This window comes from Chryseobacterium daecheongense (assembly GCF_003729955.1).
GTDB lineage: Bacteria > Bacteroidota > Bacteroidia > Flavobacteriales > Weeksellaceae > Chryseobacterium > Chryseobacterium daecheongense.
Window position 1 is genome coordinate 1,038,088 of sequence record NZ_RJTX01000001.1, and the last position, 230,686, is coordinate 1,268,773.

211 protein-coding genes, 2 tRNA genes and 1 riboswitch (1 of these 214 cut by a window edge) are annotated in these 230,686 nt (G+C 36.7%); of the genes, 81 read left to right on the top strand and 132 right to left on the bottom strand.

Annotated features, from left to right (window positions below):
• From EGI05_RS04825 to EGI05_RS04845, 5 genes are all read left to right on the top strand, one after another.
• On the top strand, positions 1–545 hold the 3' portion of the coding sequence (locus EGI05_RS04825; RefSeq protein WP_123261916.1) for an EamA family transporter. 457 nt of this gene lie to the left of the window's left edge; the window shows 545 of its 1,002 coding nt (coding positions 458–1,002); the start codon falls outside the window, past its left edge; its stop codon occupies positions 543–545.
• Between the two features lie 13 nt (positions 546–558).
• Positions 559–1,587: a methionine ABC transporter ATP-binding protein gene (locus EGI05_RS04830; protein WP_123261917.1), complete on the top strand. Its 1,029-nt coding sequence runs from the start codon at positions 559–561 to the stop codon at positions 1,585–1,587.
• A complete protein-coding gene (metI, locus tag EGI05_RS04835) occupies positions 1,580–2,236 on the top strand; it encodes a methionine ABC transporter permease MetI (protein WP_123261918.1) in 657 nt (218 codons plus the stop codon). Before EGI05_RS04830 ends, metI begins: the two co-directional genes overlap by 8 nt.
• A gap of 149 nt (positions 2,237–2,385) precedes the next feature.
• Entirely contained in the window at positions 2,386–3,195 is an 810-nt protein-coding gene (metQ, locus tag EGI05_RS04840; RefSeq protein ID WP_123261919.1) for a methionine ABC transporter substrate-binding lipoprotein MetQ, read from the top strand.
• A 195-nt stretch (positions 3,196–3,390) separates the two neighbouring features.
• The gene (locus EGI05_RS04845) at positions 3,391–5,652 is read left to right on the top strand and encodes a glycoside hydrolase family 3 C-terminal domain-containing protein (RefSeq protein WP_123261920.1); all 2,262 of its coding nucleotides are present in this window, start codon (positions 3,391–3,393) and stop codon (positions 5,650–5,652) included.
• 42 nt (positions 5,653–5,694) lie between these two features.
• On the opposite strand, the gene EGI05_RS04850 is transcribed toward EGI05_RS04845, so the two are convergent.
• The 7 genes from EGI05_RS04850 to EGI05_RS04880 form a co-directional block, all read right to left on the bottom strand.
• Positions 5,695–6,441, bottom strand: coding sequence for a metallophosphoesterase (locus EGI05_RS04850; RefSeq protein WP_123261921.1), 747 nt, complete (start codon positions 6,439–6,441; stop codon positions 5,695–5,697).
• A gap of 44 nt (positions 6,442–6,485) precedes the next feature.
• On the bottom strand, positions 6,486–7,730 hold the full coding sequence (locus EGI05_RS04855; RefSeq protein ID WP_134197363.1) for a ComEC/Rec2 family competence protein: 1,245 nt from the start codon (positions 7,728–7,730) through the stop codon (positions 6,486–6,488).
• Positions 7,731–7,750: 20 nt separating this feature from the next.
• Positions 7,751–9,220: a 5-methylcytosine restriction system specificity protein McrC gene (locus EGI05_RS04860; RefSeq protein WP_123261923.1), complete on the bottom strand. Its 1,470-nt coding sequence runs from the start codon at positions 9,218–9,220 to the stop codon at positions 7,751–7,753.
• Positions 9,221–11,131: an McrB family protein gene (locus EGI05_RS04865; RefSeq protein ID WP_228428546.1), complete on the bottom strand. Its 1,911-nt coding sequence runs from the start codon at positions 11,129–11,131 to the stop codon at positions 9,221–9,223.
• A gap of 10 nt (positions 11,132–11,141) precedes the next feature.
• Positions 11,142–11,441, bottom strand: a complete 300-nt coding sequence (locus EGI05_RS04870; protein ID WP_123261924.1) for a hypothetical protein — start codon at positions 11,439–11,441, stop codon at positions 11,142–11,144.
• A gap of 644 nt (positions 11,442–12,085) precedes the next feature.
• On the bottom strand, positions 12,086–12,655 hold the full coding sequence (locus EGI05_RS04875) for a DUF6705 family protein (RefSeq protein WP_134197361.1): 570 nt from the start codon (positions 12,653–12,655) through the stop codon (positions 12,086–12,088).
• 11 nt (positions 12,656–12,666) lie between these two features.
• Positions 12,667–14,223 (bottom strand): hypothetical protein, encoded by a 1,557-nt coding sequence (locus tag EGI05_RS04880; protein ID WP_123261926.1) that lies wholly within the window; start codon positions 14,221–14,223, stop codon positions 12,667–12,669.
• A gap of 597 nt (positions 14,224–14,820) precedes the next feature.
• Here EGI05_RS04880 and EGI05_RS04885 point away from each other — a divergent pair.
• The 4 genes from EGI05_RS04885 (at position 14,821) to EGI05_RS18145 (ending at position 19,304) form a co-directional block, all read left to right on the top strand.
• Positions 14,821–15,150, top strand: a complete 330-nt coding sequence (locus EGI05_RS04885) for a nucleotide pyrophosphohydrolase (protein ID WP_123261927.1) — start codon at positions 14,821–14,823, stop codon at positions 15,148–15,150.
• Complete coding sequence (locus tag EGI05_RS04890; RefSeq protein ID WP_123261928.1) at positions 15,147–17,006, top strand: DUF2075 domain-containing protein; 1,860 nt, start codon at positions 15,147–15,149, stop codon at positions 17,004–17,006. Before EGI05_RS04885 ends, EGI05_RS04890 begins: the two co-directional genes overlap by 4 nt.
• Positions 17,007–17,034: 28 nt before the next feature.
• On the top strand, positions 17,035–18,981 hold the full coding sequence (locus EGI05_RS04895) for a hypothetical protein (protein ID WP_134197359.1): 1,947 nt from the start codon (positions 17,035–17,037) through the stop codon (positions 18,979–18,981).
• Between the two features lie 200 nt (positions 18,982–19,181).
• On the top strand, positions 19,182–19,304 hold the full coding sequence (locus tag EGI05_RS18145; protein ID WP_262693910.1) for a hypothetical protein: 123 nt from the start codon (positions 19,182–19,184) through the stop codon (positions 19,302–19,304).
• 109 nt (positions 19,305–19,413) lie between these two features.
• Here EGI05_RS18145 and EGI05_RS04900 read toward each other — a convergent pair whose 3' ends face one another.
• From EGI05_RS04900 to EGI05_RS04975, 15 genes are all read right to left on the bottom strand, one after another.
• Positions 19,414–19,887: a hypothetical protein gene (locus EGI05_RS04900; protein WP_228428547.1), complete on the bottom strand. Its 474-nt coding sequence runs from the start codon at positions 19,885–19,887 to the stop codon at positions 19,414–19,416.
• A gap of 71 nt (positions 19,888–19,958) precedes the next feature.
• On the bottom strand, positions 19,959–21,206 hold the full coding sequence (locus EGI05_RS04905) for a condensation domain-containing protein (RefSeq protein WP_123261931.1): 1,248 nt from the start codon (positions 21,204–21,206) through the stop codon (positions 19,959–19,961).
• Positions 21,203–22,471 (bottom strand): condensation domain-containing protein, encoded by a 1,269-nt coding sequence (locus EGI05_RS04910; RefSeq protein WP_123261932.1) that lies wholly within the window; start codon positions 22,469–22,471, stop codon positions 21,203–21,205. The genes EGI05_RS04905 and EGI05_RS04910 overlap by 4 nt, the downstream gene beginning before the upstream one ends.
• Positions 22,472–22,473: 2 nt before the next feature.
• Positions 22,474–24,870 (bottom strand): glycosyltransferase, encoded by a 2,397-nt coding sequence (locus EGI05_RS04915; protein WP_123261933.1) that lies wholly within the window; start codon positions 24,868–24,870, stop codon positions 22,474–22,476.
• Positions 24,863–25,657, bottom strand: a complete 795-nt coding sequence (locus EGI05_RS04920; protein WP_123261934.1) for an alpha/beta fold hydrolase — start codon at positions 25,655–25,657, stop codon at positions 24,863–24,865. The genes EGI05_RS04915 and EGI05_RS04920 overlap by 8 nt, the downstream gene beginning before the upstream one ends.
• The gene (locus tag EGI05_RS04925; RefSeq protein ID WP_123261935.1) at positions 25,648–25,947 is read right to left on the bottom strand and encodes an acyl carrier protein; all 300 of its coding nucleotides are present in this window, start codon (positions 25,945–25,947) and stop codon (positions 25,648–25,650) included. The genes EGI05_RS04920 and EGI05_RS04925 overlap by 10 nt, the downstream gene beginning before the upstream one ends.
• Positions 25,935–30,170 (bottom strand): type I polyketide synthase, encoded by a 4,236-nt coding sequence (locus EGI05_RS04930; protein ID WP_123261936.1) that lies wholly within the window; start codon positions 30,168–30,170, stop codon positions 25,935–25,937. Before EGI05_RS04930 ends, EGI05_RS04925 begins: the two co-directional genes overlap by 13 nt.
• Before the next feature lie 12 nt (positions 30,171–30,182).
• Positions 30,183–37,172, bottom strand: coding sequence for a type I polyketide synthase (locus EGI05_RS04935; RefSeq protein ID WP_123261937.1), 6,990 nt, complete (start codon positions 37,170–37,172; stop codon positions 30,183–30,185).
• A 702-nt stretch (positions 37,173–37,874) separates the two neighbouring features.
• A complete protein-coding gene (locus EGI05_RS04940) occupies positions 37,875–38,141 on the bottom strand; it encodes a hypothetical protein (protein WP_123261938.1) in 267 nt (88 codons plus the stop codon).
• 18 nt (positions 38,142–38,159) lie between these two features.
• Positions 38,160–39,479, bottom strand: coding sequence for a S41 family peptidase (locus EGI05_RS04945; RefSeq protein ID WP_228428548.1), 1,320 nt, complete (start codon positions 39,477–39,479; stop codon positions 38,160–38,162).
• A 47-nt stretch (positions 39,480–39,526) separates the two neighbouring features.
• Positions 39,527–40,267, bottom strand: coding sequence for a hypothetical protein (locus EGI05_RS04950; RefSeq protein ID WP_228428549.1), 741 nt, complete (start codon positions 40,265–40,267; stop codon positions 39,527–39,529).
• Positions 40,268–40,429: 162 nt separating this feature from the next.
• Positions 40,430–41,344, bottom strand: coding sequence for a T9SS-dependent choice-of-anchor J family protein (locus tag EGI05_RS04955; protein WP_123261940.1), 915 nt, complete (start codon positions 41,342–41,344; stop codon positions 40,430–40,432).
• A 67-nt stretch (positions 41,345–41,411) separates the two neighbouring features.
• Entirely contained in the window at positions 41,412–42,728 is a 1,317-nt protein-coding gene (locus EGI05_RS04960) for a hypothetical protein (protein ID WP_123261941.1), read from the bottom strand.
• 292 nt (positions 42,729–43,020) lie between these two features.
• A complete protein-coding gene (locus tag EGI05_RS04970; protein WP_123261943.1) occupies positions 43,021–46,305 on the bottom strand; it encodes a TonB-dependent receptor in 3,285 nt (1,094 codons plus the stop codon).
• A 52-nt stretch (positions 46,306–46,357) separates the two neighbouring features.
• Positions 46,358–47,305 (bottom strand): FecR family protein, encoded by a 948-nt coding sequence (locus EGI05_RS04975; RefSeq protein ID WP_123261944.1) that lies wholly within the window; start codon positions 47,303–47,305, stop codon positions 46,358–46,360.
• Between the two features lie 248 nt (positions 47,306–47,553).
• Between EGI05_RS04975 and EGI05_RS04980 the strand changes: the two genes are divergently transcribed.
• Together EGI05_RS04980 and EGI05_RS04985 are read left to right on the top strand one after the other, a co-directional pair.
• Positions 47,554–48,177, top strand: a complete 624-nt coding sequence (locus EGI05_RS04980; RefSeq protein WP_123261945.1) for an RNA polymerase sigma factor — start codon at positions 47,554–47,556, stop codon at positions 48,175–48,177.
• A gap of 60 nt (positions 48,178–48,237) precedes the next feature.
• Positions 48,238–48,936 (top strand): DUF1826 domain-containing protein, encoded by a 699-nt coding sequence (locus EGI05_RS04985; RefSeq protein ID WP_123261946.1) that lies wholly within the window; start codon positions 48,238–48,240, stop codon positions 48,934–48,936.
• 173 nt (positions 48,937–49,109) lie between these two features.
• Here the strand turns inward: EGI05_RS04985 and EGI05_RS04990 are convergent, their stop codons facing one another.
• The 3 genes from EGI05_RS04990 to EGI05_RS05000 are packed head-to-tail and all read right to left on the bottom strand — an operon-like array spanning position 49,110 to position 51,347.
• The gene (locus EGI05_RS04990) at positions 49,110–49,835 is read right to left on the bottom strand and encodes a hypothetical protein (protein ID WP_134197357.1); all 726 of its coding nucleotides are present in this window, start codon (positions 49,833–49,835) and stop codon (positions 49,110–49,112) included.
• A gap of 15 nt (positions 49,836–49,850) precedes the next feature.
• Entirely contained in the window at positions 49,851–50,585 is a 735-nt protein-coding gene (locus tag EGI05_RS04995; protein ID WP_134197356.1) for a hypothetical protein, read from the bottom strand.
• An 18-nt stretch (positions 50,586–50,603) separates the two neighbouring features.
• On the bottom strand, positions 50,604–51,347 hold the full coding sequence (locus EGI05_RS05000; RefSeq protein WP_123261949.1) for a hypothetical protein: 744 nt from the start codon (positions 51,345–51,347) through the stop codon (positions 50,604–50,606).
• A 233-nt stretch (positions 51,348–51,580) separates the two neighbouring features.
• Between EGI05_RS05000 and EGI05_RS05005 the strand changes: the two genes are divergently transcribed.
• Together EGI05_RS05005 and EGI05_RS05010 are read left to right on the top strand one after the other, a co-directional pair.
• The gene (locus EGI05_RS05005; protein WP_123261950.1) at positions 51,581–54,562 is read left to right on the top strand and encodes a sensor histidine kinase; all 2,982 of its coding nucleotides are present in this window, start codon (positions 51,581–51,583) and stop codon (positions 54,560–54,562) included.
• 2 nt (positions 54,563–54,564) lie between these two features.
• Positions 54,565–55,176, top strand: a complete 612-nt coding sequence (locus tag EGI05_RS05010; RefSeq protein WP_123261951.1) for a response regulator transcription factor — start codon at positions 54,565–54,567, stop codon at positions 55,174–55,176.
• 181 nt (positions 55,177–55,357) lie between these two features.
• Here EGI05_RS05010 and EGI05_RS05015 read toward each other — a convergent pair whose 3' ends face one another.
• The 3 genes from EGI05_RS05015 to EGI05_RS05025 all read right to left on the bottom strand — a co-directional run bounded on the left by EGI05_RS05015 (position 55,358) and on the right by EGI05_RS05025 (position 58,201).
• Positions 55,358–56,524 (bottom strand): cation:proton antiporter, encoded by a 1,167-nt coding sequence (locus EGI05_RS05015; protein ID WP_228428550.1) that lies wholly within the window; start codon positions 56,522–56,524, stop codon positions 55,358–55,360.
• A gap of 334 nt (positions 56,525–56,858) precedes the next feature.
• Positions 56,859–57,347 carry a MaoC family dehydratase gene (locus EGI05_RS05020; protein WP_123261953.1) on the bottom strand — a complete coding sequence of 163 codons (489 nt, stop codon included), beginning with the start codon at positions 57,345–57,347 and terminating at the stop codon, positions 56,859–56,861.
• A 32-nt stretch (positions 57,348–57,379) separates the two neighbouring features.
• Positions 57,380–58,201 (bottom strand): alpha/beta fold hydrolase, encoded by an 822-nt coding sequence (locus EGI05_RS05025; RefSeq protein ID WP_123261954.1) that lies wholly within the window; start codon positions 58,199–58,201, stop codon positions 57,380–57,382.
• A 274-nt stretch (positions 58,202–58,475) separates the two neighbouring features.
• On the opposite strand from EGI05_RS05025, the gene EGI05_RS05030 reads away from it, so the two are divergent.
• A complete protein-coding gene (locus EGI05_RS05030) occupies positions 58,476–60,059 on the top strand; it encodes a sigma-54 interaction domain-containing protein (RefSeq protein ID WP_123261955.1) in 1,584 nt (527 codons plus the stop codon).
• A gap of 23 nt (positions 60,060–60,082) precedes the next feature.
• Here EGI05_RS05030 and EGI05_RS05035 read toward each other — a convergent pair whose 3' ends face one another.
• From EGI05_RS05035 to EGI05_RS05105, 15 genes are all read right to left on the bottom strand, one after another.
• A complete protein-coding gene (locus tag EGI05_RS05035) occupies positions 60,083–60,724 on the bottom strand; it encodes a TMEM175 family protein (protein ID WP_123261956.1) in 642 nt (213 codons plus the stop codon).
• A gap of 97 nt (positions 60,725–60,821) precedes the next feature.
• On the bottom strand, positions 60,822–62,177 hold the full coding sequence (locus tag EGI05_RS05040; RefSeq protein ID WP_123261957.1) for a sigma-54-dependent transcriptional regulator: 1,356 nt from the start codon (positions 62,175–62,177) through the stop codon (positions 60,822–60,824).
• Between the two features lie 22 nt (positions 62,178–62,199).
• Positions 62,200–64,353: a histidine kinase dimerization/phosphoacceptor domain -containing protein gene (locus tag EGI05_RS05045; RefSeq protein WP_166668308.1), complete on the bottom strand. Its 2,154-nt coding sequence runs from the start codon at positions 64,351–64,353 to the stop codon at positions 62,200–62,202.
• 163 nt (positions 64,354–64,516) lie between these two features.
• Positions 64,517–65,182, bottom strand: coding sequence for a YoaK family protein (locus tag EGI05_RS05050; protein ID WP_123261959.1), 666 nt, complete (start codon positions 65,180–65,182; stop codon positions 64,517–64,519).
• A 5-nt stretch (positions 65,183–65,187) separates the two neighbouring features.
• The gene (locus tag EGI05_RS05055; RefSeq protein WP_123261960.1) at positions 65,188–65,661 is read right to left on the bottom strand and encodes a Dps family protein; all 474 of its coding nucleotides are present in this window, start codon (positions 65,659–65,661) and stop codon (positions 65,188–65,190) included.
• Between the two features lies 1 nt (position 65,662).
• Positions 65,663–66,088 (bottom strand): DoxX family protein, encoded by a 426-nt coding sequence (locus EGI05_RS05060; RefSeq protein WP_123261961.1) that lies wholly within the window; start codon positions 66,086–66,088, stop codon positions 65,663–65,665.
• A gap of 11 nt (positions 66,089–66,099) precedes the next feature.
• Positions 66,100–67,992: an amidohydrolase gene (locus EGI05_RS05065; RefSeq protein WP_228428551.1), complete on the bottom strand. Its 1,893-nt coding sequence runs from the start codon at positions 67,990–67,992 to the stop codon at positions 66,100–66,102.
• Positions 67,992–68,735 (bottom strand): M17 family peptidase N-terminal domain-containing protein, encoded by a 744-nt coding sequence (locus EGI05_RS05070; protein ID WP_123261962.1) that lies wholly within the window; start codon positions 68,733–68,735, stop codon positions 67,992–67,994. The genes EGI05_RS05065 and EGI05_RS05070 overlap by 1 nt, the downstream gene beginning before the upstream one ends.
• Before the next feature lie 22 nt (positions 68,736–68,757).
• The gene (locus tag EGI05_RS05075) at positions 68,758–70,050 is read right to left on the bottom strand and encodes an alginate export family protein (RefSeq protein ID WP_228428552.1); all 1,293 of its coding nucleotides are present in this window, start codon (positions 70,048–70,050) and stop codon (positions 68,758–68,760) included.
• A gap of 115 nt (positions 70,051–70,165) precedes the next feature.
• A complete protein-coding gene (locus tag EGI05_RS05080) occupies positions 70,166–70,798 on the bottom strand; it encodes a hydrolase (protein ID WP_123261964.1) in 633 nt (210 codons plus the stop codon).
• Positions 70,799–70,919: 121 nt separating this feature from the next.
• Positions 70,920–71,846, bottom strand: a complete 927-nt coding sequence (locus EGI05_RS05085) for an alpha/beta fold hydrolase (RefSeq protein ID WP_123261965.1) — start codon at positions 71,844–71,846, stop codon at positions 70,920–70,922.
• Between the two features lie 348 nt (positions 71,847–72,194).
• Complete coding sequence (locus tag EGI05_RS05090; protein WP_123261966.1) at positions 72,195–73,625, bottom strand: MFS transporter; 1,431 nt, start codon at positions 73,623–73,625, stop codon at positions 72,195–72,197.
• 53 nt (positions 73,626–73,678) lie between these two features.
• Positions 73,679–74,323, bottom strand: a complete 645-nt coding sequence (locus EGI05_RS05095) for a uridine kinase family protein (RefSeq protein ID WP_123261967.1) — start codon at positions 74,321–74,323, stop codon at positions 73,679–73,681.
• Between the two features lie 25 nt (positions 74,324–74,348).
• Positions 74,349–75,476, bottom strand: a complete 1,128-nt coding sequence (locus EGI05_RS05100) for a glycoside hydrolase 100 family protein (RefSeq protein ID WP_123261968.1) — start codon at positions 75,474–75,476, stop codon at positions 74,349–74,351.
• Positions 75,477–75,535: 59 nt separating this feature from the next.
• Positions 75,536–77,947, bottom strand: coding sequence for a TonB-dependent siderophore receptor (locus tag EGI05_RS05105; protein WP_166668307.1), 2,412 nt, complete (start codon positions 77,945–77,947; stop codon positions 75,536–75,538).
• 255 nt (positions 77,948–78,202) lie between these two features.
• Between EGI05_RS05105 and EGI05_RS05110 the strand changes: the two genes are divergently transcribed.
• Positions 78,203–79,138 (top strand): LacI family DNA-binding transcriptional regulator, encoded by a 936-nt coding sequence (locus EGI05_RS05110; RefSeq protein ID WP_123261970.1) that lies wholly within the window; start codon positions 78,203–78,205, stop codon positions 79,136–79,138.
• Positions 79,139–79,337: 199 nt separating this feature from the next.
• On the opposite strand, the gene EGI05_RS05115 is transcribed toward EGI05_RS05110, so the two are convergent.
• Together EGI05_RS05115 and EGI05_RS05120 are read right to left on the bottom strand one after the other, a co-directional pair.
• Complete coding sequence (locus tag EGI05_RS05115) at positions 79,338–80,066, bottom strand: pirin family protein (RefSeq protein ID WP_123261971.1); 729 nt, start codon at positions 80,064–80,066, stop codon at positions 79,338–79,340.
• Between the two features lie 75 nt (positions 80,067–80,141).
• Positions 80,142–80,717, bottom strand: coding sequence for an isochorismatase family protein (locus EGI05_RS05120; RefSeq protein ID WP_123261972.1), 576 nt, complete (start codon positions 80,715–80,717; stop codon positions 80,142–80,144).
• Between the two features lie 437 nt (positions 80,718–81,154).
• On the opposite strand from EGI05_RS05120, the gene EGI05_RS05125 reads away from it, so the two are divergent.
• Positions 81,155–81,733 (top strand): Crp/Fnr family transcriptional regulator, encoded by a 579-nt coding sequence (locus EGI05_RS05125; RefSeq protein ID WP_123261973.1) that lies wholly within the window; start codon positions 81,155–81,157, stop codon positions 81,731–81,733.
• A 9-nt stretch (positions 81,734–81,742) separates the two neighbouring features.
• Here the strand turns inward: EGI05_RS05125 and EGI05_RS05130 are convergent, their stop codons facing one another.
• The 13 genes from EGI05_RS05130 to mnmE form a co-directional block, all read right to left on the bottom strand.
• A complete protein-coding gene (locus tag EGI05_RS05130; RefSeq protein WP_123261974.1) occupies positions 81,743–82,858 on the bottom strand; it encodes a serine hydrolase domain-containing protein in 1,116 nt (371 codons plus the stop codon).
• 102 nt (positions 82,859–82,960) lie between these two features.
• Positions 82,961–83,875 (bottom strand): helix-turn-helix domain-containing protein, encoded by a 915-nt coding sequence (locus EGI05_RS05135; protein WP_123261975.1) that lies wholly within the window; start codon positions 83,873–83,875, stop codon positions 82,961–82,963.
• Between the two features lie 31 nt (positions 83,876–83,906).
• On the bottom strand, positions 83,907–84,683 hold the full coding sequence (locus tag EGI05_RS05140) for an alpha/beta fold hydrolase (RefSeq protein ID WP_123261976.1): 777 nt from the start codon (positions 84,681–84,683) through the stop codon (positions 83,907–83,909).
• 50 nt (positions 84,684–84,733) lie between these two features.
• Positions 84,734–85,540 (bottom strand): SDR family oxidoreductase, encoded by an 807-nt coding sequence (locus EGI05_RS05145; RefSeq protein WP_123261977.1) that lies wholly within the window; start codon positions 85,538–85,540, stop codon positions 84,734–84,736.
• A 25-nt stretch (positions 85,541–85,565) separates the two neighbouring features.
• Positions 85,566–86,402, bottom strand: coding sequence for an SDR family oxidoreductase (locus tag EGI05_RS05150; protein ID WP_123261978.1), 837 nt, complete (start codon positions 86,400–86,402; stop codon positions 85,566–85,568).
• 206 nt (positions 86,403–86,608) lie between these two features.
• Positions 86,609–87,355: an SDR family oxidoreductase gene (locus EGI05_RS05155; RefSeq protein WP_228428574.1), complete on the bottom strand. Its 747-nt coding sequence runs from the start codon at positions 87,353–87,355 to the stop codon at positions 86,609–86,611.
• 15 nt (positions 87,356–87,370) lie between these two features.
• Complete coding sequence (locus tag EGI05_RS05160; protein WP_228428553.1) at positions 87,371–87,790, bottom strand: hypothetical protein; 420 nt, start codon at positions 87,788–87,790, stop codon at positions 87,371–87,373.
• Positions 87,791–87,797: 7 nt separating this feature from the next.
• Positions 87,798–88,550: an SDR family oxidoreductase gene (locus EGI05_RS05165; protein WP_123261980.1), complete on the bottom strand. Its 753-nt coding sequence runs from the start codon at positions 88,548–88,550 to the stop codon at positions 87,798–87,800.
• A gap of 18 nt (positions 88,551–88,568) precedes the next feature.
• On the bottom strand, positions 88,569–89,276 hold the full coding sequence (locus EGI05_RS05170) for an SDR family oxidoreductase (protein ID WP_317125044.1): 708 nt from the start codon (positions 89,274–89,276) through the stop codon (positions 88,569–88,571).
• Positions 89,277–89,348: 72 nt separating this feature from the next.
• Positions 89,349–90,125, bottom strand: a complete 777-nt coding sequence (locus EGI05_RS05175; RefSeq protein ID WP_123261982.1) for an SDR family NAD(P)-dependent oxidoreductase — start codon at positions 90,123–90,125, stop codon at positions 89,349–89,351.
• A 106-nt stretch (positions 90,126–90,231) separates the two neighbouring features.
• Positions 90,232–91,152 carry a helix-turn-helix domain-containing protein gene (locus tag EGI05_RS05180; protein ID WP_123261983.1) on the bottom strand — a complete coding sequence of 307 codons (921 nt, stop codon included), beginning with the start codon at positions 91,150–91,152 and terminating at the stop codon, positions 90,232–90,234.
• A 421-nt stretch (positions 91,153–91,573) separates the two neighbouring features.
• A complete protein-coding gene (gwsS, locus tag EGI05_RS05185) occupies positions 91,574–92,671 on the bottom strand; it encodes a grasp-with-spasm system SPASM domain peptide maturase (protein WP_123261984.1) in 1,098 nt (365 codons plus the stop codon).
• A 362-nt stretch (positions 92,672–93,033) separates the two neighbouring features.
• A complete protein-coding gene (gene mnmE, locus EGI05_RS05190) occupies positions 93,034–94,419 on the bottom strand; it encodes a tRNA uridine-5-carboxymethylaminomethyl(34) synthesis GTPase MnmE (RefSeq protein ID WP_123261985.1) in 1,386 nt (461 codons plus the stop codon).
• A gap of 178 nt (positions 94,420–94,597) precedes the next feature.
• Here mnmE and EGI05_RS05195 point away from each other — a divergent pair, with 178 nt between their 5' ends.
• Positions 94,598–95,032, top strand: a complete 435-nt coding sequence (locus EGI05_RS05195) for a phage tail protein (protein ID WP_123261986.1) — start codon at positions 94,598–94,600, stop codon at positions 95,030–95,032.
• Positions 95,033–95,240: 208 nt separating this feature from the next.
• Here EGI05_RS05195 and EGI05_RS05200 read toward each other — a convergent pair whose 3' ends face one another.
• Positions 95,241–97,010, bottom strand: a complete 1,770-nt coding sequence (locus EGI05_RS05200) for an aminopeptidase P family protein (protein WP_123261987.1) — start codon at positions 97,008–97,010, stop codon at positions 95,241–95,243.
• Positions 97,011–97,183: 173 nt separating this feature from the next.
• On the opposite strand from EGI05_RS05200, the gene EGI05_RS05205 reads away from it, so the two are divergent.
• The 6 genes from EGI05_RS05205 to EGI05_RS05235 all read left to right on the top strand — a co-directional run bounded on the left by EGI05_RS05205 (position 97,184) and on the right by EGI05_RS05235 (position 102,733).
• Positions 97,184–97,621, top strand: a complete 438-nt coding sequence (locus EGI05_RS05205; RefSeq protein WP_123261988.1) for a DUF6526 family protein — start codon at positions 97,184–97,186, stop codon at positions 97,619–97,621.
• A gap of 201 nt (positions 97,622–97,822) precedes the next feature.
• On the top strand, positions 97,823–98,932 hold the full coding sequence (locus tag EGI05_RS05215) for a DNA topoisomerase IB (RefSeq protein WP_123261990.1): 1,110 nt from the start codon (positions 97,823–97,825) through the stop codon (positions 98,930–98,932).
• A 158-nt stretch (positions 98,933–99,090) separates the two neighbouring features.
• On the top strand, positions 99,091–100,716 hold the full coding sequence (pruA, locus tag EGI05_RS05220) for an L-glutamate gamma-semialdehyde dehydrogenase (protein WP_123261991.1): 1,626 nt from the start codon (positions 99,091–99,093) through the stop codon (positions 100,714–100,716).
• Between the two features lie 214 nt (positions 100,717–100,930).
• Positions 100,931–101,080, top strand: coding sequence for a hypothetical protein (locus EGI05_RS05225; protein WP_228428554.1), 150 nt, complete (start codon positions 100,931–100,933; stop codon positions 101,078–101,080).
• 144 nt (positions 101,081–101,224) lie between these two features.
• Positions 101,225–101,437: a hypothetical protein gene (locus EGI05_RS05230; protein WP_123261993.1), complete on the top strand. Its 213-nt coding sequence runs from the start codon at positions 101,225–101,227 to the stop codon at positions 101,435–101,437.
• Positions 101,438–101,572: 135 nt separating this feature from the next.
• Positions 101,573–102,733 carry a thioredoxin fold domain-containing protein gene (locus tag EGI05_RS05235; protein WP_123261994.1) on the top strand — a complete coding sequence of 387 codons (1,161 nt, stop codon included), beginning with the start codon at positions 101,573–101,575 and terminating at the stop codon, positions 102,731–102,733.
• Between the two features lie 318 nt (positions 102,734–103,051).
• Here the strand turns inward: EGI05_RS05235 and EGI05_RS05240 are convergent, their stop codons facing one another.
• Positions 103,052–104,074 carry a 3-oxoacyl-ACP synthase III family protein gene (locus EGI05_RS05240; protein ID WP_123261995.1) on the bottom strand — a complete coding sequence of 341 codons (1,023 nt, stop codon included), beginning with the start codon at positions 104,072–104,074 and terminating at the stop codon, positions 103,052–103,054.
• A gap of 73 nt (positions 104,075–104,147) precedes the next feature.
• On the opposite strand from EGI05_RS05240, the gene EGI05_RS05245 reads away from it, so the two are divergent.
• On the top strand, positions 104,148–105,047 hold the full coding sequence (locus EGI05_RS05245) for a magnesium transporter CorA family protein (protein WP_123261996.1): 900 nt from the start codon (positions 104,148–104,150) through the stop codon (positions 105,045–105,047).
• Positions 105,048–105,225: 178 nt separating this feature from the next.
• Positions 105,226–106,812 carry a patatin-like phospholipase family protein gene (locus EGI05_RS05250; protein WP_123261997.1) on the top strand — a complete coding sequence of 529 codons (1,587 nt, stop codon included), beginning with the start codon at positions 105,226–105,228 and terminating at the stop codon, positions 106,810–106,812.
• A gap of 8 nt (positions 106,813–106,820) precedes the next feature.
• On the opposite strand, the gene EGI05_RS05255 is transcribed toward EGI05_RS05250, so the two are convergent.
• Positions 106,821–107,351, bottom strand: a complete 531-nt coding sequence (locus tag EGI05_RS05255; protein ID WP_123261998.1) for an NAD(P)H-dependent oxidoreductase — start codon at positions 107,349–107,351, stop codon at positions 106,821–106,823.
• 90 nt (positions 107,352–107,441) lie between these two features.
• Between EGI05_RS05255 and EGI05_RS05260 the strand changes: the two genes are divergently transcribed.
• The 3 genes from EGI05_RS05260 to EGI05_RS05270 all read left to right on the top strand — a co-directional run bounded on the left by EGI05_RS05260 (position 107,442) and on the right by EGI05_RS05270 (position 109,543).
• On the top strand, positions 107,442–107,810 hold the full coding sequence (locus EGI05_RS05260) for a winged helix-turn-helix transcriptional regulator (RefSeq protein ID WP_123261999.1): 369 nt from the start codon (positions 107,442–107,444) through the stop codon (positions 107,808–107,810).
• 68 nt (positions 107,811–107,878) lie between these two features.
• On the top strand, positions 107,879–108,706 hold the full coding sequence (locus EGI05_RS05265; RefSeq protein ID WP_123262000.1) for a peptidase associated/transthyretin-like domain-containing protein: 828 nt from the start codon (positions 107,879–107,881) through the stop codon (positions 108,704–108,706).
• 390 nt (positions 108,707–109,096) lie between these two features.
• The gene (locus tag EGI05_RS05270; protein ID WP_123262001.1) at positions 109,097–109,543 is read left to right on the top strand and encodes a hypothetical protein; all 447 of its coding nucleotides are present in this window, start codon (positions 109,097–109,099) and stop codon (positions 109,541–109,543) included.
• 82 nt (positions 109,544–109,625) lie between these two features.
• On the opposite strand, the gene EGI05_RS05275 is transcribed toward EGI05_RS05270, so the two are convergent.
• From EGI05_RS05275 to EGI05_RS05295, 5 genes are all read right to left on the bottom strand, one after another.
• On the bottom strand, positions 109,626–110,177 hold the full coding sequence (locus EGI05_RS05275) for a DNA-3-methyladenine glycosylase I (protein ID WP_123262002.1): 552 nt from the start codon (positions 110,175–110,177) through the stop codon (positions 109,626–109,628).
• 129 nt (positions 110,178–110,306) lie between these two features.
• Positions 110,307–111,884, bottom strand: a complete 1,578-nt coding sequence (locus EGI05_RS05280) for a DHA2 family efflux MFS transporter permease subunit (RefSeq protein WP_123262003.1) — start codon at positions 111,882–111,884, stop codon at positions 110,307–110,309.
• 134 nt (positions 111,885–112,018) lie between these two features.
• On the bottom strand, positions 112,019–113,122 hold the full coding sequence (locus tag EGI05_RS05285) for an HlyD family secretion protein (RefSeq protein WP_123262004.1): 1,104 nt from the start codon (positions 113,120–113,122) through the stop codon (positions 112,019–112,021).
• 14 nt (positions 113,123–113,136) lie between these two features.
• Complete coding sequence (locus EGI05_RS05290) at positions 113,137–114,456, bottom strand: TolC family protein (protein WP_123262005.1); 1,320 nt, start codon at positions 114,454–114,456, stop codon at positions 113,137–113,139.
• A complete protein-coding gene (locus tag EGI05_RS05295; RefSeq protein WP_123262006.1) occupies positions 114,440–115,066 on the bottom strand; it encodes a TetR/AcrR family transcriptional regulator in 627 nt (208 codons plus the stop codon). The genes EGI05_RS05290 and EGI05_RS05295 overlap by 17 nt, the downstream gene beginning before the upstream one ends.
• A gap of 147 nt (positions 115,067–115,213) precedes the next feature.
• On the opposite strand from EGI05_RS05295, the gene EGI05_RS05300 reads away from it, so the two are divergent.
• On the top strand, positions 115,214–115,441 hold the full coding sequence (locus EGI05_RS05300; RefSeq protein ID WP_123262007.1) for a hypothetical protein: 228 nt from the start codon (positions 115,214–115,216) through the stop codon (positions 115,439–115,441).
• Between the two features lie 35 nt (positions 115,442–115,476).
• On the opposite strand, the gene EGI05_RS05305 is transcribed toward EGI05_RS05300, so the two are convergent.
• Complete coding sequence (locus EGI05_RS05305) at positions 115,477–116,595, bottom strand: DNA polymerase III subunit (protein WP_123262008.1); 1,119 nt, start codon at positions 116,593–116,595, stop codon at positions 115,477–115,479.
• Between the two features lie 220 nt (positions 116,596–116,815).
• On the opposite strand from EGI05_RS05305, the gene EGI05_RS05310 reads away from it, so the two are divergent.
• From EGI05_RS05310 to EGI05_RS05320, 3 genes are read left to right on the top strand one after another with little or no spacing between them, the layout of a single operon-like run.
• The gene (locus EGI05_RS05310; RefSeq protein ID WP_123262009.1) at positions 116,816–118,105 is read left to right on the top strand and encodes a hypothetical protein; all 1,290 of its coding nucleotides are present in this window, start codon (positions 116,816–116,818) and stop codon (positions 118,103–118,105) included.
• Position 118,106: 1 nt separating this feature from the next.
• Positions 118,107–118,697, top strand: a complete 591-nt coding sequence (gene lptC / locus EGI05_RS05315; RefSeq protein WP_123262010.1) for an LPS export ABC transporter periplasmic protein LptC — start codon at positions 118,107–118,109, stop codon at positions 118,695–118,697.
• Positions 118,698–118,699: 2 nt separating this feature from the next.
• Positions 118,700–119,746 carry an anhydro-N-acetylmuramic acid kinase gene (locus EGI05_RS05320; RefSeq protein ID WP_123262579.1) on the top strand — a complete coding sequence of 349 codons (1,047 nt, stop codon included), beginning with the start codon at positions 118,700–118,702 and terminating at the stop codon, positions 119,744–119,746.
• 30 nt (positions 119,747–119,776) lie between these two features.
• Here EGI05_RS05320 and EGI05_RS05325 read toward each other — a convergent pair whose 3' ends face one another.
• Positions 119,777–120,166, bottom strand: coding sequence for an SRPBCC family protein (locus EGI05_RS05325; RefSeq protein WP_123262011.1), 390 nt, complete (start codon positions 120,164–120,166; stop codon positions 119,777–119,779).
• Positions 120,167–120,206: 40 nt separating this feature from the next.
• Between EGI05_RS05325 and EGI05_RS05330 the strand changes: the two genes are divergently transcribed.
• Entirely contained in the window at positions 120,207–120,818 is a 612-nt protein-coding gene (locus EGI05_RS05330) for an NUDIX hydrolase (RefSeq protein ID WP_123262012.1), read from the top strand.
• On the opposite strand, the gene EGI05_RS05335 is transcribed toward EGI05_RS05330, so the two are convergent.
• Both EGI05_RS05335 and gldJ read right to left on the bottom strand, forming a co-directional pair.
• A complete protein-coding gene (locus EGI05_RS05335) occupies positions 120,811–122,082 on the bottom strand; it encodes a UDP-N-acetylmuramoyl-tripeptide--D-alanyl-D-alanine ligase (RefSeq protein ID WP_123262013.1) in 1,272 nt (423 codons plus the stop codon). The two genes, EGI05_RS05330 and EGI05_RS05335, sit on opposite strands and share 8 nt — an antisense overlap.
• Positions 122,083–122,147: 65 nt before the next feature.
• Complete coding sequence (gene gldJ, locus EGI05_RS05340) at positions 122,148–123,749, bottom strand: gliding motility lipoprotein GldJ (RefSeq protein ID WP_123262014.1); 1,602 nt, start codon at positions 123,747–123,749, stop codon at positions 122,148–122,150.
• Positions 123,750–123,913: 164 nt separating this feature from the next.
• Here gldJ and porU point away from each other — a divergent pair, with 164 nt between their 5' ends.
• The 3 genes from porU to EGI05_RS05355 all read left to right on the top strand — a co-directional run bounded on the left by porU (position 123,914) and on the right by EGI05_RS05355 (position 131,381).
• Complete coding sequence (gene porU / locus EGI05_RS05345; RefSeq protein WP_123262015.1) at positions 123,914–127,816, top strand: type IX secretion system sortase PorU; 3,903 nt, start codon at positions 123,914–123,916, stop codon at positions 127,814–127,816.
• A 60-nt stretch (positions 127,817–127,876) separates the two neighbouring features.
• On the top strand, positions 127,877–129,040 hold the full coding sequence (gene porV / locus EGI05_RS05350) for a type IX secretion system outer membrane channel protein PorV (RefSeq protein WP_123262016.1): 1,164 nt from the start codon (positions 127,877–127,879) through the stop codon (positions 129,038–129,040).
• 76 nt (positions 129,041–129,116) lie between these two features.
• Positions 129,117–131,381: an FUSC family protein gene (locus tag EGI05_RS05355; RefSeq protein WP_123262017.1), complete on the top strand. Its 2,265-nt coding sequence runs from the start codon at positions 129,117–129,119 to the stop codon at positions 131,379–131,381.
• Here the strand turns inward: EGI05_RS05355 and EGI05_RS05360 are convergent.
• Entirely contained in the window at positions 131,362–131,976 is a 615-nt protein-coding gene (locus EGI05_RS05360; protein ID WP_123262018.1) for a 4'-phosphopantetheinyl transferase family protein, read from the bottom strand. The genes EGI05_RS05355 and EGI05_RS05360 overlap by 20 nt on opposite strands.
• Before the next feature lie 54 nt (positions 131,977–132,030).
• On the opposite strand from EGI05_RS05360, the gene ahcY reads away from it, so the two are divergent.
• A complete protein-coding gene (gene ahcY / locus EGI05_RS05365; RefSeq protein WP_123262019.1) occupies positions 132,031–133,344 on the top strand; it encodes an adenosylhomocysteinase in 1,314 nt (437 codons plus the stop codon).
• Positions 133,345–133,434: 90 nt separating this feature from the next.
• Here ahcY and EGI05_RS05370 read toward each other — a convergent pair whose 3' ends face one another.
• From EGI05_RS05370 to EGI05_RS05385, 4 genes are all read right to left on the bottom strand, one after another.
• A complete protein-coding gene (locus EGI05_RS05370) occupies positions 133,435–134,001 on the bottom strand; it encodes a DUF6705 family protein (RefSeq protein WP_134197353.1) in 567 nt (188 codons plus the stop codon).
• A 160-nt stretch (positions 134,002–134,161) separates the two neighbouring features.
• Positions 134,162–134,725, bottom strand: a complete 564-nt coding sequence (locus EGI05_RS05375; RefSeq protein WP_123262021.1) for a DUF6705 family protein — start codon at positions 134,723–134,725, stop codon at positions 134,162–134,164.
• A gap of 148 nt (positions 134,726–134,873) precedes the next feature.
• The gene (locus EGI05_RS05380; RefSeq protein WP_123262022.1) at positions 134,874–135,440 is read right to left on the bottom strand and encodes a DUF6705 family protein; all 567 of its coding nucleotides are present in this window, start codon (positions 135,438–135,440) and stop codon (positions 134,874–134,876) included.
• An 11-nt stretch (positions 135,441–135,451) separates the two neighbouring features.
• Positions 135,452–136,759 carry a hypothetical protein gene (locus EGI05_RS05385; protein ID WP_123262023.1) on the bottom strand — a complete coding sequence of 436 codons (1,308 nt, stop codon included), beginning with the start codon at positions 136,757–136,759 and terminating at the stop codon, positions 135,452–135,454.
• A gap of 148 nt (positions 136,760–136,907) precedes the next feature.
• Between EGI05_RS05385 and EGI05_RS05390 the strand changes: the two genes are divergently transcribed.
• Entirely contained in the window at positions 136,908–137,141 is a 234-nt protein-coding gene (locus tag EGI05_RS05390; protein ID WP_123262024.1) for a helix-turn-helix domain-containing protein, read from the top strand.
• A 32-nt stretch (positions 137,142–137,173) separates the two neighbouring features.
• On the opposite strand, the gene purE is transcribed toward EGI05_RS05390, so the two are convergent.
• The gene (gene purE / locus EGI05_RS05395; RefSeq protein ID WP_123262025.1) at positions 137,174–137,677 is read right to left on the bottom strand and encodes a 5-(carboxyamino)imidazole ribonucleotide mutase; all 504 of its coding nucleotides are present in this window, start codon (positions 137,675–137,677) and stop codon (positions 137,174–137,176) included.
• A 188-nt stretch (positions 137,678–137,865) separates the two neighbouring features.
• Between purE and EGI05_RS18250 the strand changes: the two genes are divergently transcribed.
• Positions 137,866–138,006 carry a bacteriocin-like protein gene (locus EGI05_RS18250; RefSeq protein ID WP_449506040.1) on the top strand — a complete coding sequence of 47 codons (141 nt, stop codon included), beginning with the start codon at positions 137,866–137,868 and terminating at the stop codon, positions 138,004–138,006.
• A 125-nt stretch (positions 138,007–138,131) separates the two neighbouring features.
• Positions 138,132–139,040 carry a DMT family transporter gene (locus EGI05_RS05400; RefSeq protein ID WP_123262026.1) on the top strand — a complete coding sequence of 303 codons (909 nt, stop codon included), beginning with the start codon at positions 138,132–138,134 and terminating at the stop codon, positions 139,038–139,040.
• A gap of 32 nt (positions 139,041–139,072) precedes the next feature.
• On the opposite strand, the gene EGI05_RS05405 is transcribed toward EGI05_RS05400, so the two are convergent.
• Both EGI05_RS05405 and EGI05_RS05410 read right to left on the bottom strand, forming a co-directional pair.
• Positions 139,073–140,185: a 5-(carboxyamino)imidazole ribonucleotide synthase gene (locus tag EGI05_RS05405; RefSeq protein WP_123262027.1), complete on the bottom strand. Its 1,113-nt coding sequence runs from the start codon at positions 140,183–140,185 to the stop codon at positions 139,073–139,075.
• 20 nt (positions 140,186–140,205) lie between these two features.
• Positions 140,206–140,754 carry a DUF1543 domain-containing protein gene (locus tag EGI05_RS05410; RefSeq protein ID WP_123262028.1) on the bottom strand — a complete coding sequence of 183 codons (549 nt, stop codon included), beginning with the start codon at positions 140,752–140,754 and terminating at the stop codon, positions 140,206–140,208.
• Positions 140,755–140,840: 86 nt separating this feature from the next.
• Here EGI05_RS05410 and EGI05_RS05415 point away from each other — a divergent pair, with 86 nt between their 5' ends.
• Together EGI05_RS05415 and EGI05_RS05420 are read left to right on the top strand one after the other, a co-directional pair.
• Positions 140,841–141,674, top strand: coding sequence for a sulfite exporter TauE/SafE family protein (locus EGI05_RS05415; RefSeq protein ID WP_123262029.1), 834 nt, complete (start codon positions 140,841–140,843; stop codon positions 141,672–141,674).
• A complete protein-coding gene (locus EGI05_RS05420) occupies positions 141,671–142,054 on the top strand; it encodes a DUF1634 domain-containing protein (RefSeq protein WP_123262030.1) in 384 nt (127 codons plus the stop codon). Before EGI05_RS05415 ends, EGI05_RS05420 begins: the two co-directional genes overlap by 4 nt.
• A 2-nt stretch (positions 142,055–142,056) precedes the next feature.
• On the opposite strand, the gene gloA2 is transcribed toward EGI05_RS05420, so the two are convergent.
• Together gloA2 and EGI05_RS05430 are read right to left on the bottom strand one after the other, a co-directional pair.
• Positions 142,057–142,443, bottom strand: coding sequence for an SMU1112c/YaeR family gloxylase I-like metalloprotein (gloA2, locus tag EGI05_RS05425; RefSeq protein ID WP_123262031.1), 387 nt, complete (start codon positions 142,441–142,443; stop codon positions 142,057–142,059).
• 2 nt (positions 142,444–142,445) lie between these two features.
• Positions 142,446–142,892, bottom strand: a complete 447-nt coding sequence (locus EGI05_RS05430; RefSeq protein ID WP_123262032.1) for a nuclear transport factor 2 family protein — start codon at positions 142,890–142,892, stop codon at positions 142,446–142,448.
• A gap of 137 nt (positions 142,893–143,029) precedes the next feature.
• Here EGI05_RS05430 and EGI05_RS18090 point away from each other — a divergent pair, with 137 nt between their 5' ends.
• Both EGI05_RS18090 and EGI05_RS05435 read left to right on the top strand, forming a co-directional pair.
• Positions 143,030–143,314, top strand: a complete 285-nt coding sequence (locus tag EGI05_RS18090) for a hypothetical protein (protein WP_228428555.1) — start codon at positions 143,030–143,032, stop codon at positions 143,312–143,314.
• Between the two features lie 25 nt (positions 143,315–143,339).
• Entirely contained in the window at positions 143,340–144,107 is a 768-nt protein-coding gene (locus tag EGI05_RS05435) for an endonuclease/exonuclease/phosphatase family protein (protein ID WP_228428556.1), read from the top strand.
• A gap of 48 nt (positions 144,108–144,155) precedes the next feature.
• Here the strand turns inward: EGI05_RS05435 and EGI05_RS05440 are convergent, their stop codons facing one another.
• The 12 genes from EGI05_RS05440 to EGI05_RS05490 all read right to left on the bottom strand — a co-directional run bounded on the left by EGI05_RS05440 (position 144,156) and on the right by EGI05_RS05490 (position 154,276).
• On the bottom strand, positions 144,156–145,214 hold the full coding sequence (locus EGI05_RS05440) for a diphosphomevalonate/mevalonate 3,5-bisphosphate decarboxylase family protein (RefSeq protein WP_123262033.1): 1,059 nt from the start codon (positions 145,212–145,214) through the stop codon (positions 144,156–144,158).
• A 100-nt stretch (positions 145,215–145,314) separates the two neighbouring features.
• A complete protein-coding gene (locus EGI05_RS05445; RefSeq protein WP_123262034.1) occupies positions 145,315–147,078 on the bottom strand; it encodes an AMP-dependent synthetase/ligase in 1,764 nt (587 codons plus the stop codon).
• On the bottom strand, positions 147,079–148,092 hold the full coding sequence (locus EGI05_RS05450; RefSeq protein ID WP_123262035.1) for an NAD-dependent epimerase/dehydratase family protein: 1,014 nt from the start codon (positions 148,090–148,092) through the stop codon (positions 147,079–147,081).
• A gap of 136 nt (positions 148,093–148,228) precedes the next feature.
• A complete protein-coding gene (locus tag EGI05_RS05455) occupies positions 148,229–149,236 on the bottom strand; it encodes an MvdC/MvdD family ATP grasp protein (protein WP_123262036.1) in 1,008 nt (335 codons plus the stop codon).
• Between the two features lie 4 nt (positions 149,237–149,240).
• The gene (locus EGI05_RS05460; protein WP_123262037.1) at positions 149,241–150,185 is read right to left on the bottom strand and encodes an MvdC/MvdD family ATP grasp protein; all 945 of its coding nucleotides are present in this window, start codon (positions 150,183–150,185) and stop codon (positions 149,241–149,243) included.
• A gap of 92 nt (positions 150,186–150,277) precedes the next feature.
• On the bottom strand, positions 150,278–150,472 hold the full coding sequence (locus tag EGI05_RS05465) for a microviridin/marinostatin family tricyclic proteinase inhibitor (RefSeq protein WP_123262038.1): 195 nt from the start codon (positions 150,470–150,472) through the stop codon (positions 150,278–150,280).
• A gap of 39 nt (positions 150,473–150,511) precedes the next feature.
• On the bottom strand, positions 150,512–150,718 hold the full coding sequence (locus EGI05_RS05470; protein ID WP_123262039.1) for a microviridin/marinostatin family tricyclic proteinase inhibitor: 207 nt from the start codon (positions 150,716–150,718) through the stop codon (positions 150,512–150,514).
• Between the two features lie 6 nt (positions 150,719–150,724).
• On the bottom strand, positions 150,725–150,856 hold the full coding sequence (locus EGI05_RS17890; RefSeq protein ID WP_134197351.1) for a microviridin/marinostatin family tricyclic proteinase inhibitor: 132 nt from the start codon (positions 150,854–150,856) through the stop codon (positions 150,725–150,727).
• 117 nt (positions 150,857–150,973) lie between these two features.
• Entirely contained in the window at positions 150,974–151,759 is a 786-nt protein-coding gene (locus EGI05_RS05475) for an alpha/beta fold hydrolase (RefSeq protein WP_123262040.1), read from the bottom strand.
• Between the two features lie 3 nt (positions 151,760–151,762).
• The gene (locus tag EGI05_RS05480) at positions 151,763–152,164 is read right to left on the bottom strand and encodes a hypothetical protein (RefSeq protein WP_123262041.1); all 402 of its coding nucleotides are present in this window, start codon (positions 152,162–152,164) and stop codon (positions 151,763–151,765) included.
• A gap of 3 nt (positions 152,165–152,167) precedes the next feature.
• Positions 152,168–152,887: a pyridoxine 5'-phosphate synthase gene (locus EGI05_RS05485; protein ID WP_123262042.1), complete on the bottom strand. Its 720-nt coding sequence runs from the start codon at positions 152,885–152,887 to the stop codon at positions 152,168–152,170.
• 123 nt (positions 152,888–153,010) lie between these two features.
• Positions 153,011–154,276 (bottom strand): mechanosensitive ion channel family protein, encoded by a 1,266-nt coding sequence (locus EGI05_RS05490; RefSeq protein WP_123262043.1) that lies wholly within the window; start codon positions 154,274–154,276, stop codon positions 153,011–153,013.
• Positions 154,277–154,615: 339 nt separating this feature from the next.
• Here EGI05_RS05490 and EGI05_RS05495 point away from each other — a divergent pair, with 339 nt between their 5' ends.
• The 3 genes from EGI05_RS05495 to EGI05_RS05505 all read left to right on the top strand — a co-directional run bounded on the left by EGI05_RS05495 (position 154,616) and on the right by EGI05_RS05505 (position 156,843).
• Entirely contained in the window at positions 154,616–155,785 is a 1,170-nt protein-coding gene (locus tag EGI05_RS05495) for a hypothetical protein (protein WP_134197349.1), read from the top strand.
• 74 nt (positions 155,786–155,859) lie between these two features.
• Complete coding sequence (locus tag EGI05_RS05500) at positions 155,860–156,348, top strand: DUF456 domain-containing protein (protein WP_123262045.1); 489 nt, start codon at positions 155,860–155,862, stop codon at positions 156,346–156,348.
• Positions 156,349–156,354: 6 nt separating this feature from the next.
• Entirely contained in the window at positions 156,355–156,843 is a 489-nt protein-coding gene (locus tag EGI05_RS05505; protein WP_123262046.1) for a hypothetical protein, read from the top strand.
• On the opposite strand, the gene EGI05_RS05510 is transcribed toward EGI05_RS05505, so the two are convergent.
• Together EGI05_RS05510 and EGI05_RS05515 are read right to left on the bottom strand one after the other, a co-directional pair.
• The gene (locus EGI05_RS05510; RefSeq protein ID WP_123262047.1) at positions 156,830–157,471 is read right to left on the bottom strand and encodes a uracil-DNA glycosylase; all 642 of its coding nucleotides are present in this window, start codon (positions 157,469–157,471) and stop codon (positions 156,830–156,832) included. The genes EGI05_RS05505 and EGI05_RS05510 overlap by 14 nt on opposite strands.
• A 97-nt stretch (positions 157,472–157,568) precedes the next feature.
• Entirely contained in the window at positions 157,569–158,075 is a 507-nt protein-coding gene (locus EGI05_RS05515) for a GNAT family N-acetyltransferase (RefSeq protein ID WP_123262048.1), read from the bottom strand.
• Positions 158,076–158,207: 132 nt separating this feature from the next.
• Between EGI05_RS05515 and EGI05_RS05520 the strand changes: the two genes are divergently transcribed.
• Positions 158,208–160,355: an endonuclease MutS2 gene (locus EGI05_RS05520; protein ID WP_123262049.1), complete on the top strand. Its 2,148-nt coding sequence runs from the start codon at positions 158,208–158,210 to the stop codon at positions 160,353–160,355.
• A 17-nt stretch (positions 160,356–160,372) separates the two neighbouring features.
• Positions 160,373–160,870, top strand: a complete 498-nt coding sequence (locus tag EGI05_RS05525) for a YcxB family protein (protein ID WP_123262050.1) — start codon at positions 160,373–160,375, stop codon at positions 160,868–160,870.
• 30 nt (positions 160,871–160,900) lie between these two features.
• Here EGI05_RS05525 and EGI05_RS05530 read toward each other — a convergent pair whose 3' ends face one another.
• Entirely contained in the window at positions 160,901–161,944 is a 1,044-nt protein-coding gene (locus tag EGI05_RS05530; RefSeq protein WP_123262051.1) for a T9SS type A sorting domain-containing protein, read from the bottom strand.
• A gap of 311 nt (positions 161,945–162,255) precedes the next feature.
• Here EGI05_RS05530 and EGI05_RS05535 point away from each other — a divergent pair, with 311 nt between their 5' ends.
• The 3 genes from EGI05_RS05535 to EGI05_RS05545 all read left to right on the top strand — a co-directional run bounded on the left by EGI05_RS05535 (position 162,256) and on the right by EGI05_RS05545 (position 164,464).
• Positions 162,256–162,714 (top strand): hypothetical protein, encoded by a 459-nt coding sequence (locus tag EGI05_RS05535; RefSeq protein WP_123262052.1) that lies wholly within the window; start codon positions 162,256–162,258, stop codon positions 162,712–162,714.
• A gap of 224 nt (positions 162,715–162,938) precedes the next feature.
• Complete coding sequence (locus EGI05_RS05540) at positions 162,939–163,739, top strand: hypothetical protein (protein WP_123262053.1); 801 nt, start codon at positions 162,939–162,941, stop codon at positions 163,737–163,739.
• Positions 163,740–163,789: 50 nt separating this feature from the next.
• Positions 163,790–163,968, top strand: a riboswitch (cobalamin riboswitch).
• A gap of 112 nt (positions 163,969–164,080) precedes the next feature.
• Complete coding sequence (locus tag EGI05_RS05545) at positions 164,081–164,464, top strand: acyl-CoA thioesterase (RefSeq protein WP_123262054.1); 384 nt, start codon at positions 164,081–164,083, stop codon at positions 164,462–164,464.
• A gap of 42 nt (positions 164,465–164,506) precedes the next feature.
• Here the strand turns inward: EGI05_RS05545 and EGI05_RS05550 are convergent, their stop codons facing one another.
• Together EGI05_RS05550 and EGI05_RS05555 are read right to left on the bottom strand one after the other, a co-directional pair.
• Positions 164,507–165,097, bottom strand: a complete 591-nt coding sequence (locus EGI05_RS05550) for an HD domain-containing protein (RefSeq protein ID WP_123262055.1) — start codon at positions 165,095–165,097, stop codon at positions 164,507–164,509.
• Position 165,098: 1 nt separating this feature from the next.
• On the bottom strand, positions 165,099–165,791 hold the full coding sequence (locus tag EGI05_RS05555) for an XAC2610-related protein (protein WP_123262056.1): 693 nt from the start codon (positions 165,789–165,791) through the stop codon (positions 165,099–165,101).
• A 119-nt stretch (positions 165,792–165,910) separates the two neighbouring features.
• On the opposite strand from EGI05_RS05555, the gene EGI05_RS05560 reads away from it, so the two are divergent.
• The 8 genes from EGI05_RS05560 (at position 165,911) to EGI05_RS05595 (ending at position 174,063) form a co-directional block, all read left to right on the top strand.
• On the top strand, positions 165,911–167,251 hold the full coding sequence (locus tag EGI05_RS05560; RefSeq protein ID WP_123262057.1) for a cytochrome P450: 1,341 nt from the start codon (positions 165,911–165,913) through the stop codon (positions 167,249–167,251).
• A 208-nt stretch (positions 167,252–167,459) separates the two neighbouring features.
• A complete protein-coding gene (locus EGI05_RS05565) occupies positions 167,460–167,789 on the top strand; it encodes a PadR family transcriptional regulator (RefSeq protein ID WP_029295092.1) in 330 nt (109 codons plus the stop codon).
• 11 nt (positions 167,790–167,800) lie between these two features.
• Positions 167,801–169,516 (top strand): PspC domain-containing protein, encoded by a 1,716-nt coding sequence (locus tag EGI05_RS05570; protein WP_123262058.1) that lies wholly within the window; start codon positions 167,801–167,803, stop codon positions 169,514–169,516.
• Positions 169,517–169,831: 315 nt separating this feature from the next.
• Positions 169,832–170,425, top strand: coding sequence for a 1-acyl-sn-glycerol-3-phosphate acyltransferase (locus EGI05_RS05575; protein WP_123262059.1), 594 nt, complete (start codon positions 169,832–169,834; stop codon positions 170,423–170,425).
• Between the two features lie 48 nt (positions 170,426–170,473).
• Positions 170,474–170,902: a PaaI family thioesterase gene (locus EGI05_RS05580; RefSeq protein WP_123262060.1), complete on the top strand. Its 429-nt coding sequence runs from the start codon at positions 170,474–170,476 to the stop codon at positions 170,900–170,902.
• A 197-nt stretch (positions 170,903–171,099) separates the two neighbouring features.
• Positions 171,100–172,185, top strand: coding sequence for an RNA polymerase sigma factor (locus EGI05_RS05585; RefSeq protein ID WP_123262061.1), 1,086 nt, complete (start codon positions 171,100–171,102; stop codon positions 172,183–172,185).
• Between the two features lie 12 nt (positions 172,186–172,197).
• Positions 172,198–173,070: an outer membrane beta-barrel protein gene (locus tag EGI05_RS05590; protein ID WP_123262062.1), complete on the top strand. Its 873-nt coding sequence runs from the start codon at positions 172,198–172,200 to the stop codon at positions 173,068–173,070.
• A 24-nt stretch (positions 173,071–173,094) separates the two neighbouring features.
• Positions 173,095–174,063: a chorismate-binding protein gene (locus EGI05_RS05595; protein WP_123262063.1), complete on the top strand. Its 969-nt coding sequence runs from the start codon at positions 173,095–173,097 to the stop codon at positions 174,061–174,063.
• Between the two features lie 98 nt (positions 174,064–174,161).
• On the opposite strand, the gene EGI05_RS05600 is transcribed toward EGI05_RS05595, so the two are convergent.
• The 11 genes from EGI05_RS05600 to EGI05_RS05650 form a co-directional block, all read right to left on the bottom strand.
• Positions 174,162–174,356, bottom strand: a complete 195-nt coding sequence (locus EGI05_RS05600; RefSeq protein ID WP_123262064.1) for a hypothetical protein — start codon at positions 174,354–174,356, stop codon at positions 174,162–174,164.
• Positions 174,357–174,361: 5 nt separating this feature from the next.
• The gene (locus EGI05_RS05605; RefSeq protein WP_123262065.1) at positions 174,362–174,964 is read right to left on the bottom strand and encodes a MarC family protein; all 603 of its coding nucleotides are present in this window, start codon (positions 174,962–174,964) and stop codon (positions 174,362–174,364) included.
• Positions 174,965–175,007: 43 nt separating this feature from the next.
• On the bottom strand, positions 175,008–176,747 hold the full coding sequence (locus EGI05_RS05610; RefSeq protein WP_123262066.1) for a BatD family protein: 1,740 nt from the start codon (positions 176,745–176,747) through the stop codon (positions 175,008–175,010).
• Entirely contained in the window at positions 176,747–177,493 is a 747-nt protein-coding gene (locus EGI05_RS05615; RefSeq protein WP_228428557.1) for a tetratricopeptide repeat protein, read from the bottom strand. The genes EGI05_RS05610 and EGI05_RS05615 overlap by 1 nt, the downstream gene beginning before the upstream one ends.
• 88 nt (positions 177,494–177,581) lie before the next feature.
• Positions 177,582–178,589, bottom strand: coding sequence for a vWA domain-containing protein (locus tag EGI05_RS05620; protein ID WP_123262067.1), 1,008 nt, complete (start codon positions 178,587–178,589; stop codon positions 177,582–177,584).
• Positions 178,589–179,581, bottom strand: coding sequence for a VWA domain-containing protein (locus EGI05_RS05625; RefSeq protein WP_123262068.1), 993 nt, complete (start codon positions 179,579–179,581; stop codon positions 178,589–178,591). The genes EGI05_RS05620 and EGI05_RS05625 overlap by 1 nt, the downstream gene beginning before the upstream one ends.
• Positions 179,574–180,470, bottom strand: a complete 897-nt coding sequence (locus EGI05_RS05630) for a BatD family protein (RefSeq protein WP_123262069.1) — start codon at positions 180,468–180,470, stop codon at positions 179,574–179,576. The genes EGI05_RS05625 and EGI05_RS05630 overlap by 8 nt, the downstream gene beginning before the upstream one ends.
• Before the next feature lie 86 nt (positions 180,471–180,556).
• Positions 180,557–181,420 (bottom strand): DUF58 domain-containing protein, encoded by an 864-nt coding sequence (locus tag EGI05_RS05635; protein ID WP_123262070.1) that lies wholly within the window; start codon positions 181,418–181,420, stop codon positions 180,557–180,559.
• 2 nt (positions 181,421–181,422) lie between these two features.
• On the bottom strand, positions 181,423–181,893 hold the full coding sequence (locus tag EGI05_RS05640) for a hypothetical protein (protein ID WP_134197347.1): 471 nt from the start codon (positions 181,891–181,893) through the stop codon (positions 181,423–181,425).
• 13 nt (positions 181,894–181,906) lie between these two features.
• Entirely contained in the window at positions 181,907–182,365 is a 459-nt protein-coding gene (locus EGI05_RS05645; protein WP_123262072.1) for a GNAT family N-acetyltransferase, read from the bottom strand.
• A 10-nt stretch (positions 182,366–182,375) separates the two neighbouring features.
• Positions 182,376–183,380 (bottom strand): AAA family ATPase, encoded by a 1,005-nt coding sequence (locus EGI05_RS05650; protein ID WP_123262073.1) that lies wholly within the window; start codon positions 183,378–183,380, stop codon positions 182,376–182,378.
• 252 nt (positions 183,381–183,632) lie between these two features.
• Between EGI05_RS05650 and EGI05_RS05655 the strand changes: the two genes are divergently transcribed.
• Genes EGI05_RS05655 through EGI05_RS05685 form a run of 7 tightly spaced genes read left to right on the top strand, consistent with a single transcriptional unit; the run spans position 183,633 to position 190,478 of the window.
• Entirely contained in the window at positions 183,633–184,103 is a 471-nt protein-coding gene (locus tag EGI05_RS05655) for a DinB family protein (protein WP_123262074.1), read from the top strand.
• A 6-nt stretch (positions 184,104–184,109) separates the two neighbouring features.
• Positions 184,110–184,439: a hypothetical protein gene (locus EGI05_RS05660; RefSeq protein ID WP_123262075.1), complete on the top strand. Its 330-nt coding sequence runs from the start codon at positions 184,110–184,112 to the stop codon at positions 184,437–184,439.
• Complete coding sequence (gene rlmB / locus EGI05_RS05665; protein ID WP_123262076.1) at positions 184,439–185,200, top strand: 23S rRNA (guanosine(2251)-2'-O)-methyltransferase RlmB; 762 nt, start codon at positions 184,439–184,441, stop codon at positions 185,198–185,200. Before EGI05_RS05660 ends, rlmB begins: the two co-directional genes overlap by 1 nt.
• Positions 185,201–185,222: 22 nt before the next feature.
• The gene (locus EGI05_RS05670; protein ID WP_123262077.1) at positions 185,223–186,272 is read left to right on the top strand and encodes a DUF6263 family protein; all 1,050 of its coding nucleotides are present in this window, start codon (positions 185,223–185,225) and stop codon (positions 186,270–186,272) included.
• A gap of 10 nt (positions 186,273–186,282) precedes the next feature.
• A complete protein-coding gene (locus tag EGI05_RS05675; RefSeq protein WP_123262078.1) occupies positions 186,283–186,501 on the top strand; it encodes a hypothetical protein in 219 nt (72 codons plus the stop codon).
• Between the two features lie 30 nt (positions 186,502–186,531).
• A complete protein-coding gene (locus EGI05_RS05680; RefSeq protein WP_123262079.1) occupies positions 186,532–189,072 on the top strand; it encodes a YfhO family protein in 2,541 nt (846 codons plus the stop codon).
• A gap of 53 nt (positions 189,073–189,125) precedes the next feature.
• Positions 189,126–190,478, top strand: coding sequence for a glycosyltransferase family protein (locus EGI05_RS05685; RefSeq protein ID WP_123262080.1), 1,353 nt, complete (start codon positions 189,126–189,128; stop codon positions 190,476–190,478).
• Here the strand turns inward: EGI05_RS05685 and EGI05_RS05690 are convergent.
• Positions 190,463–191,101, bottom strand: coding sequence for a hypothetical protein (locus EGI05_RS05690; protein ID WP_123262581.1), 639 nt, complete (start codon positions 191,099–191,101; stop codon positions 190,463–190,465). The genes EGI05_RS05685 and EGI05_RS05690 overlap by 16 nt on opposite strands.
• Before the next feature lie 109 nt (positions 191,102–191,210).
• On the opposite strand from EGI05_RS05690, the gene EGI05_RS05695 reads away from it, so the two are divergent.
• Positions 191,211–192,173 carry a YpdA family putative bacillithiol disulfide reductase gene (locus tag EGI05_RS05695; protein ID WP_123262081.1) on the top strand — a complete coding sequence of 321 codons (963 nt, stop codon included), beginning with the start codon at positions 191,211–191,213 and terminating at the stop codon, positions 192,171–192,173.
• Between the two features lie 2 nt (positions 192,174–192,175).
• On the opposite strand, the gene EGI05_RS05700 is transcribed toward EGI05_RS05695, so the two are convergent.
• The 3 genes from EGI05_RS05700 to EGI05_RS05710 form a co-directional block, all read right to left on the bottom strand.
• Positions 192,176–194,206, bottom strand: coding sequence for a TonB-dependent receptor (locus EGI05_RS05700; protein ID WP_123262082.1), 2,031 nt, complete (start codon positions 194,204–194,206; stop codon positions 192,176–192,178).
• A gap of 124 nt (positions 194,207–194,330) precedes the next feature.
• Entirely contained in the window at positions 194,331–195,503 is a 1,173-nt protein-coding gene (locus EGI05_RS05705; protein ID WP_123262083.1) for an MFS transporter, read from the bottom strand.
• 175 nt (positions 195,504–195,678) lie between these two features.
• A complete protein-coding gene (locus EGI05_RS05710) occupies positions 195,679–197,352 on the bottom strand; it encodes a glutamine--tRNA ligase/YqeY domain fusion protein (protein WP_123262084.1) in 1,674 nt (557 codons plus the stop codon).
• Between the two features lie 154 nt (positions 197,353–197,506).
• Here EGI05_RS05710 and EGI05_RS05715 point away from each other — a divergent pair, with 154 nt between their 5' ends.
• Positions 197,507–198,637, top strand: coding sequence for an alpha/beta hydrolase (locus EGI05_RS05715; RefSeq protein WP_123262085.1), 1,131 nt, complete (start codon positions 197,507–197,509; stop codon positions 198,635–198,637).
• 239 nt (positions 198,638–198,876) lie between these two features.
• Here EGI05_RS05715 and EGI05_RS05720 read toward each other — a convergent pair whose 3' ends face one another.
• On the bottom strand, positions 198,877–199,899 hold the full coding sequence (locus EGI05_RS05720; RefSeq protein WP_123262086.1) for an o-succinylbenzoate synthase: 1,023 nt from the start codon (positions 199,897–199,899) through the stop codon (positions 198,877–198,879).
• A complete protein-coding gene (fbp, locus tag EGI05_RS05725) occupies positions 199,899–200,915 on the bottom strand; it encodes a class 1 fructose-bisphosphatase (RefSeq protein WP_123262087.1) in 1,017 nt (338 codons plus the stop codon). The genes EGI05_RS05720 and fbp overlap by 1 nt, the downstream gene beginning before the upstream one ends.
• A gap of 324 nt (positions 200,916–201,239) precedes the next feature.
• Between fbp and EGI05_RS05730 the strand changes: the two genes are divergently transcribed.
• The 4 genes from EGI05_RS05730 (at position 201,240) to EGI05_RS05745 (ending at position 204,679) form a co-directional block, all read left to right on the top strand.
• Complete coding sequence (locus EGI05_RS05730) at positions 201,240–202,478, top strand: aspartate kinase (protein ID WP_123262088.1); 1,239 nt, start codon at positions 201,240–201,242, stop codon at positions 202,476–202,478.
• Between the two features lie 22 nt (positions 202,479–202,500).
• A complete protein-coding gene (locus tag EGI05_RS05735; RefSeq protein ID WP_123262089.1) occupies positions 202,501–204,342 on the top strand; it encodes a lysophospholipid acyltransferase family protein in 1,842 nt (613 codons plus the stop codon).
• Between the two features lie 87 nt (positions 204,343–204,429).
• Positions 204,430–204,502: transfer RNA gene (locus tag EGI05_RS05740), tRNA-Phe, on the top strand.
• 104 nt (positions 204,503–204,606) lie between these two features.
• Positions 204,607–204,679: transfer RNA gene (locus tag EGI05_RS05745), tRNA-Phe, on the top strand.
• Positions 204,680–204,729: 50 nt separating this feature from the next.
• Here the strand turns inward: EGI05_RS05745 and EGI05_RS05750 are convergent.
• Positions 204,730–205,683 (bottom strand): alpha/beta hydrolase, encoded by a 954-nt coding sequence (locus EGI05_RS05750; protein ID WP_123262090.1) that lies wholly within the window; start codon positions 205,681–205,683, stop codon positions 204,730–204,732.
• Positions 205,684–205,782: 99 nt separating this feature from the next.
• Between EGI05_RS05750 and EGI05_RS05755 the strand changes: the two genes are divergently transcribed.
• The 4 genes from EGI05_RS05755 to EGI05_RS05770 all read left to right on the top strand — a co-directional run bounded on the left by EGI05_RS05755 (position 205,783) and on the right by EGI05_RS05770 (position 208,319).
• Complete coding sequence (locus EGI05_RS05755) at positions 205,783–206,142, top strand: winged helix-turn-helix transcriptional regulator (RefSeq protein WP_123262091.1); 360 nt, start codon at positions 205,783–205,785, stop codon at positions 206,140–206,142.
• Positions 206,143–206,313: 171 nt separating this feature from the next.
• Positions 206,314–207,489: a thioredoxin family protein gene (locus EGI05_RS05760; RefSeq protein ID WP_123262092.1), complete on the top strand. Its 1,176-nt coding sequence runs from the start codon at positions 206,314–206,316 to the stop codon at positions 207,487–207,489.
• A 3-nt stretch (positions 207,490–207,492) separates the two neighbouring features.
• Entirely contained in the window at positions 207,493–208,110 is a 618-nt protein-coding gene (locus EGI05_RS05765) for a DUF3575 domain-containing protein (RefSeq protein ID WP_123262093.1), read from the top strand.
• Positions 208,111–208,112: 2 nt separating this feature from the next.
• Positions 208,113–208,319 (top strand): hypothetical protein, encoded by a 207-nt coding sequence (locus tag EGI05_RS05770; RefSeq protein WP_123262094.1) that lies wholly within the window; start codon positions 208,113–208,115, stop codon positions 208,317–208,319.
• A gap of 95 nt (positions 208,320–208,414) precedes the next feature.
• Here the strand turns inward: EGI05_RS05770 and EGI05_RS05775 are convergent, their stop codons facing one another.
• Positions 208,415–209,611 carry an exo-beta-N-acetylmuramidase NamZ family protein gene (locus EGI05_RS05775; RefSeq protein WP_123262582.1) on the bottom strand — a complete coding sequence of 399 codons (1,197 nt, stop codon included), beginning with the start codon at positions 209,609–209,611 and terminating at the stop codon, positions 208,415–208,417.
• Positions 209,612–209,615: 4 nt separating this feature from the next.
• Here EGI05_RS05775 and EGI05_RS05780 point away from each other — a divergent pair, with 4 nt between their 5' ends.
• Positions 209,616–210,845: an ABC transporter permease gene (locus EGI05_RS05780; RefSeq protein ID WP_123262095.1), complete on the top strand. Its 1,230-nt coding sequence runs from the start codon at positions 209,616–209,618 to the stop codon at positions 210,843–210,845.
• Between the two features lie 125 nt (positions 210,846–210,970).
• Positions 210,971–211,954 carry a PLP-dependent cysteine synthase family protein gene (locus EGI05_RS05785; RefSeq protein WP_123262096.1) on the top strand — a complete coding sequence of 328 codons (984 nt, stop codon included), beginning with the start codon at positions 210,971–210,973 and terminating at the stop codon, positions 211,952–211,954.
• A gap of 42 nt (positions 211,955–211,996) precedes the next feature.
• Here EGI05_RS05785 and EGI05_RS05790 read toward each other — a convergent pair whose 3' ends face one another.
• From EGI05_RS05790 to EGI05_RS05800, 3 genes are read right to left on the bottom strand one after another with little or no spacing between them, the layout of a single operon-like run.
• Positions 211,997–212,524 carry a hypothetical protein gene (locus EGI05_RS05790; protein ID WP_123262097.1) on the bottom strand — a complete coding sequence of 176 codons (528 nt, stop codon included), beginning with the start codon at positions 212,522–212,524 and terminating at the stop codon, positions 211,997–211,999.
• Positions 212,525–212,562: 38 nt separating this feature from the next.
• Positions 212,563–212,865: a chaperone modulator CbpM gene (locus tag EGI05_RS05795; protein WP_123262098.1), complete on the bottom strand. Its 303-nt coding sequence runs from the start codon at positions 212,863–212,865 to the stop codon at positions 212,563–212,565.
• Between the two features lie 3 nt (positions 212,866–212,868).
• A complete protein-coding gene (locus EGI05_RS05800) occupies positions 212,869–213,774 on the bottom strand; it encodes a DnaJ C-terminal domain-containing protein (protein ID WP_123262099.1) in 906 nt (301 codons plus the stop codon).
• Between the two features lie 93 nt (positions 213,775–213,867).
• Between EGI05_RS05800 and EGI05_RS05805 the strand changes: the two genes are divergently transcribed.
• Positions 213,868–215,067 (top strand): dicarboxylate/amino acid:cation symporter, encoded by a 1,200-nt coding sequence (locus tag EGI05_RS05805; RefSeq protein WP_123262100.1) that lies wholly within the window; start codon positions 213,868–213,870, stop codon positions 215,065–215,067.
• A 75-nt stretch (positions 215,068–215,142) separates the two neighbouring features.
• Here the strand turns inward: EGI05_RS05805 and EGI05_RS05810 are convergent, their stop codons facing one another.
• The 3 genes from EGI05_RS05810 to EGI05_RS05820 all read right to left on the bottom strand — a co-directional run bounded on the left by EGI05_RS05810 (position 215,143) and on the right by EGI05_RS05820 (position 218,330).
• Positions 215,143–215,526, bottom strand: coding sequence for a DUF779 domain-containing protein (locus EGI05_RS05810; protein WP_123262101.1), 384 nt, complete (start codon positions 215,524–215,526; stop codon positions 215,143–215,145).
• Between the two features lie 134 nt (positions 215,527–215,660).
• Entirely contained in the window at positions 215,661–216,695 is a 1,035-nt protein-coding gene (adhP, locus tag EGI05_RS05815) for an alcohol dehydrogenase AdhP (RefSeq protein ID WP_123262102.1), read from the bottom strand.
• A gap of 105 nt (positions 216,696–216,800) precedes the next feature.
• Complete coding sequence (locus tag EGI05_RS05820; protein WP_123262103.1) at positions 216,801–218,330, bottom strand: aldehyde dehydrogenase family protein; 1,530 nt, start codon at positions 218,328–218,330, stop codon at positions 216,801–216,803.
• A 180-nt stretch (positions 218,331–218,510) separates the two neighbouring features.
• Between EGI05_RS05820 and EGI05_RS05825 the strand changes: the two genes are divergently transcribed.
• Positions 218,511–219,434 carry an AraC family transcriptional regulator gene (locus EGI05_RS05825; protein ID WP_123262104.1) on the top strand — a complete coding sequence of 308 codons (924 nt, stop codon included), beginning with the start codon at positions 218,511–218,513 and terminating at the stop codon, positions 219,432–219,434.
• Positions 219,435–219,720: 286 nt separating this feature from the next.
• Here EGI05_RS05825 and EGI05_RS05830 read toward each other — a convergent pair whose 3' ends face one another.
• From EGI05_RS05830 to EGI05_RS05875, 10 genes are all read right to left on the bottom strand, one after another.
• Positions 219,721–221,049, bottom strand: coding sequence for a hydroxymethylglutaryl-CoA synthase family protein (locus EGI05_RS05830; protein ID WP_123262105.1), 1,329 nt, complete (start codon positions 221,047–221,049; stop codon positions 219,721–219,723).
• A gap of 186 nt (positions 221,050–221,235) precedes the next feature.
• Complete coding sequence (locus tag EGI05_RS05835; protein ID WP_166668306.1) at positions 221,236–222,069, bottom strand: T9SS type A sorting domain-containing protein; 834 nt, start codon at positions 222,067–222,069, stop codon at positions 221,236–221,238.
• Positions 222,070–222,243: 174 nt separating this feature from the next.
• Positions 222,244–224,751, bottom strand: a complete 2,508-nt coding sequence (locus tag EGI05_RS05840) for a M1 family metallopeptidase (protein ID WP_123262107.1) — start codon at positions 224,749–224,751, stop codon at positions 222,244–222,246.
• A 4-nt stretch (positions 224,752–224,755) separates the two neighbouring features.
• On the bottom strand, positions 224,756–224,992 hold the full coding sequence (locus EGI05_RS05845; protein ID WP_123262108.1) for a hypothetical protein: 237 nt from the start codon (positions 224,990–224,992) through the stop codon (positions 224,756–224,758).
• A gap of 6 nt (positions 224,993–224,998) precedes the next feature.
• Positions 224,999–226,318 carry a serine hydrolase domain-containing protein gene (locus EGI05_RS05850; RefSeq protein ID WP_123262109.1) on the bottom strand — a complete coding sequence of 440 codons (1,320 nt, stop codon included), beginning with the start codon at positions 226,316–226,318 and terminating at the stop codon, positions 224,999–225,001.
• A gap of 75 nt (positions 226,319–226,393) precedes the next feature.
• Complete coding sequence (locus EGI05_RS05855) at positions 226,394–227,188, bottom strand: thymidylate synthase (RefSeq protein ID WP_123262110.1); 795 nt, start codon at positions 227,186–227,188, stop codon at positions 226,394–226,396.
• 76 nt (positions 227,189–227,264) lie between these two features.
• A complete protein-coding gene (locus tag EGI05_RS05860; protein ID WP_123262111.1) occupies positions 227,265–227,912 on the bottom strand; it encodes a hypothetical protein in 648 nt (215 codons plus the stop codon).
• A 15-nt stretch (positions 227,913–227,927) separates the two neighbouring features.
• Positions 227,928–228,368: a hypothetical protein gene (locus EGI05_RS05865; protein ID WP_123262112.1), complete on the bottom strand. Its 441-nt coding sequence runs from the start codon at positions 228,366–228,368 to the stop codon at positions 227,928–227,930.
• Positions 228,369–228,445: 77 nt separating this feature from the next.
• Positions 228,446–229,798, bottom strand: coding sequence for an alpha-amylase family glycosyl hydrolase (locus EGI05_RS05870; RefSeq protein ID WP_123262113.1), 1,353 nt, complete (start codon positions 229,796–229,798; stop codon positions 228,446–228,448).
• Positions 229,799–230,030: 232 nt separating this feature from the next.
• Positions 230,031–230,627, bottom strand: a complete 597-nt coding sequence (locus EGI05_RS05875; RefSeq protein WP_123262114.1) for an IS1096 element passenger TnpR family protein — start codon at positions 230,625–230,627, stop codon at positions 230,031–230,033.
• Positions 230,628–230,686: the final 59 nt, after the last annotated feature.

Consider the following 230,686-nt stretch of genomic DNA (forward strand, 5'->3'; position numbering starts at 1 on the left):
TAACAACAACTAACAGTACATTAAGAATAACGGCATTCATTGTATTGGCGTTAAGTTCTGTTGCATGGGTTCTGGGTTCTTTATATTCTAAGAAAAATCCGGCGAATCATTCAACATTCATGAATATTGCCCAACAGCTCATCGTTGCAGGTATAGCTTCTTTTACTATTGCAGCTTTCCGCAATGAATGGACTGGCTTTTCCATCACAAAAGTTCCGTTGCCTGCATGGTCAGGATTGTTGTTCCTGGTTGTATTCGGATCCATTATAGCCTATTTGTCTTATATATGGCTGTTATCCGTAAAACCGGCAGCATTGGTGAGTACGCATACTTATATTAACCCGATTGTAACCGTCATTGCAGGCTGGATCATTGCGAATCAAACGATCAACGGAAATCAGTTGTATGGATTATCCATCATCTTAATTGGGGTACTCCTCACGAATGTTACCAAATATGTAAGACTTTCCAAACGGTCTAAAGTAAAGATAAGAAGAGTGGTAAGACATTTCAATAAAATCAATAAACCTTATCAAGCTATATAATGTAATCAAGATTATGATAGAGATTAAAAATATTTCAAAAACATTTCATCAGAAAAAGCAGTCATTCAAAGCGCTTGACAATGTAAGTCTGAATGTGGATCAGGGAGACATTGTAGGAATTATCGGATTTTCAGGTGCGGGGAAAAGCACCTTAATACGAACGGTTAATCTGCTGGAAAAACCTGATCAGGGACAGGTTATCATCAATGATCAAGATTTTACCCGGCTAAGTCCAAAGCAGCTGGCCAAAGAACGTAAAAAAATCGGAATGATTTTCCAGCATTTCAATCTGCTTTCTTCCAGAACAGTTTTTGAAAATGTGGCTCTTCCTTTGGAACTCGATCACGTTAATAAAGATCAGATCAGGGGGAAAGTCAATGAGCTTTTAAAGATTGTGGGTTTAGAAGATAAAGCCCATGATTATCCCAAAAGCCTTTCGGGAGGACAGAAACAGAGAGTTGCCATTGCAAGGGCATTAGCCAATGATCCTTATCTCCTGCTTTGTGATGAAGCGACGAGTGCACTTGATCCCGCAACAACACAGTCGATTTTGCAGTTGTTAAGGGATATCAATCAACGGTTGGGAATCACCATTCTGCTGATCACCCACGAAATGGAAGTCATCAAAGCCATTTGTAACCACGTAGCAGTAATTGATAAAGGAAAACTCATTGCCAAAGGAACGCTAAGTGAGATTATTTCGGATAAGGAAAACCCTGTCATCAGACAATTTATAAATACAGACATCATGACTATACCTCAGGAATTGAATAAAAAAATACAAAAAGAGCCACAGGAAGGACTATTTCCGCTTGTTGAAATAGAGCTCAATGAAAAAGTAAGTGTTGAAGAGCTTCTTTCCACCATTTATGAAGAATACAAGATCCCATACAAACTGCTGAAAGCCGATGTGGAATATCTTGGAAATTCCAACTTCGGGAAGCTTTTATTACAGCTACAGGGAAAAACCGAAGAAAATCAGAAAGCGATCTATTATTTCAACCAGAACAACATTCAAAATACAGTAAGAGGATATGCTTAGTGATACGGTAATTTCGCTTTTGTCGAAAGGAGTTTGGGAAACGGTTTATATGACTTTTGTTTCGGGATTTTTTGGATTTGTTTTAGGGTTACCCGTTGGTATTTTACTTTTTCTCACAAAGAAAGGGCAGCTTCTGGAAAATGCTTACTATAATAAGACTTTATCGGTCTTAGTGAATATTTTCCGTTCTATTCCTTTTATTATTCTGATCGTTTGGATGATCCCGTTTACAAGGACTTTAGTGGGAACTTCCATTGGAGTGAATGCGGCTTTGGTGCCATTAAGCATTGGTGCTGCTCCTTTCATTGCAAGGCTGGTTGAAAACAGTTTGCTGGAAGTTCCTCACGGATTGATTGAAACAGCGAGAGCTTTAGGAGCTTCTCCTTTTCAGATCATTAACAAAGTTTTGCTTCCGGAGGCACTTCCTTCACTCATCAATAATGCAACCATCACGCTGATCACACTAGTTGGTTATTCTGCAATGGGTGGAGCTGTCGGAGCGGGTGGATTGGGACAAATCGGGTATCAATACGGATACATCGGGTATGATGCAGTTATCATGAACCTGGTTCTGATTTTACTGGTAACTCTGGTTTTCATCATTCAATTCTCTGGGGATAGACTGGCCAAAAGATTTGATCACAGATAAGTAAAACCGCAAAACTGTAAAAAGCAGAATCGTAGAATCGCAAAAGAATAGGACAAAAAGGCGGAAAGGCAAAGAGTTAAAAAGCGATTTAGCAATTTTACGATTCTGCAATTTTACAATCAACACATACAACAATGAAATAATTAACAATGAAAAAAATAAAAATTCTAGGTTTTCTAGCGGCTGGTCTGCTGGTATTCAATGCATGTAATTCATCTAAAAAAGATGATCCGAACTATATTAAAGTGGGAATTACTTCCGGTCCGGAACAACAGATTGCCGAAACGGCTAAAAAAGTAGCCAAAGAAAAATACAATCTTGACGTGGAGCTGGTTTCTTTCAATGATTATGTAGTTCCCAATGAAGCTTTACATAATGGGGATATTGATGCCAATGCATTTCAGCACGTTCCTTATCTGAGTGAGCAATCCAAACAGAGAGGCTATCAATTGGCTGTTGTAGGAAATACATTTGTCTATCCTATCGTAGCCTATTCCAAAAAGATCAAAAACATCAATGAGCTTCAAAACGGAAGTACTGTGGCTATTCCTAATGATCCTACCAACGGCGGACGTTCCCTGCTACTTCTTCAGAAAAACGGATTATTAAAGCTAAAAGAAGATGTAGGGTTATTACCCAAAGTCACAGATATTACAGCTAATCCAAAACAATTAAAAATCCTTGAAATTGAAGCACCACAATTACCAAGAGTACTGGATGATAAGGAAGTGGTTCTGGCTATCATCAATAATAATTTTGCAGCCCAGGCAGGATTGGATACCCATAAGTTCGGAATTTTAAAAGAAGATAAAGATTCTCCTTACGTGAATGTAGTGGTATCAAGACATGATAATAAAAACACCCAAAAAGTACAAAACTTCCTGAAAGCCTATCAGTCTGAAGAAGTCCTGAAAAAAGCCGAAGAAATTTTTAAAGGCGGAGCAGTGAAGGGATGGTAGAAATGATGAGTGATGAGTTATAAACGATAAGTGATAATTGATAGGTGATAAATGATGAATGATGATGCTTATTACTTCAAACTCATTACTCACAACTCATCACTCTTAAAACTTTATTGTTGATTTTTTATTTTCTCAATTTGAGATAATAAAATTTTTACTTACTTTTGTTATCCAATCAATAAAAAGGTTTTTATGCTAAAGAAAACTGCCATAGTAAGTCTACTCACCCTTATTTCTGTTTCTTCAATGGCTCAAACTACTCCCCTGCCCGTTTACCTGGATGATTCTCAACCTGTTGAACAACGCATTCAGGATGCTCTTTCCAGAATGACCCTGGAAGAAAAAATTGCCATGCTTCATGCCCAATCCAAATTCAGCTCCGCCGGTGTTCCGAGATTAGGAATTCCGGAATTCTGGACTACAGACGGCCCTCACGGAGTCCGCCCGGAAGTGATGTGGGACGAATGGAACCAGGCGGGCTGGACCAATGACTCTATTATCGCCTACCCTGCTTTAACAGCTTTATCAGCTACCTGGAACAAAAACATGTCCTGGAAATACGGAAAAGCATTAGGCGAAGAAGCCCGTTACAGAAAGAAAGATATTCTTTTGGGACCGGGAGTGAATATTTACAGAACTCCATTGAATGGAAGAAACTTTGAATATATGGGGGAAGACCCTTTTCTGACTTCAAAAATGGTTGTTCCTTATATCCAGGGAGTACAATCCAACGGAGTGGCTACCAGCGTCAAGCATTTTGCTTTGAATAATCAGGAAATGTTCCGTCACACGAGCAATGTGAATATTGATGACAGAGCACTTTACGAAATTTACCTGCCTGCTTTTAAAGCTGCCGTAACTGAGGGTGATTCCTGGACGATCATGGGCGCTTACGATATGTATAAGAACCAGTACTCTAGCCAGAATCAGTATCTTTTGAACGACATTTTGAAAGGAGAATGGAAATATAAAGGAGTGGTAGTTTCCGACTGGGGTGCCGTAAACAATACCGAACAGGCTATCCATAACGGATTGGATCTTGAATTCGGAAGCTGGACGAATGGCCTTTCTGAAGGAAATTCCAATGCTTATGACAATTATTACCTGGCAAAACCCTATTTGAAATTGATTAAATCCGGAAAAGTAGGTACCAAAGAGCTTGATGATAAAGTAACAAGAATACTTCGCCTGGCGTATAAAACCACGATGAACAAAAACAAGCCTTTCGGAAACATTGCTTCTGAAGAGCATAAAGCAGTGGCGAAGGAAATTGGAGAAGAAGGAATCGTTTTATTAAAAAATCAAGGAAATATTCTCCCGATAGACGTCAACAAAGCAAAGAAAATTGCGGTTATCGGGGAAAATGCCATCAAAATCATGACCGTTGGTGGTGGTTCATCTTCATTGAAAGTAAAATACGAAACATTGCCATTAGACGGAATTAAGACAAGATTCGGAAAGCAGGCGGATGTACAGTATGCAAGAGGTTATGTGGGTGACATCGGCGGCGAGTACAATGGCGTAAAATCCGGACAAAACTTAAAAGACGACCGCTCTGAAACCGAACTATTGAATGAAGCCGTAGAGCTGGCCAAAAAATCCGATTTCGTCATTTTCGTAGGAGGATTGAATAAAAGTGATTTCCAGGACAGTGAAGGAAACGACAGAAAAAGCTATGGACTTCCTTACAACCAGGACCGTTTGATTTCTGCACTGGCTAAAGCGAATAAAAACCTTGCCGTAGTAATGGTTTCCGGAAATGCTGTTGCCATGCCATGGATTAAAGAAGTTCCATCGGTTGTTCAGGCATGGTATTTAGGTTCCGAAGCCGGAAATTCACTTGCTTCTGTTTTAGCAGGAGATGCGAATCCATCCGGGAAATTACCGTTTACCTTCCCTGTGAAGCTTGAAGATAATGCGGCTCATCAGTTAGGAGAATATCCGGGAAATAAAGAAGAATTGGCTGCCGGAAAAGGAAAAGACCAAAACAATCCTATCAACATTGCATACAACGAAGGAATTTTCGTGGGCTACCGTTGGCATGATACGAAAAAGATCAAACCTTTATTCAGTTTCGGGCATGGCTTGAGCTATACCACTTTTGAATTCGGAAAAGCTAAAGCGGATAAAACCGTTATGTCACAAGAGGACAAGATCACTTTTACCGTTACTGTAAAAAATACCGGGAAAAGAGCCGGTGCGGAAGTAGCACAGCTTTATATCAGCGATCCGAAATCATCGGTTCCACGTCCTGCCAAAGAATTGAAAGGTTTTGAAAAAATATACCTCAATCCTGGCGAACAGAAAGAAGTAAACTTTACAATCGACAAATCTGCTTTAAGCTATTTTGATGCAGATAAGCACGATTGGGTAGCTGAACCGGGAGACTTTGAAGCACAGATCGGAAATTCTTCTGATGCCATTAAAACCAAAGTGAGATTTACGCTGAAATAAGATCATCATAATCAAAAAAAGAGCCCGTTTCCGGGCTCTTTTTTATACTTCTACAATTAATTCTTTATCATATCCATTATACTTTTCATCAATATATCCATGGGGATTGCAAATAATCTCCGTTTTCCCTATTTTGTATCGGCAAGGAGTATGAATATGTCCATGAATCCAATACAATGGCTGATGTTCTACAATAAAATCCTCAAGGTTGGAGGCATACGCTGAAGTTACAGGATCATTCTTAAAATGTTCAGGAACAGATTGTATACTCGGTGCATGATGGGTAATGACAATATTCTTCAGATCTTTTGAATGGGTAAGGCTTTCTTTTAACCATATTCTTGAAAGCTGATGAATTTTAAAAATATCAATGGTTCTCATTTTGGAATAAGAAGGATCTCTTTTAATCTTTTTGTAATCGTTCATTGCTGATTGACAGATCATTCCGTACTGCATCGGATCCCCGAAAATAGAAAAGTCGGTCCATAAGGTTGTTCCGTGAAATCGTATTCCGTCAAGGTCTATAAAATTGTCTTCAAGAACAATCACATTAGAGCCAATAGCAGCTTCTTTTATTTTGTTCAAAGTTTTCGGATAAGAGCCTTTGTAATATTCATGATTTCCTAAAACATATAAGACAGGTTTGTCCGGGATTTTTGATTTGATCCATTCTACTCCCTTCGTTCCCAGGTTGACATCCCCAGCCAAAACCACAACGTCTGACCGATCAAAATTTAAATCGGTATAGCCAAACTCCTGGTGCAAATCGCTGATGATTTGAATTTTCATGAGGCTAAAATAATTATTTAATCAACTTCATTACTCATAACATTTTAGAGTTTCTCTATAAACTCACATCCGTACTCAAACTTTTCAGCTTCATTACATAGCTTAATAATTCCATTGGTACAGTGGGTATTGATGTATTTTACAACCTCTAAAGACGGATGTTTTTTCCTTCCTAATCCATGATTGATGATATAAACAGGAAATTCATGTAATCCATTAGGCTCTGTGCGATTCCAATTATTTTCTGACCCATGATGTGGTACCTGGAAATAACATATTCTCTTCCAATAAAATTTATAATAATCTTTTAGTTTTTCAATAGAAGCTAACCTTTCCAATTCAATATCTCCTGTTAAAAGAGTTCCGCAGCAGTGTGTTGGTAAGCTTCGCCAATAAAAATCATGAACATATGTAGAGTAACAACAAATCATCTGATCCGGATTAGCAGTGTTGTTATAAGGGCCATGATAGGTAACTAAAGAAGTGTTATTAAGATTTGTAAAATAACTTTTATAAATCTTCTCCAATTCTTTAAGATACTTCTTTTCAAATAAATCGGAAATGGAGAGATTTTTACTTTTAATTAATGTATCAATCTCAGTGCTTACCTTTTCCACCAGCAAAATCTCATCATACTTCTCCAGATAAAATACAAATTCCCAGTACGGAAGCCAAACTCTGTATGGCTTTTTCAGAAACTTTACATTTGGATCTAAATACCTCTCTTTATTTTCTTCATTTCTCTTCACCCAATCTTCTATCTCTTCGTCGTCGTAAAGGTCCATCTGCAGGATTAATTTACCTGGTGTAATGCCGTCTTCCGGAGATACGCCTTCCCGATTGATTAATTGATCTGAGTCCTGGTTATCATTTGGGCCTCCTACAATGATAATTCTTTCGATATTATAATCTCTTGCATAAAGGTATGTAACGGGATCTTTCAAGAACTCAATATAATCATCATCTGTACCATCGGCCGTCAATGCCAAAATTAAACGTTCAATCGGTGGGTAATAAGGAATGATCAAATTTTTACAAGTCAATCCCCTCAGCAGTTTAAAAACACCATTCACATGGTCCTTATGAAAATGAGAAATCATGAGCAAATCTAATGGATTTCCCGCCATCATGGTTTTATAATCTTCGATTTCAGATAGTAAAAAATGTTCTGGAGAATTCGTTCCACAATCATACACGAGGTGAAATTTTGCTGCATCAACATGTATTATTCCTGAGTAAAAACACCCCTGTCCTATCGGATGAAATTTAAATTCTGCGTTTCCTATCATTCTTATCATTTTCTAAAATATCACTGCTTTTTGATCACAGGTAAGCTGATCCCCAATTTATATACGTGATGATATGCTTTTATTTCTTCTTTCATCGCCAACAGATAGGCAATACTCAAGTTTATTTTCTCATTTGCCGCCAGAGGTTTCGGATATATAATAAGACACGGAATTTCTTCCCGAATTGCCTCAGGAGATTTTTCTTTTACGGTTTTCAGCCTTGCATATCCTGCTACCTGCCGAATATCATTATGAATCTGCCCATAATTATAATGCAGCTTATACTTGGTGTCCACTACCCACTTCTCTTTTTCTGTTCCTATTAAAAAATCAAGGGAATTACCATAAGTAGAAAACTGATAGTTAAAATTTCCGGCTGATAAATCCGGATTATCTTTTAAAAATTGGGCATATACATAGAGTTCAAACATTTTGGGCATATCAATCCAAAATGGAGGTGTAGAAATTATTTTGTCCGTAGTTTTCGTGATGTTATATGAAAATCTTTTTAATATCTGTTGTCCCAGTTTGATGGCATCTTTATATTCCTTGAAAAACGGATTATATTTTAAATGCTTTGTATCTTGTACATTCACCTTATTGCTGACGTGATCAAAAGCTGGACGGATGTAATTGATGATCCATGAAATATTCTTTTTATTCTCAAAATATAACATATTGTTTTCTATGTATTGCAAACAGAATACAAACACTTTCTTCAGGAACTTATTTTCTATGGAATCTTCTCCAAAAACCTCATAGGTACAAACGGTATTGGAAAAACGGTTCCTAAAGATATTTTGCTTGATCTGCTTTTCCACCAGGATTTTGCCTTTCACCTTACTTCTGAGATTTTCTTCAACCTTGTAATAGGATTTTTTTAATCCTTTTTTCACAATATTCTGCAAAAGTTTCAAAAAACGGACAATTAAAAATGGTGTAAGCCTATCCTGCTCCTGAGTAATAGAAATCTCAGAAGCTTCCCAATCAATTAAAAGCAAATGATCTGTATGTTGGGCCACATCAACATGGGACATTATCTCCATCAGCATGCTGATATAGTCTACTTCCCATCTATATTCATCATTTTTTACCAGCTGTTCCGCCTTTTCATCTATTTTTTTTATTTCTTCCTCTGTAATATGTTCCCTTTCTTCAGAAATAATTGCATCAAAAGATGCAATGACCCCCGAATTGACCTTAGGTTCTACCTGGATATACCTTGCTTTTTCTTCACAGATCCAATCAATCCCTACAAAATAATTAGGTTCAAGAAGGATCTCATCATTTTTACTGTTGATCTGAAAGCAATGATAATCTTTGTTCTTTTCTCTTTTGAATTTTCTGGGCTCAGTTTTTTTTACATATTCAAAGGTTTCCCTGGAAAACACAACAGAAACGGTTTCTTCACAAAAGTTTCCATCAGTGTCATTTTCTGAAACTTTAACCGTAATTTTTCCCTTTGTATGTTCCTTTAAAACAATGCCCATTTATAAATGCTCTGTTATAAATTCTTTTATCGGTTTATTTTCATATTCCCCGATTAAGATGCCGTCTCTTTCATATTCCAATAGAATGGGCTTTACTTCATATTCCATTTTCATTCTGAAAAGTTCATCTCTTCGGATCTCATCGGGTGCATCAGATTTCTTTACGATAAAATAGCTATGCCCAATTTTTACACTTTCAATTTCAAATTCCCGGCTTACATTATCTTTATTGAACAATGCCGATATGATATTGAAACCGGTTGTATTGAAATAAATCTTGTCATCATCCTGCAAATCTCTTGGAGGAATATTCACAAATGCAAATCTCCTTCTGATGGCATAGTCGATATGTCCAACGCTTCGGTCTGCGGTATTCATGGTACCAATAATATAGAGATTAGGTGGAATAATCAGCTCATGATTATCATCACTCTCATTTTTTAAGGCATATACAGAATTAACGGCTTCTCCTCTATATTCCAACGCATAAATAAGCTCACCTAAAACAGAGGAAAGATTAGCCCGATTAATCTCATCAATAATCAGTACATAGTCTGAGTAAGGATTTTCATTAGCTTCTTTTGCCAAGCTCGCCAATACTTTATTTTCCACTTTGTATGCAATGCCTTTATCTGTAGCGTCTGCAATAATTCCTCTTACAAAATCTTCATAAGTATAACTTGGATGAAATTGGATAATAGTAGGTTCTCTCTTAATGATTTCAGCTTCTGAGTTCCTCATAATCACTCCATCCTGATTAAGGCTAAAGGTTTTAAACAGAAAAGCCATAAAATCTAATGGAGTAGCCTTAGAATTAAACTTACTTTTTAATTTGATAAATTCCTCTCTCAGGATCCCGTTAAGCTCTACTGCCGATTTTCCTTTATAATCCCTTCCCAATATCTTCACCGCATTTTCCAAGGCCTTTTTACCATTGATCGGAAAAAATTCTTCAGGATAATAAGAATTCAGCACTTTTAATACAAAGCTCTCACCATATAATTGCAATGCAGTTTCTATATCTTTATTATTGATCAGCTTATCCAATACATTCATCAGTTTTGGAAACAAAGTATAGATTCGCTCATCAGATTTCTTAACTACATAATCTTCCTCTGAACGCCCATAATAAATAACATAATTTCCAGACTGCCCCGGAGTGAATTTCCCATACCGTTCCAACCCTCTTTCCAGCCACCAGCAAAAATTAGTTCTGTTCCCCTTTCCTATGCAATAATCGTCCAGTTCCATATTCTGAAACTGGTCCTTGGGGAAGGCCTTTTGAAATTCCTGCAGCTTTTTCTCATAACCTGCATTATCGGCAGTCTGCTCGTTTTCATCTTTGAAGAATTTTTCAATTAAAGATTTGGGAGTTACGCCTTCTTTTCCAGTATTTAATATGGTATCAGCGATCTCTTTGGCCAATTTTGTTTTACCTGTTCCCGGAGGCCCTTGAAGGATGATCTGCTTTTTATATTTTAGTAATTCTATACTATTTTTCATTTTTTCCGTATGATGTATATAAGACAGCCACTGCTTAATAAAACTCAGGGTATCCGTATTATTATATAAAGGGGTTAAAGTACCATTAAACCCGATTTGTCTGTTTTTTTCCTTAAAAGATAAAGAATCATCCAGGTCTTTAAAATAAGACAGGACTTTAATCCGGTAATTGATCCCAAAGTCTACCCCGTTGATCTCTTCCGGGTCTGTAATTTTATGGACGACTTCTACCAGACAATGAGGGTAGCTTCCTTTGTGAATCAAAAGGACATCGCCATGATTCAGTTTTTCGAAACCGGGACCGGCGTAATCAATATGAGACGTTATTCTATTGTCGGCGATTACTTCGTCAACATGATTTTTTTCGGTTTCACCGTGTCTGATTTGTAGTTTATAATATCCTTTCATCTGATCATATTTATAGAATTTCTATTCTATCTTCAAAATGGGACAACAGCATTCTTTCCAAAAGCTGAATGGCTCTTGAGTCTGCAAATTCACTAGTTCCGCTTGAATGCATCGCAAATTCCAGAATCCCCTTTTGATCATCTATCTGATATTCAAAATAGAAATGATCTTTGTACTGATCGCCTTTATGGGAGATGATTTGTTTGGTGTCATCATATTCCCAGCTTCGTATTTCGTTCATTATAATTTTGTCATTGATATCATCCCTCAGCTGTTGAGGGTTTTTAGTGGATACTTTTACAATATTCATGGCTTTAGTTATTTTTTATTAGCAAGTTCTTTAGATCTTCATTGATCATGCACAAGCAATCCCCATCCTGAACATGGAAATCTATTGCTGATAATTTAGCATTTGATTAAAAGAAAGATCAAGCGTTTTGAGAAACATCCTTTCATAGGACATTGAATAGAGTGGTTGAAATAATTTGTTTCATGGTGTTTGATAGTTTTAGAACACAAGTATAAGAATTTTTTTTAATTCATTATTACGGGAAAACGCAATAATGATCCCTTGTTCAATACATTATTTTCTGACTTCAACCCTATAGTATGATAAAATATTCCTTTTTTGCCTATGATCCAATACCTAAATTTAGGTAGAAATAATTACCCTTTTTTCAGGATTGATATTTCTCTTATCAGAGAATAAATTTGTAATACCAAATCACAAAATGTTAATTACATACTAAAACAATTAAAAAAAACCTAAAGAGCATCACCCAAAAAGTTGTTAAAAAAATAATATATAATATTGGTTTTTGAATATGTTTCGGTATAGATCATTATGCCACCACAGCCACCCGATGGGTGGCTGTGGGTTTTGTATTATCATTGGTATACATTATAAATAATCATTTTATAAATATTATTCATAAAAAAACTTAGCAGTCTTTTTTATTGTTTAATAAGTGTTATGGTTTTCTTTTCTGGAAACGTCTGTGTAAATGTATTTGGACATTCACCAACTACAATATCCATATCTGACAAATAAGATATAGTCATTTGATTTGGAGTAGCAGGCTTTACACGTACATAAACAGTCCCAGAATTAATACATCCTTTTTGATATGGTCCGACAAAATATGCCATATAAGCTTTTAAATCAGGTTGAAACCCTAAACCAGAAAAACTTGTCTTTTTATCATCTAACTCATTAAAGTTATCAAAAATAGTTAAAGGAAAATTTCCAGGTATTGTTATTCTTGCCCTGCCAACTAATTTATCTCTTTTCATGCCCGAATCATCATAAAGCCCCTTTTTAAAATTAAGTTCATAAGTTTTTCCGTCGTATGTTCCTTTCCAAGTTCCTACATATTTATCCAACGAATTGTTGATGTCTTTTGCATATGTATATTCAGGACAATTGGAAATTAGTACACATTGAGCTTCTGTTTCCAAAGAAACTATTTGGGATTGACAAGAAATTGCAAATGTAGAGAGGACGAGTATTAGTAGATTTTTCATTTTATTAAAATTTAGTTTGGACAATTTGTTTCTGTTATATCTGTTTTATCAGCATTTAATTTAATTTCCGTTGTTATTCCATCTGCATTCATTCTATATAAAGTTATACCTTTTAAGTTCATCTTTTCATCAATATATTTTAAAAATTTAAATTCAAGTTTTTTTGAATCTCCCAGAAATGCACGTGTATATTCTTTATAAGGTTCTCTATGAGAGTTCAATTGTTCATCAGTAAAGGTTTTAATTTGATATTGGTTTCCAGTGAACCTAAGTTGATAGTTTTTCATACTGGAAATCATAATACCATAAACATCGCCAAGTGGATGTCCGTTTGTTTGTGCATTCTGAACAAGATCCATGAAATACCCTACATCCGCAGGAGACGGAATTTTAATCCCCAACCTTATTCCAGTATCTCCATTAGTTTCGGTAAATTCAAAATCATTGACATGGGTATGTGCAAAGCCTTTGACATAGGTATTTGTAGCAACCTCTGGCAAGCTTAACGAATTGGCTTGATCAGTAGCACTGGCATTATCTTTATATACATAATCTCCACCCCATTTTTGAATATACCCTGTTTCCTTTTTCAACCCCGTTTTATCTTGTAATGTATCCATTCTTTTTTTGAATTCATCATCATTTCTTTGCTCTTTTATTTTCTCACAAGGGGTTTTGGGATTCTCACCCAAATTTGGTAGCGTTGGAGTTCCAATTGGGCAGCCATTTATATCCGTCAATCCCGGTTCTGGATTTGAAGGAATGGTAGAGGTATCACATGGAGGAGCTGTAGCACCACCGCCATCACTTGTATTTCCACTTCCACCGCCACCGCTACTACTTGTACCACCATCAATAGGTGTACTAGTAATAACATCATCCTGTTCTTCCCAACATCTGAAAGATGTTACAAAATAAGCATTCGGTTTAATAGTTGCTGTACAATTATCCCAATCATAGGTGTTATATTGATTGTGTACATGCTCACTACATTCCTGCCAAACAATTTCATTGATATATCCGCAAGCTGTTTTAGCCAATTCTCCACCTCCATTGTAGGTACCCTTTGTAAGTTCTACAGTCTTTACTTTTTTGGGATCTATTACCTTATTTTGAAGGTAAGCTATCTTTTCCTGTTCTGTAAGATTGTAAGTTACTAAAAGTTCTCTGTAGCTCCCATCTGGAAGAGGGACTAACAATAAATTTTCCACAGGTGCATCCGTAGGAGCATTTTCTCTGTTGATTCTGAAAGTATAGGTATGGTAGTTCGGGCCGTTTTCAATATAGATCACATTATCTGTACCAATAGAAACTCCATTTCCATAATTTACTACTTTCCCTGAAGCATCTGTTTTCATGCTTTTAAGCCCTATTTCTGCCTTACTTAATTCAGAAACAAGTTTTGATTTGTGTTTACTTTCGTTTAAAGAAATGGTTTTTGAAGTAAGATTGAATTTTCCTGTATTGTTGTAGGTGTCTTGTTCCGGGAAATGGTCGTTCCGGCAGGAATACAGAACGATTAAGAGGATTACCAATAAAAGTAACCTTGAAATAAAATTTCTTTTCATTTAATTTTGTGTGTTTTTGCGGTTATAAAAATAATTCTTTTTTGTAATTGAAAAAATATTATTGTGCTTTTTCTCACCATGTAATGAATTTTCTTTTAACTTATTAAGGCAATACTTGTTCTTTAAGGAGACTTTAAAATTAAATTTTGTGTGTTCATAGTTGTAAGTTATTATTTAAACACTATACAAGATATTTTCACAAGGCGACAAACCATGTCATATTATATATTTATGGATTCATTTTATTCAATTGGTTGCAATAATTTAGAAAATAAAAAAGCGTGGAGCTATGTCTACTGTTCTGGAGGTACTGGCATACCCGACAAACAAATAAACAAGCCCACGCCAAGCGTGAGCATTGCCTATCCTTGTTTGTCTTTGAAAAGTGCCAGTTTTCCAGAACAAGAAAGCTAATGCTTTATATTTTTCCGTTAAAATCAGTTGCTAATATATAAATATTTTCACAACTCACTATAATATGAAATGAGAATAAATTTTATTTAATATCTAATATAGACACCTTTTCTAAAATAAGAATTTATGAGTTAATAAATTAATTTATTTATATATTGTAATAATTTTTAAAAGCTAATAATAATGTCAGAAATAAAATCCCTGATAGAAAAAATCAGAAAATTTAATAAGGATAGAGATTGGGAACAATTTCATAATCCAAAAGATTTAGCAATAGCATTAAATATTGAATCCTCTGAACTTTTAGAATTATTCTTGTGGAAAAGAGATACAGAAGTAAACACTGATAGAGTAAAAGAAGAATTGGCAGATATTTTCACATTTGCTCTAAATATTGCTGATAAATTTAATTTAGATGTGGTGGAAATTATTGAAGACAAGATGAAAAAAAATGCTGAAAAATATCCTATTGATAAATCTAAAGGAACTAGTAAAAAGTATTCAGATCTATGATAGTTTACCATAAAACTAAGCAAGACTTTTCAAGTGATGTGCTTACTAATGCAATTGAAAATATTATTTCCTCTCAGATACACTTAAAAACAGGACACAATATATCAGCTAGGGAATTAAGATCCTTTCACAATTCTCTGGGATATATGGATCGTGTACTGAATGATCCTCAAATTCCGGAAGATGCCGGTATTTCAATAGAATATCATATTCCCCAGACTTCTAAAAGAGTTGATTTTATTATCACTGGAAGAGATGATGATCATGAAAATGTGATAATTATTGAATTGAAGCAATGGGAATCATGTCAATTAACTGACCGTGATGGTATAATACAAACAAGACTTGGAGGTGGAATGGTAGATACAAGCCATCCTTCTTATCAAGCTTACTCATATGCTGCTTTATTGAATGGATTTAATGCGACCATTGAGGAAGAGAATATCAGGTTACATCCTTGTGCTTATCTTCATAATTACGAACCTGATGGAATTATTGACCACACTTTTTATGAATTTTATAATCGAAAAGCTCCTGTTTTCTTAAAACCTGATGCTTTAAAATTGCGTGAATTCATTAAAAGGTTTATAAAAAAAGGTGATAATTCTAGCATTATGTTTAGGATTGATAATGGTAAGGTTCGTCCCACTAAGAGTTTATCAGATGCACTGAATTCTATTCTTAAAGGCAATAAAGAGTTTCTGATGATTGATGATCAGAAAGTGGTTTATGAAACAGCTAAAAAGATTGCTATAGAATCATCAGAATCAAATAAAAATGTTATCATTGTTCAGGGAGGAGCAGGTACAGGAAAGTCTGTAGTAGCAATCAATTTATTGGTGGATTTAGTAAAAAGAGGTCATTTGGCACAGTATGTCACCAAAACAAGTGCTCCTAGGGAAGTTTATTTTGATAAGTTAAGCAAGGATCTTAAAATGGTTGAGCTTAAGAAACTTTTTGTAGGAAGTGGTAGTTTTATAAATACACCTCTTAATTCTTTTAAAACATTACTTGTAGATGAAGCCCATAGATTAACTGAAAAAACTAGCTTCCTTCGCAGAGGAGATAATCAGGTTAAAGAGATTATAAACTCTGCGTTATGTTCAATATTTTTCATTGACGAAGATCAAAGAGTGCATATTGAAGACTATGGTGAAATCAAGGTAATTGAAGAAATAGCTCTACAGTTAGGGGCTAATGTTCATAAAATGGAATTGGAATCTCAATTCAGATGTAATGGTTCAGATGGCTATATCTCTTGGTTAGATAATACATTGCAGATAAGAGAAACCGCAAACTATGAATTTAATTCTAAAGATTTTGATTATGAATTCAAAATTTTTGATTCACCTGATGAATTAAAAGATACTATTGTAAAAAAGAATAAAAAAAATAATAAAGCAAGACTTGTTGCCGGATATTGTTGGGATTGGGTTTCTGATAAAAATCCAGAATTGGATGATATTAAAATAGATGGTTTTGATTTTTCTATGAAATGGAACCTTAAAACATATGGCTCTACTTGGATTATCAATCCTAATTCTGTGAACGAAGTTGGATGCATACATACATGTCAAGGTCTAGAGGTCGATTATATTGGGGTTATTATTGGAGATGATTTAATTGTGAGAGATGATCAGGTATTAGTACAACCCTTATCTCGATCTAAAATGGACAAATCCATTTTTGGATATAAAAAATTATTAAAAGAAAATCCCCAATATGCTAAAAGTTTAGTTCGATCAATTATCAAAAATACATATCGTACATTAATGACAAGAGGAATGAAGGGATGCTACATATATTGTACTGATCATGAAACCAGAGAGTACTTTAAAAAAGCGTTACAAAGCTAATATATAAGAATTACAAAGTAATAACAATATGCGTAGAATAGTTTTTTTTTCAAAAGAGGATCTAGCATCTTACCACATGATGAATAAAATTGATGAATTTTTTAAAAATAAACAAAACGAAAAACCGATTGAATCCATTAATGATATTTTAGAACGACATCATATTATCGATTATCTTGAAAATGGCTTTATTCATCAAAACTGGGCTAAAAATGAAATAACAAAATATGAAAGTATCATCAAAGAATTTAAAAAAGATATAAGTCAATTCTTTAAGAGTTTAAAAGCAAATGAAATTGTAACCTTTTATGACAATATTGATTCCGCTTACTTCAAAACTTTTTGGCTATTAGTCAATAAACATGAAACATTTAAACAAATAACAAGTTTAGATTTAGATTTGATATTTAAAAAGAAAAGATTTAAAATTACAGATATTCTTTATTGTAAAAGAGTCGTCAACCACTTTGATAATGAAATTGCTGAATACATTATATCTAATCCACGTAATGCGGAAATACTTCTAAGTTATTTTGAAGCTATACATGACCGTCCACAACAAGAAAAATTTTTTCCTAGATCGTTAACTTTGGAAGATCGTGAAAAATTAGTTAATAAATATTTGGATTCAGATGACACAAATCTAAATTATATTCGTTTAATTGTTAAAAATAAGGATTCAGAAAATTTAAGATTTACCGATAAAACAAGACTTAAGGCAAAAAGATTAGCTGATAAAATTAATGAAGAATTATTAAATAGTGAACATACTTTGGTTTTAAAAAAAGGAGTTGCATTATCTGAAGACCAAGATGAAATAAAAGAAATAGAATATAAAGATGGGGAACAAATTTATTCTTATAGTAAAAAAAGACTAAGTGAAGATATTAATAATGTAACTCTTCTAAAAAATTTTAGAACCATATTTGAATATTTAGATTTTCAAGGATGTATTGAATTTACTTCACGAACATCAGAAATTGATAGCTTGGAACATACATTTATTCGATCAAAAAATGAATTTTTTATTTCCTCTATGTTTAGAGAAAAATCTTTAGAAGGACATTTGAAATTTTATATCTATGATTTTTTTTTAAATACAATTGATAAAAGGTTAGAAGATATTCTAGAAAATTTTGTGAATGAGTATTTAAATAAAAACTTCAACCTTAATTATTTGAAACTACACTTGCCTAACAAAGAAAGTAGCTACTTAGAGAAAATTAGATTGTTGGCACCAGAATTTGAATCATTGCTTGAGCAATATAAACTATATGTTGAAGATGATATCGTTGATTATGAGTTGCTACAGGTAAGTACAAAAACATCAAAGTTTGGCAATATTCCTTCTCTTTTACAAAAAAAATATGTTTACCCTTTTGGAGAGGAATATTTAAAATTAGAACATACCTTTTTCAGCAGTATGAGCTACCTAATTGACTATGAAAAATACGGGGATAAGTATAAAAACTTTTACTCCCTTATAAAAAATGAAATAGTATCTTTAAAAGATTTCGATAGTTTTGATAAAAAATATATTCAACAACTAATTGATGAAAATTATCTGAAAATAAACGAGGATGGAAGGTTGAAATTAGTAAACGAAAACTTACTACTAATCATTTATTATTTAAAAAATTATGATGTTATAAGTTATTGGTACTTCCCAAAATTTCTTCGTGTAGAAATTGATCTCATGAATGAACAAAAAATGGTGAAATTTTCTGACAAATTGTTAACTGTAGCCGAACAAGAATATTTTGATTATTATCTTAATAATAGGTTTTCTAATGGCTTATGGCTTCGAAACAAATATGTTCATGCCACTAATAGCCACAATGAAAATGACCAGGAAAATGATTATAAAACATTGCTAAAGCTTTTGGTTTTACTTATATTAAAAATAGATGATGATTTAAGTATTGCAAAAAATCTTATAAAATCTCATATAAAAGATAATATTTTACCTTTATAGATAGGAATTTAAAATCAACCTATATTCAGGTTTCATAAGCAAATCCTAAAAACTTTTCGCAAAAAACCACCCAACACAAAACCCTATTTCCCAATATATTATAAATATCTGAATAATCTTTAAAAAATCACCATTCTGTGATTTTGGAGTACTCTCATTTTTTATATTTGATTCACAAACCAAATAATAGAAATAAAATTATGACGTTTGACAATTTAATTAATGTGAGCTTTTCCCAGGAAGAGCTTGCCGCTTTAGACCAGGCAATTCAGAGTATTGTAAGCACCCTTTCCGGGAAAACCGTCAACCTTACTCTGGAATAGAGACAGCAGTATGGAAGGATTGCAGAGCAGAACAAACTTTGCTCCCTTACAATAAGGCAATCCGAAAACAAAACTTTGCGTTAAAAAATAGATTGAATATCTTGTACTACTATTCTGCATCAGCAGGAACAATCTGTACAGGCCTATACAGGTATTTTTTCAACCTCATCACCGGCAAATATGTAAACACCACAGAAAGCCCGCCCGCAAGAATCCCCACCACTACAGCCATGGCAGCACCATCCAGCTTATAATATTTAGACAAATTGAATTGCGCTAAAAGCAGCATACACAGCACTGATAATCCGGTCACCACGCCATGCATAATGCTCAGCCTCGTCATCATCCTTTTGAGATTAAGCTGTTCATCAACCCTGAACTCAATGGCTTCCTGTTCAGCGGCATCGGTTACCCTTTTCAAAATATCAATGGTAAGGACAACCGGTAAAAATATCGCCATAGGCAGGGTCAACTTGGCCAGACATTGGGTTCCTGCAAAGAAATGCGTGTATCCTAATTCATTGAAGCTGGCGTAGGCAATGATAAAATTAAAGAACACGTTCGGAAGGACATAATAGATCATCCGCTTCCTTAGAAAGCGGTTGAGAGTTGTTTTTTTGATCGGTTTAGGTTGAGCCTTTTTTATCGTAAATTTCATGAGGTCATTAGCTCAATAGCTTTATCTTTGATTTGTATCGCTTCCTCTTTCGGAAGAAAATGTTCATTGGACATGAAGGTGAAATCCATCTGCTGGTTATAAGTAGTGGCCACCAACGTATTGGAGTTCAGCCAGGGAAACGCAACCGTCGGGCTGTAAATCGTCTCCAAGGTAAAATGCTTATAATCCCTCGGAATATCTATTTTACCCATATTGGATAAAGTAATATCATGTCCCCCTCTGCTCGATTTCAGCATAGAGATCATGCGATCTACAATAGGATGCATCCGTTCACCCATCCACAACAGTTCCCTGGCTTCTATTTTTTGGATCTTTTGCGTCAGCTCTTTTTTGATCTCCTTCGCATTGTCCAGTATGTTCTGAGCCTCCTTTTTCAGGGAAAGCTCAACAGTGGGGGCAAAAGCAAATAAATGATCCTGCCCGATCTCCGGAATAAAATGACGCACATCTACAGGACTGATTACCTTCCCTTTCGCTTTCTTCCCCTGTATCTCCCGAAAGGCCTGCATGAATGCGGCACAGAGCAAAGCATGCACCGAAATCCCGTTCGCTTTACATTTTTCCGTGATCTGCCTGGTGACCTGCGAATCCAGCTTCCGGTGAAGGGCATAATTCTTTCCAAGGTTTTTGATCCTGCTCTTTTTCTGCGTCATGAAGAAAATTTTCGCCATGATCAAATACAAATAAGCCTTATATTTCTTTTTCCCCGCATCGAAACCCGAAGGAAGAAATTCATCCACGGAACGGAATGCCTCATACGGAAGCAGTTCAGAAGACGGATCATCCAACAGGGCAAGGAGTTCACGCATCAGGGTAACTCCGGTAGTGCCGTCAGAGATACAATGAGGCATTACCCAAAGAATTTCAGACACCTCTTTTCCTTTGATCCAGACCAGGCGGGCCAACGGCTTTTTATCTTCATCAAATAAGCGGAACCATTCCGTTTCCGATTCCAGCAGCCAGTCATTTTCCGTCTGTCTCGGAACCATACGGAGCGGTATAGGTTTGATTTCCTTTTCTTCCGTAAAGAAAGGATATGTTTCACTCTGATCATCGATAACCGTTCTCAGCAGAGGATGCTTCTTCTGGATCTTCGCTAAAGCCAGCCGGAAATTCTCTTCTGAAAGCACTCCAGAGACTTTGGCCGTAAACACACAGTTTAAAGGCGTCTGAGCATCTACATACATGATCCTCTCCACCATCATTAATCTTCTTTTCATCATACTGCCAAAGATTCTATTTGTTGCTTTACGGTCTTCATCATCTCATCACGGATCGCCAGTGCTTCCGAATACGGTAAATAGCCTTCACTTCCTACGAAAGAGAAATCCATTTCTCCCCGGAAGGTGGAGGAAACCAGCGTAGTGGTATTCCCTAAAGGCCCAATCACGGAAGGGCTGAAAATAGTGTCCACCATGAACGCCTTGTATTGATGCGGGATCTGGATACGCCCCAGATTCGAAAACATACAGTCGTTGGAAGACTTACCTTGTTTCAGCAGTTTTGTAAAGTTGTTCAGGGCATCATGCCCGGATTCCATCACCATCATCGTGATATAAGGATTGAGCTTGGCTGTCTTACGTTCCACGGCTTCCTGCATCAGACGTACATTATCCAGAAAGCTCATTTTATCATGTGCGGACAGCACGATCATCAGTCCGAAAGCAAAAATATGATCGTTTTTGATCTGCGGGGCAAATCGCCGGATATCCACCGGGCAGGAAACTTTGTTGAAAGCCAATTTCCCTCTCACCTTTCTGAATGCCTGAAGTACTGCTGCACTTAAAAAAGTGTTGACGGTAACATCATTGGATTTGCAATAAGCAATCAGTTCCCGGCTCTTTGCTTCATCTAATTTCCAATGGATCAGGTAATCATTTTGCCGTTCCACCGCTTTTTTGCCTACAGGAATACATTTGATCGCTGTGGCTGCCAGTCTGCCAATGAACTTGGCTTTCAGCTTTTGCCTGCGGTTGTTCAGAATAGCTTCCGGAACCACATCCTGGATTCCCAAAATAGGTTGTTCTATCCCAATATCCGCGGCCGGATTATCCAATACCTGCAAAAATTCATACAGGAAAGCCATCGCGGAACCGCCATCGCATAAGCAATGATGTAACACGAAAAGCATATCTGAAACCTCCTCTCCTTTGATCCATACAAAACGGATCAGCGGTAGCTTTTCGTACAGGAATGTGGTCTGCCATTCCTTTTTGGATTCCTCCTGCCAATCATCTTCTCCTTTCCGGGAAACGATCCGTACCGGAATGGGTAAAGAACGTTCCGGGATTTCAAACCAGGGAATATGTTGATCATCATAAGTGATAAGAGCCCGCAGCCAAGGATGCTTAGCCTGAATCTGATGCAGCGCCTGCTGAATATCTTCTTCCTTAAATGTTCCGCGCAGTCTGAACGGGATAACGGCATTGAAAGGCTCTGTTCCGTCTCCCAACAGCATACGCTCACCGAATAGCAATCTTCTTTTCATAACTACACCGGGACTAAAGTGGACTGTTGTACAAAATTTTCTAACAATTCTACCGCACGGTCATTCCCTCCTGCGGTTAACAAAGTATGCTGAACGTCTTTTGCTGCATTTCTGTATGCCGGGTTTTCCAGCAATTCAAAAACGGTTTGACGAAGGGCTTCAACCCGTAATCTTTTATACCTGATGCTGATTCCGCACCCTGCTTTTTCAATCAGCTTAGCGATATGAAAATGGTCGTAAGCAATGGGAGTGATCAGCATCGGCAATCCGTTGGTGAACGTATCATTTACCGTATTGAAGCCGCCGTGGCAGATCACCATATCCATGTGAGGCATTAATGTCGATTGAGGAACAAAGCTGCTCACGATAAAGTTAGACGGCCATTCTTCAAAGATATCCGGCGGTGTCGCAGCAATCACCGTTACAGGCTGATCCCCTAAAGCAGCAATCACTTTTTCAAAGAATGCTTTTCGGATATCCACCAATAAGGTTCCTAATGACACGAATATTTTCGGTGTGCTAGAGGCTTCCAGCTTTTCCCAGTCGAAAGGAGCAGGATTCGGGCGTCCTTTTACAGGTCCTACAAATTCCATGTGGGACGGAACCGTTTCAAAATCTGCAAATTTCTGTGAGGTGAACACCAGATTCAACTGATGGGAATGGATAAAAATACCATCATCCTCAATTCCGACTTCCTTTTGAAGCTGTTTGATTAAATTCTGCTGCCATTCAAAGATTTTTGGGGCATTGTTCGCGGTATCTCCCATCACATCCGGCGGAACAGGGGTGGTGGTTACACACGGAATATTATTTTTATAGGCAAACAGTGCTCCTCCGAATGTGATACAGTCATTAACGATCACATCAGGTTGCCAGTCTTTCGTTAGACGTTCCAATCCGGGCATCATCATTTTAGCAAAAGGAACGTAGGTTTCCTCCAAGGCCAGTTTCATCACTTCAGGACCTGAGCAGGCGGGACCATCATCCTGTCTTTTTAAAATACGGGCGATCTCTTCCTGATATGGGATCAGATCTTCTTCAGGATAACAATAGCTTCCACCTTCAGGAATATGTTTTTGATCTAAAGGTGTAATTCCGAACCATTTCACTTCATGGCCACGGGCGATCAAACTTGCACCGACACTTAAAGTAGGACTGATATGTCCGAAAAACGGGGGAACTACAAATAAAAACTTAGACTTAGGTTTTTCTGTTTTTGATGCTGAAATAACATTTTCCAGCAAATCGGCAGCGGTTGCACTTCCTCCGGCTTCTACAAAAGATTCACGAATGGTTTCTGCCGCTTTTTTATATCCGGGATTATTCAAAATTTGCTGTACAGCTTCGTTCAGGTGATGTGCTTTAAACCGGTTAAAATTAAGGCGCTCTCCTGCCCCCGTGCGTACTACACGTCCTGCCACATGCGACTGATCGTAGGCAATAGGGATCACCACCAATGGCAGCCCGTTGGAAATGGCTTCGGAAACGGTATTGTGACCTCCATGACAGACCACTCCATCCAAATGAGGAAGCAATTCCAGCTGGGGAACCTGCTGATATACCATGAAATTGTCCGGCCAGTGATCAAAAAGCTGTGGATCTGAAACAACTACAACGGTTAAGTTTTCTTCTTTAAAAGCATCAACCACTTTTTGGAAAAATGCTTTTTTGTGATCGTGGTCAAAGGTAGTTCCGATACTTACCAGAATCTTTTTCTTTGAGTCTTCGTGGAATTTCTCCCAGTCAAATTCACTGGAAATCCGGCGTTGGGTAAGAACAGGGCCTGTAAACTGATAATTGGAAGTAAGATCCATTTCACCAAAGAAATATTTTGAGGTCAGGACCAATGTCAGCAGATCCGAACAATCTAATGCCCGGTTTTCTTCAACACCCAGTTCCTGTTGTAAAGCGACGATTTGTTTTTCTTCCCATTCATGCACTTTGGGAAGCTCGCTCATGATTTTGATGGCAGCCGGAGCGGTAACCGTTGTGGCATAGGGTAAACCCAGTTTTTTGGCAGCAACAGAAGCCGCGAATAACTGATGGTCGCCGATCACCAGATCAGGCTGATACTCCTTTAGCAATGGAATGATTCCGTTATAGCAATGTCTGTTCAAAGGAATCAGCACCTCTTCATAAAGGAATTTAATGCTGTCGATTCCATAGACCACTTTTTTAGAGATGATATCGAGATAATTTTCGCTTTCTCTTTTTTCTTCGTCCGTCTGGTCGTATTGAATGAGTAATAATTCTCCGCCTTCCGGAAGCTTATTTTTTAATTGAGGATCAAGGCTGATCCACGCCACATGATGTCCTCTTTCCAGAAGAGTGGCACCGATGCTTAGCGTGGGATTCACATGACCGGTTAAAGGGGGAACTATAAATACAAATTTAGCCATGGTTTTGTGTTACGTTTTTAGGTGAGGGTTGAGATAAAAAACGGGCGATGGTTTCTGCAATCAAAGCCGGCTCCTGAATCGGAATGTTGTGGTCTCCGGGAATTAAGAGCAATTCGGATTGACTGATTTGATCATTCAGCCATTCTCCTGTCGGCCTGCAATTGGAATCAGCTCCGTATAGCAATAAGGCGGAAGGCTGTAATTCAGAAAAATCCATTTCGCTCAGGAAATGCTTTTCTTTGATCATATCTGCTTTAATAGTGGTTTCATTGAACAGGAACTCATACATCCGGTGGTTCTTTTCCATCTGTCTTTTGCCCATCTGTACTTTGGTGGTATCGGTAAAATTGGCCACATAATGCTCCAGAAACTCCCTGCTGTATTCATCAATGATGTTCCTGGCTTTTTCGTCCTGTGGATCGGGTGCTTCAATAATAACTAACCGTTCTACCCGGTCAGGAGATTTTAAAGCAGTTTTCAAAGCGATCAAGCCTCCGAAGCTATAGCCTGCAAGGTGGGCTTTTTCAATGTTTAAAACATCCATCAAAGAAAGCACATCGGAAGACATATTTTCCAGATCGTAGCCGTCCAAAAAACGCTCGCTCATACCGTGGCTTTTTAGGTCATACATCACTACATGGAAATGTTTGGCCAGAACGGGGGCAATATTGAAATAATAAATGGAAAGATTGCTGAACATCCCGTGGATCAGCACCACCGTTTGTCCAGCCCCTTTATTGAGTTCCTGAATATGAACTTTTTTACCGTTAACAGAGATTATTGGCATTCGTAGATGTAATTGATGATCATACGTAAATCCAGGTTGATCAGCTCATCTAAGTCCATAGAAGACAGCCATCCCGTGAAATCGATCTGGTCTCCGAAATGCGCTTTGATCTTTTCAGAAAAAGCAACGATTTCAATACTGTCCATTTCCAGATCTTTCGTGAATGAGCTTTCCGGGGTAATGTCCATTTCTTCTACAAATTCTTCGCCTATGACTTCTGTGATAAAGCCTTTTAAAAGGGTGAATAATTCTTCGTGATTTAATTTTGCGGTTGTGTTTATAGTGTCCATCCTATGATATAATTTTTATGTTTAATGGTTTTTATTTCTGTTTGATTGATCCATAAAGAATCATCTGTTATTTTTTCGACTTCGAATTGTTTCGGATTTCCTTTCAATCCTATTCCCCTGAATTTTCCATAGGCTTCTTTGGCTACCCAGAAACGGGTGGTCCATTCTGCCTGGTCTTTATCCTTTAATAATGCCCGTTCATGATCTGTAAAGACCACATCGTAAAATCCTGAGCTTCGTTCTTCAATGATCTCCATATCGATCCCGACCGGTTTTCCGCTGCGAGCCATTCCGACTGCATCTTTTCCTTTATGGGCTAAAGAAATATGGATATCTTTCGTGGAATCCCCAATCAAATAAGGCTTTCCGACCTCATCCGAGGCAACTTCAAACGTAATAGGGAAGCAGGCGTGATCTTTTTCCTGGCGAAGAAGGTTTCTTACGGCATCTTTTACCGCAACACGGCTTACCATCCAGCTTTTTCTTTTGTTGGGCAATAAAGTGTTATGATGCTTTTTCTCTGTCTGATTGAAATATCTCTTAAGGATAAAATCCCATGACGCCACTCTTGAATAGGCCTGATGAAAGAAAAATACCTGTGGCGCAATTTCCTCCGAAAGACGGTTATGTAATGGCGACATGGAGACATTCCATAAAGCGGCATCAATTTCCAGACGACGGTTTTGCCAGCCTGAAATCTTACCCCATACTTTTCCGTTCCGGGTTAAAAGAATATCTGCAATGGCGAATTCATCATTGAGTTCTGTCAGACTGCAAGTGCATTCAAAAATACCATCCTGATCGTGGAGATCTCCGAAAAACTCAATGTCTTTGATCTTTACGGGGAAAGCAATTCTGTCCTTCGTTAACGTCAGTTGCAGCCAAAGCCCGAATAATTGACCTGCATTGTCTAACAAGGACCCTTTTCCGCCGTTTCCTTTGATCTTTCCGATAATCCCTTTTGTTCCTATTTTTGAAACTTCTGTAATTCCCTGATATTGTTCTCCATGGAACATGTGCTTATCATAGATTTCTTCGGGTGTCCTTTCGATAGGCAACACATCACCAATGGAAAGGGTGAAGGTAGGATTGGGTCTCGCCGTAGAGGTTAGCAGAACTTCTGCATTGGCAAAATTTTCAATATCGAGATAAGCATGGTGGGTGGATCTCCATTCTCCTTTGACGGTTTTTTCGAAAGGTTTTGCCACATTCATCCATTGAAAAACACTTACGTTCATAATTTTATGAACCTGGCTTCCCGGAATTTCAGCCTGTGCGATTTCTGCCAATTGCTCGAAAATCATGGTCATCGGAATCACGGGTTCCATATCGGCCACTTCGGTCCAGCCTTTCGGTTGTCTCAATAAACTGTGGTCGATCAAATAGGGATGCGTTTCTAACGTCACCCGCAAAGTTTTCTCAAAATTCTTGCTTGCAGGCTTCTGTATTTTTGGAAGTATAACATTTTGAACGGGAGTTGCAGAACGATCCTGGAATAAGGTCAGGACTTCTTCCTGCATACGGATCATATCCGCTATATTATCCTGGAACGCCTGAACTAGCGGATGCCCTGATTTTGCTACAGTAGCGGAAATATTTTGCTTCGAGGCTTCCATTGATTTTGCCAACACTTTGATTTCTTTAAAATCACGGATGATCGGTGAGCCTAGTTCCAGCTTCATTCCTTTTCCGGATGCTTTTGGAGAAGAGTTTTGGAGTTCTAAAAAGTCAAGAGCCACTGTCTTCCCTTCTACAAATAATGCAGCCACCACGCGTTGTAACTGTGCCAGTGAAGAACGTGTAGGAACACTCGATGCAATGGTGCTGAATGCTTTTCCTTTCAAAGTATCATCAATAAAGCCTATTAATCCACCTGTTCCGACCTGGATAAAGACTCTTGCGCCTTCTTCGTATAATGTATTAGTCAGTTCACGGAAACGAACAGGCTCAACAAGATGTTCCGCACTGAGCTTCCTGATGGATTCCTGATCGGCCGGATACGGTTTCAAAGTAGTTGCAGACCATAACGGAATTTTCGTTGGCTGGAACTGTGCTTTTTCCATTCCCGCCAGAATCACATCTAATTTATCAGCAATAAATGGGGAATGAAACCCCGACTGGAAAGGCAAAATCTGATGAAATATCTGTTTTGATTTCAGTACCGGAACCAATTCATCCAACGCAGTATTGCTTCCACAAAGAATCACCTGATTCGGGCAATTGTCATTGGAAATATAAACGTCCGAAATTTCTTCAATAATAGGCTGAACGGTTTCAATTCCAGCTCCGATAGCAATAAATTTTGAATCTTTTAATTCAAAAGTTTCAGGATTTAAAACATCTATTAGAGCTTTTACAGAATTTACTTCCGCCAATTCAGAAGAATAGCCGGCGAGCCATTCTCCTAAGCTGTGTCCTGCATTCATATCAGGAATAATTCCCAGTTTTTTTAGGGAGTGGTCAAGGATGCTGCAATTATTGAAAATATGCAAAGCATCATTTAATAATCCTTCCCCTTCGGTTTCTATCGGGGCGTTGATATTAAAATAACGGCTTACACTTTCCACTTCACCTTTTGCTAATCCGTCCAATCCGGGGAATACAAAGGCTACTTTTTCTCCATTTTGCAATAGAGGCGTATTGGTGTACCAGATATCCTGCTTGTTGCGCCAAGGATTATTTTTGGCAACAATTTTAGTGGCCTTTTCAATTCTCGCGGGAGTGGGATCAAATATAGCCACACGGAAATTTCCCTCTTCTACTGCTGTTTCATTATTTTGTAACGCTGATAATAATTCTTCATGAGTTGGTCTGGCTAAGATCAGAACGTTGTCTTTTTTAGGCATGTCATATCCTTCCAGCACCACATGTGCATTAATTCCACCGAACCCGAAAGCATTCACTGCTGCTATTTTTGGTAATCCGGTCTTTGACCAGCTTTTTGCTTCCTGCACAGGTTCGAACCTGGTGTTCTGCATATCCGGAGTTGGGTTTTCACAGTACAATGTTGGCGGTAATGTATCATGATGCAAAGCCAGACAGGTTTTTATCAATCCTGCCATTCCCGCAGCAGGCATGGCGTGTCCTATGTTGGACTTTACAGAGCCTATTCCTGCAATTTGAGCATCTTCTTCTTTTCTGAAGAATTGAGCCAATGTCTGAAGCTCTGTTTTGTCTCCAAGTGGTGTTCCTGTACCGTGAGCTTCTACATAACCGATTTGTTTTTCATCCAAATCTGCATTGGCCCAGGCTTGCTGTAAAGCTTTCAACTGTCCTTTCACAGAAGGGCTCATCACACTGGTTCCGTTACCGTCACTGCTTACCCCTACTCCTTTGATGACTGCATAAATTTTATCCTGGTCACGAACGGCATCTTCCAATCTTTTCAATACTACAAAACCACAGCCTTCCCCGATCAATAAGCCGTCTGCATCACTGCTGAAAGGCTTGATCTGCTGTTGACGGGATAAAGCCCCCAATTGGGCGAAAATGCTCCAGAAAGCAGCGTTTTGCCCGGTATGAACTCCGCCTGCAATCATGATGTCTGAACGGCCTCTTTGCAATTCCTGTACGGCATGATCTACTGCCAATAAGGCACTTGCACACGCTGCATCCACGGTAAAAGCCACTCCTCCCAAATTAAAGCGGTTAGCCACTAAAGAGGCTACCAGATTAGGAATCAATCCCATCGCGGTATCAGCGGCGAAACGCCCTTTTCTTTCCTGAAAAGCATGCTTTACTTTTTCAATGTCTGCGGAAGAAACTCCGGGTAATAATTCTTTTAATAAAGAGGAAATCTGTTCTCCTGTTCTTACAATTTCAATGGCCCGGGTGGCGCCGGGTCCGGTATAGTTTCCCTTCCCAATGATGATTCCTGCTTTTTCCAGCGAAATGTTTTTCTGAAAAACACCGGCATCATCCAAGGCTTTATGAACCAGATCGAGGGTTAATAAATGATCGGGTTCCGTACCTTCAACGGCTAACGGTAAAATACCGAAAGTGGTGGGATCAAATTCATAATCAGGGATAAATCCGCCACGCTGACAATAAAAACGGTCAATGGGACTGGTATTGTCACTGAAATGAACAGGGTCGATTCGATCGGCAGGGGCCAATTGGGTGGAATCCACTTTATTAATAATATTCTGCCAGAAAGTATGGGCATCCTTTGCGCCCGGAAAGACACAGGACAGGCCAATGACAGCAACATCCGTTTTCTTCATAATATACAGAGATTACCAGTTAGTTCCGGACATGATTAATACCTGACTTTCTGTTCCATATTTGATTTCGTTCAGGAAAATTTCTTTCCCCTGATCCAATGGAATTAATGAAATACCTCTTCTTTCGTATTCTGTTTCCAAAGTTGGCGAAACCATTCCGGCACCTTTCCATGGTCCCCAGTTGATGGAAATGACTTTTCCTTTTAATTTTTTGTTCAAAGCATTCGCATAATCATCCAGTACAGAGTTGGCTGCAGCGTAATCTGTCTGCCCTTTATTTCCATACACTGAAGCAATACTTGAGAATAATACTACAAACTGACAGTCTGTACGGAGCCGTTCTGCCAGTACACGTAGGGGCTTCACTTTGGTATTAAACACTCGTCCGAAAGAGCTTGTTGTTTTTTGTTTGAATAATTTATCTTCCAAAAGGCCTGCTCCGTGGATCACACCGTCTAAGCGGTTGTATTTCTCATAGATACTGCTGATTAATTCAGATAAACCCTCTTCATCACAAAGGTCTAATGATTGGTAAACAATTGTATTGCCTAATTGTTCCATATCACGGATCGTGCGCAGAATCTGGTTATTTTTGAAAATTTTTATAGTTTCTTTTTCAATTTCAGAAGGTGAAGTGAATGTTCCGGATTTGATAAGATATGCTCTTATCTCTTCTTTTGTTTTCAATGCTTCCAATTCTTGATTATGGGTTGCCTGGTCTCTGGGATCCGCTGATCTTCCCACCAAAACATACGTACAAGGATAGGCCTGTGACATGTGTTTTACCAACTCGGAGGTGATTCCCTGAGCGCCACCTAAAACTAAAACAACCGATTCCCGGTCCAATTTGATATGAGCCTCTTCCAAACTGTTGGATAATGGTGATGGAATGATTTCCACTTTGTGTCTCCGGTCATTTTTATAAATGACTTCGGCAGGTCTATCGGTGGTTAGAATTTCTTTTAAAGCAATTTCAGCAATCTGCTCGATCTGTTGGGGAGAGGTTAAACTAATCAACCTGCAATTGGTTTGTTCAAATTCACGGGCTAAACTTTTGAAAAGTCCCGGATGTCCTTTATAATGGCGTAAAAGTGTGGTATCCGTCAGCTCCTGAACATGAGCAGGAATATCAGAGATCAGGTAAATCCATTGGGCTTTATCAAGATCCATTTTTTTAATCAGATCAACGTGATCGATGATATCATGCTTTGCGGAAGATGAGAACAGATCGAGGATGATCAACCCGTCAAAATCGGAAAGGTCTTTGTCTGAATCAATCAATTCTGCAACAGCGCCATGCTTTTCAAGTTCATTTTTGATAGCTAAAGTCTGAGTGTTATCGTTTTGAGTGATTGCGAAACGTTTTCCCTGTAATATTTCAGTATTTTCAATTAAAGAAACATCTGTGGGCGTCAGATCGAAACGAAGTCGTGATAAAGTATTTTGTTCCGGTTCAGGGGTACTGTTTCCACTCATTTCGTTGATCCAGGAAGCCAATCCGTTCAGTGTTTTGATGGCGGCTAATTTTTCCATGAGATCATCAGCTTGTTCCATATCGCCACCGAAACCGATTTTCGTTTTAAGCTCGCCAATGATTTCCATACGCTTAATGGAATCAATACTTAAATCTGCTTCCAAATCTAAGTCTAAACCTAGCATTTCTTTAGGATAACCTGTTTTTTCGCTTACAATATTTAAAATGGCTGTTTGAAGCTCTTCAAGTGAGAAGGTGGATTGAGTTTGAGTTTTGGAAGCGGATGTTTCTACAGTGGTAGTTTTTTCCTCTGTATTGGAACTTCCCGAATATTCTGTTAACCAGGAAACCAGTCCATTCAACGTTTTAATTCCTGCCAACTGCTCCATGATGGTATCTTCATTGGCATTATGGGAAGAAAAAGAGCCTAGTTCTGCTTTCAGCGTTCCGATGATTTCCACTCTTTTAATGGAATCGATGCTTAAATCCGCCTCCAGGTCCATTTCCATGCCTAACATTTCGTGAGGATACCCTGTTTTATCACTTACCACTTGAAGTAACAGAGTTTTAATATCTTTTACCGGGGCTTGTTTTTCCGGGATAATAACTATTTTTTCAGCACCGTCATTCGGAGGACTGGAAATTACAGGAGCCTGAGTATTTGAAGGTGGAGAAACCGGTGAAGTATATACAACAGGAGCCGGATTTACCTGCGGATTTTGTCCCAGGAAAGAAAGCATCACATCGCGTTGTGCCTGTATCATCAGTTTCATGCTGTTTAAATATTCCTGCAGCATGCGTTCTGTGTTGGTTTGGCTTTCATTTGCAGGATTCTGATTATTAGTAAAGTTGTTCATTTGAATTGGATTTATGATGGGTAATGCACCATTCGCAGGAAGTGCGCCTGTAGCAGGATGAGCAGCTTGCCCGTTCACACGCCAGATCGCAGGACTTTTCTTGTACAATTCCGGTTGATCGATTTGAATAAACTGAGCATTACGTCCGTTGAAAAGTTCAGCAATATTAAAATCTCGTCCTGTTCCCAAATACTGAGCCAACATAGAAAGCAGATGACTAAGCTTATTACGATTATTATCTTCAACAAACAGGGTTACATGGTCTTGATCTAAACAGGATTTCGTTAATCCTGTTAACACTTTTCCTGGCCCTACTTCAATGAATATCCTTGCTCCGTCATTGTACATAGCCTGAAGCTCTTCAACAAACCTTACAGGCTGAACTAAATGATCAGTCAGCCTTTCTTTTATTTCTGAAGTGACTGTAGGATACATTGCTGCTGTAGTATTAGACCAAACAGGGATTTGCATTTCACTGAATGAAACATCCTGTAAAACAGCTTTGTATAAATCTTTGGATTTTGCTAACAGCGGACTGTGAAAAGCACAGGCAACTTCCAATTTTTTGGCTGAAATGCGTTCTTCTCTCAACACTTCCAACAATTTATTGATAGATTCCGTGGTTCCTGCTACTACACATTGAGCCGGAGCGTTATAATTGACCGGATAGCAATCTTTAATCTGTACTAAAACCGGTTGTAATTTTTCTTTCGTTGCGCTTACCGCAATCATAGATCCGGGATCTCCTCCTTCCACAGAATCCAGAATGGATTGTGCTCTTTGAATACTTAGCTCGACTAGCTTTTCTTCTTCAAATACTCCTGCAAAGCATAAAGCAGGCAATTCCCCATAGCTATGTCCTGCCAACATATCCGGAACGATTCCGAGAGATTGTAAGAATTTAGCTAGTGCTAAATCCACCATTCCTAATAATGGCTGTGCCAAACGGGTATCTTTAATGGTTTCTTTCTGTTGCTTCAGAACAGCTTCGTCAAAAGTAGCTGAAGGGAAAACCACTTTCTCTAATTCAGGATATAAGTCGATAAGCTTTCGCATTTCTGGAAAAGCAACGAATAAATCACGGGCCATATTGATGCGCTGACTGCCTTGTCCAGGGAATAAGAAGGCTATTTTTCCTTCTTTTTTATTGACGGTGTAGGTATCTTTATTTTCAATTCCAGCCAGCACTAATTCGATATTCATGATCAAATGTTCCGATGTATCTGCAACGATGCTCAGCTGAATCGGCTTTTCCGAACCTACGGCAAGGCTATAAGCGATATTTTTTAAAGAAATCCCATCATTGATTTCCAGTAATGATTTCACCTGAATCAATTGATTTTTTGCTTCTTCATACGTTTCACCTCTGAATACAAACAGCTCTGAAGGCCAGGATGACAATGCTATGGAATCATCCTGTTTAGGATGATTGGCAATGACGGTGTGAAAATTGGTTCCCCCAAACCCAAAAGCACTGATTCCCGCGTAACGGTTTTTCTCAGTCCATAATCCGCTTTCTGCATGAAAAGCAAACGGGCTGGTTTGAGGATTATAATAGGCATTCGGCTGCTGAAGGTGTAGCGTTGGAGGTTTTACGCCGTGATATACTGCTAAGGAAGCTTTGATAAGCCCGGCCAACCCGGCAGCACATTTGGTGTGCCCGATCTGTGTTTTTACAGACCCTAAATGGGTTTGTGCGGGTATTGCTCCTGAGCGACTGAACAGATTGGTTAATGCACTAAGCTCTGTTCTATCTCCAACTACTGTTCCGGTACCGTGAGCTTCTATTAAACCTACGGATGCAGGACTGATCCCTGCTTGGGTATAGGCTCTTTCCAACGCCCTTACCTGTCCTATTTTTCTCGGAGCGGTCAATCCAAGTGCTTTACCGTCACTGGACCCTCCCACTCCTTTGATGACTGAATAAATACGGTCTCCATCACGCGCGGCATCTTCGTATCGCTTTAATACAAGGATGGCCACTCCTTCACCGAGGGCAATACCGTCCGCTTCGCTATCAAACGTAGCACACCTCCCTTTTCTGGAAAGTGCATGGGTACTGGAGAACATCAGGTAATCATTAATCCCGTTATGAAGATCAGCGCCACCTGCAAGAACCATATCTGATTTTCCTAAAACCAGTTCCTGGCAAGCCAGGTCAATAGCAGCCAATGAGGAAGCACAAGCCGCATCTACAGTAAAGTTTCTTCCGCCAAGGTCTAATCTATTGGTAATTCTTCCTGCAATGACATTGGCTAAAATACCCGGGAATGAGTCTTCTGTTGTGTGAGGAAAGGCTTCTTTTACTTCTTCATGAAGCTCACCAAAAACCTGCTTGTAATATCCTCTGAAGCTGTAGCTATTGGCAAGATCATTTCCTCCTTCTGCCCCAATAATTACAGAAATATTTTCCCTGTTGATATATTTTTCTCCGTATCCTGCATCTTCCATCGCCCGTTTAGCAACTAATAATGTTAATAATTGCGTAGGCTCAATAGCGGCAAGGGATTGTGGGGGAATACCAAATGCGAGCGGATCAAAATCTATTTTCGGAATAAAGCCGCCCCACTTGGAATGGGATACATCTGCTTCGTTAGAATCCGGGTGATAATAAAGTTCCTTGTTCCATCTTTCATCAGGAACTTCTGTGACACTGTCTTTTCCAAGGATGATATTGCGCCAGTATTCTTCCAGATTTTTGGCATCGGGGAAAATGCATTCCATCCCGATAATGGCTACATCAAGGGGTTTTTCTGCTGATACAGGTTCCTCCGGTAATTGGGCATGTTTAATATATTCGTAATTATCAATGCTTACATTCTGATGAAGTTCGGCCATGGAAATCACACGGTCATGCATTGTGGCAACCTGCCCGATCATATACATCCCTAACTCTAGCTGGTCACCCTTAGGAATATGCACCAGCTGGTCACCCTGGCGCTCTACGCCTTTAGCCGCAATTCTAAGACGGCCAACATTCAACTTTTCAAGCTGTTCCCATACTTCTTTTTTATCTGTTCCAGCTTCTATAAGCTTCGCTTTCTCCGCATTAAAATATTGGGCAAATGATGTATTCAAGCATCGAGTTTCATGTCCTGGAGCGGTTTCCAGCAGTACAGTATCTTTCGCCTGCATGGCCTGTAACTGGAATTCTTCCTGGATGGCACCACAGGATACTGCTTCCTGAGTATATAAATAAGCAGTTCCCATCAATACCCCGACCTTTACACCTCTTGCGGCTAACGGAGCTGCCATCACAGAGACGAATGCCGTTGAAAATGCATTATGGATCCCACCAGCAAAAAATACGCTGATATTTTCGGGATGGTCTTCTTTTAAGATACGTTCGATCTGTTTTTCCCAAAGGACCATACTTGAAAGCGGGCCTACATGACCTCCACATTCGCGCCCTTCAAATATAAAGTTAGTGGCTCCTTCCTTCAGGAAAATATCCAGTAATGCGGGAGAAGGAACGTGTAAGAATGTTTTTATTCCCGCCTTTTCGAAAATTTTTGCCTGGGCAGGTCTTCCTCCGGCGATTAATACTACCGGTGGTTTTGCTTCTAAAATATATGAAGTTTGCTCATCTCTCAGTTCCTGTGGAGCAAATCCTAAGATTCCTACTCCCCAAGTTTTTTCTCCGGCAAGGTTTTTTGTTTCCATCACCAAAGATTTGGCCGGTTTGCCCTTCAATAAAGATAAAGCCACAAACGGTAAAGCTCCTGCATCGGCTACTGCATCCGCAAATAACGGAATGTCGCTGACACGGGTCATTGGTCCCTGTGCGATTGGATAACGTAATCCTAAATCTTTGGCTAATGTATTCTCCTGATCAATTACCCGGAGGGCTTTTGCCTGTTTCAGGTGTCCATACATGGCTTCTTTGAATCCGAAGACGAGCTTTTTAAGGGTCTTAAAGTCTTCAAACAGATCTATGGCTAAAGAAATATCCTGCCCCATTGGAATATAACTCCTGCTGATATCTAAATCTTTAAAATAGGTTACCAGCTCTTCGGCAGTAATATTATCCGGCAATGAGGGAGAATTTGGTCTCGCCAATACGCGGTGACCAGCTATTATTTTAGTTTCAGTGCCATTCAGTTTTGTACAAAGTTCTTTAACATCTTTCGGAACTGAACTTTCAGGAAAAAGAGCCAGCTGACTGTCTAACACCACGCCTGTTGCTCCCAATGCTTTTGCAGCAGCTGCGGTATGAATCCCCACACCTCCCTGTATCCATACAGGTATATTTTGAATTTCTTTGATAATGCGTTGAAATAATACAAATGTGGATTCATAGCCTACCTTTCCGCCTGCTTCATTGCCTTTTATAATAATTCCTTTCGCTCCTGATTGTTCAGCCTGTTTGGCTTCTTCAACACTGTTCACCTGATAGATAATGGGCAGATCAGTAGAAAGATTAATACCGAAAGGCAAAATAATAAGACTTACTTTTTCCGGAACCGAAAGACATGTTAATTGGTTATTGGGAAAAGAAATACCATAAGAAGGTATATCTATTTGTTCGAGCTGATTCAGTGCTTCCTGAGCAGACGCAAGCTCGTGTCCCAAGCTTAGAACAGGAAATGCACCTGCCTGATGCAATTTAGGTATCAGAGAGATGTCCGGCTTTTCAAAGGGGGTCAATCCGATAATGGTTAAGTTTTTCATGGCATTAGATATTGATGATAACAGGAAATTCCCAAACAACGCCATACCTTTCGGTATAAAAGCGACTGTTATTAAGCGGAATAAAAATAATTAATTTTGTTTTGTATTTAATTATAAATGGTATTTGGTAACGATTTTTTAATAGTGGTCCTATTAAATAGCCAAATAGCTTTACAGACGAAGTTCGAGACCTGAGAACTTATAAGAAGTTCTACAAAAGGGATCAATTTAAAAGGGATTACATTTTTCATTGTGTTGATGGTATTGTTTGGTACGAGGGAAATTCATAACAAAAAACGCTTATACTTCAGGGGTAAAGACAATTTTTTGTTATGGCTATATAAGCGCAATTGTTTTTTGTTATATTTTTAATAATAAAGATAATTTGATATTAATTGTTAAATAACTATTAATGTCTATGGTTTATATTTTTATTCTTAGAAATAATTTATTACAATTTGTGTATTTTTAATTATAAAGATTTATAATTGTGTAATTTTAAGCAAATATAGAAATAAAAATAAAATATTTCAATCATAAGAGATTTGTTTTTTCCATATTACAAAAAGATAATATTTCATATCTCTGGTAACGGATGAAATAAGATCAAGATCATTATCAAATAAAAAAAGACTTAACAGATATGTTCAAGTCTTAGCCACAGAGAAAGAAATCTCTGTTAAAATATAAAAAAAACCACTACTATCTAACCTTTCTTTTCAATTCCCTCAGCCTTGCAGTGACCAATTTGCGAAGATCAAGATGATACTGCCTGTAGTTTTTAATACTGTTCTCCAATTTTTTTTTATTCATCAGATAATCATCATAAAGCTCATCCAGCTCTGACGTTTGAGAGATGATGTCCGAAGATTGAAGATCGGCTTCATTATGCATTTCACTTAATAAATACCGGTAATACTTCATGCGCTCTATAAGACTACTGTGAAATTTAGGCTCTATTCCCTGCATTGTATTATAATTTAAGTGTTATTTTCCAACTTCTGTAAACGGCAAATCGCTCTGGAACAAAATTTCAGATTTTTTAACCGGAGATTGCTGAGTTACAGATCTTAAGTAGATTTTGTTTAACACCGATGAAATAATGGTTTCATCCGGGTCTCCCAACGGAAGCAATGGTAATGTGGCATATTCACTAACCACAGTTTGGGGTATGATTCCATGATGGTATCCGCCTTCTCCATTCGCATTGTACACTTTATAAATAACAGGATGCATCTGCCATGAAATTTTTCTGGGCTTTCGTTTATCATCTATAACAAATCCTGCCATATCTTTTCCCAGAGTAGTTTCTCCAACCTGAACGACCTGCATATAGGGTTTAAGATTATTGATCACAATTTCTGAAGCTGAAGCTGTACTATTGGACGTGATTATATAAACTTTATTCAGCCCTAACGCATTGGTATGAAGAGTATTGAAATCAAGTGCGCCGGAATCGTATGCGATCTGTTGGGAAAATGTTCTTTTTACTTCACCACCATTTTTATTTCCTTTATAGATAATGAATGGGGAATTAGCAGATATTCCTGAAGGAATTAACGAGCAAAGTGCTGCTGCTGAAGATACTGAACCACCATAATTATATCTGAGATCAAGAATGAGTTCCTGGACCCCTGCCGATTTGAGTTCTGCAAATTTCTGGTTCAGCGCAGGAGTCATTCCATCGGGGAAGTCATAAATGTAAAGGTATCCTGTCCTTTTACCATTTTTTTCAAAAATTTTAGACATAATGGGTTGTTCGAATGAAAAACCATAATATACGGTAATGTCTTTTTCATTCACAATAGAACCGTTCATCCAATTTCCAACGGTAAGCTCTAAAACGGTATGATCCGGAATAGAAGAGGTCAGTTGTGTTACATTTGCTGCTGTAATAGTTTGTCCGTTGATTTTTTTAATCATCATCCCTCTTTCCAATCCCGCATTTAAAGCGGGAGAGCTTTTAAGTACGAGTTTAATAATAGTAGCCACTTCTCCATTGGGCAATTGAAGAACGGTGAAATCAAAACCGTACATATTGCGAACGGAACGTGGATATGTTGAAGAATCTTCTGTATTAACAATAAATGAAAACCGGTCCTGAGAGGATAATAAGCTTTTAAAAAAGTCTTTCACCGGAAGATGATAATCCGGCTTGGTCGGCATCTGATCTGCCCAGTAATAATATCGCCTCATACTATCCTGAACCCAACGATTCACATATTCTGTACTTCCTTCCGGAAATTCCGGAAGATCCTGGTCCCGATTGGTACATGATACGATAAAAGCTGCTATAATAAACAGCATTATTGATTGAATTTTAAAAAATTTCATATCATCCGGCTTTGGTGATTTCACAGGTAATCGGCAACATCTATTTCTCCCTTAACGGTTACTGCTCCGTTCTCCATTGTTTCCTGAAGCACAATCATGTTGGCTCCTATATCCTGTTTTATTTTAATTTTGATAAGAGCGGAACCTGTATAAGGCTCTGTTGTTCCGGGTTTGTATAATTCTAAATATACCGGTTCCGTAGCGCTGAAAAAGTTGTATATTTTTACCGATGTAAAGTTGCTTTTTCCAATATTTTCAAACTCTGCCAGAACCACTCCGTTTTCCCTTTTTAAGATTCCTTTTACATTTTCCAATGAAGAACCGGAGAACTCCCCAAGATTTGGGAAAATAAACTCAAAACCTACTTTTCCCAGATTTACCTGAGGTTTTACAGCATAAGTTTGCAGGAAAATCCCCGGAAGGTTAAAGAAATAAAGGTTTTTATATTGATCTATATTGTCATAGGTCACTTTATATTTGGCTATCTGGGTTCCGGTTTCATGGTTATAAATTCCCAACTCATTAACTTCTCCCTCATCCACTACAAAATTGACCTGGGTCTCTATCTTATCGGTATAAGAAGTGTTCCCGTTGATTGCTATCGGTGAACCATTAAGCCTCAGCTGAAGTACAGCCGGCTTGGAATACCCTTTAATGTTGATTCCTGCAGGTTTTTGTGCTTTATCGTAAGGTTGCATTATGGTATTGTCTGTACAGGAAAGCAGGGTTACAAACAGGATCAGTGCTATGAGATTTTTCATATATGTCATTTTTAGAAATATTGCCCCACCCTATGCGCAGGGCAATTACTCATTATAAAAAATTATATCGGATAGGTCTTTTTAATACTTCTGATAAAAGGTCATTTGCCTTTACATTTCACTTAGAGTTTTCATCGAAAATATTAGTGTTTATTTTTAAGATTATTTTTTAATCAGTTTTAATCTTTCTGATATGTTCTCATCAGATACCTCAGCAATATAAACTCCGGCTGGTAATGTTTCAACGTTCATGTTTTTTGAATAAGGTACAGCAAGAACCTTTTGCCCGGTTATCGTATAAATAGTGATCTGGGTTTTACTTTCTTTCAAATCAGGATTAAGTTTCAGATTCAAAGATTCTTTTACAGGGTTTTCTGCTATTCTGGTAAGATTTTTAGATGATCTCACCTCGTTGGTACTTAACACTGAAGAAAAAATAGCCATTTCATCAATATTAATATTCTGAGAATTAGGAGCAGAACCTGATGTGATTCTGTTGGACCATAAACCTATATAAATCTTTTTTCCTGCAAATGCTGAAATGTCTACTAAGGATTCGGCAAACTGAGTTAAATCGGCAGGAAGGCTTGTTGTAGCAGTGAATTTGTATAATGCTCCGCCAGCATTCTGTGCAGCAGTTGCCAATTGTTGAAAATCAGAAATTTCAGGCACTTCTTTTTGGGGTGTACTCACATAAATATAAATATCTCTGCTTACACTGGTATGCGTTGATCGCTGTCTTCCAATATATCCCGCCAAAGTAATGGTTCCTGATGCACCTGTCAAATCAATTTTAGGAGAAATGACCCAATCATTTTCTGTCGCAAATCCGGTTGCAGTTCCAGAAGGAACAAGGTTGATGGAATAACGAAGGGTTCCGGATGTACCGTATACCAAGCTGGTTCCGTTATAATAGATATTTTGTCCCTGTACCCACCCATTGCCATTGTTGTTCAGATCATGGAATGTCCATCCCTGCATATCAGCAGCAGAATTAAAGGAATTTCCCCATACCATATACTGTGCAGATATCGCTTCTGACAAAAGCATAACAGATAATAAAATTATTTTTTTCATAATATCAATAATTATTATTTTAAAAAAAGCAGGGAATGGCAATATCCGCCTTCCCTGCATTACATTTTTATTCTACAATTGAGAAATCATATTTTGTCCATAAACCTTGGAAATCCCCACAGTTTCTAGGAGATACATTCCAACCTCCATTATTGAAGAATGGCTGTGTCATCCCCCAAAGAGCAGCAGATGATCCTGTTAATAAGTTAGCAGCTGGAATTCCTGATGTACCTGCACCTGTAACAGAAGTTGTAAATCCGTGCACGTATACAGAGCTGTAATTAGTTGCAGAAGATAATTCAGAACCTGTCCCTTCCACTTTAATTCCTACAGGATATCCTGTAACTACGGCATTGTTCAACGTTAATCTACCATTTCTTCTGATATGGATTCCATTTTCATACGCCGGTCCTACTCCAGAAACCGGAGAAAGTACATTTGTACTAGGTCCTACGATGGTGAGATTATTAATAACAGGGTGTGTAAGCAATGCAGTAGAAGTTCCTCCCGCGTTGTTATCCAACTCGATTCCATTAGTATCAGAAACTCCACCGCTTGTTGTATGTGAAGAATTAGAATCTGCTAATGAAAGCGCACAAGTAATTGTACCTGTATATCCATTATCAAAGTCGAAGTTATCATCTTCTGCTGCAAAAGACACTAAGTTTGAAGCATTAACGGTACCTCCGAAGAATTCATAAGAATCGTCCTGTCCATAAGAAACCTGAATGTGATCTATAGTAGTACCACTTCCAACACCCGCCAAAGTTAAAGCGTTAACTTCATTTCCTGAATTAGCACCTACGAAATCATAACCAGCGAATTCGATACGAACGTATTTCATTATACCTGCACTATGACCAGAGTTGCTTCCTCCGAAATAGAATTCAGGATTATTGGTAGGAAGGCCTTCTACAGTTGTAGTTGTAGGAACGTTTGTAGGAGCATCTCCCAATAAAACCACACCTCCGAAGTCTCCCGGATTGGCAGTAGTATTTTCATTTCCGTCTAATAATCTATAACTTGTAAAGATAATAGGCTGAGATTCTGTACCTGTAGCATTGATTGATCCTGTTTTTGTGATGATCAACACTCCTCTACCTTCTCCGGCAGCATTTGGTTTAGCCTTGATAAATGTTCCCGGTTGGATGGTAAGGGTTGCACCGTTTTTCACAGCAATATTTCCGTCAAGTTCTATCACACCACTCCAAGTAGTGTTGGTAGTAATATCAGCGTTAACAGTAGTTACAGGAAGTGCAGAAGCCGTAATATATTCTGCAGAAGTTGGCTTCATATCGAATGGAGATGAAGAATCTGTTAAAGAGTCATGTTGACAAGCAGTAAGCGATAATGCTGCTACAGCGATTAGAGTTAGTTTTTTCATTGTTACAATTTTAGAATGATTTGGCTGTTTTTTATTATAGCCGTTTTTACTATTTAGAAATATTCTCCTCTATATTTCTGCGATTTGGTTATTTTTTTTCAAAGCGATGCAGGAGGAGCTGCAATGCAAAGCTTCCCGATGATATTGCCAAATGTCTGGGAAAAACAACTGGCATCCGGTTTTTTATCTGAATCCATACTGTGTTGCGCATCATCAGTATTTTTTCCGATTCATTTTCAGGCTACCGAAACCTGTGCATTACTTGAGCTCTTCTCTTCTGTTTTATAATATCTTAAAAAGTATAATTCACACTTACCCCGAATATTCTTCCGCTATAGGCACGGAACAGGATCTTATCAATATTTTTATCGTACTTATCTGTAGCCCCGGGCAACAGTTCCCACATTTCTCTCTCCGTTTCTGAAGTACCGCCTTTTGACACAGAATAGGAATTGTAGTTGTTATAATATTCTTTTACTCTGTTGAAAATATTTCTGATATTGAACTTCACTTCCATATTTTTATTTCTCAGAAATTTATAGGCAATCTGTGCATCAGCAACAGCATACGGTCTTTGTATTTCTTCCCCGTTGTAGGCATATCCTACTGTGATGTACTGGTCTCCTTTTGCATTGTATAAAAAACTCATTCCTAATCTTTCCCCATCATACATCAATCCCAAGTTATAAGCATACGGAGTTTGACCGTACAGAGGTCTTTCTACTTCATAGGTAGCGTCCTGATCTGTTGTTTTTGCCTTATCTTTAAAGGCAATCACTTTCGTATTATTGTAAGTGAAATTTCCGTTGATGAACAATTTTTCCAGAAAAGAATTTGAGGCCATAAAACCCAGGTTTTTTCTAACCTCTACTTCAAATCCTTTTAATTTTGCATTTTTAGAATTTCCGTTATAAAGATGTAAGTTGCCTTCGTTGGAAATGTATCCTTCCCTTTCAATCGGGTGATCGATATTCTTATAATAGAGCCCTGCAGAAAATATTTCCCCCAATCCCGGAAACCACTCAAATTTGAAATCATAATTATCCACTATTGATGATACCATTTCCGTATTATGGATCAAACCGTTAGCAATGGGATCGAAATAAGGCAATCCTGTTCTTTCATTAAACTGGGGGCGAATTGCCATTCTGTTATATGCTAATCTCACATTAATTTTATTCGTCGGACTATAGGTAAAGTTGGCAGAAGGCATCCATTGCCATGGTTTATCTTCAATTGGCGTTTTGTATACATTCTGAGGATCACTTGGATCAAGCTGTTGAGAAATTAAATCATACTTAAAATATTCTGCTCTTACTCCCCACACCAGCCTGAATTTGTTTTTCCAACGGTTATCAAACATTACATATACAGCATGCTGATTAACTTCTCCTTCATATTTCTCGTTATTATAAAGGGGTCTTGTCTGCCATCCTATTCCACCCGGCACATAATGAGAACCGTCAAACCAGTCGGAAAGCGCACCATTCATCTCCAGAATATTACTTCCAGTTACTACCTCATCTACTCTTAAAAGAAATTTTTGCTGCATATTGGTATTGCTCTTTGACACACCTGCATATCCAATCTTTATGTCGTTTTTAAAATTTCCTGTATCTATATGCCATTTGAAGGAGGCTCCATAATTGTAATCTGTTTCTCTGTTTTCGATATAGCCCCTCGCAAAATCACTTGAGGAATTATTGACCAAATGATACGTCATAATCTCATTTCCTACAAAATAATAGAATGTCGGATGCATTGTATAATCCTTGGTATCGGAAGAAACCCCTGTTCTTGCGGCAAACCAATCTATATCCACATTTCCTATTTTATGGTTTCCCTCCAGCTTATTTTGCAAAAGGGTCTGATAAATCGGATAGTCCACATTATCCGTATAAGGTCTGTCTAAAGATTTGATTTGTTCCGGATCGTTGTTGGGAATAATTCCGTTATAGAAATAATTGTAGGATAGTTCTGCATTGCCCGGTAATCCGCTTCCTCCTGTATATTCATTCCAGCCAGTGATTCGGGTAAGGGTATTGTCATAAATATGGGTATACGAGTTACGAAAGGAGATTCTGTTTTTGCCAAGCTGTAAACCAAAATTCAACATTCCCGCAAGAGTGGAATTATACGTGTAGGAAGCACCTTTATTTTTGAAATTATAGAAATTAACGGGAGCTACACCCGCCGTCTGCCAATTATTGACAAACTCTGTTGTATCCAGCCAGTTTCCTCTTCCGGTATGATCTATTTCCAGCTTATTCTGTTCGTTTCTCATGGTAATTGCTCCCGCAAATCCCCATTTGTTGTTGTTTTTAAAACGATAGGTTCTTCCTAATGCCAACTGGATATTAGAACCTAAGTCTGCCTTAGTCCCGTAGGTCGTAAAATTATCATTCGTAAATCTTTTGGACTGTTCGAAAAACACAGGATTCGTCCAGTTCATCGCCTGCAGTCCTTTAGGGAAATCCCTGGTTCCGTCGTCATATCCGAAATAATCATATTTTCCGCGTTCACGGGTCAGAAATTCTTTGAAGGTTGACTGGTCATTATAGGATGTTCCTACACTTACCGTTGTAAAATTTTCATTAGGAATATCTTTTGTCTTTACTTCTACATAACCTCCCGCAAAACTGGCATTCATATCCGGCGTTGCCGTTTTGCTTACAATCACACTTTCTACCATTGCCGTAGGAATAATATCAAAGGAGAAATTCTGATTGTAAGCTTCCGTGCTTGGAAGATTAATCCCGTCCATTGCAGCCGTATTCCAGCGTTCACCCATTGAACGGACTACTACATATTTATTATCAATTGTTGTAATCCCTGTTACTCTTTTCAAAGTACCCCCCACATCATTATCCGGGGTTTTGGAGATTTGTTCAGCGGAGATTCCGTCACTCATCTGTGCCGCCTTTTTCTGTTGAGCCAATAATCCGGCCTGAGTATCTGCTTTGCGCACCCCGGTAATTACCACTTCTTTTATATTGGCTATTTTATCCTGAGCAGGTTTCATGGCAAATGAAACTGTATTGGTTTCATTATTCATTACCGATAATTTTTCTACCCGCAGTGTACTGTATTTTTCAGCTTTCACCGTAAGGGTATATATTCCTGAAGGTAAACTGACGGTAAAATCACCATTATTATCCGTTACAACAGTTTGATTCGCTATACTGATTTCGGCTCCCACTACAGGATTTCCAACTTCATCTACAATTTTCCCGGTAATCCTCCCATTTCCTGATACAGAAACTGTTGTACCGTCATATTTTATTGAAATAAGATCTCCACGAAGGCGAAATATCACAGGCAATCCGTTAGTAATATCTTTCAGACAATTATTTATTGATACATTTTCGCATTTCACTGTTTTTATTTTGAGCTGTTTGATATCTGCTTTTGAGTAAGCCAGCCGCATTCCCCTTTTTCCTGCAAATTCTTCCAGGACCTCAATCAACGGCTTGTTGGCAGGAGCTGAAAAAGACACCTTCTGTACCAAATCCTGTGCTTCTGCTGTTACCGTAAAAAATATTGCCGCGACTGTAAGACCACATTTCAAGCTTTTCATATTTTCCCCTAATGATTATTTGTTTTGATTTGATTTGTATTATGTTGAGTTTTTATTTTTTCAGTGTGTACGTATGATTTTCCTTCTGTACTTCCAATCCCAATATAAATGCGAGTGATTCTATATTTTCATCGGCACTTCCCCCCGTAAAGTCAGCTGTAATCTTTTTTTCAGCAGCTTCTTCCGGATATAAGATTTTAATTTCATAGTTTTTTTGAAGAACTTCGGCCACTTCTTTCAGCGCTACATCATTAAAGCTTAAAGACAGTAGTTCAGGAATCTGCTTTCCGGATTTCTTTTTTGTAGTAAATGCAATAATTGCTGCTGTACGTTCCAATCCGAAGTTGGTCCAGGTCTGATGAGGGGTAAGGTAAGAAACCGGAGTTCCTGCAGAAGATACGGCCACCTTACCTTCATAAAGATCAACTGTTTTATTCATCCCTGACTGTGAGATTTTAAAAACAGTTCCCAATACTTTGGTACTGAATCCTTCCGCCTGTACAATAAAAGGGTGTGTTTTAGATTTAGCCACGGAAAAGACTGCATCACCTTTTAACCTTACGATCCGGGTTTCAGCAGGAAATGATTTTTCTACTGTAAGCTCGGCACCCGGTAATAAGGTTATTAAAGAGCCATCGGCAAGATGAACTTTTCTGTTTCCGGATGTTGCACTGTAGACATCAGGTTTATAAAAAGTATAGTACGTAAACATACCTCCTAATGATATAAGCAATATGATAACTGCAGCAACTTTATAGAGTCGGCTTCTAAATCCGTATATATGATTCTTTTTTACTGTTGTCACAAAGTAAGGTTCCAAAGTCAGTAAAACTCTTTCCTGAGATTCTTTCATATGGATTCTGTCCAGATCTTTTTCAATATACATCTGCCATTCCTCTAAAACCCGAGTTTCTTTTTTTGAAATTTTTTCACCGGAAATTTCTCTTTGCCAAAGCTTGAAAACAAAAGCTTCAATATTTTTATATTTTATACTTTTCATAAAGTATCCTAATTGTAAGTTTATCAATACTACTATCTATAAGACTGTGAAAATGAAAAACTTCCCCGGGCTTTTATTAAAGTTCCGTTCATATTAAAAAGCTTTGACTCCTGTTTTCTATCGGATAGGATGACTTATTAACATTTTCATCTCATTTCCATGAATATTTTTCAGAAATATTTAATCTTGCCTTAGCTAAAGTTCACAAAAAGTTAATTTTGCTTTAAGTAATTTTGCGGTACCAAATCATGAATTACACAGATCACACATTATTGAAAAAAATAAAATCAGGGGACCGTCCTGCTTTTATGATATTGTATGAGCGTTACTGGGACAAGCTTTACAGCTTTGTTTTTGTGAGAACTAGAGATAAAGAGATTTCAGAAGAGCTGTTGCAGAATCTTTGGGTGAAAATTTTAGAGCGTCCAGATATGATACAAACCGATGAATCGGAAAGTGCAAAAGGTTATCTATTGCGCTATCTTCATTACCGTGTGATCGATTATTATAATAGTTCCAAAAAAATACCATCTATGGTAAGTATCGAAGAGTTTGATTTCCCTGAATCGGAAATAACTGATACCGAGTATTTTGAAATTCTTGAGAATAATGAAATATCCACTTTATTTGCCATGATCGATCAGGTTGTTTCCCAGCTTCCTTCCCTGGAACAAAAAGTGTATGATATGAGAATACGCAAAAATATGTCTGTTCCTGAAACAGCAAAAGTTTTAGGTCTAAGTAACAAAACCGTAAGCAATAAGCTCAGCAAAACTTTAAGTGAAATAAGAGAGCAATTGAGTCCGGAATATCAATCTTCAAAAAAAATCATTTCCATATTGCTGCTTATGGAGCTCATGACAAAGTACTAACTTCCCAACTTATTCAGTACTTTTGCAGAGAATTAAACGAGTAAACACTTTACTCAAAACATGAACAGCAAACTTTTTCATACCGATCAAATAAAAATAGTTTCTACTTTTTCGGAATTGGTTACAACCCCTTTTCAGGGAAATACCAATGCGCTTTGCTGGCACAGAAGTCTGGATGGAGATTTTAAAGAAATCGTTTCTCAACTCCAACTAAAAGAAGATATCACAGAAGTGTCACCCGAAGATCTTTTATCATTACCATTATCTGGAAAGGGTAATAGGGCGAGAGAAATTATATTGAAAGACTTTGAATTATTAACAGATTTCGGAGCTTCCCCTTCTCTCAATTTGCTTAAATGCTATGAACGGGATGAAGAATTTGATTTTATTTCAACAGATGTATATTCTTACCATGTGGATCGCTCTCCCATTGGTACGGATACTTTCTTATGCACTTATCATGGTGCCGCAAGTGACATTATTTCTAATGACCAGGTTGTACAAAAGATTTTAATCCCTGAAATCCGGGAAAAGCTGAAAGAATTACACCATGGTCCGGAAGATGAATTTGAAGCATTTTTAAAGGAGAACTACTTTGATCTTCATTATCACCCCAAACCCAATGCTGAACCTATCAATTTAGGACTGGGACATCTTTGGAGACTGGCGGTGGATCATCCGGAACAAAAAGTTTTCCCCTGTGTTCACCGGGCTCCCGTGGAAAAGGAGGGTGAGTTTAGATTGTTGCTGATTTGCTGATGATTTATAAGCTTTCAGGACAAAAAAAGCACCACTATAAAGTGGCACTTTATCCATCTGTGTCATTAGAATACTATAAAAATCAGTCTGGTTGTGTAAGATAATTGTTTATTATTCCTGAAACTTGTTTATCCGAAGTGAAAGCCATAAAAAACTTCTTATAGATCTTATGGTCACAAGTCTCCAAGATAGGTCCAAATTACTTCCTGTTCCTTAATCCTGTGGGTAGAATTACAAGTGTTACTTCCTCCTAGTCCCCAAAACATGTTACCGCTTGCCTGATTAGCCTGTAAATAGATCATCCCGGATGTTGTTGTAACTCTATCCTGATACCCTGCAGCCCCACGGAAATTATAGCTGAATGCACCCGCAGGAGTATACAGCAGCGGACCAAATTCCAATTGAAAATATTGAACAATGCGGACTGTAAATTTATAGAACCCCGCCTTATCGGCTACAATACTTCCGTTAGGGCCCATATTGCTGTCTCTTATATCCAGGTTAAAATTTTCTCCTGACAAGCCTGTACAGCTGGTTGTGGTTGTTTTTCGCCCTCGTGAGTATAGTACCGGCTGGTTGATGGTACCAAGCGACAGCTTATAGTCCATCAGGACTTGCCAGGAGGCTCCATTGTATAGATAAATTAAATCTTTATATACACTGGTACTTCCGCTTCCTGAATCCGAAAGATTGTAAACCAATAATCCTTTAACCGGATTGACAATGGTACTTACATCAAGGGTCGACGTGAGGGAAACACGAGGTAATAATAACGCTTTATTGTCAGAAGAAAGCTCCAACAAAGAGGAAGGATGCGGGTTAGCTGTTCCTATTCCCATCTGCCCTTCTATAGCAATCATTGCAAAACTTATGATGAAACAAATTATTTTTTTTGTCATTGTATTAATATTATATTATTGTCCTATATACTGCCAAACAACCAACTGTTCGCCTATCCGATCCTGGGCTGCACAGGTTCCACCCAAATGCCATTGGAATCCCTCCGAATTCTGTCCCTGCTGTAGATATACAGACCCTGTAAATACAGTGGTTTGCCACTCTCTCGTCGTTGGAGTCCCATCCCGAAACGCATAATTAAGCAAACCGGGAAGAAGAAACGGACTGTACGCAGATTGTAGCATATATTGCCTAAGGCTTATACTCCAGATATAGTAGCCTGTTTTATGAGCGAGAATGGATCCGTCGGCATTGATTGTAGTTTTTATATTTTTAAGATTATTTAGCTGGAAATTACCCATAGTACTTCCGGTGCAAGTTGTGGTGTTGGTACTTTTACTTCCCACTGCAACCAATTCGGGATATAAACTTCCACTGGCGATCTTTCCTTCTTCTACCATTTCATCCCAGCTGCTTCCATTAAATTTATACAATTGGCCTTCGTATACTGCACTTTCGCCAGCTCCTGAGGTTTGAGAGGCCAGCACCAGCATTCCTTTAACAGGATTAGGAACCGTCGTAACATCTGTTCTTGACAACAAAGGAACTCTGGTAATTAATAAGCCTTTGTTTAAGGAAGATAATTCCAGAATGGAAGATTCTGCCGGAGAAACAGTACCTATACCCACTTGCGATTTCAGGCTTCCATTAAATAAGGAAAGAGCCAGTGCGAAAAAAAATATTTTTTTCATATTCATAATATTTATAGCTTATAAAGGATTTCCTAAATATTCCCAAATCACTTCCTGCCCCCGAATAAAGTTGGATGAGGTACAGGTATTATTTCCCAGGAACCATTGGAAATCAGGAGTAGTTTGTCCTTGCATTAAATACACCGTACCCAGTATGGATGCAATCTGGCTTGTATTTCCGTTTCCTCTGTACCTATAAGTATAGGTCACAAGATCCTTAGCACGTATGTATGGCCCTAGCTCCAAATCTTGTCCTGAGGCCGGCATCAGTTCTGTAAGCCTTACAGAGAACATATAATATCCATCCTGCGGCGCTGTTAGGGCACCCCTAGCTGATATGAGAGAGGGATTGCTTCTTTGGTTCAGGTTAAACCAGCCATTGCTAATTCCTACACATCCTTCTTCTGTAGTTTTTCGCCCTACAGCTACTATCCTTGGCATATCGGTCGTAAGAAGTTCTTCGCGGGTGGTAAGTGCTTTCCAGCGTATACCATCAAATTTATACAAGGTATCCTTTTGTATGGCAGTATTCCCTGATCCGGAATCCTGAGAGGCATATACCATAAGGCCGCTAGCCGGGTTGGGTATCGTTGCTACATCTGTGGTTGAAAGCAGAGGCACCCTAGGTAAAAGTAATCCTTTATTGGAAGAATTAAGATCCAGTAATGCTGAGGGATGGGGAGTTGTAGTGTTAATACCAACTTGACCCTTTATCACAATTCCCAAAAGCAAAACAACATAAAAGTGTGGTTTGGTTTTCATTATTGTATTAATAGTTATTTATAGTTTTTGAAATAATTGTTGCCGTTAATCCGTTTGTATGTAGCTTATAGTACTATTTACAATGGTCCAATACTTCTTCACAAATATATCTTCTCTTCACAGCTGCAGGAAATAAAAACCATGCGATTTTCTTTAGTACCACATAGAACTTATTCTATCTTTTTTTAGAATATATTTGCAAGAAATCAGAAAAACAGATTAATAACAGGCATATGAAGAGGTGGATATTCATGTTTTTTTTAATTGTTTTCCAGATACAGGCACAATATATTTCGTCGTGGTTCACCATGGACAACGGGCTTCCCCAAAACAGTATCAAAGACATTGTAAAAGACAGATATGGTTTCATATGGCTTTCCACGGACAATGGCATTGCCAGGTACGACGGCACGGGTTTCCTCACTTACAGCAATCTGGCTGTTAACAATTTCCATTTTGGAGGATTTTATGGTGATATTCAGAATGACAATATCATTGTTTATAACGATTACGAAGAAAATAAAATCCTCATCCGTAAAAGAAATCCAAAAATTATTAAAGAAAGTAAATCAGATGCTGTCGGCAGGCTTTTCTACCAATCCGGTTCGCAATGGTTGCGGACAGTACGTAATGAGTTATCTTCAGACCTCAATTATTTAGTAAAAACAGCTTCGGGAGATTATATCATATCCCATTTTACGGTTACTTACACAGATAAAAAAACACAGAAAAAGTTTTTCCTTTCATTAAAAAAATCCGAAACTTATACTATTTTCCTGTGTAATGAAAGACTTTATATTATAGACTCAGAAAACAGGAAAACATACCAAATTTTTAGAGGACGTACCATACCAAATAAAACACCTGTTATTTTTAATGATCCTAATACAAGAATTTATTGGCAACAGCTGGCGAATCAGATTTTTATTGTTCATAATGATCATATTTATTGGGTAGACAATCGTAAAAATGGGCTTAAACTACAATTTTTAACCCGCTACGAGAACTTTGGAAATTACCGCTTCGGATGTATTTTTTATGATGACAAGTCCAGCAAACTTTATATAGGAAGCTCCGTTAAAGGACTGAATATTGTCCAATTAACACAATTCAACACCGCTCAAAAGAAAATTCCGTTTGTAGATGACGTAAGCTATTCTTCGTTATCCTTCAGTGACAATACGATTATTGATGCACTCGGTTACGAATACAATAAGCATGGAGTAGTCAAAGAACATACATTCGGTTCCAACGAAAAATATTATATGCTGTATGATGAGCACGGAAATATAATGTACAAGCGTAATAAAATGATTTTCAGGAGACACAAATCTTCAGGCTACACAACTGCAGATACGGTTTTATTTAAAGGAAAAATTTCTAACGGTATTTTTAAAAGCTTCGGGTTGTACGGCATTTCCGAAACTGATTTTATTAATTCTTCTTTGCACATCTTTTTAGACAGCCAACTGAAAAAAACGGAATTCAGCTTTAGATATAAGGGTATTATCAAAGATTTTATTAAGTATAATAATTACAATATTTTAGTGGGATCCACTTATGGGCTTTACCTCACTTCTCTGGAAACGAAAAAAAATATACTGATCAAAAGAATTAATGTAAAAAATATTGTCAGAACCGGAGACGGGAATATTTGGGTTACAACGAATAAAGACGGGTTCTTTTTACTGAAACAAGAGAAATTATACAAGGTTCCTCTGGACTGGCAGCATTATCTGGAATCGGCACATTATATTCTTCTTGATCCTTTCGGATATTATTGGATATCTTCTAACAATGGCCTTTTCAAAGTACCCAGGCAGCAGCTTCTGAGATCGGTTGAGAATAATAATTCCCAGGTTTTATATTACCGTTTCAGTAAAAGTGACGGCTTATTGACTAATGAATTTAATGGTGGCTCTGTACCCAATGCTTATACACTTCATAACAAGGAAATGGTTTTTCCTTCAATGGAAGGGTTTGTCTTTTTTGATCCGGCGCAGGTCCAAACCCATTACCCCGAAAAAAACAGTATCTTTATAGAACGTGTGAAAATCGGTAAAGGAAACATTACCAGTTTTCATCAACATATCATTCTGGAAAATGATTATAAGTCAGCAGATATTTTTATCGACCTCCCCTATTACGCAGACCCATACAATCTGAAAATTGAAGCTAAACTAGAAAACTACGATCGTAAATGGGAAAAAATTGAAGTCGGAAATCAAAGAAAATATACTGTAAAAAGCCTTGATCCCGGGAAATATACCTTACGTATCAGAGTATTAATATCCCCCAACGGCGAATATGAATATAAAACCATAACTTTTGAAATAAAACCTTTGTTTTATCAAACGAAAGTCTTTAAGATCATCTTATTTTTAATTTTATCTGTAATTGTAATTCTCATTATCTTTAATACCACCCAATTTACCAGAAAGAAGAATAAAGTTCTTACAAAAAGAGTTTCCCATATAAGCACAGAACTTCAGGAAACCTTACAACATATGGAACAGATCAAAAAACAAATGCAAACAGAATCCGAATATCAGAAAAAATTTTTAGAGGCTGTTAATCATGACATTACTACACCTGTTAAGTTTATTGCAATGCTGGCTGAAAAACTAAATGAGGAAAAAGACACAAGGGTTCAAAAAGAATATTTTGAAGGAATCCATCAAACTTCTGAAGAATTGTATAAATTTTCATTAAGCCTTAAGGAATACAATAATGTATATGGAAGCAATCAAATCTACCAGGAGTATGGATTTTCACTGAACGAAATTTTCAAATCCAAACAAAAACTATTCGAAACTATAGCCAAGAAAAAAAACAATCATTTGGAAATTCAGAATAAAAATGATATCTTATGCTATATTAATAAAGGTATCATCGCTTGTATTATTCATAATCTTACTGATAATGCTGTGAAATATTCCAGCAACAGTACCATCACTCTTTCTGCTGAGCAAACTGATGAAAAAATTTTATTACAGATAGCTGATACGGGAAATGGAATGACGGACGAGCAAATCCTATACTATAATACACTCTATTGGGCTACTGATGAAAAAAACATGCAGTTCAGAAATTATGGTATCGGTCTTCATATGGTTATCTACTTGGTTAAGAAGATTAAGGCTGAAATACAATTCAAAAGAAATACCCCTAAGGGAACCATCGTTGAAATAAACTTAAAGTATAAAAATAATTGATTATGAAGGGAAAAATTCTCATTGCGGATGATCATACAGTAGTGCATTTGGGAACAAAGGCTGTCATACAATCAGAATATCCTGATATTACAGTTGATTGGGCCACTGACTATGACAGCGTAAAAAAATGCCTGCTTACTGATAATTATAACCTGATACTTCTGGATATTAATATGCCCGGAACTACCCATACAGAGATGATACCGGAAATTAAACATTTACAGTCAGACATAAGGATCCTTATCTTTACAGGATATGATCATGATATTGCCCTTCAGTATATTAAAAAGGGAGCTGAAGGCTACTTGAATAAACAGTGTGGCGAAGAGGAAATCAAGAATGCCATAAAAACAATCTTTAAAACAGGGTACTACTATCCTCCTGAATTTATCCCCATTCTTTTAAACAATAAAGAAAAAAACATTGTTCATAAACTCACGGCTCGTGAGTTTGAGATTTTTGAACTTCTTGCTAAAGGAAACGGAAATTTGGAAATATCAAATATTCTGAATATACAGATTACAACCATCAGTACCTTCAAGAAAAAAATTTTTCAAAAGCTTGGTGTAAAAAATGTTGTTGAACTATCAAAAATCTATGAGCATATTCACTGATAATTTTCTTTTTTAACCTACTGCCGACTTGTTAATTTAAGTTTGATACATCTTTGGAGACTGGCAATAGATCATCCGGAACAAAAAGTTTTACCTGTGTCCACCAGACCCCTGTGGGAAAGGATGATGGGTATAGATTATTGCCGATTTGCTGATACAGTAAATAATTTAATTTTACATCCTAAGAAGTTTTCTTGTGCAATATTTCTTTGTCACGGGGAGCTTTAAAATACGTTCCAAAGTTGATCCATAATGTAGAAAACAATAGAGATAAGCAGGTAATTCCCAATCCTGCCTTGTAAAGTTCATATTCAACCATATTGGTTTTATAGGCAATCGAAAGTGCCAGAATTCCAAATTCACCTGTCTGCGATAGTAAAGCACCGCCGTAAAAACTATCTCTCCATTTGAAATGTAAAAGCCGGAAGAAGATAGCTGACATGATGCTATTACTGATCAATACAACTAAAGTTCCTATAACGATAAGCTTATAATTGGATAAAAGATAATGAATATCCAGCCGCAAGCCAATGGATACGAAAAACAGAGAAACGAAGAATACCTTGAAGGGCATCAAAGAATGTTCGAGCCAATTGAATGCCTGAACTTTTCCAACTAAAACCCCAGCAATAAAACTTCCCAACGCTGCACTGAGGCCAACAGTCTCAGCAACAAGCCCAAAACCCAAGCAAATGAATAACCCCGAAAAAACCTGAAGGTCGTGGTCGTTTTCCAGGAATGTACTTGAAAATTTGATTTGCCTTATATGTCTGATTTTTCTGAATATTAAAAAAATAGCAATACATATAGCTAAAGGCAATACAAAATTAAAGATCTTGAAATTCTCACCGTTCCAAAATTTCAGTACAGTCAATGTAGGGGCCAGGAGAAGGTCCTGCAATAACAGAATGTTGAGTATAACTATTCCGAAAGCAGTGTTCAAAGTACCATGTTTTTTCAAAAATTCGACCACAACCGCCGTACTGTTGAATGTAAAAAGAATAGCGATAAGCAAAACGCTCTTATTATTGAGGTCAAGTATTTTTCCTATACAATAAGCAAACAGGAAACTTAGCACAATTTTAATTCCCTGCGCCAAAATGGGCTTTATAATCAAGCTTTTTTTACTTGGAATATTAATTTCCATTCCAATAAAAAACATCAGAAGCAATATTCCTATTTCACCGATGATTTCTATTTCTTCTGTATTATTAAACAGCTTCAGAACATAAGGTCCCAATAATACACCGGCAATAATATAGGCAATAAGGTAGGGCTGATTGAGCCTTTTAAGTAAAAACATCAGTCCCAAAGTTGTCATACACAAAATACATACTGTCCAAAGCATATTCTCTGTACTATAACGGTTAGATTATGTTTTCGATAAGAACTAAGGCCGGTGAAAGGTTCCGGCTTTATAGTGAGCAACAAAAAAAATACCAGATGAATCTTTTTTGATTCAATACTCTATAAGAAAAGAAAAGTTGCTTCCCAATATTCCAATCTTCGTTTTCGTACAATTTGCGCTTTATTGGGGGTTTTACATTTGTAGCGGGAAAGATATTCAAGTATCCATCTAAAAATAATTTATAATAACCTTATTTGAACAGCTACAAAAAGACTAAGTAAAAGAGACTATCCCAATAGATAGCCTCTTCTTTATAGATCAGTCAATATGTTGTTTATCTCTTCAATAAATATTTATGCTGGCCTTCCAATACAAGTTCTGATTTCTGGTTATATACCGTTACTTTTGTTGTCACAACACCTGTTTCTCCTTGTGGATTGAGGTCTGTAATAGTAAGTGACGGATATAATGTATCACCGGAATGAACTTCTTTCAGAAAGTGACACGAAAGTTCTAAAAAGCTAATAAAAATGTTTCCAAAATAATGGGGCAATAAAGTGGCACCGGGCGCAGTAAAAGCTAAAACCTGCAACCCATGAACAACAGGTGCTTCATGTCCATATCTTTTGGCATACTCCACATCATAATGTATCGGATGATTATCACATGATACTGTTTGAAAAGCGGAAGCATGGGCATCCGTTAATGTTCTGCTAGGAGCTCTGAATACCTCTCCTACTGACAGTTCATCAAAACTACGAGCTGGTACAATAGAAAAATCTCCGGGATCAAATGGTAAATTTTCTGTATTTGAATTTTCCATAATAAACTTTATGAATTGAATAAATTATTATTCTATTGGGTTATAAAAGCCAATATATCATTGTTAATGGTTTCAGCTTCCGTAGTTGGCATACCGTGAGGAAATCCCGGATAGGTAATTAGTTTACCGTTTTTCAACAATTTAGCGGATTCAACGCCTGTATTTTGATAAGGAACAATCTGATCATCTTCTCCGTGTAATACTAAAACCGGAATATCAACTGCCTTTAAGTCATCCGTAAAATCAGTTTCTGAAAATGCTTTTATACATTCATAGTGTGCAAGAATACTCCCCATCATCCCCTGTCTCCACCAGTTTCTCTGTACGCCTTCTTTTACCAGCGCTCCTTCTCTATTATAACCATAGAAAGGAAACGTCAAATCAATATAAAACTGCTGTCTGTTAGTAAGTGTCTGATTTCTGATATCATCGAAAACTTCCATTGGAATCCCACCAGGATTTTTTTCGCTTTTCACCATGACAGGTGGAACGGCACTGATCAAAACTGCTTTAGCCACTCTTCCTTTTCCATATTTATTCACATAACGGATAACCTCTCCTCCACCCGTTGAGTGTCCCACGTGAATGGCATCTCTCAAATCCAAGTATTCAGTTAGTTCTGCTACATCTGCAGCGTAAGTTTCCATCTCATGTCCTGAAGTGGTCTGCGCTGAACGTCCATGTCCTCTCCTGTCATGCGCAATGACACGATAGCCCTTCTTAAGAAAAAACATGATCTGTGCATCCCAATCGTCAGATGACAAAGGCCATCCATGATGAAAAACAATAGGCTGTCCTGTTCCAAAATCTTTGTAGAAAATTTCTGTTCCGTCTTTTAATTTTAATGTACTCATTGTAATAAATGTTTTTGATTAATAAATTCAACAATTTAATTACAAAAGACACACCCAAGAAACAAAATATTAAAAATCAACCATTTAAAAAACAACGTAAGATGAACCAACTACGATATATCATAATATTATGATTCCATTATTTTAAAATCGATAAAAGAATCATAAATGCCTCAACGATATTTATGATCAATATAGGTTCCAGAAAATTCCCGCCTAGCAAAAATATCTGTCCTGTTTTCCCTACCTTTAAGCTTTCAATCAATAGCCTTCTATGAATAAACCGTCTGATCAGCACATCGCTTTAATGAATCGGCTTCAGGAAATGCAGAAAGATCAGCAGATCATCTCATCTATAAATACTGCATTGGCCAAAGTACTGGATAAAAAAAGTATTGGTATTATTCTCAACCAATCTTTTAAAGATACATTTCTATGTAATGAGGTTATTGTCCTTACTACAAAAGAAGGCGGAGAGTTTTTTTACAGTTCTTTTACTGAAAAGAATGATCATCATTCCTATTCATCAGATATTTATTTAGATCAATGTATACAATCCTCAGAGCCTGTTATCTTCTATCTTAAAAATTTATCTGAAAAGAAAACATCAACACCATCCTATTTCATGAATGCAAAAAAAATGGGAATGCATACTGCAGTTGGATTTTGTTTACCGTCTATCGGAGATCAAAAAAATATAATTTTTCTTTTTTATAAAAATTTCACAGAGTTCAATGACCGGCTAGAAAGAATATTGAGAGGAGTTTCCACACAGCTATCGATCACCATAAGAAATATTTTTTTCTTTGAGAAATTTGATGCTCTCAGTACCTCGACTCCGGATTCTCAAAAGAAAACTGAACCTGTAGGAAAAGAGGAAAAAGGAAATAAGAAAGGTTTTAACGGGATCATTGGAGATAGTGAAATCATGCAGCAGATTTATCAACACATCACCCAAATAGCCTCTTCTTCATCGAATGTGATCATCTATGGAGAAACCGGAACCGGGAAAGAGCTCATAGCACAGGCAATTCACGATCTTTCTCCTTCAGCCCGTAAATCTATGATCAGAATTAATTGCGCTTCTATTCCAGCCAATCTCATAGAATCTGAACTTTTCGGCCACGAAAAAGGTAGTTTTACCGGTGCTACAGAGCAGCGTAAGGGAAAATTTGAGCAAGCCAACGGAGGAACCATTTTTCTGGATGAGATCGGAGAGCTTCCTTTAGAGCTTCAGGGAAGATTACTTAGAGTTTTACAAGAGAAGGAAGTGGAAAGAATCGGTGGAAATAAGACCATTAAAGTCAATGCACGGGTCATTGCTGCCACCAACCGTTCTTTAGAAAAGGAAGTTGCAGAAGGAAAGTTCAGGAGTGATCTTTTCTATCGGCTTAACGTGCTACCCATTCATTTACCGCCACTGCGAGACAGAAAGGAGGACATCCCATTGCTTGCCAATCATTTTCTGGAAAAAATCAATCTGAAAACAGGCAAGAAAATCAAAGGTTTTTCTCAAAAAGTAATGGATTCCATGTGTAAAAACGCATGGCCCGGAAACATCCGCGAACTGGAAAATATAATTGAACGAAGTATTATTATTGCAAAGGATAATGTGATCAGGGAAATGGATTTACCCAAGATTTTCAAAGCCAAAGAGGCAAATAATGACTTCCACATGAAGACATTACATCAGGTAGAGAAAGAGCATATCCTAAAGATTGTCGAAAACTGTAATGGAAGGATTTTCGGACCGCAAGGAGCCGCTCTGATATTAGGCTTACCGCCAACAACCCTTATTTCTAAAATGCAGAAACTCGGAATACAAAAGGAACATTATGTTAAGAAGAATGAACAATAATAACGGATTGTAATTAAATATCGTTACTTTATCTTCCTATTCCTATCTTCCGTTACATTCATTTCAATTTTCCCGGAAGATAATGCCCAGAAGAACCATAATCCTAAAATGATAATTAATGACACGAGAGGGATCCAAAAAGAAAAAAGTAAGGCAATGAGATAAATCGGGAAACCATACAGGTAATTGTTGCGGATCTTTTTTATAGCAGCATCGGTAATTCCCGGACGTAAAAGCTTTTTATTACGGCTGGCTAAAAACCACAATAAATTATAGGCAAAATTGATTAAAACAAAGATTCCCGTATAAATTGCCACCACTACTGCCGAAGCCTCACCATTAAAATATCTTGCCAGCAAAGCGGTAGGATAAGAAACCGTAGAAACCAGGAAGAGGATAAGCCCATTGGCAAACATAATAGCTGAATTGCGGCTGTAGATCTGCTTAAAAATCTTGTGATGATTCACCCACATTATGAAAACACTAAAAAAGGAAAGAATAAAAGCCAAAAATGCAGGCCACTGATTCTTCATAAAAATTACAAGATCATTTCCGTTTCTTATTGAATCTTTATCCGGTACATGAAGTTCTAAAACCAAAAGCGTTACCGCTATCGCAAAGACAGCATCACTAAACCCTTCTATTCTTACTGTTTCTTTTTCCATCACTGTTAGACGTTATTTTAATTGTACAAAAAATGCTTCACTTACATGATAAGTGACTGTAAAAGCATAAAATTTCAAGATTTTTTACCGAAGGGATTTACTTATACCCTTTGTCAATTCCCAGCTTTTTCATTTTGGAATACAGCGTTTGCGGCTGCAACTTTAACAGCTCTGCGGCACCTCCTATTCCGGAAACCTTTCCATTGGAATTTTTCAAGGCGTTCATAATATGATCTCTTTCCATTTCTTCCATTGATTTTAATTGTCCCGGAGCCTCAACAGAAAATTTGTCCGGGTTTTCAGGAAGGTCAAAGCTTTCTATTTCTGCAGTTTTCGCGAGAAGGACACTTCTTTCCATAAGATGTTCCAGTTCACGGATATTGCCCGGCCAATTGTAATTTAAAAGCTGTTCCATAGCATTTTTATTAATGGAAGTGATATTCCTTCTTGAAGCGGCGGCATATTTAGCCAGGAAAAAATCCGCCAGCAATTCAATATCTTCTTTTCTTTCCCGTAAAGGTGGCAATTCAATCGGAAAAACATTTAACCGGTAGTACAAATCCAGCCTGAACCTTCCTTCTGCCACTTCCTTTTCTAAAGAACGATTGGTGGCCGCTACTATTCTTACATTAACTTTAATGGTTTTATTACCACCAAGGCGCTCAATTTCCTTTTCCTGCAATACACGTAAAAGTTTCACCTGGGAATCCAGTGGCAGTTCTCCAATCTCATCCAGAAAAACAGTTCCTCCATTGGCCTGTTCAAACTTTCCAATCCTCATGGTATTGGCTCCGGTAAAGCTGCCTTTTTCGTGGCCGAAAAGTTCAGATTCAATCAGCGAGTGAGGCAATGCTGCGCAGTTCACTACAACAATAGGCTGAGCACTACGGTCTGAAAGTTCATGTACAGAATGTGCTACTTTTTCTTTTCCGGTTCCGCTTTCTCCCACTACGAGCACAGAAGTATCGGTGGGAGCTACCACTTTTATTTTTTCAATAACCCCTTCAAGCTTATTGCTTTTTCCAATAATTCCTTCAATACGTTCATGATCTCTGTTTTTCACAGAATTATCATTTCCTTTTTCAATCCCGAAACGATATTTTGCAATATCAAGCATGACAATCAAATCCCGCTCCCGAAAAGGCTTCACCATAAATCCATAGGGCTGGGTTTCTTTCACGGCTTCCAAAGTTGACTGATTGGTATTCGCTGAAATATAAAGAAAAGGTAAATTCATTTCACGTAATTCCCAGGCAAGATCAATTCCTGTAAGATCACCTTTGAGCATGATATCAAGAAGTACCCAGTTGGGTTGCCCATCTGCAATCAATTTCCTGGCCTGAACTACCGAGGAAGCAATCCCTATGACCTGATAACCTGCTTTTTTCAGCATGATCTTAAGATCATTGGCTACAATAAATTCATCTTCTACAATTAAAATTTTTTCTTTCATTTCAATTTAAAATTCCAACTTCTTAATGTGAAGTATCAATGGCTATATTTTTTCTAAAAGTGATTGTGATCTTTAAACCGTTTTTATTTTCCAGCAAAAAAGTTCCGTCCAGCTGATCCGTCAATCCTCTCATCAGATTCATTCCGAGAGATTCTGTTTCATCCATATTAAAATTCTCCGGAAGTCCTACACCATTATCTGAAATAACCAATTCATAAAAATCTCTTTCCGTATTTTTAAAAGAAACTGTTACTTCACCTTTTACATTGTCCGGAAATGCATATTTTACGGTATTATTCACTGCTTCATTGACAATTAATCCAAGAGGTACCGCCTGCGAAACATCTAAAAAAACTTTTTCAGTATCAATTGAAAAATGAATCATCTTCTCTGCTGAATAGCATTCTTTGATATAGCTGATTAATTCATAAATATACCACGAAATATCTATTGTTGACAGGTTATCTGATTGATATAATTTCTGGTGAATCAGAGACATCGCATGCATTCTGTGCTGGCTGTTCTGAATTGCCATTAAAGCATCTTCATTCTCCAAATAAGCGGATTGTGTATTCAAAAGACTAATCACAATCTGTAAATTGTTCTTTACCCTGTGATGAATTTCCTTTAATAACCATTCTTTCTCAGAAAGCAATTTTTTCAACTGCTCATTCTGTTCGTCAATCTGCTTACGTTTTAATTCGAGTGTTTTATTCGCATTACTTTTCAGCCTTGAACGATTATAAAGCAAAGCAGCAAAAATAATCAATGCAAGAATACTCCCTATAAAAACATACTTAATAAAGGTATCATTAGCAATCTGAATGTCCTTTAGTTTGCCTTTTTGAGTTAAAAGCTCGATATTCTTATCCTTTTGATCCGTATCAAACTGGATTTTCAGGCTGTTGATCTGTTTGCTTTTTTCTCCATTAAAAACAGAATCAGATAATTTTTTATATAATTGATAATGCTCAATTGCATCCAGGTATTTCCCCTGAGATGAGTCTGCTTTAAACCAGATCAAATGATTTTCTGAGCGAAGCATGTCATTCCCGTTTTTCTTGGCTATCGAATCAAAAAGTCTTGCTTCGCGATACATCGCATTGTAGTTTTTTGTCTGATAGTGATAAAAAACAAAACCTCTCAGCAAAGAAATTTGCTTATTGTTTTTTTCAGCATTCTCCCCATAATAACTCACCAGCTTTTTATAATAAATCTCAGCATTTTTAAACTGCTTCAGAATAGTATACGTACTAAAAAGAATATAGTTCTCCGTCATTTCAAATTCCTGATCGGCAATTGGATAGCGGGATTTATATTCCTTGATCATAGCAATTGCCTCTTCAAATTTTCTTTGCCGGATCAGCATCGTTGAAATATTGTTGGCAACAGTTCGTATATAACCGTTATCATTATTTTTTTTTGCGATAGTCAATGATTTTTCCCAGTATTTCATGGCATCATCATTTTGACGGAGATAATAGTAAACCATCCCTATATTGCTATAAATCGAGCTTAGTTGCAGGGAATTATCTTTAACCTCAACTGCCGTTTTCTCTGCCAGAAGACCATACTTCAACGCTTCTTCATAATCCGCTTTTTGGATATACACTTGGGAAAGCAAATTATACACTCCCTGTAAATCTTTAAACTTCAAGGAATTATAGATCGCCAATGATTGTTTCAGGAATTCTATTGCCTTATCCGGGTTTTCCATCATATTGTAAATTTCACCCAGATCTTTTGAAACCGATGCCTGTTTCAATTTTGCTCCTGAATTTTTATACAGTAGTAAAGCTTTTTCTTTTAATTTAATTTTAGTCTCAAAATTTTGGGGTTCATTGTCATATAAGAAGGAAAGTTCCTCATACCCTTCACCGGTTTGCCTGGTCATTTTATTTTTTTCAAAGTAACTGACAGCTATTTTCATTTTTGAAAAAGAAGCCGTTTTATTTCCCCTTTCCTTATCAATTTTTGCATCCAAAAGCATTGACTTGCCTATATTCAGCCTATCTCCGGTTTTCCTGCTCAATAGACCAGCCTCTTTGTTAAGAATTTCCGCACTATCGAGATCATTTCTCAATTCCCCTTTTTTGCTGATATAGTAATCACTCAGTCTCAGCAATAAAGTTGTTTTCTGAGCAGTGTTTTTAGAGGCAGAGATCTGTTTTCTCAACAATGCAGGATTTTCCTTGGTTTGAGCTTTTAGGATGCTTTCTGTGAACAACAGAATCCATAAAAAACAAAATATCTTTAGCAGATTTTTATTTATAAAATAAGAACTAAAATTCATTGTTTAAAGATAATTCATTATCCGATTATTTCCCATTTTTTGAGGGCTAGATTTTACGGTGATAGAGATAGCAGATAATCATCGCCAATCCCGGCAGAACAAGCATTACAAGACCAAACTGTTTTCCTGCAAAAGCCCCTAAAAAACACCCACTTAAAAAACCTAAAATGGTAATTAGCTGTTTTTTTAAACTGGCCAGTGCATCGGGGTCATTAAAACCGTTTTTTAATAAGTTCCCAACGTCCAAAGATGCCTGTGTAACATTTCCTGTCATCATAGTGGTAGGTCCGTGGGTTTCCTTGGCATATAACTTTCCGAAAGCATTCTGAAGCCCCATGGCAAAAACTGCTGCCATAGCAACGGCATACATCATCCATTCTGTAAACACACCAGTATAATTGAATAGTGCTACTACTGCCCCACTCAACAATAATATTATTCCTTCCCAAAATAAGATCGTATAATGATTGGTAACCCTGTAAGCAATCCTTCCTCCTGTAATAACGGCGATAATAAAAACCGGAAAAGTAAGCAATTTCACCCAGGCATGCACATCAGAACCTTTTACAAACTGATAGGCAAATACAATAAAGTTTCCCGTTACGTGTGCTGAAAATACAGAATCTGCAGCTACAAAAGTCACCGTATCACAGTATCCGGCAATCATCGTAAGCAGTAAGGTAACAAAACCTATATTTCTTTTTAGTTCCATGATTTTTATTTTAAATGTGAACGGAGCATCCAGGCCATTTTTTCGTGCATTTCCAATAATCCGGTAATGTAATCACTGGTTCCTGCATCATGAAATGTAACGGCAAAATTTTCAATATTTTCACGAAGGTGGATCGAGATGCTTTCGTGATCAGAGAGAAGTTCTTTCATGTAGGTCAGACTGTCATTGGATTCTAAATGATGTTCAGACAAATGAGTCAGTGCAAGATATTCTCTCAGTGTTGCCGGCACATAATGTCCTAGCATTCTGATTCTTTCTGCAAGAGTATCAGTAATTTCATCCAACTGCTTATACTGTGATTCAAAAAACAGATGTTTGTTGTAAAAATCTGCTCCTTCCACATTCCAGTGAGCTTTTTTTGTTTTGGTATAGAGCACAAATTCATCTGCTAATATTTGAACCAGTACTTCAGCGACTTTCGCTAAATTTTCATTTTTAATTCCTATTGAAGTTTTCATTTTAAAGTTTGTTTAATAAATAATAATCAAGTGAATATTTTCCTGCACCTAGCGCAAGAATTAATAATAATGACAAAGTATACATATACGGCACGTCGCGTACTTCCGGAGAATCTTTTCTGTGAACCACAAAATAACCGATTGCCGTCACACCAATTGTAGGCAGAACAACCAGTCTTGTTCCGAGTCCCAGAATAATTAAAAAAGGAACCACCAAATCAGCAAAGGAAGCAATCATAGCATTCATTTTATCGGGAAGCCCGAATGGATTGGGAACTTTTTCTTTCTGCCCGTTTTCTACTCTGAATTTCTTTAATCCGTGAACCCTGAACAATTCAACAGCCAAAAGTACTCTGAATATCAAAAGTACAAGATCGTTGAATGATGAACCTAAATCCGAGGATAGAATTTGTTTTACAATTTCCATATTCTTTGAGTTTAAAAGGCAAAACAAGAACAGCCGAGCGCGCCCCAAAATGCATGATAATTATTGACAGGAAGATGACTCATTCTCGCGTAATCGTGATTGTGATTATGAACATCACAACTTCCTGCACAACTATGAATCTGAGAAGTCAAAGGTGCTTTTAATGTTGACTTTCCGTTTTTTTCAATCTCAGTCTGAAGATGTCCGCCCACCGGATAATATCCATTATATAAATTCGTTGGTGACCAGTCCGGAAGAATAGGAATCGAAGGGGGTGCAAATGATGAAAATTCTCCTTTTGCATAGACAATTTTTCCATCGACAACCGTCATTTCAGATTCAATATTTTTGATTTCTTCATCTTCAACCGTGAAATAATCTTTGTCCAAAACTGCCAGATCTGCAAACATTCCCACTTTAATATCTCCTTTTTTCTGCTGTTCCTGAGAAAACCATGCACTTCCTTTTGTATATAATTCAAGTGCGGTTTTCCGGTCTAATCTTGTTTCGTAATACAATTGAAGCCCTCCAACCGTTTTTCCAACCGTTAACCAGTACATGGAAACCCATGGATTGTAGCTGCTTACTCTTGTTGCATCCGAACCACCCCCAACAGGAACTTCCATTTCCAGCATTTTTTTAACAGGAGGAGTTCCTTCTGCCGCCACAGAACCATAACGTTCGGTGAAATATTCTCCCTGATAGGCCATTCTACTTTGGATGGCGATTCCGCCGCCGAGCATTTTTACACGCTCAATATTTCTTTCATCAATAGTTTCTGCATGATCAAAAATCCATGGAAGCCCATTAAAAGGGATCTCCTGGTTTACCTTTTCGAAAACATTTAAGAATCGTGTGATACTCTCGTTATAGGTTGCGTGAAGCCTGAAAGGCCAGCGGTTTTCCACTAATAAACGGACAACTTTTTCAAGGTCAGCCTCCATATTTTCAGGCAGATCGGGTCTTGGCTGTAAAAAATCTTCAAAATCCGCAGCAGAGAAAACCAACATCTCTCCTGCTCCATTGTGGCGGTACATATCGTCGCCCTGATACAATTTTACAGAATCAATCCATTCACTGAAATCCTCAAATTCATTCTTAGGCTTTTGGGTAAATAAATTATAGGCAATTCTTACGGTGAGCTGTTTCTTTTCATTTAATTCATTCACCACCTGATAATCATCGGGAAAATTCTGAAAACCACCGCCTGCATCAATCACACTTGTGATCCCGAAACGGTTTAATTCTTTCATAAAATGTCTGGTAGAATTTACCTGATGTTCATAGGAAAGTTTGGGGCCTTTCGCCAAAGTTGAATATAAGATCATGGCATTGGGTGTTGCAATAATCAGCCCTGTCGGTTCACCATTCGCATCTCTTTCAATTTGCCCTCCCGGAGGAGCCGGAGTATTTTTTGTATACCCTACGGCTTTCAATGCAGCCCTGTTCATCAGTGCCCTGTCATACAAATGCAGAATAAAAACAGGTGTTTCCGGTGCAATGGTATTAATTTCTTCTAATGTGGGCATTCTTCTCTCCGCAAACTGAAATTCAGACCATCCGCCAACCACACGCACCCATTGAGGTGAAGGGGTACGATCCACCTGCTCTTTCAGCATACGAAGCGCATCGGCTAGTGACGGAACTCCGTCCCATCTTAATTCAAGATTATAGTTTAGCCCTCCACGAATCAGGTGAATATGGGAATCATTGATTCCCGGAACTACTCTTTTCTTTTTCAGATCAATAATCTTAGTTGATTCATTGGCAAACTGATCAACCAAACCATCATTTCCAACGGCTATGATTTTACCCTCTTTAATGGCAACTGCAGAAATATCCGGTGTTTGCTTATTGAAACTGTGAATCTTCCCATTGTATAAAATAAGTTCTGCCTTCATCATTATTGAGTATTAAGTTTCGCAATTGCACTTTTAATTCCACCTCCTGCAATATTGAAAAATGAAGGTCCGGCCAATAAAATCAGTTTCTGCACTGTCATCTTTTCAGACAAATGATTTTTATCCAGATAGGCCTGGGCACGGTATGCATCGAATGCACCCAAAACCACATTTTCTGCCACCAGAGCCGTCGGAGAGTCTATTCCGGCATCTTTAATATCACTGGCAAAAGAAACAGTTTTCACTTTCAGCTTTAAAGCTTCTCTCATTGCCACACTTCCGACTTCTTTCATCAATTCTGCATCGAAAGAACTTCTGTTTCCCAAACCGATCAATAATAGTTTTTTTGAAGCTAAACTTCCTTTGGGCGGTGCAATTAATAGTGTTTCTAAAGCATGGCCTTTGAATTTTCCGCTCTTTCTGACATCGGTAATAATACCTTTTAAAGCTTCGTCCAGATGAACCATTCCGTTCAGTTCTGCAGGAAGCGCAGGCGGATTGAAAATATCTCCTTCCGTATATTCGAAAACACAGGCAATCTGTAGATCTGCAGCCGCTGCAGAAGGCCCCTGCACAAGACCTACAACAGAAACTCCGTCTACTGTTCCCCAGGTTGTTGTTGTTCCAACAGCTGTTTTTATTTCGGTCGTTTGAGCTGAAACAAAACCGGTACTTGAAGCTGTTAAAATCAATGCGGTGAACATTGCTTTCGACCAATTAAAATATTTTGAAATTGAATTTTGCATAATAATATGATTTAATGATTGATTAAAATTTGAATCCTAATCGGATGTTGTAAAAGACACCGTTTTTTGCATTCGGGATGATATCTTCGATAAAAGCTCCCTTTCTGAAATACTGAATACCGCTCACTAAAGAGATATATCTATTAAAACTATATGTGAAATTGGTTAAATAGGCTGTTCCGATATATCTTTTATCTGAGCTGCTTCCGGGACGATTCAACGCTCCGCTTGGCCGGTAAACACCATCCTGAAGGGAATATCGCCAGTTGAAAACGGCATCCATCTGCATTTTTAACCTGGAAGTTAAATCCAATGTAATATAAGGATGAATATCAATCAGATTGACAGGCCCAACCTGCGGACTGAAGCCAAAATAACCGCCTTTCGGATAGAGGGGATTGAAGGTCTGAAGCTTTCTGTCATCTTTGCCCTTATCTCCGGAAATATAATCATTCCGAAGATTGATGCTTGGTTTAAATTTCACATTTTCAAACAGGTACCCGACATCTACAGAACCTGTCCAGGCTCTGATATTCTCATCTCCAAAACTTCCGAACTGATATGCAGCTTCCAGGTTGTAAATAAATCCGCCGCCGTATTTCCAGAATCTCCCACCGATGGTGTGGCGTTTTTCTTTGGCTGTTCCGGCTTCAAAAACCGATTCGTCTCTTCGGATTCCGATATAGTAAAGGTCAAGATTTCCTGCTTTTGGAAAAATTCTTTTGGAATACACTCCCCAAAGGTTAAGCTGTTTTGACATTGTATTGTCAAAAACTCCGGTATTAATACTATCTGCCATCATTGCAAAAGCATCTACTGAAATATTCTTCCCGGAATACATTAATTTAGCTCCAGTAAAAGAAAGCCTGACGTTCGGTCCCTCTCTTACAGAAATCAGCCGACCCGAACCATAATCCAGTTCCTGCCGTCCCAGTCTGGCGGTAAACTTATGATCTTCCCTATTGATCAGATTGGCATCAATAAAGAGATTTTGAATACTCAACTGATCTTCATCAATGCCTCTTGACCCGTTTTTCCTTCCATTCTGCAAAGCACTCCGGATCTGTGAAAATATCCTGATATTTTTTCCTAAATGTAAATCTGCATGAACATCGTAGCGTTGCAAAAAAAAGTTATTGCGTCCGATATTCAGTCTTCCCCAATCTTCATTGTTGAAATCCACATATTCATACCGTGCTTCTCCTCCGAAAGACAGATAAATATTTTCTTTATCGTTAAGGGGAAGAAACTTGATCTTATGATAAAAATTATCTGCAGAATCTTTTAAATATTCATAATTTTCATCATACCTCAAGAGTTTGAAACTCTGGGCCGATATATTTCCAGAACATAAAAAGAGTAAAAAAACGATACCTTTTAAAACTGATAGGGAATAAGCAGATCTCAACATTGAAAATTGTATATGAATATTAATGGTTCAGCATATTATGAGCATAGTGAATACCCAATCCATACGAGCTGCCATATTTTTTCATCAAATTGGTCACAGGTACATACGTTTCCTGACGGGCCCAATCCCTTTGAAGTTCTAAAATATACTGAATGGACGTCAAAGGCTTTACTCCTGCATGAATCATTCTCTGAACTGCTCTTTCGTGCGCTTCATCACTTACATCTCCACAAGCATCGGTAATTACGTACACATCATAGTTTTCTTCGAGCGCTGACAATGCCGGTCCTACAATACATACTCCTGTCCATAGTCCTGCCAAAACAAGTTTCTGCTTCTGAGTTCCTACAATTGCTCTATAAGCAGCCTCATCCTCCCAGGTGTTCATTGTTGTCCTGTCTATGTAGTTTGAACTTGCTATGGGATATGCTTCTTCAATCTCAGGAAAAACCGGTCCTGAAAAACTCGCTTCAGCAACGGTTGTTACAATTGTCGGCACATTGAATATTTTAGATGCTCCGCAGACTACCGCTACATTATTGCGAAGCTCGTTCATGGAGATACTTTTTGTTGCAAAAGCCATTTGGCCTTCAAAATCGATTAATACAAGGGTGTGATTTTCCGGAGAAAGTAATTTGGTTGATGGTTTCATTAAAAATGTATTTATTTGTTATTAAGTATATTCTATTGAATTACGCGGATTCGTAGATAATGGCTTGTTTCAGGATAATAAGTCAGAGGCCCAACTACCAGAAGACAGGCGGATAGAGAGCTTATTGTTTTAAAAATTTAATAAACTCAGCATTAAACTTATCTTTTTCTTCCAGGAATGAAGCATGTCCGCTATTATAAAAAGGCACCAGCTGTGATCCGGGAATAGCTTTATGCATTTGTTCCGCCAATGCAAAAGACACAATTTTGTCTTCCTTTGCATGTAGAATTAAAGTTGGAATTTTAATTTTGGGTAGATCACCTCTCAGATCTTCATCTCTCAGTGCAATTAATGCCTGCTCCATCGCATATGGAGATGATTGCATTTCGATATTGCTAAGCCAGGCTCCAATCCCGGGAGAAACAGATGTTGGAGAATAGACAAATTTTTCGCCTATGGCAGCCAATAATGCAGGTCTGTCATTATTATTCAATTCTATCCATTTCGAGATATCTTCTTTGGTAAAGAATGGATAAGGAAAATCATCTTTTTTGGTATGGCATGGTGCAGCCGCTGAAAATAAAGCCAGTTTGCTTACATGGGCACTGTTATATTTTGCAACGTAATGCAGGGCAATCGCACCTCCCATAGAATGTCCACCTAACGTGGCTTCCTTAATATCCAATTGATCCAGGACAGCTTTGATATCAGCTGCAAATTGGTCATAATTATACTTTCCATAAGGTTTATCTGACTGTCCGAACCCTCTCAAAGTGATTCCAATCACCCGATAACCTGCTTTAATAAGAGGATGATATTGATATTCCCACGAAGCATCACTTAAAGGATATCCGTGAATCAAAACAACCGGTTTTCCTTCCCCTAGATCAGTAACATGAAGTCTGACATTGGGTTCAACTTCAATGTATTCTGCTCTTGCCTTTGCTTGTTTTCCCGTGTTATTTTCTTCTATTTTGCCTTCCTTATTACACGAAATAAGTAGAGTCGATAAAAAGATTCCAACACCGATCACTGATTTAATTTTCATGATAAATATATTTAGAGATTTATTTTGATACCATTATGCCAAAAACACAACCAAAAAAAACAAGAAACTGATTTTCAATTAGATAAATAAAACAAACACAAAATAAAACTATGATATATCGTAGTTTTATTATAGCTATCTAAAATTCTATATAAAATTCATGAAGAAATGTGGTGGAACCCAAAGAGATTGGAATGATAGCTTAAGGATATGAAACACTATATTCCACCCTACCTTTACAAGAAGAAAAAAGAGCGAAAGGCTATCTTTTAAATGAAAATTTCTGAAATGATTGATTTTTAAAAACAGTGCGAGCCAAGGCAGGCTAACTTTGCAATAAGAATATAATTAGTGCTGGTGTACTGTGGATTTATTTAGTACATTTCTTGATTTGGGCTTCATCAGCATCACACACCCACCTGCAAGCAGGAACAGCAATCCCGTAAGGATAATGACTGATGAAGGATTGCCATTCAGGAAAGTCTTGTAAATAAATCCGAAAGAAACAGTCTGTATCAGCATCGGTATTACAATCATCATATTGATAACGCCCATATAAACGCCTCTTTTTTTCGGGGGAATCGATGGAGAAACCATGGAATAAGGCAACCCCATCATGGATGCCCAGCCTATTCCCAAAGCGACCATTGGAAGCAGGATAAGGTATTCATTCTTAATGAATGGCAGTGTCATTATCCCTAATCCTGTGATGCACAGACAGAAAATATAGGTATTTTTAGAAGTGAATTTTTTGGCAAAAGGCACCAGCAACAAGGCCGAAATCATCGTTACGATATTGTAGGAACCATTCATCAGTCCGGTCTGCCCTACAGCCACCTCTACCATGTGAAGTACATTTTTTGCCCAGGACATATCTTTTTCTGCTACGGAAACACCACTTTTTGCCAGCGCAATGATTTTGCTGGCCTTTTGCTCATCGTTTTCAGAAATTCCGTAAAGCGACCACTTGAGCATTGGTGTGATGAACTGCCAATAGCAGAACAATGCATACCACTGGAACACATATACCAAAGCCAGCTGCCAAAGTAATTTCGGCATGTCGCGTATCGCAGAAAAGATTTCGATAAATGGTGTAAAAAAATGGCTTTCTTCCTTTGATTTTCTGAGTTCTTCCAGCTCTTCATCAGATGGCGGAATTTCAGGTGTTTTGTAAACCGACCATACAACTGATGCAATAGAACAAAAAGATCCCAGGAAAAAAGAATAATAGACCCAAACAGGAATACCGCCACCGGAAGCATTACCACCGAGATATTTCTGAAAAATAAACAAGGATAGATTCGCCAGGGTAATCCCCGCTCCTACAAAAAGACTCTGCATCTGAAATCCGAAAGTCTGCTGCTCGTGTGGAAGTTTGTCCGCAATGAAAGCACGGTAAGGTTCCATCGCGGTATTATTGGCGGCATCCAGAATCCAAAGCAATCCGACGGCCATCCAAATGGCGGAACTGAAAGGAAACAAAAATAAGGCGATACTGCAAAAAATGGCTCCCAAAAGAAAAAACGGTTTTCTGCGCCCCCATTTCGGGCTCCAGGTTTTATCGCTGATGGCACCAATTAATGGCTGGATCAGCAATCCTGTAATAGGACCGGCAAGATTCAGGATGGGAAGCTGCTCTGCGTGCGCCCCAAGAAAAGTATATATCGGGTTTACCGCAGTCTGCTGCAATCCAAAGCTGTATTGTATTCCGAAAAAGCCGACATTCATGTTCCAGATTTGCCAAAAGCTGAGATGCGGGATTATTTTTTTTGTTGTCATAGTTTATTTTCCTTTGAGAGAATCAAGAGGGTAAAGCACAATTAAATCTATTTTTACTTCAGTAAAAGCTCGTAATTTTTTCCAAGAACCAAATCTGCTTTTTCTTTGAATTTTTTAATAATCTGATGCTCTATCTCCAGCACCTGTTCTACAAAATCGCTCTTTTCGTCGCGGTTTCTGCTCATCCGGTTTTCATAGGTATCCTTGTAATTTCTATCGATGAAAATTTTAAAATCAAAATCATCAATCTCCAGAATGTATGTTCCTTCTACGATAAGAACCTTGTAATCTAATGTATCTATCTCTTCATCTGCAATTCTGTTCTCATTGTAATGTACCAGAGGTTTTTCTATAATTCTTTTTCCGTTTTTAAAGTCGGAAATATTCTGGGAAAGCTTTGCCAAATCGACTTCTTGTATTCCTACGTTTCCTATGGATTCCAGGCGATTTTCGTGATTGCTCTTTGGTGGAAGTTTAAAATAATCATCCATTTGCCACACCAGGCTTTTGAAATTATTTTCGTTTAAAATCTTCTGAAGTGCAAAAGCGGTCACAGATTTGCCGCTTCCGCTTTCTCCTGCAATTCCTATGATGAGTTTGTGTTTATTTTTTAATGGCAATCTTACATTCAGTATTTCAAATATTTCTTTACCTATTGCCAAATGCTTTTCTTTAAGTTCTATTATATCTCCAATCATTTTATTCTTTCTTAATTTATTCTTTCTATTTTTCCAGAGTCATCATCAGATATCCTGAGGCCGAAAAGCACAATTGGTCAGTTCCCAGTGGCAGGAGTTTATCGCTAGAATAATATTCCCTGAAATGAAAGCCTTTTTCCTGCATCAACTGTTCGTACTGTGAAAGTATCTTTCCGGGGATCTCTGCCCATCCTTTTCTCTTAAGTCCCAAACAAAGCCAACCCAGAAATATAGGCCAGGAACCACCATTGTGGAAATGGTGTGGTTCGTTTTTGAAGCTGTAGCTGTAGTTGTTTTCCAGAAGTTTCCAGTCGTAATCACCGGGATAAATCACTGGATAGAACACCGGAAGCATCCAATGTCCGAATTGTGTATGCAAATCTTCCAAAAATTCTGAGAAAGCTTCAAAATTCAATTCAAAATCTAAAAGAATTGCCAAAGCATTTCCTGCAAGGTCGAAACGCACGTCGTAGCCATTGGCATTCAGCGAAGCCCAGAAATAGGGTTTAAATTCGGTTTTGGAATAAGCTGTTTCGTGGTATTTTGGTGCTGATAAATCGTTCTTGTAAAAATTTTCCTGAATTAAATTTCGTATATATACAGCCTGATCTTGCAGTTCATTGCTTTGATATAATTCTGCTGCATTTTTCAAGGCCCAATAGCGAAGTACATTGTCGTAAAGTGTATACCCCGAAGTTACATATTCGTCCGCCCAATTGCCACCAAGCGGACTGTAGACCAATCCTCTCTGATTATATTCCCAGGTTTTGAGACAGGAAAGTGCTTTGAAAATTTTGTCTTCCAACCGTTGTTTTAACTCTGCTTTTTGATAAATTTTTAAATATTCACAGGTAACAACAATCCACCAGGTTGTGGCATCGGTCCTGCCGACGTGTGTTCCGTAGCTCGCTCTGTCATTAACAACATTAGACGGAATCTGCCCGTTTTCTGCCTGATGTTTGGCAAGCGTAAGAATGGATTTTTCCAAGCCTGCAAGAATCTCTTCATCATTGATCAGGATTCCGGCATAGCCTGTCATCATTGAATCCCTTGCCCAAACTCGGGTATAGTTGTCCCTTTGCTGTGCTGATGCTAAAATACCTTCTGCTGTAATCGCTTTCCTGATGATTTCTATAGCTTCCTGTCGATACATATATGTAGGTTTTAATAAAGCGGAATAGTAATTAGTTGGTTTCGCTTTTTATAAATTATTTACAAATCAAATTTCACACTCACGCTGTAGCTGGCACCCGGAAGTGTTCTCGCTCTCACGATTCCGTTCCCACCGGCAATGGAACCTTCTTCTGCCTCTGTTACCGCAATGGTATTGAAAATATTATTAGCATTCAAACTTACAGAAAGGTTTTTGAGTACCTGATAAGAAACATACGGATTGACGATAGCATAACCCGGCATTACCAATTTGTTGTTATCCTGAGTGAACGCTTTGGTAGCACCAATCAGGTAGAATCCTACATTGAACTTGTCTGCATTGAAGTTAGGATTCACAGAATACATCAATTTCGGCGTTCTTCTCGGCATATTTCCGATGATTGTAGGGTCTATGGCATTTTTGATTTCTGCATGGGTATAAGTAAGACCTGCCTTCACATCTAATCCCTTGGTGATTTTGTAATAACCGTCCAATTCTACTCCAAAAGACTGGTATTTGTTTTCCGTTTTTCTCTGAGTGGTTGCTTCGTAATTGGCTTCTTTGGTTCCGGCATAGAACAAGGTAGTGTTAAGGAAATATCCTGAGCCTCTTAGTTTATATCCGGCTTCCACCTGATTAACCTTGTTTACTTTCACGGCATCCAAAGCTGGGTCGTCATTATTCGTATAATTGTAATCGGAGAACAGAATCCTGTCTGCAGATGCGCTTCCGCCTTGGCTCACTCTTGCGAAAACGGCATTCTTGTTGTTCAAAGCATAGTTAGCACCCACTGAATATCCGAAAATTCCATATCTGTAATTTACAGGAACATTAATGTTATCATTGGAACCAACCATCTGTTCAGGAATGTCAATCACGCCGTTTCCGTTCATATCAAGGCTGGTGTAAGTGACCGTGGCTCCTGAAAAATAACCTGATACTTTTCCAATGTCATATCTTGCCCCTGCATCGATGGTTAATTTGTCTGTTGCGTTGATTTCCACCTGAGCGTGCGGAGCGGTAATATCATATTTCGTGTTATAGTCTCTTTTCAGGTTGCCCCAGTCTTTCATTCCGTAGTTAAGCAAACCATGGTCGGTAATGTACTCTCCGGACGTATTTTTCACATCAACTAATCTTGCATTTTTATCGTTGACCTCCTGCAAATAATTGTTCCACATCCAGGACATATTGATGTTCTGGAAAGATTTGTACAATCCGGCGTTGAATTTCACACCATCCCATTTTTTGCTGATATTAAAGTCATTCACAAAATTATTGAAGTTATTCAGCTTTACATTGAAAAGGGCAATTTTCATATAGTTTGCATTCATATCAACCTGCGTATTGGTTCCTGCATAGACTGCGCTTCCGAAATTGGTAAAATTAGCCGCATTGAAGAAGTCGCTTCCTTTGCTTACGCTTGCGGGGAAAGGTGCTACAAACTGTCCGCTATTGGCTGCATATCTGATTTTTTCTTCCAGTTTCCAACCTTCGCCCAGGTTATAATTGAATTCTGCACCGATAACTTTTGATAAAGAATGCATCCCATCCGAAACATCGGTATTGAAGATATTGCCATCATTTCCTAACGTCCTGTCGTGCTGCAGATTGATGGTTTGCAAAGCTCCTGTAAGAATATTATAGTTGGGCAGTGAAGACCATTTCGGATCACCATCCGTTCCTGTAACGCCAACAGGCATCGGCATATAAGCTGCGGTTCTGTCGTCCAGCAATTTGGCATACACACGGAAGCTTCCCTTTTCAAACTTTTTAAGCAAAGAAAGTCTGAACTGGCCGCCGTTGTTGGAATTGAATCCTGTTTTTCTTGGCCCGTCCCCAATTCTGTAAAAGCCTCCTACTGCCATATAAGTGTCATCGCCTATTTTGGTTCCGTAATCGAAATCGGTTCTGTAATTTTTATAGTTAAGTCCCATCTGTTGGGTAATGCTTCCGCCTTCTTTCTCTCCGGTCTTGGTAATAAAGTTAATAATCCCCGCAGGAGAGTTGCTTGCAAATACAGAAGCCGAACCTCCTCTGAGCGCTTCTACTCTGGACACGAACGAGTCAAATCTTGTAAACTGGTCCTGGGTTCCGAAAGCAATGTCCCCAAACTGCATTACCGGGAGCCCATCTTCCTGAATCAGTAAATATCTGGAGCCACCGGCTGAAACAGGAACCCCTCTCACCGTAATGTTGGAGTTACCCTCCCCTCCGGAAGATTCTGAACGGATTCCCGGAATGGTACGGAAAATCTCTGCGGTAGTTCTTGGCGCAGCATTTTCTATATCTTTCATTTTTAATGTGGAGATAGAAGTACTGGTCTTGATGGACGCTTTAGGATTGGAGTTTCCTGTAATCACCACTTCATCAATTGTTTTATCTCTTGCTACCGTATCATTTACTGTTGTCTGCGAAAACATAAAGGCCGCAGTATTCATCGCACCGAAAACCAGTAATTTAGTAAACATCTTTGATTCCATATTTTTATGAAGTTTTTTTGTTATGGGTTAAAAGTATTTTTTTTAAGATATCAAAAATGCAGTTTGAATATTATATTAATTCTACGTTAATATCAACCGATTGCGCAATCGGTTGCGGTTAATAACAAAATTTTATTTTAACGTTTTGTTAACTTTTAATCCTTTATATTTAACGTTTTTTAACGATTAAAACAACCAAAATCATTACTAAATTATCCCAAAAATATGCTCTATTAACCCAAAATGAAAAGAATCACTATAAAGGACATTGCAAAAATGCTTAATATCAGCACCTCCACGGTGTCTCGAGCGCTTAAAAACCATCCGGACATCAGCGACTCCGTAAAACAGCGTGTGAAGGAGGTTGCAGATACTTTTAACTATGTCCCGAATGACTTTGCCATTAACTTCAGGAAAAAATCATCAAAGGTTATCGGGCTTATCATCCCGGAAATTTCGATGTTTTTTATTCCTTCTATTATTAAAGGGATTTCTTCTGTGCTGCACTCGGAAGGGTATAACTTTTTTGTGCTTTCTTCGGAAGAATCTTTAGGTATGGAAGAAGAAAACCTGCTTACCTGCATCAACTCAAGGGTAGATGGCATCCTAATTTCTCTCAGCAGACAGACGAAAGACCTCAGCCATTTCAATAAAATTAAAGAGCTGGAACTTCCGTTGGTTATTTTTGATAAGACCATTCCGCAAAATATATTTGAAGAGGTGATATTTGACAATAGGCTTTATGCACAGACTGCTGCCCAAAAGCTCATAACAGCTGGCTGTAAAAATATTATTGCTATTTTCGGTGATGAAAACCTGGAAATATCACAAGCCCGGAAAAATTATTTCTTAGAGGTTATTGATAAGCATAAAGATGTAAAGTGTAAGGTCATCTACTGCGATTCCGCCGATATGGTAAAGGAGAAAATGAGCATCATCCTTGATTATGAAGATTTCGACGGTTATTTTGTGATGAGTGACGAAACACTAGCCGGATTGCACAGTTCACTTGTTAACAAAAAAACGGCTTCCTCAAAAGCCAAGGTCGTCGCTATTACAGAGGGTATTCTCCCCAAATATCTGGACGACTCCTATGAATGTATCATTAATGATGGCTTCGAAATGGGAAAAACGGCTGCGATGAAATTATTGACAATCATAAAAAATCAACCTGCTTAAGTTTGAAATATATTTTTTGATAGTCTAAAAAAATCTTTAAATCAGGTGAACAAATTTAATAACAGCTAATTGCATGATACATTATTTATCTTTTAATCCGGTTATATATTTTCTATTCGGTTAATTTCTGTAAATAATGACAAACAACAGAAAAGCCTTTGGAATCCCAAAGGCTTTTGTCTATTTTACAATCAAAATTTTAATGGAACTTATTCCCGCTAAACATTCCTGTGTCGCTGTATTTGGGTTCTTTTCTTATCTGAAACAAAACAAGGTCACTTTCTGTAACTGCTTCAATGGGAAGATTCTCTTCAAGAATCACGCTGTCACCTTTTGCAATCGTTTCATTTCCGATTCTGATATCGCCGTTGAAACAGTAAATAAAATTGACAACTTCTTCATTCAGGTCTGGAATTTTCACAATATTATCCTTTTGCAACCTGATGTCAAAAATATTGGTCTCAACTCTTAATTTCAATAGTGAATCAGCCCTGTTTCCAGCAATCAATCTCCAGGTATTTTCACTAAAAATATTTTCAAAATGATGAAATTGAACCTGAGGCGGCAAACCGTTTTCAGAAGGTCGCATAAAGATTTGCAGCATTTCCACATCTTCTTCGGCACTTTCTTCATGTGAAATTCCGCTTCCGGCATTCATCAGCATCATATAAGAATTATTCAGATGTTCTTTTTTACCCGTGCTGTCCAGATGAATCATCTTCCCTGAACGGATATAGGAAAAAATCTCATCATCCTGATGCAGATGCATCGGAACCAAACCGGGAGGTTTAAATAAAGCGTGGTCAATTCTTCCGATGGTCAAAAATCCTGTATCGTTTTTTCCGAGATTAGCTCCCGGATAAAGTATTTCAACGTGAAATGTCTGATTTCCGTGTATATGTTTTTCTGAAGCCCTGATAATTTTCATGATGTACGTTTAATTTTAAAACAAAAGAAACACCACTCTACACTCTGAAACGATGTTTCTTTTTGTAAATCAATCTTAATGATAATTTAAAATTCCAACCAATTTCTCTCCGTTCGGACTTGTCCAGTCAATAGCCAATTCTGAAATAATCTGGTCAACGGTTGTGATAATGGCACCCGCCTGTCTCATTCTTTCCAAAGCCAGATTATCGCCGTATTGAGTGTAAGAAGCCGATGCGTCCGCAGAAACCTGTACTTCATAGCCTTCATCCAGCATTTGTAAAACAGGGAAAGTAACACAAATCTCTGTAGTAACACCTGCCACAAAAAGTTTTTTTCTGCCTAACGCTTTTACCGCTTCATTGAAGCCTTCGTGATGCATCGCATTTACAATTCCAGGACGTTTGATTCGGGCTTCATAAGCATCAGGTAAGATTTCCTGTAATTCGGGAATCAGTGGTCCTTGAACGTGGTCTTCCATACTGGATGTCAAAATCACAGGAAGATTAAGGGCTTTTGCAATTTTTGCCAGCTTGATTGCATTTTGTTTTACCAGGTTGATGTCATGAGAATGTGTCCATGCCATTGTTCCTGTCTGATGATCGATGAGCAGAATAGCTGCGTTTTCCGGGTTGAATGCTTTTGCGTGCATAATAAATGTATTTAAATTAATATTATTTTATTCTGTACTTCAGCCGTGTAAGTGCTATTGTACAGGACAAAATTAGGCTGAGTTACTTCCCGGAAACGGTGATAATTGATACAAAAAACCTGTGACAAATGTCAATGAATTTAATTAAGTGTTTGATTTTTAATTGATTAATAATAGGATTGTATTTTTCCCATTTAATTTTGAATAAAGAATAAAAAGAAAATCGGCCATAAGAAAAATTGCCTAAAGCATTAAATATGGAAGAAGCTATCGGAAAAATAAAGAACTTTTTATTTTCAGATTGATAGCAAATCGTCTTGAGAAATCAAAGGATGATTTTTTAGTATTCGTATTTTTCAAATGAAATATAATTAAGACAATCAAACGAAATTTTTTAAATTTGATAGATACAATTTTCTTTATTGCCAAAAAATAAAATGTACGAACCACTTTTTGAATATATAGAACGCTACAGCAATTCTAATCTTTCGGCTGAAGAAAAAGAGAAGATTCAGTCGCTGTTGTTGCCGAAAAAATTAAGAAAAAAACAATATTTTCTTGAGGAAGGAAATGTCTGTCCTTACACAGGTTTCATCCTAAAAGGTGCAACGAGACAGTTCAGTGTTGACAGTCACGGGATTGAGTACATTCTACAATTGGCTGTAGAAAACTGGTGGATTGTTGATCGCCAGAGTTTTATAAATCAAACACCTTCCAAATACTATATCGAAGCTTGGGAAAACACAGAATTACTGATTTTGCCGAGACCTAATCTTGATGCTTTTCTGGAAATTCCTTCAGTAAAAGATATGTTCTGGAAAATGAGTGAAAACAATCATATTGCTTCACAGAAACGTGTTGATGATGCCATAAGTCTTAGTGCTTTAGAACGATATGAAAGCTTTGTGACCCATCATGCTGATATGATTCAGAGATTTCCTTTGCACCAGATTGCTTCTTACCTGGGAATTTCTCGAGAAACGCTTAGCAGAATCAGGAAGCAGAGTTTCCGGTAATTTAATTCTTTATTGTCTTTTAAGTAAACCCACTATCTTCTTACTGATCTCAACTGCGATAGGGCGGTGACCAGCTTCGAGCGAAACCACTGCTATGGAGGCATTTAACTGAGGAATATAAATAAGGTCTGTTCCCAATCCTCCTCCGTGATTGTAGCCTAAAAGTCCAGCGTACTTAATTTTGCGAACGCCAAGACAATAATTTATTTCCAAATTAGGCGGTACATCGGTTGTCATCTGAGCGAGAACATTTTTATTTTTGATAATCTTACCGCCGAAAAGTTGCTGAAAAAAAACAGCCATCTCTTTCACATTTGTTACGATTCCACCACCGCCATATAAATCCCAGGAAGGATCAAGGTTATATGTACCCCATCCAAATTCATCCCAATACTGATGTGCCTGTGGAGCAGTATTTTTATGTGCATTCTCAAATTTTGCAAATCGGGTAACTTTCAAACCTTGCTTTTTATAGCCTAGCAGTTTTCTCATTGTTTTGTAATACTGCTGATGTGTTACACTCTCTATAACTTCAGTAAGTAAAACAAAATTAATGTCTGCATAGTGAAAACCTTCGCCAGGATCTGACAATGGTTTACCTAGTCCGGCTGCTCTTTCGATTTGCTCATCACGCGTCCACTCATGTTTTGGATGCTCCCCGATAAATTTAAAATAGCCTTCGTCCACATAGTCTCTTATACCTGATGTATGGGATAAAAGATGTTTTAAGGTGATACTATTTGTCTTATAGCCAGCATTTGACAATACCTTTTCAGACATCGGAGTAAGGTATTTTTTTATCGGCTGATTGATATCCAATTTTCCTTTTTCAACCAATCGCAAGATGGCGGCCGCTACATAAGGTTTGGTCGGGCTGGCAATCAGTACGGGCTGGTCTGCCGTCAGTTTTTGCTTTGTTTCTCTATTTGAATATCCAACCGCATAACCGAAGGAAAGATGTTGATCCGGGGCTTCTACATATAGTGCAAAACCAGCAGCTTTTGGATTCGCTGCATAAACTGAATCAACCAATTTTTGTACCATTGATTCAATTGTTTGAGCAAATATATTTGATGAAAATAGAAGCAGAAATAATAACGTGATGTATTTTTTTGTTGTATTCATTGATGGTTTTTATCAAAATCAATATTCTTATAAAATATACAACCTTATCATATACATATTATTACAATGATAATGTTGTTTACAGCTAAAATAGAATGTGAATTAATTAAGATGTTCCCTAAACTCCAGCGGTGTCATGCCCGTCTTATTTTTAAAGAGTTTATTGAAAGACTGTGGGTATTCAAATCCCAGCTCATAGGCAATTTCAGCTGCGGTGAGTTCTGAAGTAGAAAGTTTTTGTTTGGCTACCTCAATTAATTTTGCGTGAATGTGCTGTTGGCTATTAAGACCCGTAAGACTTCGCAATAAATCACTTAAATATCCAGAGGAAACATTGAGTTGATCAGAAAAATACTTTACGGATGGAATCCCGTTTTCTAAAGCTAATCCTGTAACATAGTAATTATTTAACAAGGCTTCAAATTTCTCTATTACAGGACTATTAACAGCTTTCCTTGTAATAAACTGACGTTTGTAATATCGGTTACTATAATTTAAAAGGACTTCTATATAAGAAATGATCAGTTCCTGACTGGTATCATCAATTGAAGTTTCCAATTCATCATTAATATCCTCAAAAACATGGAGAATTTTATCTCTTTCTCTTTCAGAAAGATGTAGGGCTTCATTGATATTATAACCGAAAAATCCGTGCTTAGTAATTGATTTAAACAAAGGGTGTCCAGCAAAAAAGTCTGGATGGATAAATATGCTTCGTCCTCTGCATTCATCGTCATCAATAACTGACAATGCCTGGTTGGGAGCGACAAATATCAATCCCCCTTCGTCAAAATCATAATAGCCCTGCCCATACTTTAATTTTCCTTTCAAATTACTTTTATATGAAATCATATAAAAATCATGAACCAGATAGCGCACTTTATTTGAAGATATTTCATCGTGATTGATTATGACAATCAATGGATGGGCTGGTTTGCGAACACCAAGTGCCTTGCATAAATCGGAAATTGATTTATAATATTGTATTTCCTTTTTAGGAACTGATTTATCTATCATTATTACTTTTTAAACCTATGGCAGTTGTTAATTATTTAGATAAAGCCTTTGCTGCCTCATCTATCAGGTTGGCTACTTCATTTGGCCGGGAGGTATATATAGAATGACTACCCCCTCCAATCTCCACGATCTTTTTTGCTTTCATCCTTTGCGCATAAAAAAGCTCGAGGTCCGGATTGATGATTCTATCTGATTTAGCAACCATATACCATGTGGGTTTTATTTTCCATGCTGGATTATCAATTAATCCCTGAAAACAAATATCCGCTGTAGGCATTTGAGAATTGGCCATAAATTTTGCTTTACGTATTGGCAGATCAGCCGCAAAATCTTCGGGAAAACGCTCTGGGTCAATATAGTCATAGCCATCTTCTCCTTTTATCAATGAAGTGTAAGATGGAGGATATTTCCGGAAAAGTTCACTTCTTTTTTCATTAGCTTCAGGAGCATGAGCTGCAATGTATACAAGTCCCGAAACCTTGTTATTATTACCTGCCTGAGATATAATAACACCGCCATAGCTATGACCAACCAATATACATGGACTCGTCTGCTGATCAATAATTCTGTTTACCTCTGCCACATCAGTTTCTAAACTTTGTAATTTATGTTGACTAACTGATACATGGTATCCTTTTTCTGTAAGGATATTATATACAGATTCCCAGCCGGAACCATCTAAAAAAGCTCCATGTACAAGTACGATATTTTTGACAGATAAATCACGATTTGTTTTTTTTGACATAAAAGAAAGCACTATAATCGCGATTGCAGTCAATGCTATGGTTGTGGTTATGTTTTTAATCATGGTAACGTTATTTTCAATTGATAAATTTAAGCAAATTAGCACGAATTGAATTAGCCAATCAATCCTTTTACCACACCTTTTCTGAAAGCTTCACTGCCCTTATTTAGTCTATATTCATAGGTAGATACAGCATCATTTCCTGCAAGATATCTTAGCTGGTCTTTACCATCAATGGCAGCTTCATACACTACCTCTGCAATGGATTCCGGAGCTGAAAATTGCAAAGGGCTATCAGGATTATTAAAACCTGCGATAAACTTGTCAAAATATGTTGCGTAAGCCTCATGTTTTCCCATATCGATGGATCTGGTCATGAAATCCGTTGCGATTCCTCCAGGAGAAATGGTTTTGATCTTAATATGTTGGGTTGCCAACTCATACGACATGCTTTCGCTCCAACCTTCAATTGCCCATTTTGTAGCATGATATATTGAGCTGAAAGGAAAAGTAACCAGACCTCCAATTGAGGTAGTGTTTATAATTAACCCTTCCTTTCTTTCGCGTAGATGAGGAAGAAATTCCTGGGTTACACGGATTACGCCCAGTACGTTTGTGTTAAACTGTCTTGTAATCTGATCATCCGTATATCCTTCGAGAGGTCCGGTTAATCCATAACCGGCATTATTAAATACAACATCAACGGAACCTATTTGGATAGCTGCTTCAACAGCCTTCTGAATGGATTCTTTATTGGTTACGTCAAGCTGTAAAAGATGGATATTAGGAATTGATACAAGTTCATTTTCGTTTTCAGGATGCCGCATAGAAGCAATAACATTCCACCCTTTTTGAGCAAATAATTTGGCGGTGGCCTTTCCCAATCCGGAAGAAGATCCGGTTATAAATATTGTTTTCATTTAAAAGCTTTTTATGAATTAATCGTTAATTATTAGCTTGTGTGAAAATGCTGTCGGTAAACTGTTGATAGGCTTCTTCAGAAGACGAGCGACGGGCATTCAAAATAGGCTGTATATCTTGAGTAGGGGAATATCGAAGACGGGCATTATCGTCTGTTGCGGATTCATAGATAGCCGACACAACTTTTTCTACAGCATCTTCATCAGAAGTTAACGCCATAGATTGGAACATTTTTCCGGTTTGCTCCAGAAACGGAACGTAGTCCGAAATCAATTGCAGACCTGTGCTTTCTCCTCCTACACGATTAAGGAAACCTGTCTTTGGTGCACCTCCCGGCTCAATTACTTTCACTTTAATACCTAAAGATGCTAATTCATATCTAAGCCCTTCTGACCAACCTTCCAATGCAAATTTTGACGAACTGTAAATAGAAGCCATTGGAAAGCCAATGGCCCCTGCACCAGAACTTACATTGATAACAACCCCAGATTTGTTTTCACGAAAATGAGGAAGTATAGCTCTGGTTACATCCATAGCCCCGAATACATTTACTGCAAATTGATTTTGAATGGCTTCCCGGCTTGCACTTTCAAAAATTCCGAAAAGACCATAGCCTGCATTGTTTACCAATACATCAATCTTACCGAAACGTTCGATACCAGCATCTATAGCTGATTGTATAGATGCCGTGTCTTCAACATCTAATTTGGTAATAAAAAGATTTGTCGAATTCTTAAAGCCGGTAGCCTTGCTTGTGTCCCTCATGGTAGCAATCACATTCCAACCTTTCTCTGCAAAGTAGTTCGCTGCGGAAGCTCCGAACCCTGATGATGTTCCTGTAATCAATACTGTTTTGTTCATAATTTTGATATTTGATTGTTTGACATTTATTTATATTGCAAATGTCTTATGAATACCAAAGCTTTAATAAACCAAAACGCGATAATGATTATCCAAAATAAGGATTATGGTTTTTCCCAGAAACCTGGAACTTATGGTGATGGCCACTTTTTCAGTTCATCAATCCTTTCGAAAGCTCAAATATACTTGGTTGAAAAGCTCATGAATTAAACCAATACAGCACCCCCGTCGATAATCAATGATTGACCCGTGGTATAGGTTTGTGTCATCAAATAAACAAATGCTTGTGCAATGTCTTCTGGTTTACCCACTCTTTTTAACAGCAGGGTATTTTCCAAATGTTTGAAAAAAGCTTCGCGGTCGCTATCGTTCATATTACCCCAAAGATTGGTATCAATAATTCCGGCGGCAATATTGTTTACCCGTATCGGAGCCAGTTCTATTGCCATCGCTTTTGTAAAAGCATCCATAGCACCACAAATCGAAGCACCCAAACTATACCCGGCAGCAGGACGTTGTCCGAAATTGCCACTCATTAAGTTAATGCTTCCGCCTTCATTGATATATTGCTTACCATATTTAATCGCTGCAAACGCACCCCAAAAACGAATGGTAAAAAAGTCCTTTCCTTTTTCTATTTCCGTATCATCAACCATGCTCATGGATATATTTTCGCCAGCCGTATAAACCAAGTGATCGAAGTTGCCTATCCCGGCAAAGAACTCTCTTATATTTTCTTCTTTATCAAGGCTAATAGCAAAACCTTTACTGTTTTTAGGCAAAGTTTCCAATGCTTTGTCAATTCTTTGCTGATTACTAGATACTATAATGACTTCCGCACCATAAGATGCCGCTGCTTGGGCGGTTGCCAGTCCTAATCCAGAACTTCCGCCAAGAATAATTACTCTTTTATTTGTTAATGTTTTCATTTTAATGTTGTTTTGATTGTTAATTACCTCTTGAGAATTTTAATATTTTGCCTGTCCTATTTCCAGTTGGTAAAATTTACCCTCTTTGTTCAAATGGAATTTAAAGTAGGTCTTAAAGTCTCCCCACGTATCACTATGAAATCTTCCATAAATATTCATTCCATTATTTTCCACCTTGTCAATAGTGATAAAACGTTCATGTCCAATAGCTTCGCTAGAAAATTTCTTAAAATCTCTAAGATGACCATCATCCAATAGTTTTGTATCAGTAGTGAAAAATGACAACCAAAGCGTCGTATCGCCTTTTTGCCAGGCTTCAATAGCAGCCTGTACTTTTATATTCTTGATTTTTGTGAAATCCATTTGTTTAATAATTTGATGGTTGTGGTTACCAATCTGCCCGCAGGCTTGTAAAAAACACAGGAGCAAAACTGGTACGATAGATTTAAATCCATTCATTCTCTGATTATTGATTGGCACCCCCGTTTACTAACAGGTGCTGTCCGTTGACAAAAGAAGAAAGATCACTGGCAAAGAATTCTGCAATGTTTGCGACATCTTCTACTTCAGCCAGCCTTCCCATTGGGCAACTGTCTATCAATGATTTTCGGAGCTCGGGATAACTTCCTTTTTCTGCAAAAATTCCTGAATGGTCCACAGCAAATGGTATAATCGAATTGACAGTAACGCCACGGTGTCCGATTTCTTTGGACAGGACATCAACTAAATAACGTGGAGTAGTCTTACTTCCTCCATAAACCGCCATCCCTGGAATAGGAAAAGCTGTAGTACTAGATGCTATATATATAATTCGTCCATTGTCTTCTATATTTAATGCCGCATGCTGCATGGTAAAATAGCTACCTTTCGTATTTATAGAAAATAAGCGATCAAATTGCTCTTCAGTAAATTCTGTAACTGGAGTTTCTACCATTTCAATTCCGGCATTTGCTACCACAATATCAATTTTACCGAATTCTTTTTTTGCTTCTGCAAAAAGTCGTTTAATATCATCTACTTTACTTACATCGGCCTGAACAGAAATAACCTTCACTCCCATAGCACGAATATTACTTTCGACCTCTTTAACGGAAGCTGTATCTTTGGAATAATTCAGGACAATATCTGCACCCAATGCAGCATAACGTTCTGCTATGGCTCTTCCCAGCCCTCTGGCAGAACCCGTAATAAGGGCTACTTTATTATTTAATGAATACATGTTTATTTATTTTAAAATTTAAGCCATTCCACCATTGATCCCGATATTTTGAGCATTGATCCATTTTGCTTTGTCACTGGCAAGAAAAACGATAGTATCTGCGATATCTTCCGGTTGGCCTATTCTGCCAAAGGGATTAAGTGACGCTAAACGATCTATCGTTTCTTCTGATTTGCCATTGAGGAACAATGCCGTAGCAGTGGGTCCCGGAGAAACAGAGTTAACATTAATGCCACGGCCTATCTCTCTGGAAAAAACTTTTGTCAGTTGTTCAACTGCTGATTTTGTTGCTGTATATGTGCCATACCCTGGCAGCATCATACGGTTTACGGACGTTGAGAAATTAATGATACAGCCGTTTTCTGCCAGGCGATTTGCTGCTTCGCGTAAGGTATTGAATACCCCTTTAACATTTATACTGAATTGGCGTTCAAAATCTTCATCTGTTGTATCCTTAATTAATTTTGTCATCATGATACCTGCATTGTTCACAAGGATATCAATGTGACCATAGTACTCCATGGCCTTGTCAAAAAGAGTTTTAACATCTTCACTTTTACTTACGTCAGCCTGGATAGCGGTAGCCTCACCACCTTGTTCTTTAATCATATTCACAACATTTTCTGCGTCAGCAAAGCTTCCTGCATAATTGACAATCACTTTAGCCCCTGCTAAAGCTAATTTTTTAGCAACCTCCGCTCCAATTCCTTTGGATGAGCCTGTCACGATTGCTACTTTGTTGGTTAGTTCTTTCATTGTTTCGATTATATTTGTTAAAATTATGGGTATGTCGGCTACTTAAACCATTGGAAATTTGATGCCTGATATATCAGCACATTTCTTAAGGAAAAGCTCTTGTAAATCCGTGTTGTTAACATCCGGATGCGTAACTTCTAATTTTTTATGGTAAAAATACTTTCCGGAAGTCTGGACTTCCTGATCGGTGGATGCAGCTAGCCAGACCTGTGTTTGCGGGGCGTCTTCCAGGCTGTCTGGCGCTCCGGGACCTCCCATTTTGGTAGCTACCCATCCTGGCTCCAATGCACTGGAAAATACATTCTTCCATTTGTTAGCAACAGCAAAGGCTAGAAAAACGTTGTGGAGTTTGGAATCGGCATAAGCCTGAAAGCCATTCCAAGGTTTATGTTCCCAAAGTATATCAGTCAAACTACTATCTCCATCTCTATGAAGCCCACTACTGAGGTAGATCAATCTTTTTGGTCTTTCAATGAGTGAGGTCAGTATATATGGGGCTAAACTATTTATGGCAAAGACATGAGGTAGCTTGTCCTCTGTCAGTATTTTTTTTCCTTCAGTATATCCAATTGCAGCATTATGAATTATTGCGTCAAACTCACCTGTTGCATTAGCTTTAGCAGCAAGTTCAACCGTTTCCGCTATACTGGAAAGATCGCCGATAAGTACTGATTCCGCTTTTGGATTAGCTTTTAATGCATCCTTTGCCCTTTTTTCATTTCTTGCATGAAGTACAACCTGGTGTCCTTCTTCCATTAATAATTTTGCGGCCATCATACCAAGTCCGTCTGATGATCCTGTTATAAATATTCGTCCCATTTTATTCGGCTTTAATTTGTCAAAAGCATTTTGCTATTTGATGAAACAAAATTAGAACCTGGATGGAAGTAAATTCTTACGCCAAATAAAGATAGAGTTTCGAATTTTAAAGAACGGAGGACTTTCGGTATTGAACAGGTGAAATCCCTTCGTGTTTTTTGAAGAATGTGCTGAAATGCGCGGATTCTGAAAAGCCTAGTTTATAGCTGATTTCTTTGATAGGTATTTCTGGGTTTTGAAGAAGTGCTTTTGCTTCGGAAAGTGTTTTATCTGCAATCCAGATCGCAATGGATTTCCCAGTCTTGTTTTTGATTACACTGCTCAAATAATTGGGATGAAGATGTTGTGCTTCTGCATAATCCTGAACCCTGAATACTGTCTCAACCCTACCGGAACTTATATCCCTGTAATGTTGTTCCAACATCCGTTTAAAGCTTATAACTATAGTCGAACTTCTGTTACCTTCATAAATTGGATTGTAATCAATCCAAATATGCTCTTTGATTTTAAACAAGAGAATTGCTAAGAAATGTCCAATTATATTATACTTGGCAATTGACTTTCCTTTGTATGTTTTATGAATTAAACTTGTGATATATTTAAGTTCCTGAAAAAAACTATCAGAAACTACTTTGGGTCTCACGATTTCCGTCAGAAGAAATGGGAATTCCGTATACACATCTCTGCCAATATACTTTTTTAAAAACGTTTCATCAAATGTGATCAATAAAACATCGTTTATCTCTGTCCAACTAAATGTTCTGAAATTACTTGGATTCGTAAAATAAACGGAGTTTGGAGCAACATCAAAGGAATATTCATCGATAGAGTATTTTCCCTGACCATTCTTTACAAGCAAAAAAGAAAAGAAATTAGGTCTGAAAGAAGAAGAACTATAAGGTAAGCTGAATCCAATTTCATTGAGATTGAAAATGGTAAAACCTTCCGTGAGTTCAAATAGATCTACGGGTAACTCCAAAGTCTTATAAAGTTCGTACAGAGAGTTGGATTCAATATTTTTAGACAAGTTCACCAATTCAATATTTAAGGATTATAAATTTAAAATTTTTTGAGAACATCAATATATTCAGCAGACTGAAATAAAGAGGACTTAGATCATACTACAAAATTGCTGATATATTCTCTGATCGGATTATCCATAATCCGGATTATTTTATTCAAAATGAAGATTAACAAAACGAATGGAGGTTTTTAAAAGCTCCCATAGATAGCCCATATTACAGTAACACTTCCTAACCTGCTCCTGTAACAATTGCGAATTTTGTTTCCATATGTACTACAAGCCACTTCCCTAATAGTATGTGATAAACAAAAGCTATCCAGATTGATTGCATCTAGAAAATCTGTGTTTGTAATATAGATTAGAAAAAAAACGCAAATGATTGAAAATCAAAAATATAATTAAAAATAATGAAATTTTAAATTAATTATCCATTAATTTTTTCGCCCCTTTCAAATGTCTCATAATACTGTATTGCTTTTTGTTTTAATGGATTTGTACTCCATTCTTCCCATTCTCCAGTGTAAGGATTATAGCCACACTTTAAAGGCTTGGAAGTATCTAATTCTTCTTTGTTAGTATGGGTTTGTTCTGTGTATGCTCTGCAATCGGTACATATATAACGGAATTCACAATCTTTACAGACTTCGATACTATCTTTGGTTAAGTTCCAATATTTTTTAAATTCAGGATGATCTAAAGCATTTTTTAATGTTGTATCTTTTATATTTCCAAAATTTTGAGCCATTGAGGGGCAGTTTTTAATATTGCCATCAAAATCTATTGCTATTTTTTTGTAAAGGCAAGAATTGTATTGCTGTGCCTCTAAATAAAAAAAGCGATTAAGGTTAACATTTTTTAAATCAATTAGCCCACAACTCAAAGGAATTGTAATTCTATTTTTAATAATACTTAAGTAAACATGGTCTAATATCTGAAAATCTTGCTCTTCGGATGAATGTAGTATAAAATGAAGAAATTTATTTGAAATTTTAAAATGATTTTCTTTCACAAATGAAAGAAGCTGAACATCATATTTTACAACAATTGATATTTCATTGATATTAGAATCATTAAGCTGTTCTATTTTAGAAATTATTTCTATTATTTCGTTTACTCTTACTTCTGAAAATCTGATTTGTATGTATTTAATCTTTAAACTACAAATCTGCTGTACTAAATTGTCATTGAAAATACCAGAACTATTAATATCTAAAATTAAATAATCAACATAAGAAGGTGTTTCATTAAAATAAGAGGTGCTTTGGAAACTCTGCAATTCTTTTCTAGAACTTATTATAAATCCTAAATTGTTGTCAATGATAAAATTCAGGTATTCTTCTAAAACCTCTAAACTATCATGGTCTAATTGCTTTTTTAATACAGCATAATTTTGCTTTTCATTTGATAGTAAGTCAAAGAAAGCATTCGGAATAAGCTTTAAAAAGCCTGTATTAGTATCAAAAATAATAGAATTTTTAATACCTTTAGTAATTTTAACGGAGTCAAATAGTTTTAAAAACATCTTTAATACAAAAGTGAATAATGTTTTGGTGAACGGGAAATTTTTGTCTTGTTGCTTTTTTTAGCTGTATTTTTAGAATATTTAACTTGGGATACGAAAATTTAAAATTTCCATCAATTATGCTCTATGTTTTATTGGAAATATTAATTTTAAAATTTAATGGTGATTAGAATTATTAATTTTTGACAAACACCATTTGGTGCTCTAAAATAATCAACATGAACTTGCTTTATTAATTTTCGGAGAGGAAATTTTCATTCCTATTATAATTTATGCATAATAAGATAACACAAAGAACAATGTACCTTGCAATTTTTAATAAAATAATTTATGTGGTATTGATGTTGTTTTCGTAGATACGGTTACTTCCCGATACAGAATTTTGAGAAAATATTTCCCAACACCTCATCATTTGTGACTTCCCCTGAAATTTCCCCTAAATGTTCCAACGCATTACGCAGTTCATACGCCAATAATTCCGTAGAGATCTGGAATGTAATCGCTTCTTTCACTTTATGAACAGCATCCAAAGACTTTTGCAACGCTTCAAAGTGGCGTTGATTGGTAATAACCACATTATTTTCTTCGGATTTTAACTGTTCCACATAAGAAGACAATTCATTTTTAAGATCCTGAATATTCTGGTTCTCAACTGCTGAAATCTTGATAAAATCAAAATCATTGGCAATTGCTTTTCGGAAAATATCTTCTACCGCTTCATATTTTGTGGGAATTACTTCATCGATCTTGGTCGCACAAATAATCAGCTTCAAATCGTCTCTCAGCAAAGATTGGATCATTTCGATATCTTCTGAAAAATCTTCTGTTGCAGCATCGGCCAGATAGACCAGAATATTGGCATTTTCCACCTTTTCCTTGGCTTTTTTTACTCCAATAGCTTCGATTTCATCTGCTGTTTCACGCAATCCTGCGGTATCGATCAGACGGAAAGCATGACCTTTGATATGCAAAACTTCTTCGATCGTATCCCTGGTTGTTCCCGCAATATTGCTGACGATAGCTCTTTCTTCTTTTAATAAAGCGTTGAGTAAAGTGGATTTTCCAGCATTTGGCTTTCCGATGATCGCAACAGCTGTTCCATTTTTGATGGCATTTCCATACTGGAAACTTTCAATAAGAGAATTTAATTTTATTTCGATTTTGTTCAATAATTGAGTCAGGGCTGTTCTGTCTGCAAACTCTACGTCTTCTTCGGCAAAATCAAGCTCCAGTTCAATTAAAGAAACGAAATTCAGAAGATCGGTTCTTAATAACGATATCTCGTTGGTAATCCCTCCTTTCAGCTGATTGATTGCTACTTTTCTGGAGGCCTCATTTTCAGATGCAATCACATCCGCAATGGCTTCTGCCTGGGAAAGGTCAATTCTTCCATTGATGAAAGCACGAAGCGTAAATTCTCCTGCTTTGGCCATTCTCGCCCCGTTTTTGATCAGGGTTTCAAGGATACGTTTTCCAATGTGCGGCGAACCGTGAAAAGCAATCTCCACTGAGTTTTCAGTAGTGAAACTTTTCGGAGCCAGGAAAATGGAAAGCATCACCTCATCAATCGCTTCTTCCCCATCCATGAAATAACCGTAATGGATAGTATGGGACTTTTGTTTCTCCAACTGCTTTGTCGGAAAACTTTTCTGAACTATCGGTAAAGCATCATTTCCGGAAACTCTTATGATTCCCAGAGCTCCTATTCCATTGGCTGTAGCCAGTGCACAAATGGTATCGTTATTCATAGTGCAAAGGTAAGTTTTTTAGCGGCAATTTTTGCAGTAGAAAGTCATACGGATTGTCTATGTGAAAATTATACATTTTAAATTGGAGATGAAAGAGCTTCACATTGAGCAATCATCATTTATCAATGAGCAATTATTTAAAAATCAGTACCTTTATATACACTAAAAACTGTTAATCATGCCACCAAAAGTTATCAACCGTTACCATTTCCAGGTGGAATGGGGCGGAAACAGAATCGATTTTCTGGAAGTTTCCGGATTAGACATGCACATTGATGTTATTTCCGTAAGAGAAGGAAGTTCCAAGCTAGACTCAGAAATGAAAACACCGGGATTATTAAAATTTTCCGATGTCACCTTAAAAAGAACCATTGTAAAGGGAGATAACGATTTCTTCAACTGGATCAGAACAAAATATTTCGGAAGTGTGGAAAGACGCGATGTGGTAATCAAGTTGCTCGATGATCAGCATAATCCATTAATCGTCTGGAAACTTCAGAATTGCTTTCCTTCCCAATACATCGGACCTGTATTGATAAGTAATGATTCTCAGGTAGCTACGGAAAGCCTTGTGCTGACTCATGAAGGAATGTCTATTGAGAGCATAAAATAAAATCACCTCAGAAATGAGATGATTTTACCGCTTTTGAATTTACTAAGTTATATGAAGTTATGAATGATGTTTTTGATAGGACAAAGATAGAACCTGCCTCATTTCAATATCTCAGGAAAATCCCTATAGCGATATCCGTAAAAATACGGTAAATATAAAAAGCCCGGCAACAAATGTTGCCGGGCTTTTTATATTTATTTTTTATTAATTAAAGCGGGCTTACTAATTGTAAAAACCAATCTTTAACCTCACCTTCCAGATAAGGGCCTATTTTCTCCTCGCATGTCTTATGATAAGCATTTAACCACTCAATCTCTTTTTCTGAAAGGATTTCTTTTACAATAGTATCCTTGAAGAACGGACAGAACGTCAGTGTTTCGAATTCATAAAACGTTCCGAATGGTGTTTTTTCTGATTCCTTTACCGCAATCAGATTCTCATGACGGATTCCGTATTCTCCCTCTACATAAAAGCCTGGCTCATTGGAACAGACCATTCCCGGAAGCAGTTCCTGCGGATTCATATCTTTTCTGATATTCTGAGGACCTTCGTGTACATTCATAAAGCTTCCCACTCCATGTCCGGTTCCATGATTATAATCTTTTCCTTCCATCCAAAGAGGAAGTCTTGCAATAGCATCCAATTGTACTCCTTTCGTTCCTCTTGGGAATTTTACCATAGACAAACGGATCATTCCCTGTAAAACTAAAGTTGAGTTTCTTTTGAATTCTTCAGAAACGGCCCCTAAAGCTAATGTTCTGGTAATATCCGTAGTTCCTTCGAGATATTGACCTCCTGAATCTACCAGGATACTTGCATCGTTAGTAACCTCTTTGCTACCTTCGCTTTTTGCCGAATAATGCATGATGGCACCATTATCCTTATATCCTACGATACTTCCGAAACTTTCTCCTACAAAATTTTCTCCTTCTGCACGGAAGCCTCTTAATTTTTCTCCGATAGAATATTCATTCATGGCCTCTTTTCCGGCATTATGAGTTAGCCAGTAAAGGAATTTCACCATCGCTACCCCATCTCTTACCATTACCTTTCTGAACCCCTCCAATTCAGCCTCATTTTTCTGGGCTTTCATCAGATTTCCTGGAACAGCAGCTTTGATAAACTGGTTATCCGCTTTTAATGTTTCAAAAATCAATTGATTACTGTTCGGAGAAACCAATACTTTTTCATTCCTGAATGTTTTCAGATGATTGAAAAACTCTTCATAAGGCATCATTTTCACAAAGGAATCATCCAGTTGTTTTCTGGCCTCCACTTCCAGCTTTTCAAGATCAGTAAATAAAATTGCATCGTTTTTAGTAATGATGATATATCCTAAAAACACAGGATTACTTTCCACATCACTCCCACGTAAATTCAACGTCCAGGCTACATCATCCAGACTTGAAATGACATGAACCGTAGCTTCCTGATCTTCCATTTTCTGGCGGATCGCCGCAATTTTATCGTTCACGGATTTCCCTGCCCTTTCCACAGGATGCACGAATATCGGGTTCTTAGATGGGGTTCCTCTTTCTTTCCATACCTGCTTTAAAAGAGGAAGATCCACTAAGGTGATATTTTTTGAATTTAATTTTTGTGAAAGCAGTTCCCAGTTTGCATTGGAAGCTGCTAAAGCGTTTACTGCCACCTTTCCGCCTGCAGGAATTTCAGAAATGATCCAGTCGATATAGTTGGGTGTTCCTTCAATCCCGTCTTTGAAAAGGTCAATTCCAGAGCCTTCTAGTTCAATGGCAGCCTGGGTAAAGTACCTTCCGTCTGTCCAAAGTCCGGCTTTATCTTTAGTTACTACCACAAATCCTGCGGAACCTAAAAATCCTGATAACCATGCTCTTTCCTGCCACTCTTCCGGCAAGTATTCGCTCATATGCGGATCGGCTGAATATACTATAAATGCATCAACATTATTTTTCTGCATTTCTTCACGAAGCGCAGCTACTTTTTCCTTTGAAGTCATTTTCTAATTTTTAAAAACCGAAAGTTACAAAAAATTTAATGTCGAAACCCTGCACTACATTAAATGATAAATTTTTAAGATAAATCAAATATTCACATAATTTCAATACACAAAAACAACAATTACCATTAATAATATAACATTTTGGAAAGATTCTTGCTATATCTTATCATATGAAAAAGCAGAATTATAAAAATCACAGGAAATATTATCCGCCGCATCATTTTATTTATCTTCCTTTATTGATTTTGCTCGAAGTTCTGGGCGTTTACAATATCTGGAATGATCCTCAGCATAAACTGGTCTGGATTTTATTTTCCATTATTATTTCCCTGCTTTTTTATCTGGCCATTATGGTCAGGCAGCATTATGCATTGGGGATTCAGAACCGTGTCGTTATCCTGGAATTCAGACAGCGGTATTTTGAAATGTTCAATACAAGATCAGATGATGTTGTCGAGAAATTGAGCTTCAGTCAGATTGCCGCTTTAAGATTTGCTGAAGATGAAGAGTTTAAAGAACTCTTGTATAAAGCACTTCATGAAAATATTTCAGGAGATGAGATCAAAAGATCTATTACAATCTGGAAGCCCGACCATCAAAGAGTGTAATACTAATCACCAAATATAAATATCATGAAAAAGTTAAGTTTTTACGGTTTTAGCATATTCAGTTTATTACTATTAACCAGTTGTGAGGCAGTGGAGACCATTTTCAAGGCCGGAATGTGGTGGGGAATACTTTTAGTCTGTGCAGTTGTCGTTATTCTTTTTTTAATCTTTTCGAAGGGTAGAAACTCTTAACCACACCTTATGGAGAAGAATACAGAACTGGAACTCATTTCCCACCTGAAGCCTTCAAAAATCGTCAAAATCATGAATGATCCGGAAGCTTCTGCAAAGGCGGTACATCTAGTATATACTACCGATGCAGAAACCGCCGGAATCACCAGGAAAAAGACAGGAAAAAAATATTCATATTATTATAAGAACGGGGAAAAGATCACGGATAGAGACGAAATATCAAGGATCAATAAACTGGTTATTCCTCCCGCATGGGAAAATGTATGGATCTGCGCATTGGAGAATGGTCATCTTCAGGCAACAGGTCTTGATGCCAAGAAGAGAAAACAATACCGTTATCATCCGTTATGGAGCGCTTTAAGAAATCATACGAAGTTCTACAGGATGCTTCAGTTCGGGTACGCATTACCACAAATGCGGTTACAGATTGAAAAAGATCTTGCGTTGAGGAATTTTGAAAAAAGGAAGATTCTTGCCCTCATTGTAAGCTTAATGCAACGAACCAATATCCGAATCGGGAATAATGCTTATGAAAAATTATACGGCTCCTTCGGATTAACCACTCTTAAAGACAAACATGTAAAAATTAACGGACAAAAAATTACTTTTTCTTTTAAAGGTAAGAAAGGGATCATGCACAATATTGATTTAAGAAGCCGGAGATTGTCCAGATTAGTGCAAAAATGTAAAGATATTCCCGGAAAAGAGCTTTTCCAATATTATGACGATGAAGGAAACCGTCATTCCATAGATTCCGGGATGGTGAATGAATATATCAAAGAAATCAGCGGGGAAGATTTTACGGCCAAAGATTTCAGGACATGGTCAGGAACCGTAAGTGCTCTGATCGCATTTAAAGAGATAGGCTACGCCGAAAGCAATGCTGAATATAAAAGCAAAGTAAAAGAGGCGTTAGATATTGTAGCGTCTCATCTCGGCAATACTGTCGCAGTCTGCAAAAAGTACTATGTCCATCCTTTAGTGATCAATCTGTATGAAAATAATACTATAAAAAAATACCTTGATGAGCTGGAAGTTATTGAAGCCAATGATGACAAAGCGGATCTTACGCAGGAAGAAAAACTGGTGCTCAAAATATTAGAAAATGAAAAGATGTAATAGTATTTTGTCAATAAGTGAACAGTCAATTTATTTCATAGTCAATTTCTTATCTGATTCGGAAATTCGCTATTCACTTACGAAGTAAAATTGACTATTGACATCAAATAATTGTTGTAAATTTGTATCATTCGCAATTAAAAATAATACAACATAATATGTCAAAAGCAATTTCGCAAGTACCATTAGCAGTAAACGAGCCAGTAAATTCTTATGCCCCGGGTTCTCCGGAAGTGAAAAGCCTTATCGCCACTTACAAAAAAATGTGGGCGGAAAAGACAGAAATTCCAATGGTGATCAATGGGAAAGAAGTAAGAACGGATGATAAAGTTCAGCTTCAGTCTCCTCAGGATCATGCTCATGACTTCGGGTTTTACCACAGAGGGACTATGCAGCATGTAGATGACGCCATCAATGCAGCATTGGCAGCAAAAAAAGAATGGAATGAGCTGGGTTGGGAACAACGTGCCGCTATTTTCTTAAAGGCAGCTGATCTTTTAGCAGGTCCATACAGAGATGTAATCAATGCAGCGACTATGATCGGGCAATCTAAAAATGTACATCAGGCTGAGATTGATTCTGCTTGTGAATTCATTGATTTCTTACGATTCAATGTAGAGTTCATGACGGAAATGTATTCTGAACAGCCGGTTTCTGACAATGGAATCTGGAATCGTGTGGAATACAGACCTCTTGAAGGATTCTGCTTTGCGGTAACTCCTTTCAACTTTACGGCTATTTCAGGAAACCTTCCTACTTGTATGGCGATGCTTGGAAACGTAGTAGTTTGGAAGCCTTCAGATAAGCAAATCTATTCTGCTAAAGTTATTATGGATGTTTTAACGGAAGCTGGCCTTCCTGCAGGAGTAATCAATATGATCTTCACAGACGGAAAAGAAACAGCTGAAAAAGTATTGGCACATCCTGATTTTGCAGGTCTTCACTTCACAGGATCTACGAGAGTTTTCCAGGGAATGTGGAAAATGATCGGTGACAATATTCATAACTACAGAACGTATCCGAGAATTGTTGGGGAAACAGGAGGAAAAGACTTCGTGATTGCTCACCCTTCATCGAATGTTGAGGCAGTGGCTACCGCTTTGGTAAGAGGTGCTTTCGAATATCAGGGACAGAAATGTTCTGCGGCTTCAAGAGCTTATATTCCTAAATCTCTTTGGGCAGATGTGAAAAAGGTAATGGAAACTCAGATTAACTCTATTAAAATAGGTTCTCCGGAAGATCCGTCCAATTTCATCAATGCTGTTATCGATAAGAATTCATTTGAAAAATGCAAAGGCTACATCGAAAGAGCGAATATATCCAGTGAAGCTGATGTAGTGATCGGTGGAAAATGTGATGATTCTAAAGGATGGTTTGTACACCCGACCGTGATCGAAACTACCAATCCTCATTATGAAAGTATGGTAGAAGAAATCTTCGGGCCTATCCTATCTGTATATGTTTATGAAGATCAGAACTGGAAAGAAACATTGAAACTGGTAGATTCTACTTCTCCTTATTCATTAACAGGTTCCGTTTTCGCACAAGACCGTTATGCGATCAATGAAGCTTTCAAAGCATTGGAAAATGCTTCAGGAAACTTCTACATTAATGACAAACCGACGGGTGCTGTTGTAGGGCAACAACCTTTCGGCGGAGGCAGAGCTTCCGGAACTAATGATAAAGCAGGTTCTAAAATGAACTTATTGAGATGGACCTCCGTAAGAAGTATTAAAGAAACGTTTGTTTCTCCTAAGGATTACAAGTATCCGTATTTGGGATAGTAATAAGTAATATAGGCTCCGGAAATTCCGGAGCTTTTTTATTTAACAAACTTTATATCATTTTATTCTTTTTTAATAGGCAGAAAGACGTATTCGGAATAATTATTGGACTTTCTTTATCACACCAAACAAAATAATTTATATGAAAAAGTTAATGTTAGCAGCCTTCGGGTTAGGATTACTCGCAGTAAGTTGTGGAACTAAAGAGTCCTCTATGTCATCCAGTAGTACCGATTCGACAGCAGTAGACAATACAAGACAAACTGTACCGCCTACTACGACAGATACAATGACTACTAAAACGACCAATCCTGACAGTATCAAGATTAAAATGGATTCAGCATCCACGACACCTGTTAAATAAATACAACATGTTTAACGTAAAATGGAAAATCCACGGATGAAAGTTCTGTGGATTTTTTTTATTCATGACCAGATAAGGTTGACAAACATCTTTTATCTTTATCTTATAATCATTATATTTGATTACTATCTTAAAATAATTATTATGAAAAAACTATGGATGGGAACAATAGTAGGCTTACTGTTTTTAGGAAGCTGCGCCCAGAATAAAGAAAAGAGAGAAGAGTTTAAAGAAAGCAGGAATAAAGACTCTTTAAGAAATAGTATGGGAGATACAGCGGTTGCCCATTCAGAACCAGCTCCTGCAACTCCTTCGGACACGGCCACTGTAAAAACCGACAGTTCCAAAACAAAATAAAAGATCACAAATCCGCAGCTTCGCTGCGGATTTTTTATTGTTCTGCAAAAAACAATAACAGTTCGTAACTATTTTCATTCTGGAACGACTTATGTGTTAACATAATTATTACATTTGTAGCCAATAAAAAGTATTATGAAAAAAATAGCCCTATTTTCTTCTCTGTTTATCGGAGCTTTTGCTTTTGCACAGGGAATCCAATTTGAAAACAGCAACTTCGCTACCATTTTAGCCAAAGCGAAAAAAGAAAATAAACTTATCTTTGTTGATGCCTATGCTTCATGGTGCGGACCATGCAAACTGATGGTAAAAAACATTTTCCCGCTTAAATCTGTAGGTGATTATTACAACAGCCATTTCATTAATGCTAAAATTGATATGGAAAAAGGAGAAGGAATTGACCTTGCCAAGAAATACAACGTAAAAGCCTACCCTACTTATTTATTCATCAACGGAAATGGAGAGGAAGTACACAGAACATTAGGCTATGTGGAAGAGAATGACTTTATCCAATTCGCAAAAGATGCAGAAGACCCTAATAAAACACTGGCCGCTTTAAAGCAAAAGTTTGAAAAAGGAGAAAAAGATCCTGAATTTTTAAAGAATCTTGCCGGATTAACAATTTATAACGATGCCGAGTTTGCCGGAAGAGTGCTGGAACGTTATTTCAAAGCTAAAACAGAACTGAACCAGGAAGATATTCAGATGCTGCTTTCCGCAACACAAAGTACAGACAGCCCATTGTACAAAATATTCCAGGAAAAGAAAGCAGATATTACTAAAATTCTGCCTGCAGATAAATATGACAAGTTCGATAAGAATATCAAATTGAATTCTGTGGTGAAGAAATCTTATAATACAGACACTAAGACCTGGAATGACAGCTATTTCATGGCTGAAGCTCAGAAATTCTTAAGTAAAGAGGAAGCAGCAAAAATTCTAACAAAAGTAAAATCAAACAGAGCTTTAAAAGAAAAGGATTTTGCTACATATGAAAAGCTGGCTTTGGAAACTTATAGAGATTATTCCGCAGCAAGTTCTGAAGAATTGAATTCTGTTGCATGGAATTTCTTTGAAAATGTTAACGACAAAACTTCTTTAGAAAAAGCAGTAGCTTGGGCACAGGAATCCGTAAAGAAAAATCAGAATTATGCCAATACGGATACTTTAGCCAATCTTTACAATAAGATCGGTGATAAAAAGAATGCAAAACTTTGGGCAGAAAAATCTATTGAACTGGCAAAAAGCACAGGACAGGATTATGCAGACACTGAAAAGCTATTGAAAAGCCTTTAATATACAAATATCAATCGCCGGTTTTTAACTGGCGATTTCTTTTAATACACTATAAAACCACAAAAGTCGCAAAAGATTTTTACTGTATAATTTTTTTCTGAACACTTTAGTTACTTAAGCTGAAAGTCATGTCGTTTAAAGTTCACATAAGCCAAAAATCAGAGGTTTTCAATAAAACTAATGTGCTCTTATTCACATTGCTATAATGAACTTAAAATAGCTTACGTGTTAAAAAAACTTTTGTGACTTTTGTGGTTCAATAAAAAGTAAAAGTCCGCAGAAATTCTACGGACTTTTATATTGTAATCAATTTACTTTTTAGTACTCAAATAAAACACTTCCCCATGTAAATCCACTTCCGAATGCTGAAAGAAGAACAAGATCACCTCTTTTGATCTTTCCTTCCTCAATCGCTTCACTCAAGGCAATCGGAATAGAAGCCGCTGTTGTATTTCCATATTTCTGGATATTGTTATGGATCTTCTCATCCGGAAGTCCGAATTTCTGCTGCACAAACTGGGCAATTCTTAAGTTCGCCTGATGTGGAATGAACATATCCAGATCTTCAACCGTTTTTCCGGCTTTTTCAAGCGCTTCCATCATAGTTTCAGGGAATCTTGTTACTGCATGTTTAAACACAAAGTTTCCGTTCATGATCGGATATACTTCTTTGTTTGTTACATTTTCAGGTTCTTTTCTCATTCTGTCGCTCCACCCGAATTTAGAGCCCGGGAACTGCGTACACAGTTCATCGGCGTATTTTCCTTCAGAATGCATGTTCACCGCTAAAATATCTCCTGCATTTTCATCTTCAGTAGCCGAAAGGACAATAGCTCCTGCTCCATCCCCAAAAATAACGGAAACTCCTCTCCCTTCATCAGAGAAATCCAGTCCGAAAGAATGGATCTCCGCTCCTACTACTAAAATATTTTTATACGTTCCTGATTTGATGAAAGCATTCGCTACACTCATAGCATACACAAACCCTGAACACTGATTTCTAACATCCAGCGCTCCGATCGTATCACATCCCAACATATCCTGAAGCAAAACACCGCATCCAGGGAAGTAATAATCCGGGGATAAAGTGGCAAAAATAATATAATCGATATCCTTCGCTGTTAAACCCGCTTTTTCAAGAGCCTTTTCAGAGGCTTTGAATCCTAAATAAGCGGTGGTTTCCTGGGAATCATTTCTGTTTTTTCTATGTCTTCTTTCTTTAATACCTGTTCTTTCGGTGATCCATTCATCATTCGTGGTCATTAATTTTGCTAGATCATCATTCGTTACAACATTATCCGGCACATAAAATCCGATCCCTTTTATTGTACTTTTAATCATATAGTTTTTTAATTTTGGCAAAGATAAAACTTATTTAACACATAGTTTTTCAAAATATTAGTATTTTTACTTTATGCCAATTAATACGATATACAGAGATTCCCAATGTGAATGGGTAGACGTGGAGGCTCCTACGTTGGAAGACCTGAAATTCCTTCATGAAAGATATGAGATCAACAACCTCCTTTTGGAAGATACTCTCGATCCTAATCACCTTCCCAAATTTGAAGAGGACGGCAATGTAAAATTTTTCCTGTTGCGTGAAAGCACCGAGCTGGAAAGAAAGAATCTCAACACTATTAGTGATATCAGTACCAAAATCGGGATCTTCCTTTTGAATCACACCATCATTACGATTCACAGGATGAAAACCAAAAGCATCACTGAAACCAAAAATCAGATTTCCAGTACAGACATGGAGGCATCTCCTGAAAAAATTGCATTAATGATCGCTTTACTGGTAATGAAAAGTTTTGATGATGAGTCGGTGAGCTTAATGGAAACCATGGATAATATCGAAAATGAAATTTTCCTGAAAAACACCAATCATACCAACCAGATCAGACGATTGTATAAACTGAAAAGAAAATCCGGACTTAATTCAAGGGTTCTTACCATTTCCACGGATGCCATTGATAAATTTAAGCTGCTTGGATTACAGGATTCAGAGGTATTCGATTTAAAGGATAAACATAAAGACGTTGTCGCCGATTTTGACCATCTGAATTTGCAGATCACCAACCTTATTTCCATGTTTTTGGCTCTATCTGACCAGAAAGCCAACCAGGTCATGAAAGTTTTAGCTATTTACTCCGTTTATTTCTTACCGATAACGTTTATTGCCGGGCTCTACGGGATGAATTTTGATAATATGCCGGAACTTCATCATAAGAACGGGTATTTTTTCACTTTGGGCTTAATGGCTCTCATTGTAATTATCACTTTTATTTATGCCAGAAGAAAACAATGGTGATTTTACGTATGCATTAGCGTAAAAACACCCATGCTTTGGAATGCGGATTACATTAATTTTATAGTATAAAAATGAATAACCCAATAGCAGTAGATATATTATGTTAAATAATAAGACGGCAAAGTAATTTACTCCCATAATATGATTCACTGCACACCAACCAAACACTATATGACCTATGAAAACCGATATGTTGAACAATGTTCTCGAAGAGAAATTTCTCTCTCAGGAATCTAAAGACAAGCTCACTGCTTTACATGAAAATATTTCATCCAAAGAGTTTTCAGACCTACTGGATGCAGAAGGTAACCAATATGTAGAATTTGTGCAGGAAGGAGGCGGAGTTTGGGGAAGCGCGCTCGTTGGTTATCTATACAGTCTGGAAATTTTTGGGATCCGTTTTCTGAAGGTGGCCGGAACCAGTGCAGGAGCTATCAATACCATGTTGATTGCGGCTTGCAGAACCAAAGAAGAAGCAAAAAGCGATGTGATCAAAGATATCCTTTTCAACTGGGATTTTTCTGATTTTATGGATGGAAAACCTTATGTAAAGTCTATCATTCATGCTATGCTGAATAATAAGAATTTCCTGAAGATCAACGCTATGATCGCCGCCGTAATTATGATCATTCTTCTCATTATTCCTTTTGCCACTCCTTCTGAAACTTCATTGCGAACTAAACTGCTTTTCCTTATTCCATTGATCCCTGTATTTATCACTTTTTTGTGTGCTAAAAAATTCTATAACGATTTTAAAAAGCAGAATAGCGGTTTAAATCCCGGAAATGCATTTTTAAACCAAATGACAGATGTTATGAAGGGTTTTGGAATAAAAACCGTTGCGGAATTGAATGAAAGATTTGTACAGAAAGAACAGAAACTTAACCTCAATTACCGTTACGGGAACGGCATGGAATATTACGCCATCGCCTTGAATAGCATTGAAGAGATCAAAGTGAATAACCTGGAGCACATTGACCTTACCCGGTATAGAATTTTCTATGAAAGTGCAGTCAATAATGATTATTATAAAAACAATCCTTTTTATCAGCTCAAATCAGAATATATTGTGATCACTACGGATATCAATGCTAAAATAAAAGTAGAACTGCCTACCATGGCCAATTTATATTGGTCCGAGGAAGAAATGAAAAAAATAAGTCCGGCGGAATTTGTGAGGGCTTCCATGTCCGTACCGTTTTTCTTCGAGCCTTTCCAAAAGATGATCGACAAAACTGATGATTCCGTAAAATACGCCTGGAAATTCTGGATGAACACGAAACCGGAAGACATCAATCCTGTGGGTGTATTCATAGATGGCGGGAGTATCTCTAACTTCCCTATCGATCTTTTCCATTCCAGCGACATTTTCTTCCCACGAATGCCCCTGTTCGGAGTACAGCTGACCAGCGATTCCGATATTCTTTCCGAAAAAGGGAAAACCAGCGAGGAACTGCTGAAAACGCCCCTTTCATTTGCCGGAAATATCATCGGAACCCTGAAAGGCTTTAATGATAAAACGTTTCTTACCAAGCATACTTTTTATCATCTTTTCAGCATACAGACCGTGAACTGCGGAACGAGCAACTGGCTTAACTTCTTTATGAAAAAAGATGAAAAAGAAGAGCTTTTTAACCGTGGTTTCCGGGCTGCCCTTGATTTCCTTAATAATTTCGACTGGGAACGCTATAAATGCGAAAGAATGATGCTTTCCATGAAGGAGAAAAAGATTTTGAAGGAAGAAGATACGAAGACGGTAGGGTAATTTTTTGGCTATACCCTTTCAAGAAAATCCAGATACATCGGAACACTTCTCTCGATCCATTCTTCAGAAGCATTCTTTTCAATATCGTAGTAAACAAAAATTCCTTTGTAATCTGCTTTGATATAATCAAAAGTAAGCTCAAAAGGAGCGGTAAGCTCTTTCATTGTGTATTTGTATTTTCCGGATGCGCTGTACCCTTCTTCATCAATTCCTGCGGTAATGGCTAAAGCAATTTTCTTTCCTCCTACCTTATAACCGCTTCTGCTTCCGTATGCCCAACCGTATAAAAGCACCTCATCGAACCATTTTTTCAAAAGCGGCGGGCTGCTGAACCAATAAAAAGGAAACTGAAATACAATGGTATCATAAGATTCTACTAATTGTTGTTCTTTCAATACATCAATAATTTCATTGGGATAAGCTTCATATAATGGATGAATGGTATATTTTTCAGGGTATTTTTCCAGTTCATTGATCCATCTTTTATTGATCACAGAACTTTGCATATGGGGATGAATGACAATAACTAATGTTTTCATTATATAAATTTCTTGTTACAAAAATAATAGTTGTAACTTACCCAATCAATAGTAGCTACCAATTGTAGGGTACTATAAAAAATGTAAGTAATGACTAAAATAAAAGAAACTTCCACCCATTCCGCTAATAAAAAAGCGCTTGCCGATGAGTGTCCGGAAGTATATGCTTCCAATATTATAGGGGGACAGTGGTCTTTAGCAATCTGCTGTTATCTCATTAACGGAAAATTGAGATTCGGGGAACTGAAAAAGAAACTCCCCAACATTACAGAACGTATGCTGACTCTTCAGCTCCGTAAACTGGAAGAAGACAAGATCATCACCAGAACCGTGTATGCGGAAGTTCCCCCGCGTGTTGAATATGAGCTTACTCCCATCGGCTATAAACTGCAATCTATTATAGAGGAGCTTGAAAAATGGGGAAAAGAGCATCAGGAAATCAATAAAACAATTGATTAATCATCAAAGATGTTCAAAATTATTGTATTTTGGAGATACTCAAATAATATAATAATACTACTTCCACAATGAAATTGAATATTCATAAGCCCTGTTCTGAAAAATGGGATGCTATGCAGGATTCACCTCATGGTAAATTTTGTGAGTTGTGTTCCAAACATGTGGTTGATTTTACAGACAAAACCGAAAAAGAAATCTGGGATATTTTTAACCGGGCCGGTGGAAAAGAGGTGTGCGGAAGGCTTCCTTTATCATTTTCAAAAATTGCAGCAGGCGTCATTTTAATTACCAACCTCACGTTTTCTCAGGGACAAACTCCTTCTCACTCTTTTGAAACGATCGAACAGAGCACAACAAGCTTTACCAAGCTATCCGGGAAATTGATTTTTAAGATCAATAAAAAAGAAATTCCCGGTGCGGAGGTAATTTTCATTCATAAAAATCAATATATTAAAACCCAAACTGATGAAAATGGAAATTTCACATTGGAAATCCCAAATGAACTCATTTCCAAAAAGAATGTTTTGTATTTCAATTTTAATGTGCTAAATGAAAAAACAATAGCCAATCCTGAAAGAAAAATACCTAATGTAGCAGGCGGAGATATTTATGAAAATACAACCATCATTTTTACCAAAGATGAAAAAATAATAGACAAAACTTTCGTGATAGAATCTCAAAAATTTTATCTGGGTGGAATTTCCATTATGACTGATTCTCCCCCTGACTATTATTTTTTTGATGGTAAAAATATCAGTGAAAAAAAGTTTAGAAAGTTGCAAGAAGAAAATCCCGGTTACTCTTATTTTGTTTTTGAAGGAAAAGAAGCACAAGCTATTGCCAACAAATCCTATATTAGAACTTTACGATTATTATATTCAAACAAAAGCCTCTGAATTCAGAGGCTTTTTTATTTATTCAGCTTCACCTTAAAAAGTTAAAATTTGAATTTTATGATCATACCACATAATAAGTTGCTTAATATTCAGTTAATATAATCACAGAATAAAATCATCAATCATAACAAAAAATTATTATTTAAAAATCAAAATTAATTCACTAACAGTAGATATTTATTACCAAATCACAAAATCAACATTAAATTTAAAATTATGAAAAAAACAGCTTTACCAAAACTCTTGTATTCAAGTACAACATGGCGTGGCAAGATTAATCTGCCCTGAATATCCCGGAAATCTATCACACTGAAATCATTTTTTAGTTGAACATAAAACGTAACATTTTAAAATTCTAAATCAATACAATACTAAACTACTTTTTATCTAATGAAAAAGAACAATAGAAATACTGTGATCCGGAAAAATATACTTTCCATTTCAGTTGCCATATTGCTTTACCTGCTTTTATCCGTTTTTTTTATTATAAAATACAATACCATCTATAGCCAAGTGTTTATGATCTTATTACTGGCTTTATTCATTTTTGTATTGGCAACGGTGAGGCTATCCTATCTTAAACTGGATATTTTACCGGAAAATTTGTTGATCAGGGAACAAAATATTCTTAATCATACTAAGATCAATCCTAAAAGATATCTGGATATTCCTTATGACTATATCAATGATTTCAAAATCAATAAAAATACGCTGAGCATCCATATCAAAAATTCGAGTGAGGTATCAAAGCTGAATTTTCCCATGCATTGTTTTTCTCCTTATGAGAAAAGAAAAATAGAAGAACTCTTATCAGAAAGAATTGTAAAAAGTATATAACTGCAAAATAGAACTTATTTGATATAATTAATTGATTAATATGTGAAAAACCTCCGGAAAATCCGGAGGTTTTTTGGTTGCATCAATTCTTTTTCCACATCGGGTTATGCTGTAAAATTTTGTTGTGAACAGGGCAGTTTTCATTGTGTGCTCCCTGAAGGTATCCGATACTCATCAGAAATTCATTAACGATTTCTCCACCTGTGAACTTAAAGGTTTTCTTAAAAAGCTTCATCCATTCCTGCAATGTTTTAGGGTGATGATATTCCAGCCATTTTTCGAAGGAACCGAACTCTTTCTGAAGTTCAAGAACCGTTTTGGCATTTTCAATCGCTGCATTTACTTTAAGTTTATTTCTGATAATCTCAGGATCATTCAGAAGTCTTTCCCTGTCTTTTTCTGTATAAGCAGCAATTTTCTTTATATCAAAATTGCTGTAAGCTTTTCTGAAGCCGGCTTCTTTTTTTAAAATAGTTTCCCAGCTCAGACCGGCCTGGTTAATCTCCATAATCAGTCTTCCGAAAAGCTCATTATCATCATGAATGGGGTATCCGTAATGGTGATCATGATAATTTTTGTGAAGTTCTTTCCTGCTTTCAGGCTGCATCCTTTCTATGGCTAAACAATAACTCATTCTAATCTGTTTTTGTTAAAATTCTGTATAAAGATAAGCTTGTTTACTGACAACTGTTTGTCAGTAGTCTCTTATTTCTGCCTAGAATTCTTTACAAAAAACCTCCGGAATTCGGAGGTTTATACTTATTTAGTGCATGGCTTCACTTAAATCTAATTTTTCTTTACTTTTTCGTTCTTTTATGAACAGGATAAACGGAATACATATCAGGAATATGACTCCCAGGTAAAGAAATACATCCATATAAGAAAGTACCGTCGCCTGTTTGGTGACCGATAAGTCCAGAATTTTATACGCTGCATTCATCGCTGCATCAGGTGTCATTCCTTTTGCTACAAAGCTTGCTTTCAGACTATTTAACCTTTGCTGTACATCAAAACTATTGCTATCAAGGTGAGAAAGTAAATTCACCCTGTGCTTCTGGCTTTCGTTGGCTATAAAGGTAGTAATAGCCGCAATCCCGAAGGATCCCCCAAGCTGTCTCATCATCCCGGTAAATGCTGCACCCTGCCCAATTTCCTGCCCTTTCAGGGTACTTAAAGATAAGGAGGTGATAGGTATGAAAAGTAATCCCAATCCTGCTCCTCTTACAATCAGCATCCAGAAGAAAGCATCTTTACTGGTATCCGGAGTCAAAATCTTATACCCCCAGAAACTATAGACAAAGAAGATGAATAATCCTAAAGATACTAAAATCTGTTGTTTGGCCCCTTTTGTAAGCAATCTTCCGATGATCGGCATCATAAAAGCGGTTGTTAGCGCTGCCGGAATCATCAAAGCTCCCGACTGAAGCGCCGTCCATCCTAAAATACTTTGCGTATATAAAGGAACAATAAACGTTGAACCATACAGACCAAATCCTAAAACAAACGACATGAAAGTTCCGATCCTTAAATTCCCGTTTTTCAAAACCCGTAATTCTACAATTGGATATCTGAATGTAAGCTCCCGCCAGAGAAATAATATAAATCCAACAACAGCAGTTACCGTAAATGTTACGATCATTCCGCTTTCAAACCAGTCTTCTTCATGACCTCTTTCCAGGATAAACTGTAATGATCCCACCGTAAGTGCCAATAAAGCAATTCCTATCCAGTCTACATCCGAAACTTTGCGCTTTTCTGCATATTTAGGGCTTCTTACAAACTGAAGTGTCATCAATGTTGCAGCAATCCCAATCGGAATATTGATATAGAAAATATATGGCCAGCTGTAATTATCCACAATATAACCTCCCAATGGCGGGCCTAATGTAGGACCGATGATCACACCCAAACCATAAATAGCCTGAGCCATACTTCTTTTCTCAATTGGATAGGATTCTGTAATGATCGTTTGCGAGGTTACCAATAAAGCTCCACCCCCAATTCCCTGCATCAGTCTGAAAAACACCAGTTCCCAGATGTTCGTGGCATTTCCGCACAGGAACGAAAATACTGTAAATATGATAATGGAAGCCGCAAAATAATTTCTACGTCCGAACTGCTGCGAAAGCCAGCTCGTCATAGGAACAATGATTACGTTACCAATAGCATAGGCGGTAATTACCCAACCCACTTCGGAAAGTGTAGCTCCCAGATTCCCCTTCATTTCATTCAAAGCAACATTTACAATGGTGGAGTCTACAATTTCAAGCAAAGCACAAAGAATCGCCGTAATGGTGATAATGACTCTTCGGGCCCCGTATTCTACTAATGAATCTTGCATAAGTTTATTATTATGTAAAAGGTCAATGGTAAATTTTGCTATGCAAGTGAACAGTGAATTATACAACTACCTATTTTAAGTAAAGTAATTCACTATTGACAACGAAGTTAATTGACCTTTTACAATTTTTAATGTTAGTTCAAAATCACCTCAGCTTTCACGTTCATTCCCGTTCTCAGCTTTTTGGCGATATTTTTATCCAGGTTTACGAAATCAATTTTCACAGGCAGCCTTTGTACTACTTTTACGAAGTTTCCACTTGCATTGTCCGGAGGAAGGATTGAAAACGTTGCACCGGTTGCCGGAGAGAATGATGCTACTACTCCATCAAACTTTTTATCCGGAAAGGCATCAATTTCAATTTTCACTTTTTGCCCTTCAACCATTTTATCTACCTGGGTTTCTTTAAAGTTAGCCACTACCCATTTCTGATCATTTTTCACCAAGCTGAATAGTTGAGCACCGGTCTGTAAATATTGCCCAGTCTGGATCGGAACTTTTCCTACAAATCCATCTTCCGGAGCTACAATCACAGTGTAGGAAAGATTAAGTCTTGCGTTCTCCACATCCACTTCTCTCTGCTTAGCTACGGAGCTCGCCACATTGATTTGTTGAGAACTTGCCGCTGTTTGTGATGAAGCTACGCCAGTCTGCTGAGCGATCTGGTTTCTCTGATCTACCAAAACCTGTAATTGCTTATCAGCCGATTGTTTTGCAGCTAAAGCCTGCTCATATTGCTGTTCTGTAATAGAATGGTCTTTTACAAGATTGGCATATCTCTTCAGATCCTGAGAGGTTTTCCATACATTTACCTTCGCCGCTTCAATCTGTGCATTGGCCGTAGCAACAGCCGCTTCTGAAGTATTGATATTCTTAGAAGTTGCCGTAGTGGTTGCCTGAGCGGTAGAAATATTGCTTTTCGCTGTAGCTAAGGCAGCTTCAGCCTGCTCTAAAGCCATTTTCTGGTCTCTGTTATCTAAAATAACAAGGGTATCTCCTTTTTTTACAAACTGGTTATCTTTTACTTTTACTTCCGCTACATAACCAGAAATTTTAGAGATTACCGGAGCCATATTAGATGCGATTTGTGCATCATCCGTTTCTTCATGAGTTTGTCCGTAAGTATAAGCTCTGTATCCGTAAATTCCACCTCCAATTACTACAGCTGCTAAAATGATAGGGAAGACTAAACTTTTTTTCTTTTTAGGTTCAGTTGTTTGTGTATTATTATTTTCCATGTTGGGTATCGTTCTTATTTAATTGTTAAAGTTCCTGTTGTCTGTAATAGTTTTCTGTACGCTAACGCTGCATCAGCTTTGGCATTGATTACTCCTACATTGGCCGAAATCTGTGCTGCATCTGCATCTAAAAGCTCAGTCATGGTAGCCAAGCCGTTATCAAATTTATTTTTGGTGATTCTGTAATTCTCATTAGCCTGCACTGCTGATTTTTCGAAAACAGCAATTCTCTGTTTTGAATAATCGGCATTCTGATATTCTTTGTTAACTTCAAGCTTGATGTTATCATTTAATAATTCATTGGTAGCGTCCAGCTGCATTTCTCTTGCGCGAGATTGCTTTAATGCTGAATTTTGTTTCCAAAGATTAGCCAGATTGTATGAAACACCAACTCCAACATTCACGGCATTATAAATGGTGATGAACTTTGGAGCATCCGCCGCAATGTACCCCCCTGTTAAAGCTACTGTGGGATAATTTTCTGCTTTTGCCGCTTTGGTCCCTAATGCCGCCGCTTTTCTCTGCTGATCTAATGCAAGCAGATCTTTTCTGTTCTGCTGAGCTTCATTAAGATAATAGCTTACAGGCTTAGCATCCTGGATCTCATCAATATAATTAGGATCAATCTCCAGTTCGGTAGTTTCAGGAAGGCCTAATAATAAGTCCATATTGATGTTGGCAATATTGTAATTATTTTTAGCTTCCAACAATTGAAGTTCAATATTGGAAGTCTGAAGATTAGCCTTCAAACGGTCATTTCTTGCAATAACCCCATTATTCTCCAGCTTAAGGAATGTTTCATCTCTTTTGACAGAAGCGGTAAGGTTTTCTTCTAATACTTTGATAGACTGGCTTGCTTTGAATAAGTTATTATAAGCTTGTGCTACATTATAAGCAATGGCAGTTTTATCGTTCTCTGTACTTAATTTTGCAGCTTCTACAAGATATTTGGCAGATTCAATGCCATATTTAATTCTTCCGCCTGCATACAAAGGCATCGACAAGCTTGCCTGTCCCAGGAATACGGATTTAGGAGCTGCCATTTCTCCGTTTCCGGAACCTGATTCTCCTAAAAATTTCAAATCAACTTTGGCATTGGTAAGACGCATATAACTCCCTGATAATTTTAGATCAGGCAATTGTTTATTTTTAGCATCCAGAAGGTCTGCCGTAGCTTCTTCTATTTTGGCCGCATCAATCTTAAGATTTTTGCTGTTCTGAATCCCCATTTGTACGGCTTCATCCAGTGTAAGCTGTTTTTTCTCCTGGGCATTGGCATTGGCAATTCCTATGAAAAGGGAGAATGCAATGACTGTGTTATTTATTCTCTTCATAACCTAAAAGGTCTTTTAGTAAGTATTTTATATGGTTTTTAAGTTCCGTGTAATATTTTTCATCAAAAGCTTCTTCCTCCTCCGTATTATTAAGAAACTCTTTATACATTTCTTTAGCGTTGGAAGCATAGAACAATGTTCCGCTTACGGTAGCATGAAGCAGGTAAATAGGAGGATTTTTAGTGAAAATTCCTTTTTCCAATCCGCTTTCCAATACTCTGGAATACATGGAAATGAATCCCATTTTGGTTTGCTTAAGGAATTCTACGATCTGCGGGTTTTCCGTATGCAGCTGCTCTCTCTGCATGATCCTGTAAAAACATTTATGGTTTCTTACTCTCCCTGTAAACTGTTCTACTATCTTTTCTATTTTTTCCCACTCATTGATGTCGGTTCTCTCCAGAATATCTTTTGAAAAAAATTGCCCTTCATTCATTCTGTATTCTACCAGCTTCTCATATAATTTTTCTTTTGAACCGAAATAATAGGAAATCATAGAAATATTCACATTAGCTGCTTTGGCAATCTCCCGTGTGGAAGTTCCTTCAAAACCCTTTTCGGCAAAGAGCTTTTCGGCAGCGAATAATATATTTTCTTCTTTTGAGATCATTTCATTTCTATTTTTTCAAGGGGCAAATTTATAACAATTTTCAAACAAATCAAACGATTGATTGATTTTTTAATTTATTTTTAATTTTTTGTTCACACAACTCCTTGAAATTATTATATTTGGATTCAGATAAAAAATTAAATAATTATGAAAAAATTTATTTCTGCTTTAGCAGTTGTTGGTTTATTCACTTTCAGTTTTGCACAGGAAACTCCTAAGTCCGGATGTTGTGCAGGAAAGGATAAAAAAGAATGTTCTGTAAAAGATAAAAAGGCATGTGGTGACCATCACAAATCTTGTGATGCTAAAGCGAAAACAGCTGATAACAGTCAGCCTAAGACCAAAACAACTGCAAAAGTGAAAAAAGCAGCTTAATAGTAAAATTAAAGTCCTGAAATTTCAGGACTTTTTTATGTGTTTTTGTGAATATATCTTGATAGTTTTATTCCCAAATCGGTCCAGATGATTTTAGGATTCCCGTTTCTTGTTAAATGAAGATCTGCAGTACTGATCTCTTCTAATATGTTTTCAATATTGGCTCCGTTTATAAATTTGGAAAAGCCTGCCCAATTGAAACCATTCGCATCAATTTTTTTATAAACCAGATTTTCCGACTGATAATTCTGAAGCAAAGCCAATCTGAAGATCTCTGAGCAATAATTAAGGAAGTTCTTTTGTTTTTCCCTGTTCCAGCCTGAAATTTCCCTCGCCCAGAAAATAATATTCTTCAAAAACTCGGGTTTCTTTTTTACCTGAAAGGCATCACGAACCCACTGAATGAATAATTTTTCAAATTCTTCATTCTTATTTCCGGAATTCAAAAGCTTTATGGCTTCATTTAAATCTCCCTGTGCTTCATGAATAATTTCCTTCACTTTTTCATCCGAGACGGAAAAATTTTTACGGATATACTGATCCAGATCTTCATCATTGATCCTGTGAACTTCTACGATCTGAGTCCTGGAAAGAATAGTGGGAAGAATATCATTAGTGCTTTCCGCCGTTAAAAGAATAAGGGTTTTTGCAGGGGGCTCCTCAAGAAACTTAAGAAACTTATTGGAAGCGGAGATGTTCATTTTATCAGCTCTCCAGACAATGAGGATTTTAGTACCGCCTTCAAAACTTTTGAGTGAGAACTTCTGGTTCTGGTCATCTATTTCATCTGCAGAAATAAACAGCTGTTTATTTTCCGAATCCAGGAACGCTGTCCAGTCATCATAGCTTGCATATGGAGAAGCTAAGATCATTTCCCTGAATTCATCGAATTTATTTTTGCTTAATGAATTTTTATTATCCGTATAAACTGGAAAGCTGAAATGCAGGTCCAAGTGATTCAGGTGCTCTACTTTTGAAGCGGCATGTTCATTTTCTCTATTTAAAATTTCTCTTGCATATGCTAACACCAAAGGAAGTGTCCCATAACCTTCTTTTCCTACAAAAAGCTGGGCATGGCTTACTCTATTCTCTGCGATACTGTCTTTTAGAAGTTTTTTCAGGTTTTCCTGTCCGGCAATATTCTCCCAATTCATGTTTCAAAGATAAAGAATTTTGTGAAAGAGTATATTTGTGAACCGTGAATTTTGCTTCACAAGTGAATGATCAATTGCTTACAATATATTCATTATCCTCATTCGCAATTGACTATTGCCATTTAGAATTCGTCTTTTTCCCCTTAACAAACTTTAACCTCATGAAATTTTTACAATTCATTAATATTTAAGATATTTGCGCATTGTTTAAAAATATAGAATGAAAAAAATCTTTGTACTATCATTCATATCAGTCGGGTATTTCCTAAATGCACAGAGTTTGAGTAACTCACCTTATGCAACCTACGGAATTGGAGATGTAAAATATGATAATACGATTGAAACTGCCTCAATGGGTGGTATATCAACTGCTTATATAAGTGATTTCACCAGTAGTTTTAACTTTGCTAATCCAGCCAACAATGCCAATTTTGAACTTACAAGCATTAAACTGGAAGCAACCAACGAAAATAATTATTTCAAAACTGATTATAATAATACGAAGTCTACCAAACATTCTACGTACTTATCCAATATATCGTTAGCATTTCCTTTGTCACAAAAGGTAAAAATGGGGTTTTCCTATCAGCCGTACAGCTCAAAAAGTTATGACATCCTCCATTCAGAAACTATACAGAATCCAGATGGGACGGAGACGGAAGTAAGAAACCGTTTTAGAGGAACCGGTACATTGAATACAGCTCAGGCTGCAGTTTCATATAAAATTAACCAGGAATTCGCAGTGGGGGTAAGAGCTAACCTATATTTCGGGAACTTATCGGATATCAATGAGCTTGCGTCTTCCAATGCAGAGTTAATCAATGGATATGAAACGAAGAACAGGATTAAAAACTTCAATTTCACTCTTGGTGCAAATTACCAGCATTTAAATACAAGTACAGACCGTAAGCTTACTATTGGTGCTACGACAACTTTCGGAAACTCCAGTAATATGACAACTGATTATACCAACAGTACCTATTATTACACTACAGGAGATGTAAAAGCCGGTGAAACCATTATTGAACAGAAAAGTACAAAATCTAAAAACCTTTTACCATTACAGGCTTCTTTAGGTATCGGATACGGTAGTGAAAACCAGTGGTTTGTTTCCCTTCAGGGAGATTATAAAAAAGGAGAAACCGTTTCTTATTTCGGAAGTACTTTTGATTTTGAGGATTCTTACAGAATTTCTGCCGGAGGTTGGTATTTGCCGAACTACAACAACTTCAGAAGTTATTTCTCCAGAGTTGTATACAGATACGGAGCTTTTTATGAAAAAGGAAACTTAAAGCTTGCCGGTAATAACATTAACAAATTTGGTGTTTCCGCAGGGGTACTTCTTCCATTCAAGAACAGCAGTATTACAAGAATGAGCGGACTTGAAATTGGTGTGGAAGTTGGAAAACGCGGTACTTTGAAAGATAATTTGATCAACCAGAATTTCATTAATTTAAGAATAGGCTTTAACTTTGCTGACAGATGGTTCAGAAAAACCCTATACAACTAGAATGAAATTGAAAACGAACATATCATATAAAAATATAGCATACCTTTTTAGTTGTGCTATATTTTTTATATTGACTTCCTGTGAAGAGGATCTTACCAAAGCCAACGCTAATAAGAATAAAAATTTCCCTTCACAGATCATTAACAATGCCAAAATCATCCAGCGTGATTCTGGATTTGTAACGCTACGGGCCACGGCTCCGATTATTGAAAAATATGAACTGATAGACAGTCCATACGTAGTGGCCAGAAAGGGGATTAACATTCAGTTTTTTGATAAGAAAAAACCTAAAGTGCCTGGAAAAATCACCGCCAAATACGCCCGTATTTTCGAATATAAAAAATTCTATGAAGCGAAAGGTAATGTAAGAATCACTACCAATGAAGGACAGCGATTTGCCATGCAGAGTATTTACTGGGATCAGAAAAAGAACCGTATTTATACCAAAGATACTGTGTATGTAACGATGGAAGATGGTTCTACCCTTGTTGGAGCCAATGGAATGACCGCTAAAGATGACTTTTCAGAATACACTTTCTTTAATAATTCCGGTGATTTCAGTACCAAACAACTTTCTGAAAAACAAAAATAATGATGATTTCACAGGCTATCGGTTTAATGTCCGGAACAAGCTTGGACGGATTGGATATCTGCTTGGCCAGGTTTGAAAAAAAAGGTCAAAACTGGAGTTTTGAAATCCTTAAGGGAGAAACTATTCCCTATCCGGTTTCCTGGGAAGAAAAACTCAGAAATGCCATTCATTTAAGCGCAGAGGAACTATTGGAATTACATTCGGAATATGGTTTTTACTTAGGGCAACAAGTTCAGGATTTTATTCAGAGAAATGAACTTCAGCATATTGATCTGATTTCATCTCATGGTCATACAGTTTTTCATCAGCCTCAAAAGAGATTTACATTGCAGATTGGCGATGGAAGAGCTATTAAATTAATGACAGGAATTCCTGTAGTATATGACTTCAGAACACAAGATGTCTTGATGGGCGGAAACGGGGCTCCTTTGGTTCCTATAGGAGATGAATTACTTTTTTCCCAATATGATGCATGCCTGAATTTAGGCGGGTTCTCCAATATTTCATTAAAAGTTGCTGATCAAAGGATCGCTTTTGATATTGCTCCTGTGAATATTGTTTTAAATAGGCTTGCTCAGCAATTTGACAAAAATTTTGATGAAAACGGCGAATTAGCCAGGACGGGAAAAGTCAATCAAGAATTGTTATCTAAGCTTAATTCTTTAGAATTCTATCAGCAATCCCATCCAAAATCATTAGGAATTGAATGGTGTAATGCATATGTTTATCCATTGCTGGGCACCATCGAAAGAACAGATCTTCTGACAACATGTACGGAACACATCAGTCAGCAAATTTCAAAGGTCATTAACGAAAACAACCTTAAAAGTGTTTTATTTACCGGAGGTGGAACGTACAATTCTTTTTTAATAGAGAAGATACGACAGAAAACTCACGCTGAAATTATTATTCCCGAAAAAGAAATTATAGAGTATAAAGAGGCTTTAATTTTTGCTTTTATGGGTGTTTTAAGGCAAAATAACGAGGTCAATGTCCTTGCGTCTGCAACGGGAAGTTCCAAGGATCACAGTTCAGGAATTATGATATAAAAAAAACCTCCATTGCTGAAGGTTTTTGTTTTATTTATAAGCTTCGATCTTATCCGTTAAAGTATTGATGAAGTTTTGTAAAGGCTTTTCTACCATCATTTTGATAAAAGGATTGAATTTTCCTTCAAAAAGCATCTGAACCTCCGTTTGATTTTCATTCACAGGATTCAAAGTTGCTGTTAATGAAAAATCTAAGCTCGAGCTTGCCGATTTCAAAACCGCTTTCTGATCATTTACTTCGTCTATTTTCAATGCGATTTCCGGCATTCCCTGTAATCCGAATTTAAAACCGTCTTCTCTTGTTTCAAACTTCTGAAGGCCATCCGGCATAAAATCTTTATAATTTTCCGGGGACTTTAATATTTCTGTTAGCTCTTTAGATGATTTATTGACAATAATCTTTCGTCCTTCTAAATTCATTTTTTTATTTTTGTATTTAAATTCTAATTCTTACAAATATATGTATAAAGTTTTTGTGAACGAAAAAAAATTATTATTGTCTAAGCAATCTGAAAACTTAGAAAAAACGCTTAGATATGAAAACGTCACAAGCCTTGAGATCGCTCTTGATCTTCTTGAAAATACATCTGTAAAGGAATTGAATGTTTTCGGTGAAAATTTGGATGAAATCTGGGCAGAATTTCAAAAACTGTTCAGAATCATTGAAGCTGCGGGAGGTATCGTAAGTAATCCTGAGCAGGATATCCTTTTTATCAGAAGACTTGGTAAATGGGATCTTCCTAAAGGTAAAATGGAGAAAGGTGAATCCAGGGAAGAATCAGCCGTAAGAGAAATTGAAGAAGAGACAGGATTGAAAGATGTAGAGTTAAAAAAGTTCATCAATACCACTTATCATATTTATGTGGAAAGAAACGGCGAAAAAATCCTTAAATGCACTCATTGGTTCGATATGAACTTCAAAGGCGAAGATACCTCGAAACCTCAGATCGAAGAAGGAATCACAGAAGTAGCCTGGAAAAATGTCTCTCAAATAGAAAGTGAAGTATTTCCAAATACTTTTAGAAATATAGAACTGATCATTAAAGAATTCTGGAGCAGCAGTATTAAATAAATTCTGCTGCCTTTTCCAGTGAAATTCCTCTTGAAGCTTTTAACAGGATATTGTCTGATTGAATTTTATTCAATTTTAAATAGTCTATTAATTCTGCTGTATTTTCAAAAGAATTTGTGGAAGAATTGACATTTTTAAAGTGTTTTCCTACGGTTATAATTTCATCAAAACCCAAATCATGAGCTAGCTGAAGAATATTTTGATGTTCTTTTGCACTCTCCTCCCCCAATTCCAGCATATCCCCGATAATAATGGTTTTACTGCCTTCAAATGTTATAAAATTATTCAGTGAGGCGGTCATTGAACTTGGATTGGCATTGTAGGTATCCAGAACCAAAGTTTTACCCTCCTTTTTCACAATCTGAGACCGCATATTGGTAGGGGTATATTTTTCAACTGCATTCTTGATCTTTTCTATATCAACTCCAAAATGAAGCCCTAAACTTGCTGCTGCGCAAAGATTGGTGAAATTATATTCTCCGGTAAGTTTGGATAGCATTTTTGTTTCATGATAGATCAGTCCTACACAATGGTCTGCTGAAAAAGACTCATAATAATACTCCGAACTTTCTTTTCCAAAAGTTATAGTGTGTTCATAATTTTCGGTCTTTTCCACTTGAATGTTGTCATTCTCATTAACGATAATAGTCCGATGATGGTTTTTCAGGAAGTCATACAGTTCGGATTTCCCTTTGATTACGCCTTCAAATCCGCCAAAACCTTCCAAGTGTGCTTTTCCGAAATTAGTGATATACCCATAATCCGGCTGAGAAATCGTGCATAAAAGTTCAATTTCTTTTTGATGATTGGCTCCCATTTCTATGACTGCCATTTCATGCTCCGGTTTAATAGAAAGGATAGTCAGTGGAACTCCGATGTGGTTGTTTAAATTTCCAACTGTGTATTGAACCTTATATTTTTCCGACAGAACAGCATGAATCAATTCTTTTGTTGTCGTCTTGCCATTGCTTCCTGTAAGTCCGATAATCGGAATTTGTAGCTTACTTCTATGAAATACGGCCAGATCCTGAAGAAATTGTAAGGTAGACGGAACGTAGAAAATATTCTTATCCTTATTTTCAAAATCTTTTTGCTCCACAATGACTGCTAAAGCTCCATCTTCCACCGCTTTATCTGCTAATGTTGCCGCATTGAAATTCTCACCGGAAAAAGCAAAGAAAATGTCATCTTTTTCTATCTTCCTGCTGTCTATGGTAACTTTATTTGACTTTAAAAATAAAGGATAAAACTGTTCTGTATTCATAGGTCAAAAATAAAAAAACCTTCCGAAAATCCGGAAGGTTTTTTATAAGTATTTTTTGATAAATATTATCTTCTTGTTCTACCTTTATCGCTTGCTCTAGCGTCCTGAGCTACACGGAATCCAATCCATCCGTATGCTCTGTTTTGGTCTTTATATCTTCTTTGCCCCGGATCCAACCAGTAAGCTGTATCCTGCCAAGAACCTCCTTTTACAACTCTGATGTCATTCGTCATTGCAGAAGTTCTTTCTTTAGTATCTTTTTGCAATACTACTTTACCGCTTCCATCTACAATAAATCTCTGCTTAGGAGCATTGTACATGTTGAAAGATGAAGTAGAATCTCCGGCTCTGTAGTACTCAAGAGAAGATTGTCTGTCACCATCTCTGTAGTTTCTGTAGTCAGCGATAGTTTCTCTTTCATACTGTCCAGGTAAGTTTTTGTAAACTAATCTTCCGTCAGCCAAAGTATCATATTTAATACTGCTTTCATCTACCATTTTGTAAGTTCCGTCGCCGTTTCTTACGATAGCTTGAGGCATGTTTCCTCTATAGTAGTTGAAGTCACTCATATCATCATCAATCATTGGTCTGTATACGTCTGCAGTCCATTCAGCTACGTTTCCGTACATACCATAGATTCCTAAATCATTAGAAGGATATTGTCTAACGTCTGAAGTTCTTGCAGATCCGTCATTTTTCCATCCAGCGATACCAGAATAGTCACCTCTTCCCATTTTGAAGTTCTCCATGTACATTCCTTTATCTCTTCCCTTTGTACCTCTTAATCTTTCGATTTCAGGTTTTTTACCCATGTACTGGTTATACTCTCTGTTTTTAGCCATTCCAAGAGCTGCATATTCCCATTCAACTTCCGTTGGAAGTCTGAATTTCTGAACCATTGCTGCACTAGGTGCTCTGTTCGCTGCAAGAAGTCTTTGGTTTGTAGTTTTCAAACCTGTTCTTTGCTGTAATCTTTGCTCATTGATATATCCCTGCATTTCAGGATCATTCGATTTGAATTTATCCATGTTGAATGCAGTTCCTCCTTGGTTATTAGATTCATTGATATATAAATCTTTAGCAATAATACCCGCTTGCATTAAAGCTTTTTCGTTCGCTCTGTCTGTAAGCCATTCGCAGTATCTGTTTGCCTGAGTCCAAGAAACCCCTACTACAGGATAGTAATCGAATTCAGGAGAACGGAAATACGTTTCATTGTAATCGTTTCTGGATAATTTGTTATCCCACAATAAGGTATCAGGCAATGCACCGTTATAGATTTCCTTAAAGCTAGGATCGCTTGGTGGGAATACATACTTCAACCATGTAAGGTATTCGCGGTATTCATAGTTAGTAATTTCTGTTTCCCCGATGAAGAAAGAACTTACCTGCATTCTGCGAGGCGAGTTATTCCAATCGTGCATAACATCATCTTTCACTAATCCCATTGTAAAAGTTCCACCTTCTACATATACCATTCCCGGCCAACCTTTCTGCTTTTGTTGCTTTCCTGCAAAAAACCAACCTTGTTTTTCGTTTGGTTTCCAACCCGTTTTGCTGACAAATTTTTTAGTACCACCACCTTTGCTAGTACCTGATCCACCACAACTGGTTAATGCAAGTGTAGAACTTAATGCTATTAATGAAAACAACTTTAGTTTTTTCATAGTCGATATAAATATTTTCAAAGTACAAAGAAAAAATAAATTATTCAATAAATCAAGTAAAGATTTGATTTTTTTGAAAAACGATAACAAATTAATTTTATTGTATTATAATTTAATTATAAAATTTTCATTTATTTTGTAATTCAGAAATTTCAAAAACAAACATGAAACAAAAAATTACGCTTTTATTTCTAATTTCTTTTGTATCAGCACTTTACGCCCAGAGAACGACCATTGAATGGGGAGGTTCTAAAATACTGGACTTTGGTGATACAAAATTAAATCTTCCGAATTTCAAAAATGAAGGTTTTTCTTTCAGCCAAAATAACATTTTTATCCAAACAAAACAAAAAATAGGAGAAAAGCAGTTAAAAGTTTCAAATCCGGTATGGGAAACTGTTTCCACTAAGGAGCTTTATGACATGAATAAAGATCTGCTTCCCAACTATGACGTAGCCGATATTACCTATTATTATCTGGAAGGAGAGAGATACGCCGGCATCAATGTTTCTTTATTTAAAAATGTAAAAGGAAGAATTCAGCGATTAACTTCATTTGACATTTCTGAAACCTCAGCTCCCGCTAATTTCGGAAGCACCTACAAAGTAGGAACCACCAACAATCCTCTATCCAGTGGGAATTTCTATAAAATAAAAGTTGATAAATCCGGTATTTTTAAAATTTCCACTCAATTTTTAAAAGACCTTGGGATCAATCCGTCCACAGTAAATCCAAAAAATTTCAGGATTTATGGAAACGGAGGAATTATGCTTCCTGAACATAATCAGGATGTAAAATACAGTGCATTGCAGGAAAATGCGATCCAGGTTATAGGTGAAGCCGACGGAGTCTGGAATGACGGAGATTATGCGCTTTTCTATGCTCAGGGACCAAATGGATATAACCTTTATGACACCACCAATGGAAATGGTTTCAAAAGAAATGATACCAGAAGTGACCGAAGCAATAACGTTAAAAATATTTACGAGGACTTCTCCTATTATTATATCAATGTAGATAAAGGACCGGGAAAAAGAGTACAGGAAGTAGATGCCAATCTTCCCACTACATTAATTACAAGATACGACAACTATCAAGTGATTAATAACGATCAGAAAAACCTGTTGAAAGTAGGAAGAACCTGGGTTGAAGATGTTCCTCTTATTGCAGATAAAACAGTGACATTTACCACTGCTTCACCAATTCAGGCAGGAGATGAAATAAGATACAGAGCTCAGGTTGTAGGGTACAAATCTCAGCAGAACACTATTGGATTTGATATTAATAATCAAAATCCGTTAACTGTTTCTGTACCTTCCAATACGCCAACTTATTCTTTTGATTTCTATCCGGCAAGATATGCAGGAAGTCTTACCAATTTAACGGGTACTCAAATTTCATTTAATCTTAAGCCCAACATCGCTGTCAATCCCAACGGGGTATTCTATATTGATTATCTAGAAGTACAATATAAAGATAACCTGTCCTTCAATGGAACTCAAATGAGCTTCAGGGATTTTTCTCTTGTAAGCGGCAGTAATACCAATTACGGTTTCAGTGTTGCCAATGCCTCTGCTATTGAACAGATTTGGGATGTTACTGATATTACCAATGCCAACAGAAGAGTGAATAAGGCCACCGGAAACACTGTTTTCAATTTTGGGTATCTTACTTCAGACCCTAACTTCAATAATGAATTTGTAGCATTCAGAGCGGATGCAGCGTTTAGTCCTCAAATTGTAGGAAAAATAGCGAATCAGGACCTTTCTTCCTTACAGAATGTAGATTACCTGATCATCACTGTTCCTGAAATGATGGGTCAGGCTCAGAGATTAGCCAATTATCATCAGACTAAAAATAATTACAATGTACAGATCGTAGATGCTAACAAAATTTACGAAGAATTTGGAAGCGGAAGCAAAGATCTTACAGCTGTAAGAGATTTTGTGACCAAACTTAATACTCCTCTGGGAAGACTGAAATATGTATTCATCCTAGGAGATGCTTCTTATGATTATAAAAACAGGATTTCCAACAATTCCAATGTGGTTTCAAGTTATCAGAGTGAGGAATCAAATGATTTTATCAGTTCGTTCGTTACCGACGATTATATTGTGATGACAAAACCTCAGACAACATCTTTTATCACAAATAATCTTCCTGATCTGCCTGTAGGAAGAATTCCGGCAGCGAGCGTTACAGAAGCCATCAATATGATGGATAAAACATTGGCTTATTACAACTCTTTGTCCGGACAATCCACTCCGTTTGGAGAATGGCGTATGAAACTGGATTTTGTAGTGGATGATGACCACAATGAAGATCTGGCGAACCCTATTCCTTTCCATACGACCATGAATAATTCTTTGGTAAGTATTTTTGAACAACCGGGAAACATCCTTAAGGAATATAATGTAAGAAAGTTATATCTGGATGCATTCCAGGCACAAAGTACAGCAGGAGGACAAAGATACCCACAGGTAAACCAGGCGATTTCCAATGATATAGGAAACAGCTTATATCTTTTCTATTTCGGACATGGAGGGATCAACGGATGGGCACAGGAAAGAGTACTCACCTCTAGTGAAGTTCAGAATTCCAATAATTTCTCCAACGTATACAGTAGATTCCCTTTTGTTTCTACTATTACCTGTGAATTTACTCTTTGGGATGAACCGGGAACAGTTTCAGCGGGAGAACAGTTTATCAAATTAAAGCAAGGAGGAGTTTCTACGATGATCACTTCAAGCCGTGCGGTAGGAATCGGTTATGGTATAGATTTCACAGGACTTTATACAAGAGAAATTTTCAAGCTGGTGAATGATGATTTCCTCAGTTTAGGAGATGCTCATCTTAATGCTAAAAAAATAAGAGGAAGTGATGCCAATCACCTGAAGGTAAATTTCCTTGGGGATCCGGCTATGAAGCTAAGCAGACCTCAAAGATTACTGGTGATAGACAATATTGAAACACCAGTACCGGGATTAATCAGGGGATTGGATTTCGTAAAGGTAAAAGGACACATCAACAACCCGAATGGAACAGTTAACACCACTTTCAACGGAAGAGTTGTCATCAATATTTTTGATAAGAGATTGAATAAAAAGACGTTAAATAATGATGGTAATTTACCTGTTCTGAACTACACAGAAGAAGGAAGTGCTATTGTAAAAGCTTCAGGAACGGCTGTAAACGGTGTATTTACTGTAGAATTCTATGTTCCGAAGGATATTAATTATGCGGTGGGTGAAGGCAGGATTTTAGGATATGCAGACAATAAAGCTATCGATGTATTCAACAACCAGACTGTACAGGTTGGTGATATCAACCCGAACGGAATTAATGATAATGAGCCTCCGAAAGTAAAATTGTATATGAACAATACCAATTTTGCGGATGGCGGAATCACTGATCAGAATCCAATGCTTCTTGCCTGTGTAACGGATGATACGGGAATTAATTCAACCGGTTCAGGAATCGGACATGATATTACCGTATATTTGGATGGGCAGATTATCAATACTATTGTATTAAATGACTTCTTTGCCTCCGGGGAAGGAAATGGATGTTTAAATCCAAGTTTGGCAGACTACCAGAAAGGAAATGTAACCTACCCTTTCAAAAATTTAGCGATTGGGCAACATCAATTAACATTTAAAATTTGGGATATAAACAATAATTCTACGACTGCTACGTTAAATTTTGAAGTTAAGGATGAGTCCGATCAGCATCTGATCATCAATAGACCATTGAACTGGCCAAATCCTTTTACAAACAAAACGTATATACAGTTTGAACATAATTGCGATGATATTTTGGATGTAAATGTTCAGATTTATACGATTACCGGAAAATTGGTAAGAACTTTATCACAAGCTGTTGTGGCAGAACCATTCCTACAGGGCTTTAGAACCCCACGTCAGGCAATAGAATGGGACGGAAAAGACGATTTTGGTGATACAGTAGCAAAAGGTACGTATATTTTTAAGATATTTGCAAAAAGTCAGAATCAAGAAAAATGCAAAGGAAGTGCTACAGCTGTAGAAAAAATGGTACTTTTGAAATAATTTTAAAACAACATAGATAATAATATTAACAAAAAACTGATAATATATAAAAAACAACATATGAATTTAACTACTAAACTGTTATTAGGAATTGGTTTAAGTGCTGGTTTTTTAGGCTATTCGCAAGATTTAAGTAAAGTAAATCCAGTATTAACCGGAGCTCCGTTCCTAAGAATCGCGCCGGATGCAAGATCAGGAGGTATGGGTGATCAAGGTGTAGTTACATCGCCGGATGCATTTTCTCAATTCTGGAACGCAGCGAAATATCCTTTTAGCAGAACAAGTTCTTCCGTAGGGGTCAATTATACTCCTTATATGGGAAAACTTACCAATGATGTATTTTTACTATATGGTGCATTCCATAAATTTTTAGGCCAGGAAGAAAGATCTACCATCTCTGCAAGTATTTATTACTTCAATATGGGAGAAGTGGACTTAACTCAGTTGGTAGGTAATGAAGTGGCTCCTATGGGTACATCAAAACCAAATGAATTCTCGATTGATGTTGCTTACGGTCTGAAACTTTCTGATTCTTACTCGATGGCTGTAACGGGTAGATTTATCCGTTCAGATTTAGGAGGAAGCTTCAACACAGACAATACCATTAAGCCTGCAAACTCTTTCGCGGTAGACGTTTCGGGATACTATACTTCTCCGAGATTCTCAAGCTTCGGAGGATACGACGGAAAACTGAACGCAGGTTTCGCTATTCAGAACTTAGGTCCTAAATTGGATTATACAGGAAATGAAGAATCAAGATCTTATCTTCCTACTATGGCAAGATTAGGGGTTGGTTACGACATGTACCTTGATGATCTGAACAAAGTGGGACTAAGTATTGAAGGTTCTAAAATCTTAGTTCCGGGATCTGAATTTGTAGGAATGGATCCTAATACAAGACAGCCTATCTATGAAATTCCTAACGTAGGGGTAATGGAAGGTATCGGAAAGTCTTTCAAAAATAAGAACAGCATCATGTACAGTGCAGGTCTTGAATATTCTTATGACAATGCATTCGCTGTAAGAGGTGGTTACTTCCATGAAAGTGAAGAGCAAGGAGCAAGACAATTCGCTACTGCAGGTATCGGATTAAAGTACCGTTCTTTCGGACTTGATGTTTCTTACCTAATTAATATGTCTAAAATTAATACTGCCTTGGATAACACCCTTCGTTTCGGTTTAACATGGAACATCGGAGATGAAACTTCTAACGTAGATTATTAAAAAAACATAATATAAAAGTTTTGAAAAGTCTCATTTTTATGAGGCTTTTTTTATTTTCAATAAGTATTTTTGTAGTATGAATTATTCAGCAGAACTTAAAAAATTTGTAACCAGTCAATATGTATATTCTGCCATCAGGATTACACTGGCAACAGTTCTGCCCTGCTTAGTTCTTGCCCACTTTGGCATTTTAAAGGAGTATTTCCTCTTTCCCCTCGGAACCAGCTTTGTTGCTCTTACCGATCAACCGGGGCCTTTCATCCGAAGAAGAAACGCACTAACGTTTGCCATTTTCTGCTTTATTATTGTCGCGCTGATTGCCAGTTTGGTCATGAATTTTAAAATTCTTGTCCTTCTCGAGATTATTGTTTTCGGAATGTTCTTTTCTTTGATCGGAGTGTATGGACAGCGTTTGGCCGCAGTAGGTTCCTTATCTTTAGTTGTATTAGCGATCTTTATTGATGGACATCTTACTGGAAGTAATATTTTTAAAAGCTTGCTGATATTTGCTTCCGGATGCACCTGGTTTTTATTGATTTTTCTTATTGTAACTACTATTCAGCCTTATAAACTGGCAAGCCAGATGATTGGAGAGAACTATCTTCAATTAGCTGAATTTTTAAAAATCAAAGCCAATTATTATCAAAAAAATCCGGATTTTGATAAGCTTACCTCACAGGTTATTGCCAAACAGATCGGCATTAAAAATCTTCAAGAAGAAACCCGCGAAACCGTTTTCAAAACAAGAACCATCGTTAATGAATCCACCACAACCAGCCGTTTGCTGATGCTGATGTTCCTTAACTCCATGGATCTCCATGAAAAATTAATGACTTCTGAAAGTGATTATCAAAAGCTTCAACAAAGTTTTGAAGACAGTATGATCCTGGTGAATATCCATGATTATCTCAATCTTCTTTCCGAGGAAATCACCAATATCGGTATTGCTCTCCAAAGCGGAACCAGAGCGAAACCGATGTTCAATATGGAACTTGAGCTTAAAAATCTTAATTACCATTATTTCGAACTCAGAAATAAACAGCTCTCTTCAGATAACCTTGAAAATTTCATGATCCTGCGCCAGATTTTAATGCGCATCAATGAAATTACCAAGGAGATCAATGAGATCTACAAAGTCTTTTCCCAAAATATAAAGCTGGCCAAAAGTCTTTCTACAGGATTAGACCTCAAAAAGTTTATGCCTAATGAAGAGAAGTTGAATTTTAAGGTTCTAAGGAATAATATTTCTTTTTCTTCTTCTCATTTCAGACATGCGATAAGGATTACAACTGCTTTATTTATCGGATATCTGTTTTCTCTGTTCCAGTTTTTAGGAATCGGACATACCTATTGGATTTTAATTACCATTACCGCTATTTTAAAGCCAGCCTACTCTATTACCAAACAAAGGAATCTGCTTCGTTTGTACGGAACTATTGCAGGTGCTTTGATCGCATACGGGATTTTACATTTCATCCATATCAACGGAATTTTATTTACCATTTTATTGCTGAGCATGATTCTATGTTTCAGCCTATTGAAAGGAAAATATTTCTGGGCCGTTTTATTCATGACCATTTACGTTTTCCTGAGCTTTAATTTTCTGAGCCCCGGAAATGTGAACATCATATTCAGAGACAGGATTGTGGATACCATGATTGCAGGAATCATTGCATTTCTTGTCTCTTATATTGTCTTACCGGTATGGGAACACACCCAGAACCTGGATCTGATGAAAAAATCCGCAGAATGCAATCTCATTTATTTCCAGAGCGTGATCGCTAAATTCATGCAGGAAAATACGGATATTGAGGATTATAAAGTAAAACGCAAAAATGCGATCATCGCTTTGGCCAATCTTTCGGACAATTTCCAAAGGATGATTTCTGAGCCTAAAAATCAGCAGAAAAAGCTGGAAGTAGTTCATCAGTTTGTTGCCACTTCACATCTTATTACGGCTTATACAGCATCTTTCTCACAATATTCACAGGATAACAAAAAGTTCCCTGAGATCGACTTTGAAGGCTGGAACAGGAAAATTGAAGCCGAAATGATGCAGGTATCCAATTTATTACAGGGAGAAAAGATCAATGAAACCTTAAAAATGGAAAGCCGTCTCGAACCGGAAGATTCTTCCCTTGAAGACCTTCTTTTAAAAAGAAAAACGGAGATCGAGGAAAATGATATTGTTGACAGAAGAGATCCCGACAGGATTTCTCATTTAACGGAGCTGAAAAACATTCACGATATTCTGGAACTTATCTATGACGTGGCCAAAGAGCAAAGAAAAGTCATTGAAAAATACAGAAACGAATCGGAATCTACTCCTCCACAATCGTAAAACAATAATCATCAAAGAACTCTACCCTGGCTTTGAATTCATCTGAAAACTGATCGTCATACACTCTGCACTGGATGTGATGAAGATGTTTCAGCTCAAACGGCCGTACTTCATAATTCTTTTTCAATGACCAGTAGTTGGAATGATGGATTTTGTACATACTTTCTTTTACACTCCAGATAATAGTGTAAAATGTATCTTCTTTATCCTTGGGAATAAACCCTCTTTCATTCTCATACGTGAACTTATCGATCACCCGTAATATTTTTGGATTGAATTTTTCAATATCAATTCCTATTTTATTATTGGAAATAGCGATCGCTGCAAAAGGAAAAGAATGGGTAATGGAGATTTCCGCATCTTTAGGAAACAGGAATGGCTCTCTTTCTTTATACAGGATTTTAGAAGCAGGCTTCAAGCCTTTCAACAGTTTTCGGACCATTAGGACCTCCAAAAGTTTTTTGGGGTGATAATCTTTCACTTTTTCGGCATTTTCAGGCTCTAAAAGCTCATCTATATTCAATTCTTCATTCTCATCATACTTCCATACAAGAATGGTGGCGTTGTCATCCGAAAAATCTCGATAAAGGGGCATATTTTTGGTCAGCAGGATTTTAGTTTGTAAATTTGCGAAAAATTTTTCAGATAGATGGAAACAACAACCCAATACGTTCCTTATAAAGTAAAGGATATTTCCCTGGCAGAATGGGGAAGAAAGGAAATCGCTCTTGCTGAAGCTGAAATGCCTGGTTTAATGGCGATCCGTGAAGAATACGGAGCTGAGCAACCTCTTAAAGGAGCAAGAATTGCTGGATGTCTTCACATGACGATCCAAACGGCTGTACTTATCGAGACACTAGTAGCTTTAGGGGCTGAAGTTACCTGGTCTTCTTGTAATATTTTCTCTACTCAAGATCACGCTGCTGCTGCTATTGCTGCTGCGGGAATCCCGGTTTATGCTTGGAAAGGTATGAACGCTGAGGAATTCGACTGGTGTATTGAGCAGACTTTATTCTTTGGTGAAGACAGAAAACCATTGAATATGATCCTTGATGACGGTGGTGATTTAACGAATATGGTTTTCGATAAATACCCGGAATTAACAAAAGAGATCAAAGGTCTTTCTGAAGAAACTACTACAGGAGTACACAGATTATACGAAAGAATGCAGAACGGTACTTTAGTAATGCCTGCCATCAACGTAAACGACTCTGTAACGAAATCTAAATTCGACAACAAATACGGATGTAGAGAATCTGCGGTAGATGCCATCAGAAGAGCTACAGACGTTATGTTGGCTGGTAAGAGAGTGGTTGTTTGCGGATTCGGAGATGTAGGTAAAGGTACTGCGGCTTCATTCAGAGGAGCAGGTTCTATTGTTACCGTTACGGAAATCGACCCGATCTGTGCTCTACAGGCAGCAATGGAAGGATACGAAGTTAAAAAACTGGATACCGTAATTGAAAATGCAGATATCATCATTACTACAACTGGTAACTTCAATATTGTACAAGGTTCTCACTTCAAGAAAATGAAGGACAAAACGATCGTTTGTAACATCGGACACTTCGATAACGAAATCGATATGGCTTGGTTGAACGAAAATTATGGTTCTACAAAATATGAAGTTAAACCTCAGGTTGATGTTTACAACATTGACGGCAATGAGATCATTATTCTTGCTGAAGGTAGATTGGTAAACTTAGGATGTGCAACAGGACACCCAAGTTTCGTAATGTCTAACTCTTTCTCTAACCAGACATTAGCTCAAATCGAACTTTGGAAGCATTCAGACAAATATGAAAATAAAGTGTATACGTTACCTAAGCATCTGGATGAAAAAGTGGCAGCTCTTCACCTTAAGAAATTAGGTGTTGAACTTGAAACACTGACTGAAGAACAAGCTAAATATATTGGTGTAACAGTAGACGGGCCATTCAAGCCTGAATATTACAGATACTAATATTTTATAGTCTTATATAAATAAAAAACGCTCCGAAATTCGGAGCGTTTTTTATTGCTATGAAGCGGCTGTTTTTAAATCTCTTTAATATTATTGTTTTGTTAAAATTATTTTCTTTCCACTAGGCATTACGGTTTTATAAGCATTGGAGCAACTCGCAATAATATCCCGGTCCTGAACAAATACCAATTCCATCTGATTTAGATTATTAGGGTCTGGAAATGATACGTATACATATCCTTTATCATTACAGTCTGCATTTCCAGAATAATATAATTGATATTTTTTTAATTCTTTATCAAAATAAAAGCCACCCATCGCATCCAGATCATTGTAGTTTAAAGAATTATATAAAGTGTTACCATCAATTGTTTTAACTAAAACTCTTCCTATTAATTTATCCCAAAATTTTTCATTGAACCATCCTCCATCATTTTCTTTTTTAATAAAGTGTAATTCATAAGTTCTTCCATCACTGTATGTTCCTTTCCATGTTCCTACAAATTTATTTAATCTGTTATTAGTATCTTTAAGATAAACATAATCGGGGCAATTTTTTGTAGGCTTGCATTGTGATAATTGGTCTAGTGATATTGTTTGAGCTTTACAAGAAAGAATTCCCAGCATAAAAAGCGTATAAATTATTTTATTTTTCATCATTTTTAAAATTATTAGTTAGGGACATTCGGAGTTGCCACTTCCGTTTTATTTGCATTCCAAGTTTTGAATGTAGCAGAGTTATCAATATACATTCAACAATAAAACAGATAAAAAAAGTGACCAATTTCCTGATCACCTTTTAAAATATTTCTCCAACTTATTGCTTTGTTAATAATAATATTTTTGCATCAGGCATTACTGTTTGATATCCATTAGGGCAACTTGCGATAATATCCATATCTTGAATAAAAACCAGTCTCATTTGATTCAGATTATTAGAGTCAGGAAAAGAAATATAAACATAGCCCTTATCATTACAGTCTGCATTGCCAGAATAATACATTTGATATTTTATTAAGTTTTTATCAAATTCAAAACCATTAAAATGAGTTTGTCCGTCTGTTGTATTTATGGTATTTTCTAATTCGGTTCCGTTATTTGTTTTAATCAGAATGCGACCGATAATCATATCTCTAGGTTTTCCACCATATAAGATAAAATCATTTTTTTTAGTAAAATGAAATTCATACATTCTACCATCTGTATGAGTTCCTTTCCAAATTCCCACAAATTTATCTAATCGATTATTTACATCTTTTATGGGTGTGTAATTTGGACAATTTCCATTTTCACATTGTGATAATTGATCTAAAGATATTGTTTGAGCTTTACAGGAGAGAATTCCCAGAATAAAAAGCAAATAAATTATTTTATTTTTCATCGTTTTATAAATTAAACAGTTAGTGACATCGGAGTTGCCACTTCCGTTTTAAGTTTTGAATGTAAAATAGTTATCAATATACATTGAACAATGAAACAGATAAAAAAGTGACCAATTTCCTGATCACCTTTTAAAATATTTCTCCAACTTATTGCTTTGTTAAAATTATTTTCTTTCCACTAGGCATTACGGTTTTATAAGCATTGGAGCAACTTGCAATAATATCCCGATCCTGAACAAATACCAATTCCATCTGAGTTAGATTAGTAGGGTCTGGAAATGATACATATACATATCCTTTATCATTGCAGTCCGCATTTCCAGAATAATATAGTTGATATTTTTTTAAATTCTCATCAAAATAGAAGCCACTAAAGCTAGTATTATCATCTGTGACACTAAGAGTATTTAATAGTTCTTGTCCAGTAGAAGATTTAATTAAAAGACGCCCTTTTAAAACATCCCAATACTTTCCAAATGTATAATCATTTTCTTTTTTGGTGAAATGCAACTCATAACTTCTACCATCACTATATGTTCCTTTCCATGTTCCTACAAATTTATTTAATCTGTTATTAGTATCTTTAAGATAAACATAATCGGGGCAATTTTTTGTAGGCTTGCATTGTGATAATTGGTCTAGTGATATTGTTTGAGCTTTACAAGAAAGAATTCCCAGCATAAAAAGCGTATAAATTATTTTATTTTTCATCATTTTTAAAATTATTAGTTAGGACATTCAGAGTCTGAAACTCCTGTTTTATCGGCATTTAATGTTTTTGCTGTGAAAGAACCATCGTTGTTCATTTTTACAAGGCTTACACCTTTTACATACATTTGCTCATCCATAAATTTCAGAAAATTTAGTTCATCTGATTTTGTATCATTTACTTGAAAATACTTTATATACATTTCATTATATTGTTGTTTTGTATTCGCATATACCGTTTTAATTTGGTTTATATTACCTGTAAAACGAAGCTGGTAAGTTCCTGTTCCGGAAACCATCACTGCATAGATATTATCCAAAGGTATACCATTTTGCTGGGCAAGTGCCACTAATTGGTTAAAGTAAATAACATCTGCCGGAGAAAATATTTTGAAACCAATGTGCATCATACCATCATCATCTGTATAATCATTAACGTGGGTATGCAAAAAGCCAAGCATATCTGCTGTAGGATTTCCCAATGTTAAGGAATTTGCATTTTCTGAAGACGAAGCAACGTTTTTATATTCAAAGGTTCCGTTAGTTTTCTCCACATATCCTGTTTCGCCTGTTAAGCCTAGCTTACCTAATAAATCCGTTATCTTACTTTTAAATTCCGGCTTGGCATTCTGGCTTTTAAGCTTTTCGCATGGAGGAAGGTTTGGCGGGTTATTAGGATCGGTAGTACTTCCACTTCCGCCACCGCCACCATAATCAAATCCGCCACTGCTGCCTCCTTCATTAAAGTCCGGATTGCTGTAATCCTGATAAGAATAGCAGTTCTGGTAAGAATAAGACTCCCAATGTCCGCTTCCCCAATAATCATTTTCATTATCCGGAAACCAAACCGAGTAAAAGTTTGTGACACAGATTGAGCCTTTCTGTGCAGATGAAGAATTGTTTTTGTTAGTTTCCGTCTTATGGCGGGTATACTTGCCAAATAACATTTTATCGAAGAAAACAATATTTCCCGGTGTATTGTCATATTTAAAGTAAACCTTTTTGTCAAATCTTGCGCAGGAAAGCGTACTTACTACTTTATTGTTTTCTACAATGGGAACTACCAGAAAGGTTTCGTCATACCTTCCCATACTCATAGCATACTCCCACTTTGGAATCCCGCTCATTCTTTTGATCTCAGATTCATGCTCAGCGTAAATTTTGATAACGTTTTTAATGTATTTTTCATCTTCTTTCCAGAAGCTCTTGGAACTATATACTTCTGAAACCGGATTTTCAGAGGAATACACTTCGTCGTGTACGCAGGAATACACGGTAAACAGGAAGGCTATTAACAGAAATAGCCTGAGATAATTTTTTCTCATAGTCATGTTGTGTTTTAAAAGTTAAATATAATTCTTTTTCCTTATTTCCCCCATATGGGAAATTATTTTTTGACAAATATATAAGAAAAAAATAAATTATGGCAAAAATGCCACATTTTTTTCTTTATATATTCTCAATCTTTGTTCTGTGAAAGCAAGCATAAATAAAGATTTCATTATATTATTTGGAAAAAATCTAAGAAGGATAAGAGAGTCCAAAAATATGAGTATGCAAACTCTTGCTGACTCAATTAATGTTGAATATTCACAAATAAGCCGTATTGAAAGAGGCCTGATAAATACATCTATTGGCATTACATACGAGCTTGCCAAAGCATTAGAAATAGATATCAAAGAACTTTTTGATTTTCCTATAAAATAAAAACGCTCCCAATTGAGAGCGTTTTTTATTTTTTATTTATCATACTGATTAGGGTGCTGTGCTTTAATATCATCCACCGTTCCCAATACTTTATCTTTTAATGAGTCCTGATATTTTTGAAGCTGTTCTGCCACTTGAGGATCACTGCTTCCTAAAATTTTTGCGGCTAAAATCCCTGCATTCAAAGCCCCGTTCAAGGCAACAGTTGCTACTGGAATTCCTCCCGGCATCTGAAGAATGGAAAGTACAGAATCCCAACCATCAATGGAATTACTAGATAAGATCGGAACACCAATTACAGGCAAAGTGGTACAGCTGGCCACCATTCCCGGAAGATGCGCCGCTCCTCCTGCTCCGGCAATAATTACTTTCAGTCCTCTTTCCTGAGCTGTTTTTGCATAATCAAACATTCTTTCCGGTGTTCTGTGTGCGGAAACTACTGTAAGCTCGTATGGAATGTTCAAGCTTTTTAAAAATCCAGCCGCCTGTTCCATAATCGGTAAGTCGCTTTGACTTCCCATAATAATTCCTACCATTTTTACTATGTATTAGAAGTCCAAAGATAAAGAATTAAAGTCTTTTTTGAAAGCCGTTTTTTGAATCATGCTATCAACTTATCATGGCATAATAGTTTATTTTAAGAGTGAGTTAAACAGTGTTAAATTCATTGATCCTTTCCAATTTTTTTACAACATTTGTTCTACTAACATCAAATTCTAAACAAATGAAAAATCTGAAAAAACTTCAAAAAGACGAGCTAAAAAAAATTGTAGGCGGCATCAACTGCACTGGAGGCCAGCTTTGCTACAGAAATGGCAAATGGGTCTGTGTAGCGTATGATACATGCGGTGGATGGCAAATCTAAAATTAAAGAGTACACAGATGTACTCTTTTTTTATGATGCAAAATCAACAATAGTTTTTATAAATAGAGCTTCCCGTCCTTTTCGGTAAAGATTGAATATCTTTGCTCTACCATTTCATCAATATTTTGAAAGATTACAAACTTACTTTCGCCATCCTCACCGTAGCTATTGTCTGGGGAACTACATTTTTATCTATCCGAATTGCAGTAGAAACAATTCCTGCCTGGTTTGTGGCCGGGATCCGTCAGTTTCTTGCTGCCATCATTATGTTTTTTGTTTTGATTTACCGGGGACAATTTAAATGGATCGGATGGCAGAATTTGGGATACCAGATCGTTTTTTCCTTGTTGATGCTGATCATTGCTAATGGGATGACCACCGTAGCTGAAGAAACGGTAACAAGCAGCCTGACTTCTCTTATCAGTGCCTGTTCGCCTATTCTGATATTTCTGGGGAGTGTGGGTTTGGGTCTGCAAAAATTCAGTTTTAAGGCATTAATAGGTGTCATGATGTGCTTTAGTGGAATACTTTTTATCTTCTGGGACGGGATCCATGATTTACAAAATCCGGATTATGCGATGGGAATCTTTTACCTTTTCATAGCAATTGCAGGATGGGCCTCCGGAACTATTTATACCAAAAAACTGAATCTACAGGCAGGTAATATTTCTTTAAACCTGTTTTATCAGTTTGCTTTTGCAGGAATTGTGCAGATTATCTTTGCCTTTCTTTTCTCAGACAATTATAATTTCGGGAACTGGAGTCTCAGAAGTGTTTCTGCAATGCTTTATCTGGCTGTTTTTGGATCTGTGGCGGCTTTTTTTGCTTATCATTATGCTTTAACCAAAGTTTCTCCTGTACAAGTTTCCATTTTAGCCTATATCAATACCATTATCTCTATATTTTTAAGCTGGCTGATCCTGGATGAATATATTTCTTTCAAGTTTATCCTGGCTGCCATTTTAATTATTCTGGGAGTGTTTATCATTAATTACAATCCGGAGATGTTTAAAAAGCAGAGGGTTGAGTCATAATAAAAAAAGACCACTTTCGCGGTCTTTTATATTTATTCAGCGATCACTCGCACCATTTCTTTCACTTTAATCAGCTTCTCCATCAATTCTTCTCTGGAATCTGCAAGTACATTGATGTGCCCCATTTTTCTACCCGGCTTGGTTTCTGTTTTTCCATATAAGTGGACATAGGTTTTCGGAAGTTTTAAAACATCTTCCATCCCTTCATACACAACTTTTCCCGCATATCCTTCTGCTCCCACCAGATTCAGCATTCCGCTGTAAGTTATGGTATCCGTATCTGCCAAAGGAAGATTTTTTACCACCCTGTACATCTGCTCAAACTGAGAATTGGCATTTCCTTCCTGGCTTTGATGACCGGAGTTGTGTAGTCTCGGAGCCGTTTCATTTACCCATACTTTTCCTTCCCTGTCAAGGAATAACTCAATCGCAAAAAGTCCCGGGGAATGGATTGCATTCAGGAATTTTTCTGTAATGGAGTCAATTTGTTTCTGAATATCTTCTGACAGGAAAACGGGGCAAATATTGAAGTCTAACAGGTTCAATTTCGGGTCTGCAACCATTTCAGTTACCGGAAATGTTTTAGTTTCCCCACTTTCATTTCGGGCCACGATAACAGAAAGTTCTTTATCAATATCTACCAGACTTTCAATAACAGAAGGTTCCGTCCATAAATGTTGATAATCTTCCTCCGTTCTGATGACCTGTACTCCTTTTCCGTCATACCCGCCTGTATTCATTTTCTGAACAAAGGGAAGTGGCATAATGATCTTCTCATCACGGTTCCAAACCACCTGGAATTCCGGACTCGGAATATCATTCACTTTATAGAATTCTTTCTGAAGAATTTTTTGTTGAATGGTTTTAATAATATTGGAATTCGGAACTACTTTGATGCCCTGGTTTTCAAGTTCAGCCAAAGCATCTGCATTCACATGCTCAATTTCTATGGTAACCACATCTTTATCCTTACCGAAATTCAGAACCGTTTCATAATCATTGAAATTTCCCTGGGTAAAGTAAGAGATGTTATGGCATGGTGCATCAGAGGCGGGATCGAGTGTATAAAACTGGTCATCATATTTCAATGCGCTTTGTATCAGCATTCTTCCCAGCTGTCCGCCTCCTAAAATTCCTATTTTCATTTTTATTTCTTAGATTTATTTTAAATTTTATCGATCTTCAGGTATCCTAATCCCATTGGATTTTCCTGATTTTTCTCATCGGATCTTTCCAAAATAATGGAATATTTCTCTTTCATAGCTTGAGGCAGAATATCATTGACATTGAAAATATCATCAATATCCACTCCATGCTTATCATCAATATGGCTGACTGCATTTTCAAATCCCATTGTTTTGTAAAACTCGGTCTCCTTTACTTTTTTTACCACCTCTCCCATTGAGCTTCCTGCCATCAGATGCTGTTCATGAAATTCTTCAAAATATCCTTTTTTATAGCCTCCTAAATTGATAAAGTATAACTGATTTTCGGAAATTGCATCTGTTTTCTCAACGATTTTCACTTCATATCCGTCCGCAAACCTTACTTCCTGATAGCAATCTATATGAATTTTGCCATCCGCTTCTTTCCAGAAATCCTTCATATGCGGAACCAGTTCTTTCAGGTTTTCGGCAATCCCGAAAAATACATCATGCTGTTCAATATTTCTTCCTGTTGGGGTTGCGCCCAGAATAATATAGAATAATTTCATATCACTTTTTATGCTTGCAAAAATACGTCAAAATTATCTTTTTTTAAAGTTTGGCAGAGAACGTCAAATAGTTTTATATTTGTAACATGTCAGAAATCATTATTCTCTTTCTCGGAGCAGTTTCGGCCGGACTTTTGGGTTCACTTACCGGTTTAGGAGGAGGAGTTATCATTATTCCTTTATTAACACTGGGTTATGGTGTTCCTATGCATTATGCCATCGGAGCTTCATTAATTTCCGTGATCGGAACTTCTTCCGGTGCTGCTGTTGCATTCGTTAAAGAAGGCTTCACCAATATGCGGATCGGAATGTTCCTGGAAATTGCCACTACTGCAGGAGCTATTGTGGGTGCATTGGTTTCCGGGATGCTGAATCCTAATACCATCGGGATTATTTTTGCCAGTATTCTTCTTCTGACAGTTATTTTAAATCTTAAAGGAAAACCTGATCATCAGGAACCACTTATTCAAGGAAGCCTTGAAGAAAAACTGAAATTATATGGAACTTTTCCTGATAAAGGAGGGGTTATTAAAAAATATTCTGCAAGAAATACTGTTCCTGGATTTTTAATGATGATGTTTGCCGGTGCGATGTCCGGACTTTTAGGAATCGGGTCTGGTGCTCTGAAGGTTCTTGCAATGGATAATATGATGAAACTTCCTTTCAAAGTTTCTACAACTACCAGTAATTTCATGATTGGTGTAACGGCTGTTGCCGGAGCATTGATCTATTTCCAAAGAGGGGAAATCATTCCGGTCATTGTGGCTCCGGTACTGATTGGTGTTGTTGTGGGAAGCTTTATTGGCTCCAAGACTTTAATGGTTTCCAAAACCAAAAAGCTGAAAACATTCTTCGCAATCGTAATCACTATTTTGTCTATTTATATGATGTATAACGGGATAAACCAGAGTTTCAGATGAGAAAGAACTTCACCGATATCGACCTGAACCGTTCCGTTGGAAATCTTTTAAGACTGGGCGTTATTTTATCCGTGATTACTTCACTGATCGGGTTTATCAAGCTTTTCCTGGAAGGCTTTAAAATGCCTAAAAATTATTCTGCATTTGATATAGGCACTTCTTCAGAAAAAGTATGGGGGCATTTCTGGAATTCTCTATGTAAAGGAGAAGGAATGGCCATCATTCAGCTGGGAATCCTTTTATTGATTTTTACCCCATTGATGAGAATCGTTTTTGCCTTAATCGGCTATCTGAAAGAGAAAGATTATAAGTATGTGCTTATTTCATCCATTGTACTGGTGATCATGGCGATCAGCTTCTTCACCGGATATGCCCATTAATTCTACACCGCATAAGATTCATAAAATTCCAATGGCAATTGGTCCGGATCCTGAGTAAAGAAAAATTCTTTGCCGGTGAATTCATCCAATCTGATTTCTTCACAGTTCAAACCTTTCTCCATTAATTCCTGTCTTTTTTCGCTGATATTTTCCACAGAAAAAGCAAGATGCCGTAAGCCGCATGCTTCGGGATGCGAAGGTCTTTTCGGAGGATCAGGGAATGAGAATAGTTCAATAACGTAATGATCTCCGATGGCAAGATCAAGCTTATAGGATTTTCTTTCTTCACGATACACTTCACGGATAATATTCAATCCTAAAATCTCCGTATAAAACTTTTTCGACACCTGATAATCTGAACAGATGATGGCTATATGATGAATTTTCATTTTTATTTTGTTTCTCTGCAGTTTTCCTTTCTTCTTGTATCAATTAAGTATTGGATTTTCCATTCTCCATTTTGTTTTACCAATTGGAAACTATTAGCACCACAATGCAGAAATTTTCCTTTATAGTAAAACTGATAAGGTGTAAAAACGCTTGCCAGGTTACCGTCTGTATGGATGCCTTCAATTGTTATTCTTTCATCCAGGTCATTTTTTGAAACTTTAGAAATGCTGGTAATAAAATCCTGAACATTATCGGTTTTCACTGTTCCTTCTTTTGTGATGGTCTGGAAAATAGCATTTTCAACAAAAACAGACTGCAAAAGTTCCGGATCTGCATTTTTCATGGCCAGAAAAAGATTTCTGATGGGTTTTTCCACATCTTGATTCTGAGTTTGCTGTCCGAAGCAAAAGGTACTGAACAGTACGATGAGTGAGGCAATTTTATTCATTGTTTCCCTTTATATGACTGAATAAAAATAGAAAAAATTTGATTCAAATCCTTTATAAATTTAACAAAGTTTAAAGAAGAAGTCATTGGACTTTTACAGAATTAATTTATTTTTATCTATTCAGATTGTAAAAAAGTATGTGGGCTATTTATTTATTTTTGACGATATTATTACTGCTTTTAACGATATTACCTAAGATCCAGCATTCCCACTGGATATTCCGTGTTCCGGAGTTCGGGAAGATACAGATCACTTATTTTATTGGAATTACATTTATTTTGGGGCTTTTGATTGACGGCTCTGAAAATCTGTGGTATTATCAGGGACTTTTAATGGTAATGTTAGTACACCATGGTGTTACTCTTATTAAGTATACTCCCCTTTATCCTGTGAAAACATATTCAAAAACACCGATCTTCTGAACACATTCATTTTATTTCTGCCAATGTGTACCAGTTCAACAAAGAATATCACAGATTTATTGATCTTGTAGACAAATATCATCCGGAAATGTTTCTGACAATGGAAAGTAATAGTGATTGGGAAGAGTCACTGCGAACACTGGAGAAAGATTACCCTTTTCAGCATAAAGTAACCCTGGAAAACACTTATGGTATGCATTTTTACTCTAAAATTGAGATTATGGATGCCAAAACCCATTATTTTGTTGCCGATGATATTCCCAGCATCGAAATCCACCTGAAGACAAAAGATGGCTTTTCTTTCGTCTTTTTCGGGGTTCATCCGCCGCCGCCAAGTCCAACTGAGGAAGAAACTTCAAAGGAAAGAGATGGTGATCTGCTGAGTACGGCAAAACGGGTAAAAGACTTTCATAAACCGGTAATTGTTGTTGGGGACTTCAATAATGTAGCCTGGTCTAAATCTTCTGTTTTGTTCAGAAAAGTGAGCCATTTAATTGATCCCAGGATCGGGCGTTCATTTGTTTCCACTTTCCACGCCAAATATCGTTTATTGAGATTCCCCATTGATCTGATGTTCCATAGTGAGGATATTTTCATTGATAAACTTACAACGTTGGAAAACTTTGGTTCTGATCATCTTCCTGTGTATTGCGAATTTTTTATTGATCATCACAATGACGCCCAGGAAGAAAGAGTGGAAAAAGCAACTTCAGAAGAAAAAGCCGAAGCTGAAGAGATGATACAGGAAGGAAAAGAAGAGGACGGAAACAGAGATACGGTGGCTACTGAATAATTTACTGGTGAATAAAAAGAACAGGCTTTAGCCCGCTCTTCACTATTTTTAAAATTTCATGATGTCCTTCACTACCCCATTTTTCTGAGTGTGTGGTAATAGTTCAGCTTCAATAAAGGTTCTAATTTTTTCTTCAGAACCATCATTCGGGAAAAGGAGATGAACGTTTGCCCCTGCATCTAAAGTGAAGAATAAAGGTAATTCTGTTTCTCTTCTGAAATCCCATATCTTATTGATCACTTCCAGCGTTCCGGTTTTCATCAGGATAAATGCAGGATCACTCATCATCATCATAGCATGAAGTGTAAGCGCTTCGTGTTCCACTAATTTAATGAAGCTTTTTAGATCCCCCGCTTTGAAAATTTTTTTCATTGGAACAAAATTCTCCCTGGCTTCCTGGAATCTTCTTTCCGCATACGGATTGGTCTTCATCAAACCATGTCCCACAGTTGAAGAAACACTTTTCTGCCCTTCGTGGATCAGTAGAACCCAATCATTGAAATCTTTGAAAACTTCATGAATTTCGGAGTCCGGGTATTTTACGGCAAACAGATCAGAGCTTCCTTCTACCTCATCAGATTCTCCCCAAACTACTAATCCGTTGTATAAGCTTCTGCATGCACTTCCGCTTCCCAATCTTGCTAAAAAAGATGCTTTTTTCAAAGATTCTTCTTCAGATAATTTTCCAGAAAACATTTCATCTAAGCTCATCAGACATTTTGCAATAGCTCCGAAACCTGAAGCTGAACTGGCAATTCCTGAGCTGTGAGGGAACGTATTTTCGGTTCTGATGATATATTTTCCTTTTAAAATCCAGGGTAAATATTGCTCAATATTTCTGAAGTATTTTTCAATTTTCTCTGCGAATTTCATTTCTTCGTTTCCTGCTAAAAAAGTTTGCACGGAAAAGGATTCATCCGCCAAAAATTCCATTGTCGTATTGGTTTTACAATGGTTCAATGTATAGCTTATGCTTGGGTTTGCCGGAATCTGGTTATCATATTTTCCCCAATATTTGATCAGGGCAATATTTGACGGGCAGCTTTTAGAAACGGTTCGTGTACTTATATTAAAATTTGGATTTCCCAGAAATTCTTGTGTTGTCATAATTTAATTAAATATCATTTACATCCTTAATCACTTCATTTGTAAACTTAATGGTTCAATTCTAAACATTAAGAGATTCCTCCTTTCGTCGGAATGACCATTAATACATTTTCTCAATAAGATCTGCATATTTTTTCAGAACTACATTTCTCTTTACTTTCAGCGTTGGAGTGATTTCCCCGGTGTTAATTTCAAATTCAGCAGGCATCAACGTAAACTTCTTCACTTTCTCATAGTCTGAAAGATGGTCCTGTAATTCTTTGATTTTCTCTTTATAAAAGCTGATTACCTCGTCTTTTTTCACCGCTTCTTCCCAATTGTTGAATGGAATATTATTTTTCTTCAGATACTCTCTTAAAAACTCAAAATTAGGGACAATCAGGGCAGAAACAAATTGTCTTCCTTCTGCAATCAGGACGATCTGTTGGATGAAGTTATTATTGGTCAGAAGATTTTCGATCTGTTGCGGGGCAATATATTTTCCGTTGGATGTTTTCATCAGGTCTTTGATCCTGTCTGTAATGATCAGATTTCCTTTTTCGTCAAATTTCCCTGCATCTCCGGTTTTAAACCAACCGTCTTCCGTGAATACCGCTTTTGTATCTTCCGGTCTGTTGTAATATCCTTTCATGATGCCGTTTCCTCTGGCTTGTATCTCATCATTTTCTCCGATACGGATTTCAACGCCGGGTAATGGTTTGCCGCTGGTTCCATGTTCAAAATGCGTTAATGGGAAAAGAGTTAGCGTTGCGGTTGTTTCCGTTAAGCCATATCCAACCGTTATATGAATTCCGACAGATTCGAAGAATCGGGTAACTTCGGGAGATAATGAGGCACCTCCACAAGGTAAAAACCAAAGTCTTCCACCCATTTTTTCTTTAATTTTACTGAAAACCAACAGGTCTGCAAGAAATTCTTTGCATTGTAATCCAAAGGGGATCGAAAGCTCATTTCTTCTTAATTCTGCGGTTTGCTTTCCGACCTCTGTAGCCCAGTTAAAGATTTTTTTCTTTACTGATGAGCCTTCTTCTGCCTTTTCCAGGACTCCTGCATATACTTTCTGGAAAAACCTCGGAACCGCACACATCATGGTAGGCTTTACTTCCTCCAATGTTTTGGCTATATTCTTTGGGTCCTCTAAAAAATACACTCTTGCCCCACCGCCTAGACAAAGTAAACTCCAGCTTCTTTCAAAAACATGACTTAAAGGTAAAAATGCCAATGAGAGCTCTTCTTCAAAGTTTTTAAATTTAAAAAACTCAAAATGAGCATCAAAGGCTTTTAGGAAATTTCCATGAGTAAGCATCACTCCTTTTGGAGTTCCGGTAGTTCCGGATGTATAAATTAAAGTTGCTACATCCTCTTCATTTCTTTCACATATTTCAAATTCTGAAGAAGATTTGGCAATAAAGTCTTCCAGATAATGGCTGCTGAACTCTTTTTTGATCCAGACCGCTTTTTTGGAAACGATAATAGACTGCAGGCTGCTTCCTTTTTTCAAAATGTCAAGACAAGCATCATATTGAGCCTGATCTCCGACTAAGATTGTTTTAGCCTGGGAATCATTAATGATATATTCCGCCTGTTCTGCATTATTGGTAGAGTAAATGGGAACCGTAATGGCCCCAAGCGCCATTGATGCTAAATCAAAAATCATCCATTCTGCAGAGTTATCTGAATAAATGGCTACTTTATCATTTTCCTGAATTCCTGCTTCTTTCAATGCATTGGCGGTCTTACCTACAATTTCACCGAATTTCTTCCAGCTTAATTCTTTCCAGCTTTCTTTCTTCTTAAAACCAATGGCCGATTTTGTAGGATGTTTCTCTACATTTCTGCTAATGATTGCCTCTACAAGATTCATTTATTTATTCAGCTTTTTATCGTTAATATAATTGGTAAGGTGGAATTCAACGCTTTCCTCTACAGGAATGAACTGATAATCCAGCCTTTCTTTAACTTTTTGATTGGAGATGGTGTTGAATGATGATACGGATTCTATATTGGATTTGGTGATCATCTGAAGTTTGGGGATCAACCATCCGAATAAGGTATTGGCTAAACGGCCGATATTCAGCTGTGTTCTGGACAGAACTTTCGGGGCTTTCAATCCCAATTTCTTTCTGATCTGCCTTCCTAATTCCAAATATCTTTTATTTTCTGAAACCGCAATGAAGCGTTCTCCGAAAATATTCTTTTCCATTAGCTCTATTGAGATCTTCGCAACGTCTCTTACGTCTACATAGGCAGAGCCTCCTGAAAACGTAAAGCCGTTTTTTTCAAAAATCTGAAAAATTTCACCGCTGCTTTGTCCCCATCTTCCGCTTGCCAAAATCATTCCCGGATTCACGATAGCTACATTCAAGCCTTCAGCCGACGCTCTCCATACTTCCATCTCAGCCAAATGTTTGGAGATGGCATAGGCAGAGTGTTCTTCTTTAGGATTAAAATCTGAGCCTTCATCCAGCTCTCCTTTTTCGTTATAGAGGTCTAAAACGGCAACAGTACTGATGTGCAACAACTTTTTCACGGACGAGTTTTCTACCGCATACAGCAGATTCTTCGTCCCTTCCGTATTGGTATGATACATTTCCTTATCATCTTTCGGGTCAAATCCTACTTTGGCCGCACAGTGATAGATCTCTTCCACTCCCTGAAGTGCTTCCTGTAAAGATAGAATGTCATCAAAATCCACATCTACCCATTCTATGGCATTGAAATATACTTCGGGGGTTCCCGTATAAAATCTATACGAGTTTTTCACCTCTTCCAAATCACTTGCTGGCCTTTTGGAAGCACGAACGCTTTTTCCCTGTTTAAGGAGCTCCAAAGCTACTACTCTACCCAAAAGTCCGGTTGCACCCGTTACAAAAACCATCAATTATTTTTTAAACCTGATTGTTGACTAAATTATGACATTATTTTTTATTCAGCAATCCTTCAAAAACAGTGAATGGTTGCTTCTGCAAAGTTGCGATTTTTAATGCAGAATCCCCACAAAAGTCATAAAAGTTTTAAACCATAACTCTGTTATTTCTTCTTGGAGCTTTATCACATAAAACATCCGCAATGCTTTTGGAAATCAGGTTATCTTCTGTAAGGTTATCAAGCCAGAAGAACTCTCCTGCCGCATTGATCTCTATGAAATAGTATTCATTTTCGGGAGAAACAATCATATCTATTGCTCCATAATCTACATGGTAGGTATCCAGAAGCTCAAGAATCTTGGATTCAACCTCAGCAGGAAGTTCTGTTCTCACCCATTTATCAATTAGGTTGATGCCGTCTTTCCTCCAGTCTACCTTGGCATCATCAAACTGTTGAGAATCCACTTCAAATGCATAGATGTCTTCTCCTACCACGGTAATTCTCAATTCTTTTTTCTTTTCGATCTTTTTTTGAAACTGCATTGGGCAGTATACCAGAGAATCCAGCTCTTCCAGATTTTCTTCTTTGATCACATTGGTAAATACCACATTTTCTATTCCATCTTCATAAATGGCAAAACCTGTTTGCATTTTACCGATCACATTTTTATGGGCAAGGATGAACTTTTTGGCTTCATCCGGATTATTGGTGATGCATGTTTCCGGAATTGTAAATCCTATTTTACTGGCAATTTTCAATTGCTCTTCCTTACTGTCCAATCTTCTGTAAACACTTGGTTTTCCTAAAGAGTATGCATCAATGGATTCCAAAAAGCCGAAAAGGGTATTTCTGACCTCGCCCATTGCGGCGCCAAAAAATTTAGGTTCCAATTCTTCTTTTAAACCGTTTCCGATATTATAGGCTCTTCTGTACCACACTGCAGTGATATCATCTAGACGATATTTGTTTTCAGGTGTTTCAAGTATAGTTTTCCATTCGCCATTTTGGAAAACGGTGGATAATTTATTCTGAAGCGGATACAGGTCTACGTCAAAACGTATCACTTCGAAACCATTTTTCTTAATATATTCTGTTACTTTTTCAATGGAAAAGTTATCCTGTGTATGGGTAATAATTAATATTGTTTTGTTCATTGGTCTATATTCTTTTGATAAGGTTATCTGCTATTTTTTCTGCGATCGGGAATCCTAAATCTTTTTGCAGCATTCCCCACTCTCCCTGTGGGTTCACTTCCAGGAAATAATAGTTACCGTCTTTTCCTTTGATCATGTCTATAGCTCCGAAAAAGAGGCCCATTTCTTTCATCATGGAAGTTAAATTATTCCTGATCTCCACCGGAAGCTCATAAGATGTCCAAAATAAATGTTCCTGGTTGATACGCCAGTCTGCCATTCCACTGCTATTGATCTTTCCCGTGAAAAATTCCCCGTCAACATAAACAATTCTTAATTCATATTCTTTGTCAATATAAGGCTGGAAAATCATTGGACAATAGGCAATATCCGAAATAAATTCCAGGCTGTCTTCTTCTATAATAGTCGTTGATAAGAAATTTTCGGCGTCCATAGACTTAGCAAGTGCGCCATGAAGTTTAGCAATTGCTTTTCCATTACAGTGTTCATGAAAAAAGGCTGTTATTTTCTCTTCATCATTGGAAAAAAGAGTTTGCGGGATAAGCAGATGATTTTTTTTGGCTGTTTTTAATTGGTATAACTTATTGGCATCCACCTTTTTTTCATATTCATAAGGATTAATCCAGGGAATATCTTCCAATAAGGTAAAAAGATTATATCTTAAGCTGCCATATTCATTCAGGAAAATTTTCTCATAATTTTCATCCAGATCTTCCGGAACTTTTATCTTCCAGGATTTCCTATGCCAAACTGCTTTTATATCCCGGGAATTGATGGTATTTCCGTCTTCATCTGTCAGCTCAAAAAAATGTTCATTGATACTGATTTTTTGAAAGTGGTTCATACGGTCGGAATTCAGCCTGAAATAAGGAATATTCTGGGAAGAAAGATAGTGAAAGAAAAGATCTATGGTATAAAAGTCCTGAGAATGAGTAATGCAGAGAATCATGGAGAGAGGTTTTATTAAAAAAGGAAACTTAGTGCTTAAGTTTCCTTTTAAATATGATTTTGTTAATATGTTTCTAATATAAACAACTCATCTTATACAGATTGTACTTCTTCATCCCCGTCAGAAGGATATTTCATGGTATGCGCTACATCATAAATCGGTTTTGTAACAGCATCTCTTTCCGGGATGGTAACATCAGTTCCTCCTTTTATTTTTTCAGGATCTTTAAGTTGTTTTTCTAAAAATGATGCGAAAAAAGGCTTTTTCTTTGAATTCTTGTTTTTCATAATTGACAATTTGATTTTGGTGGTTGATTTAAGTTTTTGTTAGTCTACAGCTTCATCACTATCGGATGGATATTTCAGAGTCACATGATCTCCGCCCGGACGTGTTACATTGTCCTGAAGAGCCGAAGTAATGCTATCTTGAAGGGCCGAGGTAACAGAACCCCCTCCCTTTACCTTTTCAGGTTCTTTAACTTGTTTTTCTAAAAACGAAGCAAAGAAAGGTTTTTTTAAATTTTTCTTGTTCATGGTATTTTAGCTTGTAGTTGGAATATCAATGTGTGGCCATGTAATAGTATTTACTCCTCCTTTGATGGTTTGAGGGTCTTTAATTTGTTTTTCTAAAAATGTAGCAAATAATGGCTTTTTTAATTTTTTCTTTTCCATAATACTAATATTTTTAACAATTTGGTTACTCTAAAGTACAAATTATTTAATACACTCAGTTAATAATTCACTGTTTTAAGAAAATTTTAACTTATTTGTAATTATGGAAAAAACAAATTAATCCAAGCCTAAGAATTGCTTGACAATCTGACTAAATTCTACGGGATTATCAGCTTGTACCCAGTGCGCTGCATTTTTTACAACCACAATTTTAGCTTTCGGAAATTGTTGCTTGATGGCAAATTCATCTTGAGGCAGGATATAATTGGATTTTTCTCCGGAGATGAAAAGCGTTGGTCCTTCAAAAACCCCAAACTTAATCGCATTGGAAACAAATTCATTGTATTTTTCGGATAACGTTTTAAGATTGAATCTCCAATTCAGCTTCTTATTGTCGTCCCAATACAGATTTTTAGCTAAAAACTGAATAGTTGATTTCTCAGGAATGTATTGATTCAAAACCGCTTCCACCTCACTTCTTGAGTTCACGGTATTGAAATCCACGCTTTCCAGTGCCTTGATCACCCCCTGATGGTGTGGAGGATATGCCTTTGGTGAAATATCCACCACGATCAGTTTTTCAACTTTTTCCGGATATTTTATCGCAAACTGCATCACTGCTTTTCCGCCCAAAGAGTGTCCTAAAACATGTGCTTTCTGAATTCCATAATGCTCCATATACTGAGCAATATCATTGGCCAGATCATCATGCGTCATGCTATCGGAATGAAAGCTTCTTCCGTGATTTCTTAAATCAATCAAATGAACCGGAAGCAGTTCACCCATATCTTTACCGAAGCTTCCCCAGTTATCCAGCATTCCAAATAGACCATGAAATACCAAAAGTGGAGTTGACGAAAGATTTTCGCCGAATATTTTTGAATGTAGTATTGTATTATCCATATTTTAATTTGAAAATGATGAGAAAAAATCACCTATTGCCTCAAAAAATGCACCTAAATCAAGCCATGATGAGTCTATATCTATATCCGCACCGGAAGCATCAAGAGATGCAAAATCCAGGCTATCCACTGAAATACCACTCAGCATTGCCTGTTTCATTTCAACATAATCACAAACCTCACCTGTACTTTTATGATAGGCATCAAAATCATCATGGGAAGAGAAAACGGACATTGACCAGCAAGAGTAATCCGTTCCGCTATACCATCTGCTTTTTTTGTTGGCTTCTTTGATTTCTTGAGGTTTGTAATATTCTTTTTTACCGTAATCTTCAACAAGAATCTTTCCGATATCCCCGATATACTGTTTTTTATTTTCCGGTAAAGGTGTACAAAATTCACTCATGCCCTACCAAACCGCTAATCTTTTCAAATAAGCCTGCACGGTATTTTCCAACCCCATATATAATGCTTCTGAAATTAAAGCATGCCCAATGGAAACCTCAAGCAAATTCGGAATATTATCCGCAAAATATTTCAAGTTGTCAAGACTTAAATCATGCCCCGCATTAAGCCCTAATCCAAAATCCGCAGCCACAACAGCCGTTTCATAATAAGATTTTATAGCCTGCTCTTTATTAATGGGATAATTTTTGGCATAGGCTTCTGTGTATAATTCAATTCTATCCGTACCCGTTTTTGCTGCGTATTCTACCAACTCTGGCTTCGGATCAAGAAAGATGGATGTACGGATTCCCGCATTTTTAAATTCAGCAATAACTTCTGTAAGAAAATCCAGATGTTTGATGGTATCCCAACCTGCATTGGAAGTAATGGCATCATCTGCATCAGGGACTAAAGTCACCTGCTCCGGTTTTACTTCTAACACCATATCGATAAACGGACGGTGCGGATTTCCTTCAATATTGAATTCCGTGGTTACTATCGGTTTCAGGTCATAGACATCTTTTCTGGTGATATGCCTTTCATCCGGTCTCGGGTGAATGGTGATTCCCTGACCTCCAAATTCCTGAATTTTAATTGCAGCTTCCGTTACACTTGGCATATCGCCTCCTCTCGCATTTCTTAAGGTTGCAATTTTATTAATGTTTACACTTAGTTTTGTCATTTCTTTATATAGAAGTTAGAAATGGGAAGTTAGATGTTAGAATCCAAAGGTTTAATTCTTCTGAGTTCAATGTAGAATAAACCAATTTCTAGTTTCTAATCTCTAACTTCTAATTCTTATTAATTATACTTTTACACTTACCTGCATTACCTGCAGATCAAATTCTTTGGATGCTACCAATAGATGATCGAAAATATCTGCCTGGATCTGTTCAAAATGCTCCCACTTTGAGTCATTCGCAAAACAATAGACTTCCAATGGCAAACCTTGCGGCGTAATTTCCAGTTGACGCACCATCATGGCACCTTCTTTATCTACATCAGGATCATTCTCAATATATCTTTGGGCGTAATACCGGAATACCCCGATGTTGGTAAGCTGGCTTCCGTTGATCACTTTATCTTTGTTGGCAATGCTTTCTTTTTCCTTTTTTATTTCTGTGGTTTTGGCTTCAAGATAATCTGAAATAAGATTAATTCCTTTCAGCCTTTCAATATCTTCATCACTTAAAAATTTAAAAGAATTGATATTAAAATAAATGGATTTTTTAATCCTTCTTGTATTGGATTCAGACATTACCTGAAGGTTTTTGATCTCTGTAGTCAATAAATCATAGGTAGGAATCGTTGAAACCGTTTTGTCGAAATTTAGGATTTTGGTGGTCAGAAGGCTTATATCTAATATGTTTCCTTCAATGCTGTATTTGGGTATGCTGATCCAGTCTCCCACTTTCATGCTTTTGGAGGTAGAAACATGAATTCCCGTTACAAATCCTAAGATCGTATCCCGGAAAACCAACACCAGCACTGCAGTAATTGCTCCTAAGCTTCCTACAATTGTAGTCCCTTTGATTCCAAAAATCACACATATCCCAACAATTGAGAAAAGAAAAATACCCAGAATTCTTACGGTCTCCGAAATGGCATTAAGAGCCATGATTTTGTAGAAATCCTGCTTTATGGTGAAATAATTTCTAAAAGCAGTGAGACCACGATAGAGCATTCCAGCGAAAATGAGAACCATTCCTAAATTTACAGATCTGATAATGAATTTTGTCGTATTCTTCAAAGCTCCTGAAAATATAGACTCATGTATACTTCCTATTATCAGTAGTGCAACTAAATGAGCAATTGAGTTTGTGATTTTAGACTGATAAATAGATTTAATAACCGGATATTTTTCCTGATTTCGGAAAATACGGAAGACACTATTGATAATGAGTTTAAAAACAAAATCAATTATTAGAAAAATCCCACAGAGTAAAATCATTTTAACGATAAGATGAAATACCCATTCAAAGCCAGTTGGAGAAATCTGGCTTATATATTTGTAAAGCGGTTCACTCCACTCTTGCAAAAAATCTTTTGTTTCTTCTAACTTATCATTCATTATAGCAAATTTAGGAAATAAAGAATATATTTCTTAAATAAAGTTAGCAAGTCACATCCGTATAAGGATACATTGTTCCATCACTATCAATCCAATTATTATTTACCCCTATTGTATTTTTTTAATTATCTATGATTAACCTTAATAAAATTAAATATTTGACTAGAAAAATTGATAAATTTCAATAACAAACACAAGCAATACATTGTATTATCCACACATTAATACAAAATAACATATACATTTAATAATTAAAACAATTTTTACTTACATCATTTTTAAATAATTATTATATTTGTTATGCACAAAATAAAAACAAACCATAAAAAATTCAATAATATGAAACAACTCAACTTTTTTCTTATTGCGGCAATGATATTTCTATTCATTGGCTGTAACAGCAACGACACTACTGAGGTCAATGAAACTACCACCCCAGCTACCCCAATGGGCAAAGTATCCGGAAAAGTACTCTCCAAAAATGGTGCAAAAGAGATCGGAGGTGCATTGGTTTTCACATTTGATGAAAATTCCAAAATGTATTACGCCTATTCCGGTGCCAATGGAGAGTTTACATTGGAAGCTCCCGAAGGAGCCCATATAGTCAGTATTCAGACTGGAAATGGTTCCAACTTTAGAACGGAAGTGAATGTCAACATTAAAAAAAATGAAACGACAGTATTGGACAACACGGTTACAAAGCTAAATCAGGTTGCCAATATGGCTTATGTAAAAGGTACTTATGATGATATCGAGAGTATAGTTACCGGATTGGGATATACTTTAACACAGATTACTTATAATGATCTGAAAGTGATGAGTACCATAGCTCAATATGATGTTATTTTCCTGAATTGTGGTTCCAAACCGGGTATTACAGCAGATGATCCGGCGGTTTACAATAATCTTTCCACCTTTGTAAGCAACGGAGGAAGTTTATATGCCTCTGACTGGGCTGTAGCTTATCTTACCGGCGGAGGTTCCAATTCTACGGCTTGCAATATGGCAGGAGGATTTATTCCGGACACTAAATTATGTTCAATAAACACTGGAGTATCTGGAACCATCAATAATACTTCAATTACGGATGTGAATCTTGCGAATGCTTTAGGATTTAATACATTGAATATTCATTTTGATCTGGGTTCATGGCAAAAAATCAATATGTATGATACCACCTTCTGGGATGTCATGGTAAAAAATAACAATGAGGCTTTGATGATCAAAACTAACAAGTACCACGACCCTAATGCAACCCAAGTTGCTATAGGAAACAGCTCTACCAATGGATGGATTACGATCTGCCACAACCCTTCGGGAAGCAATCCTGTCACCATTACTATTCCTCAAAGTTCCTGGGCTGCTCATCAGGCACATGGAGACAGTATGGGTGCATGTAACGGTAGTTCCAATAGCGGAAATATCTTCTATACTGCGTTCCATAATCATGCTTCCGGTAACATCGGAAATTCAGGACTGATTCTTCAATACATTATTCTTAATCTTTAATTTTTAAGATATCAAATATGAAAGAAGGCTTTTTATAAGCCTCTTTTTTTTATCTTGCAGTATAAAATCACTTTATGGATATAGCATTAATCAATATTGTCTGTCTTATTTTATTGCTGCTTGGGATCATCGGAACTTTTCTTCCTATCTTACCGGGGCTGGTTCTGAGTCTTTGCGGTTTACTGATTTATAAATTCGGGACAGATTCGGATCTCTCCATGATCTATATCTGGGTTTTTGGAATTCTTACTGTGATATCTGCTGTTCTTAATTATGTAATTCCAGCTAAAACCAACAGAAAATATGGCGGGACGCGTTGGGGAAGCATCGGTTCCGTTATCGGGACTATTATCGGAATGTTTTTTCCGCCTGTTGGTTTTTTGATCGGGATGTTTGCCGGCGTATTTGTAGGGGAATTGCTTCATGACAGCAAGGACATGAATAAAGCATGGAAATCTACCAAGGGAGCTTTGATAGGATTTATTTACGGAACCGGATTCAGTTTCGTGGTAGGTGTGGCAATGTTTTTGGTAGTAGTATTAGATATGCTTAATATTATTTAAAAAATTATGATACATAAAGCCATCATATTGAGTTTAGGAATGTTAGCCTTAGCGAGCTGTAATGCTCAAAAGGAAACGAAAACATCTACAAAAACCCCCGTAGTAGAAACAAAGACTATGAGTAAAGAAGGAAGCGTTATCTATTTCAATGAAGGAGAAAATAAATTTCTGAAGGAATATGACATGAATGTTACCTTCAAAAAAGTTTCCGAAGACAGCCGTTGTCCAAAAGGAGTACACTGTATCTGGGCTGGAGCTGCGGTTGCGGAAGTAGAAGTAATGGGAACGGCAACAAGACCTGTAACACTGCGTTTGGCAACTATGGATGATGCGGGGAAAAATCTATTTTCCTCTGCCGAATTTAATGATTATACGATTTCCTTAGCCGAGATTACCCCCTATCCTAACGCGGAAGGCGGAGCAAAAGCATTAAATGGAAAATATAAAATCGGGATCAGAATAAAAGAAACCGGACCGAAACCTACCATACGATAGGCTTCTTCCCTTTTGAAACAAGATATTCGTTAATTTTTGAAAAAGGCTTGCTTCCAAAAAATCCCCTGTGAACAGAAAAAGGTGACGGATGCGCCGATTTTAAAATAAAATGTTTAGCCGGATCGATGAGTTCGGCTTTTTTTTGTGCAAAAGCTCCCCACAATACAAATACTACATTTTCTTTTTTATCCGAAATCTCTTTAATAATAAAATCTGTAAATTTTTCCCAGCCCAAATCTTTATGGGAATTCGGAGAATGGGCACGAACTGTTAAAGTAGCGTTCAACAAAAGTACGCCCTGCCTTCCCCAGTCATCAAGTTCTTTGGACGTCCTCACCACTCCAAGATCATCTTTCAGTTCAATAAAAATGTTTTTAAGCGAAGGCGGTGCTGCCACCTGCTCGGAAACAGAAAAGCACAAACCATTCGCCTGATAATCATTATGATAGGGATCTTGCCCGATAATAACTACTTCAACATCTTCAAAAGGTGTGATTTCCAGTGCTCTGAAGATCTGATTTTTAGGCGGAAACACTTTGGTAGTAGCATATTCCTGCTTTACTTTTTCCCAAAGATTTTTAAAATATTCTGTTTTCTTGATTGGGGCTAAAACTTCTGTCCAGGTCATATTATAATTGAAAATGAGCTAATTTAATAATTGTAAATACTTACTTCTATGCAATGAAGAATCTTATTTATTGATTCTTTCTTCGTTGGATCACAACCTATTGATTTTTTAAACTAAAAACAAGATTATCAGGAAACCCTTCATCTTCCCTGCTTTCTTCCAGCACAAAATGATGTTTCAAAAGAAGCAGTTTTGAGTTTTCATTAAGCTTATGGGTCATCGCTACAATTTCTAGTAACTGTAATTCATTAAAGCTAAAATCTAAAACCGCAGACAATGCTTCAGACATAATTCCCTGTCTATGATATTCCGGCAATAATTCGTAACCAACTTCTGCAATCTTCCGATCCTCAGAAAAATTCCAGAGACAGATGGTCCCGATAAGATTGGGCTGATCTTTTAAAGAAATTCCCCAATAGAAAGTCTGGTTATTCTCCGTTCTTTTCCTGATCGTTAAAATAAATTCCAACGCATCATAGTTATTTTTAGGTGGATTTCTGTGCACATATTGGTTGATGATCTCATTACTTCGGATCCGCAAGATATCTTCAACATGATTTTCATTGATTTCTTTTAAAAGCAATCGTTCGGTTTCTAGTTTCATATTTCAAATGTAATAAAAACTTAACCACAAAAGGCACAAAAGCTTTTACTAAAAGTCATCCCTAATTCTCAAATTAACTCATTTTCAAATGGGCACAGCATCCAATTAACATTTTCTCACTAAATTTGCAGTGTGTATATAAATAAAGAAGATTTAAACGAGTTAGAGTTTCCGCAATTACTGGCGGAAATTTCTCCCTTTGCGTATTCTCCGAAAACAAGAGAAAAAATTCTTCAACTTCGTCCGATGGGAATTGACGAGGCGGAACTTTCTTTGAAAAAAACGTCGGAATATTTATCGAGTTTTGAAAGTTCAAATGCAATTCCGTTTGATGAGTATGAAGATATTGAAAGTGAACTGAAATTAATGCTGATTGAAAATTTCCGACTGGAAAACAATGCCTTCATTAAAATAAAAACTATTACGGAACAGATCGGGAAACTGCAAAAGTTTTTCCCAACAATGCCGGATACCTTCCCTACGTTAATGGAAGATGCTGCCGTATTGGAGTTCAGAAAGGAAATTATTGATAAAGTAGATAAGGTTTTTAACCGATTCGGGGAAGTAAAAAGTGAAGCTTCACCCATTTTAAAAGGAATAAGAGCGGAAATCCAGGTGGCCAAAAAAGCAATTCAGGAAAATTTCAACAGAGCCTTATTCAATTACGGACAAAGCGAATTTCTGGATGATATCCGCGAAACTATTATTGATGATCAAAGGGTTTTAGCTGTAAAATCAGGATTCAAAAAAAGAGTTCCCGGGAGAGTGTTAGGACTTTCCAAAACAGGTTCCATCACATATATCCAGCCGGATTCTGTAGTGAAACACTATTTCAAGCTTCGCGAAAATGAAGAGGAAGAGAAAAAGGAAATTGATAAGATTTTAAGACAGCTTACCGCTGAATTGGCAGAATTCCAGCCTCAGCTTTGGAGATATCAGCAATATATTTTCGATCTTGATCTTACGAGAGCTAAAGCAAAATTTGCAGAACTGATCAACGGTGTTTTACCGAAAATCAACCGCCATAAAACCTTACGATTAAGAGACGCTTTCCACCCCTTATTATTTTTAAGGAATAAAGCGGAAAACAAAACGATATTCCCGCAAACGCTTACGTTTACGGAACATAACCGAATTATCTGTATTTCCGGGCCAAATGCAGGAGGAAAATCGATTACCTTAAAAACGGTTGGATTGCTTCAGCTAATGATCCAGAGTGGAATTTTGGTTCCGGTACACCCGAAATCCGAAATGTTTTTCTTTGAGAAGATCATGACGGATATTGGTGACAACCAGTCTATTGAAAATCATCTTTCCACGTATTCATCAAGGTTAAAGAAAATGTCCGGAATCATCCGTGAGGCCGATGCCAATACGCTTTTACTGATTGATGAATTTGGTACGGGTTCTGATCCTGAATTGGGTGGAGCCTTAGCAGAAAGTTTCCTTGAATTTTTCTATGATAAAAAGAGTTTTGCGATCATTACAACGCATTACACAAATATCAAACTTGTAGTAGAACAGCTTCCAAATGCTCAGAACGCAGCAATGCTGTTCAATGAAGAGACGCTGGAACCGATGTATAAGCTGGAGGTAGGTCAAGCCGGAAGTTCATTCACGTTCGAAGTTGCTGAAAAGAATAAAATTCCGAGATTTATTATTCATTCTGCCAAGAAAAAGGTGGAACATGATATTGTGAACCTAGACAAGACGATTGTTAAGCTTCAGCAGGAGAAATTCGAGGTAGAAAAGCTGAAATCTGATCTTGCAGAAAGAAAAGAATCTGTAGAAGACAAACGGGATAACCTTCAAAAACTGAATGACCAGCTTCAGCAAAAGCTGTATAATTTCCAAAAATTATATGAAGAGGAACATCGAAAACTTCAGTTCGGAAACAAGATTGAAGCTTTTATTGACAGCTATACGAAAGGAAAATCGAGAAAGGATGTAGTGAAAGATTTCGTGAAACTATTGGAGCAGGAAAAATTCAGGAAAATTGGAGCTGATAAAGATGAAAGCAAACGTCTTCAGGTGGTTAAAAGAAAGATCACTCAACAACTGAAAAAGGAAGAAGTAATTGAGAAGATAGCGGAAACCAACGAAAAACTGGAAGAAAAACGTAAAACCGACCGTGCGCTTTGGATGAAAGTAGGACAGCGTGTTCGTATTACCGGAAGTACAAGTGTGGGAACTATAGAGAAAATTTCTAAGAACAAAGTAATTGTGAACTATGGAACTTTCAAAACTACGATTAATGCGGATGAACTGGAAAGGATTTAATTAATTACTTATATAAGATGACTGTAAAAACACAGATAACTTTTAGGGAATATTTAAAACTTAATATAGATATACTTTTTGAAGATATTTTCATTAAATTAAGTTTAATATTCTCATTTGTTTTTTGCATTTTAATTTTTATTTCAAATATTTTTTATCAATTTAATTTCCAAAATTTCTTGATAGGAATTGCTATTCTATTATTTCTAATAGGTATACTTATTTTTAAATATTTCCAATTAAAAAATATATACAGAACAAATAAAAATATTGGAAAACAAACAATCTGCACTTTTTCTAATGAAGGAATAATTATAAAAGCGGCTACTTTTGAAAGTATAATAAAATGGGAAACCATCATTCAGATAAAAGAATTAAAAAGCTTATTTTTAATTTATTACGACTCAAAAACAAAAAGTTTCATTCCAAAAAAGGATTTTACAAAAGAACAGATTTCAGAGCTTAGAAATATTATAAAAAACAGTGCCATAATCGCATATCTAAGAAATGATTAATAAAAAAAGGGAGTCATACTCCCTTTTCTATTACCTTTTAATGAATTTTATTTTTTCATCTTTTATCTGTATAAAATAGGTTCCTTTGATCAGATGATGAACGTTTACTTGATCTGAAGTTTTTCCTTCATCCACTTTCTGTCCAACCGCATTATAAATCTCAAAATCGGTTGCAGAAGAAATGCCGGAAATATATAAGATATCTGAAACAGGATTAGGATAAACAGGTAATTTCTTATTTTTTGAGGCTTCTGCGGCTGACAAACTTCCATTCACAAAAGCGACTTTATAATCTTCCACTTCTCCGACAGGAAATGTACCGCAAGCTGATGTGATGGTTCCTGAACTTACAATTACCCTCATAGTAACTCCACAATTTCCGCCGGACATAGATCCGGAAGGAACCGTAAAATTAGCAGTTACCGGTGAAGTGAGGCTTACAGCGGAATCCATAATGCGCTCTGCAGATTCAAAGATACCATTTCCGTTAAAATCAATCCACGCACTTGCTGCAGTTGCGCTTTGAGCACCGGACCAGGCTTTGGTTACAGAAAGAACATTATTTGTACTTCCCAGTATGAATTGCATTTGAAGTCCAGAATTATTATAAAAATTTGAATACCCGGATGCCGCTGAATTATTATTGATTTGAGCACCACCTGAAGGAGTTGCTTTTACATTTGAAATATAGGTTCCTGAATTTACAGATGACGATGCACAGTAATCTAAACTGGTCACAAAAAAAATAGACTCGGAAACATCATTTGTATTAACGGCATCCCGTATCCGCAATTCATAAGCTGTACAGGGCTGCAACGTGACAAGATTAAATGCGGTAATAGAACCTACATACATATTGATCCAGGTTGAGGCTCCTACTGGTCTGAACTCAAGGATATACTGATTGCTAGGTATAGGATCCCAAGTGATATTCGCAGAAGTAAATGTAATATTGGAAGCAGCTACATTGGTAGGAACTGTATAGATGTTTACTATTTCATCTGTAAAACCTTTACTTTGATAAAATGAGATTCCTGATAGAAAAAGAAAGAAATAAAATAAATTTTTTACCATACTTTTGGGGTATTTATTATGTTTTTGAAAATTAATTAAAAAATTTAAAAATATTATTATCTTTTAGCAATCAAATATGACAATCTTGGCATAAAAGTTTTTAATTACCTGAATTACAATCTTATAATCATTTAATTTATATATTTGAACGGTTAAAACTTAATGATTCCATCGAAAAAATTGCTGAGAATAAGGTGGTTGTAAACCGGGAGATAGAACTTTCAAAATGATGAGTAATGTAGATGAATTGAAGAGAATCCAACAAAGAGGTTACGTGGTAATTTAAATTTCACCAATGAAAATCCAGAAATATGAAAAAACAATTCTTCCTTTTGATACTATCTTTTTTAGGATATCAAATTTTCGGACAATCAAATGCCACAATCGAGACGAAGGATGGCCTTGATTTCAACGATCTGCAACATATTTTATATTTTGAAGGAATAAGCAATCAAAAGTTCAATATTAAATCAGATAGTTTGAAAGGCAAAAATTATCAGATTATTATTAAAGAATTTAAACAAGGGAAACTCTCCAAAACAGATATTGTTTTTGATTCAAAAGAGGATGAATACTTCAGAATAAAAACAGACAGTTTATCTTTTGCCGTATTAACCAAGATGACAGACTTTAACTATTTTAAAATTCAGTTTCAATTTAATGGTTTCTCTTCGGAAAGAAAATATACTGTACAACCTTCTGAAAAAGATAAATTTGCGTTGAAAAGTTTTTTCGGTTCTAAAATAAAACACAACTTCCGATTAATTTGAACAGTATAAATTATTTTCTGGCTTATATGATGCCTTATGTAAGACCAGATAAAAGTGAAGCTTATTGTGAAGTTGCACAATCAGGGGTTCCTCCGGAAAAGCTTTATTACAAATACAAGATCCCACATTATTTTTTAATAGCAATAAAATTTGAATAAAAGCAAATATATAATTATCATCTCAAAGGCATTTAATTTATATATTTGACTGGTTAAAAATTTTTCATGATGATTTCCGTAAATAAGACATTGTACATATCTATTTTCAGTATTTTTTCTTTAGCTTCTGTTAAGGCTCAGAATAAAGTTCCTTTTGGAGTGGTAAAAGCTGAGGAAGGTTATGCGATGGTGCGTGTTCATAAGGATGATTACAGAAAGATCGTGGATAAGATCCGTATGAAAACGGGTGATGTCTTTGTATACGTAAAACCTGCTCCTGGAGAAACTGAATGGATCTGGATTCAATATCCTGAAAAAGATGATACGGAAAAGCCTTTTGTCAGATATGACAGCCTTAGTAAAGAAGGCATGGTGAATAAAGAGCGTATTGCTTTTATTGATCAGCTGCCGAAATTCACACCATCTAAGTCGAAAAACGGAAAATCTTTAATCTTCACGGATGATACCAATCCGAAAATTCCAGGAAACCAGAGAACCAAAGTCATTATTGATATTTATCCTTCCTATGCAAAGATTAAGAAACAGGAAAAGGATACCAATGGAAATATCACTAAAATTGATAAAGTAAAACCCTGGGGAGTTGGCAAAGAACTTCCCGAAGATCTAACCGAAATCAAATCTATACGGGTACAACAACCTGGAAGAGGCTCTGTATTTGTGAGAGATGCTATTAAAAATATGTTTCAGCCTACGATGGATTTCGATAAAGTAGAAGTAACCGCTCTCGACAATGATCACATTTTCCTCTACATGATCAATGGTTCTGGTGAAAACAGATATACCACACTCTGGACCATCAAAGAAGGAAGAGCTATAAGCCAGATTATTTTTAAAAATCCTGAATAATATAGGAATTCTCAGGATTATTCTTATTTTTGTCACTGAAAAGTGTAATACTTATTCATCTAGAAATTGGTACTGCTTAGCTGCAGGTTAAAAGGGAATCGTGTGAAAATCACGAACTGTCGCGCAACTGTAAGTATCCTACATCTTTATTATTGAACCACTGTGCCATGCATGGGAAGGAAATAAAGAGGGTACAAGTCAGGAGACCTGCCTTTTTCTTTACTACAATAAACTTTCGCGATTGAAGTTGATTGATCTGATGGATGTTTCAGGAATTCGGTTCCTGTGATTATTCTGTTTGTTCTGATCTATTTCATTTCGCTTTAATATTATAATGAAATATGACTACAGAAGAAAGAATTGAAGCATCCGAAACCAGAATCTTTAAAGCGGTTTTCCCCAACACTACCAATCACTATGACACTCTTTTCGGAGGTACAGCTATGCAGCTGATGGATGAAGCAGCCTTCATCACCGCTACCCGCTTCGCAAGAAAAAGAGTAGTAACCGTAAGCAGCGATAAAATTGATTTCAAAAAACCTATTCCGGCCGGGACCATCGTTGAATTGGTAGGAAAGGTCATTCACGTAGGAACCACCAGTATGAAAGTAAACGTTGAAATTTATACGGAACAGATGTATTCCTATGAAAGAGAAAGAGCGATTGTTGGAGATTTTACTTTCGTGGCGATCGACGAATTCAAGAAACCAATCCAAATACTATAAATACTGAGAAGTTTCGGCGGCCTTCGGCCGCCGAAACTTATTTTATTTTAAAACCTTTTCAGTCTCTAAACTTCTGTTCAGTAATAACTCAAAAGCCTCTCCCATCTCATCCGACGCTCTGCTGATGGCATTTTCAAGCATTTTTCTGATTTGGCTTTCCGTTACTTTAGCTTCTGTCCAGCTTTTTCCGGATGTATGTGAATTCAGAATAAAAGGCATAATCCGGTCTATAGAGCATGCAAAGATAGCATCCGGAGTTTTTTCTTCTTCAAATTCCATCCAAAGATCAAAGAGTTCTGTGCGTAAAGGCTCATCTAAAATCCCGAAGATTTTTTGTGCGGATAATTTTTCTCTTTCAAATTTCCCGATCATCGCCTCTTCATCAAACAGGAATGTATCTCCGGCTTCTATTTCCACCAAATCATGAATGGAAAGCATTCTTATCACTCTCAGCAAATCGATATCTGCTCTGTTTTTAGCGTACGGATAAAGGATTTGGGCTAAAATAATGATCTGCCATGAATGTTCTGCGGTATTTTCTCTTCTGGAATCATCTGCATTGTAATTTCTTCTCTGTACATTTTTTAAAGCATCAACGGCTAAAATAAAATCGATCTCCTTCTGTATCTTCATCTTAATTTTCTTTATAATATTCTTGTATTGGGTATTCTTTGATGTTTGTAATCCATTTGTCATTAATGAATTCTTTCTTGGTCACTTTTACTTTTTCACCGCCCATTGCATCCTCTTCCAATTCATATACTTTAAATAATCCTCTTTGTGGAAGCACGGTGTATTCTGTGGTCAGATGCCAACAGCAACCAGATTTGGAATAGGTAATCAATCTTTTACGTTCAGGATCTGTATTGAACATTCCCAGGTTATCATGAGCGAGAGCGGTGAGTTCTTCACTCAAAACAAATTGTTTTCTGGTAATATTAAATACGTAGACATCATAGGAAGGACCACTGTAGCCGCTTTCATTACCATTTCTGATGGCCACATCTTCTGTTCCGTCAAAATTAAAGTCTTCAAAAATCAACGGGCTTTGTTCATTATATAACTGAATAATGTTTGCCGTCGGTTTTTGCTCTTCATTTAAATAGAAAAATAAATTGTCAGAGGTAAGAGTTTGGAATTTTTTAGAAGTCTTTTTATCGAACAATTCGATAATTCCTTTTCCACTGCATTCATCTTTTGCATAGGTTTCCACCTTCATTTTCACATCATAATTTTTTGAAGCATCTTTTAATTCAAACTGATTTTGAGCAAAAACTGAGGATGACCCCAAAAGAATAAAAAGTAATGAAGATTGAATATGTTTCATAGGTGTGTTTTTCAATTATAGTCGAATTTTAAGATCAAATTCTGTACAAAAATAAAGCTTTTGTCCTTTACAATCATTTATATGAAGGATAAATCGTACTTTTAATGTAAATATTCGATATGATTTCAGCATTCAATTATCCAACAGAAATTAAGGGAAAAAGAAAATTATATTCTTTATTGAAAGGGGTAAAAAACCCTTTGGAAGTGATCAGCGGAAACCATGAAATTGCCGGAGACAATTACTATATCAAAGCTACTTTGACGAACAAAAACTTTATTTTCTCTCAGGATAAAGAATTCATTGAATATATTCTAAAGCAAAATCATAAAAACTATTTTAAATCTGAAATACAATCTTTTACCTTAGGAAAATACCTCGGAAATGGTTTACTGACAAACAATGGAAAAGATTGGCTGAAACAAAGAAGATTGATCCAACCCGGATTTAGCAAAATAAAAATTGCCAGTCTGGTTTCCATCATGGAAGAGGAAATTGATGCTGCTTTTCAATCATTTGACAAAGAACCGGAAGTTGATTTGAATGTATTTTTTCATACACTGGCTTTTAATATTGTTGCAAAAACCCTTTTCAGCTCGGATATTGATGAAAATAAGGTTAAAGAACTCGGCAAAATCATTACTGAAGTTCAGGAGGTTTTTGCGAAAGAAGTTCGTTTACCTTTTTATTCTCAAATCTTAAAAATCTTTGGGGTTATTGATAAAACAATTAAAAAAAGTAAAAAATCAAAAGCCATCATTCAAAGCGTTTTGGATAAACGAAGAAGTTCGGGAGAGGAAAAAAATGATTTGCTGGATATGCTTATTCAAGCCCGGTACGAGGACACGCAACTTCCGATGTCTGATGAACAACTCATTGATGAAATGCTTATTCTTTTCATCGCAGGGCATGAAACAACGGCAAATGCATTAAGTTTTATCTTTTTTGAAATCAGCCAGCATCCTGAAGTTGAGCGTAAATTAAAAAAGGAAATCTTGGAAGAGGGTGAAGGAGTTTTCACCCCTGAAAGTTTAATGAAAAAATCGTTCACTTCAAATGTCATTAAAGAAGCGATGCGACTCCATTCTCCGGCATGGGCAATAGATCGCCAAGCCTTGGAAAATGATAGCTTTCAAGAATATTCCTGGCCAAAAGACACTTTAATTATACTTTATATTACAGGCTTACACAGAAACCCTAGATATTGGAATGATCCCAATTCCTTTATTCCGGAACGTTTCGATGACGAAAATGCCAAGAATTTCGCCTTCTATCCTTTCGGAGCTGGTCCACGGCTTTGCATCGGTGAGCACTTTGCCATGATGGAAATGGTTCTCATTGTACGTAAATTCTACAAAAACTTCAGGTTTATCTCCTATCAAAAAGAATTGGAGAAAAAAGCATTAGTCACGTTAAGAACGACCAGCTTAAAAGGTAAAATTATTAAAAATTTGACCTGATTCCACCAAAATTCTTATTTCAAAAAATTAAGCATTAAAAATAATTAAACTGAATTTCAATAAGTTACAATATTTCTTTATATTTTTTCACTACTTTGTATTGCATAATACCATTCTATTTACATATCTTTGTAATGTAAAATTAGAATAGGCTCAACTAGCTAGGAGCAGATTTCTAAAATATAACCTCATTAAAAACTTATTAAAGATGAATACTGAAAATACCAAAGCGCAAATGCGAAAAGGAATTCTGGAATTCTGTATTTTAAGTCTCATCAATCATCGCGAAATGTATGTTTCCGACCTTATAGATGAACTGAAAAAAGGAAAACTGGACGTAGTAGAAGGAACACTCTACCCCCTTTTAACAAGATTGAAAAATGGTGAGTTCCTTTCTTACCGATGGGAAGAATCAACGGGAGGCCCACCAAGAAAATACTACCAGATTACAGAAAAAGGTAAGCTGTTTTTAGATGAACTTCAAAATACCTGGAACGAATTAACAGATTCAGTAAACCAAATCACTCAAAAAAATTAAAAAACAAAGCTATGAACAAGACACTCTCAATAGGACTCGCCGGTTTTTCTTTCACCATAGAAGAACACGCATATATAAAGCTTAGCGATTACCTGAATGCTCTGAGAAGCTCATTGGATGCTTCAGAAGCAGAAGAGGTAATGCATGACATAGAAATCAGAATGGTTGAGATCTTCAAAGATTCTTTAGGTAAAAGAGAAGTGATCAACGATGGAGACGTAGAAAGAGTAATTGCTCAGATCGGAACTCCTGAAAAGATCGAAGAGCAGGAAGAAGCTTACTATTCTGAAAAGAACAGTGCAAGATACAACAACGCAGGAACTACCTATTCCGATAAAAAACAACTATTCCGTGACCCTGAAAGACAAAAAATAGCAGGAGTTTGTGCCGGTTTAGCACATTACGTGGGAATGGACATTACTGCCATGAGAGCTATCTGGTTAGGAATCTTCATTCTGGGCATTTTTACCGCTGCCATTTCTTCTTCATTAATTGCATTATTATACATCATACTTTGGATTGTGCTTCCAAAAGCCGAAACTGCAGCAGATTTCCTGAAAATGAAGGGAAAGCCTATGAACTTCGACAATCTTAAGAATGAGTCTAATAAGTTGGTACAATTTGCCAATGAATCTACTCAGAGGGTCGGAGAGATGTATAATGAAAGTAAACCGTACATCAACAATGCCGGGAGCGGAATATGGAATGTGGTAAGATATGTTTTAGGAGGAATCTTCGCACTTATGTCTTTCTCTTGCTTGATCGGAGTATTTGTAGTATTCGGATTCATGGGAAATAACGACTTCCCTCCTATCGGCGAAATGGATTTCTATTTTGATAATGACGGAATGAAATACGTTATTATGGCAATGATCATCTTAGGAAGCTTGATTCCAGCCTTATTATTCGCCTTATTAAGCATCAAATTAATTTCGCCAAAAACAAAATTAAGAAATACAGGTTGGGTTTTAGGAGCATTGATCCTTAGTTTAATTGCGATCTCAACATATTTTGGAATCAGCATGGCTAAAAAAGAAATGTTCTTAAAAGGTCATAAGGAAGATACGGAAGAAGTTTCTATCAACACCACTTCAGACACATTATATGTAGATGTAAAACAAGTGGCTATTCCTCAGAACTTTACAGGATATGAAGATGATCTTTACTCTGATAAGGTTTCAGTTTACAAAAAAGATTGGATCCATGTAGAGGTGACAAGAAAAGCTGATGTAAAAACGCCATACCTGATCATTAAAAAAGAAGCCAAAGGTTATAACCTTCCATTGAATGTAAATGTTCCGGTAGATATCATCAACAATAAGATCATTCTTCCTAACTATGTTAAATATCCTTATGAGCACAGATTCAGAGATTACAGCATTGATTATGAATTAGTAATTCCTTCCAAAGCAATAGTGATCCCTGCAAAAAAAGACAGAATTGATTTTGACGGTGATTTGAACGGAGACGGGATCAATGATGATGATCAGGACAAAGATGAAGACGGAAATATCAGAATAGAAAAAAACAAGATTTCTGTAAACGGCTCTACCATTGAATACAACTCCGATGATAAAGACAGTATTATCATCAACGGGAAAAAAGTTCCGAATAATAAAGCTGACAAAGTAATTGATTCTATGGCATCCGAAGTCAAAAAACTGAATAAGGATTTAGACATCAAAGTAAAAGACGGAAAAAACGAAATTTCCATACAAACTAAATAACTAAACTGCAGAGAGTGGCAGAAGGTGTGAATGGATAGCAACCGTTTGAAATTCACACTCTTCTTCTCTCAAGTTGAATAAAAAAATCTTATTATTTTATTCTTCATGTTAAAAATTTATTATACCTTCGTGTAGTAATTATAAACTTCCCCAAATCAAGAACAAATATTTATAACCATGGTACAGATAGCACTAGAATTTGTAATGAAAATCGTAGATTTAATCAGCGGTTTGTTTTAAGAGCGATAATATTTCAATATATTTGTAAAGTATAACCCATTTGGTTGTACTTTTTTTGTTTTTAATACTGAGATTATGAAGAAACTGATAGGAAAACTGATGTTGAAAATGATGGGCTGGAAAGTTGTTTTACAGGGAGATGTAAACAACCTGAACAGATGCATTCTGGTGGTAGCTCCTCATACCCATAATATGGAATATATTTTAGGGAATTTTGCCTATTGGTCTCTGGACAAACCATTGAAAGTAATTATTAAAGACGCCCATACCAAAGCCTGGTACGGTGGTATTGTGAAAGGATTGGGAGGTATTGGTATAGACAGAAGCCAAAAGAATGATCTCGTTAATTTTGTGGCCAAACAATTTGAAAAAGAAGATTTCAGTCTGGTAATCACTCCGGAAGGAACCAGAAGCTGGGTTCCGAAATGGAGAAAGGGGTTTTATCACATGGCTTTAGCCGCCAAAGTTCCTATTGTTCTCGCGGCAGGAGATTTTAAAAGAAAAATCGTTTATCTGGGGTATACTATTCCTTATGAAAGAATTGCCTCTGTACCTTTTGCAGAAATTATGCAGGAAATCCAGGATTATTACATTAAAAACGATATCGTGCCTAAAGTTCCGGCCAACTGGAACCCCAATATCATGGGCACTGAAGAGAATCAGAAATAAAATTCAGCAAAATCATTACTAATCAATTATCATTCATTATCTATCATCATGCGAGGAGAAACAAAAGAAGAAATATTAGCATTTTTAAATAACTGGGGAGATGTAACGCTAGCCAAAACCTTAGAAATACAATTCACTGATATTGATCTGGAAAATGAAACGTTAACCGCTACCATGCCTGTTCAGCCTAAAGTACACCAGCCTTTCGGAATTCTTCATGGCGGTGCAAGCTGTGTTTTAGCCGAAACCTTAGGTTCAAGCCTCTCTAATATGTTCATCGATGGCAGCAAATATTATGGTGTAGGAACCAACATCAACTCCAATCACCTAAAAAGCAAAAAAGACGGAATTGTTACCGCAACAGCCCGATTCATAAGAAAAGGAAAGACCATGCATGTTTCGGAAATTGAGATCCGTGATGAAAAAGGAGTACTGATCAATCATACGACGATGACAAATAACATTCTTTTGAAATAGTTTAATTATCATTAAAAATATAAAGACTCAAAAAAATTGAGTCTTTTTTTATATCATTGCTGCAACCTTTTTATTTTTCTGCATCTTATAAGAAAAAGATAGATGAAAAGACCGAATAATGTACCTGATGGTCCATAGATAAAGTTATTTATTTGGAAAATATATTCCATTTTTTATAACTGAAAAATTAAAAGTATATGAGACAAAACCACCATACCGACTGGAAACAGATTTACAATGAGTATTCCCCGAAACTCCTTGGGATTTGTCGCAGATATATACAGGACATTCAGACTGCGGAGGATATTGTTCAGGATAGCTTTATGATGGCCATTCAAAACAGCCATCAGCTGAGAGAAGAAAAAGCAGTTCATGCCTGGCTTAAAAAAATTGTGGTGAATAACGCATTGCAGTATTTGCGCAAAAGCCATAAAGAAATTTTTGTTAGTTCCGAATCATCAGAAATTCCAGACACTTATTCAGATATGAGCTATCCATCTTCAGAAGAAAAACACATCTTCATATATGATTTTACGAAAGAAGAACTGTTATCATCCATAGACCGTCTTCCTTCTCATCACCGATCTGTTTTCAATCTGTATTTTATTGAAAACTGTTCACATGCGGAAATTTCCGGGTTACTGGGAATTTCTGTCAATACCTCCAAATCCCATTTATCAAGAGCAAAGAAAGCGATCCAGAGCTTTTTGATGAGCAGTGTGAATGCTAACACCCCAAAAAATAAATTAGCTCAGCTTCTGGTGGTATTCGGATTGGGAGGATTGTTATGGGCACAAACTTTCAGAAGCAAATTTGCTGACTTCAGAATTTCTCCTTCAAAAAGCCTGGAAATCCCGGATAACATTAAAATGAATAGCATTATTGTTCCTTCTTCCTCCGGTCAGATCTTGAAAAAGAAAATAATTATCAGTGGAACTGTTCTATTGATTATTATCGCTTCCGTTTTCTTATTAAAAACTCATAACAATCATTCTTTCAATAATCATGACAATGTAACTTATAAACCAGATGTAGTTTCTGAAAAAGAAAATCTTAACTCAGAAAATAATGTTTCTCAGCAATCAGAAACCGGATTGATTGTATCTGATGAGGCCAATGAAAAAGAAACCAAAAGTCAAAAAAATATAACCGGTACAAAAGAAAATACAGAGCCTCAACAATCACCAAAAACAATTCAGAAAGATTCAGCAAAACACAGGTCAAAAAAAGTTATTATTGTAAAAAAAATTATCCAGCGAGATACCGTATTTGTAGAAAGATAAAAACAATCAGAAATGTTTCTCAGAAAAGCAGCTTTTCTTTTATTAATAATCCTCAGTCATTTTTCATCAGCCCAAAGAAAGAAGAAGAATGACACGGTATATGTTTATGAAAAAGTGATTGTTTATGATACTATTTTCCTGGAAAAACCGATAAAAGCCAGATTTGATGATATTATTTTCCCAACTCTCGCCATTACAGATAAAATTATACCTCAGAATCCGAAACTCAAAAGGGCCAGAATATCATCCAGAAGAAGTATTCCAAAAGCAACATTTCATTACGGCGCAGAAGCAGGGATAGGATTTAAAAATAGTACATGGACTCAAAAACTTTCCGGGGACAATCAGCAATTTGGTGAAAATGTCGGGGTCTGGGCTGCAAAAGATATTATTGATACTCCGTTATCAGTCATGCTGAATTTCAATGTTTACCATTGGAATTCAACATTTGATTTGGATGCCAACACAGAAGTTACCCCTCTCAACGGCTACCATTTTACCGAAGATCATGAGCCTTTATTATTTCAAAGATTCAATAACAGGCATTTTGAATATGTCCTTCATGCAAAGCTTTTCTATGAATGGAAAAACATCCGCCCCTATGCCGGAGTTTCAGTAAACAGAAATATTTATAAAATGCAGTTCGTAGTTCCGGAAAATAATTCCGTAGATGATTTTAAAACCTATAAGGTTAATTTAGGATTCTCTTTTGGATTGCAGTACCGCATTTTGAAAAAAATCCTTCTGACAGCAGATTATCAGCAATATAAATTAAAAAATATTTCGTTAAAAAACAGCTCGTTGGATTTTGACGTTTTTAATACGAATAATACCTTTGCAGAAAGGAAAATCAACCTGGGAGTTTCTTATATGATTTCCAGATAACAGTTTTCTAAAAAGCATCTACTCATGATCTATTTCAAACTTCCTTTCAACGAAACATTATATTCAATAGATGAGCAATCCCATCATACACCTATCCGCTTTTATTCATTTGACGGCCAAAAGCAAATCGGTTTTGATGGAAATATTATCAAAGTAGATCCGGAGCTTTTCAACCAGCACAATATAACAAACAGTTTATTACCTATATCTGATAATAATTTCGTCGCAGAAACCCAAATTGAGTACTTGGACCAGCTCAATAAAGTGATACAGGTCATTAAAGAAAACCGTCTTCCCAAGCTTGTATATTCCCGCAGAAAAATTTTCAAAGATTTTCATACAATCAATGTAAAGGAAAGCTTTAAAAACTTATGTCAGTCCTATCCGAACGCTTTCCGATACCTATTCATCAATGAAGAAGAATCATGGATGGGAGCTTTTTCAGAGGTTTTAGGAAAATTCAACAAGACCACACATGAGTTTGAAACGATGAGCCTTGCCGGAACCCTTCCCATTTCAGAAAACTGGTCCGAAAAAGAAATCGAAGAACAGAAGCCTGTTTCTTCCTATATTTTAAACATTCTTGAAAACTTTACTAGGGCTATAGAAGTTTCAGAAACTTACGATCACATTTCAGGCAACATCAAACATCTGAGAACAGATTTTAAAGCCAAAATACAACCTGAACAGCTTGATCAGATCATCACTGAACTTCATCCTACTCCGGCTGTCTGTGGAATTCCGAAAGAGTTTTGCAAAGAAAACATTCAAAAGCTTGAAAAATATCCCCGTGAATTATATGCGGGTTACATCAGGATAGAAACTGAAGAAACCATACAATATTTCGTCAATCTCCGTTGTGCAAAACTTTACCGGGATTCTGTTCATGTGTTCGTTGGAGGCGGAATTACCGCTCAAAGCAACCCGGAAAAGGAATGGATTGAAACGGAACTGAAATCAGAAGCAATTCTGAAGAACCTGATGATTTCTTAGAGCAAAAAGTACTTGTTATTTCATTCAGAATAACTTTGGAAACATAAAGGAGCCTCTTTCCAATTGAAAGAGGCTCCTTTAATATATCTCAATTAAAATTATTTCTTAGCACCGATTTTACTCCATGTATTTAAAACAAAAAGTAAAATAAGACCAATAATTGCTGTTGCAATAGAGAATACAAACTTCAGGTTATCTTCCGATAAAACTTCTGATTGCCAGTCTAAAGCATATAAATTAATGGCAATAAAAACGATAAATAATACTAAAAATACTTTATAAGTCTTCTCCATGATTCTTAAAAATTAATATAAGCTTGCACCAATTGCGCAAAGTTAGCAGTGAATAATTTGATTGAAATTGCCAGAAGGATAATTCCGAAAACTTTTTGCAGGATGGCCAAAGTAGCTTCCCCCATTTTCTTCTCTAACCAGGTAGCAGATTTCAGCACCAAATATACGAAAATTGTATTGAGAATGATACCGCAAATAATATTAATATCATGAAATTCAGCTCTCAGTGAAAGGGTTGTTGTTAAAGTTCCCGCACCCGCAACCAGTGGAAATGCAATAGGAACAATGGATGCCGACTTAGCCTCTGAAGTTTTATTGATCTCAATTCCCAGGATCATTTCCAGGGCTATGACAAAAATCACAAATGCACCGGCAATCGCAAAGGAATTTACATCCACCCCAATAAACTTCAGAATTTTATTCCCCACAAAAAGGAAAACCAGCATGATCAATCCGGCTGTAATAGATGCTCTCTCCGCTTCTATTTTCCCGAATTTCTGCTGTAAGCTTACAATAATAGGAACAGAGCCGATAATATCAATTACGGCAAAAAGAACCATAAAACAGGTCACAATTTCCTTAAATGAAAAATGATCAAAAACTTCCATCTTTTGTAATTAAAAATTTCGCAAAAATATGAAAAATAATTGACTATTTGCTAATCTGAGAATACAAATTAACAACTGCTTTTAAAAGCTCTTCAATTCCTTCAGCAGATTTTACAGGAGCATATTTTTCTATTTGAATTCTCTGGGAAAGACTTCTATACTCTTCAGCAACTGAATTTCCTTTGTAATTTTCCAGGAATTTTCGGAAATCTTCTACCGAACTTTGGAAATATTGTCCCCGCACTTCAGCATCAAGCTCATCAATGGTATCAAAGAATTTTTGGTATTCTCCATTCTCTTTCAGATTTTCCAGATAGCTGAAATAATCATTTACATCGGTGGTAAGCCTTTGTCTGATTTCTTTTTCAGTTTCCGCTACAGATCCCAGAGGTTTTGCAGATACAGTTTCTTTAACCAAAGCACGTTTTTTTTGCCAATTTTTAAATAAAAGATAAACAATGAACAATCCCAGTAAAATGGCAATATTGGTCAAAAGAATGTTCCAATGGAATTTATTTTTTTCCTTCACTTTAAATGAAGTAGTTTTCAATACAGGTGTATTGACCGTCTCTAAAAGATTGTTGGTATATTCATTCACTCTTTCCACCGTAGTTCTGGATTCAAGAATCTGCTCATGGGAAAGCGCATTTAGTGCTAATGTTTCCTGGCCAAGATCTACATATTCCTTACTTTCCGGATTGAAGAATGCAAACTCTTCGGTTTTAATGGAAATAAGGCCCGGCTTTTTAGGGATCACCACATAATTAGCTAATATTTCTCCCTTAATCCCAGTCATACTTGGAGTAACCTTAGAAGTAACTTTAGGTGCAAAAACTTCATAGTCAGGAGATGAAGCGATCTTTGGCAGTTCAAGGTCAGATAAGTTTCCTTCCCCTGCCACTTTCACTACTACATTGATCGGTTTTTTCACCTCCACTTTTTCTTTTGAAGCATTATAAACACTTACATTAAAATTCCCTACCGCATTTTTGAAATATTCCGGCGAGCCCTCTGGAAGCTTTTTTACATTAAGTTTTACTTTATTGGAGAGTATTTTATTTTTATTGGAATATGAACTCACCGAAGCTGATACAGAAGGAACTTCCACAAACCCGGACTCATTCGGGAATACCAGGAACATCGCTAAAATCTGTGATGGCATATTTCCATAACCTGAAGGGTCAATTTCAGATTTCGCAAAATTGATTGGATAGACATTGATGTTTTCTTGTTGAGGAAGATGGATATTATTCACCTTTCTCAGGTTATCCATATTCCTGGAATATACCCTAAGAACCGCAATGGTGGGCTGATCCTGATAGACCTCCCTGTCTTCTATCTCCATATTCAGGAAGACATCATTGGATACGGTATTGGCAGCTAAAGACCTTTTATCAATATCTTTTACGATGATATCAAAAGGTTCCGTTTTATAGATCTTATTATTGATGGTAACCAGTACGGATCCGATTTTGATTTTTCCTTTTTTCTTAGGCTCCAGAGCAATTCTGGATATTTTTTGGGTAATTACTGTATTAGTGGCCGGATCAATGAATGTATTGGTGACTGATCCGCTTCCGATAATATTGAATTTGGAAAGGTCAGGTAACTGAAATGCGGTCTGCTGTTCGAGATCACTCCCGTCCAGTTCCAGGATCACAGTAAGATTTACAATGTCTTTACCATTGTATTCATCTTTGTCCGTATCAAGTCTGAGATTTACCTGTCCGTAAGAAATTACGGATGTAAGAAGGAACAATATGTAAATCAATCTGTGTTTCATCACCAATCTTTCTCGTTGCTTTGAGGCATCGAATAAGAATTTTTATTTAAAATTCTTCTGGCGGTTTCTTTTTCTTTCTCGCTTACTTTATTTAAAATTGCGTTTTCAAGATCTTTAGGCATTTTGCCTTCATTATTTTTATTCTGATCAGGATTATTTCCTTGCGGGCTTTCTCCTTTATTTTGCTGCCCATTTCCTTGATCCTGCTGATCTTTTTTATCTCCTTTCTGATCATCATTTTTATTCTGATCATTTCCTCCACCGCCTTTTCCAGCATTATTCTGCTGATTTTTCTTTTGTTCGTTTTGTTTCTCCTTCAACTTGGCAATCTCATAATTCTTTCTGGTTGCTTCGTTATAAGGATCCTGCTTCAGGGACTGCTTATAATAGTCTGCCGCCTTTTCCGGCTGGTTCATCTGCATATAGGTATTCCCTAAATTATGAAGTGCTGCCGCTTTATCCGGAAGGGTCTGAGAAAGACTTTGTGCCTTTTCAAACTCCGCTTTGGCTTCTTCATACTTCTTATTTTTATACAAAGCATTCCCCAAATTGTAGTGAGCCGTAAAATCTTTTTCATTGGATTTTATAGCTTCCATGTACTTGGAAGATGCACCATCATAATCTTTTCCGTTGAATTTCTGGTTCCCTTCATAGACTAAAGTCTTGTAATTTTTCTGCCCAAACAGAAGGTTGGAGAACGAAAAGGCAACAATAAACGATAAAATTATGATTTTAGTATTCATCATATGCAAAATTATTCCTTTATATGTTAAGAAACAGGTTTCTATTTGTTAAAATTCGGTTAAAGTAATCCTTTGATGACAATGTATGAAATTAGACATTAAAGTCTCTTTTAGGGTTAAAAAGATAAATCAAAAAGAAAAAGAATAATGAAACTGCTAAAAAATATTGATAGTAGTGATTCGCATTCTGAGATTTCACCAGTGTTTCAGTTGAGGAAAGCTTCTTATTGATCGCATCAATGATCTTATCCGGTGATTCATTGATATTATTTCCGTCAATATAAGTTCCTCCTGTAGATTCTGCTATTTTTTTAAGCGCTTCCGTCTGTCTTTTGGAAATAACAGTCTGTCCGTTCATATCAATTTTATACCCCATTAACTGCCCGAATTCATATTCAGGAACGGGAGCACCTTCATCAGATCCTATTCCCACAGAAGTTACTGTTATTCCTTCACTGTTTGCCAAACGAATAGCTGCATTATCATTGCCTTCATTATCTTCTCCGTCACTCAATAAGATCACTTTCCTTGAGCCTTTGCTTACATTTTTAAATTTTTCCACAGCTGCCTGCATCCCTTTCAAAAAATCTGTACCCTGTATTTGCATTGAATTCGTTTCAATTCCGCTGATGTAGGTTTCTGCAGAATTATAATCTGTTGTTAAAGGCATAATGGAGATCGCTTCTCCGGCAAAAATCACAATTCCCACCTTATCATTCTTCATTTTTTGCATGGTGTTGATCATGAGGTTTTTGGCCTGAGTCAAACGACTGGGTTCTATATCTTCCGCATTCATAGAATTGGATACATCGAGCATAAAAACCACATTATTCAGCCTTTGGTTGCTTTTTACCTCTTCAGATCCATTCAAAAGGTCAATAATTGAAAATATCAGGAAAAGTGTTCCTAACAGATATAATGTCGGAAAAAATTTAGTAAAACCAGATTTTTTCTCAAATAAATTATCATGAAAAGAGCTGTCTGCAAAGATTTCTCTTTTTTTCTTTTTCCATTTCAGAAAACGGACCAAGAAGAAAGCCAGCAGCGGCAACAGCAACAGCAATAACAAATACCAGTAATTTCCTAAATACCACTCCATCAGCTTACAATTTTATAAAATACCCATCTTAGTAAAGCATCAATAATCAACATTCCCAGCGCAACCCATAAAAAGATCTTGAAATACTCCTGATAATTATACAGCTTCGATACCTTTACGTCTGATTTTTCCAATTGATTGATCTCATCATATACTTCTTCCAGGCTGCTGTTGGAAGTTGCACGGAAATATTTCCCTCCTGTTGTCTGAGCCACTTCTCTCAATGTATTCTCATCAATAGCTACTTCTGTTTCCGTAAATATCAATTCACCGAAAATATCCTGTGCAGTAGGCATTAAAGCATATCCATTGGTTCCGATTCCTATAGCATATACTTTGATATTATTGTTCCTCGCCAATTCAGCAGCGGCCATCGGAGGAATCGCGTTTTCTATGTTGCTGACTCCGTCTGTCATCAAAATAATCACTTTACTTTTTGCCTTACTTTTGATCAGGTGGTTCACCGCAACGGCGAGTCCTTCTCCAATTGCGGTTCCCGGCTCAAGACCGACTGAATTCAGGTTTTTGATTTCATCTACAACGACCTGATGATCAGAAGTCACAGGCACTTTCGTGAATGCTTCCGCAGCATAAGCCACCACACCTATTCTGTCATTAGGACGTTTGTTTACGAATTTCACTGCAATATCTTTCAATGCTGTGATACGATCGGGCGTTAAATCTTTGGACAGCATACTCAGGGAAACGTCTATGGAAAGCATGATATCCACTCCTTTGGTATCGTCTCGGTCCTGGGAAACCGTAAAAGTTCTCGGTCTTGCCATCGCAATGATAAGTGCAGAAAGGATAATGTATTTGGATATTTTCAGAAGAAAAAGCACCAGCTGAATTCCCCCGCTGTTCTTCATGTGCTGAACAGTAGGTACTTTGATCCCTTTCTTCTTCTGTTTGCTTATATCTCTGAAAAAAACAGGGATAAACAACAGAAAAAGAAGCAGAAACCATGGGCTGTAAAACTCAAAATTAAACATCCTTTCTCAAGTTTTCAAATTCTAAATCCTTTGATGATCTTTTTACAAATTCTCTGATATCCATAAAATCTTTTTCCATAGTATTCTTATCAGGGAATGTTTTGGCAAATTTCACCAGATCCCCTCTTACAAATACTTCTTCCACTATTTTTTCATTTTCCTGAGAAATGGTATTATTCTTTTTCATAAGCTGAACCAGATCATCCGTTAATAAGACATCTGCCGGCAAATGATACTGTTTGGTGATAAAATTCCTTGAAATATCAATCAGTTCCACATAGAATGAGCGATAATTGCCTTCTTCTATATATTTTTTCTTTTTAAGAGATTCAAGTTCCTTTAATGTCTGATTCGTTGCTACAACCGGAGAACTTTTTTTCTTTCTGCCCCACTTAACGAACATGATGATTGCAATAATCAAAGCAATTAAAGCTAAGGCTGCAAGGACGTACCATTTATAAAGCTCCCAATAATCAGTGGCTTCCAGCTTAACTTCTTTGTTTTTCATAATATCATTAATCTGATCTCCTTTTTGAGCAGTATTAATGACCTCAATTTCATAAGGGATGGTTTTTAAGATTTTACCTCCTACCTTAAATTCAAGTTCGGGAATGGTAAACTTCCCTTCTTCATATACGGCAAATTCTATTTTTCTTTCATAGGAATTGGCATTGACTCCTATGCTGTCTTTAATTTCTTCGAAATGAAAAGGAAGCAATTCATCTTTGGGAGCGGCAGAAACTTTCTGCCCTCCGATATTATCGATTTTAATAACAATATGATCCGTTTCACCTAATGCAAGGGTTTTCTTCTCAACATTGGAAGAAAGAATCTGTGAGAAAGCATTGGCACAGACCAGGAAACATATAATAAATAATATTTTTTTCAACTTATCATTACATTTTTAATGAAACTTTTTAGTCTTTTCAGGTTCTCCATTTTGATAACGCCGATTCTGAATGACATAAAAACTGATCACTTCTTTTGAAAATAATTATACAACAATTTTGAATAATCCGCACCGGTATTTACATTCATAAAACTGGCCGCACTGTTGGCAAAGTCTTCTTCCAAAGCTTTTACTTTTTGCTTCTGAGCTTCTGCAAAGGTATACCTCCACCTTGCACTGGAAGTGTTCGCCCAAACCTGAGCTCCTGTTTCCACATCATGCAACAACGCGTAGCCTACATCAGGAATTTCATTATCCTTTTCATCATAAATCCTCATTCCCAACACCTGATGTTTTTTTGATGCCGCCCTTAAAATTTTGGAATCATAAGGGTCTTCAAAATCCGAGAATAAGAAAACCAGGGATTTTCTTTTAAAAATTCCCATCATATACTCCATCGCCTTATCAATATTGGAAACAGAAGGAACATAATCCGCCGTTAATATATTACTGATAATGGAAAGAATATGTTTCCTTCCTTTTTGAGGCGGAATCACCTTATATACTTTATCGGCAAATAAAATCAATCCTACTTTATCATTATTTCCTGCTGCTGAAAAACCTAAACTTGCCGCAATTTCTGCTACATATTCTCTTTTCAGCTGGGTTTTTGTTCCATAATCCATGGAAGCGGAAATATCTACCAACAGCATCATGGTCAGCTCTCTTTCCTCCTCCATTACTTTTACAAAAGGTTCACGGAAACGTGCCGTTTTGTTCCAGTCGATTCTTCTGATCTCATCTCCGAACTGGTAGGGACGCACTTCAGAAAACGTCATTCCCTGCCCTTTAAAAGCACTATGATATTGCCCCATTAAAGTAGCTTCCGTCTTCTTGCGGGTACGGATTTCTATCTGCTTTACTTTTTTTACAATATCTTTTATCTGCATGTTTATTTTATCAATACATGATTATTATTTACTGTAACTAACACATCATAATTTGCAGAATAATTTTCAGTTGTCAGTATAACTTCTTTATTCAAAATTTTAGAAACCGACTTCAAATACTCTATAATTTGATCGTGCTGATCTATATTTTTCACTTCTAGTGGCTCAATATCATTTTCTAATTCTTCTTCTGTAAAAAAATAGCATTTCACAATAATATTTCCAACATTAATAGTCGCATTGACTGTAAAATCATTTTTTTTATCCCAAAAATCAAAGACAGGTTTTGAAATAATTTTATCGTCGAATTTCAAATTTCCATCGTAATCACAATATTCAAATTTGATTTTATAGTTTTCGTTAACAAAATCAATCCATTTTTGCCAATCAGATCTTAAAGTATCCAAAACGTAGATATCTCTTAATGAACCATCGGAAAAATAAACTTCATCTTTTAAATATTGCCAATCCATAGAATAAAATTCCTTAAGCTTTAAACTCAATGGAAACATTCAACCATTCATCATCGAACTTCGGATCATACTTTTTGTAAAAGTTGATAGCGGGCTCATTCCAGTTCAATACCTGAAAAACCATTCCACTGTATGTATTGGATTTTCCATATTCCAAAGTGGCATCAAATAATTTTTTACCGATCTGCTTTCCTCTCATTCTTTCTGTCACAACCAGATCTTCAAGATACAATCTTCTGCCTTTCCATGTGGAATATCTGTCATAATACAAGGAAATTCCTACAATTTCTCCATCAATTTCAGCTATAAAAGCTCCCCAAACCGGAGATTGTCCAAATCCGTCTTCAATAAACTGGTCCAGATTTAGAGTAACTTCATGTAAAGCTTTTTCATATTCTGCCAGTTCTTTGATCAGCGCCAACATAGGAGCACAATCTTCCTGAACAGCTTTTCTGATTACAATTTCCTCCATCTGATTGTTATTAAGGAGCTTGGATTTTCGCTAAAATTCTGTCGATGATTTCTTCAGATGATATTTCTTCGGCTTCAGCCTCGAAAGTAAGACCGATTCTGTGTCTTAACACATCTTTTGCCAACGCTTTTACATCTTCAGGAATTACAAATGCTCTGCCTTTCAGGAAAGCGTAAGCTCTTGATGCGATAGCAAGGTTAATGGATGCCCTCGGAGAAGCCCCGAAACTGATATAATTTTTAAGCTCAGAAAGCCCATATTTTTCAGGAAAACGTGTAGCAAACACCATATCCAGAATATATTTTTCAATCTTCTCATCCAGATAGATCTGGTTCACAAGAGATTTGGCATCAACAATATTTTCCAAAGAGATCACAGGTTTGATCTCTGGTTGATGAGAGGTAGAAACCATCCTCATCACAGTTCTTTCGTCTTCAAATTCAGGATAATCGATTCTGCATTTCAGCATAAAACGGTCACTCTGTGCTTCAGGCAGCAGATAAGTTCCCTCCTGATCGATAGGGTTTTGTGTTGCCAATACCAGAAAAGGCTTTGGTAGCTTCATGGTTTCATCCCCAATCGTCACCTGCTTTTCCTGCATCACCTCCAAAAGAGCAGACTGCACTTTAGCAGGGGCACGGTTGATCTCATCCGCTAACACAAAATTAGCAAAAACAGGGCCTCTTTTTATTGAAAAATCATTGTCTTTGATGTTATAAATCATAGTTCCCACCACATCTGCGGGAAGCAGATCCGGGGTAAACTGGATTCTTGAGAACTCACCATGCACAGCTTCCGCCAATGTTTTGATGGCTAATGTTTTAGCCAGCCCCGGAACTCCTTCCAGAAGAACGTGGCCATTCCCCAAAAGACCTACCAAAAGGCGGTCCACCATATATTCCTGCCCAATAATAACCTTGTTGATTTCCTGTCTCAGAAGAGAAAACAAATAGTTTTGTTCCTTGATCTTTTCCGTTAACTGACGAATGTCTTCTGCTTGATATGTATCTGACATAGCTTAATTTAAAATAATTGGTAAATTTCTAATAAATACTTGCATTAATCAACACAATTAATGCCATATTTAAGTTAAAGTTTGTTAAATATTCCCCGCATTAATGCGAGATTCAGAAGTATTGAACTCTTAAAACCGCATTGCGTTATTCATTTTTTTTCATAAAAATATATAAATTTATGGTAAACACAGGCTCAAAAATTGTCATTTCCAGTTTATTAAACTATTTTTGGTGATTAAAATTTTTGCAAAATGAATTATCATTTTCAAGCTCACAGACAGGTAAGAAAAAACCTTCTGGGTATCCTGCAGAATACTTCCCACGAAGATCTTTTGCTGATTCCTGACGGTTTCAATAACAATATTTACTGGAACATTGCTCACACAGTTGCCACTCAGCAGCTTTTGCACTATTATTTGAGCGGAAATCCTTTCCGGATTGATAAATATTGGATCGAAACGTATAAAAAAGGGACCTTACCGAACCTGAATGTCCAGAAATCTGAGGTGGAGGATCTTGAATTTTTGCTGACGGAGACTTCAAAAATTTTAATGAAAGATTATGACAGTGATTTCTTTTCGGATTACACACCGTATACTACAAGTTTCGGAATGGATCTGAAGAGTATCCAAGATGCCATTATTTTCAACAATATGCATGAAAGTCTTCATTATGGCTATGCGATGGCACAAAAAAGAGCAATTTTAGGAGAAAAATATTAAAAGTATATGTCTGTTCACGGTAGTTTTCATTTTAGACTTACTAATACCGGAAATCTGATTGGTGAATATTTAAATAATATTGACCAGGCCATTTTATCGGAAAGTGCCAATAGAATTAGTGATGATGCAGGATTTGCAGGAGAATACATCACGTCATGGATTGAGGATAAGCAAGCCATGATCAATTATTTAAAAATCGAAGAAACTTCCCAAAATGTTTTCAGACTGGTTTGGACTGATCTGGATCACAATCCGTTTTTTGAAGGAAGAGCAACCCTTCTGGAAGAAAACACAATATATGGGCACTACTCGAACAACTTTTTAACTGAAGATTAATGAATACTAACAACGATAAAAAAGACGATTTTATTTTCGGACTCCGTCCGGTGATTGAAGCTATTGAAGCAGGAAAAACGATTGACAAGATCTTTGTGCAAAATGCACTGCAAGGTCCTATTTATGCAGAATTGAAAGCTGTTTTAGCTAAAAATAAAATCCGTCCCAATTATGTTCCGGTTGAAAAGCTGAACCGATTTACCAGAAAAAATCATCAGGGAGTAGTGGCTTTTATTTCTGATGTTCCTTTTCATAAGGTGGAAGATCTTGTACCACAGCTATTTGAAGAAGGAAAAACGCCTTTCTTGTTAATTCTTGACCGACTTACTGATGTGAGAAATTTCGGAGCCATTTGTAGAACGGCGGAATGTGTAGGGGTAGATGCTGTGATTATTCCTGAAAAAGGTGCAGCCCCTATCAATTCAGATGCGATTAAAACTTCCGCGGGAGCTATTTATAATGTGAAAATCTGTAAGGAAGCTAACCTTGCCCATACTGTAGATTTTCTTCAGCAAAGCGGAATTTCTGTATTTGCAGCCTCTGAAAAGGCTCAAAAACTGATCTACGATATTGACTTTACCGAGCCTTGCGCCATTGTTATGGGAAATGAGGAAACCGGAATCTCTAAAGAAGTTTTGCATCATTCCGATGAAAAAATAAAATTACCTATTGAAGGAAAAACACAGTCTTTAAACGTTTCTGTTGCCTGTGGTGCGATTCTGTATGAAGCGATGAGACAGAAACTTGTGAAAATCAATTAATCAACATTAAAAAATAATTACAATGAAAAATATAGCAGCATTAGCGCTGATTTCCATAGCTCTTGTATCTTGCAAAAAAGAAACGGCAAAAATCACCAAAGTAGATCCTAAAACAGGGAAAACCATCACAGTAGAAGTTCCGGCAGATTCTGTAGCTAAAGTAGAAGAAAACCCGGCTATTAAAGATTCCGCAGGAATTTACACTCAATCTTTCAAGCTTGAAAAAGGAAAAACATATCCTCTGGTAACTTACCAGAGAGATGTGAAAACAATGACGGATCCTCAAGGAAAAACAGTGAGTGGAACAAGCGAATCTACGGATGAGATGACATTCACGGTGAATGATATCAAAGGAAATGTATATGACATGACGTTGAATCTTGTAGGAAAAAGAAACTCACAATCCGCTCAGGGAAAAACGATCGTTGTCGATACAAAACAACCGATGCCTAAAGAAGATGATCTGAAAATGATCTGGAACATCAATAAAGCACTTACTTCCGGGAATAAACTGAACATGAAAATGGATACAAAAGGTAATGTAATTTCCATTACCGGTTTTGAGGCTATCTATACGAAAGTTGGTAATGCTATTGGAACACTGATTAAAGATGCTAATCAAAAAGCGAGTGTTGTAGCCAGCCTTAAAGAAACTTTCAATGAAAAAATATTGAAAGACCAGTTCAATAAAAACTTAACAATTATTCCTAAAAAAGGAGCAAAAGTTGGTGAGAAGTGGACGAATACCGAAAACGCAGATCCAAGCGGAACCATTAAAGTAACTTCAAGCTATACATTGAAAAGTGTTGGAAACGGGACAGCAGAAATTTCAGTAACGGGAGGAATTCCTAAGAAAACAGAGAAAAAAACTCAGGGACCGATCACTCACAGCTTAAGCAGTGAACTTGCCCAAAACGGAACTATAAAATTTGATCAGAATACAGGATGGATCACTAATCAGAATATTACGGTAAAAACTACTCAGATCGAGACGATTTCCGATGGAAAACAGTCTCAGTCTATGAAAAGTATTTCCAATTCTTCTGTGATGATCAATCCATCTGCTAAATAATTGAAACATCATGAAGTATATTTTTGAGCTCGTACTCGCAGCCATTATTATTTTCTTTGTCTGGAATATTCTTAAAAGGATTTTCTTTAAGACATTCTACAGCTATAGATTTGATAACAATAATAAGCAGCAGGATATACAAAACTCAAAGAAAAGCAACAATCAGAATCTTAAATGGGACGCAGAAACAGTGGACTATGAAGAGATCAAGGAGAATGATAAAAGGTAAAAATTCCGGCAAAAAAAGATAATAACCAATATGGCAAAAAATAAAAACGTAATTTATATTGCAATTTCATTAGTTGTATTTATAGTTTTAGCATTTTTGTACTCTACACCAGTTTTCACAGGGAAACAGCTTTTTCAGCATGATATCGTTCAGTACAGAGGAGGTGCAAAAGAACTTCTTGATTACAGAGCAGATACCGGAAAAGAAACATATTGGAGTGATTCCATGTTCGGAGGAATGCCAACTTACCAGATGGGAAGCCAATTCAAGGGAGATGTGATTAAAAAAATCGACAGCTATTTGAATTTCCTTCCGAGACCTGTTAATTATCTTTTTTTACTTTTTGCAGGATTTTTCTTTTTAGGGATGGTAGCGGTGAGAAACTGGAAGTATGCGCTACTTGGAGCCACTTTCTTCGGACTCTCTACCTATTTCTATATCATTATTGCTGCCGGACACAATGGTAAAGTGAATACAATTGAGTATTTCGCGCCGCTTTTAGCCGGTATTGTATTGGTTTATATCCGTAAAAGCTATATTTGGGGATTCATTGTCACAACCCTGTTCATGGGGCTTCAGATTGCAGCCAACCATCCGCAGATGACCTATTATCTGTTCATCGCTTTAGGATTCCTTTTCTTATCTGAACTTATTAGAGCCATTCAGAAGAAAATACCAATGAAGCATTTCCTTATTTCTTCAGGAATTATTGCAGCAGCATGTGTTATTGGTGTCGGAATGAATTCTCAAAGAATTATGGCGAATTCCGAGTATGTAAAAGAGACGGTTCGTGGAAAACAAATTCTGAATAATGAAAGCCATACATCCGGAAAATCGGGAATGGATAAGGAGAGTATGCTAATGTGGAGCTATGGCCAGCTTGAAACCTTAAACCTTTTCATTCCAAGATTAATGGGTGGCGGAAGCCAGGAACCTGAAGCTAAAGAGATCATGAACAGAGTTCAGGAGCTTGTGCAGGAAAATGTTTCTTCGCAAGCTGAAATGGATAGGATTTCCAAAGGATTCAGCGGAGTGACCTATTGGGGTGACCAACCGGGAACTTCCGGGCCTGCTTATCAGGGTGCTATTGTCTGTTTTCTGGCTGTTTTAGGATTCTTTTTCGGGTGGAAAAAATACCGTTATTGGGTATTGGGAGCATCTATTTTAACCATATTATTGGCCTGGGGAAGTAACTTCATGCCTTTATCCGACTTCTTTATTGATTTTGTACCATTCTATAATAAATTCAGAGCACCATCTTCTATTTTAGTGGTGGTTGAATTATTATTCCCGCTAATTGCCATTATCGGATTATACAGATTCTTCACGGATGAAAAACTAACAGAAGAATATAAAAAGAAGGTCCTTCTTTACGTGAGTGGCGGAACATTGGGATTATTATTAATTCTTTTACTTTTCGGAAAATCTTTATTAGGTTTCGCAACAGCTAATGAAAAGACCTACTTCCCTCCTTTCCTATTGGATTTCCTTGTGGATGAAAGGTACAAACTGTTTAAAATTGATGCCATCAAAGCATTCATTTATGTAGCCATCACGGCTGCAGCTTTATTCTTTGCCTTGAAACAGAAATTAAGTCAGAATGTTGCTTTAATCATCATTGGAGCAGTAAGCTTATTTGATCTTTGGACGGTAAACAAGCGGTATCTGAATGATGACAACTATGTAGATAAAATTTTTGCGGAAAATCCTTTCCAAACAGAAAGTTCTGATCTTTTAGCTGAAAAAGTAGCCGGAAATCCGAATTTGGAATCTATTTTAGCCAACGTTCAGGTGAATAAAACATTGGAAACTATCGCAGAAAAAGATAAAACCCATTATAGAATTTTCAATAATATTTTAGGAACATTCAGCGAGACGAATACATCCTACTTTAAATCATCGATTGGAGGATATCACGCTGTAAAACTGAGAAGATATGACGATGTGATCAATGAATATTTCCAGGTAATGGATTCTGTAAAAGTTCCTAATATCCTTAACCTTCTTAATGCCAAATATTGGGTGGCAGGTGGTCCTGAACAACCTCAGGCGGTTCCTAATCCAAGAGCCAACGGAAATGCATGGCTTGTAAGTGATTTACAATTCGTGAACACGCCTAATGAAGAGATCAAAGCAATCGGAGTGATCAATAGTAAGAAAACGGCAGTGATTGCTGCTTCAGATAAAGCCTATTTCAATAATAAACCTGTTCAGGCGGATTCTACAGCTTATATCAATTTAACGAGATATCAGCCGAACGAACTAGAGTTTAAATCTCAATCCAAAACGCCTCAGTTAGCTGTATTCTCTGAGATTTATTATCCTCATGGCTGGAAAATGTTTGTGGATGAAAAAGAGGTTCCCTACATCAAAGCAGATTATTTGCTTCGTGCAGTACATGTTCCGGCAGGAACTCACAACATCAGAATGGTATTTGAGCCGGAAGTGATTGAAAAAGGTAAATGGATTTCTTTGCTTTGCTTCGGATTATTTATTGTTCTAAGTGCTTTGGGTATCTTCTGGATGAATAAGAACAAAAAGAAAGAGCAACAACACACAGAACCGGCTTAGTGTATGTCTGTCATTCTTCACTTCGTTCAGAATGACGAGCAGTATTCATATCAATGGAACAGAAAAAAATATTAATCATCACCTATTACTGGCCTCCTGCAGGAGGACCCGGTGTACAGCGATGGTTGAAATTTGCTAAATATCTTCCGGACTTCGGTTGGAAACCCATTATTTATACCCCGGAAAATCCAAGTTACCCTTTGCTGGACGAGAGCTTGATGAAAGACGTTCCTGAAAATATTCATATTGTAAAAACAAAAATCTGGGAGCCCTATCAGCTTGCCGAAAAGCTTAATAAAAGCAATAAAAAGTTCAAGGCCGGACAATTTGATGTTGGTAAAAACCAAAGCTGGAAGTCCAAGCTTTCTATCTGGGTGAGAGGAAATTTTTTCATTCCTGATGCAAGAGTTTTCTGGGTAAAACCTTCTGTCAAATTTTTAGAACAATATCTGAAAGAACACAAAATAGATATCATAGTAACTTCTGGTCCACCTCATTCCCTGCACCTCATCGGATTACAGCTTAAAAAGAAAATGCCCACCCTAAAATGGATTGCGGATTTTCGTGATCCATGGACTGAAATCTCATACTATCAACATTTAAAACTCACTAAAAGCTCTGATAAAAAGCACAGACAGCTGGAAAGTGAGGTCTTCAGAAATGCAGATATTACTCTGGCAACCAGCTATACTGATGCAGAAAACTTCCGTAAAGCAGGAGCCAATGCCATTTGTATCACCAATGGTTTTGATGAAAGCGATTCAGGGGAAACTGCAAAATTGCAAAATCATGAAATTGCAGATCACCAAAACGAGACTCACACGCTCAAACACTCAAACACTCAAACTTTCACTCTAAGTTATATAGGCGTTTTAGAACAGCTCAGAAATCCTGAGAATCTTTGGAAAGTTCTTGATGAACTGGTAAAAACAAATCCGGATTTTGCAGACAGCTTCACTTTAAAATTTGCAGGAAGAATTGATGACAAAATCCTGAATTCTATTGAAAATTCTGCCTTAAAAAAACATGTTCTCAATTTAGGGTATCTCTCCCATGATAAGGCCATTGAAGAAATGCAAAGCTCAGACTTATTGCTGATCACCAATTTCCCCAATGCCTCTTCCAAAGGAATTATTCCCGGAAAAATATTTGAATATCTGGCTACCGGAAAACAGATCCTTTCATTCGGTCCTGATCAGGCAGATGTTTCCAAGATATTGGAACAGACAAAGGCAGGAAAGCATTTTAGCTATTCAGATTCCGAATCAATCAAAAGTTTTATTCTGGAAAAATTTGAGCTTTGGAAAAACGGCAATACTCTTAAAAACACTCAAAATATTGAGCAATTTTCAAGAAAAAACCTAACCCAACAATTAGCTGAAATTTTGGATCAAACTGTCCATTGATCATTAATTACAGCAATCAGGTAATATTTCCCCCGGAATTCTTCAAAGACAAAACGAAGCGCTTTCCAATCCATTTCGCCATATTTTTCGGTCCCGTTGATGAAATTTTCGGTAAAATCGCTCTTAGGATATTGTTCCTTTATATTATTTAATGAATTTCCACTTCCCTGAATTTCGTTATAAGAAAATAGTGAACCTGTAAAATCTTTTGAAAATACCCATTTACTGAGAAATTCTTGAATGGTTGCTTTATAAGGATCGCCTGATCCGTCTAATGTTCCCCATGTGAAAATAGTTTTTGTAGGATAATATTTTTCAAAATCCGTTTTTGAAAAATGCTTGTCTCCTCTTGGATCAACAAAAGCATACATGGAAAACCGCACTCCTTTTTCAGGATGTACGTGTTCGGCAAACCTCTTATAATCTTTGTTTTTTAAAGCCTGTAAAATCTCATCATTGGTCTTTTTCAGAATTTCCACTTTATTAATTAGAATTGCTGTGGAGTCTTTGAGGTCAACTTTAGTTTGAGGTACAGAATCTTTTTGATCATCAACAGGTTGATTAGATGCTTTTTTGCATGCAAAAACAGTAAGTGCAAGCAGAACTATAAATATTTTTTTCATTTGTGTATTACTTGGAGGGGAAACTACCAAAACTAATGCCATAAATATTCAGAGATAAGTTTTCTTATAAAATATAAATCTGATGTAAGCTTTTGATTACATTTGTAACATGGAAATTCTGGATATTCTTATTATCGGAGGCGGACCTATTGGGTTAAATTGTGCACTGGAAGCTCAAAAAAACAATCTTACTTATTTAATTGTAGAAAAAGGAACCATCGTTAATTCATTATATCATTATCCTCTCTACATGAGATTTTTCTCTACGGCTGAAAAACTGGAAATAGATGAAATTCCATTCATTTCGGCTGCTCCGAAACCAGGAAGACAGGAAGCTTTAGAGTATTATCAGGGTATTGCAAGACAGAAAAACATCAACATTCACTTGTATGAAAAGGTTTTGAAAGTATCAAAGAATAATGAAGTCTTTGAAATTGAAACATCAAAATCAACATACCTGGCCAACAATGTAATTATTTCCACCGGCTTTTATGATATCCCGAATATGATGAATATTCCGGGAGAAAACCTACCGAAAGTACAACATTATTATACGGAACCATATCCTTACGCTAAACAGAAAGTTGTAGTAATAGGTTCCAGTAACTCTGCAGTGGATGCAGCCTTGGAAACCTATAGAAAAGGAGCGGAAGTAACGATGATCATTCGTGATTCGGGAATTTCCGAAAGTGTAAAATATTGGGTAAAACCTGATATTGAAAACAGGATTGCGGAAGGAAGTATCAAAGCGCACTTTAATGCTGAAATCATTGAAATTAAAGAGAATTCAGTTATTTTCAGAGACAAAGACGGGCAAACACATGAAATTGAAAATGATTTTGTTCTGGCGATGACAGGCTATCTTCCAGATTTTGATTTTTTAAGGAATTCAGGGATTGAATTACAGGGAGAAGGCCTGAATCCTTTCTACCATCCCGAAACTATGGAGACCAATATTCCCCATTTATATCTTGCGGGAGTGGTTTGCGGAGGGAAAGATACTCACCTTTGGTTTATTGAAAACTCTAGGGTTCATGCCGAGATGATTATAGGAAGTATACTTTCTAAATGATTTTAAAAATCCACTTTCATCCCAATTATAAAATTTCTTTTAGCGGCCGGATTGTAGAAGCGGTTGCCAAAAGCATTGATATCAAACCCTAATACATATTCCGTGTTATAAAGATTTTGAATTTGCAGGTATAGGTTCAGTTTGGTTTTCTCCATTTCTATAGGAACACTGAATTGAATATTTCCCACAAAGCTGGCTTCAGACCAAACAGAATTAGCATCATTCAAAGGCATTTTTGAGGTATAGAAATGAGAATAATCAACGGACAGCTTTCGAAAGAAGATGAAATTCAATAAACTGCTTATACTTGTAGCGGGAACACCTGTAAGATCATTTCCGGAAAAATCTTCCGTATTCTGTCTATAATTTTTAAACTTAAAATCGTAAAAGCTTCCTGAAAATCTAAATTTAAAATAGCTGAACAATTCGTTATGCAAATTAAACTTTTTCGATTCCAGAAGCACCTCAACACCTTTCTGCACCGTATTTCCCTGATTCACAAAATACTCCTGCCCCTTTTCATTCTGTCTTCTGACAATAGCATCTTTCATCCGGAAGTCAAAATAGCTTCCTTCTATAAAAATGGTATTTCTAAACTGTTTTCTGATCCCTACTTCTTTATTCCATCCATATTCCGGGCGAAGACTCAGATTGAATTCCTGATTGGAAGAGCGTATTTCTTCATTGGTAGGAGCTGAATTTCCTTTTCCTATTTTTCCTCTTACTGAAAATCCTTTTCCCAAAAGATAAGTGATTCCGAAATTGGGAAGCCATTGATTTTTAAAAGCAACTTTGCCCTCATCCGATGATGGATACATTCTTTCCCATTGATACACATTGGAATTCAAGCTTAAAGAGATATCTGTAAATAACTTGTCATTGAAATTCAATTTTTGTGATAGAAAGTAAAAGCCGGATCTGTAGGTAAGCTGGTCAAAATTCTGTGGACTCCCTTCAAAACCCTTATTATTATCGTAGTTTTTGATCAGAATATGATTAATTCCACCTTCAAAACCCAATCTCCAGGCTGCTGTAATAGCATTCCAGCTTTTTTCATAATTAACATGCGTTCTTACAGCAAAATTCTTTTCAAATCGGTTTTCATAATTGGTGATAAAAGGGTTTTCAAAATCCACATAAGAACCCTGAATCAAAATAAAATGAGAAATAGCCGGATTAAGAGCGTACTCATGGGAAATTCCTGCAAAAACCATTTTATTACGGATTCCTGCATCCTGTTCCTGGGCCCCCGGAAGTGTCGCTGTTGCCGGTCTTGCCTGCTTCCTGTTCATTTGCATTTGCTGCAAGGTTAATCCACCCGGAGTTTCATAATTAAGATCAGAAAGTAATAACATGGCATGAATCAACCCTTTTTCTGAGTACTGAAACCTGTCTTTTATGAAAACTTGTTTTCTTTCAACGGCAGATTGTTCTCTGTAAGAATCTGTCCTGTAATAATTCTGAAAAATCTCAAAAAAATGCTTCCCTGCTTGTTTTGAAAGGTTAAAATTTTGATTAAAAGCTCCATAGCTTCCCACACTAAGATTTGCAGACAGCTGATCTGATTTTTTGGTCTGAAGAAGAACAGTTCCACCTGTCACAGCTCCATAATCTCCACTTTCAGGGCCTTTATAAATCTCCATTCTATCTATAAGTTCGGGAGAAATTATGTTGAAATAGGTATTTCCTGAAGCATCAGACAAAATAAAATCATCCAAGTACACTTTAATATTTCTCACTCCAAAAGGTGACCTCAACGTACTTCCCCTCAGAGAAATCCTGTAGCTTCCCGGAGAACGTTCTTCCATTCTGGCACCCGCAATCTGATTGAAGGATTCCAGCATTCTTTCCGGAGTATTCTGATTCAGAAGATTTTCTGAAACTACAGAAACCGACTTTGTGGAGGCCATAAAAGGTACCGGCTTTTTATACGCATCAATTCTAACTTCCGAAATCAAGGTCGCGGAATCTTTTTCCTGGGAAAAGAAAAACGCACTACAAAGGATTAAAAACAAGGAAGAAACTTTCTGCATGAGTAGAAGTTAGAATTAGAGACCAAAAGTTAGTGAAAATTATGCTACCGATTCTATGAGTTTAGACAAGATTCATTTGAAAAAAAAGTTACGAACATTGACATCCGTAACTTCTTTTTTACATTCAGCTTCTAGCTTCTTCTTTATCTTTCAGCATCCACGGAATAATAAAGTAAAAGGCCCCTGCAATAAGAACCGACAAAGCTCCTGTCCCGATCCATAAAACCTCAAATCCAAGCTTATCCGCAATCATGGTTCCTAGATAAGGAGTAATGATGAATGCAATAGAAAATGAGATCCCGTTAAGTCCCATATAAGCTCCTTTATTATTTTTCCCTGATCGCAAAGCTGTAATCGTAGACATAAAAGGTAAGGTCCAAATCTCTCCGATACATAATAAAGTCATGGAAATCACCAAGGTAATTATGCTGTAATCAAAGCCTAACATAGCGTACGAAAAACCACATAAAAAAGTTCCGATGAGCATAGTAAAAGCCAGGGTAAAATATTTCTCCGCTATCTGTACCAAGGACATTTCCAGCAATACGATCAGAAAACCGCTGTAGGCCAATATATATCCAATATTTTGCTGACTCAGGTGTGCGGTGTCCTTATAAAATATCGTCAATGTACTGAATAGCTGGAAAAAGCATATCGAAAACAGCATACAAAAGACACAATAGATCAAAAACTTATGGTCCCGATAAGGTGAACTTTCTTTGGTAACCAATTTAGCTTCTTTTACTTTTTTTGCTTTGGCTACTGCCAGCTTATTTCGTTTTCCAAAGAACCAGATATATAATAAGCCCGCCAACAAAGCTCCTAAAGCATTGCTGTAAAATAAAAACTCATACGAGATAGCAGACAAAATACCGCCTAACGCAGGCCCGATTGAAAATCCTAAATTGATGGCCATACGGTTTAATGAAAAAGCTCTGGTAATGTTTTCAGGCTTTGCATATTTGGTGATGGCCACGGAGTTGGCAGGACGAAAAGACTCACTTACAATACTTTGCGCCAGAATAATGCCCGCCAGTCCCGCTTCTGTCGTAAAAAGCGGAATCAAACAAAATAGCGGTACACTCAACAGTAAGCTCAGACTTTGTACACGATACTCTCCAATACGGTCAGTAATCATACCTCCTAACCAGGAACCGATTACGGATCCTATTCCGAAAAAGCTCAGAATAATTCCTGAATTCTCAATGCTGAAATGCAAATGGGCCGTCATATATACTCCTAAAAACGGAAGTACCATAGACCCGGAACGGTTGATGAGCATTACCAGTGCCAACATCCAACTTTCCTGAGAAAGTCCTTTAAATGAACTTGCATATATATGTAATAGTTTCACAATTTTTAATGTTTAGTTTTAATATTATTTGATTTTGGTGTGTTTTATCCTTACTGAAGAAAAAAACAGGGCCTATAAATAAGCCCTGTCCTTTATTATATATTAATATAAATAGATTTTACTCCGGCTTATAAGAGTCTTTTAACGTTACTGTACGATTGAATACCAAATTGGTATCCGTAGAATCCTGATCTTTCGTAAAATACCCGATTCTCTGGAACTGAAGAGGTTCCCCAACTGCCACATCTTTTAAACTAGGCTCAGCAAATCCTTGAACAATAGTCATTGATTCCGGATTGATGAAGTTTAAGAAGTCCACATCCTTTTCTGCATCAGGTTGTTCTACCGTGAATAACTTATCAATAATTCTCACTTCTACAGGCAAGGCATGTTTAGCAGACACCCAGTGCAGCGTTCCTTTTACTTTTCTTAAGCTTTCTTCTGTTCCGCTTCCTGACTTACTTTTCTCATCATATGTTGCATAAATGGTTGTAATTTCACCATTCTCATCCTTCTCTACTCTTTCTGCTTTGATGATGTAAGCAGATTTTAAACGGACTTCACCGCCTAATTTTAATCTGAAAAATTTATTGTTCGCTTCTTCTTTGAAGTCTTCACGTTCAATATATAATTCTCTGGAGAACGGAATTTCTCTTGTTCCCGCATTTTCCTGCTCAGGATTATTTTCGGTTTCCACCCATTCTTCCTTACCTTCAGGATAGTTCTCAATCACTAATTTGACAGGATCCACTACTGTCATAACACGTTTTGCGACTTTATTCAAGTCTTCACGTACGCAGAATTCAAGCAGCTGAAGCTCAATAAGGTTTTCTCTTTTGGCAACGCCCACTTTTTCAATAAAATTCCTGATAGAAGTCGGAGTGAAACCTCTTCTTCTCATTCCTGAAATCGTAGGCATTCTTGGATCATCCCAACCGGTCACCACCTTTTCAGCCACAAGTCTTTGCAGTTTTCTTTTGGAAGTGATCATATAGGAAACATTCATCCTTGCAAATTCTCTTTGCTTTGGTGCTACCTTATTTTCATCGTAAACTTGTTCCAAATACCAATTATACAGCGGCCTGTGGTTTTCAAACTCCAAAGAGCATAATGAATGAGATACTTGCTCCAGATAATCTGATTCTCCGTGAGCCCAGTCATACATCGGATAAATTTTCCATGCTGTTCCCGTTCTATGATGTGGTCTTTTTAAAATCCTGTACATCACAGGGTCACGCATATTCATATTAGGAGAAAGCATATCGATTTTGGCACGAAGAGACATTGAGCCTTCCTCAAATTCCCCATTTTTCATCCTTTCGAATAAATCTAATGATTCTTCAACAGGACGGTTTCTGTATGGAGATTCTATTCCCGGTTCTGTAGGATTCTTTCTTTGTTCCGTGATCACTTCGGACGGTTGCTCATCTACGTAAGCTTTTCCTTCTTTGATCATTTGAACGGCCCATTCATAAAGCTGCTGGAAGTAGTCGGATGCATACAATTCTTTATCCCACTTGAAACCCAACCATTCAACGTCTTTCTTGATAGAATCTACGAACTCCTGCTCTTCTTTTTCAGGGTTCGTATCGTCGAAACGAAGGTTTACAGGGGCATTGTATTTTTCACCCAAACCGAAGTTGATGCAGATGGCTTTAGTATGCCCTACATGCAGATAACCATTGGGTTCAGGTGGAAAACGGAAACGGATCTGATCTTTATTCAAACCGTTTGCCAAGTCATCTTCAATAATTTGCTCAATAAAATTGAGTGATTTTTTTTCTTCTTCCATTACGTTCGCTTTATTTTATGCAAAAAAAGTTTCACAAAGTTATGGAAAATTTAGGGTTTACGAAAGTGATAATTTTAAGGTTCAATGGTTTATTATTCAATATTTTTTCCGAAATTTCGCCCAACTAAAACTAACTGACCTTAAACCGACAAACATGGCTGTTTATATACTCAGCAATAGGAAAATCGTTCGCCATAAAGGCGAAAAAGTAGATTCATTTTCCAATGATGAATACTCCATTCCTAATTTCAGGATCGCAAAGTGTGATTTTGACGGTTATAAGGAACCAACCGCTCAAGCCCAAAAGAAAAAAGATTACACCAACCGAAATATTTTAAACTATAAACTTTTTTCAGAGCCTGAAAAACAAGGTTATGAAGAAGTTTTGGAGGTTTTACTGAGCGAAAAAGGCAATAAAAAATCCAATCTGACAGCTAATAATTTAGGCGGAACCCAAAGGTTATTTTATGAATTATACAAAAACATGTCTTCCACCAAACTGAGAAGTGATGTTTTAATATTTATTCATGGGTATGCGTATGATTTCGATGATGAATTAAAAGCGATCATTGATCTTAAAAAATTATTCATTGATAATCCCGAATCTCCGATTGAGCATATTTTGTTTGTAAGCTGGCCGGCTTCAAGCAGCATTGTTCCATTAACTTATTTTGATGATAAGGCAGCAAGTATCAATTCCGGAAATTCTTTAATGAGATTGTTTTATTTCTATACTCAATTTTTGAAGGATATTTTTTCCAACAAGGTTCTTACTCCATGTAATCAGAGAATTCATATCATAGCCCACTCTATGGGAAACAGAGTGCTTCAAAGTATGTTGTACAGCCTTAAGCGGGAAAATATAGTACGGGTAATCGACCAGGTTTTATTGTTGAATGCTGATGTTTCTTATAAAGTCTTTGAAGATTCTGAAGACTCTTTTAATAAGCTTCCATTGCTGTCTAACAGGGTTTCCATTTATCTCAACAGAAAGGATGCCATTTTAGGAATATCGCAGTTCACTAAGAACATTCTCACTCCGCGGCTTGGAAAGAACGGCCCAAGTAATATTGATCATTTTAAAGATATTGTTTCTATTATTGACTGTACCTTTATTGAAGATGATCTGTTAAACACCTTGAAATTTGATGTAGGAAATCATTGGGGATATTTATCCAGCTCACAGGTTCAAAGAGATATTTTTCAAAACCTGAACGGAATAGACAGAAACCTGATAACCAACCGATTAAAAAACAACGAAAACATATTCACAATTATTTCCTAACGAATTATTAATTAAAATTTAATTAATGAAGATGTGTGTTAAAGTTAAAATTAATAATGCAAAATGGCATAAAGATTGTAAGTCTTCACATAGGGAAATACTAAATTTTTTATCATGGAAAAAGTAAAAAAAACGTTTTCTCATATATTGACATATATTAAGAAAACTATTTTCGTAAAAGACGTGATTTAATTTAATTACACAGAGTGAAAGTAAGTACAAACAAAAAAACTAACAACCTATTCGATCCTAAAAATACTATTTAAGAAAAAAAGTTCTTCACCTTGTAAAACTAATTGACTGTCAAAGTTATTAGTAAAAAGACCTCCTGTACCTAAACCTTGAGGCATTTTGTTGTCCTTGGTATAGGTATACTGAGCAATAGCATTCAGTCCTATATTACTTTCTAATGCGGAAGTGATCCACCATCCTATTTCCTGCTTTTCGGCAAGAGAAATCCATTCATCCGAACCCGCGAAACCTCCTACAAGTGAAGGTTTTAAAATAATATATTGAGGAGATATAGCCTCCAAAAGCTTTTTCTTATCAGCCAGCTCAATGATTCCGATCAATTCTTCGTCCAGAGCAATCGGAGTTGGAGTTTTTGAGCATAATGCAGCCATATCCTTCCAGTTTCCGGCTTTTATGGGTTGTTCGATGGAATGAATCTGCAGATCGGCAAGCTGTTGTAAAACGATCTTTGCTTCATCTGTAGTAAATCCGCCATTCGCATCGACACGAAGCTCCAGCTTTTCTTTTGAGAATTTGGCTCTCAGTTTTTGGAGAATCTCATGTTCGGATTTCCAGTCAACTCCAATTTTCAATTTAATACAATGAAAACCCTTATTCAGTTTATCCTGGATCTGTTCTTCCATGTATCCGATATCTCCCATCCAGATCAAACCGTTGATGATAATTGGAGATGTGCCTTCTGTAAATTCGCTTGGAAAGTAAAGATGATCACCATATTTCAAATTCAATACAGCTTGTTCATATCCGAACCAAATCGAAGGAAACTCTTTTAACTCTTCTTGTAGAAACTCTCTTTCTTCATGAATATTTTCACAAAGCCATTGCAGTTTTTCTTCATAATCCCGTCTGTCATCAAAACTTAATCCCCGAAAAACCGCACACTCTCCTATTCCCTTATTTTCATTTGCTGAAATCTCAAGAATAAATGTCTCTTTTTCATACAAAACGCCTCGAGATGTTCCACTCGGGCGTTTGAATTGTAATAAATATCTGAAATATTTTGCTGTCATTATTTTACGCTGTCGATTCGCATAAATTCTTCTGCTTTTTCCACCATTTCAGTGCTTCCGCAGAAGAAGGGAATTCTTTGGTGAAGCTCAGTAGGCTCAACTTCTAAAATTCTTCTGAATCCGTCTGTTGCTTTTCCGCCTGCCTGTTCTGCCAAGAAAGCCATTGGGTTACATTCATATAATAATCTCAATTTACCGTTGGGCGCCTGTGAATAAGAAGGATAGATATAAATACCTCCTTTCAGCATATTCCTGTGGAAATCAGCCACCAAAGATCCGATATATCTTGAAGTGTAAGGACGATCGCCTTCTTCCATCTGGCAATATTTAAGGTAATTTTTAACTCCCTGAGGGAATTTGATATAATTTCCTTCGTTGATGGAATAGATCTTACCGTTTTTAGGAAATTTAAGATTCGGATGAGAAAGATAATAAGTTCCAAGAGACGGATCCAGTGTAAATCCGTTCACCCCATTTCCAGTAGTGTAAACGATCATTGTAGATGAGCCGTAGATCACATATCCCGCAGCTACCTGATTGATTCCTTTTTGTAAGAAATCTTCTAACTGAACAGGTGTTCCCGGCTCTGAAACCCTTCTGTAAATTGAAAAAATAGTTCCTACGGAAACATTCACATCAATATTGGAAGAGCCATCCAATGGATCGATAAGTACGACGTATTTGCTCAAATGTCCGTTATCCCCACATTTGATGTCAATGAAATCATCGTTCTCTTCAGAAGCAATTCCACAAACCACTTCTCTTTGAGATAAAGCCGTAATAAAAATATCATTGGCAAGAACATCCAGTTTCTGCTGTTCTTCTCCCTGAACATTTTGATTACCTGCTACACCTGTAATATCTGCAATTCCTGCCTTATTTACTTCTCTGTTTACTACTTTTGAAGCCAACCTTATAGCACTTAGAAGACGGGACAGCTCCCCTGTTGAATACTGAAAATCATCTTGCTTGTCAATAATAAATTCTCCTAAAGTCTGTAATGATTGATCTGACATATTATTCTTTTTATGTTTTCCCAAATTTCGTAAAATTTATATGATTTAAAAAGAAATTCTCACAAATTACCTTACTAACTGTTTTTCAACAAGATACAAAACCCATTTCTTAAGTCATTTTCAATTTTGTGTCTTTGTTATATGACCAAATTTCTACACTAAGGTGATGAAATTCCGATAAATTCCGGTTTTTCCGAACCTAATTCAATGGGTTATTTCCATTGTAACATTGCTATTTTCATATCTCAATGTAAATTTATAATTTTGACTCCCATAAAATTCCCCTATGTTTTATTATCTAACAATTTTATTTTTAACAATTTAATGAAAATTTTCAAGTTTGGTGGTGCATCCGTGAAAGATGCCGAAGGTGTAAAAAATGTATCAATGGTTTTAGAAAGCCAGGGTTTTTCTAAATGTTTGCTGGTTATTTCAGCCATGGGAAAAACAACTAATGAATTGGAAAAAGTGGTAGAGCTTTATTTCAAGAAGGATAACTATCAAACTGAAATTGAAAATATAAAACAGAAACACATTGAAATTGCAGAAGGCTTATTCCCTGAAGATCATCCTGTCTTTGCGGAGATCAATGTATTTTTCGATGATATCGACTCTTTTTTAAGAAGAAACAAATCTCCTAATTATAACTTCGTATATGATCAGGTGGTAAGCTGTGGAGAAATGATCTCCACTAAGATTGTAAGCGAATACCTGAATGAAATACAGTTTACCAATCAATGGCTGGATGCAAGAGACTATGTGAAAACAGATAACTCTTACAGAGAAGGAGTGGTAGACTGGTCAAAAACAGAAGAATTCATTTCCACGCTGAATCCTGAAATCTGTTATGTAACACAAGGTTTTATCGGTTCAGATGATAACAACTTCACAGTAACTTTAGGAAGAGAAGGATCCGATTACTCTGCGGCTATCTTTGCTTATTGCTTAAATGCTGATGCCATGACGATCTGGAAGGATGTTCCGGGCGTAATGACTGGTGACCCGAGAAAATTCAATGATGTTACGCTTCTTTCCAATATTTCCTATGAAGAAGCGATTGAGATGGCGTATTACGGAGCGAGTGTTATTCACCCGAAAACATTACAGCCATTACAGCAAAAAAATATTCCTTTTTATGTAAAATCTTTTGTAGATCCTACTAAAGAAGGAACAAAAGTGGGTGCTTCAGATAAAAATCAAAGCGAAGAATCCTATATTTTAAAAGAAAATCAAACTTTATTGAAAATCTCTACCAGAGACTTCTCTTTCATTGCGGAAGATCATATGAGTTTAATTTTCGGGTATTTATCAAAGTATAAAATCAAAGTTTCTTTGATGCAGAATTCTGCAATTTCCCTAGCTTTATGTTTGGAAGATAAATTCAATACTATAGATGAACTTAATGAAGAGCTTCAGAAAATATTCAAAACTGAAGTGGTGAAAAACGTATCTTTATTTACAGTAAGGAACGCGAAAATGGATAAAATTGATAAGTTTTACCAACAAAAAAGTGTATTATTGGAGCAGATTTCAAAAAATACCCTTCAAATGGTAACACAATAAAACTAATAGCGACTAAACACACATGAGTTTGATTTCGAAAAATGATCTGATCAAAGCTTCCGGCTTGGGCAAAATCGGTTTCCTAAAGAATCCCATAGCTTCTGCCGTGATGAGCATTGCCAAGATTAATGAAGTAAATAAGCTGTATGATAAGCTTAAAGACAAGGAAGGCAAAGACTTTTTCGACTCATTTGTGAGAGAAAGAAACCTAAGTTATATCGCTTTTGAGGAAGACTTAGCCAAAATCCCAAAAACAGGACCTTTCATTCTAGTTTCCAATCATCCGCTTGGTGCGATTGATGGAATATTAATGTGTAAAATATTATCGGAAGTACGTCCGGATTTCAAAGTAATGGGTAATTTCCTTCTGGAAAAGATCAAGCCTATGGAACCCTACGTAATTTCCGTAAACCCTTTTGAGAACAGAAAAGATGCTTACAGCAGCTCTTCCGGAATGCGCGAAACCCTGAAACATTTACAGAACGGAGGCTGTGTAGGTATTTTTCCGGCGGGTGAAGTTTCCAATAAAAACAATCCGTACGGGGAAATTTTAGATAAAGAATGGGAAAAACCGGCTCTTAAGCTGATCAAAATGGCAAAAGTGCCAGTGGTTCCAATGTATTTCCATGCCAAAAACAGTCGCTTATTTTACCAGGTGGCTAAGCTTCATCCTAATTTACAGACATTGATGCTTCCCGCAGAGATGATGAATGAAAGGGAAAAGCCAATCCGTATCAGAATCGGAAGACCTATCGCCGTAAAAGCGATGGATGATATGGAAACCGTTGAGGAATTGGGTGAATTCTTAAAACGTAAGGTGTATATGATGAAATCTTACTATGAAAAAAGAAAATCCCTTGCCCAAAGTATTAATCTTCAAAACCTGTCCATTAAATTTCCTTTGCTAAAGGAGGAAAATATTGTTCAGAATATTATTGATGAAACCCCGAAAGAAGACATTCTTAAAGATATCAATAAGCTGAAAGGCACTGATAAAATGTTCTTCAGTAACGGAAATTATGAAGTTTACTTTACCGCTTATGAAGAGATTCCTTCTATTATGAGGGAAATCGGGAGACAAAGAGAATTGACGTTCCGTGCCGTAGGTGAAGGAAGTAATCTCCCTTTTGACCTTGATGAATATGATAAGCATTATCATCATCTTTTTCTTTGGGACAATGCAGAAGAAAGATTGGTGGGAGCATACAGAATGGCCTTAGGAAAAGAGGTCATGAAAAAATATGGTATTAAAGGATTCTACACCAGTTCTCTGTTTGAGTTTGAACAAGACATCCATCCTTTCTTCAAAAAGGTCATTGAAATGGGGCGTGCTTATATTTGCCAGGAATATCAGCAAAAACCGTTACCACTTTTCCTTTTATGGAGAGGAATCGTTCATGTATGCCTGAGAAACCCTGATCATAAATTCTTAATGGGAGGTGTAAGTATTTCAAATAAATTTTCGGAATTCTCCAAATCATTGATGATTGAATTCATGCGTTCCAATTATTATGATTCTGCAGTAGCTCAATATATCACGCCAAAAAATGAATATAAAGTAAAGCTCAGAGACCGTGACAAGAATTTGTTCTTCGATGAAATGGAATCCGACCTTAATAAGCTGGATAAAATTATTGATGACCTGGAACCGGAACTGCGACTGCCTGTTCTGATTAAAAAATATATCAAGCAAAATGCAAAAGTAATCGCGTTCAATGTGGATCCTAACTTTAATGATGCGATAGACGGATTGATGTATATCCGCATCAGCGACCTTCCGGAAAGTACGATTAAGCCTGTTTTAGAGGAAATGAGTGACCAGATCAGGAAGGAACAGGAAAATAATCCGGCTGAAAATCAGTAAGTTTTTACTTGGTTTAGAAAAAAGATCTGTTAATACTTGCTTCATATGCGAAAAGTTACTAATTTTGCAACACTTTAAAACAAAGGAGGTTTCTTAGCTCAGTTGGTAGAGCAATGGATTGAAAATCCATGTGTCCCTGGTTCGATTCCTGGAGAAACCACAAACCACCTTAAACAGGTGGTTTTTTATTAAAATAAAACTTGCAGGGTATAATAATTATTACTACTTTTGCACCACTTCAAAAACAATGAAGTAAACCAAAATGGTTTCTTAGCTCAGTTGGTAGAGCAATGGATTGAAAATCCATGTGTCCCTGGTTCGATTCCTGGAGAAACCACAAACCACCTTATGTAAGGTGGTTTTTTTATGGAATAAATTCAAATACGGTTAAACATCATATTGAAATATCCGTTTTCTGAAAAACTCATTGTATTCATCAGTTATTGAACAATCAAACAAATCAAATACATGTAGTGCTCCCGGAATTATCCATAATTCGGTTTTTACTCCTGCCTGGTATAAAAGCTGTGAAAATTCTATATTTTCATCCCGGAGAGGATCCAACTCACAAGCTACGATGGTTGTTTTAGGCAACTTGGAGAAATTTGCATAATTAGTCAGATCAGCATATGTAATACTCTCTCCTATTCTCTCCTTACCTAAAAAATGAAGCCATGCAATATCCGCAAGTTTTTTATTCCATAAAGGTGAATCTGTGAACTCTTGCATGGAAGGGGTATTCAATTTATTATGGATAACCGGATATAATAAGAACTGGTGTCTGATGTTTTTAATATTGTGATCATATGCCATTTGTGTAATTGCTGCGGCCAAATGTCCTCCCGCACTCGCTCCAAATACAGCTATATCAGATGCATCGATCCCGAGTTCTTTCTCTCCATGTTCTATTGTCCATTGCAAAGCATCAAAGCCATCAAGTATTGGAATCGGAAAAGGATATTCAGGAACTAACCTATAATCAACAGATATGATTGTCGCTTTCAGATCTTGTGAAATTTCAACCATCTGGTTCTCCACCTGTTCAGGAAGGCCGAAAACATATCCTCCTCCATGAAAATAAATGATCACCCTATTTTTATCAAAATTGTCAGGCTGATAAATATGCAATCTGATCTTATAATCATCATAAGAACTGGGGATCCAAAGATCTTTTACGTGCAATGAATTGGGGATTTTCATTGGATTATTCTTGAAAAAATCTATTTTTTCCTGTTGAATGATTTCAGGATTATTTAGAAATATATGTTCATCAATTTCCAATGAATCTAAAACTTTTTCTATACTGATCTTTAAACCTTTATCTACTCTGTTAAAATCCATAATCTTATATTACATTTGCTATATGCTGTAAATTTATATTGCTCCGCTTATAAAAACAAACAAAACAACGAATTGTGCGAAACAAACAAAAAAGTAAGTATGGGTATTAAAGAATCATCAACGAATAACGAAAACAGGAAAATAATGGAACAGCAATGTCCCGATATTTATGCTATTAATCTCATCAGCGGACGATGGATTCTCTCTATCTGCTACCATCTTAAACAAAGAACTCTTAGATTTTCTGAACTTAAAAACATGATCCATGGGGTTACAGAAAGAATGCTCATTCTTCAGTTGAAAAAGATGGAACAGGAAAAGCTAATTATAAAAAAAGTCTATGCAGAAATTCCTCCCAAAGTAGAATATGAACTGACGGATATTGGAAGAAGACTAATTCCTATTTTGGAACAATTGGAAGAATGGGGCAAAGAACATAAAAATTCTCTATCAAGATAATTTCCTTTAAATTATTCATCCTTTTCAACATCAATCTATAATTCCTTATTTAAATTTAAATTAGTAATTATTTATTTTAACAAACTTTATAATTAAAAGATAAACATATAAAGGCATTTTATTATTTCCATAAAAACAAAATAATTATCTTCGCTTAGAAATTTAATAAAAATGAAGAAGATTGTCTCCGGATTATTTGTTTTCTTATCTGTAGTTTTATTTGCTCAAGAAGCCATCCAATTCCAGGATTTACCTTTCAAAGATCTTATCGCTAAGGCCAAGAAAGAGAAGAAAATAGTATTTATAGATGCTTATGCTTCCTGGTGTGGTCCTTGTAAAATGATGGAGAAGAATGTTTTCACCCAAAAATCTGTCGGAGATTATTTTAATACAAATTTTGTGAATGCCGGATTCGACATGGAAAAAGGCGAAGGAAGAGATATTGCAGTCAAATATGGTGTACGTTCCTATCCTACCTATCTTTTTCTGAATGGTGATGGTGAACTGGTTTCCCAAAATTACGGGTATATGGAAGAAAGTCTTTTCCTTTCCATGGCACAAGACGTCAATGCACCTAACAATAAAAAAGGTTCACTGAAAGAACGCTTTGCACAAGGAGAAAAAGACCCTGAGTTCCTAATCAATGTAATGAAACTGACTTCTACTTCTGACTTTGAATTTGCTAAAAAAGCTTCTGAAAGATATTTTGAAAACAAGAAAAAAACCGATGAACTTTCTAAAGATGATATCGGATATTTATTATTTTTCTTAAAGTCTGTAGAAGATCCCAATTATAAGATATTCATTTCCAGAAAGGCAGAAATCATTAAATTTTTACCTGAAGATACCTATAAGCAATTTGATGACCAATTAAAGTTGTCAAAGATTATGGATGAATCTATTGATCAAAAGAATAAGAAGATCAATGATGCTTATTTCCTGGAAAAAGCAATACCTCTGATTGGTGAATACGATGCTAAAACAAGATTGAACCAGACCAAGCTCAGTTTCTATGAACAGAATGCCAACTTTTCTGAATATGAAAAAACAGCCTTAGAATATTATAAAAACTCAGATTCTTTTGATTCTAATGATTTATTAAAAGCAGCGTGGATATTTTCAGATCATGTAAAAACATCTACTTCCCTAAAAAAAGCGGTTGAGTGGGCTGAAAAATCAGTTATGAGAGGAGAAACTTCTGAAAATACTTATATTCTGGCCAGACTTTATTTTCTTACAGGAAACATGGAAATGGCAAAAACTTATGCCGAAATGTCCAAAAAATTAGCTTTACAAGCCAACAAAGATGCTAGTCTTTCGGAAAAACTATTACAACAAATTAAATAATATATGCTGAAGTATAAATTTCTCACACCTTTTTTTATTTTATTTTTATTAGGAAACTTAAAAGCACAGGAAGAAGAAAAGAGCTTATATATAAAAGGAAATGCTCTCCTTGCTCCGATAGGTGTAGTCAATGTAGGATTAGAAAAGCAATTGAGCAAAAAATATACATTACAAGGAGATATCCTTATTTCGCCCTGGAAATCGTTTGCAGGCCATGAAATGCAGTATTACTCTCTTTCAGCTGAAGGCCGTTATTATTTTAAAGAAGCCTTCAGTCATTGGTATTTAGGCGCTAATGTCTCTGTGGCTTATTTTAATTTACAAAAATGGAATTATTGGGGAGCCGGAACTTTTATCAATGATAATAATGAGACTTTCATTTCATCCAATCTTTATCAAAAAGGCTATTCTATTTTACTGGGTGTTACGGCAGGGTATCAATTCAAATTATCGGACCATTGGAATATGGATGTGTATGCTACTGTAGGAACATCTCAGGACTTTTACAAAGGATATGACCGTACAACAGGTGAACGTTATGACAATGCAAAAGGCTATAACAAAAGTGGAGAAATTCTTCCCTATAGAGGAGGTGTAATGATTTCTTATAAATTAAAATAAATATGAAATTATTTGGCAAAAACCATATCATTATCTCGATCATTACTTTTATCATTCTGTTCTTAATGAATTATATTGGTAATGATCTTCCTGACAAATTGCAAAGAGCCTTATTGACCGCTTTTGCAGGCGTGGTTGGTTTATCTATTGGGCTTTTAATCCTAAACAAAGGGAAAAACGATAATAATCCGCCTCAGAATTTTGACTGATACATAAGTGAATTGTCAATAGTGAATTTGCTTATGCTTGTGAATTTTCATCCATTAAATGGCGTAACCAAATTCACTATTCCCCATTCACAGCCTTAGTTTTCATACACAACATATTTTGTTCTAATTTTTTCAAAATTGTCTAAGTCAGATTTCCAGGATGCTTTGATATCTGTAATAGATTGTCCGGCAATGATCTGTTTTCTCAATTCATCTGTTCCGGCTAATGTATCAAACCATAAGTTCTTCAGGAAGAAATCCTGGTTTGGGTTTTTATAGTTTTTATAGGCTTTTATCACCCATTCAAGGTTAAGTTCTCGTAAATCCACCGGGTAGCTGGACAGGTTTTCCCCATAGCACAGTTTCCCATTTAAGAATGGGTCTTTTGCTCCGAAATTCGGTTTTGGTGTAAATTGATAAGGTAAATCTTTAGTCCATGGCGAACCATACACCTGAAACGGAATATCTGTTCCTCTTCCTGCAGAAACCTGGGTTCCTTCAAAAAAACAAAGACTCGGATATAGGTTAATTGATTTATCGTTAGGTAAATTAGGTGAAGGCTTATCTAAAATCGGATACCGTTGTTTTTTATGATAATTCAACATGGGAATGAGTGTGTATTTAGCCTGTACACCATTTTTTAGCCATTTTTCTCCATTCACCATTTTTCCGTATTCTCCTATCGTTAACCCATATACTACCGGAACCTCATGCATTCCAACGAAGCTGGTCCATTTTTTCTTCAAAACGGGACCGTCTGTATAACCGTCATGGGGATTCGGACGATCCAAAATCATGATCTCCACGCCATTTTCAGCTCCTGCTTCCATTAAATACGTTAATGTAGAAATATAAGTATAGAATCTTACTCCTACATCCTGAATATCAAAAACAACAATATCAAGCCCTTTCAGTTGTTCCGGAGTAGGTTTTTTATTATTTCCATACAGGGAAACAATAGGAATTCCCGTTTTAGCATCCACTCCATTCTTCACTGTTTCACCGGCATCAGCATTGCCTCTGAACCCATGTTCCGGGGCGAAAATGGACTTTACTTTGACATTATTTTTAACCAGAAAATCCACAAGATGAGTTTTGTCACTCATCAATCCTGTTTGATTGGTTACAATTCCGATGGTTTTATCCTTCAGCAAAGGCAGATACAATTCAGGACGGTCTGCACCGGCCTTATAACAGTCTTTATATTGAGTCTGAGAATAATATTGATTGAATACTCCTAAAAAAATTAGGCAAATAAAAAGTAAATTTTTAATTTTGAAATCTAAATTCATAAGCTTGAAATTTCCTTTATATTTCTCTAGAAAAATAGCATTTTCCAAAGATAACAAAAATAACCTTTCAAGGGTTATCATCTTCATCGGCAGACTTTCTGTTGCTTTAGGGATCATTGTTTCACTGATTACTGTTTCCACAGGTTTCGGTTCAAAGAAAGCAATTAAGGAAAGATTAGCAGATTTCAGCGGTCATATTACCGTAAAATCTACGAGATCCAACTCTTCTTACAACACTTCAGTTCTAGATAACCAGGGTTTAAACATTCAGAAAATAAAAGAGCTACCTGACGTGGCAAGTATCCAGAAATATGCTATGACTACAGGGATTATGCGTAATGAGCATAATTTTGCCGGGATTATCTTCAAAGGAATCGGAAAAGATTTTGACAGCGCAAGGTTCAAAAAATTTCTAATTGCCGGAAAAACTCCTACAGTAACAGAAGTGGGATATAATCACGGGGTTACTATTTCGCAGAAAATTGCCAATGATTTGCATTTAAAGGTAAAAGACAGTATTGTCACCGTATTTTCAAAAGCAGATCAAAAGCCTATTTACAGAAAATTTGAAGTAGTTGGAATTTATCGAACAGACATTAAAATGATCGATGATCAGTTTGTAATCGGCGGAATCAATCATGTCAGAAAAATTCAGGATATGAAACCTGATGAAGTGGGTGGAATTGATATTTTCCTGAAAAACGTCAATGATATCGACCGTGATTTTCCTGAAATCGAAAAATTAATCGGATACAAAAATTACGCTGAAAAAGCCACTGAAAAATTCCCTCAGATCACCGACTGGATCAGTATTTTTGACACGAATATCGCATTGATCATCATCATCATGCTGATTGTAGTGATCATCAATATCATCATGGTTCTTCTTATTCTTATTATTGAAAGAACTAATTCCATAGGGTTGCTTAAAACGTTGGGAGCGAGCAATTCACAGATCAGGGCAACATTCATTAATTACACCCTGATCATTATGATTCCCGGGCTTTTATATGGAAACATTATCGGACTTGGATTGATTTTGCTACAGAAATTCTTCGGTATCATTAAGCTGAATCCTGAAAATTATTATGTAAGTACCGTTCCGGTCGATTTAAATCCGGTGGCCATTATTTCTATTTCTGCCGGGATTCTGATCATTTCTGCATTGGCCTTGATTATTCCGAGCTATCTGATCAGTAAGATTTCTCCGGTGAAAGCGATTAAATATAATTAATGCGAATGGGCAAATAGTTAATGATGAATTTTTCTCTATTCACATTAATTGACTATTGACTATCCACCATTGACTTTTTAATTCTAATTTTAAAGCTGTATCTTTGCACCGCATATAAAAACCATATGAAATACGCAAAAAATATTCTTGAAACTATAGGAAATACACCGTTGGTAAAGCTTAACAAAGTTTTAGGGGATGATTTTCCGGCATTAGTTTTAGCTAAAGTAGAGACCTTCAATCCCGGAAACTCCGTGAAGGACAGAATGGCTCTTAAAATGATCGAAGATGCTGAAAAAGATGGCAGATTAAAACCTGGAGGAACCATTATTGAAGGAACTTCAGGGAATACAGGAATGGGATTGGCTCTTGCAGCGATCATCAAAGGTTATAAATGTATTTTTGTAACCAACTCTAAACAATCAAAAGAAAAATGTGATATTCTTCGTGCCGTAGGTGCTGAAGTGATTGTATGTCCTACAGATGTAAAACCTACAGATCCCCGTTCATATTACTCCGTTTCCAAAAGACTGGCAAAAGAAACTGAAAATGGATGGTATGTTAACCAATATGATAATTTATCAAACAGAACGGCTCACTACGAGTCTACAGCTCCTGAAATCTGGGAACAAACCGATGGGAAGCTGACTCATTTCGTAGTGGGAGCAGGAACAGGAGGTACTATTACAGGATGCGGAATGTTCTTTAAGGAGAAAAATCCTAATATCAAAGTAATTGGTGTAGACACGTACGGTTCTATTCTAAAAGAATTCCATGAAACGGGTGAACTTCATTATGATCATGCGTATACCTACATTACGGAAGGAATTGGTGAAGACATCATTCCCGAAAACTATGACATGTCTGTTATTGATCATTTTGAAAAGGTTACCGATAAAGACGGAGCGATCTACGCAAGAAAATTAGCGAAAGAAGAAGGGATTTTCTGCGGATATTCTGCGGGAAGTGCTATTGCTTCTTTGGTTCAGATGAAAGATCAGTTTACCAAAGATGATGTGATTGTAGTATTGCTTCACGATCATGGTTCAAGATATGTAGCGAAAGTTTACAATGATGAATGGATGAAAGAAATGGGTTGGCTAGACTAAAAATAAAATAGAAAATCAGAGCAAATTGCTCTGATTTTTTTATTACTGATCAATATTTTCTTGTATTGTTTGTTTAAGCAAATTATAATCTTTATCGCTCATTGCTTTTCTTGGAAACATATAGCTGTGCTTTCCGTCTAATGAAATATAAGTATCATTAATATCTGCTGCTGTAAAGTCTTTCCAAAGATTATATTCTTCCTGTTGATCAATTTTTATATTGAAAAATTCATGATTGAAGCTTATTTCATATAGATTGCACTTTTCAAGTGATTTTAAATATCCTTCAACTCCTTTTTTCCATCTGGAAACATTATTGATACTTACTGAAAGAAAAACGGTACAAAGCAGAAATAAAAAGCTCAAAAAGTAAAGGACACCCACATTTTCTTTTCCTAACTGATCTTTTAATAAAAGAGCGATCAATAATAGAGCGCCAACGACTATAGTTGTAATGGTTTTTCCTTTTGTAGTGGGCGAGAAAAATAAACTTCCCTGGTCACCGTTGAAATAAATATCTTCAAAATTTTTCCTATCCGGCTTTAATCTGATTACCTTTTCTTCACTCATTCTTATTTAATATTGCTTTAAAAGTCTACAAAGCTAAACTAAATATCTTCATACTTATCACTTATTGCAGAAAGTTTCTTTATCAGCTCATGATTCTTTTTTTTCAGGTCTTCCATTTTTTGAAGCATATCATGGATCACTTCCAGGCCGGGCAGATTAATTTCAAGGTCATAATGCCAATTGGTAAACCTTTCAAAAGCCGGCAGATCTTCATAGCTTATATAAAGGATATCATTTTCGGTTTGTACATTCAGCAGGCCAAAATCTACCAGATCATCAAAGAAAGTGACTTCTATATTGTATATTTTTACGAGTTCTTCTCGCGATATTCTTTCACTCATGGCTTAGGAATTTTTAAGTTGTTCAAAAAGTTCTTTCTGCTTGTCTGTGAGATGGGTCGGCAATTTGATATCATACGTCACAAATAAATCGCCAAACTGTCCTTCTTTTTTATACACGGGAAATCCTTTACCTTTTAGTCGTACAGTAGTTCCGTTCTGCGTCCCGGGCTTTACTTTTAGGTTCACGCTTCCATCCAGTGTATTTACCATTACATCTCCTCCTAAAACAGCCGTGTATAGATCGATTGTCACTTTTGTTTTCAGGTCATCTCCTACCCTTTCAAAATCCGGATCCGGAGGAATATTGAAAGTAATATATAAATCTCCATTCGGGCCACCATTAAAGCCTGGATTCCCGTGTCCTTTCAGCTTGATCTGTTGCCCGTCATATACGCCTGCCGGAATGGTGATCCTTACTTTTTTACCATTAATTTCAAAGGTTTGAGGATGGGTTTTAGCCGCATCCCTTAAATTTAAATTCAGCTCAGCATGCATATCCTGTCCTTTGAATTTTCCGGAAGCGCTTCCGCGGGAGCTTCTCCTGAAACCTCCGGTTCCCCCAAACATACTCTGAAAGAAGTCTGAAAAATCTTCTCCCTCTCCGAAATCAGCTCCTGAAAAACCTCCATAATCCTGGCTTTGATACTGCCTTTGCTGTTGCTGGGCTTTTTCATATTCTTCCCCATGTTTCCAGTGTTCTCCATATTTATCATATTTGGCCCTGTTTTCTGGGTTACTTAATACCTCATTGGCTTCATTAAGTTCTTTGAATTTCTTTTCAGCCTCCTTATCATCAGGGTTAAGGTCCGGATGTAATTTTCTGGCGAGTTTTCGGTAGGCTTTTTTGATCTCGTCTTGGGTGGCATTCTTCTGTACTCCTAAAATTTTATAATAATCGATATAAGCCATAGAAACGATGTTTACTCAAATTTAGAAATTTTAAGCCTAAAAATTATATAACAGAATGTTAAAAATAAGCCTATCTTTGATAAAAAGCCCTGTATGAAAGAGGTACTGAAAAACTACTCCGGAATTTTATTGTTACTGTTAGGAATTACGATTGGGAGCATTATAGGCATTGCCGCACCTGCTGTGGTGGATTATATTAAGCCATCAGGAGATATTTTTCTTAATCTGCTTTTCGTGAGTGTGGTTCCGTTGGTATTTTTTGCGGTTTCCAACTCTATTGCTTCTTTGGAACAACAGTCAAAATTCGGGAGGATTATTCTTACCATGTCTTTCACCTTTTTGCTTTTTATTTTAATTGCGGCTATTTTTACGATCTGCGCGGTATATCTTTTTCCGGTGTCCTCAATTTCAGGAAGTTCTGAAATGGTTACGGAAACTGCCAATCAGGATAGTTGGGGCAACAGAATTGTAAGCTTTTTCACTGTAGGAGAATTTACAGAGTTATTTTCGAGAAGAAATATGCTGGCTCTTTTGATCTTTGCATTCTTAACAGGGTTTGCAGCTAGAAAAGCAGGTGAAAAAGGACAACCGTTCAGAATCTTTATTGCTTCGGGATACGAAGTAATGAAAGAATTGCTTTTATTGATTATGAAGCTGGCTCCGATTGGTTTAGGTGCTTATTTTGCGTATCAGGTGGCCACTTTAGGACCTCAGCTTTTTGGTTTTTATGGAAAACCATTAGGACTTTACTATATTGCCGGAATTATTTATTTCCTTGTATTTTTCTCTTTGTATGCTTTCATGGCGAATGGACGAAATGGAGTCAAAAGCTTTTGGACCAATGCTATTTACCCCACTCTTACGGCATTAAGCACATGTAGCAGTTTTGCGACCATGCCTGCTAATTTACAGGCAGCTTCTAAAATTGGCATTCCAAACTCTATTGCGAATCTGGTGATCCCGATTGGAACTACACTGCATAAAAATGGTTCATCCATGTCTTCGATTATTAAGATTTACGTAGCTTTTTTGATTATCGGAAGGGATTTCTTTGAGCCATCCAATCTTTTATTAGCGCTTGGGATTACGGTTTTTGTGAGTATTGTTGCTGGTGGAATTCCTAATGGAGGCTATATTGGTGAAATGTTGATGATCTCTGTATACAAATTACCACAGGAAGCTATTCCTGCAGTAATGATTATCGGTACGCTGGTTGATCCTTTAGCAACCGTTTTGAATGCGGTTGGAGATGTTGTGGCGGCAATGTTTGTTAATCGGTTTGTAAAGGTTTAACCCTTTCGTAGCTTATACAGATTTTAATAGATTTCTTTTAACTAACTATTCAATATGAACTTATTAATACTGCCTTTACTCACTTCTTTTTACAGGTTCCAGATTTTCATATTCTTCTGGAGTAAAAAGCCTGTAATGAACTTTAAATGTTTTACCCAACGGTGTCTCCAAAGAAAAACCTCCAGGCCCGAAACCATCAAGAACATCTAATGTAAAATGCGAATATTTCCAGTACTCGAATAAATCGCGATCGATCCAAAATTCGTGACCGTTGATGGTTCCTATCATGGCATCGTTCATTCTTGGGTGAAACCTTCCTTTCTCAAAGCATTGAGGCTGAGTACCTTCACAGCAACCTCCTGCCTGATAGAACATAAGATCACCGTATTTTTTTTCTAATTCCCAAATGACTTCCAACGCTTTTTCCGTAGCTGATAGCCTGGGTATTTTTGTTTCCATTTTTTCTTTTTTACTATGAATCTAAATTAATCATAAAGCTTTTTAATGGTAGGAAAACTCAAGATTTTGATTTTCCTGTAAGTAAAAACCTGACAAAATAATTTCTGCCAGGTTTTATGATATACTATTATAATTTAGTTTGCACTGGCAATATCAAGAACAATCCTGCCATCAATCTGTCCTTTTTTCATTTTATCAAATACATCATTAATGTCTTCTAATTTTGCTGAAGTTACTGTAGCTTTTACCAAGCCTTCGTTAGCAAAATCCAATGCTTCCTGAAGGTCTTTTCTTGTTCCGACAATAGAACCTCTTACGGTTATTCTTTTTAGAACTGTTTCAAAAATCGGCAATTCAAAAGAACCTGGAGGAAGCCCATTTAATGCAATAGTTCCTTTTCTTCTTAAAACATCGATTCCCTGCTTAAAAGCAATAGGAGAAACCGCTGTAATTAATGCACCATGCATTCCGCCAACTTCTTTATGTAAATATTCTCCGGGATCTGTATTTTTTGCGTTCACTACCAGATCTGCTCCTAGTTTTTTAGCAAGTTCAAGTTTATCGTCTGCGACATCAATTGCTGCCACATGCATACCCATTGCTTTTGCATACTGAACTGCAACATGTCCTAATCCACCGATTCCTGAAATAGCCACCCATTCTCCCGGTCTTGTTTCGGTTTCTTTTAAACCTTTATAAACAGTTACACCTGCACAAAGAATAGGAGCAATTTCCAAAAAGTTAACATTCGATTTTAAATGCCCCACATATCTTGAATCTGCGATTACATATTCTGCAAAACCACCGTCCACACTATACCCTCCATTCTTCTGAGCCTCACAAAGGGTTTCCCAACCCGTGATACAATAATCACAACATCCACATGCGCTGTACAGCCAAGGAACTCCTACTGCATCTCCTTCTTTTACCTGAGCTTCCGGTCCACAGGCAACCACAATACCGACTCCCTCGTGTCCGGGAATCAGAGGCATTTTTGGCTTTACCGGCCAATCGCCGTCTACAGCATGCAAATCTGTATGACAAACACCACAAGCAATAACTTTTACCAATACCTCATATCTTCCGGGTTCTCTTACAGGAACTTCTTCTATTTTCAGTGGTTGCCCGTAGCCTTGTACTACTGCAGCTTTCATAGTTTTTGGAATCATATTTTACTTTTGTTTTAATTTAATTTGAGTATAGGATGCTGTCAGAAAACTACCGTTTTGCCCCGTTTTTAATAACGAGACTAACAGGCAGCTTCAATATTAAAATTAAAAGAAACCCAATTTGTTTTTATTATAAGAAATCAACATGTTTTTAGTCTGGCGGTAATGATCCAACATCATTTTATGATTTTCCCTGCCTATTCCGGATTGTTTATACCCCCCGAAAGGTGCTCCTGCCGGATAAGAGTGATACTGATTCACCCAAACTCTACCCGCCTGAATCTGACGCGGAATGGTATACAACTGATGTGCGTCTCTTGTCCAAACACCTGCTCCAAGACCATAAATGGTATCGTTTGCAATTTTTACTGCTTCTTCCTCATCCTTAAATGTCGTGAAAGCCAATACAGGACCAAAAATTTCCTCCTGGAAGATTCTCATTCTGTTATTTCCCTTGAAGATAGTCGGCTGGATATAATATCCGTTTTCCAGTCCTTCCCCTACGTCGTTTACATCGCCGCCAACTAAAACTTCCGCTCCTTCTTCTTTTCCTAATTTAATATAAGAAAGAATTTTATCTTTTTGAATCTTTGACGCCTGAGCTCCCATCATTACAGTTTTATCTAATGGGTTACCTATTTTAATAGCTTTTACTCTTTCAACTACTTTTTTAATAAATTTATCTGCAATATCTTCCTGTACTAACAGCCTGGAAGGACAAGTACATATTTCTCCCTGATTTAACGCAAAAAGAACGGCCCCTTCAATGGCTTTATCTAAAAATTCATCATCTGCATCCATTACTGAACTGAAAAAAATATTGGGTGACTTACCTCCTAATTCCAATGTTACGGGGATGATACTTTCTGTTGCATACTGCATTACCATACGTCCTGTAGCTGTGGAACCTGTAAACGCAGCTTTTGAAACTTTTGGGTTTGTTACTAATGCTCTTCCCAATTCTGCACCAAAACCGTTTACAATATTTACAACACCTTCAGGCAATAGATCACCTATAATTTCCATTAAAATCATGATGGAAATTGGTGTACTTTCTGCAGGTTTCAGCACTACACAATTCCCTGCAGCTAAGGCTGGAGCCAATTTCCAAACAGCCATTAACAAAGGAAAATTCCAAGGGATGATCTGTGCTATTACTCCAAGCGGTTCATGAATAATAAGAGAAACGGTATCCTTGTCCAGCTCGTTATGAAAACCTTCTTCTGCACGGATTACTGATGCAAAATATCTGAAATGGTCTATTGCTAGAGGCAGATCTGCAGCCAAAGTTTCTCTTACGGCTTTACCATTATCAATAGTTTCCACTGTTGCAAGATATTCAAGGTTTTTCTCTATTCTGTCTGCAATTTTATTTAATATAATACTTCTTTCCGTAGATGAAGTATCTTTCCAGGTATGGAATGCCTTTTCGGCTGCATTAACGGCCAACTCCAAATCTTCTTTGGATGAATGTGCTGCCTGGGTAAATACCTTTCCGTCAACTGGTGAAACTACATCAAAATACTGCCCGTTAACCGGTGCAGTAAATTTACCGTCAATATAATTATTATACTGACTTCTGAATTCAGGCCATTGTAATGTTGTACCTGATTTCGATTCTGTTATTGTACTCATATTAGTGTAATTTTAATTTTTCTGTGACACCAAATTACACTTACCCTCAAAAAACGTATAGCATAATCCTACAAAAAAACTTCAAAATAGTGCAGGCATTTGATTTTATAATTTTATTAACATCTGCTTAGCTTTTAAATTTCTATATTTGATAGAATAGGCAATAAAAAATATTTAGAAATGAATAATAATAAAGTTTTATTAAATACTCCTGAATTAAAGAAGGAAAATCAGCTATTGAGCCTAATTGAAAATCAGACGAAATTCAATCTAACCAATTGTGAGTTCAGCATATATGAGACTCATAAGGCTGCTTTTGACATAAAACTTCATTTTGACACTATTGCTTTTACGGCTATGCTTCAAGGTAAAAAGTGGATGAAACTTGAGCATAAAACCAATTATTTCGAATATCTTCCGGGAGAAAGTGTCCTGGTTGCCCCCGGAGAAACAATGGTCATTGATTTTCCTGAAGCCGACGAAACCCCTTCGCAATGTATTTCTCTGAGCCTTAATCCGGAGTTTATTGAAGATTCTTTAAATTATTTAAACTACAACCTGCCGAAAGTTGACGAAACTTCTCAATGGAATATTCAACTAGATGAATATTTTTTGTTTAATAATAAATCCCTTGCCTCTGCCACCAACAATATCATGAGAATTGCTATGGATGATAATTCTCAAAAAGATATTATGGCCGATTTTGCTTTGAAAGAGCTCTTAATAAGGCTTATGCAAACCCAGGCAAGAAGTATGGTTGAGAAGAATATTGCTAAAAATAAATCAAGAATGGGCTTCGTTGTAGATTACATCAAAAAGAATCTTCATCAAAAGCTTTCTATTGACAGCATCGCTAAACTGGCTTATGTAAGCAAGTCAAATTTTTTCAAAATGTTTAAGGATGAATTGGGAACTTCCCCTAATGAATTCATTTTGCAGGAGAGGATTAATCGGGCTAAAGAGCTATTAGCCAGTCAAAACAGCATTAAAGAAACTGCTTATCAGACAGGATTTTCAGATGCTAACTATTTTAACAGGGTGTTTAAACAATTGGTGGGAGTAACACCGAAGAATTTTCAGAATAAGATGGCGTTTTTTGAGTAATTTTATATCTTAAGCCAATAATTTAAAATCTATATTGATTAAATATTAACCTCCAGAACTTTACATCTGGAGATTAATATATATTATAATGAATTTTTTAGATGATTAAGAGTATAAATCATGACTCATAGGATAAAATAGTGATCGCAAGTGGAAAGTTAATCCTGTTCCTGTAAGTTTTGGTAACCCCAAGATAAGCCATATGGTGACATGATGACAACACAACAGCCTGTTAATTGCTATAATCAATCATTACAATTTAGTTCAGAGATGCTTTTATACTATCTTAATCTGAATAATTATAATACCTCGCTCCTTTCAAAACCGGATTTTCCAGTTCTACAGTATCCAATCCAAATCCTTTATAATTTTGATTAACAGATTGATCTACTTGTTTTCTATGTAGCTTTTCATACGTTTCAAAATCGATAGCAGTTCTGTTTTTTAGATTTTCGAACAAATCCCACTTTGAAACCACTTGTTTCCAGTTTTCTGAAACTTTGCCGGCAAAAACTTTTGATTTGGAACCACTTCCGTACCCTAAAAAGCCTATTTCTTCTCCTGCTAATTCTTCATTCTCATTAAAAGAGGTCTGCAATGCAGAAAGAAGTGCCATAAAGATTGAGGCTGTATACATATTCCCGATTTCAGAAGAAGCTCTTTGTGTCTTTTCTATTGTATCATTGATGAATTGGATATATTCTTCAGATTTTGCCACAGACTTCTGCTCTTCAGGAGTTTCATAAGAAAGACCGTTTTCCAGACTATAAATTTCTGTAAAGACTCTTTTTCCATGGAAAGCATAAGGAAGGTGGAAAATAAGATACTTCCAGTTCTTATAAGGTTGATCTTTTCCAGAAACTTCTTTATAATGTTGATAAGCCTCTCTTATCCTATCTTGATAACATTGATTAGAATATTGTCCGTCAAACACTGGCTCATCCGTAAAAATCTCTATTTTGTCCGGAAAAGACTCGGGACTGTTCTTTAAATCTTCTTTTTTGTAATATCTTCTTGGCTTGAAGAAATCAAAAACGCTTTCTGTAGCTACTCCCCAATGGTTTTCAATTTCCAAAAGATCAGGTTGTGCGGAAATTAATAAAGACACGGCTCCTCCTCCTTGCGTATATTCTCCGGAAGAAGCCAATTCATATTTTGCATAGTCACTGGCAATGACAATGGCTTTTTTATCCGGATTCACTCTTACAAAATCGAGGGAATTATGAAGAGCATCCACCGCTCCTACGCATGCGAAAGTCATATCAACTACATCACAGTTTTTGAAGCATCTGGCTCCGAATTCTTTTTCCAATACCTTCTCTACCATTTGTATGGTATAAGACGCAGTAGGTTTCGCTGCATCAAGGGCACTTTCAGTTCCTAAATAAATCCTGGATATGTCTTTAGGATGAATATGATAATCTTGTATTAATTTTAATAATGCTTCTGCCGCAAAAGTAGCTGCATCCTCATGAACATCGGGCAATCCCATTTTATGTAATCCTAATCCTTTTTCCAATTTTGCAGGATCAATTCCTCTTTTTCCTGCTAAATCCTTAATTTCCAAATACAAAGAAGGCACATAATAGCTTGCTGCCTCGATTCCAAAAGCCATATAATTTATTTTTAATACGAATTTAAAAAATGTAAATGTTTAATCAGTTATGATCCGCTAAATTTCTCTAATTCCTTACACATATCACTTAAAAAGGCACCTTAAATGAAAAGTGCCTTAGCGCAAATTATGAAATTAAAGTTTAAATTTTACATATTTATAACCTATGATTAATTAAACTATCTCTTAATTTTTAATTATTTTAAAAGTTTCTGTTCCGCTTCCGGCAGTTCCTGAAATAATATACATACCATCATTCAAAGCCGACACATCTATGGTTCCCTTTTCAGAGTTTACTTTATGGGCCTGTACTTTTTTCCCGTTTACATCGTAAATATTTATTTCGTTTATTCTTTCCCTACCTGTATAATTCAATGCGTTTTTAACTGGATTAGGATAATATTTAATGGATGATCCCGAAGAAGCCATTACATCATTTACACTTAAAACATCATTGCTTACTGTAAAATTATCAACTAAAGTAGAATATCCCTGAGCATTTTCGCATTCGATGGCAATCTGGTAAACATTCGGAGGAACGCCAATATTTCCAAAGAAATACCATGCGCTGAAAGGAGGTTGAAAGCCCATCAGCATATTCCATGGATCTGTCGGTGACAACCTATAATAAATTCTCACCCAGTTTGCATTGGCACCTTGTTGCGGATTAATTAGATAGAAACTGATTTTTGGTGTCGCCAATCCTGCAGTATTTAATGGTGGTGTCACCAGCTTTGTTTTGTCTGCACTAGAAGAGTTAGCCGGAAAGTTGGCAAATTTTGTTCCCGCGAAAGCCGTTATACCTATACTTCCGGTTGTTGCAGATGAAACAAAAGTCCATGGCATTGTATTGGTTTCATAGATCTGCGTCCAGCCGGGTCTTGTAGGGGAACTGTCTTCAAAAGTTTCTGTCCAGGGAAAAGTTGAAACCTGCGCTTTTACAGCCGACACAGAAAAAACTGCAAGGAATAAAAAAAGATATCGATTCTTCATTTTTTTAAAAAGTAATTTTGTTTTCATTGACATTATTTTAAATATTAATTCAACAACAAAATTAAAATATAAAAGCAAATAAATCAAATATTCCAAAATATTAATATTAAAAATTTAAAATAAACCACTAATCAATAAAATAACCGCTATTTAAAAAATAACGGTTATCATATTTTCAAACTAAAGAAATTTTAGAATAAATTATTTAAAATCTTCAATTGCTTTATTTATGGCATCGATCTGTTTATTAATGCTTGTCGCACTTTGAGGGCTTTGCTTCAACAGCTCCATCTTTTTACTTAGACCATCCTTCAACATTTGGCTTATCATCATTTTAGCCTGTGGATTATCTCCGATTTGTCCTTTTGCACGGGCGAGCATTTTAGTAATACTTTCTGTGGCTTTTTGATTGTCTGAACTCATAATCCAGTTGAAACCATCTTCAGCCGCCTTACCCAATTCCGGATTTTGGAATTTCACGAACGGATAAAATGCTGCTATCGGTGCGATATTAGCCATTTGAGAAGTAATTTTATTTTTTACGACAATAGGTAATAATTGCGTCAATAGATCATCTGAAGCTCCTTCCAGATCAATTTTATCCGCCAAAGAGCTTATTCTTGAAGGGTCAATTGCCGAAATAGCGCCTAATGAATTTCCTTTTACGGAATTAGAAACTGCATTCACTCCTTTTTCAAAAATCGGAAGGTATTTTTTATCTTTAGTTTTCGCTAAAGCAGCAATTGCGGCAGCCTGAACCAAGGTTTTAGGATCGTTGGAAGCCAGTTTTTCAACATCTGCTCCTAAAGCTTTCATTTGCTCCGGGTTGGTAAGATCCATCAGTTCCAATGCTTTCATTCTTATTCTGAAATACGGATCTTTTAATGCTGCTGCCAATAATTTCGTAGCAGCTGCATTTTTACCTATCTGGTCTTTGATCCCATTCAATGCATTATATCTGCTTTTTAATTCTTTTGAATTGGTGAACTGCATCAGATATTGTTCAGGAGTTTTGGTATCTGTAATATCTGATAAAAGAACTCCATCTGCATTAATATTAATCAGATCCGGGTTTTTGGAAGCATCAAAATTGAAAGTATTTTTAGCTTCGGCTTTCACCCATACATTATATCTCTTTGGTTTTCCGTTATCATAAACATCAATAGCCAGAGGAAACTCGAACGGTTGATCCTGCGATTGATTAATAGTAACCAAAACCTGTTTTTTAACCGGCTCGTAAGTATAGGAATAGTTCAGTTTTGGATTTCCGCTTCCGTAATACCACTGATTGAAGAACCAGTTCAGGTCTTTTCCTGAAACTTTTTCAAATGATAATCTCAACTGATGTGCTTCTGCATTCTGATACTCATTGGTTTTCAGGTAATCCGTCATGCCGGCAAAGAAGGCATCATCTCCTAAGTAGTTTCTCAACATGTGCAGAATTCCACCTCCTTTCTGATAGGTTACCAGATCAAACACATCCTCACGGGAATCATAATTGAATCTTACCAGATTTTTCTTGAAATCTCCGGGATTATGGATATACATATTCACATCGGTCATCTGATGATAATCTGCCTGATCTTTTCCGTATTTGTACTCATTCCAAAGGTATTCTGAATAGTTGGCGAAAGATTCGTTAACGGTAAGATTGCTCCAGCTTTCCGCCGTTACCAGATCTCCGAACCAATGATGGAACAATTCGTGAGCAATGGTGTCTTCCCATGTGTTTTCATCGATCAATTGTCCCGGTTTTTGTAAAATATCGCTTCCGTGAAGGGTTGCCGTAGTATTTTCCATCGCTCCACTCACGTAATCTCTTCCAGAAATCTGTGCATATTTTGCCCACGGATAATCATAACCCAGTTTTTTGGAGAAAAACTCGATCATTTCAGGAGTATTTCCGTAGATCTGTTTTGCGTAAGGTTCGTATTCTTTCTCAATATAGTAATCTACCGGAATGTTTTTCCATTTGTCTTTTACGATGGCATATTCTCCCACTCCCATAAAGAAAAGATAGGTTGAATGTCTTTTATCCATTACCCAATGATCAGTTCTTAAACCGTTGGATTCTTTTTGAGAATCCTTTAAAACACCGTTGGATAGTGTTACATATTTGTCAGGAACGGTCATATAGATCTCCTGAGTTGTTTTTTGGTTGGGCTTATCAATGGTTGGAAACCATGCTGAAGAAGATTCCGTTTCTCCCTGTGTCCATATTTGAGTTGGTTTATCAGGATCTTTCCCTTGAGCATTGATAAAGTATAAACCTTTTGCATCATTAATCGCAGCACTTCCCTGCTGTTTCACTTCGTTCGGACGGGATGTATATTTGATGTATACCGTGTAATCCTGGTTTCTCTGATAAGTTTTATCTAAGCTGATCTTTAAAATATCATCTTTATATTCATATTTTAAAGGAGACTTTTTGCCGTTATTGTCTAAGGCTACTTCATGAATCAGCATACTTTTCGCATCAAGAACCAGTTCATTGGAAGGATAAAAATAAGGCGAGGCTGTTAACCATTCTTCTCCGTTCATTTGTTCTTTTTGATAATCGAAATTCACTTTCAGCTTGGTATGCTTCAGTTCCGTTACTTTGGTATGAGTAGCTCTGTATACTTCTCTTCCTGAAGTTTCGGTTTGTGCCGATACATTGGCGGAAAATAGAATTCCCAGTATGGCAATGGATAGAATAGCCTTTTTCATCTGTCTATTTATTATTTTTAGAATTATTTTTTGTTAATATATCGAAAATATCATTGACTAATGTTTCGTAGTCGCCGGTTTTAAGTTGCTCTTTGGTTTTGGCAAAAGCTTTTTTCAGTTCGCTTTCAGGATTTTCATCATCAATGATCTCTGCTGTACTTACCCCTTTCAATTGAAGAACTGCATTTTTCAGGGCTTCAATATCAGCTTTTTCCTCTATGTTGATTTTTAAATATTTCATGATATTTTATTCTTTGGTAAATGTGGTTGCATCTGATCCTTGCTTGATCACAAATAGCTTTTTAGCCGGGTCAAAATCAATGGTTATTCCTGCCATATCGAATTTGAAGCTGGTCTTTGAAGTGGCTTCCAAGGGAAATTCTCCCTGCCCCGTCGCCTGAGCCATTAATGTTTTATTTTTGATAAAGATATTAAATTTTAAAGGCATTTCTTTTGTGACATAGGTTCCTACCAACGGCTGAAGTTCTTCTTCAGAAAGTGTTACTACTTCAAAGGTTGGAATGGTAATATCTTTTCCATAAGCAGCGCTCGCCAATGTATTGAAGATATTCTGATGATCATAACCGGATTGGTTGGTAATCATTGAGAATGTTTTTTCTCCATCCGCCACATAAAATAATCCTGATTGAAATCCATCAATACTTCCATTATGACCTATCCCTTTTTTATCATTCAAAGGCATTTCAAATAATCCAAAACCATAACCATCTTTGAACTGTTTCATTGTTTTAAAACTGTTATTAGAAATCAATTTTCCGGAAATCAAGCCGTTCATAAAGGCAATGAGCTCAGAAGGCGTAGAGACAATAGCTCCCGCACCACCTGGAACAGACATATCTGTTTCCGGGCTTTTTATGTAGGTATTTCCTTCATAAGCATAGGAATGGGCGTTATTTTTTGAAGAATCGATTTTACCGCCAACTTTAGTATACTTTAGATGTAAAGGCTGTGCAATAAATGTATTAACGAGCTCTGAATAAGAGCTTTTATATACTTTTTCCAGAATATATGCCAATAAAGTATAATTGGAATTACTGTAGGTAAATTGAGATCCCGGTTCAAAATCCGAACCTGCTTTTTCAATAATCTCAACTAATTTTTCTTTTGTAATCGGCTGAGTATAATATACTGAATACAAAGGATTATCAGTATAACTTCGAATTCCGCTTCTATGGCTTAAAAGATCCGATATGGTTATTTTATCCGCATTTTCCACCTTAGGGAAAAAATAGCTTAATTTCGTATCTAAGGCCAATTTCTTGTCTTCAACAGCTTTCATTACCAGAACAGCCGTGAAAGTTTTGGTGATGGATCCGATTCTGTAAACGGTATTGATATCCGCTTTCTTTTTGCTTTCCACATCAGCAAAACCAACGGCATTGGTATAAATTATTTTTCCTTTATCCGCAATAGCAAAACTTCCCATTACTTTATGATTCTCATCTAAAGCTTTGAAGTAATCATTTAATTTTTGTGTATTGATATGTTGAGCAAAGCCCAAACTGAAAGCCGTAACGGAAACACTGAAAAACAGTTTACTGAACATACTCATGAAGTTTCACTTATATGTCGTAAAACAGAGGGGTTTGTTACATTCACCGCTCTTTAATTCCACCAAAATTTAGACAGCTACAGGTGCTTTGATTCCCGGATGCGGATCGTAATTTTCCAGCGTGAAATCTTCAAAATTAAAATCAAAAATATTTTTCACTTCGGGATTCAATTTCATGGCAGGAAGTGGTCTCGGTTCTCTTGAAAGTTGTTTATTGACCTGTTCAAAATGATTGTTGTAAATGTGAACGTCTCCGAAGCTGTGAACATAATCTCCCACTTCCAAATCACAAACCTGCGCCACCATCATCAGCAATAAGGCGTAGCTTGCAATGTTAAATGGAACGCCAAGGAAAACATCTGCGCTTCTCTGATATAACTGAAGGGATAGTTTACCATCAGCAACATAGAACTGAAATAACGCGTGACATGGCGCTAAAGCCATATTCGGGATTTCGGCAACATTCCATGCGGAAACGATCAATCTCCTGGAATCCGGATTTTTTTTGATCTGATCGATCACGTCCGAGATCTGGTCCACTACTTTGTTATCAGCTCCTTTCCAGCTTCTCCACTGTGCTCCGTACACTGGTCCCAGATCGCCGTTTTCATCAGCCCATTCATCCCAGATGGACACTCCATTGTCATTCAGGTATTTGATATTGGTATCGCCTTTTAAGAACCAAAGCAGTTCATAAATAATGGATTTCAAATGCACTTTCTTGGTAGTTACCAAAGGGAAACCTTTTGACAGGTCATATCTCAGCTGATATCCGAAAACACTTCTTGTTCCGGTACCGGTTCTGTCTGCTTTATCTGTTCCGTTGTCTAAAATATGCTGTAAAAGGTCTAAGTAATTTTGCATGTTGAAAAGCGATTTTTATGGTTCAAATTTAGAAAAAAAGTAAGTGAAAAACTATTAGATTTTATCAAACGTTTCGTTATAAAAAAACTACCATGATATTTTTACTGTTTCCTTTTACGGATTTCAGCCTGCCGAATTTCTTTTTATCCATAAAGCCGTCACTCCAATAATCCAAAGTTACTGGTCCGAATCTGGTTATTTTCCCATATTTGCTTTGATTAAGGGTTTCATAGGCTCCGTATTCTATAGAAATATCTCCGATGCTTTTAATCTTCCCTGTTTTTCTTTCATCGAAACCATCCTTCGTCCAATAATCAACATCCATATTTCCAATGCGTTTTACTTTCCCGAACTTTTCTCTTTCTACATTGATTCCGTCCCAGTATTCTACGGTGAGGTTTCCGATATTTTTAATTTTTCCGTATTTGGTATCCGTTTCATTCAGTGAGCTCCAATAATCTACATTGATATTGCCAATGTTTTTTACTTTGCCATATCTGTATTTTTCAAAGTTTTCATTATCATAATAATCGATATTCCCTTCGAGAGCTCCGGAATAGAAACCTGCAATTTGTCCGCTTCCGTCAAGGGTAACGGTAAGATCTCCTATTTTCATCTCAACGGATTGCAGATCATATCCTCTGGAAAGGTTGGCTCTTATCTGAGCTCCTATCGTTATGCTTCCCAGAAAAAACAGAAGTATGATTATATTTTTAAGTTTCATATTAATTAGATTTAGTTACCAAATATTTTCAATTGTCTGATGTGTATTATTAATGGAAAATGTTTGTCCTGCTCTTAGCCCCATCATCGCTTTTGCCAAAGGAGCTTCATCCGAAATCGTCATGATCTTGTTATTCTCAAAAACAATTTCCCCCACAGAAGCGGAAATATAAAACAATCCTTTATCGGTTTTCACTAAAGCTCCGTTTTGTACTTTTTCAGAAGGGTCCGCAGATACTTTTTGAATAAGCCCTTGCTGATACAGAGCTTCATTGAGCTGCCTCTGAAGGTTATTGATCTCCTGCTGAAGCATTTCCCGGCCGGTTTCATATTTATCTCCCATTGAGCTTTTGGTGTCGTTATTGGAAGCACGGGTTTCTGTGATCAGATTTTCAAAATTCCTGATCTTTTCGGAGATTTTATTTTTGATGATTTCTACTATTTTTGATTTGTCCATTCTTTCATTAGGCTATGCCTTTTCTATTGGATTAAAAAAGCGGGCTAAAACCCGCTCTTATTGATCAAATTTTTATTTTACTTTTCAAATACGGCGAAATCCGAAGGTTTAAAACTGAAATCTTTTCCTGCATTAAAATCCCTCTTCGATCCTTCAAAAACATTTTTAAAACTGCCGGATACATGTTCATCTTCAATACTGAAGTTCACAGATTCCTTTGACATATTTAAAACAACAAGAACCTCATCTTTTCCATTTTTCCTTACATAAGCCAAAATTTTGTCGTTTGCAGTTGTGTTGAGCAAATAAGTGGTTACATTAGGATCTCCACCACGTAAAGCCGGGTTTGAAGATTTCAGGTTCAGCAATGTCTTATAAAAATCAGCCATCTGGTAATTCCCGTTCCATTCAATGACATCTTTTTCAAAGAATTCCAGTCTTTTCATATTGGGCAATTCCTGCCCTGAATATAATAGTGGGATTCCATTCCAAGTTGCAGAAAATACAGCCATCGGTTTGGCTATAGTTCCATATTTTTCGTATTCCGTTCCATTCCAGGAATTCTCATCATGATTGGTGGTGAACCACGCTCTCATGGAAGCATCTCCTATCGCAGAATATTTTATCAATAGGTCTTTTAACTCCTGCAAAGGAAGATTTTTCTTGTAATAATCTTCAGATTTGTGCATCCATGTCCATGAATAGCTTGCGTCAAATACTTTTCCGTAATCCGGATTTTCAAGCTCATCAAATTCTCCTATCCAGAAAAGAGGCTTGATTTTTTCCACTTCAGGACGGGCCTGTTGCCAGAAATCCACTTCCACCCATGAAGCCAGGTCACATCTGAATCCGTCGATATTGGTTTCTTTCACCCAATATTTCATGGCATCAATCATTTCTTTTCTCATTTCCTGGTTCTTATAGTCCAGCTCGATGATATCATCCATTCCGGAAGCAATGTGGAATTTTCCGTCAGGATCTTTCAGATAGAATTCGGGATGGGTTTTGGTCCAGATATGATCCCAACCTGTATGATTGGCCACCCAGTCAATGATTACCTTGAAGCCTAATCTGTGGGCTTCATTCACCATATGCTTGAAATCATTCAATGTTCCGAATTCGGGATTGATGGAGGTATAATCTGCTGCCGCATACTGACTTCCCAGACTCCCTTTTTTATTTTGCTGGGCAATAGGTGTAATGGGCATAAACCAGAGTGTTTTCACTCCCATAGATTTCAGGCGGGGCATTTCTTTTTCAAATGCTTTGAAAGTACCTTCCTGAGTATATTGTCTTAGATTAACTTCATAGATATTTGTGGTGTGTTTCCATTCTTTCGGCAAATCCATAGTCGTCTTTTTGTTTGTATTTTGAACAGCACAGGATACAATTCCCAAGCCAATAATTGCTGTTAAAATTATTTTCTTCATTAATCAAGTTTTAACAAAAGTAAGGATTGTTTGGTGAGTGGCAAAATAGCAAAAATGCGAAAGTCGAAAACTGCGAAACCGTAAAATCGTGAAACCGTGAAATTGCTAAATTGTAAACTAAATTGATCTTTTATTCTTTTTGTGATTCCGCAGTTCTGCGATTTTACGATTTTGCCAATCAGAAATTAAGGTATAAAAAAAGCCCCGACATTACTCAGGGCTTATATTGTGTTTATCTTTCGTCGTTATCATCTTCCTCATCATCGAAGATATCATCATTGTAATCTTCTTCTTCCTCGTCATCAAAAGTATCATCGTCTTCATCTGAAAAGTTTCCTCCGGAAAAATCGTCATCAAAGCTGAAATCATCATCCATTAACGGCATTGCCGATTTCTTTTTGGACCCTCCTGAGCTTCCGTTCTTACTAGGAGCTTTTAAAGGAACGTTTCCGAATCTGTATACAGTGATCGGGTAATTCACCCCTTTTGTTTCTTCAATAATTTCAACAAGCTCGCAAAAAAATTCCCAAAGATCTAAAAGACCATATTGAAACTGAGCTTTGTCTCCAATACTTTCAAATGCCTCATCAATATAAACATCCGACATAATCTCACCATCTCCGTCATCACTCATATCTTCCAACGGAACGCTTTTCACGATTGTTCCATCTTCTTCCAGTAAATTAAAAGTGGAAAGTTCGTCACCTTGAAGACTGAACGCGCTTTTAATTCCTAAATGTAAGTTCCATAGAGTCTGTTTTCCCTTAATTTCTATATCACGGAAAATGTCTTCTTTCGCATCTAATATTACGCGGATTTTGTAAACCATACCAGTTTTTTAAATTTCTTTTTGCCTTATTATTATGATAAATTTCTGTTGCAAATATA

Excerpts from the sequence above, each read along its gene's own strand:
- EGI05_RS05775 (WP_123262582.1), bottom strand. The coding sequence starts at position 209,611 with ATGAATTTAGATTTCAAAATTAAAAATTTACTTTTTATTTGCCTAATT.
- EGI05_RS05335 (WP_123262013.1), bottom strand. The coding sequence starts at position 122,082 with ATGAATACAGAACAGTTTTATCCTTTATTTTTAAAGTCAAATAAAGTT.
- EGI05_RS04900 (WP_228428547.1), bottom strand. The coding sequence starts at position 19,887 with ATGATCTATTATGTCCTTCCGAACGTGTTCTTTAATTTTATCATTGCC.
- EGI05_RS05835 (WP_166668306.1), bottom strand. The coding sequence starts at position 222,069 with ATGAAAACAAAATTACTTTTTAAAAAAATGAAGAATCGATATCTTTTT.
- EGI05_RS05570 (WP_123262058.1), top strand. The coding sequence starts at position 167,801 with ATGAACAAGACACTCTCAATAGGACTCGCCGGTTTTTCTTTCACCATA.
- EGI05_RS04905 (WP_123261931.1), bottom strand. The coding sequence starts at position 21,206 with ATGATGAAAAGAAGATTAATGATGGTGGAGAGGATCATGTATGTAGAT.
- EGI05_RS05595 (WP_123262063.1), top strand. The coding sequence starts at position 173,095 with ATGATCTATTTCAAACTTCCTTTCAACGAAACATTATATTCAATAGAT.
- EGI05_RS05450 (WP_123262035.1), bottom strand. The coding sequence starts at position 148,092 with ATGGTTTTTGTAACGGGTGCAACCGGACTTTTGGGTAGAGTAGTAGCT.
- EGI05_RS05555 (WP_123262056.1), bottom strand. The coding sequence starts at position 165,791 with ATGAAACATATTCAATCTTCATTACTTTTTATTCTTTTGGGGTCATCC.
- EGI05_RS05535 (WP_123262052.1), top strand. The coding sequence starts at position 162,256 with ATGAAAAAACAATTCTTCCTTTTGATACTATCTTTTTTAGGATATCAA.
- EGI05_RS05275 (WP_123262002.1), bottom strand. The coding sequence starts at position 110,177 with ATGAGTTATTGTTTAGCCATAGAAAGGATGCAGCCTGAAAGCAGGAAA.
- EGI05_RS05040 (WP_123261957.1), bottom strand. The coding sequence starts at position 62,177 with ATGAAAGAAAAAATTTTAATTGTAGAAGATGAATTTATTGTAGCCAAT.
- EGI05_RS05800 (WP_123262099.1), bottom strand. The coding sequence starts at position 213,774 with ATGGCTTATATCGATTATTATAAAATTTTAGGAGTACAGAAGAATGCC.
- EGI05_RS05055 (WP_123261960.1), bottom strand. The coding sequence starts at position 65,661 with ATGAAAACTTCAATAGGAATTAAAAATGAAAATTTAGCGAAAGTCGCT.
- EGI05_RS05095 (WP_123261967.1), bottom strand. The coding sequence starts at position 74,323 with ATGATTGGAGATATAATAGAACTTAAAGAAAAGCATTTGGCAATAGGT.
- EGI05_RS05430 (WP_123262032.1), bottom strand. The coding sequence starts at position 142,892 with ATGAATAAAATTGCCTCACTCATCGTACTGTTCAGTACCTTTTGCTTC.
- EGI05_RS18250 (WP_449506040.1), top strand. The coding sequence starts at position 137,866 with ATGAAAAATCTGAAAAAACTTCAAAAAGACGAGCTAAAAAAAATTGTA.
- EGI05_RS05330 (WP_123262012.1), top strand. The coding sequence starts at position 120,207 with ATGTATAAAGTTTTTGTGAACGAAAAAAAATTATTATTGTCTAAGCAA.
- porV (WP_123262016.1), top strand. The coding sequence starts at position 127,877 with ATGAATTTAACTACTAAACTGTTATTAGGAATTGGTTTAAGTGCTGGT.
- EGI05_RS05690 (WP_123262581.1), bottom strand. The coding sequence starts at position 191,101 with ATGAAAAAAATATTTATAGTTCTGCTTGCACTTACTGTTTTTGCATGC.
- EGI05_RS05140 (WP_123261976.1), bottom strand. The coding sequence starts at position 84,683 with ATGATTAAAAACATAACCACAACCATAGCATTGACTGCAATCGCGATT.
- EGI05_RS05035 (WP_123261956.1), bottom strand. The coding sequence starts at position 60,724 with ATGGAAAAAGAAACAGTAAGAATAGAAGGGTTTAGTGATGCTGTCTTT.
- EGI05_RS05245 (WP_123261996.1), top strand. The coding sequence starts at position 104,148 with ATGCCAATTAATACGATATACAGAGATTCCCAATGTGAATGGGTAGAC.
- EGI05_RS05205 (WP_123261988.1), top strand. The coding sequence starts at position 97,184 with ATGAAAAAGCAGAATTATAAAAATCACAGGAAATATTATCCGCCGCAT.
- EGI05_RS05115 (WP_123261971.1), bottom strand. The coding sequence starts at position 80,066 with ATGAAAATTATCAGGGCTTCAGAAAAACATATACACGGAAATCAGACA.
- EGI05_RS05090 (WP_123261966.1), bottom strand. The coding sequence starts at position 73,625 with ATGACAACAAAAAAAATAATCCCGCATCTCAGCTTTTGGCAAATCTGG.
- gloA2 (WP_123262031.1), bottom strand. The coding sequence starts at position 142,443 with ATGAAAATTCATCATATAGCCATCATCTGTTCAGATTATCAGGTGTCG.
- adhP (WP_123262102.1), bottom strand. The coding sequence starts at position 216,695 with ATGATTCCAAAAACTATGAAAGCTGCAGTAGTACAAGGCTACGGGCAA.
- porU (WP_123262015.1), top strand. The coding sequence starts at position 123,914 with ATGAAACAAAAAATTACGCTTTTATTTCTAATTTCTTTTGTATCAGCA.
- EGI05_RS04910 (WP_123261932.1), bottom strand. The coding sequence starts at position 22,471 with ATGAAAAGAAGATTGCTATTCGGTGAGCGTATGCTGTTGGGAGACGGA.
- EGI05_RS05165 (WP_123261980.1), bottom strand. The coding sequence starts at position 88,550 with ATGTATTCATTAAATAATAAAGTAGCCCTTATTACGGGTTCTGCCAGA.
- EGI05_RS05660 (WP_123262075.1), top strand. The coding sequence starts at position 184,110 with ATGTCTGTTCACGGTAGTTTTCATTTTAGACTTACTAATACCGGAAAT.
- EGI05_RS05580 (WP_123262060.1), top strand. The coding sequence starts at position 170,474 with ATGCGAGGAGAAACAAAAGAAGAAATATTAGCATTTTTAAATAACTGG.
- EGI05_RS05515 (WP_123262048.1), bottom strand. The coding sequence starts at position 158,075 with ATGAAACTAGAAACCGAACGATTGCTTTTAAAAGAAATCAATGAAAAT.
- EGI05_RS05850 (WP_123262109.1), bottom strand. The coding sequence starts at position 226,318 with ATGTTCAGTAAACTGTTTTTCAGTGTTTCCGTTACGGCTTTCAGTTTG.
- EGI05_RS05680 (WP_123262079.1), top strand. The coding sequence starts at position 186,532 with ATGGCAAAAAATAAAAACGTAATTTATATTGCAATTTCATTAGTTGTA.
- EGI05_RS04925 (WP_123261935.1), bottom strand. The coding sequence starts at position 25,947 with ATGGACACTATAAACACAACCGCAAAATTAAATCACGAAGAATTATTC.
- EGI05_RS05575 (WP_123262059.1), top strand. The coding sequence starts at position 169,832 with ATGAAGAAACTGATAGGAAAACTGATGTTGAAAATGATGGGCTGGAAA.
- EGI05_RS05325 (WP_123262011.1), bottom strand. The coding sequence starts at position 120,166 with ATGAATTTAGAAGGACGAAAGATTATTGTCAATAAATCATCTAAAGAG.
- EGI05_RS05465 (WP_123262038.1), bottom strand. The coding sequence starts at position 150,472 with ATGAAAAACAAGAATTCAAAGAAAAAGCCTTTTTTCGCATCATTTTTA.
- EGI05_RS05845 (WP_123262108.1), bottom strand. The coding sequence starts at position 224,992 with ATGAAATATTTAAAAATCAACATAGAGGAAAAAGCTGATATTGAAGCC.
- EGI05_RS05020 (WP_123261953.1), bottom strand. The coding sequence starts at position 57,347 with ATGGAAAATTCAAATACAGAAAATTTACCATTTGATCCCGGAGATTTT.
- EGI05_RS05585 (WP_123262061.1), top strand. The coding sequence starts at position 171,100 with ATGAGACAAAACCACCATACCGACTGGAAACAGATTTACAATGAGTAT.
- EGI05_RS04860 (WP_123261923.1), bottom strand. The coding sequence starts at position 9,220 with ATGGGCATTGTTTTAAAGGAACATACAAAGGGAAAAATTACGGTTAAA.
- EGI05_RS05175 (WP_123261982.1), bottom strand. The coding sequence starts at position 90,125 with ATGGGACGAATATTTATAACAGGATCATCAGACGGACTTGGTATGATG.
- EGI05_RS05100 (WP_123261968.1), bottom strand. The coding sequence starts at position 75,476 with ATGTATCGACAGGAAGCTATAGAAATCATCAGGAAAGCGATTACAGCA.
- EGI05_RS04960 (WP_123261941.1), bottom strand. The coding sequence starts at position 42,728 with ATGAAAAAACTAACTCTAATCGCTGTAGCAGCATTATCGCTTACTGCT.
- EGI05_RS04830 (WP_123261917.1), top strand. The coding sequence starts at position 559 with ATGATAGAGATTAAAAATATTTCAAAAACATTTCATCAGAAAAAGCAG.
- EGI05_RS05270 (WP_123262001.1), top strand. The coding sequence starts at position 109,097 with ATGAAAAAGAACAATAGAAATACTGTGATCCGGAAAAATATACTTTCC.
- EGI05_RS05085 (WP_123261965.1), bottom strand. The coding sequence starts at position 71,846 with ATGAAAATTAAATCAGTGATCGGTGTTGGAATCTTTTTATCGACTCTA.
- EGI05_RS05285 (WP_123262004.1), bottom strand. The coding sequence starts at position 113,122 with ATGGAAAATAATAATACACAAACAACTGAACCTAAAAAGAAAAAAAGT.
- EGI05_RS04980 (WP_123261945.1), top strand. The coding sequence starts at position 47,554 with ATGAATTACACAGATCACACATTATTGAAAAAAATAAAATCAGGGGAC.
- EGI05_RS05615 (WP_228428557.1), bottom strand. The coding sequence starts at position 177,493 with ATGATGAATACTAAAATCATAATTTTATCGTTTATTGTTGCCTTTTCG.
- EGI05_RS05200 (WP_123261987.1), bottom strand. The coding sequence starts at position 97,010 with ATGACTTCAAAGGAAAAAGTAGCTGCGCTTCGTGAAGAAATGCAGAAA.
- EGI05_RS05755 (WP_123262091.1), top strand. The coding sequence starts at position 205,783 with ATGGGTATTAAAGAATCATCAACGAATAACGAAAACAGGAAAATAATG.
- EGI05_RS04890 (WP_123261928.1), top strand. The coding sequence starts at position 15,147 with ATGATAGTTTACCATAAAACTAAGCAAGACTTTTCAAGTGATGTGCTT.
- EGI05_RS05655 (WP_123262074.1), top strand. The coding sequence starts at position 183,633 with ATGAATTATCATTTTCAAGCTCACAGACAGGTAAGAAAAAACCTTCTG.
- EGI05_RS17890 (WP_134197351.1), bottom strand. The coding sequence starts at position 150,856 with ATGGAAAAGAAAAAATTAAAAAAGCCATTATTTGCTACATTTTTAGAA.
- EGI05_RS04850 (WP_123261921.1), bottom strand. The coding sequence starts at position 6,441 with ATGAAAATTCAAATCATCAGCGATTTGCACCAGGAGTTTGGCTATACC.
- EGI05_RS05250 (WP_123261997.1), top strand. The coding sequence starts at position 105,226 with ATGAAAACCGATATGTTGAACAATGTTCTCGAAGAGAAATTTCTCTCT.
- EGI05_RS05700 (WP_123262082.1), bottom strand. The coding sequence starts at position 194,206 with ATGCAGAAAGTTTCTTCCTTGTTTTTAATCCTTTGTAGTGCGTTTTTC.
- EGI05_RS05670 (WP_123262077.1), top strand. The coding sequence starts at position 185,223 with ATGAAAAATATAGCAGCATTAGCGCTGATTTCCATAGCTCTTGTATCT.
- EGI05_RS05795 (WP_123262098.1), bottom strand. The coding sequence starts at position 212,865 with ATGAGTGAAAGAATATCGCGAGAAGAACTCGTAAAAATATACAATATA.
- EGI05_RS05730 (WP_123262088.1), top strand. The coding sequence starts at position 201,240 with ATGAAAATTTTCAAGTTTGGTGGTGCATCCGTGAAAGATGCCGAAGGT.
- EGI05_RS05710 (WP_123262084.1), bottom strand. The coding sequence starts at position 197,352 with ATGGAAGAAGAAAAAAAATCACTCAATTTTATTGAGCAAATTATTGAA.
- EGI05_RS05860 (WP_123262111.1), bottom strand. The coding sequence starts at position 227,912 with ATGAAACTTAAAAATATAATCATACTTCTGTTTTTTCTGGGAAGCATA.
- metQ (WP_123261919.1), top strand. The coding sequence starts at position 2,386 with ATGAAAAAAATAAAAATTCTAGGTTTTCTAGCGGCTGGTCTGCTGGTA.
- EGI05_RS05765 (WP_123262093.1), top strand. The coding sequence starts at position 207,493 with ATGCTGAAGTATAAATTTCTCACACCTTTTTTTATTTTATTTTTATTA.
- EGI05_RS05475 (WP_123262040.1), bottom strand. The coding sequence starts at position 151,759 with ATGGATAATACAATACTACATTCAAAAATATTCGGCGAAAATCTTTCG.
- EGI05_RS05695 (WP_123262081.1), top strand. The coding sequence starts at position 191,211 with ATGGAAATTCTGGATATTCTTATTATCGGAGGCGGACCTATTGGGTTA.
- EGI05_RS05490 (WP_123262043.1), bottom strand. The coding sequence starts at position 154,276 with ATGAATGATAAGTTAGAAGAAACAAAAGATTTTTTGCAAGAGTGGAGT.
- EGI05_RS04975 (WP_123261944.1), bottom strand. The coding sequence starts at position 47,305 with ATGAAAAGTATAAAATATAAAAATATTGAAGCTTTTGTTTTCAAGCTT.
- mnmE (WP_123261985.1), bottom strand. The coding sequence starts at position 94,419 with ATGAATAACGATACCATTTGTGCACTGGCTACAGCCAATGGAATAGGA.
- EGI05_RS05545 (WP_123262054.1), top strand. The coding sequence starts at position 164,081 with ATGACTACAGAAGAAAGAATTGAAGCATCCGAAACCAGAATCTTTAAA.
- EGI05_RS05065 (WP_228428551.1), bottom strand. The coding sequence starts at position 67,992 with ATGATGAAGGCAGAACTTATTTTATACAATGGGAAGATTCACAGTTTC.
- EGI05_RS05255 (WP_123261998.1), bottom strand. The coding sequence starts at position 107,351 with ATGAAAACATTAGTTATTGTCATTCATCCCCATATGCAAAGTTCTGTG.
- EGI05_RS05415 (WP_123262029.1), top strand. The coding sequence starts at position 140,841 with ATGTCAGAAATCATTATTCTCTTTCTCGGAGCAGTTTCGGCCGGACTT.
- EGI05_RS04935 (WP_123261937.1), bottom strand. The coding sequence starts at position 37,172 with ATGAAAAACTTAACCATTATCGGATTGACCCCCTTTGAAAAGCCGGAC.
- EGI05_RS05525 (WP_123262050.1), top strand. The coding sequence starts at position 160,373 with ATGACTGTAAAAACACAGATAACTTTTAGGGAATATTTAAAACTTAAT.
- EGI05_RS05025 (WP_123261954.1), bottom strand. The coding sequence starts at position 58,201 with ATGAGTACATTAAAATTAAAAGACGGAACAGAAATTTTCTACAAAGAT.
- EGI05_RS05060 (WP_123261961.1), bottom strand. The coding sequence starts at position 66,088 with ATGGAAATTGTAAAACAAATTCTATCCTCGGATTTAGGTTCATCATTC.
- EGI05_RS04865 (WP_228428546.1), bottom strand. The coding sequence starts at position 11,131 with ATGAAAGGATATTATAAACTACAAATCAGACACGGTGAAACCGAAAAA.
- EGI05_RS05135 (WP_123261975.1), bottom strand. The coding sequence starts at position 83,875 with ATGATAGATAAATCAGTTCCTAAAAAGGAAATACAATATTATAAATCA.
- EGI05_RS05785 (WP_123262096.1), top strand. The coding sequence starts at position 210,971 with ATGAAATACGCAAAAAATATTCTTGAAACTATAGGAAATACACCGTTG.
- EGI05_RS05295 (WP_123262006.1), bottom strand. The coding sequence starts at position 115,066 with ATGATCTCAAAAGAAGAAAATATATTATTCGCTGCCGAAAAGCTCTTT.
- EGI05_RS05440 (WP_123262033.1), bottom strand. The coding sequence starts at position 145,214 with ATGACAACACAAGAATTTCTGGGAAATCCAAATTTTAATATAAGTACA.
- EGI05_RS04895 (WP_134197359.1), top strand. The coding sequence starts at position 17,035 with ATGCGTAGAATAGTTTTTTTTTCAAAAGAGGATCTAGCATCTTACCAC.
- EGI05_RS05685 (WP_123262080.1), top strand. The coding sequence starts at position 189,126 with ATGGAACAGAAAAAAATATTAATCATCACCTATTACTGGCCTCCTGCA.
- EGI05_RS05145 (WP_123261977.1), bottom strand. The coding sequence starts at position 85,540 with ATGAAAACAATATTTATAACCGGATCTTCTTCCGGATTGGGAAAGGCC.
- EGI05_RS05550 (WP_123262055.1), bottom strand. The coding sequence starts at position 165,097 with ATGAAGATACAGAAGGAGATCGATTTTATTTTAGCCGTTGATGCTTTA.
- EGI05_RS05300 (WP_123262007.1), top strand. The coding sequence starts at position 115,214 with ATGAAAAAATTTATTTCTGCTTTAGCAGTTGTTGGTTTATTCACTTTC.
- EGI05_RS05635 (WP_123262070.1), bottom strand. The coding sequence starts at position 181,420 with ATGCAGATAAAAGATATTGTAAAAAAAGTAAAGCAGATAGAAATCCGT.
- gldJ (WP_123262014.1), bottom strand. The coding sequence starts at position 123,749 with ATGAAAAAACTAAAGTTGTTTTCATTAATAGCATTAAGTTCTACACTT.
- EGI05_RS05105 (WP_166668307.1), bottom strand. The coding sequence starts at position 77,947 with ATGTTTACTAAATTACTGGTTTTCGGTGCGATGAATACTGCGGCCTTT.
- EGI05_RS05380 (WP_123262022.1), bottom strand. The coding sequence starts at position 135,440 with ATGATGAAAAATAAAATAATTTATACGCTTTTTATGCTGGGAATTCTT.
- EGI05_RS05820 (WP_123262103.1), bottom strand. The coding sequence starts at position 218,330 with ATGAGTACAATAACAGAATCGAAATCAGGTACAACATTACAATGGCCT.
- EGI05_RS05420 (WP_123262030.1), top strand. The coding sequence starts at position 141,671 with ATGAGAAAGAACTTCACCGATATCGACCTGAACCGTTCCGTTGGAAAT.
- EGI05_RS05480 (WP_123262041.1), bottom strand. The coding sequence starts at position 152,164 with ATGAGTGAATTTTGTACACCTTTACCGGAAAATAAAAAACAGTATATC.
- EGI05_RS05070 (WP_123261962.1), bottom strand. The coding sequence starts at position 68,735 with ATGCAAAATTCAATTTCAAAATATTTTAATTGGTCGAAAGCAATGTTC.
- EGI05_RS05855 (WP_123262110.1), bottom strand. The coding sequence starts at position 227,188 with ATGCAAAATTACTTAGACCTTTTACAGCATATTTTAGACAACGGAACA.
- EGI05_RS05530 (WP_123262051.1), bottom strand. The coding sequence starts at position 161,944 with ATGGTAAAAAATTTATTTTATTTCTTTCTTTTTCTATCAGGAATCTCA.
- EGI05_RS05195 (WP_123261986.1), top strand. The coding sequence starts at position 94,598 with ATGCCACCAAAAGTTATCAACCGTTACCATTTCCAGGTGGAATGGGGC.
- EGI05_RS04995 (WP_134197356.1), bottom strand. The coding sequence starts at position 50,585 with ATGAAAAAAATATTTTTTTTCGCACTGGCTCTTTCCTTATTTAATGGA.
- EGI05_RS05000 (WP_123261949.1), bottom strand. The coding sequence starts at position 51,347 with ATGAAAACCAAACCACACTTTTATGTTGTTTTGCTTTTGGGAATTGTG.
- EGI05_RS05495 (WP_134197349.1), top strand. The coding sequence starts at position 154,616 with ATGAAACAACTCAACTTTTTTCTTATTGCGGCAATGATATTTCTATTC.
- EGI05_RS05830 (WP_123262105.1), bottom strand. The coding sequence starts at position 221,049 with ATGGCTTTTGGAATCGAGGCAGCAAGCTATTATGTGCCTTCTTTGTAT.
- EGI05_RS05260 (WP_123261999.1), top strand. The coding sequence starts at position 107,442 with ATGACTAAAATAAAAGAAACTTCCACCCATTCCGCTAATAAAAAAGCG.
- EGI05_RS05160 (WP_228428553.1), bottom strand. The coding sequence starts at position 87,790 with ATGAATGGATTTAAATCTATCGTACCAGTTTTGCTCCTGTGTTTTTTA.
- EGI05_RS05010 (WP_123261951.1), top strand. The coding sequence starts at position 54,565 with ATGAAGGGAAAAATTCTCATTGCGGATGATCATACAGTAGTGCATTTG.
- EGI05_RS05225 (WP_228428554.1), top strand. The coding sequence starts at position 100,931 with ATGTCATCCAGTAGTACCGATTCGACAGCAGTAGACAATACAAGACAA.
- EGI05_RS05050 (WP_123261959.1), bottom strand. The coding sequence starts at position 65,182 with ATGGAACTAAAAAGAAATATAGGTTTTGTTACCTTACTGCTTACGATG.
- EGI05_RS05770 (WP_123262094.1), top strand. The coding sequence starts at position 208,113 with ATGAAATTATTTGGCAAAAACCATATCATTATCTCGATCATTACTTTT.
- EGI05_RS05560 (WP_123262057.1), top strand. The coding sequence starts at position 165,911 with ATGATTTCAGCATTCAATTATCCAACAGAAATTAAGGGAAAAAGAAAA.
- EGI05_RS04930 (WP_123261936.1), bottom strand. The coding sequence starts at position 30,170 with ATGAAGAAAACGGATGTTGCTGTCATTGGCCTGTCCTGTGTCTTTCCG.
- EGI05_RS05650 (WP_123262073.1), bottom strand. The coding sequence starts at position 183,380 with ATGTCAGATACATATCAAGCAGAAGACATTCGTCAGTTAACGGAAAAG.
- EGI05_RS05320 (WP_123262579.1), top strand. The coding sequence starts at position 118,700 with ATGATTTCACAGGCTATCGGTTTAATGTCCGGAACAAGCTTGGACGGA.
- EGI05_RS05600 (WP_123262064.1), bottom strand. The coding sequence starts at position 174,356 with ATGGAGAAGACTTATAAAGTATTTTTAGTATTATTTATCGTTTTTATT.
- EGI05_RS05230 (WP_123261993.1), top strand. The coding sequence starts at position 101,225 with ATGAAAAAACTATGGATGGGAACAATAGTAGGCTTACTGTTTTTAGGA.
- EGI05_RS05760 (WP_123262092.1), top strand. The coding sequence starts at position 206,314 with ATGAAGAAGATTGTCTCCGGATTATTTGTTTTCTTATCTGTAGTTTTA.
- EGI05_RS05510 (WP_123262047.1), bottom strand. The coding sequence starts at position 157,471 with ATGACCTGGACAGAAGTTTTAGCCCCAATCAAGAAAACAGAATATTTT.
- EGI05_RS05500 (WP_123262045.1), top strand. The coding sequence starts at position 155,860 with ATGGATATAGCATTAATCAATATTGTCTGTCTTATTTTATTGCTGCTT.
- EGI05_RS05235 (WP_123261994.1), top strand. The coding sequence starts at position 101,573 with ATGAAAAAAATAGCCCTATTTTCTTCTCTGTTTATCGGAGCTTTTGCT.
- EGI05_RS05370 (WP_134197353.1), bottom strand. The coding sequence starts at position 134,001 with ATGAAAAATAAAATAATTTATACGCTTTTTATGCTGGGAATTCTTTCT.
- EGI05_RS05080 (WP_123261964.1), bottom strand. The coding sequence starts at position 70,798 with ATGAAACCATCAACCAAATTACTTTCTCCGGAAAATCACACCCTTGTA.
- EGI05_RS04880 (WP_123261926.1), bottom strand. The coding sequence starts at position 14,223 with ATGAAAAGAAATTTTATTTCAAGGTTACTTTTATTGGTAATCCTCTTA.
- EGI05_RS05675 (WP_123262078.1), top strand. The coding sequence starts at position 186,283 with ATGAAGTATATTTTTGAGCTCGTACTCGCAGCCATTATTATTTTCTTT.
- EGI05_RS04845 (WP_123261920.1), top strand. The coding sequence starts at position 3,391 with ATGCTAAAGAAAACTGCCATAGTAAGTCTACTCACCCTTATTTCTGTT.
- EGI05_RS05410 (WP_123262028.1), bottom strand. The coding sequence starts at position 140,754 with ATGAAATTATTCTATATTATTCTGGGCGCAACCCCAACAGGAAGAAAT.
- EGI05_RS05125 (WP_123261973.1), top strand. The coding sequence starts at position 81,155 with ATGTACGAACCACTTTTTGAATATATAGAACGCTACAGCAATTCTAAT.
- lptC (WP_123262010.1), top strand. The coding sequence starts at position 118,107 with ATGAAATTGAAAACGAACATATCATATAAAAATATAGCATACCTTTTT.
- EGI05_RS05470 (WP_123262039.1), bottom strand. The coding sequence starts at position 150,718 with ATGAACAAGAAAAATTTAAAAAAACCTTTCTTTGCTTCGTTTTTAGAA.
- EGI05_RS05870 (WP_123262113.1), bottom strand. The coding sequence starts at position 229,798 with ATGAAGAAAATAATTTTAACAGCAATTATTGGCTTGGGAATTGTATCC.
- EGI05_RS05375 (WP_123262021.1), bottom strand. The coding sequence starts at position 134,725 with ATGAAAAATAAAATAATTTATTTGCTTTTTATTCTGGGAATTCTCTCC.
- EGI05_RS05605 (WP_123262065.1), bottom strand. The coding sequence starts at position 174,964 with ATGGAAGTTTTTGATCATTTTTCATTTAAGGAAATTGTGACCTGTTTT.
- EGI05_RS05720 (WP_123262086.1), bottom strand. The coding sequence starts at position 199,899 with ATGACAGCAAAATATTTCAGATATTTATTACAATTCAAACGCCCGAGT.
- EGI05_RS05460 (WP_123262037.1), bottom strand. The coding sequence starts at position 150,185 with ATGATTCTCTGCATTACTCATTCTCAGGACTTTTATACCATAGATCTT.
- EGI05_RS05455 (WP_123262036.1), bottom strand. The coding sequence starts at position 149,236 with ATGAACAAAACAATATTAATTATTACCCATACACAGGATAACTTTTCC.
- EGI05_RS04855 (WP_134197363.1), bottom strand. The coding sequence starts at position 7,730 with ATGATAGGAAACGCAGAATTTAAATTTCATCCGATAGGACAGGGGTGT.
- pruA (WP_123261991.1), top strand. The coding sequence starts at position 99,091 with ATGTCAAAAGCAATTTCGCAAGTACCATTAGCAGTAAACGAGCCAGTA.
- EGI05_RS04945 (WP_228428548.1), bottom strand. The coding sequence starts at position 39,479 with ATGCTGTTTATTATAGCAGCTTTTATCGTATCATGTACCAATCGGGAC.
- EGI05_RS05385 (WP_123262023.1), bottom strand. The coding sequence starts at position 136,759 with ATGAGAAAAAATTATCTCAGGCTATTTCTGTTAATAGCCTTCCTGTTT.
- EGI05_RS05620 (WP_123262067.1), bottom strand. The coding sequence starts at position 178,589 with ATGGAGTGGTATTTAGGAAATTACTGGTATTTGTTATTGCTGTTGCTG.
- EGI05_RS05030 (WP_123261955.1), top strand. The coding sequence starts at position 58,476 with ATGAATAAACCGTCTGATCAGCACATCGCTTTAATGAATCGGCTTCAG.
- EGI05_RS04950 (WP_228428549.1), bottom strand. The coding sequence starts at position 40,267 with ATGAAAAATCTCATAGCACTGATCCTGTTTGTAACCCTGCTTTCCTGT.
- EGI05_RS05405 (WP_123262027.1), bottom strand. The coding sequence starts at position 140,185 with ATGAAAATAGGAATTTTAGGAGGCGGACAGCTGGGAAGAATGCTGATA.
- EGI05_RS05355 (WP_123262017.1), top strand. The coding sequence starts at position 129,117 with ATGAATTATTCAGCAGAACTTAAAAAATTTGTAACCAGTCAATATGTA.
- purE (WP_123262025.1), bottom strand. The coding sequence starts at position 137,677 with ATGGTAGGAATTATTATGGGAAGTCAAAGCGACTTACCGATTATGGAA.
- EGI05_RS05240 (WP_123261995.1), bottom strand. The coding sequence starts at position 104,074 with ATGATTAAAAGTACAATAAAAGGGATCGGATTTTATGTGCCGGATAAT.
- EGI05_RS05130 (WP_123261974.1), bottom strand. The coding sequence starts at position 82,858 with ATGAATACAACAAAAAAATACATCACGTTATTATTTCTGCTTCTATTT.
- EGI05_RS04875 (WP_134197361.1), bottom strand. The coding sequence starts at position 12,655 with ATGAAAAATCTACTAATACTCGTCCTCTCTACATTTGCAATTTCTTGT.
- EGI05_RS05485 (WP_123262042.1), bottom strand. The coding sequence starts at position 152,887 with ATGACAAAACTAAGTGTAAACATTAATAAAATTGCAACCTTAAGAAAT.
- rlmB (WP_123262076.1), top strand. The coding sequence starts at position 184,439 with ATGAATACTAACAACGATAAAAAAGACGATTTTATTTTCGGACTCCGT.
- EGI05_RS05290 (WP_123262005.1), bottom strand. The coding sequence starts at position 114,456 with ATGAAGAGAATAAATAACACAGTCATTGCATTCTCCCTTTTCATAGGA.
- EGI05_RS05805 (WP_123262100.1), top strand. The coding sequence starts at position 213,868 with ATGAAAGAGGTACTGAAAAACTACTCCGGAATTTTATTGTTACTGTTA.
- EGI05_RS05840 (WP_123262107.1), bottom strand. The coding sequence starts at position 224,751 with ATGAAAAAGGCTATTCTATCCATTGCCATACTGGGAATTCTATTTTCC.
- EGI05_RS04920 (WP_123261934.1), bottom strand. The coding sequence starts at position 25,657 with ATGCCAATAATCTCTGTTAACGGTAAAAAAGTTCATATTCAGGAACTC.
- EGI05_RS05750 (WP_123262090.1), bottom strand. The coding sequence starts at position 205,683 with ATGGATTTTAACAGAGTAGATAAAGGTTTAAAGATCAGTATAGAAAAA.
- EGI05_RS05265 (WP_123262000.1), top strand. The coding sequence starts at position 107,879 with ATGAAATTGAATATTCATAAGCCCTGTTCTGAAAAATGGGATGCTATG.
- EGI05_RS05150 (WP_123261978.1), bottom strand. The coding sequence starts at position 86,402 with ATGAACAAAACAGTATTGATTACAGGAACATCATCAGGGTTCGGAGCT.
- fbp (WP_123262087.1), bottom strand. The coding sequence starts at position 200,915 with ATGTCAGATCAATCATTACAGACTTTAGGAGAATTTATTATTGACAAG.
- EGI05_RS04885 (WP_123261927.1), top strand. The coding sequence starts at position 14,821 with ATGTCAGAAATAAAATCCCTGATAGAAAAAATCAGAAAATTTAATAAG.
- EGI05_RS05810 (WP_123262101.1), bottom strand. The coding sequence starts at position 215,526 with ATGGAAACAAAAATACCCAGGCTATCAGCTACGGAAAAAGCGTTGGAA.
- EGI05_RS05015 (WP_228428550.1), bottom strand. The coding sequence starts at position 56,524 with ATGCTTTGGACAGTATGTATTTTGTGTATGACAACTTTGGGACTGATG.
- EGI05_RS05540 (WP_123262053.1), top strand. The coding sequence starts at position 162,939 with ATGATGATTTCCGTAAATAAGACATTGTACATATCTATTTTCAGTATT.
- gwsS (WP_123261984.1), bottom strand. The coding sequence starts at position 92,671 with ATGTTTTTAAAACTATTTGACTCCGTTAAAATTACTAAAGGTATTAAA.
- EGI05_RS05310 (WP_123262009.1), top strand. The coding sequence starts at position 116,816 with ATGAAAAAAATCTTTGTACTATCATTCATATCAGTCGGGTATTTCCTA.
- EGI05_RS05110 (WP_123261970.1), top strand. The coding sequence starts at position 78,203 with ATGAAAAGAATCACTATAAAGGACATTGCAAAAATGCTTAATATCAGC.
- EGI05_RS18145 (WP_262693910.1), top strand. The coding sequence starts at position 19,182 with ATGACGTTTGACAATTTAATTAATGTGAGCTTTTCCCAGGAAGAGCTT.
- EGI05_RS04870 (WP_123261924.1), bottom strand. The coding sequence starts at position 11,441 with ATGAATATTGTAAAAGTATCCACTAAAAACCCTCAACAGCTGAGGGAT.
- EGI05_RS05445 (WP_123262034.1), bottom strand. The coding sequence starts at position 147,078 with ATGAATCTTGTAGAGGCAATCATTAGCAGAAATGTAGAGAAACATCCT.
- EGI05_RS05715 (WP_123262085.1), top strand. The coding sequence starts at position 197,507 with ATGGCTGTTTATATACTCAGCAATAGGAAAATCGTTCGCCATAAAGGC.
- EGI05_RS05645 (WP_123262072.1), bottom strand. The coding sequence starts at position 182,365 with ATGGAGGAAATTGTAATCAGAAAAGCTGTTCAGGAAGATTGTGCTCCT.
- EGI05_RS05625 (WP_123262068.1), bottom strand. The coding sequence starts at position 179,581 with ATGTTTAATTTTGAGTTTTACAGCCCATGGTTTCTGCTTCTTTTTCTG.
- EGI05_RS05790 (WP_123262097.1), bottom strand. The coding sequence starts at position 212,524 with ATGAGTGAAGAAAAGGTAATCAGATTAAAGCCGGATAGGAAAAATTTT.
- EGI05_RS05865 (WP_123262112.1), bottom strand. The coding sequence starts at position 228,368 with ATGGACAAATCAAAAATAGTAGAAATCATCAAAAATAAAATCTCCGAA.
- EGI05_RS04940 (WP_123261938.1), bottom strand. The coding sequence starts at position 38,141 with ATGCAGGGAATAGAGCCTAAATTTCACAGTAGTCTTATAGAGCGCATG.
- EGI05_RS05705 (WP_123262083.1), bottom strand. The coding sequence starts at position 195,503 with ATGTTGGCACTGGTAATGCTCATCAACCGTTCCGGGTCTATGGTACTT.
- EGI05_RS05640 (WP_134197347.1), bottom strand. The coding sequence starts at position 181,893 with ATGGATTGGCAATATTTAAAAGATGAAGTTTATTTTTCCGATGGTTCA.
- EGI05_RS05875 (WP_123262114.1), bottom strand. The coding sequence starts at position 230,627 with ATGGTTTACAAAATCCGCGTAATATTAGATGCGAAAGAAGACATTTTC.
- EGI05_RS05505 (WP_123262046.1), top strand. The coding sequence starts at position 156,355 with ATGATACATAAAGCCATCATATTGAGTTTAGGAATGTTAGCCTTAGCG.
- EGI05_RS05215 (WP_123261990.1), top strand. The coding sequence starts at position 97,823 with ATGGAGAAGAATACAGAACTGGAACTCATTTCCCACCTGAAGCCTTCA.
- EGI05_RS05280 (WP_123262003.1), bottom strand. The coding sequence starts at position 111,884 with ATGCAAGATTCATTAGTAGAATACGGGGCCCGAAGAGTCATTATCACC.
- EGI05_RS05735 (WP_123262089.1), top strand. The coding sequence starts at position 202,501 with ATGAGTTTGATTTCGAAAAATGATCTGATCAAAGCTTCCGGCTTGGGC.
- EGI05_RS05590 (WP_123262062.1), top strand. The coding sequence starts at position 172,198 with ATGTTTCTCAGAAAAGCAGCTTTTCTTTTATTAATAATCCTCAGTCAT.
- EGI05_RS04990 (WP_134197357.1), bottom strand. The coding sequence starts at position 49,835 with ATGACAAAAAAAATAATTTGTTTCATCATAAGTTTTGCAATGATTGCT.
- EGI05_RS05825 (WP_123262104.1), top strand. The coding sequence starts at position 218,511 with ATGAATAATAATAAAGTTTTATTAAATACTCCTGAATTAAAGAAGGAA.
- EGI05_RS04915 (WP_123261933.1), bottom strand. The coding sequence starts at position 24,870 with ATGGCTAAATTTGTATTTATAGTTCCCCCTTTAACCGGTCATGTGAAT.
- EGI05_RS04970 (WP_123261943.1), bottom strand. The coding sequence starts at position 46,305 with ATGAAAAGCTTGAAATGTGGTCTTACAGTCGCGGCAATATTTTTTACG.
- EGI05_RS05360 (WP_123262018.1), bottom strand. The coding sequence starts at position 131,976 with ATGCCCCTTTATCGAGATTTTTCGGATGACAACGCCACCATTCTTGTA.
- EGI05_RS05610 (WP_123262066.1), bottom strand. The coding sequence starts at position 176,747 with ATGAAACACAGATTGATTTACATATTGTTCCTTCTTACATCCGTAATT.
- EGI05_RS18090 (WP_228428555.1), top strand. The coding sequence starts at position 143,030 with ATGTGGGCTATTTATTTATTTTTGACGATATTATTACTGCTTTTAACG.
- EGI05_RS04955 (WP_123261940.1), bottom strand. The coding sequence starts at position 41,344 with ATGAAAAAAATAATTTTATTATCTGTTATGCTTTTGTCAGAAGCGATA.
- ahcY (WP_123262019.1), top strand. The coding sequence starts at position 132,031 with ATGGAAACAACAACCCAATACGTTCCTTATAAAGTAAAGGATATTTCC.
- EGI05_RS05120 (WP_123261972.1), bottom strand. The coding sequence starts at position 80,717 with ATGCACGCAAAAGCATTCAACCCGGAAAACGCAGCTATTCTGCTCATC.
- metI (WP_123261918.1), top strand. The coding sequence starts at position 1,580 with ATGCTTAGTGATACGGTAATTTCGCTTTTGTCGAAAGGAGTTTGGGAA.
- EGI05_RS05005 (WP_123261950.1), top strand. The coding sequence starts at position 51,581 with ATGAAGAGGTGGATATTCATGTTTTTTTTAATTGTTTTCCAGATACAG.
- EGI05_RS04985 (WP_123261946.1), top strand. The coding sequence starts at position 48,238 with ATGAACAGCAAACTTTTTCATACCGATCAAATAAAAATAGTTTCTACT.
- EGI05_RS05305 (WP_123262008.1), bottom strand. The coding sequence starts at position 116,595 with ATGAATTGGGAGAATATTGCCGGACAGGAAAACCTGAAAAAACTTCTA.
- EGI05_RS05565 (WP_029295092.1), top strand. The coding sequence starts at position 167,460 with ATGAATACTGAAAATACCAAAGCGCAAATGCGAAAAGGAATTCTGGAA.